This window comes from Halocalculus aciditolerans (assembly GCF_014647475.1).
Lineage (GTDB): Archaea > Halobacteriota > Halobacteria > Halobacteriales > Halobacteriaceae > Halocalculus > Halocalculus aciditolerans.
In genome coordinates, this window is sequence record NZ_BMPG01000003.1 from 286172 (window position 1) to 514419 (window position 228248).

A 228248-nucleotide genomic window follows, 5' to 3' on the forward strand; every position below is an offset into this window, starting at 1 on the left:
ACTCGTGGAGTGGTTTCCCCTCCTCGCGAGAGATACACTCGGCGATCTCGTCCTCGTTGGCCTCGAAGTACTCCGTCACTTCTTCGAGGATTGCCGCGCGCTCGAAGGGCGTCATCTCCTTCAGCTCTTGACGCGCGTCACGCGCGGCTCGGACGGCGCGAGCGACGTCTGTTGCGTCGCCATCCGGAACGGTGTCGAGGACGCTGCCGTCGATCGGCGAGACGACATCGATGCCGTCGTCGGTGTGCGCGTCGACCCACTCCCCGTCGATGTAGAGTGTTCTCATGGGTGACTCACTCTCCCAAAGCCCGGACGTGGCCAAAAAGTTTTCGCGAAAAACCCAGACTGGCCGACGATAACTCAGTCAGAGAGCGGGGTCGTCGAGAGCCAAATGGACCGACTTGTCCTGCGTGTACTCCTCGAGCGCGTCTTTCCCGCACTCTCGTCCGATACCGGAGTTTTTGAACCCACCGAACGGCGTCCCCGGCACCGTCCCGAAGTACTGGTTCACCCAGATGCTCCCCGCCTGGATGTCCGCAGCCGCACGGTGTGCGCGGGACGCGTTCTCCGTGAACACGCCCGCGGTTAACCCGTACTCCGTCCCGTTCGCGATTTCGACGGCTTCCTCGTAGCTCTCGAACGTCATTACGAACTGCACCGGTCCGAAGACCTCCTCGTTCGCGATCCGCATGTCCGGCGTGACGTCCCCGAAGACGGTCGGCTCGAAGTAGTAGCCAGCCGAGAGGTCGCCCTCGGGACGCTCACCGCCCGCGAGCACCGTCGCCCCCTCCTCTCTCCCGAGCTCGACGTACTCCTCGACTTTCTCCAGGTGTTCGCGGTAGCAGAGCGGCCCCTGGTTCGCGTCCTGGAGCGGGTCGCCGACCGAACGGTCTGCGACGGCGTCGAGGTAGTGGTCGAGGAACTCCGTCTCGATATCCTCGTGAATGAGGAGTCGCGTTCCCGAATCGCAGGACTGACCGTTGTTGTAGAGGCCGGCGACGGCCGCCGTCTCCGCGGCCTCCTCGACGTCGGCGTCCGGGAACACGACAAAGGGGTTCTTCCCGCCGAGTTCGAGCGTCACCGGCGTCACGTCGTCGGCCGCCGACCGCATGACCTCCCGGCCAACCGGTACCGAGCCAGTGAAGGAGAGTTTGTTCAGCCCGTCGTGGCTGCTCACGGCCGCGCCGGCCTCGTCACCATAGCCGTTCACGACGTTGAACACGCCGTCCGGCAGGATGCCCTTCGAGAGCTGGGCCGCGCGGACGATGGCGAGGGGAGCCTGCTCCGGCGGCTTCGTCACCGACGTGTTCCCCGCCGCGAGCGCCGCGCCGACCTTCCAACCGAGGAGGAGAATTGGATAGTTCCAGGGGAGAATCTGCCCTGTCGCCCCGTACGGCTCCTCCCGGACGTACGCGAAGGAGTCGTCACCGACGTCGGGGACGCGGCCCTCCTGTGCGGCCGCGACCGACGCGTAGTACTCGATGAACGCGATGCCCGTCTCCGCGTCAGCTCGCGCCGCGTACAGCGGCTTCCCGACTTCGAGCGTCCCGAGAAGCGCGAGCTCGTCGAGGTTGTCACGGAGCGCGGCCGCCCACTCGCGGAGCGCGTCTCCGCGCTCCATCGCCGTCAGGTCGCCCCACTCGCCGTCGAAGGCGTTCCGGGCGGCTGACACCCCCCGGTCGACGTCCGCCTCGTCGCCACGCGCGACGTCCGCGAGCGCGACACCCACAGCCGGGTCTTCGGGGCTGAACGTCTCACCGGACGCCGCGTCAACCGTTTCGCCGTCGATGTAGTTCCCGAAGTCGACGCCGTCCGTCGCCTCCGCGATCGCTGCTTCGTGGTTCTCCTGTAGCGTGCCATCGTAGTCAGTCATGAGTGGTTGTCGTCAGTGTCGTAGTCGCGTCCCGATACTTACCGCGTGAGGACGACCGCGTTCTCCGGCCGCCACCCGACCTCAACGGATTCTCCCACCGAGAGATACTCCCCCTGGTCGGTGATCTGGAGGTCGACCGTGAGGTCTTGACCGTTCGCCAGGCGCACCTCGAACTTCCCGAGGTTCCCCTTGTAAATCTCGTCGACGACCTCCGCCTCGAAGCGGTTCGGAAGCCCCTCCGCCTCCTCGCCGAGGCGTATCTTCTCCGGGCGAATCGCGAACGCGACGCGGCCCTCGGCGTCCGCTTCTTCCGGGACTCGGTACGTGACGCCGTTCGACTCAAGGACTGCGCCGTCGTCGACCGTTGCGTAGTCGCCGTGCACGAGGTTCGTTTCGCCGATGAAGTCGGCGACGAACTCGGACGCCGGCTGCTCGTATATCTCAGTCGCTGTCCCAAGCTGTTCGAGGTGTCCGTCGTTCATCACCGCGATTTCGTCGCTCATCGTGAGCGCCTCCTCTTGGTCGTGCGTGACGTAGACGAAGGTGATGCCGAGCTCCTCCTGGAGGTTCTTCAGCTCGACCTGCATGTTCTTCCGGAGCTTGAGGTCGAGTGCCCCCAGCGGCTCGTCCAACAGCAACACCGTCGGCTCCGTCACGAGCGCGCGAGCGAGCGCGACTCGCTGCTGTTGCCCGCCAGAGAGCTGGTCGATATCGCGGTCTTCCATCCCGGGCAGTTCGACGAGTTCGAGCGTGCGCGACACGCGCTCTCGGATCTCCTCGGAGTTGTCGCGCCGGAGCAGCCGATCGAGTGCACCCTTATTCGGCTCCTCCCCCGGAAGCCCCTGCATCTGCAGGCCGAACGCGACGTTCTCCCCGACCGTCATGTGGGGGAAGAGTGCGTACGACTGGAACACCATCGACGTGTCCCGCTCGAACGCCTGTCGGTCGTTCACCTGTTCACCGTCGATGTGGACGGCCCCCTCAGAAGGCTCCTCGAAGCCCGCGATCATCCGGAGCGTCGTCGTTTTCCCGCAGCCCGACGGGCCGAGGAGCGTCAGGAACTTCCCGGACTCGATCTCGAAGTCCACGTCGTCAACGGCGAGGACGTCGCCGAACCGCTTTGTCACACCGTCCATCCGGACGTCGTACTCGGTCATCAGTCGCTCTCACCCCCGATAGTACGTCGGTCAATCATCGGATTCGTTATCAGTCATTCAGGCGTTCTGGATTTCGGTCCACGCTTCACTGTACAGCTGTGTCGCCTGCCCGATATTCCGGATGAACTCGAGGTTTTGCATGACCTCGTCGGGCGGGTAAATCGCCGGGTTGTTCAGCGCGGCGTCGTCGATGTACTCTTTCGCTGCCGCGTTCGGCGTCGGGTAGTAGACGTAGTTCGAAATCTTCGCATTGATCTCTGCGTTCAGGAAGAACGTGATGAAGGCGTGCGCGGCGTTCACGTTCGCGGCCTCCTTCGTGACAGCCGCAGTGTCGACCCAAACGACGCCGCCCTCCTTGGGCACCCGGTATCCGATTGGTGACTCGCCGTCGGTGTACGTCGCCCAGTACGCGGAGAACGCGTCGCCGGACCACAGGTGGACGGGGCTCGCCTGCTCGTTTTGGAGCGCGGCGTCCCGACTCACCGAGGAGTACGTAGTCAGGAGCGGCTTCTGCTCGATGAGCGCCTCTTTCGCCTCCTGAATCTCGCTCTCCTTCGTGGAATTGAGCGAATAGCCGAGGCGCTTTAGGGAGGCCCCGATGGTCTCCCGCATGTCGTTCAGCATCGTCATCTGCCCCCCGTACTCGTCGCTCCACATGAGATCCCAGGAGAAGGGATATTCGATATCTGGGGTCATGTTCGTGTTCCACCCGCAGCCGCTCGTCCCCCACTGGTAGGGGACGGACCATCGGCCGGGGTCGGGGTCGTACGGCGCTTGGTCGATCCACCTCCGCTCGAGGTTATCGAAGTTCGAGAGTTTGTCGAGGTTGACCTGTTGAATCATCCCCTGGCTCGCGAGGATGTTCACCATGTAGTCCGACGGAAAAATGAGGTCGAACTGGCCGGTGCCGCCGGCCTTGAGCTTGTTGAACATCTCCTCGTTGGACGCGTAGTTCGAGACGTTGACGTTCACGCCGTACGCCTTCTCGAAGATTTCGACTGTCCCCGATGGCCAGTAGTCCGTCCACTGGAAGACGTTCAGCGAATCCCCGACGTCGTAGTCGAGGTCGGGCAGCCCCCACTCGGCGCGGACGTCCGCGCTTCCCTGTGCGGACCCACCACCCCCCGTCGTCCCCGTCGTCGTGCCGCTAGTCGTCGTCCCGCCGGTTCCGTCGCCGCCGTCTCCCCCCGAGCAGCCCGCTAGCCCGGCCATGGCGCCGGCTCCGAGTGCACCGGTCGTTTTCAGGAACAGCCGCCGATTCGAAGTGTTCTCTCTTTTCATGGGTATTGGTACCGTTCTTCTTGGTTATTGTCCACCGTTGCCATAAATATTATGGATGGGTGGGGCTACCAGGTGAGCCCGGCGACCTTCTGGGCGAGTGCGATGAGGGCGAACGTCGCGAGCAGGATGACGGTCGCGATAACGTTCACGCCCGGCGAGATACCCTGTCGGACCATCCCGAAGAAGAAGATCGGGAGCGTGTTCTGGTTCCCGATGATGAAGAACGTCACGACGAAATCGTCGAAGGACATCGCGAACGCGAGAAGTGCTCCGGCGATGACGCCCGGTTTGATGATGGGGAACGTCACCCAGCGGAAGGTTTCGAGCTCGCGCGCCCCTAAGTCCATCGCGGCCTCCTCAAGCGTCCGGTCGAAGGAGGAGAGCCTTGCGAGGACGATGACTGTCACGTAAGAGATATCGAAGGCGACGTGGCCGATGATGGCCGTGCCAATGCCCTGCGTCAACCCGACGAAGTTGAAGAAGAGCAGGAGGCTGATACCCATCACGATGCTGGGGATGATGAGCGGCATGAAGGTGACGCCCTGCAAGAGACTGCGACCCGGGAAGTCGTAGCGGTCGAGGGCGAGAGCGAGCATCGTCCCGAGAGTCGTCGACACAACGACGGTGACCGCGGCGATGTACAGCGAGTTCTTCAGCGCGATCCATGCGGCCTGCGGGTCGACGCGAGCGATGGCACGCCCGTCGAGGAGCGCGCTGTACCACTCTGTGGTGAACCCCTTCCAAACGATCGCGGTCTGTGAGTCGTTGAAGGAGAGAGCGATCATTACCACGATCGGGATGTAGAGGAACAGATAGAGTGCGATGGCCTCGAGACCGAGTGCAACGCCACCGAACCGCTGGATAAACCGGGAGCGTGTCCGCTTGAACCAAGAGACGGTCACGGAGCTCACAGAATGTCACCTCCCGTACGCGACTGGTAGATCCAGATGCCGAGGAACATAATCACCATGAGGATGAACGCCGCGGCGGCACCGAGCGGCCAGTTCCCGGCCGAGCCGAACTGAGAGGCGATGAATTCGCCGACGGTCGCAGTGTCCGTCCCGCCGAGGAGCTCTGGGATGACGTACGCCCCGACTGCGGGGATAAAGACGAGGAAGCTCCCGGCGATGACGCCCGGCATCGAGAGCGGGAGAGTCACTCTCCGGAAGGCGTCCCAGCGGTCCGCACCCAGGTCCATCGCCGCTTCTTCGAGCGTGGTGTCAAGCTGTTCGAGGCTGGCGTAGACGGGCAGAATCATGAACGGGACGTAGATGTAGACGAGGCCGAAGCCGACGGCGAAGTTCGAGTAGAGGAGGCTGACGTTGTCCGCGATGTTCAGGGTCGTGAGGAGATTGTCGAGGAGCCCGTTCTTCGCGAGCATGATCTTGATGGCGTAGACGCGCACCAGGTAGGACGCCCAGTAGGGGAGGACGACGAGGGCGACGAGGATATTCCGGTAGTTCGCGGGGGCTTTCCGCGCGACGAAGTACGCCATCGGATAGCCGATGGCGAACGCGAAGACGGTGGTGACGACGCCGAAGTAGATGCTCTTGAAGAGCAATTGGACGTACGCTGTCGGTTCGCCGCCGGCGACGTTCGGGACGAACGGGACGAAGTGGCCGAGCGCCCAGCCGAGCGTCCACCAGATTGTCTGCGGTATCGACGCACCGTCGGGGACGAAGAAGTATGCGTACTGCTGGATGCCGAGATGCTCTGGGTCGAGGAGGACGGTCCCGAAGGCTCCCCGGGTCCCGAAACTGTAGTAGAGCATGACGGCGAGCGGCGCGACGAAGAACACGCCGAGCCAGAATGTCGCTGGCGCGGCGTTGAACACGAGGCCGACGTATCTGTGGCGGCGAACGCGAGTGACCAACCCGCTCCCTCCGCTCGTGCGTTCAGTTGCCATACGTGAGTTTCTCACTCACACTGGACCCCGTGGGGAGTAATAGTTTTCCCCATTCGGTGGGATCACCGATGATTCGACACCTATTACGAGTTAAACCCAAAAATACCTCCTCATCCGGGTTGTTTTTGACGGAGGGCGTATAACGTACGTGCGTGTCAGAGCCCACCCATCCAGCAGCGGACATTGACGATGTCGACCGGAGTATCCTGAAGATACTCCAGTCGGACGGTCGGACCGCCCTCTCCGAGATCGCGCGCCGCCTCGACATGGGTAGCGCGACAATCCACGAGCGCGTTCGTACCCTCGAAGAGCACGGGTTCATCCGCGAATACCGTGCCGTTCTCGACCCCGAGCTCCTCGGCATCGACGAAGTCGCGTTCGTCAACGTGGAAGCCAATCCCGGTCGGTTCGCCGAAGTCGGCGAACGCATCGCGGAACACCGCTCCGTCCAGGAGGTCCACGAGCTCACCGGTGCCGCCGACCTCCTCGTGAAAGTCCGCGTCCGTGGACGCGAAGGCCTCTCCGACTTCCTCTCGACGCTCGGTGAGTACGACGGCGTGCAGAAGACGTCGACGAACGTCGCACTCCGAACCGTCAAGGAGGAGAGCCGCCTCGACTTGAACGGCGATGACTGACCCTTCGGTCCGCTCGGAAGTCGGGTCGCTCGACCGCGTCATCGTCCACGAACCCGGTGACGAGTTCACGAGCGTCGTCGACCCGGACGCTTGCGGGTGGGACGGGCTCCCGCGGCGGAAGCGCGCCGCGAAGGAGCACGCCGAACTCGTCGATACCCTCGAGTCTCACGACGTCGACGTTGTCGAGCTTGGAGAAACCGGTGGCGACCTCGCGGAGTCACTGTTCGTGCGGGACGTCGCGTTCTGCATCGAAGGCGGTGCCGTTGTCGGGCGGATGCACGAACCGATCCGGCACGGAGAAGAGCTCCGGATGACGAAGCGACTCGTTGACCTCGACATCCCAGTCTACCACAGCGTCCACGGCGACGGTGGGTTTGAGGTCGGAAACGGTGTCTGGCTGGACGAGGACACCTTGGCGGTCGGCCGGTCGAAGACGACGAATGCGGAAGGCATCCGGCAGGTTCGCGGGGTCCTCGACACCTACGGTATCGACATCGTCGAAGTCCCGATCTTCGGAAGCACGGAAAGCACGGGCCAAACGCACCTCGCACTCGTCTTCTCGATGGTCGCCGACGACCTCGCGCTCGTCTACTCGCCGGCTGTCCCCTCGGAGTTCCGTGACCTCCTCCACGACCGCGGCATCGAGACGATCGACGTGCCGACGCGCGAACAGCGGAACATGGCGACGTCCACCATCGTCGTTGACGAAGACGTCGTGATTCTCTCTGCGGGGAACCCCGAGACGCAGGCCGCGCTCGAAGCCGAAGGCCTCGATGTGATCGAACTGGATGCCCGAGAGATCCGGAAGACAGGCGGCGGACTGAAGGGGCTCGTCCTTCCCCTGGCACGTTCGTAGGCCAGAAAACTGGTTAGTGTACGGGACACGCATCGCCACGCAGAACAAGTCTCTCTCCCACCCTGATTCCGCCGAATTATTTACGACGAAAACCGGGAGAGGGGGTAAATATTTATCTGTAGTCGGGGTGAGAGAGCGGGTATGCAGGAGTCCGCTGACGTCGTGGTCGTCGGGGCAGGTGTCACCGGCTGTGGGGTGGCGCGACAGCTCGCGACCGACAGGGACGTGCTCGTCGTCGACCGCAGCGGTGTCGCCGCGGAAGCGACCGGCCGGGCCGCGGGTCTCGTCGCTCCGACGCTCTTCTACAAGGACGCACCCGACGTCGCACGGCACGCGAACGCCTTCTTCCGCGAGTTCGACGGCACCCGGCACTTCGAGTTCACCGAGCGGGACCGCTACGACCTCGTCACCGAGGACGGCGTTTCAGACGCCAGCGCGGACGCGGAGCGCCTCGCAGATCTCGGTTTCCCCGTGGAATTCTTGGACGCCGAGGAAATCGAGCGACGCGTCCCCCGGTTCGTCGTCGACAACTACGCCGCTGGCGTCCACTACGGTGATACGGGCTGGGTGGACCCCTACTCGTATACGGTCGCGCTGAAGCGGGACGCCGAAGCGCGTGGCGCAACGTTCGCGGTCGGCGTCGAGGTCACGGGCGTCGAACCCGGCCGGGTCGAGACAACCGACGGAATCGTGGAGTGTGCGGACGTCGTTGTCGCGGCCGGCTGGCGAACACGCGATCTCGTCGACGCCGACCTCCCGCTCGCCGCCTACCGCACGCAGTGTGTCGTTCTCGAACCCGAGGAACCCCTCGGAGACGACTTCCCGCTCGGCCGGCTTGGCGACCGCGGGCTCTACTTCCGTCCGGAGCACAACGGCGACCTCCTTATCGGGGGGAGCCACCAGCGGATGGCTGACCCGACCGGGGCTTCGACACAGGCTGACGAGTCCTTCGAGCGCGAGATCGCACTCACCGTGCCAGAAATCCTCCGGGGGTTCGACCACGCCGGCCTCGTGAACGGCTGGGCTGGCGTCGACTCCGCCACGCCGGACGCCCGCCCCGTCGTCGACCGCGTCGACGGGGTCGTTGTCGCCGCCGGGTTCAACGGCCTCGGGATCATGATTTCGCCCGCCGCACACGCTGCCGTCACCGAACTCGTCGCTGAGGAGGAGGAGGCGCCGTTCGACCGGTCGGTCTTCGCGCTCGACCGCTTCGAGGGCGGCGGGGATTTCGAACTGACGACGACGAGCGACCTCTGACGGTACTGGCCGCTCGGCTCCGACCCGACCAGAGCGTACTTACGGTATTCTGCCCAAATCGCAGAATCTATTTTGGTAGGATGCTATAATTGGCGAAAGTTTATTGGCACTTTCGGTCGATAGTGGAAGTGATGAGTCACGGTGACAACACCCAAGAGCACGATCACGCAGCTCGCTTCCGAGAGCAGACCCCAAAGAGCCGTAAGTTCCACGACCGAGCCGCGAGCGTCACACCGCTCGGCGTCGAGTCGAACGTCCGCGCCTTCGACCCGTACCCGTTCTATACGGAGTCCGCCGATGGATCCTACATCACGGACATCGACGGGAACGAATACCTGGATTTCCTCCTCGCCCTCGGCCCCATCATCCTCGGCCACAATCACCCGGAGGTGACGTCGGCGGTACAGGAGATGGCGGAGACCTGCGACATCACGGCGACGCCGACGCGGACGGCCGTCCAGTTCATGGAGAAGGTGAAGGAGATGACGCCGTCCATCGAGCGCGTCCGCATGGCGAACTCGGGGACGGAGGCGACGATGCACGCCATCCGAGTCGCGCGCTCCTACACGGGGAAGTCGATGATCGCGAAACCCGAAGGCGGCTACGCGGGCGCACACGACTACGCGCTCCAGTCCGTCTGGGCGTCCGAAGAAGCGCTCGGCCCCGCCGAAGAGCCGAACGCCGTCCCCTACGGGACCGGCATCCCCGAACAGGTCTCGGAGACCGTCGCCCCCATCCCCTTCAACGACAAGGAGAACACGGAGAAGATCCTCCGAAAGCACGCCGACGACATGGCGGCCGTCATCATCGAGCCCATCATGTTCTCGTGCGGCTGCCTGAAACCGCGCGACGGCTACCACGAGTTCCTCCGCGACCTCACCGAAGAGTTGGGAATCGTCCTCATCTGGGACGAGGTTATGACGGGCTTCCGACTCGGCCCGCAGTCCGCACAGGGCCGCCTCGGCGTCACGCCCGACATGACGACGTTCGCGAAAGCCGCCGGTGGTGGCTACCAAGTGGCCGGCTTCGGCGGGCGGAGAGAGATCATGGAGGAGATCGTTCCCCCCGGAAAAGGCGAGGGGGAGAAGTGGAACTCCTCGGCGTTCCACGGCGGCACCTACAACGGCCACCCGCTCGCGGCGGCCGCGGGGCTCGCCACCCTCGAAGTCCTCGACAGCGGCGACGTCTACGACCACATCGACCGCCTCGGCGACCGACTCTTCAACGGTCTGCAGGACGCCGCGGACGACGTCGGCATCGACGTGAACGTCCAGCACATCGGCTCGATGGGCCAGGTCTACATGACCGACGCCGACATCCACCGCTACCGCGACACCTGGCAGGCGAACGAAGAGCAGTTCGCCGACTGGTGGCTGGAGGCCGCCGCCGACAACGTCCTCTTCGGGAACCCGATGCAGGGCGAGCGGTTCTTCACCACCTACACGCACACGGACGAGCAGGTCGACCACGCCATCGAGGTCGCGGAGGACGCCTTCCGCGCCGTCAACCACGACTACTGATGGTGGGGCGCGCTGACGAGCCGCTCCCCGACGCCGCGGACGCCGTCATCGTCGGTGGCGGCGTCGTCGGCGTCGCCGCGGCGCGCGACCTCGCCCCCGACTACGACGTCGTCGTCGTGGAGAAGGGAGCGGTCGCGGGCGAAGCGTCCGCCCTCGCGGCCGGCGAGGTGACGCTCGCGACGACCTACATCGGTGAGCGGGAAGGAATCGCGGAGTACGGCACGTCGTTCTTCCGCGACTACTCCGGCACGGGCGACTTCCACTACGAGGAGCGCAACGGCGTCGAACTCGTCCCGCAGGGGAGAGGCGGGGAGGCGAGAGAGTACGCCGCGGGCCTCCGCGACACGGGCGCGAACGTCGAGTACATCGACCCACCGACGGGGAGAGAGCGATACCCCCGCATCGACTTCGACCGGTTCGACGGCGGCATCGAGTTCCGCGACACGGGCTTCCTCGACCCGTACACGTTCGCGACCACGCTCGCCGACGACGCCGAAGACCGCGGCGCGACCATCTGCACTGAACGCGCCGTCACAGGTCTCGTCGTCGAGAACGGCACCGTGACCGGCGTGGAGACCGAAGGCGGACGCATCGACGCTGACCACGTCGTCGCGGCCGCCGGTTGGCGGACGACGTCCTTCCTCGCGGAGCATCTGGAGATCCCCGTGCAGCCATACCGGACCCAGTGCATCGTCCTCGAACCCGACGACCCCGTCGGCGAGGACTTCCCGATGGGGTGGCTGCCCGGCGAGCACGTCTACTTCCGTCCGGAGCTAAACGGGGACGTCCTCGTCGGCGGTTTCTCCTTCGCCGAAGACGACCCGGAGCGCGCGAGCGGGCAGGCCGATGAGGCGTTCAGACAGCACGTCGCCGAACTCCTCCCGCGGTTCGTCGAAGGCGGGGACCGCGCGCGGTTCGTGAACGGGTGGGCCGGCGTCGACGGCGCTACTCCGGACACGCTCCCCATCATCGACGCGCCCGATGCGGCTCCCGACGGTCTCGTGGTCGCCGCGGGGTTTCACGGCCGCGGCGTCATGACCGCCCCCATCGCGGCCGCCATCGTCAACGCCCTCGTCCGTGACACGACTCCCCCGTTCACCCGGGACCCGTTCCGTCTCGACCGCTTCGAGGACACCTCGCCCGACTTCGAATTCACCTCCATCAGCGCGGGCGACGACGACTACGACTGATCGTACCGCTTGAGAGCTCTCGCTCTCGCACACCCGGACCGACGACTCGGTTTGATTCGACGACCACGGCATCGCACTCCGTGCACCGCTCTTGGTCGGCGAGTACGGGAGTGCCAGTCAGTGTCCGCTCCCCCCATGCGGTGATGCGCTGCCCCGCGCCGCTCTCTACGCACATTTCGTCGCGGCGGGCGGTGTGCACACGCGAACTCCTCGCGACCGCCGCCTGCGGTCGTACACACGGACGTGCTCGCCGATCCAGCGAACCCGCGTGTGCCCATCGCCGACGCCGTGTCGGTATCGCTCCACGGACACGCAACCGTTGCGTCCCGTCTCGAAAGCCCCACCGCGACCAGTGCGCTCGACGGCCCCGCCGCGCCGTTGACTTCGTGGACGGCGGGTCGGAAGGGTCGGGAGCGCTGACGCGGATTCTCGTCGCCCGCTTCCGCCATCAAGGACGACGCGAGACGCGGCCGGAAGCCGGCGACCGGGGCGTCGCTCACGCCATCCCCGACTCCGTCCGGGTGGCCCCGGTCCCCGACGTCGACGACCCGTTCGACATTCGCGCATCGAAACCACCCAGCGCTCGACCCCGGCGTTCCCCGAGGCCTTCAGCGGGACTGTCTCGAACAGCTCAACGCGACTCGGTCTTCCCGTCGCGGCGGTCCCGCTCACGAGCGTCGGGGTCGCGGCTCTCGGGACTCCCGTGGCCGCCACCGCCGGGCGTTCGGACGGTGACGGTCGAGCCCGCGTCGACGTCGACCGTCGTCTTCGCCGGCACGGCCTCGCCGTCGACGAGGTTCTCGCCGGTCGCGCCGTCCGCACCGCCCGAGACGCCTTTCGGCTGGGTGCGTCGCCGCTCGGTGAGCAGTGAGACGGTAGCGTCACGCTCGACGGTTAGCGAGCGTTCGAGGCCGAGTCCGCCCCGGTGCTCGCCGTCACCGCCGGTTCCCGGTCGGAAGGCGTAGCGCTCGACGCGGAGCGGGTACTCGGCCTCCAGCACTTCGGCGGGCGTGTTCAGCGTGTTCGTCATCCCGACCTGGACGCCGTCCATCCCGTCGACGTCACTGGTCGCGCCGGCCCCACCGCCGATGGTCTCGTAGTAGGCGAAGTCACCCTCTCGAGAGCCGATGATGAGGTTGTTCATCGTCCCCTGCCCGTGAGCGGGCGCGCGTTCCGGGACGGCCTGTGCGAGCGCCGCGAATACGACGTCGGTGACGCGCTGACTCGTCTCGACGTTCCCGCCGACGACGGCCGCCGGCGACGCGGGGTTCAGGAGAGAGCCTTCTGGCGTCGTCACCGAAACCGGGTCGTAGCAGCCCTGGTTCGGCGGGATCTCCGAGTCAGTCAGGCAGCGAACGACGAAGTAGACCGCGCTCTTCGCGACGGCGAGCGGGGCGTTGAGGTTTCCGGCGACCTGGTCGGCGGTGCCCGTGAAATCCACGTCCAGCGTCGCGCCGTCGACGGTGACTGACACTTCGATGGGGACGTCGTCGTCGGTCACGCCGTCGCCCTCTAGCACGTCGTGAGCCTCGTACGTCCCGTCGGGGATTTCGGCGAGTTCGCTCTCCATGCGGCTGCGTGAGTAGTCGATGACGGCGTCGAAGGCGTCGCGGACCGTGTTGCCGTGCTCCTCGAACAGGTCGCCGAGTCGCTCCTCGGCGCGGTCGTGGGCGGCGAGCTGCGCGCGAATGTCGGCGCGTCGCTCGCCGGGGGTGCGGACGTTCGCGAGGAAGAGGTTCATGACGTCCTCGACGATGTCGCCGTCGCGGACGAGCCGAACGCCGGGGAGGCGGACGCCTTCCTCGTAGATTTCGCGAGCTCCCGCCGGCATGCTGCCGGGCGTGGACCCACCGACGTCCGCGTGGTGCGCGCGCGAGACGGCGTACCCGACGATTCCCTCGTCGCCGACCGGTGCGAGCGGCGAGACGAGCGTCACGTCCGGGAGGTGGGTGCCGCCCTCGAAGGGGTCGTTGAGCGCCCAGACCTCACCCGGCTCGGGGTCCTTCGCCATCACCGCCTCGACGGCCTCGGGCATCGCGCCGAGGTGGACCGGGATGTGTTCGGCCTGCGCGACCGTCCGGCCCTCGGCGTCGAAGAGGGCGGTCGAGCAGTCCTGTCGCTCCTTGATGTTCGGGGAGTACGCGCCGCGGATGAGCACCTGACCCATCTCCTCGGCCACTCCTTCGAGTTGGTTCCGCAGGATTTCGAGCGTGATCGGATCGACGTCACTCATCGTTCTCCCTCCGCGCTGTGGTCGCTCGTGAGGACGAGCGCGCCGTCCTCGCGTACTCCGGCGTCCCACGCGGGCGGGACGACGACCGTGCTCTCTGCCTGTTCGATAACCGCGGGCCCGCCCACGGTCCGGCTGGGCGGGAGCCCTGCCCGCTCGTAGACCGGTGTTTCGTACACGTGACCGTCGGTGCCGAAGCGTGCCTCACGGAGGCCGGTCTGTGCCTCGCCGCTCGCTTCGTGCGTGGCTGCGGGTTCGCCGCGCTCGGCCGTCGCGGTCACGCGGAGGTTCACGAGGTCGACTGGCTCTTCCATTCGGTAGCCGTAGGTCGACTCGTGGGTGTCGTGGAAGCGCTCGGCGACCACACCGGGGTCGAAGGGCGACCCGGTCGGGATTGTCAGCTCGAAGCTCTGTCCGGCGTAGCGCAGGTCGGCGTGACGTTCGACGACGGCTGTCTCGGGGTTCCGCACGTCCGCGAGCGCGTCCGCCTCCAACTCGTCGTACAGGGCGTCGACGTGCTCGGGGTCGACGTCGTCGAGCGCCGTCCGGTAGGTTCGGACGGCGTCGTGCTTCTCGTCGGCGGCGAGCAGACCGTAGGCGGAGAGGACGCCGCAGGCCGGTGGGACGACGACCGTGCCGACGTTGAGGTCCGCGGCGAGCGCGGCCGCGTGCATCGGGCCGGCACCGCCGAACGCGACGAGACCGAACTGCCGGGGGTCGTGGCCTCGCTCGACCGTCGCCGAGCGGATGGCCCGAGCCATGTTCGCGTTCGCGACGCGGTAGACGCCGCGAGCCGCCTCGACGGCGCTCTCCAGCCCCGCCTCGTCGGCGAGGCCTTCGAGGGCGTCGTGGGCTGCCTCGACGTCGAGTGAGAGCTCACCGCCGAGTTCCGTGCTCTCGCCGATGTAGCCGAGGACGAGGTTCGCGTCCGTGACGGTCGGCTCGGTCCCGCCCTTCCCGTAGCAGGCGGGACCGGGCTCCGCACCGGCGGACCGCGGGCCGACACGGAGCGCGCCGCCGTCGTCGACCCACGCGATAGAGCCGCCGCCGGCACCGACCGTCGTCACGTCGACCATCGGCGTGCGGACGGGCCGGCCGTTGATTTCCGCGTCGGTCGTGCGCTCCGCCTCGCCGTCACGGACGAGGCTCACGTCGCTCGACGTCCCGCCCATGTCGAAGGTGACGAGGCCGCGCAGGCCGCGCTCGTCGGCGGTTGCGCCCGCCGCGGTGCTCGCGCCGACGACGCCAGCGGCCGGCCCGGACATCGAGGTCGTGACCGCGTGCTCGCGGACGGTATCGGCGTCGGCGATACCACCGTTGGACTGCATCACGAGCGGTTCGGGGAGCCCCGACTCGACGGCTTCGCTCGTGAGACGGCCGAGGTAGCTGTCGATTTTCGGCGTGACGTAGGCGTCGACGACCGTCGTCGACGTGCGTTCGTACTCGCGGAACTCCGCGAGCACCTCGTGGGAGACCGATATCGGAACGTCGAGCTCCGCGTCCAGAATCTCGGCGACGCGCCGCTCGTTCGCCGGGTCGGCGTAGGCGTGGAGCAAGCAGACGGCGACGCTCTCGGCGTCGCTCTCACGAATCCGCGCGGCGACGTCGCGGACCGCGTCCTCGCCGACCGCGGCTTCGACACCGTCGGGCGACGCGCGCTCCGGGAGCTCGAAGCGGCGGCGACGCGGCACGAGCGGGTCGGGTCGCTGCGCGGAGAGGTCGTAGAGGTCCGGACGGTCCTGCCGGCCGATTTCGAGGACGTCACGGAACCCCTCGGTCGTGACGAGCGCCGTCTTCGCGCCGGTCTCTTCGAGCAGCGCGTTGACCGAGACGGTCATCGCGTGCGTGAACTCGTCGACGTCGCTCGGAGCGATGCCCGCGGTCGCACAGGCCTCGTGGATGCCGTCGAGCACGCCGACGCTCTGATCGGCGGTGCTCGGAACTTTGGCGGTGACGAGGTCGTCGCCGGTCGAGAGCACCACGTCGGTGAACGTGCCGCCGACGTCAGCGCCGATTCGGATGGAGCTGTCACCCGTCATCTACACCACCCCGGCGATGGAGAGGAGCGTTCGAATGCCGAGCCAGACGACGACCAGCGTGACGATGGCTCCGAGAACGTTCGACCACGTCCCGTTCGTGTGGTCGCCCAGGGTGTCGTCGTCGTTCATCACGTAGATGAGGAAGATGGCGACGATCGGCAGGAGGACGCCGTTCGCCACCTGCGCGAAGACGATGACCCGGACGGGACTGTAGCCGAGGCCGGAGAAGACGATACCCACGAGGAGAATGGTCCCCCAGACGGCGCGGAAGCGCGTCGAGGTGAGGTCGTCGTCCCAGCCGAGAGCGCCCGCAGTCGCGTAGGCCCCGGCCAGCGGCGCGGTCGTCGCAGAGGTGAAGCCGGCGGCGAAGATACCGACGCTGAACAGCCACTTCGCGTAGGTCCCCGCGAGCGGCTCGAGCTGCTCGGCCATGCGCCCGACGTTCTCGATACTCGTCCCGTTCGGGAACGCCGCTGCCGCGGTCACGAGAACGGCGATCGTGATGAGGCCGCCGATAGCGATCGAGAGGACGGTGTCGGTGCGACACTCCGCCAAACCCGCAGGGCCGCTCCAGCGGTCGCTCACGCTGGACGCGTGCAGGAAGAGATTATACCCGACGACGGTCGTGCCGACGAGCCCGGTCACGAGGTAGAGCGACCCCCGGGGGATGCCGGGCACGAACCCTGTCGCGAGCGCGCCCCAGTCCGGGCCGATGAGGATGGCGTCGAGGACGAACGAGACCGCCATCACGATGACGAGACCGACGAGCGTCTTCTCGATATACTCGTACTTCCCCGTCCAGAGCAGCGCGCCGGCGATGACGCCCATCACCGGCCCCCAGACGTTGGAGCTAACGCCGGTGATGACTTCGAGGCCGGCCGCGCCGCCGAGGATATTCCCCGCCTCGTAGGCGGCCGTTCCGACACCGATCGCCGAGATGACGAGCGCGATACTCACCCACTGCGCGACGTCGCTATCGAACCGGTCTCGCAGGCCCTCACCGAGTCCCTTGCCGGTGACGAGACCGAGTCGAGCGCTCATCTCCTGAAGGACGATCGTCGCGACGATGGAGAACGCAATCGTCCACGCTAACGCGTAGCCGAACGACGCCCCGGTGACGCTCGCCGTCGTCACAGTCCCGGGGCCGATGAACGCCGCGGCCACCATCGCGCCGGGACCGATGCTCTTCAACCGTTCAATGACAGCCGTGCCCATGAGGGAATCTACCACTACTCGTGAGAGAGAGATTGAAAAGGATTGTTAAGATTCGGATATGAATCGTTCATACGACTTCACACGCTCTGTGGCCACTGCTCGTGCCTACGGCCGACGCTCCCTGACGAGCACCTTCGAAACGCCTTCCTCGACCTCGACGCCGAAGGAGACCTCGGTCGTGCTCTTGCGGATGAAACGCATCATGAACCAGCGCATCTCCTCCGACGGGAAGACGATGTGGTACGTATCTCCCTCTGCGCGTCGGACGGTGAGGAACCCACAGAGCGCGAGCCAATCGAGGAGTTCACCGACGTCGTCGAAGCGCTCAGCGTACTCGTGTGCGTGGTACTCCGAAACGCGATCAACCGTCTCGATGAACGCCTCCTCGGGGTCGTCGACGTCGACAGTGTCGAGGAAGGCGTGGAGGAAGTCCACGTCGAGGAGGACGTGCTCGCCGCCCGCCAGCATCCGATGATACTCCGAGAGGTTCTCGTCGCTCTCGGTCTCGGCCGCCGTCGCCGCCTCGAAGTTCGTCGCATAGAACGACAGCGCCCGTCTGACGACCTCGCTCTGGGCGGCGTCAGTCCGTTCGACGAGGTCGGTAAGCGCCGCCTTCGCATCGGCGTCGAGTGAGACCGTCACCCGCTCCTGTGGCATGCCTCTCCGAAGCACGCCGGTGTGCCTATACCTCACGGTTCCTGTGCAGGGCCTGCGTCGTTGGCTGTGACACCGGCGAGCTCCCCCCCACAGGAGTCCCCCGCCCCCTCATCGGAGTCCGAACCACGGACGGCGAAGCAGCAACGATTCACGCGGACGCGGTCGGCGTCGAGAGTTCGACCGCCGCCGTCGACACTGTCGAATCCGCCGCTCGCCTCACCGACACCCCGCCACCGACGGGACACCCTTCCCCGCCAAACACCTCCTCGAGCATCGACGAAACACACCCCGTGACTCCGTCGACCCGGGGGCTCCGTGGGTCGGTAACCGACCCCCAACGTGAGGACGTCCCGCGCGTTAGCCGGAAGAGGACGTCGATCGCTCACGAGAGGGACACGCGGAGTTCGTATTCGTTCGTGATTCCGAGGAGTATCTGAGGGAGCTCATCGGTGAAGCGGTCACCGCGTAGTCGATTCGACGGGCCCGAGACACTGAATGCGCCGATAACGTCACCGCCGTCGCTCATAACCGGTGCCCCGACGGCGTTAACGCCGTCAATCTGTTCCTCTCGGTTGAACGCATAGCCGCGTTCTCTGATGGTCTCGATGGTTTCACGGAGTCGCTGCGGCGACGTTATCGTCTCAGCTGTCTGGCGTTCGAGGCCAGTCTTGATGATCCGGTCGACTTTTTCCTGTGGGAGGAAGGCGAGGAGCGCTTTCCCCCCCGCGGTGGCGTGCAGCGGGATTCGCTTACCGATGGTTGAGCGTGTCCAGACGCTATGTTTTCCGGGAGCGGTGTAGAGGTAGATCCCTCGACCGCCTTCCTCAACGATGAAGGTGGAGCGACACCCGCTCTCCTCCGCGAGCATGTGTGTGTATTCTTCCGCACTCACGTACGTCTCCTTTCGCGTGCGGGCTTGCTCACCGAGTGCGAGGAATTTCAGTGCGAGGTAGTAGGTCCGGTCCTCTCGAACGAGATATCCTTCTTCGGAGAGGGTGTTCAGATATCGATGTGCGGTGCTCGTGCTGACATCCAGCTGATTTGCGATTTGTGCAGGAGTGGCGCCGCTATTAGAGAGAACCCATTCTAATATCTCGAATGCGTTCTCAATCGTGGTCAGCGTCTCTGAATTCTCTCCCGGCATCCCGTCTTCACTCTCGATGACCACCAGAATAAGAGTACCGCATACTGGGATTAATAAATCTAGGACAGTACTCGCCACTCAATTCTAAACCGGTACGAGAGCAGTATCTTCGTGAACATACCTCGACTTCGAGTAGATCTAATCGCAGTTGAGTCAATAGATACTTCCCACGTAATGTGGCGATTTAGTATAATTCCCAGAATGTGAATTATTGGGTGTTGTCTGGGGAGAAATCAAACCGATATAGTCGCATAACACGGGTGATATTAATGGTAACATACTTGTTATTAGAGGTGGTGGGTGGTACCACGACACAATGGACGACCAAGCAATTACACGTCGCGAAGTCCTCGCGGCGACCGGCGCGGCAGTTCCTATCGGGCTCGCCGGTTGTTCCAGTAATGGCGGCGAAACGACGACGGGCGATGGGACGAGCACCGGCGACGGAACGACAGAGACTACCACTTCGACAACAGCAACGCTGAACGTCGGGCAGTCCCTCCAGCCGACACGGTTTGACCCGATACTTCAGTTCTCGAATCCCGATGCACTAGTCGGAAATCGGATTTTCAGCAATCTCTACACCTACACGGAGGGAACTGACACGACGACCGACATCGCGAAATCGGCTCCTGAGATTACGCGGGATAACACGCGCTATGTCATTCCGCTCCGGGAAGACGTCTCCTTCCACAATGGAGACCCACTGACTGCCGAAGACGTCACGTATTCTTTCCTCGCACCTATCGAGGAGGAGACACCACTCGCCGGCATCTTCTCGGTCATCGATAGCGCCACCGCGGTTGACGAACACACTGTCCAGTTCGACCTCGAGTATCCGTTCGCGATGTTTGACGACCTCCTCACCCACCAGATCGTTCCGAAGGAGGTGCGCGAAGAAGACCCTCAGGCGTTCAACACCGAACAACCGATCGGCTCCGGACCGTTCCGGTTCGTCGATTGGGAGGAGAGTTCCTACGTCCAACTCGAACGCTGGGATGACTACTGGGGTGATCCAAATCCGAACCTCTCGGAGGTTCGCTTCGTTCCGATCACCGAATCGACGACGCGCGTAACCGAACTCAACACGGGGAGTCAGGACATCATCGAGACGATTCCCCCAAAACTGTGGACAACCGTCGAGGGGATGGAGAACGCGAGTATCGCTTCCGTCGAGAGCATCGGTTACTTCTACGCCGCGTTCAACATGAACGAGGGGCCGACGACCGACCTCAAAGTCCGCGAAGCCATCGACTACAGCTTCTCGATGGACGATGCGGTTCAGCGCTTCATCGAACCGACCGGGCTCCGCCAGTACAGCCCGATGCCTGGCCCGATTAACGAGGATTGGGATTTCCCCGTCGACCAGTGGACCGATATTCCCAATGACAAAGATATCGCGGAGGCGGAACGGCTCTTCTCGGAGGCCGGCGTCCCCTCCGATTGGAATTGCAAGATCATCGTTCCCCCCGACGACAACCGCGAGAACATCGGGGTCTCCATCGCGAACGGCATCAAGGAGGCGGGTTACAATGCGAACGTCCAACGTCTCGACTGGGGGACGTTACTCAGCCAGGCGTACACCGGGAACGCAGACGACTACAACATGTACATCCTCGGCTGGGTCCGCTACCCGGACCCGGACGATTTCATGTACAACCTCTTCCACACTGACGCGGCCGGCGTCAACCAAGGGGTCTACTACGAGAACGAGGAAGTCATGAACCAGATCGAGCAAGCGCGTCGCTCCGTCGACCGCGCAGAACGCAAGGAACTCTACACGAACGCGATCACGACGATCCTCGAAGACAAAGTTCACCTCCCCTCGTTCAACTACAAGAACGCCTACGGTGTCCGTTCGAGCGTGTCGGATTTCTCTATCCATCCCGTCTCACCGATTAACCCGCGTCTGGTTACTGACTACAGCAACGTCTCGACGTCGAATTAGGACGACGATACCCGCCAACTATGAGCTTAGCCAGGTATATCACGCGACGTCTCGGGCAGTCCGTCTTCACGCTGCTCGGCGTCGTCACTCTCACGTTCCTCCTTGTCAACGCTGCCCCGGGCGACCCCGTCCGAATCTTCATCGGACCGAGCGCTGATGCCTCGACGGTCGCCGCGATCAGAGCGAAGTTCGGGCTCAACCAGCCCTTGCACATTCGCTACGTGAAATACCTCATCAGCGTCGTCCAAGGGGACCTCGGTCAGAGTATCAACTACCGGGTTCCGGTCACACAGAAAATCCTCGAGCGACTCCCTGCGACACTCTTAGTCGTTGCGTCCAGTTTCACGTTCGCGATCGTGACTGCCGTTCCGATCGGTGTTCTCTCCGCGAAACGCCGCAATCACTTCTCCGATCACGTGTTTCGCGTCTTCGGTCTCATCGGGGTCAGCACGCCGAGTTTCTGGATCGGACTCCTGCTCATCATCCTCTTCACCTACCACCTCGGTCTCCTTCCGGCGACCGGGCTCGTGATGCCGTGGGCATCACCAGCCGAGGTCGATCATGCGGCGTCTCAACTCGACGTCCTGTATCAGTGTGCGTTGCATCTCATCATGCCGACGCTGACACTCGGGACGCTCCAGATGGCCGCCATAATGCGAATCGAGCGATCCTCGATGCTCGAGGAGCTCAACCAGGAGTACATGACACTCGCTCGCGCGTTCGGCGTCTCCGAGTGGAAGATGCTCTGGCGACACGCGTTCCAGAACGCCCAGCTTCCGGTGCTGACGGTGATCGGGCTACAGCTGACGACCGCTCTCGGCGGTTCCGTCCTCACGGAGACAGTCTTCAGCATCAACGGGATGGGGACACTCATCATTACGGGCGTGAACGCACGCGACTACCCGCTCATCCTCGGGTCGACGCTCTTCTACGCGACGATGTTCGTGGTCGGCGTCCTGATTACGGACATCCTCTACGCGTATCTCGACCCCCGTATCTCCTACGGAGGTGAGGGGCAGTGAGCGATACGGACGACTCGACGCACGTGCCGCCCTCCAAATGGAGTGAGGCGACAGCACAACTCAAGCGGAGCTCGACGTCCCGGTGGGGACTGTACATCATCTGTATCGTTATCGCCGTATCCGTCTGGGCGTTCATCGACGGAGTCCTCCTCAACTACTACGTCGCCAAGACGTACTGGTACAGCCCGATCACGGCTCCGACAGGCTCTCGTGCACTCCTCCCGCCGGTCGGTATCACGAACCAGTTCGGAACAGGCACGTGGGCGCACCCACTCGGAACTGACCATCGCGGTCGCGACATCCTCGTCCGCCTCGTCTACGGCACCCGGGTTGCGATTCAGGTCGGAATCATCGCGACCGGTATTGGAGCCGTCGCCGGCACGCTTATCGGTGCGGTATCTGGGTACTACGGCGGCTGGATCGACGACGTCCTCCAGCGGCTCGTCGAGACGTTCTACGCGATCCCGTTCATCGTGCTGATGATCGCGATTATGGCCGCATTCGGGCGCGATCTCTGGATCGCTATTGTCGGTGTGAGCGTCATCACAACGCCGGTGTTTGCACGGCTCATCCGCTCGGAGGTACTCAGCGTGCGCGAGAAAGAGTACATCGAGGCCGCGAAGGCCGCAGGCATCCGGGATCGGAACATCATCTGGCGACACGTCATCCCGAACAGCCTCACTCCGGTGCTGGTGCAGGCGACGCTCCAGATCGGTGTGAACATTCTCATCGTCGCGGCGCTCTCGTTCCTTGGGTTCGGCGCGCAGCCGCCGACGCCGTCCTGGGGGGCGATGCTCGCCCAGTCGCGAACGTACATGCTTCCCGACCCGTGGTTCAGCATCTGGCCCGGTCTCGCGATTCTCGTGACCGTCGTCGGATTCAACCTCATCGGTGACGGGCTCCGTGACGCGTTCGATCCGCGATTGAACGACTAAGACACGAATACACATGACTGACACTCCACTATTGACGGTAGAGAATTTACAGACACAGTTCGAGACGGACGCAGGTACCGTGCGCGCAGTCGACGGTGTGTCGTTCACCGTCGAGCACGGCGAGATTGTCGGTCTCGTCGGCGAGTCGGGAGCCGGGAAGAGCGTCGCGATTCGGAGTCTCCTCCGACTCATCAATGCACCCGGTCGGATAGTCGGTGGTGAGGTCACCTTCGACGGCCAAACCATCATCGGGTTCGAGGACGAGCCGGACGCAGACAGCGAGCCCGTCCAGTGCGACGAGATGCTCACGGAATCCGAGATGCGCTCGCAGATCCGTGGCAACGAGATCGCACTCATCTTCCAGGATCCGATGGAGAGCCTGAACCCCGTGTTCACCATCGGCGAGCAGCTCTGCGAGGTCATCCAGATTAACCGCGGGTTCTCCGAAACGGAAGCCCGTGAGTACGCGATCGATACTCTCCGCGAGGTCGGAATCCCGCAGCCGAAGGAGCGATTCGATGACTACCCCCACGAGTTCAGCGGCGGGATGCGTCAGCGCGTCCTCATCGCGATGGCGTTGGGTTGCCAGCCGAAGCTCATCGTTGCCGACGAACCAACGACCGCGCTCGACGTGACGGTCGAAGGCCAGATCCTCGATCTCGTCTACGACCTGCAAGAGAAGTACGACACGAGCTTCCTCTGGGTGACTCACGACATGGGGATCGTCGCGGAAATCTGCGACCGCGTCAACGTCATGTACCTCGGAGAGGTCGTCGAGCGCGCGGCCGTCGACGACCTCTTCTACGACCCGCAACACCCCTACACGAAGGCGCTCTTGAACTCGATACCGCGCCCCGACGTGGCGATGAGTGACCTCCAGCCGCTCGAAGGGACGATGCCCGAGCCGATTAACCCACCCGCTGGATGCCGATTCCACGACCGGTGTTCGGACGCACGAGAAGTCTGTACACGGGTTCATCCGGACCTGAAAGAGGTCTCGGACGACGGGCAGTGCGCCGCCTGCCTGAAGCACGACGTGTTCGACGCGGGCTACGAGGCGAGCCCGGTGTTCACTCGTGGTGCGGCGAGTACGGAGGGATCGGCCCGTGAATAGTCCGGCAGCGGATCCGCTGATTCAGGTCGCGGGGCTGACGAAGCATTTCGATGTTTCGAGCGGCATCTTCGGCGGCTACGAGTTCTCACTGAACGGCCTACAGTTCCCGTTCAGGTACGACCCGGAGGTCGTTCGAGCGGTCGACGACGTCTCTTTCGAAATCGAACGTGGAGAGACGCTCGGCCTCGTCGGCGAGTCCGGTTGCGGGAAGTCCACGCTCGCGCGGGTTCTGCTTCAACTGCTTGAGCCGACGGCGGGAGACATCTATTTCGAGGAGGAGAACCTCGCGGAGCTGAGCAGTGAGGCCCTCCGTCAGCGGCGGAAGGACATCCAGATAATATTCCAAGACCCTCAGTCGAGTCTCGACCCCCGGATGAAGGCCGGAGCGATTATCGAGGAACCGATGCAGGCACACGGGATGCTGGATGCAGCGGGTCGAGAGGAGCGCGCGAAGGAGCTCTTGGAGTCTGTGGGACTCGAATCCCAGTATTACGACCGGTATCCGCACGAGTTCTCGGGCGGTCAGCGCCAGCGGATTAATCTCGCGCGTGCGCTCTCCGTAGATCCGGAGTTCGTCGTGCTGGACGAGCCGACGAGCGCGCTCGACGTCTCTGTTCAGGCACAGATACTGAACACCTTGGACAGCCTCCAAGCGGAGTTCGGGTTGACGTACCTGTTTATCAGCCACGACCTCTCCGTTATTCGCCACATCAGTGATCGCGTGGCGGTGATGTACCTCGGCGAACTCGTGGAGGTTGCGCCCGTCGAGGCACTCTTCGAGGATCCGAAGCATCCATACACACGTGCACTCCTCTCCTCGATTCCGGTTCCAGACCCGCGAAACCGGGGTGAGCGAAGCGTTCTCGAAGGCGACGTTCCCAGCCCCATCAACCCGCCGTCAGGGTGTCGGTTCCGGACGCGCTGCCCCGCGCTTATCGCACCGGCCGAGCACGACCTCTCCGAGACCGAATGGGAGAGCGTCCGGTCGTTGTTACGCGCAGTTTCCCGCCGCTCATTCGACCCTGACGACGTCGACGCAGGCACGCTTCGGGCGCGTTTCTTCGACGGACCGCTCTCAGACGCGCACTGCGAGGAAGTCATAGATCAGGCGATTAACCACGCTGTTACCGGCCGCTGGGACCAGTCGAGTAGCCTGCTAGAGCGTGAATTCTCACAGAAGAGTATCTGTGCGCAGTCTAACCCATCGCTCGAACGCATTCCGACCGACCGACGCGTCGCCTGCCACCGCCATCACGTCGACGGCGGCGATGGAACCCGTGGAACGGGTGGAACAATGTAGGCCACATCGCCCGTACGGCGGTCAGTATCGGTTACGACAACACAGGACACGAAACTGATGACGAAAGACATCATCCACGAACGAATCGAAGCACGCCGAACAGAGCTCGTCGCGCTGACGCGAAGCATCTGGGAGAATCCGGAGCTCGGTCTCGAGGAGACGGAATCCGCAGAGCTACTCGCCGATCGGCTCGCTGCAGACGGATTCTCAGTTGAGCGCGGCGTCGGTGGGATGGAGACCGCATTCGTCGCGAGCTACGGCGAGGGTGACCCGACGATCGGGATACTCGGAGAGTACGACGCACTCCCTGGCCTCTCACAGACGGTCTCGACGACGCGTGAACCAGTTGAGGAGGGCGGCCCCGGACACGGGTGCGGGCACAACCTCTTCGGCGTCGGGAGCCTCGGTGCCGCCATCGCGGTCAAGGACGCGATCGAAGCAGATGAGCTAGACGGAACGATCAGATACTACGGGTGTCCGGCCGAGGAGACGCTCGTCGGGAAAGTATACATGGCGCGAGCGGGCGTCTTCGACGATCTGGACGCCGCCCTCACGTGGCATCCAAGTCACGTTTCCGCGCCCTGGAAAGGCCGCTCGCTCGCCATGAACTCCATCGAGTACCAGTTCGACGGCCAGTCCGCTCACGCCGCTGACTCTCCCGAATCGGGGCGAAGCTCGCTCGACGCCATCGAGCTGATGAACATGGGCGCAGAGTTCATGCGCGAACACGTCTCAGATGCCGCTCGAATCCACTATACGATCACGGACGGTGGAGGTGCACCGAACGTCGTCCCGGCGGAAGCGTCCGTCTGGTACTTCGTCCGCGCGCCGAGCCGAAAGGAAGTTGAGCGCATCACCGCCTGGCTTGACGACGTCGCCGAGGGCGCGACGCTGATGACGCAGACGTCGTTCGAGCGGAGGTTCCTCACAGGCTGCTACGACTACATGGCCAGTGACACGCTCTCGGACGTGCTTCTGGCGAACATGCGCGAACTCGGCTCGATCGATTACTCGGACGCCGACCGTGAGTTCGCGGCCGGGCTGAAACAGACGCTCTCCGATGAGACGGTCGAGAGTCGTCTCAGTGACCTCCCGGAGGGGAGGCGCGAAGCGGCGGCCGGTCGCGCGCTCTACTCTGAGCCGATGGAGTCGTTCGATGAAGGGACCGTGATGAGCGGGTCAACAGATGTCGCGGACGTGAGCTGGATTACGCCCGTCGCTCAGTTCTGGGGGGCGTCGTGGCCCGTCGGGACGCCGTCGCACTCCTGGCAGGCCGTCGCGGCAAACGGCGATTTCGGCGCGAAATCCGCAATCTACGCCGCGAAAGTCCTCGGTGGCACCGCATACGACCTCTTCGACGACCCGTCACTCCTCGAAGCCGCAGCGGCGGAACTCGAAGAACGTCGCCCACACCAGTACGTGAGCCCGCTCCCGGAGAGCGCGGAGCCACCGACGGATGTGGACGTGAACTAAGCATGCGGCTGTACCCACAGCTTCCGATTCGCGCTCACTCACGATGCCCGACGAAACCCGGACGAAGACACGACTCCCGATCCCCAATGCAGCTTACGTATCCCGAGACCGACGACACGACGGAGGTACTCGCACATGAGTGACGACCAGACGTACCGGCTCGAACGAATGACGTGGGAGGAAGCCGAAACCGCGTTCAAAGCCGCGGATTACGTCGCCCTCCCCTGCGGGAGCACGGAGCAACACTCACTCCACCTCCCGATGTCCGTGGACACCCTGCGCTCGTCCCATCTCACGGACGAACTCGCAGAACGAGCGCACGCACACGGCCTGGAACTGCTCGTCCTCCCCCCGCTCCCGTACGGCTACTCCGAACACCACCTCTCGTTCTCGGGGACGATCACGATTGACGCCGACACGTACCAGGACATCGTCGTCGATATCGGCCGATCGGTGAAAGAGCACGGCGCCGACCGATTCCTCATCACGAACTTCCACGCGGGGAATATCGAACCACACAAGCTCGCCATCGACCGTCTACAACGCGATCACGACCTTCCGACCCGGTATGTCAACTGGACGGACTTCGCGCGGGAGGAACTTGAAGAACGCTTCGGGGATAACTGGGGGCACGCCGGAGAACACGAGACGAGCGTCATCGAGCACTACCGACCGGAGTTAGTGCGACAGGAGAAGAAGCGGCCGCAGACGATGCACGGGACGTCCGACTCGGAACGTTTCCGCTACTTCGACGATCTAACCGACGAGGGGGGGCTCGGCGATCCGACAGCGTCCGATCCCGCGTTCGTCGCCGATGTCGTCGAGGAGACGACCGAGAGAATCCTCAAAGACCTCAGTGACGATGAGTGAGGTGCTGGTTCGCGTCCAACGAACCGACCGCGGGAAGGAACGCCCGAGGGGTGGAGAGCGATGAGTCGCGCACGCGTCTGCCTGACCGTCGACTTCGATGGGGTGTCCTCGTGGATTCACTCCTTCGGGGAAGCGGATAGCCCGACGAACCTCTCTCGTGGCCTGTTCGGCGTCGACGTCGGTGCACCACGGCTTCTCGATCTCTTTGACGACTACGGCGTCGAGACGACGTGGTTCGTTCCCGGACATACCGTCGAAAGCTTCCCGGAAGCCGTCGAAGCAGTCTGGGCTGCCGGCCACGACATCCAGCATCACGGCTGGTCGCACACGCGTCCCGGAACCTATCCGGATACGGCCACCGAGCGTGCCGATATTACGCGTGGCATCGACGCTATCGAGGCGCTGACTGGACGGCGGCCGTCCGGGTATCGATCGCCTTCGTGGGACTTCTCCCCAGACACGCTCTCGCTGCTCCAGGAACTCAACTTCGACTGGGACTCTAGTCAGATGGGAGCGGAGTTCTGTCCGTATCCCCTCCGCACTGACTGGCAGGCACCCGCTGACGAGCCCTTCGACCGCGGCCGCGAAACAGACCTTATTGAAGTTCCCGTCTCGTGGCAACGTGACGACTTCCCCGCATTCGCGTTCGACCGCCAGCGCGGATATGCGAACGAGACCGCCGTCTTCGAGATGTGGGAATCACAATTCGAGTGGATGTACCGAAACATCGACGACGGCGTCTACGTGCTGACGATGCATCCGCAGATTATGGGATACGGCCACCGTATCGAACGACTCGACGCGCTCGTCGAGACGATGGCCGCGTACCCTAACGTCGAGTTCACGACCGTCGACGACGTCGCCGCGTCCGTCTAACGCCCGAGAAGCGCTCCTCGGCTCAGACGAGGTCGGAGCCGCCGTCGACGTTCACGACGCTCCCAGTCATGTAGGCGCTGCCCTCGCCACAGAGAAAGTGGATGACGCGTGCAACCTCATCTGGATCCCCGAGTCGTCCCGCCGGGAGACGCTCAACGAACGCGTCGAGGTCTTCCTCACTCCACAGCTCCGAATCGGTCGTGAGTGGCGTATCGATGAGGCCCGGAACGACACTGTTCACACGGACGCTCGGCGCGAGTTGTTTGGCGAGTCCTTTCGTGAGACCGAGGACGCCGGCTTTCGAGGCGGAGTAATGAACACCCGCACTCGCGCTCCCGCGCTGTCCCGCTGTCGAAGAGACGTTGACGACGGCACCCTTACCCCGCTCATACATCCTGGGGCCGACTGCATGTGCAACGTTGTACTGACCGGTGAGGTTGACGTCAATGACGTCACGCCACTCTTCGGGACCAAGATCACCGAGCCAGAAATACCGCGAAACAGCGGCATTGTTCACGACCGCAGTGATGTCCGTAGTCTGCTCGATGTCCGCGACGACATCGTTGACTGCACCGTGGTCGCTCACGTCCACATCGTACGTCGCGACGGACTCCCCGAACCCCTCGTGAACTCCCGGATCGATATCGAGAGCAGCAACTACATCGACGACGTCGTCGTTCAAGAAGCGTTTAACGACCGCACGCCCGATTCCTGACGCGGCACCGGTTACGAGAGCACTCGTCGGCATACCTTGTTCATTGGTAAAACGAGGCATAACTGTATCGCGGTTCAGCAGCCGTTCCACTCCTCAGGCGAACGCGGGGATGACTTCCTCCGCGAAGAGCTCTGCACCCTCGTCCCGGGGGAAATCCACGAACTCCACCACGACCTCCTCGATACCGAGATCTCGATACCGCTCGATATCGGCGATGATCTCGCTTGGTGTCCCGACAAGATGATGGTCGTTCTCGTCGACGTTCTCCGCGCGAAAACGTGGCGCGTCGTCGAGCACAGCCGCGACTTCCGCATCAGTCCGCCGGATGATACAGCGAGCGAACCACGACTTATCGATCTCGTCGTAGTCGCGTCCATACGTTTCACAGTGACCGGCGAGCACGTCGAGCTTCCGTGCCATGACCTCGTGAGACCCCCAGTAGTTCCACGTATCGGCGTGCTTTGCAGTGATACGGAGGGTGAACTCCTCACCACCCCCGCCGACCATAATCGGCGGTCGTGGTCGCTGCGTCGGCGACGGCTCACAGACCGCTCCTTGGAGCGTGTAGTGTTCTCCGTCGAACGTGACTTCGTCCTCCGTCCAGAGGCGAGTCACGACCTCGATAGCCTCCTCAAGCTTCCGAAGACGCGTCGGAGCGTCCGGCCACTTGTAACCGTACGCGAGCGCTTCGTCGCCCTTCCAGCCTGCCCCCATCCCGAGCTTGACCCGCCCATCGCTAACGTTATCGAGCGTCGCAACCGCCTTCGCGAGCAACGCCGGGTTTCGGAACTCGTTATTGATCGTCTTCGGATAGAGATAGACGCTCTCTGTCTCACTAGCGAGGCCGGTGAGCGTCGTCAAGCACTCGGTCGTGCGTCCCGTCCCCGTCATAACGTGATCCGGTACGCTCACCCCATCAAAACCCACGTCCTCAACTGTCCGCGCAAACCTTCGCTGCTTCTCCCAACTAATCTCATCACAGTAGACCAGGTTACTGTACTCGAACGACCCCCCGCTCGTCGGAATGTTTACTGCGAAATCCATCCTTTGATCACTCGCAGAACGAGCGCTTAACGTTGTGGGCGCAGCGAGACGGTGTTCAGTTACGGCTGAAAAGTGAGGCAGACGGTTTCAACTATTGACACCAGCGGTCAATCCCGATTTGGAGCTCTACCGCACTGCGACGGGCGACCGCCCCGACTCCGACTCCGACTCTGACTGGGGGACGTATCGCGGCACGGGAGACCGCGAGCGATCACTGAGCGGATTCGCCTCTGCTGATTCTGGGTGTGAGACGGATAGTCCGCCAGTTGCGGCTCTCTCGACTCTCGATATCTCGGTGATGCGGCACAAACCACGTGGGAACGACAAAGGCGCTGGTTCGACGTCTACGGCCCAGATGCGATCAGCGACGACTCGGACTCGTCCGCACAGGGTATCCAAGTCGAGTTGTCTCTCGGGGGACGCAGGGGTGGTGTTCGGATGGGGAGTCAGTCGCTCGTTGACTCTCCCTCCGTCCCCGAACTGTCGACACTTGTGGGGTGGTCTCTCTCGGCGGTTTCGTCGGCGGGGAAGTAGCAGGCGGCTGTGTGCGTGTCGTTTCCGGCGGCGTCGAGGTCGGGCTCGCTGCGGCGGCAGTCGTCGGTCGCCTTCGAGCATCGCGGGGCGAACGCACAGCCGGACGGGAGGTCGACGGGGTCGGGTGGCTCGCCATCCAGTAGCACTCGATCACGTGCGACCGACGGGTCTTTCTCGGGGGCTGCGGACAGCAGCGAGTCCGTGTAGGGGTGTTTCGGCTGGTTCGCGATTCGGTCGACGCCGCCTTCCTCCACGATGCGTCCGAGGTACATGATGGCGAGGCGGTCCGAGACTTGGGTGAGGCTCGCCAGGTCGTGGCTGATGTAGACGATGCCGATGGCTTCGGTGTCTGCGAGGTCGCGGAGGAGGTTGAGTAGGTTCACCTTCAGGGAGACGTCGAGCATCGACGCCGGCTCGTCGCAGATGAGGAATTCTGGGTCGAGCACGAGTGCGCGAGCGATGGCGACGCGTTGGCGCTGCCCGCCGGAGAGTTCGTGCGGGTACTGGTCGAGGAACTGGCTTGCGGGTGTCAGGCCGACTTTTTCGAGCGTTTCCGTGACGGCGGCGGTGCGTTCGTCTGTCCGGTAGTCGTGGATGGTGAGCGGCTCGCCGACGAGCTGGCGGACGGTCTGTCGGGGGTTCAGCGAGTCGAAGGGGTCTTGGAAGATGATCTGCGCCTTCCGGCGGAACTCCTTCATATTCCCGTCTTGGTAGTATTCGTGTGGTTCGCCGTCGAACACGACCTCGCCGCCCGTCGGCTCTTCGAGGAGCGCGATCGTTTCTCCGAGAGTCGATTTCCCACAGCCGGATTCTCCGGCGATCCCGAGCACTTCGGATTTCCGCACGGAGAGTGAGACGCCGTCGACGGCTCGCACGTAGTCCGCGCTCTCCCCTCGGACTTTGCTCAGGAGGCTCTGACTCTGCTCGTAGTGTTTCTCGAGACCGCGAGTCTCGAGGATTACGTCGCCGACGTCGGAGTCCGCGGGCTCGGTTTCTTCGATACCCCACGTGTCGGGTTCGGTGGCGTCCTGACGCATCGTCGCGGCGCGATTGACGTGGTGGCACGCGGAGCGGTGGTTTCGGTTCGGGAGGTCGACGAAGTCCGGATGTTCGGTTTCGCACTCCGGAGTGGAGAACGGGCAGCGTTCTTGGAACACGCATCCGGATGGCTTGCTGTCGAGGTTCGGCGGTGATCCGGGGATGGAGACCGGGTCGTCCGCGAGCTCGTCAATCTCCGGGAAGGAGTTCTTCAGCCCCATCGTGTAGGGGTTCGTCGGGTTTATGAGGACGTTGTCGACGCTCCCTTGTTCCATCACTTTCCCGCCGTAGAGGATGGAGAGTTCGTCGCACGTCTCGGCGATGACGCCGATCTCATGCGTGATGAGCATGAGGGAACTGTCCATGCGTTCTTGGATTTCGAGGATTTTATCGATGATTTTGTCTTGGACGATGACGTCGAGACCCGTGGTCGGTTCGTCGGCGATGATGAGGTCCGGTTCGAGCGCGAGCGCCATCGCGATGGTGACACGCTGGCGCATCCCCCCGCTGAATTCGTGGGGGTAGTCGTCGATTCGACCGGGGTCGAGTCCGACGATGTCGAATAGCTCACGCACACGTTCACGGGCGTCGGATTTGGAGACATCCCGGTGTGTCTGGATGGCTTGCCGGATCTGTGCGCCCGTGCTCATGACGGGGTCGAGGGAGTCCATCGCGCTCTGCGGGATGTACGCGATGTCTTCCCAGAGGATTTCTCTGCGCTCCGTCGGGGAGAGAGACGTGAGGTCCTTGCCGTTGAACTGGACGCTCCCGGATTCGACGGTCCCGTTATCCGGGAGGAGGCCGAGTACGGCCTCTGCGACGGTTGACTTCCCGGATCCGGACTCGCCGGCTAACCCGTAGTTCACTCCCTCGTCGATATCGAAGGAGACGCCGTTGACGGCGTGTACCTTCCCGTTCTTCGTGCCGTACGTCACTTCGAGGTTCTCGACTTCGAGCAGGCTCATTGGTCAGTCTGGATTTCGGGGTTGATGACTTCCTCGTAGGCGCGGCCGACGAGGAACACCGATGTCGTGACGGCGGCGATGCCGAGTGCCGGTGGGAGCACCCACCACCACGCGATACGGATATTCCCGGAGTCGAACACCATGCGGAGCATCCGCCCCCAGCTCGTCATCGTCGGGTCGCCGAAGCCGAGGAACGCGAGGCTCGCCTGTGCGGTGATCGCCCACGCGATACCGTACGCAGTGTACAGGAAGCCGATGGGCAGGACGTTCGGTGCGACGTGCAGGGACATCGTTCGCAGGTCACTCGCGCCGCTAGCGCGGGCGGACTTCACGAACGTCCGCTCGCGGACGGACAACACTTCCGAGCGGACGACCCGTGCGGGCATCTTCCAGAGGAACGCCGCGATGACGAACGTGATGACCCAGATGTTCGGTGTGATGAACGTCAACAGTAACAGCGCCATCGGCATGAACGGGAGAGAGAACGTGAGGTCCGTGAACCGCATCAGAATCTCGTCGACCCAGCCGCCGTAGTAGCCGCTCACGAGTCCGACGAGGAACCCGAGGAAGCCGGTGAGAAGACCGCCGAGCAGCCCGACGATGAGTGTCGGGCGAGCGCCGGCGAGGAACTGACTGAACACGTCCTTCCCGTACGCCGTCGTCCCGAGGAACGCTTGCGCGTTCGGTGCGGCGAGGCGCATGACTTCACCGCTGGCCGTGGTGACGTCGTACTTGATCGGATCGTGGGGCGCGAGGAGCGGCCCGAACAGCCCGAGGAGCACGAACGACGCGATGACGACGGCACCACCGAGTGCGAGCCTATCCTGTCGGAGGAACGCGAGCTGGTCGGCGAGCGCCGACCGAGCGGCGCTCACGCGCTCGAATAGGACCTCTCCGTTCTGCGAGTCGGTGCTCACGCCGCACCACCTCCGCTCGTCGAGACAGTGGGGTCGAAGTACGCGTAGAGGACGTCGGCGAGGAGGTTCGCGATGATGACGGCCAGCGCCATGATGAACACCGCGGCCTGCACGAGCGGATAATCCTGCTGTTGAATGGCGAGGACGAGCCCGCGTCCGATGCCCGGCCAGGCGAACACGACTTCCAGGAGAATGAGGCCCTGGAAGATCATGCCGAGGCGGAGCGCGAAGTACGTGAGAATGGGGAGCATGGAGTTCCGACCCGCACGGGCTAGCTGTTCGGTCTCCGTGAGCCCCTTCGCTTTGTGGAGTTTCAGGAACTCTGAGCCCTTCTTCTCGACGACGCCGTTACGCGCGAGCAGGAGGAAGTCACCGCTGTAGAAGAGTACGGCGACCGAGAACGGCAGAATGTAGTGATGGAGGAAGTCCAGTGAGACGTACGTCTGGTACCAGCCTTCGGGAGACGCAGTGATAGAGCGCATCCCGAACGCGGGTACGAGGCCGAGCTGGTAGGAGAACACGATCAGGAACAGAATCGCCGTGATAAACACGGGCGTCGACCGGAGATACGTCGTTGCGATGATGCTCGCCTTCTCGGTCGCGCTCCCGCGGTTCCATCCGGCGTACATGCCGAGAGCGGAGCTCAGGACCGCGGTGGTAACGAGCGCCGGAACGAGGAGGACGAGCGTGTTCACGAGCTTCGGCCCGAGTATCTCCCAGACCGGACGGCTCCGAAGGATAGAGTACCCGAATTGGAACGTGAGCAGACTCTGCATGTACGAGAGGTACTGCTTCCAGAGCGGCTGGTTCAGCCCGTACATCGCCATGATCTCCTGAACCTGTTTGTCGCTGAGATTGCCGGCCGTGATGAGCGCCTCGAACGGCGTCCCGGGGAGCATCCGCAGCACGACGAAGATCACCGTCACGGCGATGAGCGTGAGCACGACGGAGACGGCGAGGCGTTTCAGGAGGAATCGGCGGAACCCGCTCATCCTGCCACCTCTTCGTGGCGACGGAGCACTGTGCGGTACTGCTCGACGATCGCGGTGTCGAGGAAGACGCCGTCGACGACGATTGAATCACGGTCGGCACCGTCGAAGGCGTCGACGAACCGGCGTGCCCGGTCGACTTCGTCCTGTGTCGGTGTGTACATCTCGTTGAGCGTCTCGAGTTGCGCTGGATGAATCGCTTTCTGCCCGATGTAGCCCAGCTCTCGGGCGGCCGCGGCGTGCTCGCGGAGCCCCTCAGTGTCGTTGAAATCTTGATAGACGGTCGCGAGCGGGTCGAGTCCACCGAGTGCTGCGGCGCTCACGACGGTCTGGCGAACGAACGCCTCCATCGATGCGGGCTTTCCCGTGGCCCCGATGGCGTTCGTGTAGTCGCCGAACCCGTACGAGAGCCCCGTCACTCGGTCGAATTCCCGGCCGCGTTCGGCAATCTCATCTGCGTTAAACAGACCGCGCGGCGTCTCGATAGTCGGGATGAACTCCGGGACGTTATCGGACGCCTCACGGACGCCCTCGACGGCGGCCGTCAACTGCTCGGGTCGTTCAATCATCGGGAGGATGATTGTGTCGACGCCCGCGTCGGTAGCTGCGCGGAGGTCGCCTTCCCAGTCGTCGGTTTGCAGGCCGTTGATTCGCGCGCAGACCTCCCGCTCCCCGAAGTCGGTAGCGTCGAGCACGGCGGCGAGGTTGTCTCGTGCCGCTGGAATAGCGTCAGTCGGGATTGCGTCCTCGAGGTCGAAGATTATCGCATCAGCATTCGACTCGGCGGCCTTCCGCATCATCCCGGCGTCGTCGGCGGGCGTGTAGAGGAACGACCGGCGTAGTCGGTTAGTCATTCTCATCCCCTCCGAGCGACGTCACGCCGTCCCGGGCGAGTCGACGGACCTCCTCGGCAGAGCGGTCCGTGTGCTCGGTGATGACGTCGATAGCGTGTTCGCCCTTCTCAGGTCCGGAGTGGTCGATTCGGCCGGGTGTTTCGGAGAGCTTCGGGAACACGCCCCGCATCGCGACATCGTCTTCGCCGTCTTCGACGCGAACGATGGCGTCGCGGGCGTCGAAGTGCTCGTCGTCGAAGACGTCGGCCATGTTGTTCACGGGGCCGAGCGCGGCCTCGTGTGCCTCGAAGATTTCGACGACTTCCTCGCGAGTGTGCTCGCGCATCCAGTCCTGGATGACCTCGTCGAGCTCCTCGACGTGTTCGAGGCGGCCCTCCATCGTCGCGAACCGCTCGTCCTCGGCGAGGTCGTCGCCGCCGACGATTCGGAGAATCCGGTCGGCGATGCTCGGAGAACTCCCGGAGATGGCGACCCAGCGGTCGTCTTTCGTTTGGTACGTGTTCCGCGGAGCGGTCCGGCTGCTCCGATTGCCGGAGCGGCGGTGGTCGATTCCCCTCTGGTCGTACTCGACGACGTGGTCGCCGAGCACACCGAACATCGTCTCCAGGATTGCGGTGTCGATATACTGGCCGTGGCCTCCCTGCGTATCCCGCCAGTATAACGCCATCATGACGGCGTACGCGGAGTGCAGTGCACTCACCGTGTCCGCCATCGCGGTCGGCGGGAGCGTCGGCGGGCCGTCGGGCTGGCCGGTCGAATACGCGTACCCGCTCATCGCCTCGACGAGCGTCCCGAACCCGGGTCGGTCGCTGTACGGGCCGGTCTGCCCGAACCCCGTGACGCGAACCATCACGAGGTCCTCGTTCAATTCAGAGAGCGTCTCCCAGCCGACACCCCACTCTTCGAGGGTTCCGGGGCGGAAGTTCTCCACGAGCACGTCGGCGTCTGCGACGACCTCCCGGAATACCTCTCGCGCCTCGGGTTCATGGAGGTCGAGCGGAACGCTCTGTTTGTTCCGGTTCACCCACTTGAAGGAGAGGTCTTCCGGGTAGTCGCCGAAGTCCCGGAGGGCGTCTCCGTGCTCGGGATGTTCAACTTTGACGACGTCGGCACCGAAGTCCCCGAGTATCATCGCGGAAAGCGGGCCTGCGTAGAGGCTCGCGGCGTCGACGACGGTGATTCCATCGAGCGGTGTTTCTGATTTCATCGTATGAATGGATAGAGATGGGGAACAGGGGGTTAGGAGAAGTCGGACTGTCCGAGGTCCGTCCGGCGTTTGTGGGTGTTTCCGTTCTGAATCCGCTCGACGAACGCAGCCCACGCTTCGCCGTTCGGATAGCGGAGATTCCCGTCGGAATCCCACGTGTACCCCGCCTTTCTGAGAATCGTCTTCGCCGCCTCGGGGTCGTAGGAGTAGTTCTTCGTGTCCTCGGTGTTCCACGGTGTGATCGGAGAGATCGGGTTCTCCCCGTTCGGGACTGTCGCCTTCCCGAGAAGCACTTCGTCGACGAATCCCTTCTTGTCGATGGATTTCGCGAACGCGACGCGGAACTCCTTGTCGCGAATGAGGGGGCACGACTGCATGAGCTTCGCGTCGAGCGGCGCGAAGTTCTCTGTCACCATCTTCTCAATGCCACTGGTGCTCGCTGCCCGCTCGGCCTGGCTGTTCGAGAGCGTGGTTCCGATTGCGTCGACCTTCCCTTGCTTCAGGGCACCGAGCATCGTGTCCACGTTCCCGACGTTCACCCAGATCACGCCGTCGATACCCGGACCCGACGCGGTCTGGTCGCCGAGGTGCTCGGCGCGCCAGCTCTCGTCGAACATCCAGTGTCCCTCGTTCCTGCTGACCTTGAACTGAGAGCCCTGGTCCCAGCTCTCGTACGTGAACGGGCCGGTCCCGATCGGGTTCTCGGGGTTGTGGTTCGCGGGACTGTCGACACTCTCCCACTTGTGCTTCGGGATGATGACGCTGCGCACGACGCGCTGCGTCATGAACGCGGCGTCCGCGTACTTCAGATTGAACCGGACCTTATGTTCACCGAGCACCTCCGCACTCTCGATCGGTTCGTAGAACGCGACCTGACTAGTTGAGGAGTGGTTCTTGTAGAGGTCGACGGTGAACTTCACGTCCTCTGCGGTGAACGACTCGCCGTCGTGCCACGTCACTCCCTCACGGAGGTCGAGTTCGACAGTGGTGTCGTCGACGAACCCGCCGCCTGTTGCGAGCGCGGGGACGACTTCGAGGTCGGGGTTCGCGTCGAACAGTCCGTCGTAGATGTACTTGAGGCGCTTCTCCTCCGCTCCACCCGCAGCCCACGGGAGGTTCAGGGAGTTCATCGACGTCGTCACCCCCTTGACGAACTCCGTGCTGTCCGCCTGCGGCTGGAGATTGACTTCCGTCCACTGGAAGGAGTCACCGGTCGGGCCGTTCCCCGGCGTCTTCACGTACCCACTCCACTTGTTCGTGTTCACCGCCGTGATGACGTCGGGAAACAGTGAGATGATGCCGCCGACGTCCTCCGCGAACTCACGTTGCGCCTCCGCGACAACCTCCTTCCGCTTCTCTTCGTCGCCGGTGATCGTGCGCTGCTTCTCCAGGAGCTTGTTCAGCTCGGGATTGTAGTAGTTGTCGTAGTTCGAGGGGTTCTCCTTATGCCGGCGCATCAGGAGCGGGTTCGGGTCGAGGCCGCGCTGGGGGTCCGGGCCGTGCGTGCTCATGGAAACGACGGCTTCGAGCCCGGGCGTATTCCAACTCTGTGCGTACAGTTGGTTGAGTGGACGGTCGTTGAGCTCGACGGGTGCCCCGAGGTCTTGGGCGGCCCGTTGCATCATCAGCGCGTGTTCGCGCATCCAGGGGTCGTCCTCGCTCGAGAACTCCATCGGTATCGGGTCGAGCGCTGCGCCCGCCTTCGCGGTGTAGTCGAGTGGTGGGCTCTCGGCGTCGATGGTCGCCCAGTCGTGCCAGTATTTCGTCTCGACGGAGCCCGGGACGCCCTCCGGGACCTGTGCCTCTTGGTCTTTTCCACCGCCGTTGCCCGTCGTTCCCGCGCTCTCGCCGCTCGAGCTGTTACAGCCCGCGAGTCCCACGAAGCTCGCCGTACTGACCGTCGCGGCCGTCAGGTAGCTGCGTCGACTCCATCCGTTGCTGTTCTCCCCGCCATCCTGTCTGTCATGGTCTTTCGACTCCATGATACACCTACTCAAACAATGGTGTATACATTCATGATATTCCCGAAGGACGCCGATACTTATCGTTCTTCAAGTGGGGATGGCTACGACTGCGGGCCGTAGATAATCTCCAGAAGGTTTCGCTCCGCCGTCCGCAGTCGCTCGCTCATCGTCGACTGCGCAACCCCTAACTCGTCCGCGACGTCGGTCGCCGACGCCTCGCGCGGGACTTCGAAATACCCCATCGTATATGCCGTCTCCAACGTCTCCAACTGTTCGTTCGCGAGCTTCGTTACCATCACCTCGGTCAACCGGCCACTATCGAGCGGTTCGCCCGGTGACTCGATCTGGTTCACGCTCAGCAGGTCAAACATCCCTAGCGCCTCCTTGATTTCGTCCGCGAGGCCTCGAAACTCCTCCCACGTCCGCGTCGTCAACACCACCTCGAAGATGTCTTTCGTCCACACGATCCGATTCGGTATCGCCTCCGCGCGCAGAACCAGCCCCAGAATGAACGGATACGATTCGTTCGCCAACAGCGTGACTCGACGGACGTGTATGTTGGTCGGGCCCGACGGGACCTCCCGGCTGAAGAAATGCGTCGCACCGGAAATCCCCCCGATGGCCTCCTCGATGTCGAACGGATCCGTCGCCGAAATCGTCAACGACTCAATCCACTTCCCATCCTCGACGTAAAACGCGTTGTCCAGCTCGATACTCTGGACGGACGCGATTTGTGACGCGAGACCGGCCATTGTTCCAGTAGTGGCTGTTCGGAACTCCACGCGCAGCATGAGGGATTAAGACTGTCACATGCCACCATAAAGCTTCGTCGCTCATCGCCTCGCCGTTGATTGCTTGGCCCCATGCGGTGACAGGCTTTGCACGTCACCGACTCGTCGAAGCCGGACGGTTTGGAAGGCGTTGCGGCGACGCGCCTCGCCGCGTTTCGAGCGCTCTACGCGGTGTGTCGTCGTTCGGCGGTTCTCGTCGCGGTGAGTGCGCGTTCGACGCTGGTTCGGGCGTCGTGGATGCGTTCGCTCGTCGTCGCGGTACAACGTACCTGGCCAGGCGATCATCGACGAGTCGAACACGTCCTTCTACGGGAAACGAACCTCGACGACGGCGACTCGTGGAACGCCGCGCGTGTTCTAGGGGAGGTCCGCCATACGGCCTCGATGGACGATCGGCCACACGCTGTCAGAGCTCCGGGGGGTTCACACGGTCCTCGTCGGACGCCTGCCGTGGCGAGGAGTGGTAGATGGCCTCTCCCGCTGAATCGAACACGTGGAATCGGTCCTCATCGACGGTGAGTTCGACGACGTCGCCCACTTCGATCGTGCTCCGCGCCTCGGCCTTGACGCGGAGTTCGTCGTCGCCGACGGAACAGTGCAAGAGTAGCGACTCGCCGAGTGGTTCGGTCACCGTTACCTCTGCCTCGAACGTCTGTGTGGCCTCCTCAACGTTCCGTACGAGCGAGATGTCTTCGGGGCGAGCGCCGAATATTCCCGAATCCGGGCGCGCGTCGAACGTCTCGGCTCTCGGCAGCGACAGCTCGAAGCTGTCGTGTACCGCGTCCACTGCGTGCCCCTCCCACTGCAGGGAGACCGGGAGGGTGTTCATCGCGGGGCTCCCGATGAACTCCGCGACGAACCGGGTGGACGGGTAGTCGTACAGCGCCTGCGGTGGGTCCACCTGCTCGATGTGACCGTCGTTCAGGACGGCGACACGGTCGCCCAGTGTCATCGCCTCCGTCTGGTCGTGTGTGACGTATAGGGTCGTCGCGTCGATCTCGCGGTGGATCTGCAGCAGCTCGGCCCGCATCTGCACCCGGAGTTTCGCGTCGAGGTTGGAGAGCGGCTCGTCGAGCAGGAAGACATCGGGCTCGCGGACAATCGCGCGGCCGATGGCGACGCGCTGGCGCTCCCCGCCGGAGAGCTCAGCGGGCTTTCGATCGAGCAGATCGGGGATGTCGAGAATGTCCGCCGCGTCCTGGACGCGCTGGTCGATCTCCTCGTCCGTGTAGTCACTGACGGACTTCATCCCGAACTTCATGTTCTGCGAGCCCGTCATGTGCGGGTATAGCGCGTAGTTCTGGAACACCATCGCGACGTTCCGGGCCTTCGGTTCGAGATCGTTGACAACCTGACCGCCGATCTTCAGCTCGCCGCTCGTGATGCTTTCGAGGCCGGCGATCATGCGGAGCGTCGTCGACTTCCCGCAGCCGGACGGGCCGACGAGAGCGAGGAACTCGCCGTCGTGGGTCTCCAGGTCGATGTTGTCGACCGCCGTTACGTCGTCGAATCGTTTCGTCAACCCAGTCATGGTTATATCTGACATGTGTGGCTACTTCTGTTGGATGGTTAGCGTCTCCTGCAGTGGGCGGTGCATGACGATTAGCACTACGAGCGGCGGTAGAAGCGCTAACACAGCGCCAGCCATGATGATCCCCCACTTCGTGAGCCCGGACTGCGATGCCGCTTGGAGGTATCTGACACCCACCTGCACGACTTGCTTGTTCTGGTCGGTCATAATGATGAGCGGCCAGAGGTAGCGATTCCACGCGTAAATGAAGGTAATCACCGACACGCCCGCGATCATCCCCTTCGACATCGGAATCAGGACGCGCCAGAGGAACGTCAGCGGGCCGACGCCGTCGAGTCGCGCGTTCTCGACCAGCGACGCCGGTATCGACATGAAGTGCTGTCTGAACAGGAACACCGCGGTCGCGCTGGCGATGTAGGGTCCCGTGATGGCCATCAGGGTGTTGCCCCAGCCCAACTGTGCCATCAGGTCGAAGAGCGGCACGATCCGGACCGGGACCGGCAGCAGCAGCGTGAGCAGGATGAACATGAACACGGCGCGCTCGTAGGGGAACCGGTAGTAGACGAGTGCCAACGCGGCGAACAGGGACAGCGTCACCTTCCCGACCACGATGATCAGCGACATCACGATCGAGTTGATGATGTACTTGCCGAACCCGTAATCCACGAGCACCTCCCGGTAGTTCGAGAGCCCCTGGCTCCCGATGCCGAGGTTCGTGGTCTGGTAGACCTCCGTGGTGTTTTGGGTGCTCATGATGAGCGCCAAGATTAGCGGCAAGCCCATCATGAGGATCGAGAAGATGATGCCGCCGTGGACGAGCACTCGCTCGGCGTCTACGTCTCCGGGTAGGAACCGTTCGAGCCCCGATTCGGGTGTCGTCTGCGTCGCCATCTCACTTCACCTCGCCTGCGCTGTGCGGGTGCCCTAGCGTCGGTCGGCGGTCCGAGTTCGGTCGGGGTGTGGGTCCGGTCATTGTCATGCGTACGTAGTGTAGTTCTCCGAAATCCGCAACTGGACGTACATCAGTATCGCGACGAGGACGAACAGCACGACAGACTCCGCGGAGGCGAGTCCGAGGCTGCTGAACTCGAAGGCGTCGCGGTAGAGCTTGAAGATCAGCAGGTTCGTCACGCCGTCAGGCCCGCCGCTCGTCATCAAGTCGACCAGCGGGAACGTCGAGAAGAATGCGTAGATCGTGTCCATGACGACGAGGAACACGAGCGTCGGCGACATCAACGGCACGTAGACCCGATACAGCATCTTCAGGTGCCCAACGCCGTCGATTTCGGCAGATTCAGTCAACGCCTTCGGGATGTTGCTCAGCGCCGCCACCATGAAGATGATGTTGTAACCCAACTGCTTCCAGATGGCGGCCAGCGCCACTACCAGGAACGCCTGTGGCCCGTTCGTGAACCAGTCCAGTTCGATTCCGGTGACCAGTTCGAGATAGTGCGTGAAGATGCCCAGCGTCGGGTGCATGAGGAACAGGAGTACCGATGCGGCGACGGCCGTCGGAAGCGCATACGGCCAGACCGCGGCGATCAGGTACGTGGACGACCCGACGTCAACGTTGAAGAGCAGGTACGCGACCGTGAGGGAGATAACGAGCGTTCCGATGACGACGACGACGGCGAACAGGACCGAGATCGCGAAGCTTCGGTGATACGCCGCGGAGGTCGCGAGCGTCGCGTAGTTGTCGAGCCCGACGAAGGTCTTCTGTGCCCCCAACAGGATCGTTTGGGACAGGCTCAGCCGGAACGTCTTGAGACCGGGATAATAGAGGAACGCGGCGAGGATTGCGATCGTTGGCAACAGCAGGAGGAACGCCTGCCAATTCGACTCGTACGGTTTGTTGAAATCAGGCATTATCGTGACAAAGAACGGTGGTCAACGCGCCTTCACTGCCCGGCGATTACGAGACCTTATTCGCGTAGTTCTGGAGGATCTCGTCGGCGTCGCTCTTCATATCGCTCAGGGTGTCGTCGACGGTCTGGTCGTCGTTCTGAATCATGCTGACGTATCCCTCTTCGATGACCGACCGCACCTCGGGGAAGGGGCCCGCAAGTGCCCCGCTGGTCGCGGGCGTCGATTCGGTTTCGTTGAGCTGATCGATCGCCGTTCGGAAAGCCGGGTTCTCCTCGTAGAAGCCCTCGTCTTCGAGTTGGCTGATAGATTCCTTGCGGACCGGGAAGTAGCCGGTGCCTTTGTGCCAGGTGGCCTGCTGTTCGGGCTGGGTCATGTACAGGAGGAGCTCAGCCGTTGCCTGTTGCTGTGCATCGGAAAGCCCCTTGGGGACCCACAGCGAGGCACCCCCGATCGGCACCCCCGTCCGCTGGCCCTCGTAGCTCGGGAGGTACGCCGTGTCGAGCGTGAAGCCGTTGTCCTTCGCACCCTGCTGCATCGGGGCGATGCTCGACGTGGAGTAGATGATCATCCCGGTCTTCTGCGTTAAGAACGCTTGCTGGGCCTCGCTCCACGCCTCGATACCGGGGTTGAGGTACTGCCCCTCGTCGTAGAGGTTCGTCCACCACTCGAAGACGTTCTTGGCGGCGTCGCTCGTGAGGTAGCTCTCGGTGGCCCGGCCGCTCCGACCGTTGTCGTTATTGACGAGCACTTGGTCCTGCTCGGCCATCCACCCCTCGACGAACCACGAGTGGTTCGGGGCGGTGAGGCCCTTGTCGACCACGCCCTCACTCGTGAGTGTCTTCGAGGCGTCAAGGACCCCTTGGAACGTCTTCGGCGGGTCGTCGGGATTCAGCCCCGCCTCCTCGAAGGCATCGCGATTATACATCATAATCGAGTTGCTGGAGTTGAACGGCATCGAGTTCAACTTGCCGTCGACTCTGTAGAAATCCAGCACCGGGTCGAGGAAGTTGTCGAAGTTGATGCGGTCGCTCGGGATGATGTCCTCGACCGGAACGAACGCCTGGCTGTCGATCGCCAGCTGCGTCCCGATCTCGAAGATCTGTGAGAGCGCCGGCGGGTTGCCTGAGGAAACCGCGGACGTCGTCGCGTTAAGGTTGTCGCGGTAGCTGTTTCGCGAGGTGGTCTCAACGGTGATGCCGTCGGACTGCTCCTCGAAGTCGTTCACGATACCGTCGATGCGCTTGGCGAGGTCCCCGCCCATCGCGTGCCAGAACTGGATCGTGACGGACTGGTCACCGCTCGAACCGACAGTCGTACCCCCAGATCCACCGCCAGAATCACCGCCGCTGTCGTTGCCGCCTCGCCCGGAACAACCGGCGAGACCCGCGACGGTTGCTGCGCCTGCACCCTGGATAAACCTCCGCCTAGTATCACATCTCCTCATTCAACAAGACAGTTCACCAATTCCATCAAGAACTCTGCTATGAATGATACGTACCGAGGTGAAGAGGAGGGTGCCGCTATAAATCACTCCTATCTGCTATGTAGCTCGTCAGTCTCGCACCGCCGATAGCCACGTCACGGCACGCTACGTCCCCTTCACGGAGTCGGAGGAGACGTCGTACGCGACGTATGCCCTTCGACCAGCAGTGGTCGTTCTCGAGCTCGACACTCGCCTATGACGACTCAGGACACCCCTCTTCTGGACTGCGCAGTCTCCCGAAGAGACGGACCAACTCCTAGTCGGCTGGCGGTCGTACAGAACCGAGGAGAAAACCTGGCCACGTAGGCAAGTCGGCATCGAGTACCAGGTATCGTTCACTCAGACGTTCGTGAATCAGTCGGCCAGTCGAGTAGTCCCGGATAATCTGTGATGAGCCCGTCGGCTCCCAGTCGCCGGGCCGTCGCAGCGTGCTGCCAGTCTCTCACTGTCCAGACGTTACACGGACGGTCCAAAGAGCGCGTCGCGTCGGCGTCACGAAGCCCCGACAGCGACGGATGGATGGCGTCGGCGTCAAGGTGGCGGGCCATCCGGCGGGCGGCCGCGAAGTCGTCCGACAGGGGAGCCACCCGCGCGGTGGGTCGGTAGTCGCGAACGGCCTCAAGTGAACCCTCGTAGAACGAAGAGAATAGGACTGCGTTGTCGACGCCGGCGAGTACGTCGAGAACGCGGTCAACGAACGGGGCCCACACCTCCCGGCGGGCCCGGCGATGCTTCTGCTTCAGTGGTCCCGGGCAGAGGTCGTTGCGGCCGGGATTTTTGAGTTCGACGTTGAGTCCGACGCCGGCGGGGACGGCCGAAATAAAATCGGCGAGTGCGGGAACTGTCTGTCCGCTGTCGAGTACCGTCGCGCTCGTCACCGTCGTGGTGTCGGTCTCACAGACCCGCCCCGAGGCATCGGTGAGCCCTCGGCTCTCGCCAGCGTCATCGAGGCGGCTGTCGTGGAAGACGACTGGCGTGCCGTCGGCGGTAGCGACGACGTCGAACTCGATAGTGTCAGCACCGAGGGAAACCGCGTTCCGTGCCGCGGCAATGGTGTTCTCGGGAGCGACGCCAGCGAAGCCGCGGTGAGCAATTACCCGCATTCCAATCCTCTCAAGGCGGTGTCGGAAGCGGCCAGCGAATCGGGTCGATAGTCGGGGACTGCCGACGCGTCCGCGCCCCTGGTGACGTCGGGACGATAATCCGTACCGATACCCGGTTGGGTCTCACCGAGTAGACTTGCCGCTGCGATGTCGGCCGACGTGAGCGCGTCTGTGGGAACCCCGTCGACGCCGGCAACACGGAGACGCTCCGCGTGGTGCTCGGTCGTCTGTGTGGCCCGAGTTGTCACGCACACGGTCGGAACACTGACGGCCTCGAGCGCGTCGAGGCCGTTGAGGGCTCTCGAACGGTCCGTCCCGCCGGAGAGAGACGGTCTCGTCGAGATCGGGTCGCGTAGCTGCTGGGACATATCCGCTCACGTCTGGGGCAGTTCACGCCGTGTGTCGTCGTTCGGTGGTTCTCGTCGCGGTGAGTGCGCGTTCGACGCGGGTGCGGGCGTCGTGGATGCGTTCGCTCGTCGTCGCGGTCGCGGAGAGCACCGGGAACTGGACGTCGAGGTCGTCGTAGAGGAGGTCGCTCAGCGAGCAGTGGTCGTTCGCGTGCGGGAGGGTGGTGGCGGTGTGGAGGTCGCCGGACTGTCGGCTCGCCGCCAGCTGGTCGCACTGGCGGTCGAGCGCGGTCAGGTCGGCGCGGAGGCGGCGGAGTTCGTCCGGGTCGCAGTCGAAGAACGGGCGGGAGTCGATGGCGGCGACCTCCTCGCGGAGTTCGGCGAGCGTCTCGCCGGCGCGGGTGAGCGCGCGGTGTTCGCGGTCGAGCGTCGCGCGGACGCGCTGTCGGTTCTCGACGGCGGAGTCGACGGCGGCGAGGAGGCGTTCTCGCAGGATCGCGGGGAAGCCGCCGTCGCCGATGAGGCCGTGGGCGAGTTCCGGACCGAACTCGGCGGCGAGGCTCTCCGCGTACGTGTCGCCGTAGTCGGCGTCGTAGTGGGCGGTCGCCATGACGGTCTCTCGGTAGGCGTCTCGGACGGCGGCGAGCGCCGACTGTCCCGTGCTCTCGCTCCCGTCGAGCATCGTCGCTCGCGCGGCGGACCGCGAGGGCGTGACCGACTCACGGGATTTCGCGCCGTCGGGCGCGAGTCGGTCGACGCGCTTGCGGAACTGCGCGAACGCGTCGCGTTCCGCGTCGATGACTCCTCGTTCGTGCTCGACGCGGGCTTTCGCGGCGTCGACGACGTCCGTCTCGACGGTCCGAGCTCCGGATACCGTCTGGCGATTTGTCCCCATCCTCATGCTCCCTGCTCTCTCGGCGGGCTTGGAGTACCTTGCTAGGAGTAGTATATAGGTCGATTGAGGCCGCTATCGCACACCGTCGTCGACGCGCCACGCCACGCGACGCGGAGGTGCGGTCGAGTCCTCGAGCTTTCCCGTGTTAGTCCGCGTGTTCGTCGACGAGGGGGAACGCGGCGAGGCGGGCGGCGGCGATGGTCGTGAGCCCGCGCGACGTCGTCGAGTCGGCGGTGCGGCGCGCGTGGGCCATCGCGAGGTCGTCGGCGTCCGCGACGGGGACGAGCGCGATGGTCGTTCCCGTCTCGTCGACGTCGACGACGAGGTAGGACTGCGGGAACGAACACGTCGTCGGCGACATGACTTCTCGGACGCCGCGCATTCGCGCGGTGGAGGGGAGGTGGAGGTGGCCGGTGAGGAGGAGCGGGTGGTCGACGGCGGCGAGCGCGCCGAGGAAGGGGTCGACGTTCCGCGTCATCGGCGGCATGTGCATCTCGGGCTCGACGGCGTCGCGGTGGCGGCGGAGCTGGTCGCTCATCGCCGGGAGGTTGTGGTGCGTGAGGACGATGGGGTCGTCGACGCCGTCGAGCACGCCGTCGAGCCAGTCGAGCTGGTCGTCGTCGATTTCGCCGTCGTGGCTGTCGTAGAGTCGGTCGCGGCTCCCCGCGGAGTTCAACCCCACGATGTCGACGCCGCCGACGGTGACGTGGAAGGGGAGGTCGCCGTCGGCGTACCGGTCCGCGAACGACGCGACGGGAATCGTGTCGTGGTCGTCGCGTTCCTTCGGGACGTCGTGGTTGCCGGGGACGGCGTAGAGGGGCGCGTCGAGGTCGGCGAGGGCGGCGTCGACGGCGTCGTAGTTCCAGGGTTCGCCGTCCTTCGTCAGGTCGCCGGGGGAGAGCACGGCGTGGACGTCCCGGTCGTTGATGTCCGCGACGGCGGCGCGGAGGTGGGATTCGGTGTGCTCGAAGAGCTTCGACGTCCCCTCGCTCCGCGTGGCGACGTGGGGGTCGGAGACCACGGCGAACCGCGTCGGCGTCGCGGAGCGCGGGTGGTCGAGGCGCGCCATGAGGCTCCCGGTCGGCGGTACGGTCTCCTTCATGCGTCCTCCGGGAGGAAGTCGGCGGGGTCGTCGTGGCGGAACGCCGCGAGGTGCGTGCCGTCGAGGAGCGCGACGTGCGAGTACATCACCTCGCGCTCGTGGGCGGCGGCCGCGAGCGCGCTCGCGTCCGCGAGATTCACGGTGCCGACGAGGAGGACGGCGAGCCGCCGGTCGCGGTCGGTCACGCGCGTGACGATGAACTTGCTCGTTCCCTCCTGCCGGGAGAAGACGGCGTAGGCGTCGAAGGTTCCGCTATTGACGGCTCGCTCGACCCCGGCGGCGTCGTCGCCCTGCGCGAGGTAGACGAAGCCGAACCGGCCCGTGTCGCCGTGCCCGGGGGGCTCCGGGGCGACGTGGCCGGCGCGGACGGTGACGACCTCCCAGCCGTCCGCGCGCAGGTCGTCGGCCATCGTCGTCGCCTCTTCGAGCGTTCGCGCCCAGGCGTTCCCCGAGGCGCTCGTAGCGTTCGACATCACCAGAGGGTTCTCCCGACCGCACAAATACATTTCCACTAGTCTGATACTTTAGAGCCGACAGTAGGGCTATGTAGTGCTTGTGGGGGCTATGAGCGCCTCAATTCGGGTCATAGCAGTCTTCATACGTCGAAGCTAGTGATGGACGAGTGATGACTGGGGATTCGACTCGACGAGGCTTTCTCGCCGCCACCGGGGCGGGGGCGGTGACCGCGCTCGCCGGCTGCCAGAGCGGGCCGTCACAGGAGCCGGCGACGTCGACGGACAGCACGCAGACGAGCGACGAGGAGACGGAGACCACCGAAGGGACGACGTCAGCCGGTGGGACACTCCAGATGATGGCGTCCGGCTCCATCCAGACGCTCGACCCCATCAACGCGAAGGGGTCGGGCGCGGGCTACGACCAGTACGGCCGCTCCCTCATGGAGTTCCGGAACGGCCTCTACCCGCCGGAGGCCGCGCTCGCCGAGGACTACTCGATGTCCGACGACGGTCTCACCTACACCTTCCAGCTCAAACAGGGCGTCACGTTCCACGACGGATCCGAGTTCACCGCGCACGACGTCGTCTACTCGTGGGAGCGCCTCGCCGGCTCCGAGAACTCGCGGAACCGCGACGACATCATCGGCGAGACGATGACCATCGAGCACGAGAAGGACGCCGCTCGGACCGCGCCGGAGGACGAGGAGACGCTCGCCGACTACGTCCCCGGCTCCCTCGCCGTCGAAGCCGTCGACGACCACACGTTCCGCTTCACGCTCGCCTCCCCCTTCCAGTACGCGCTCTACCAGATCGCGGGCGGCGCGTTCGCCGTCCTCCCCGAGAACGCCGTCGGCGACGTCGAGGGCTACGACGGCCAGTACACGTACAACGAGTTCTTCAGCACGGCGAACGGCGGCCCGAAGTACGCCGGCCTCGGCCCCTACCAGGTTGACTCGTGGACGAAAGGCGACCAGATCACGCTCACCGCGTTCGAGGATTACTACGGCGAGACTCCGAACCTCGACGGCGTCACGTACACGGTCGTCAGCAGCGGGAACACCCGCCTCCAGCGCTTCAAGAACCGGAACGCCGACATCCTGGAGTCGATGCCGACCGCCTCGTTCAACCCCGACAACGTGTCCATCGCGGAGACGAAGGGGAACCGCTCCGTCGGCACGTACACCTTCGACGACGGCACGGAGGTGAACTACGGCGAGATTCCCGCGCTCAGGACGGAGTACCTCGTCTTCAACACGCTCGAAGTCCCGCTCCCCGTCCGCCGCGCGTTCGCGTACGCGATGAACCAGCACGAGATCGCCGAGAACGTCTACAAGGGGAACGCGAAAGCGGGCTACCACATCACGCCGCCCGCGCCCTACCCGACCTTCGAGGAGGGCGTCTCCGGCACGGAGACCTACGACCGCCACGCCGAATCCGGCTACCAGTCAAACACGGCGTTCGGTGCCGACGGCTACCCCTACGGCTACGGCGAGACCCGCCTCGACGACGCGCGCGCCGTCATGGCGGACGCCGACTACGGTGAGAACAACCGCTTCTCCCTCACGGCGACGACCATCTCCGGGAACAGCGCGTACGCCTCCGTCTTCACGCGCCTCCAGGCGAAACTCCGCTCCGCCTACATCGACATCAGCATCGAGGAAGCCGAGTTCGGCACCATCATCAGCCGCGCGATCTCCGGCGACATGCAGGTGTTCGCGCTCGGCGACGGCATGGAGTACCCCGGCCCCCAGAACTTCCTTCGCTTCCTCTACGGCGACAGCCCCTCCGGGCAGTTCACCCGCTGGGGCGCGGAGGGGAGCTACTACACCGAGGAGTACCGCCAGACCGCGATGCAGGCGTGGGAGGAGAACTACGCCGCCGACGACGCCACCCAGCAGTCGAAGAACGAGGCGTTCCAGACCGTGGAGGAGATGAACTGGGCGTCCGTCCAGGAGCTCCCCACTGTCCACCCGACGAGCCAGCGCTTCTGGCACGACTACGTCGACGTCGAGATGTACGGCGTGATGGAGAACCAGACGTTCACGGACGCCACGCTCAGCCGGTAACCCCGGCCGAACGCCGCCGCGGCCGCCGACCGGCCGCACTACTCGCCTATCCAGCTATCTATGAGACGCACGGTGATTCGAACGCGATACCGACTCGCACAGACCGATGAGTAAGCTCGCCTACCTCGGCAAACGCGCCCTCCTGAGCGTCCCGGTCGTCTGGCTCGGCGCGTCCATGACGTGGTTCATCATCTTCATGGGCCCCGTCGACCCCGCGTCGCGACTGCTGAGCGAGGGGCAGGTGCGGAACCCCGCGGCCTACGAGGCCGCACAGACGCAACTCGGCCTCAATCAGCCGCCGTTCCAGCACTACCTCGACTGGATGACGAACCTCCTCTTCTTCGACCTCGGGCAGACGTGGCTGCTCTACCAGGGGTCGAGCGTGAACGCGCTCATCCTCGACTTCCTCCCGCGGACGCTCTGGCTCGGCTTCTGGTCCGTGCTCATCGCCGTCTGCATCGGCATCCCGCTCGGTTTCTTCGCCGGGATGCGGTCGAACACGTCGTCCGACTACCTCGCGTCCGTCGGCGGCATCGTCTGGCGCGCCATGCCGAACTTCTGGCTCGCCATCATGCTCCTCGCCGTCCTCAGCAACTCCCAGGCCATCGTCGGCGTCGACTGGCAGTCCCTCGGCGTCGACCTCGACGCGCTCACCGGCAGCCCGAACCTCGGCTACATGGCGGGCGACTGGCTCTCGCTCACCACCGGACCGATGGCGTTCTTCACGAACCCGGACGCGACGCTCGCCGCGATAAAGAAAGTCCTCCCGGCCGCGCTCGTCCTCGGCTCCGCCTCCATGGGGAACGAGATGCGAATCAGCCGCACCGCCGTGCTCGAAGTCCGGAACGAGGACTACGTCGACTTCGCGAAAGCCAAGGGCGTCTCCGACCGCGCCATCGTCTGGAAGCACGTCCTCCGGAACGCCCTCATCCCGCTCGTCCCCATCATCACGAGCGAGGCGTTCCTCCTCATCGGCGGGAGCGTCCTCGTCGAAACCGTCTTCGGCATCAACGGCATCGGGTCGCTCTTCTACCAGGCGGCGGTCCAGGGCGACCTCCCGCTCGTCGGCACGCTCATGTACGTCTTCATCCTCCTCATCGTCGGCGTCAACCTCGTGCAGGACCTCCTCTACACGATAATCGACCCGCGCGTCGGCCTGGAGGGGAACTGATGGCGAGCGACCACGCCCGGTCCGAATTCAGCGCGCTCTCCGCGGACGCCGCGACCGCGTGGGCCGCCGTCGGCGTCCTCCTCTTCGCGCTCGAAGCGGGCGCGGCCGCGAACTTCGCCGTCGGCTTCCTCGCGGACGCGCTCGCCGCCGCATCCCTCCCGGGGACCGCGTTCGTCGCCGGACTCGAACACGCGACCGCGCAGGTCCCGACCCTCCTCTCTCGCGAGCTCGTCCCGAACCAAGGGTACTGGAACGGCAGCCGGTGGGTCGGCACGTTCCTCGGCCTCCGCCCCGGCGTCGCCTGGGGCGTCCGCGTCGCCCTCGTCTACGCCTACGCCGCCTGCATCGGCGCGTGGGCCGTCATCGGCTACCGGCTCTACCGCCGCGAGTACCGCGTCGCCGACTGGACGCCCCGCGACGACGTCGTCGACCGCTTCCGCTCGCACGGCTGGGGGCTCTTCGGCCTCTTCGTCGTCTGCACGTTCGTCGTCATGGCCGTGTTCGCGCCGACGCTCGGCCCGACCACCGTCGACCAGAACATGCGGAACTCCTACTCCCACGAGATACAGTACTGGAACGCCGACGCGAACCAAGTCGACACCGTCCTCGTCGGCGAAGCGAATCTCGACTCGCAGTCCCGCGGCGACAACCCCCAGCGCGTCCTCCCGATGCAGTACGACGACTACGGCCGCTTCCACCCCTTCGGCACGCTCCCGACCGGCCGCGACCTCTTCACCTTCATCGTCGTCGGCTCCCGCATCTCGCTCGTCATCGGCCTGCTCTCCGTCGGCCTGAGCGCGAGCATCGCCGCCTCCCTCGCCCTCGTCGCCGCCTACTACAGAGACCGCGTCGACCTCGGCATGGTCCTCGTCTCCGACGCCGTGATGGCGATGCCACAGCTTCTCTTGCTCATCATGCTCACCGCCGTCCTCTCCGGCACGTGGGTCGGGGGCATCTACAGCGGCGGGTTCGTCCTCGCGCTCATCTTCGCGTTCACCGGCTGGACGTACATGTGGCGGTCGCTCCGCGGCCCCGCCCTCCGGGTCGCCGAACGCCAGTGGGTGGACGCCGCGCGGAGCTTCGGCCAGCGCCCGCTCGCCGTCATGCGCAAACACATGCTCCCCTACATCACCGGCTACCTCCTCATCTACGGCTCGATGACGCTCGGCGGCGCGATCATCGCCATCGCCGGGCTCTCCTACCTCGGCCTCGGCGTCGCGCCGCCGACGCCCGAGTGGGGGCGCGCCATCAACCTCGGCCAGGACTACGTGAGCACGGGGTCGTGGCACATCTCCCTCATCCCCGGCCTCCTCATCACGCTCGTCGTCACGGGCTTCAACGCCCTCGGCGACGGCGTCCGCGACGCCATCGACCCGCGCTCCGACGCGGCGACCGACGGCGCGGCCGGCGGCCGCGGAGGTGGCGCGTGACCGACCCGCTCCTCTCCGTCGACGACCTCCACGTCGTCTTCCACACGGAGCGCGAAACCATCCACGCCGTCGACGGCGTCTCCTTCGACGTCCACGCCGGGGAGACCGTCGGGCTCGTCGGCGAATCCGGCAGCGGGAAGTCCGTCACGGCCCGCGCCATCCTCGGCCTCGTCGACGGCCCCGGCCGCATCGAGGCCGGCCGCATCGACTTCCGCGGCGACGACCTCACCGACGACAACTGGGACCGCCACCGCGGCGACATCTCCATCGTCTTCCAGGACCCCGGGAGCGCCCTCAACCCCGTCTACACGGTCGGGAACCAGATTACGGAGGCGCTCCGCATCCACCAGGGCCTCCGCGGGCGCGCCGCGACCGAGCGCGCCGTCGACCTCCTCGAAGCCGTCGGCATCCCGGACGCCGCCCGCCGCGTGAACGAGTACCCACACCAGCTCTCCGGCGGCCAACAGCAGCGCGCCGTCATCGCCACCGCGCTCGCCTGCGACCCCGACCTCCTCGTCTGCGACGAACCCACGACCGCGCTCGACGTCACCATCCAGGCGCAGATACTCGACCTCCTCCAGGACCTCCAGGACGAACAGGACCTCGCCGTGCTCTTCATCACGCACGACATGGGCGTCATCGAGGACGCCACGGACCGCGTGAACGTCATCTACGCGGGCGAAATCGTCGAGCGCGCACCGACCCGCACGCTCTTCGACGACCCCGCCCACCCCTACACGCGCGCCCTCCTCCAGAGCATCCCCGGACGCACGCCGCCCGACCAGCGCCTCCCGGCCATCGACGGCGAAGTCCCCACGCCCACCGCGCCCGCGCAGTCCTGCCGGTTCGCGCCGCGCTGCCCCGACGCCTTCCCGGACTGCCACGCCGTCGCCCCCGCCCACGTCGCGCTCGGCGACGCCGCCGCCGAACGCTCCGCCACTGACCGCTCTGCCGCCGACTCCTCCTCCGCTGGACGTTCTGCCGCCTGCCTCCTCCACGACCCCGACTACACCGACGGAGGTGACACCTGATGACACCCGAACCAGACACGACCCCCGAACCAGACACAACTTCCGAACCGAGTACGACTCCCCGATTCGGCACGGAATCCGAGGCGACACCGGCCACGGAATCCGACGTCGCCCGCGAACCGGCCCAGCCGGTCGTCTCCGTCGACGGTCTGCGGACGTACTACGACGAGGACTCTCTCCTCTCGCGGAGCCCGCCGGTGAAGGCCGTCGACGGCGTCTCCCTCGACATCTACCCGGGCGAGACGCTCGGGCTCGTCGGCGAGTCCGGCTGCGGGAAGACGACGCTCGGCCGGACGATTCTCGGCCTCGAAGACGCCACCGACGGAACCATCACCGCCGGCGGCCGCGACGTCACCGCCCTCGCCGGCGCGGAGAAACGCGCGTGGCAGCGCCGCGTCAGCATGGTCTTCCAAGACCCACAGGAGAGCCTGAACGACCGGATGACGGTCGGTGAAATCATCCGCGAACCCCTCGAAACGCACGACTGGCCGTTCCTCCGCGTCGCGGTCGACCACGCCGACGCGACGGTTTCGGGGGCCGCCGTCACGCCCGCTGACGGCGACCGGGCCGACATCACCGTCTCACTCGCCGACGGCGCACCGACCGTGTCCGTCCGCGACGCAATCCCCCTCGACGCCGCCGACGTCAGCGTCACCGCCGACACGACCGCGAGCGCGCCGGCCGTCGACGTCACCATCGCGCGCGGGAAGGACGACCTCCGGCGCGACCGCGCGTTCGCCCTCCTCGACCAGGTCGGCCTCGCCGAGGAACACTACTACCGCTACCCCCACCAGTTCTCCGGCGGGCAGCGCCAGCGCGTCGGCATCGCCCGCGCGCTCGCCCTCGAACCCGACTTCGTCGTCCTCGACGAGCCCGTGAGCGCGCTCGACGTCTCCGTACAGGCCCGCATCATCAACCTCTTAGAGGACCTCCAAGAGGCGTTCGGGCTCACCTACCTCTTCATCGCGCACGACCTCTCCGTCGTCCGCCACATCGCCGACCGCGTCGCCGTGATGTACCTCGGGAACATCGTCGAACTCGGCCCCACCGAGACCGTCTACGGCGACCCCGCTCACCCCTACACGGTCTCGCTCCTCTCCGCGATTCCCGGGAGCGCGTCCGGCTGGACGGGCGACCGCGTCACCCTCCGCGGGTCGCCGCCGAGCCCGCGCGACCCGCCCGCCGGCTGCCCGCTCGCCACCCGCTGCCCCGCGAAAATCCGCCCGGACGACTGGACGCTCCCCGAGGAGACGTGGCGCGCCATCGACGAGTTCCGCGCGGTCCTCCGCGTCCGCGCCCGCGGCGAGGCCTGGCCCGTCGCCGCCCTGAAGCGCGCCGTCGGCGCGAACGCGGCCGGCCAGTCGGTCGAGGAGACCGCCGCGGACCTCTTCGACGGCCACGACCTCCCCGCGGACGCCGCCGAGGTGGTCGACGACGCCGTCTCACTCGCCGAGCGCGGCCGGGACGCCGCGGCCGCCGCCCGCCTCCGCGAGGCCTTCGGCTCCCGCTGCGACGCCTCTCACCCGCCTCTCACCGAGCAGGGCGACGACCGGACGAGCGCGTGCTTCCGCCACGAACCCGACTACGTCGACGTCACGGACACCGTCGCCGAGCGCGACACCGACGGCTGAGCCGCAGTCGTGGCCGGCCAGCCGCACAGCGGCCGCTCACGAAGAGTTCACCGGCGTCGAGACAGAGCGGTCGCGGGTCGTCGACGGAGCCGGGTGTCCTTGGTGGTGAAGGCCGGCGCGAGAGAAGAACGCCGGCTGATGTCTGGGTCGACGTCGGGGACACCCGACGAGCGCGGGACCACACGATCCGTGGTCGTGACACACCCTCGCGCCCGGCTTATGATTGTTAGCTCTAGTCGTTAAATGTTTTCCAGAGTGTGCTGACAATCACATCGGGGAGTACACTGGCTCCGCTGAACGGCGTTTCATAGAACACCTGCGAATCACGAGAATCGGTTCCGTCGACGGCGCGTTCACCGTCAGACGCCCTCGCCGGGTCAGTCGTCGTCGAGGTAGTCTGCTTCCCAGTCACGGCGCGCTTCGAGCTCGCGGCGGCCGCGGCGCGTGAGCGAGTAGGAGTTCGTGCGCTCGTCGATCTTCCCCTTCTCCACCAACCCCTTCTCCACGACGGCGTCGAGGTTGGGGTAGAGGCGGCCGTGGTGGACTTCGGACTCGTAGTAACCTTCGAGTTCGTCCTTGAGGGCGAGGCCGTGGGGGTCGTCGAGGCCGCCGATGGCGTAGAGCAGGTCGCGTTGGAAGCCGGTCAGGTCGTGCATACTCGGACGACCGGTCGTACTGAGACGCACTTCAGCGTGCCGACTCAATCTGACCCGGGTCGACAGACGAGTCAATACCGATACGGCCCGGTTCGACGGACGGGCCGGTGTCGGGCGCTCACCGCTCGGCCGGCCGGGCTCACTCGGTGGCGTGGTGGTAGGGTTTCCGCGCGACGGTCTCTCGGAGGCCGGTGAGGGAGTCCGCGCCGGCGTCGTGGGCGGCTTCCATGACGGCGAAGACTTCGCGTCGGGAGATCTTCACGCCGGACTCGGTGAGCGCGTCCTCCGGGCGGGCTTTCAGCTCCCGGAGCGTGCCGACGCCGAGGAGGAAGGGGACGGACCACGCCGCGGTCTTGTTCCCGTGGGAGAGCGGCATCGACTCGAGGTAGGTCTGGGCGTCGTCGAGGAACGTCGCGGCGTGCGTGGCGGTCCGGTGGACGACGCTCGCCGCGGACTCGCGGGCCGCCGGGTCGACGACGGCCTCCTGGTCGATGCCTTCCTCCTCGAACCAGGTCGCCGGGAGGTAGACGTTGTTCTCCGACGTGTAGTCGTCGTAGGCGTCCTTCGAGACGTTGATGAGCTGGAGGAGGAGGCCGAACTCCTCGGCGGTCCCGTAGAGCGTCTCCGCGCGCTCCTCGGCGACGCCGCGTCGCGTCAGGAGGTTCGTGATGAGGATGCCGACCGTCCCCGCCGCGTAGTAGCAGTACTCTTCGAGCTCCGAGCGGTCGTCGAGCCGCAGACCGCCGGTGTCCGCGTGGCGTTCGACGAACATCGCCATCCCGTCCACCATCTCGCGGATCGGCGCGACGATGGCGTCACGGACGGGCTCGGGCTGCTCGGTGAACGTCGCCCACACGGTCGGGGCCGCGGCGACGACCGCCCAGTCCTCGTCGCGGTCCGCGGGCGCGGGCAGCCACTCCTCCGCCGCGGCGCGGAACTCCGTAATCGTCGTCTCCGAGTCGGGGTCGAGCGCCGCGTCGTACGTCCGCAGCAGCGCCGCCTGCTCCGCGGGCGGGATGTGGTTCGCGTCCTCGATGGTGTCCGCGACCCGGCAGAGGAGGTAGCCGAGGCAGACGTGGGACGCCATCGGCTCGTCGAGCACGTCGACGGTCAACGCGAACGTCCGCGACACGCCCTGCACCGCCTCGTGGCACCAGTCGAGGTCCGGCTCAGGCGACTCGACGGGGTTCATCCACTCGTCACCGTCCGAGTCGGGGGCGGGTCTCTCTCGGTCGTGCCGCTCGACGCGGCGTGACCGCTCGGCAGCGGGGACGCGACGGCAGTCGGTTCGAAGAGCGCACCGGTCATGCTAGCTATATCCGCGGGCACGTCGAAACATTCTTCGGTCGAGACCGCACCCGAACCGCCCGCCGGACGTTCATGTATCCTCCTCCGGTTCGCAGGTCGTGACGGTTTCCCACGCCACATACCGCCGCAGCATCACGGCCTCGACGACGCCTCTTCCGACTCTCCCCCCGGTGAGCACACCGACTTCGCGTCCATCGACGCGTTCTTCGCCCCCTCGACTGCCTCCACGCTCCGCTGACTCCCACCAAGCAGTCAGGCGAGTGATTCGTGGCTACAAGATAAATATGCGAGGGTGAAGTAACAGAACGTAACGATGGTCGACTCGTCGACGCCGAACGCCGCCCTCCCGAATCAGGTCGCGGGAGCGCAGTACGACTGGACGTTCTCCCCCGGGACCGCCGCGGAAGGCGGTGACTTCTCCGGCCGCATCCGCGAAACCGTCCGCCTCGAACGCAGCGCGTCTGTCGAACCGGGCCATATCGACGCTGACGCTCTGCTCGACGACGTTCGCTTAGAGCGCGGGTGGTCGGCGTCCAGAATCGACTCGGAGGCGGTCGAACTCACCCGCGACGTCCGCGTTCAGGAGACGGACACGCGGGCGCACTGCACGAATCTCTACCGGCGGTGGACGGACGCGCCGCCGGGGGCGTGGACGGTGGAGAACGCGTCCGTCGACACGCTCACGCGCGACGACGCGCCGCGCGACGGCCCTCAGAGCGGCCGCCAGCTGTAGACGTGGTTGAGCAGCCAGTACGTGACGATGCCGAGCCCGAGGCTCAGTGACCACGTCGCGACGGCGTACCGGCCGACGCGGGCGTGCGCGGTCCGTTCGAGTTCCTCGGGCGTGTGCGTGAGCCCGAGGACGACCGGGTGAACGACGAGCGGGACGGCGAGCGCGGAGAGGACGATGTGGACGGCGAGCATCACGAGGTAGAGCGGTCTGACGGCGCTCGCGTAGCCCGCGAGGAACTGGCCCTGCTGGATGACGAGTTCCTTCTCGAAGCCGCCGCCGACCTTCCAGAGGTAGAGCACGAGGAAGACGCCGATGAGGGCGACCGCGGTGAGCATCGACGCGCGGTGCGCGCGAACGCGGCGGTTTCGGATGCAGTAGTAGCCGACGAGGAGCGCGGTGAGCGCGCAGGTGTTCACCACGGCGATGGCGTCGGAGAACCGGAGCACCGTCTCGCGGCCGATGGCGGGGAACGGCACCAGCCCGCCGAACGACCCGAAGACGAGCGCGTAGCCGATGACGGAGAGCACGCCCGTGACGACGAGGGGGTTCTCCTTCGCGTAGCCGTCTGTGAGGGAGGCCATACGCGACGTTCGAACCGCGGGAAGTACTTTCCTTCGACTCCCGCCTCGGTGACCGCCTCCTCCCAAACGCTTTTGACTAACTGTTCAGTAAGCCCTAGTAACGATGTCCGACCCTCCCGACACCGACCCATCCGCGGAACCCGGCCGACGCGACACTGACCCGTCTGGCGAACCGGGTCAGAGCAACACTGGCTCGTCTGGCGAACCGGGTCAACGCACCCTCGACGCTCGCGTCGAGCGCGCGCTCGACGGCGTCCTCACGCCGAACCTCGCTGCCGTCCGTGCCGACGTTACGCCGACCGAGCGGTGGTTCGGCCGCCTCCTCCTCTGCGTTCACGACACCGCCGCCGGCTCGCCGACGCCGGCCGCGCGCGCCGGAGCCGCCGCCGTCGAACTCCTCAACGAGTACCACCGCGTCCGCAGCGGCCTCGTCGTCCAGCTCGACAACGCCGTCGCGCACTCTCTCAACTGGGACCACACCGACGCGCTCCTCGCCGGCGACGCCATCCACGCGACCGCCTACCGGACGCTCGACGACGCCGCGCTCGCGGACGCTATCGACACGCTCACCGACGCCTCCACGACGCTCACCCACGCGCTCGACACCCGCGTCTCCCGACCGCCGCCGCCCGGCGAACGCACCCCGCTCCTCGACGAGACGGTCGGCGTCCTCGGCCGCAGCGCGGCGCTCGTCGGCGCGTCCATCGCCGGCCTCGACGACGAGACTCGGAACGCCGTCGGCCGGTTCGGACGCGGCGTCTCCGTCGCCCGCGCCGGCCGCATCGCCGCCGACACCGACCCCGGCGCGGTCCGCGTCGTCCCGCCCGACACCGACCCCGACCGCCTCCGACAGTACGCCGCCGACGCCCTCGCCGACGCCGACGCGGCGCTCGACGCCCTCGCGGACGTGCTCGACACCGACCCGCTCCGCGCGTTCCTCGACGCGACCGTCCCCGACGCCGACAGCTGACGGTGGGTTTAACCGCCGGCCGGTCGGAGTGCGACCGTGCGACGCGAACTCCGATTCGCCGCCGGCGTGGCCCTCGGCGCGGGTGCGCTGGCCGTCTCTCTCTTCGCCGTCGGCCCCGGCGCGGTCCTCGACCGCGTGACCGCGATCGCCCTCCCGGCGGCCGCCGTCGTCTTCGCCGTCGTCCTCGTCGAAGCCACCGTCGACGGCCTCGGCGTCTGGGCGTCCGTCAGACCGCTCAACCGCGGCCTCACTCCCGGGCAGAGCGTGCAGTTCGCCTTCGCCGGTGACTTCTTCGACACCCTCAGCCCCGCCGGCCCCGTGAGCTCGGAACCGATTATGGCGCGCTTCTTCGGCGTCGCCACCGACACCTCCTACAGCGACGCGCTCGGCGTCCGCGGCGTCGCGAAGTACGTCAAATCCGCCGCGCAGGTCGCGCTGTCGCTCGTCCTCGTCGCCGTCTTCCTCCTCACTGGTCCCGCCCCGCGGGTCGTCGTCGCCACGTTCGCGGGCGCGGCCGTCGTCCTCGTCGTCGCCGCCGCCGCTCTCCTCGCCGCTCGCGCCTCCATCGCCGCCGCCGCGACCGCCCTTCTCGCGCCCGTCGTCCGCCGCGTCTCCGCGCTCTACCGCGACGACCCCCACGACCGCGACACCGTCGCCGCCGCCGTCGACCGCTTCTGGACGCGCGTCCTCGCCTTCCGCGACACCCCGCGCCTCCTCGGCCTCGTCGCCCTCGGCGGCGTCCTCGAACAGCTTCTCACCGCCACCGCACTCTGGGTCGCCCTCGCCGGGACCGGCACGCCCGCCGCGCTCCTCCCCATCGTCGCCATCGTCCCGCTCCCGCAGGCCGCGAGCGTCGTCCCTATCCCCGCCAGCCTCGGCGCGTACGACGTCCTCCTCGCCGGTGCGGTCGTCCTCATGACCGGCGTCCCCGCCGACGCCGCTGCCGCCGCCGTCCTCGTCGTCCGCACCTTCGGGCTCCTCACCGCCGTCGGCGGCGGCGGTCTCGCTACCGCATTCCTCCGCGGCTGGCGACCGGGCGCGTGACCGCCCAGAGGCGACGGTTCGAACGCGTTACGCGAGAGAATTCGTGCGGGCCGGCGGCCGACGGCGACGACGCGCCCGCGTTCTCGCCCGTCACTTCGTCCGTTCGGTCGCACGTTCCAGTGCGCCGCACCTCGCCTAATGCGAACTCCCGAACCGATACGGAAAACAATTCTTTTCTATATGAAAATATTGTCGCTCGGTATCGGGAAGAATACGTTGTTTAAGACGAGCAATCGGTATGTTTATGGCTATAACGCGAGATAGTTCGAACACACCGATGACTTGGTCAAATCAGGAGTGGTGGCCGGACTTACTGCGACTGGATATCCTCGACGACAACGCCGCGGAGCTCAACCCCTACGGCGAGGACTTCGACTACGCGGAAGAGTTCCAGAAGCTCGACCTGGACGAAGTGAAGGCGGACATCCAGGACGTCATGACGGACTCTCAGGAGTGGTGGCCGGCGGACTACGGCCACTACGGCCCGCTCTTCATCCGGATGGCGTGGCACAGCGCCGGGACGTACCGGACGCTCGACGGTCGGGCCGGCGCGGCCGGCGCGCTCCAGCGCCTCCCGCCGGAGAGTAGCTGGCCGGACAACGTCAACCTCGACAAGGCCCGCCGCGTCCTGCAACCGGTGAAGCTGAAGTACGGCCGGCAGCTCTCCTGGGGCGACCTCATCATCCTCGCGGGGAACGTCGCCCTCGAATCGATGGGCTTCGAGACGTACGGCTTCGGCGGCGGCCGCGTCGACGAGTACAAATCCAACGAGGCCGTCGAGTGGGGCCCCGAGACGGAGTGGGAGACGACCGACCCCGAGCGCTTCGAGGACGAGGAAGTCGGGAGCCTCAAAGACCCGCTCGCGAACACCGTGATGGGCCTCATCTACGTGAACCCCGAGGGCCCCTACGGCGAGCCCGACGTCGAGGGCTCCGCGGCGAACATCCGCGAGGAGTTCGACCGCATGGCGATGGACGACGAGGAGACCGTCGCGCTCATCGCCGGCGGCCACACCTTCGGGAAAGTCCACGGCGCTGACGACGAGACGGACGTCGGCCCCGAGCCGGAGGCCGCCCCGATGGAGCAGCAGGGCCTCGGCTGGGACCACGACTTCGAGAAAGCCGGCATGATTACGAGCGGCATCGAGGGACCGTGGAACTCCACGCCGACGATGTGGGACACGGGCTACATCGACAACCTCCTCGACTACGAGTGGGAGCCGCACAAGGGCCCCGGCGGCGCGTGGCAGTGGCAGCCGGCCACCGAGGAAGAGCGCGAAGACATCGAGAAGGCCCCGGACGCACAGGACTTCGACGAGTCCGAGGAGCCGATGATGCTGACGACGGACGTCGCCCTGAAGCGCGACGACGACTACCGCGAAATCCTCGAGGACTTCCAGGAGAACCCCGACCACTTCCAGGAGGCGTTCGCGCGGGCGTGGTTCAAGCTCATCCACCGCGACATGGGCCCGAAGGACCGCCTCCTCGGCCCCGAGGTCCCCGACGAGGAGTTCGTCTGGCAGGACCCGGTTCCGGACGCCGACTACGAGACCGTCGGCGCAGCGGAGGTCGCGGAGCTCGAAGACGCCATCCTCGACTCTGACCTCGACCGGACGGAGCGCGTGAAGACCGCGTGGGCGTCCGCGTCCACGTACCGCGACAGCGACAAGCGCGGCGGCGCGAACGGCGCGCGCATCCGCCTCGAACCGCAGCGTAACTGGGAGGCGAACGAGCCCGACGTGCTCGCCGACGTCCTCGACACCTACGAGGACATCCAGGCCGAGTTCAACGAGTCGCGCGACGACGACGTCCGCGTCTCGCTCGCCGACCTCATCGTCCTCGGCGGGAACATCGCCGTCGAGCAGGCCGCCGCGGACGCCGGCTACGACGTCGACGTTCCGTTCGAGCCGGGTCGCACGGACGCCTCCGCCGAGCAGACCGACTCCGACTCCTTCGAGCCCCTCGAACCGAAGGTCGACGGCTTCCGGAACTACATCGGCGACGGCGACTTCAACGACTTCTACGGCTCCCTCGAAGAGCGCATGGTCGACAAGGCGGAGCTCCTGAACCTCTCCGTGACCGAGATGACCGCGCTCGTCGGCGGGATGCGCGCGCTCGGCGCGACCTACGGCGACTCCGACCGCGGCGTCTTCACGGACGACCCCGGCGCGCTCACGAACGACTTCTTCGAGACCGTCCTCGACATGGACTACGAGTGGGAGCCGGTCGACGAGGACGCGGAAGTCTTCGAAGGCTTCGACCGCGCCACCGGCGAGAAGGCGTGGGAGGCCACCCGATTCGACCTCATCTTCGGCTCGAACGCCCGCCTCCGCGCCCACGCCGACGTCTACGGCGCAGAAGACGGCGAGGAAGACCTCGTCGAGGACTTCGTCGCCGCGTGGAGCAAGGTCATGCAGGCCGACCGCTTCGACCTCGAATAACGCCGAACCGGGTCCGCTCGGACCCCACACTCTCCTCTCTCTTTCCCCTCCTCTTTGCCGCACTCCTCGGCGACGAAGTGTTCGCTGTCGTCAGTCTCGTTGTCCCAACGTACGGTAGTGGCCTCGCCTATTCGTCGTCGACGTCTCGGCGCACGACGCGTTCTGCGTCGCTGCGGTCGAGGACGTCACGGTCGTCGTGTTCGCGCCTGACGAAGACGTAGAGGAGGAGCGGGCCGATACCCGCGACGAAGAGCACGAAGAGGACGAACGCGGCGTCGATACCGGCCATCAGCCGAGGAAGACGTCCACGATGTCGCTCGACCCCGACGTCGTATCTCGGTAGAGTTCCGAATACCCGCAGTTCGTACAGGAGACGACTTTGAAGCTGTTCGTCTGGATGTCGAACATCTTCGAGAGGCCGCCGCCGGTCGTCGAGATCGTCCCGACGTCGGTTTCGCTGTGTCCGCATTTCGGGCAGCCGCGTTCGCCGGTCGTGGAGGCGTCTGGTTCGGGGACCATGGCCGTGACTTTTCGGCGAGCCGCCAAGAACTTTATCCATCGTTGACTGGTTCCCGAGGGTCAGGACTCCTCGACCGCCCAGTGCTTCGCGCGTTCGACGGCGTCGCCCCAGCGGTCGTATCTGGCGTCCCAGTCGCCGTCGACGCCGTCTTCGTCGGGGTCGAACGCGCGGTCGACGCGCCAGTTCGCGCGGAGCTCCTCGACGGACTCCCAGTAGCCGGTGGCGAGGCCGGCGGCGTAGGCCGCGCCGAGCGCCGTCGTCTCGTCCACTTCGGGTCGGACGATGCGCGAGCCGAGCACGCCCGCCTGCAGCCGGCAGAGGAAGTTGTTCTTCACCGCGCCGCCGTCGACGCGGAGTTCGTCGATGTCGACGCCGGCGTCGGCCTCCATCGCTTCGACGACGTCGCGCGTCTGGTAAGCGATGGCTTCGAGGGTCGCCCGAACGACGTGTTCGCGGCGCGTCCCGCGCGTCATTCCGACGATGGTGCCGCGGGCGCGCTGGTCCCAGTGTGGCGCGCCCAGCCCCGTGAACGCCGGGACGACGTAGACGCCGTCGGTCGAATCGACGGAGCGGGCGAGCGTCGCCGTCTCCCGCGCGTCCTCGATGAGGCCCACGTCCGCGAGCCACTCGATGGCCGCGCCCGTGACGAAGACGGAGCCCTCCAGGGCGTACTGGACGGGGTCGCCGGAGCGCTGGAACGCGACGGTCGTGAGGAGTCCGTGGTCGGACTCGACGGCCTCCGCGCCCGTGTTGAGGAGCATGAACGACCCCGTGCCGTAGGTGTTCTTGGCGTCGCCGGCGGCGAAGCACGTCTGCCCGAAGAGCGCCGCCTGCTGGTCGCCGAGCGCGCCCGCGACCGGCACGCGAGCGCCGAGGAAGCCGTCGGGGTCCGTGTGCCCGTAGTAGTCGGCGTCCGAGGACGGCCGGACCTCGGGGAGCATCGCCCCGGGGACGCGGAGCTCCGCGAGGAGGTCGTCGTCCCACTCCCCGGCATGAATGTCGTAGAGCATCGTCCGAGAGGCGTTCGTGACGTCCGTCACGTGCGCGCCGGTGAGGTTGTAGACGAGCCAGGAGTCCATCGTCCCGAAGAGCACGTCGCCGTCCTCGGCGCGGTCGCGGACGTCCTCCGGGCGCGTCCGCTGGAGTTTGATGGGGTCGGCGTTGTCGAGCAGCCACTCGACTTTCGTCCCGGAGAAGTAGGAATCGGGTTCGAGCCCGGTCGTCGCCCGGATGTAGTCGTGCCAGCCGTCGGCGTCGAGTTCCTCGACGCGCTCCGTCGTCCGGCGGTCCTGCCAGACGACCGCGTCGTAGACCGGCTCGCCCGTGTGGGCGTCCCAGAGCACCGTCGTCTCCCGCTGGTTCGTCACGCCGATGGCGTCGAGCGCCGCCGCGTCGAGGTCGGCGCTCGCGAGCGCGTCCACCATCACGCGCTGCGTGTTCTCCCAGATCTCCACGGGGTCGTGCTCCACCCACCCCGGCTCCGGGTAGGACTGCTCATGTGTTTCGTACGCGCTCGCCACCACGCGGCCGTCGTGGTCGAAGACCATGAAGCGCGTTCCCGTCGTCCCCTGGTCGATGGCCCCGACGTACGCGCTCATCCCCGCACCCCACGCCGTCCGCAGTTCTCCGCGCGACCACTCATACGCCCTACTCCGGCCACCGCCGGCATAAAACCGCCCGCGCGACACCCGTTCCGGTGCCGTGTGCGATACACCTAAGGAACTCCTCTCCGTCCCCTGATTCGATGGAATCGCGGACCGCGGTCGTGGTCGTCGGCGGCGGGGCGACCGGCGTCGGCATCGCGCGCGACCTCGCGATGCGCGGCGTCGACGTCACGCTCGTCGAGCAGGGGAACCTCACGCACGGGACGACCGGGCGGATGCACGGCCTCCTCCACTCGGGCGCGCGCTACGCCGTCGCCGACCGAGCGAGCGCCGAGGAGTGCATCGCCGAGAACCGCGTGCTGAGAGAAATCGCCGCGCACTGCGTCGAAGAAACCGGCGGGCTCTTCGTCCAGCGACCGGGCGACTCGGACGACTACTTCGCGGAGAAGCTCGCCGGCTGTCGCGACTGCGGGATCCCGGCGGACGTGCTCACGGGCGAGGAGGCGCGCGCGATGGAGCCGGCGCTCGCCGACGACGTGCAGCGCGCCATCCGCGTCCCCGACGGCGCGGTGGACCCGTTCCGGCTCTGCGTGGCGAACGCCCTCGACGCGGAGGCCCACGGCGCGCGCATCGAGACGCACGCCGAAGTGACGGACGTTCTCGTCGAGGACGGCGGGGTGGTCGGCGTCGAAGTCGAACACACCTCCGGTCCGGGGTCGCGGACGCACGGAGCGACGGAAGAGGACGAGGTGATTCGCGCCGAGCACGTGGTGAACGCGACGGGCGCGTGGGCGGGCGAAATCGGCGCGATGGCGGGCGTCGACGTCGACGTCCGGCCGTCGAAGGGCTGTATGGTCGTGATGAACTGCCGGCAGGTCGACACCGTCATCAACCACTGCCGACCGAAGGGCGACGCCGACATCGTCGTCCCGCACGAGACGACGGCGATCCTCGGAACGACAGACGAGGAGGTCGACGACCCCGAGGACTACCCCGAGGAGCAGTGGGAGGTGGAGCGGATGATCGACGACCTCGCGCGCCTCGTCCCCGTGCTCGCCGACTCGCGGACCGTCCGCTCCTTCTGGGGCGTCCGGCCGCTCTACGAACCGCCGGGAACGGGGACGAGCGACTCGACGGACATCACGCGGGACTACTTCCGCCTCGACCACGCCGACCGCGACAACCTGGAGGGGATGACGACGATCGTCGGCGGGAAGTTCACGACGTATCGGCTGATGGCGGAGGAGATCACGGATCACGTCTGCGGGCTCCTCGGCGTGGACGCGCCCTGTGAGACCGCGGAGACCCCGCTCCCGGGGAGCGAGCGGCCGGGCGACCTCGACGCCGCGATGGCGCGCTACGGCCTCCGGTCGCCGGTCGCCCGCCGCTCCGCGCAGCGACTCGGCTCCCGGACCAGCGAGGTGCTCGACACCGCGGACCCGAACCCCGTGCTCTGCGGCTGTGAGTCCGTGACGCGCGCCGAAGTCCGGGACGCCATCGATCGGGCCGGAACCGACCTGAACGCCGTCCGCATCCGAACGCGGGCGTCGATGGGGAACTGCCAGGGCGGTTTCTGCGCCCATCGCCTCGCGAACGAACTCCACCCCGACTATGGTTCAGAGGCGGCGAGCGCGGCGCTCGACGACCTCTACGCGGAGCGCTGGAAGGGCCAGCGCCACGCGCTCTGGGGCGACCAGCTCTCACAGGCGATGCTCACGCACGCCCTCCACGCCGCGACGATGAACCGCGACGGGCGTCTGGAGGGCGTCGAGTTCGACGCGTTCGACGCCGGCCGCGAGACGGCGACCGACGCCGCGAGCGCGAGCGGGGTGGAGTAGCGTGGTGCGTGACGACGTCGTGGTTGTCGGCGGCGGGCTCGCCGGGATGACGGCCGCGCTCGCCGCCGCGCGCGACGGAGCGAGCGTCCGCCTCCTCTCCCACACGGAGAACACGCTCCGGCAGGCGTCCGGGCTGATCGACGTCCTCGGCTACACGCCGGACGGCGTCGGCCCGCTCCCCGACCCCTTCGACGCGCTCTCCGCCCTCCCGGACGCCCACCCATACACTGCCGTGGGCGAGGGTGGGGTTCGAGACGCGCTCGCGCTCTTCGACGACGTCACCGGCGCGACCTACGAGGGCGGGCACACGGCTCGGAACGCGCTCGTCCCGACGTTCGGCGGGCGCGTGAAACCGACCGCGCGATACCCGGCGAGCACCGCCGCCGGTCTCGCCTCGCGGGAGGCTGACGCGCTCCTCGTTGGCTTCGAGTCGCTCCCGGACTTCGACGCGCCGCTCGCGGCCGACCGCCTCGCCGCCGCCGGCGTCCCCTTCGACGCCCGCGGCGTCACCGTCTCCTTCCCCGGCGACCTGCGAGCCGACGCCGCCGTCACGCGCTACGCGCGCGCCCTCGACGCCGACGAGGAGACCGACGACGCGCCCGCTCGCGCCGCCCTCGCCACCGCGGTCGCCGCGCACCTCGACGGCGAATCCCGCGTCGGCTTCCCCGCCATCCTCGGCGACGAGCACGCCGCCGACGTCCGCGCCACCCTCGAAGGCGTCCTCGCCGTCGACGTCTTCGAGATTCCCACCGCCCCGCCGAGCCTTCCCGGTCTCCGTCTGGAAGACACCTTCCACGACGCCCTCCGCGACGCCGGCGTCACCATCGAAACCGGGAACCCCGTCGTCGGCTTCGACGCCACCGACGACCGACTCACCGCGGTGCACGTGGACCACCTCGGCACGGAGCGCGCGTACGGCGCGGACGCCGTCGTCCTCGCGACCGGCGGCCTCATCGGGAAGGGCGTCGAGACGGACCGAGCGGGCGTGCGCGAACCCATCTTCGACTGCCACGTCCCCGCGCCCGACGACCGCTACGACTGGTTCCGCGACGACGCCTTCGGCGACCACCCCTTCGCCCGCTTCGGCGTCCGCACCGACGACGCCCTCCGCCCGCTCGACGAGACGGGAACAGTCGAGTTCGAGAACCTCTACGCCGCCGGCAGCGTGCTCGGCGGCTACGACTTCGCCGCCGAGAAATCCGGCAGCGGCGTCTCCCTCGCAACGGGCTACGCCGCCGGCCGGGGAGCCGCCAATGAGTGACGCAACCCCACCATCCGACTCGGTATCGCGCGCCGACGACCCCGCCGACGCGGACCTCCGCCCCGGCACGGACGACTGCTACAAATGCACGTCCTGCGATGCGTCGTGTCCGGTCGCGGAAGTCGACGACGACTTCCCCGGGCCGAAGTTCCAGGGGCCCGAGCAGTGGCGGCTGCAACGACAGGAGGACGCGGACATCGACCCCTCTATCTCGAAATGCTCGAACTGCATGCGGTGCGACTCCGCGTGCCCGTCGGGCGTGTCGCTCTCCCAGATGCACAACACGGCGCGCGCGAAGTACGTCGACGAATCTATGTCGAAGTGGAGTCTGGAGTACTGGCGGAACCGTGCGCTCGCGAACTACGGTCGCCTCGCCCCCGTCGCCTCCGCGATGCCGCGCCTCGCGAACGCCGCCGCCAACAACACCGTCCTCCGAGCGCTCGGCGAGAAACTCTTCGGCGTCACCGCCGAGCGCGAGCTCCCCGACTTCGCCCACGAGACCTTCCGCGAGTGGTGGGGGAAGCGGGGCGGGAACCGCGTGGAGAGCGAGGAGAAGCGCGTCGCGTACTTCCACGGGTGTTACGCGAACTACAACACGCCCGAGGTGGCGAAGGCGTTCGTCCGCGTCTTCGAGGCGTTCGGCTACGAGGTCGCGGTCCCCGAGCAGCGCTGTTCGGGGACGCCGATTTTCGCGAACGGGATGATGGACGACGCGGAGCGCGCCGCCGAACACAACGTTCGAACGCTCCGCGACCTCGTCGACGACGGCTACGACGTCGTCACGTCGTGTACGTCGTGCTCGATGTCGCTGCGACAGGAGTACCCCGAGCTCTTCGACTACGCCGGCACGGAGACCGTCGCCGCGAGCACCTCGGAGGCGCTCGAATACCTCCGCTTCGAAGCCGACCTCGACCGCCGGCTCGCCGACGCCGACGTCGACGAGTCCCTCGCCGCGGACCTTGAAGCGGAGTTCGGCGACCTCGCCTACCACGCGCCCTGCCACGCGAGAAACCAGGGGCTCGCCGGCCAGTCGGTCGAACTCCTCTCGACGCTCGACGGCGTCGACCCCCACGACGTCGGCGACTCCTGCTCCGGCATCTCCGGGACGTACGGCTGGAAGGCCGAGAACTACGAGACGAGCATGGAGATCGGCGCGGAGATGTTCGACCACATGGAACGCGTCGAGGGGGAGACGGGCATGACGGAGTGTCCGACCTGCGCGATGCAGATGGAACACGGCACCGGCTACGACGTCAAACACCCGCTCGAAGTCCTCGAAGCCGTCTTCGCCCCCGACGCCGCCTAACCGGGACTTCACAGCGAAGACTCCTCCTCCGAACAGACAGGCTCTACCTGACCGCCTGCACGAAACGCCACGAGTATTGCTGCAGTAGTGCAATATTCTTCACGAGTAAGTTTCCGAGGGATGGATTCGAAAATATTGGGGGTGGCCCGTAAATGCTGCTCATTAGACGTCTTACGCGGAAATCTCTCCGTGAACGCTGAGACGGTTACTGAATCAGCGTCGAACGGACTCGTCCGAGAAGAACCGCTATTAGAAGAACCCATCTACCAGGTACTGGAGCTATGACGCTCGTATATGGCACACACTCTGAACGAAGCCTGATGGTATGTGTGGCTCTGGTCAAACGTCAGGTCGTGGAAAACCCGAGCAATTTTGTCCATAGAGTGCAAGATTACTGCTTGGTAGTGCTCTGGACGCCTCTGTCCGCGTCCAGAGAGTTTACGAAAGTACTGATGTAAACCGCACGGGCGTCGTCGACGTCTCACCGACCGGAGTCCGAGTATACGCAACAATCTATATGGGGTTGTGGGGAGACGTGGGGAGTATGAGCGAGAGAGCGGGACCGACGGACCACGTATCGACGGTCGACACGGCGTTCGATATACTCGAACTGCTTCGGGAGATGAACGGGGCGACGCTGCGCGAACTCACTGACGAGGTCGACCTCGTTCGGAGCACCGTGCACCGACACCTCACCACGCTCCACGACCGCGGCTACGTGACCCGCAGCGACGGCGAGTACTCCCTCAGCCTCCGCTTCCTCGACGTCGGCCAGTGGACGCAGTCGCGCAAGGAGACGTACGTGCTCGCGAAGTCGAAAGTCGAAGAGCTCGCAGAGCGGACGAGCGAGCGCGCGCAGTTCGTCGTCGAGGAGAACGGCCGCGCGGTCTACGTCCACATGGAGGCCGGCGAGCACGCGGTGAAGACGAACATGCACGTCGGGAAGCACACGCCCGTCCACGCGAGCGCCGGCGGCCTCGCCATCCTCTCCCAGCTCGACCGGGAGCGCGTGGAGGAGATCATCGCGTCCCGCGGGCTCGAACGACTCACCCCACACACCTACACCGACCCCGACGACCTGTTCGACGCGCTCGAATCGATTCGCGAGCGCGGGTTCAGCATCAACGACCAGGGCCACATCGAGGGGCTCCGCGCCGTCGGCGTCCCCGTCAGCGGCCCCGACGGGAGCGTGGTCGGCGCGCTGAGCGTGTCCGGCCCGACGAACCGTATCCGCGGCGACCGGCTCGAAAACGACCTCCCGGACCTCCTCCTGGGCTCTTCGAACGAACTCGAACTCAACTCCGCCTACCGATAGCGTCCCGCATACTCGGACAGCTCTCCGGTCGAACGCTCTCGCTCCCGCCCGCTCCGCGACCGCGTCCGCGCACGTTCGTTTACCATCCGGTCAACACATGACAATCATTATGGTCCTGTTCGACGAACCAACGCGGTAGTGTCCACTGGAGACGACCGCATACTCGACGGTGTAACGGTTCTCGACCTCTCGACGTTCGTCACCGGCGGGTTCTGCTCCGCGATGCTCGCCAATCAGGGCGCGGACGTCGTCAAGGTCGAACGGCCCGGCGTCGGCGACGACAACCGCCACTCCGGCCCGCCGTTCATCCGGGGCGAGTCGCCCTACTTCTGGACGGTGAACTACGGGAAGCAGAGCCTCGAACTCGACTTGAAGAACCCGGCGGGGCGCGACGCCCTCTACGACCTCGTCGAGGAGACGGACGTCTTCATCCAGAACTACCGGCCGGGGACGGCCGACCGCCTCGACGTCGACTACGACTCCATCCGCGAGCACAACGAGGACATCGTCTACCTCGCCATCTCGGCGTTCGGGCAGACGGGGCCCTGGCGGGAGCGACCGGGATACGACCTCCTCATCCAGGGGATGAGCGGCATCATGGACGTGACCGGGGAGCGGGACGGCCGCCCGGTGAAGGTCGGCCTCCCGATGACCGACCTCATCACGGCGATGTGGGGGTCGTTCGGCGCGGTGAGCGCGCTCTACCGCCGCGAGCTGACCGGAGCGGGCGAGTACATCGACCTCGGGATGCTCGAATCCGCGCTGCCCTGGCTGACGAAGCAAGCCGGGAAGGTGTTCGCCGGCGAGGAGACGCAGCGGATGGGGACGAAAGACCCCGTGCTCGCGCCGTACCAGACGTTCGAGACGGCGGACAGCTACATCAACGTCGCCTGTCTGAACCAGAAGCTCTGGCGCGGTCTCTGTGAGGGCGTCGACCGCCCGGACCTCCTCGAAGACGAGCGCTTCGAGACGAACGCGGACCGCGTCGAACACATGGACGAACTCGAAGCGGAGCTCGAAGCCACACTCCGCGAGCGGACGACGGAGGAGTGGCTCGACGTGCTCGTCGAGGACGTCGGAATCCCCGCCGGGCCGGTGTTCGACGTGGCGGACGCGCTCGACAACCCGCAGGTCGAAGCGCGCGACGCCGTGACGGAAATCGAACACCCCGAGCTCGGCACGATACCGGTCATCGAGCACCCGCTGAAGTTCGAGAACGCGGACAGCGGGTTCGAGTCGCCGCCGCCCCTGCTCGGCGAGCACAACCGCGAGGTGTTCCGGGAGCACGGGTTCAGCGAGGAGGAGATCGACGACCTGGACGCCGCGGGCATCTTCGGCGGAGAATGACCGACGCGTACGTCGCGGGCGTCGGGATGCCGGCGTTCGAGAGCGAGGCGGCGGCGTCGACGCTGGAACTCGCCGTCGACGCGGCCGAGCGAGCGACAGCGGACGCCGGCGTCGCCCTCGGCGACGTCGACTCTGTCCACCTCGCGAACGTCCTCACGGAGGCGGTCGGGTCGCAGAGCGGCCTCGCGAACGCGTTCGTCTCCGCGGCGGGCGTCGAGGGCGTGCGCGCGGACCGTCTCGAGAACACGAGCGCGAGCGGGGCGAGCGCCGCTCACCGGGGCGTCGAAGCCGTCGAGAGCGGCCGGTCGAACGTCGCCTTAGTGCTCGGCGTCGAGAAGATGTCGGCCGCCGACACGGCGACCGTCACCGACGCCATCAGCACGCTCACGCACGACCGCGAGTACGCGCAGGGCGTGACGCTCCCGTCGTTCGGCGGGCTGGCCGCCGGCGCGTACCTCGACCGCTACGACGTCCCCCGGGAGGCCCTCGCGGACGTCGCCGTCAAGAACCACCGGAACGGCGCGGACAACCCCGTCGCCCAGTTCCGGAAGGAGATAACCGTCGCCGACGCGCTCGACTCGCCGCCGGTCGCGTCCCCGCTCCGGCTCTACGACTGCTGTCCGATGACGGACGGTGCGGCCGCGCTCGTCGTCGCCGCCGACGGCGACGTGCGCGTTAGTGGGATCGGGAGCGCGACGGGAACGCACGCCGTCGCCGACCGCCCGGACCCGCTCGAAATCGAGAGCGTCCGCGCCGCGAGCGACCGCGTCTTCGACGACGCCGGCCTGTCGCGGGACGACGTCGACGCCGCCTGCATCCACGACGCGTTCACGGTTCTCGAGTGGCTGGAACTCGAAGAAGCCGGCTTCTACGAGGCGGGCGCGGCGTGGGAGGCGACGGTCGACGGGGAGACCGCGCGCGACGGCGACTTCCCCGTGAACCCCGGCGGCGGACTGAAGGCCCGCGGCCACCCCCTCGGCGCGACCGGCATCTCACAGCTCGTCGAACTCACCTGGCAGCTCCGCGGCGACCTCGACGGCGAACGCCAGGTCGACGGCGCGGACACGGGGTTCGCCGTCAACGTCGCCGGGTTCGGGAACAACAGCGTCGCCACGATACTGGAAGCCGCGCCATGACCGACGGCGACCGGTCACTCCGTGCGGACGAGGCGTTCCGGTGTCTCGACTGCGACCGCCGCTGGTACTACGCGCGGGCGCGGTGTCCCGACTGCGCCGGCCGCGAGTTCGGGACGTACGCGCTCGACGAGGGGGTCGTGGTGGCGCGGACGACCGTCCACACGACGCCGCCGGACGTCCGAAGCCCGAACGCGCTCGGGTTCGTCCGGTTCGACGACGGCGTGCAGGTCGTCGCCCAGCTCTCCGACGACGCCGTCGGCGTCGGCGATACCGTCGCGTTCGCGGGGTCGACGCCGCTACGAGACGGCGACGCACCGCAGCCGCGGCTGGTCGCCGTCACCGAATAATCGCCGTGTTGTGCCGCTTTGCCGGTGTTCGTGTCCCGCCGCCCGTCGCTCTTTACCAACGGGTAAATTTTTAACCTCGTGGTCAAATGGTTCTGGTGGTCATGCCACGAACAATCATCCAGAATGGGACCGTTATCTCGCTCGACCCCGAGATCGGCGACCTCGAAGACGCCGACGTCCTCATCGAGGACGGCGAGATACTCGACGTCGGTCACGACCTCGACGCGAGCGGCGCGGAGGTCGTCGACGCGGAGAACCACATCGTCCTCCCGGGCTTCGTCGACTCGCACGTTCACATGGCGCAGACTCAGGTGCGTGGAATCGCCGGGGACTGGTCGCTCATGGGCGAGTACTTCGACCACATGCTCGGCAACATCACCGGGCTCTACCAGCCCGAGGACATGTACCTCGGCGGGCTCTTCGGCGCGCTGGAGAAACTCCACACGGGGACGACCACGGCGCTCGACTGGTCGTACCCGAACTCGCTCGAACACGCCGAGCGCGCCGTCGACGCGCTCCAGGACGCCGGCCTCCGCGCCGTCTACACCTACGGCCCGCCGGGCGACGACGCGGCGAAATGGTGGTACGAGAGCGACGTCGGCCTCCCCGAAGGCCTCATCCGCGACGTCTACGAGGGACAGATCGAGGGCGACGACCTGCTCAGCCTCGGTCTCGGCCTCCGCGGCCCGGACTTCTGCACGGACGAGACCGCGCGCGCCGACCTCGAACTGGCGCGCGACCTCGACGCCATCGCGAGCATCCACATGGGCGCGGCGCTCTGGACCTCCTCGACCTACAACGAGGAGTACCAGGGCTTCGGCGCGATATCCGACATGCTCGGCCCGGACGTGAACATCGCCCACGCGAACAACTTCTCACAGGAGGACATCCAGCACGCCGTCGACGAGGGCGTCTCCTTCTCCGCGACCCCCGAAGTCGAGATGCAGATGGGCCACGGCGTCCCCGTCACCGGGAAAGTGCTGGAGGCCGGCGGGCGCGTCGCCTGGGGCGTCGACGTCTGCTCGAACATCAGCAGCGACATGGGCAGCCAGATGCGGTTCGGCATGCAGACCCAGCGGATGCTGGACAACGAGAAGACCATGGAGGGCGGCGAGGAGGTCACTTCGCTCGACATCACGTGCCGCGACACGCTCAAGTCCGCGACCATCGAGGGCGCACGGGCGCTCGGGATGGCGGACGAGATCGGGACGCTCACGCCCGGGAAGCGCGCGGACGTCACGATGATTCGCACGGACGACTTCATGACCGCTCCCTCGCACGACCCCATCGAGACCATCGTCTTCCAGGCCGACGCCTCGCACATCGACCACGTGCTCGTCGACGGCGAGTTCGAGAAACGCGACGGCGAACTCCTGAACCCCCTCGTCGAGGACGAGTTCGACCGGTTCGTCGAATCCGGCGAACGCCTCGTCGAGGAGTCCGGTATCGACCGCTAACGACACTCAACACAGATGAAACTCGGACAATACACGACGGCGGACAGCGAAGGCGTATGGTGCGGCGTACGACGGGACGACGCGGTCATCGACCTCCCCGAGGCGGGCGAGGCGGCCGGCGTCGACATCCCCCGCCGAACGACGGACCTGCTCGCGAACTGGGAGTGGGAGCGGAAAGTCGACCTCGCGGTCGAATACGCGGCGGAGACGGGGGTCGGCGTCCGCGACGCGGACAGCGTCGAGCGCGCCGCGCCCGTCACCGACCCGGAGAAGGTCGTCTGCGTCGGCCTCAACTACCGCGATCACGCCGAAGAGGGCGGGAATCCGATTCCGGACACGCCCGTGCTCTTCTCGAAGTTCCCGACCGCGGTGACCGGCCCGGACAGCGCGGTCGAGTGGGACCCCGACCTGACGGAGAAGGTCGACTACGAGGCGGAACTCGTCGCCGTCATCGGCGAGGAAGCGCGCGAGGTGAGCCCCGAGGACGCGATGGACCACGTCGCCGGGTTCCTCGTCGGGAACGACGTCTCCGCGCGCGACCTCCAGCACGGCGACGGCCAGTGGGTGCGCGGGAAGAGCCTCGACACCTTCGCGCCCGTCGGCCCCGAACTCGTCACGACCGACGAGGTCGACGACCCGCACGCGCTCGACATCTGGGCCGAAGTCAACGGCGAGCGACTCCAGGACTCCAACACGGACCAGCTCATCTTCGGCGTCGACGAACTCGTCTCCTTCTGCAGTCAGGCGTTCACGCTCACGCCCGGTGACCTGCTCTTCACCGGCACGCCGCCCGGCGTCGGCGTCTACCGCGAACCGCCCGTCCTCCTCGAAGACGGCGACACAGTCACAATCGGCGTCGACGGGGTCGGCGAGCTGACGAACGAGTTCGCCTACCGCTAACCGGCGAGCGGCTTCCCAAGCCCTCGAACCTCCGGCTCTATCCGCTCAGGCGTCGAACCCGAAGACGTCCCGCGGGTTCTCGAAGACGACCGTGCGGATGTCGTCGACGCTGACGCCGAGCCGGTAGAGTTCGAGCATCGCGCGCTTCACCGCGAGCGGGTCGGTTCGGAGGACGTTCGCGCAGTCCGTGTCGATCATGATCCGCTCGGGGCCGTACGTCTCGACGGCGTCGGCGACGTCTTCGGGCGTGACGCCGACGAGCCAGGAGTGCCCGATAGTATAACTGAGGTAGCAGTCGGTCTCCTCCATGAGGTAGTCGGTGTTGTTCGGGTCCGCGTGGGAGGCGACGACGCGCTCCTCGGGGAGGCCGGCGTCCCGCGCCGCCTGCACGTCGACTTTCACCGCGTCCAGCGCCGGGTTCTCCCCCTCCATGACGGGCTCTTGGGCGAGGCTCCCGTTCTTCTCGTAGCCGGGCGTGCCGAGCTCCGGCCGGTAGTCCGGGAGGGCCTCGTTCGTGGTGTTCGGCGTGTGGAGGAGGACGGGGAGGTCGTGGTCGGCGGCGACCGCCATCTGGCCTTCGACGACGGCGCGCTGCTCGTCGAGGCTCCAGGCCTCGACCTGCTGGCCGGGCGTGACGCCGGTCTCCCCGATGGCGACGACCTCGTCGAGTGCGGCGTACTCGGTCATCGCGTCGAGGAGGTCGTCGGGGTTCGTGATACGGACGCCGGTGTGGATGCCGAGGCCGAGTTTCGCCTCGAAGAAGTGGTTGCGCTCGATGGCCGCGCGTCGGTTGATGGCGTCGTCCCAGAGGAAGCGGACGTCGTCGGCCTCCACGGGCTTGTACGGCGTCCAGTGGTAGCCGGACGCGACCATGAGCATCGACCGACAGCCGGTGAGCGCGTACTGCTCCCGGTCCGACCACGAGAGCGTGTGCGCGTGATTGTGCGGGTCGACCCACGGGAGGTTGAGGAGTTCGGTCGGGTAGTCGACGTCGTCGTCGAGGTACGTCGCGTCGGTCGGCCGGCGCGTCGGATACGAATCCATCTGTCACTGCGACCTATCCGCCCCGCCCACTTAGCGTTTTACAGCGTGGTAAACACTTATGGAGGACGACGGGTACGTTCCCTGTATGCCACTGTTGATCGGGACAGACGACGGTCTCTTCCGCGTGAACGACATCCCGTTCGAGCGCGGCGACGCCGAGCGGGTGCTCGACTGCGGCGTCGTCACCGGCGTCGAAACCTACGACCACACGGACGGCGTCTACGTCGCCTCCGAGACCGGCGCGTTCTACTCGCCCGACGGCGTCGAGTGGACGGACCTCGGCGTCCCGCTCGGCGACCGCTTCTGGCACGCCGGTCAGAGCGAAGTCTGGTCGGTCCTCGCCGCCACCGACGGCGTCCTCTACGCCGGCACGAACGACCCCTACGTCTACCGCTCCGTCGACCACGGCGACACGTGGACGGAGCTCAAGGGCTTTCGCGACCTCCCCTCCCGCGGCCACTGGGAGTCCCCCATCGACCCGCACTACGCCCGCCTCCGCACGCTCGAACACGTCCCGGGACGCCCCGAACGGCTCGTCGCCGGCGTCGAAGCCGGCGGCGTCCACCTCAGCGACGACGGCGGCCAGACCTGGCGAGACCGCCGCGACACCATCGTCGACGACGTCCACCAAGTCCTCCCCATCTCCGAGGACGTCTGGCTCGCCGCGACCGGCTACCTCGACCACAACCTGGAGAACCTCGGCCTCGGCCACGCCGTCGGCGAAGGCGGTCTCTGGCGCACGACCGACGCCGGCGACTCGTGGAACCGCGTCGACGCCGGGAACGACTTCTCCTACATCCGGTGCGTCTTCGTCCACGACGGCACCGTCTTCTTCGGCGGCGGCGAGGAAGCCCCGCCAGCGTGGGTGAACGACAGCCACGACGCCGCGCTCTTCGAATCCACGAACTTCGGCCGGGACTTCGACCGCGTCACCTACCCCGGCGAGCCCCACGAGGTCGTGGAGACGTGGACCGTCCACGACGGCGACGTCGTCTGCGGCTCCGGCCTCTTCGACGTCCCCGACCCCCGAGACGACGTCGAAGGCCGCCTCATGCGCCGCACCGACGACGGCGCATACGAGACCGTCGGTCGCCTCGCCGCGAACGTCAGCCGCATCGCCTCCATCGACTGACCCCTCATTCACGATGACACACTCCAACGCTCCCGGCCGGAAGCCGTCGTTCCTCGGTCGCCTCCTCTACAGCGGCGTCCTCGCCTACATGGCCATCGACGGGTTCCGCCACAACGACCACCGCGTCGACGTCGCCCGACAGAAAGACGTCCCGCTCCCCGACCTCCTCGTCCCCGCCGCCACCGGCATGCTCCTCGTCGCCAACATCGGCATCCTCTGCTGGCGCTACCCCCGCGCCGCCGCCGGCGCGCTCGCCGTCTTCTTCCTCACCACCACTCCCGCCATCCACGACTTCTGGAACATCGACGACGACGCCGACCGGCAGGCCAACAAGACCAACTTCCTCAAGAACGGCGCGCTCCTCGGCGGCGCGCTCCTCCTCCTCGCCGACGCCTCGCGAGACGCCGCCGACGAACACGACCAACCGACCGACTAGCACCGCCCTCCAGACGAACCACTGCACCGTTCAGTCACACTCCTGACGGAAATCCAGTCAGGGGAAATATATTTACTAACGCACGGACAGAGGCGTCGACAGCACAGAGCCGTCACGTCCACCGTACCGGAAGAGTGCATAGATGACGCAATATCGGACGGCGGCGGCTTCGTCCGATAATCGGAGCCGAAGGCGCACTCCGGGCCGTTTCAGCGCGTTTAAGTCGACATCTGAACGACGAGTGGTACGGGATGATGAGAGCGCGGCAGTGAGGGAGAAACCGAGGATTTCGTCCTTGTGATCCCGTCGAGCGCCGCGGTAATGGTACACGCCCTGAACGAAAGGGTCTTGTTAAGTAAGAGCAATGTTTCGAGTCCTCTTCTGCCGTCTCTCCCCGCTATCCGACACTACGCGGTTCGACGTTGGATGACTCGTGGCAGGCTGAATCGGTATTTCTACCCGCTTTCTCTAGGTGTCTCCTTCCGACTGACCGACATGGGGATGAGCCGAGGGCGGTTCGCTGGTCGCCGCCGGCGTCGCCGACGCTTCCGCGGGACCGCCGAACGCACCGATTCTCGGGGGTGGGGGCGTGACGCATTACGGCACGGCGCGGTGCCCCACATCGGTGATCTCCCTGTTTCGCGCGGCGACGACTCCCTGTATCGCGCTATGGGTCGGACGTGGAACCGCCTGCCGGGGACGATGGGCCGCGAGCAGCTCCGGCGCGCCTGCGAGAACTCGTCGTTCTCCCGAGCGACCGGAGGGTCGTCGTCGCGCGGGCCGTTCGGCACGCTCGAACGAAGTGTCGCGACGCGGTAGTGGTGTTACAGCCATATCCCTGTAAACTGACGCGCGGGCGAGGCGGGTTGGGAGAGGCGAACGTTCTTGTGAGGCGCGGGTGAGTGTCGGATATGGAACGACCGTTCGAAGGGGCGTCGCCGACCGTGGCGGAGTCCGCGTTCGTGTCGGCGCAGAGCGCGCTCATCGGGGACGTTACCGTGGGAGAGTCGGCGAGTATCTGGCCGTTCGTCTGCTGTCGCGGGGACGACGGCGCGGTCGTCGTCGGCGACGAGACGAACGTCCAGGAGTTCACAATGCTGCACGGCGCGGGGCTCGGGGACGGCGTCACCGTCGGGCACGGCGCGGTGGTGGATTACGCGAGCGTCGGTGACGACACGCTCGTCGGGATGCAGAGCGCGGTGTTGAAGGGCGCGACGGTGGGAGAGAACTGCGTCGTCGCCGCGAACGCCGTCGTCCTCCAGGACCAGACGGTCCCGGATGGGCACCTCGCGTACGGGACGCCGGCGGAGACGAAGCCGCTCACTGAGGACCAGCTAGAGCAGATTTCGGCGACGCGCGACCACTACGTCGAACTCGCGACGCGCCACCGAGACGCCGTCGCGGCGGACTCCGAGTAGGGAATCCCGTCACCCGCATCCGTTCGCGAACGTCAAACGAATGGTTGGTTCCGCGGGGTCGGCTTCTCGGCGGTCCTCTCGACCCGATGATTGGCGGGCGTCTCGGCGAATCGCTCGCGCTGCCAGTCTTCGGGAGGTCGCTCGTTCGGGAGGGCCAAACACTTATGGTGGGCGAGGGACAGAGTCGCGTATGCCCGAATCGGACGCACCACGAACCATCGAGTCGGTCGAGAACGCGCTGGGGGTCCTCGACGAACTCGAAGCGCGCGAGACCGTCGGCGTCTCCGAGCTCGCAGAGGCACTCGACCGCTCGAAGGGGACCGTGCACACGCATCTCGCGACGCTCGCGAAACACGGCTACGTCGTGAACGACGACGGCCGCTACCGCCTCAGCCTCCGCTACCTCGGCCTCGCGGAAGCCGCGAAATCCCACGTCGGGAGCTACGACGCCGTGACGCGCGAACTCGACGACCTCGCGGCGACGCACGGCGAGCGCGCGCAGTTCGCCGTCGAAGAAGGCGGGAAAGCCGTCTACGTCTACCGAGCCACGGGGAGCGACGCCGTCAACCCCTCGGCCGACATCGGCCGCTACGAGCACCTCCACTCCATCGGCCTCGGCAAAGCCATCCTCTCTGTTCTCCCCGAAGCACGCGTCGACGCTATCGTCGCCGAACACGGCCTCCCCGAGCGGACTGCCGAGACCGTCACCTCCCGCGAGGCGCTCGCCGAGGAACTCGACCGCGTGCGCGAGCGAGGGTACGCCGTCGACGACGAAGAGCGCGTGCACGGCATCCGCTGCGTCGCGATGCCGCTCGTCACGGGGGAGTCGGAGCCGGTCGGCGCGATGAGCGTCTCCGGGCCCGCGAGCCGGATGACCGACGACCGCATCCAGTCCGAGATACTCCCCGACCTCCGGCAGGCCGTCAACGTCGTGGAAGTCAACGCCGAACTCGGCTAGCCGTTCGCGACCGTCAAACAGCCGGGCGGCCGATTCGAGACCGCAGAGTGGCGGAACGTATTTCAACTCGCCCTCCCGACGGTGGTCGTAATGCGCGTGAACGAAGCAGTCGTCGACCGGTTAGTCGGCAACGACATCGACACGGTGTTCGGCATCCCGGGGAAGCAGTCGCTCCCGCTGAACGAAGCCATCGGCTCGCGAGCGGACATCGACTTCGTCGTCGCCCGCCACGAGACCGCGGTGAGCCACCAGGCGTGGGCGTACGCCGAAACCGGGGGCGGGATGGCGGCGACCGTCGTCATCCCCGGCCCCGGCGACATGAACGCGATGAACGGCCTGAAGAACGCGCTCAACGACTGCACGCCGCTCCTCCACGTCGCCATCGAGACGGACCCCGACCTCCGCGGCGGCGACGGCATCCACGAGACGCCGCCCGACACCTACGACAACGTCGTGAAGGAGAACATCGTCGTGCAGAACCCCGAATCGACGCTCGCGGAGCTCGACCGCGCCGTCGACATCGCACAGACCGCGCCGAACGGTCCCGTCAGGCTCGGCATCCCGAAGAACTTCCTCAAGATGGACGTCCCGCTCGCCGAACGCGGCGACGCGCCCGAGCGCCCCGTGCTCGAACCCGACGCCGCGTCCGTCGACGCCGCCGTCGGCGCGCTCGCTGACGCCGCCGACCCCGTCATCCTCGCGGGCGGCGGCGTGCGGAGCGCGAACGCCAGCGACGCGCTGCTCGCCGTCGCCGAACGCCTCGACGCTCCCGTCGTCACGACCTACAAGGGAAAAGGCGTGATTCCGGGCGACCACGAGCTCTACGCGGGCACGCTCTCCGGGAGCGCCAGCCCCGACCTCCTCGCCCTCCTCGCGGACGCCGACGCCCTCCTCGGCGTCGCCACGGACTTCGACGCCGTCGCCACCCGCGGACACTCGGTCGACCTCCCCGACGCCCTCGTCCACGTCACTCTCGACGAAGGCGACCTCGGACAGGCCTACGAACCCACGGTGGGCATCGTCGCCGACGCCGACCGCACGCTGCGCGCCCTCGACGACGGCCTCGCCGCCGTCACGCTCGCTTCCGCCGGTGGCCGCGAGCGCGCACAGGCCGCCCGCGACGCCTTCGCCGAGCAAGTATCGGACCTCCGCGCGCAGACCGACCCGATGACGTCCGTCGCCGCGCTCGCCACCGTCCGCGACGCCCTCCCCCGCGAGACCGTCGTCTCCGTCGACGCCGGCGGCTTCCGCGTCTGGGCGCTCAACACCTTCGACGCCTACGGCCCGCGCTCCTACGTCAACCCGGGCTCTTGGGCCACCATGGGCACGGGCGTCCCCGGCGCGATCGGCGCGGCGCTCGCCAACCCCGACGACCCCGTCGTCGCCCTCACCGGCGACGGCGGCCTCATGATGTGCGTCCACGAACTCCACACCGCCGTCAGCGAGGACATCCCCATCACCGTCGTCGTCTTCAACAACGACGACTACGCCATCATCAGCGAGGAAGCCGGCCGCAGCTACGACCTCTCTCCCGGCGAATACTCCTGGCAGGACACCCACCTCGACTTTACCACCATCGCCGCCGGCATGGGCATGACCGCCGTCCGCGCGACGAGCCCGGACGAACTCGAAGACGCACTCGACACCGGCCTCGCCGCCGACGAACCCGTGCTCATCGAGGTCCCCACCGACCCCGAGGAGCCGCAGGCGGGCGAGTATATGGGTAACGTGGGTCGGAGCGAGGACGCGTAGCGTCCGAGCGAGACCCACGAAAACGCGAGCGGGGACGAAGGACCCGCGAGCAGAACGTTGCTCTCAGTCGCTAGCGCTCCCTCCGAGCAACGACAATCCGAACGGGGAGCGGGCGGCCCCGCGGGCCGCCGAACGAGCGAACGGTGGAACCGTGAGCGAACGCGACCCGTGAGGAACGTTTCCCGGAGCGACTGAGCGATAGCGACCGAGCTACGAGATTGCGAGTGGGTCGATGGTGAACGGTCGTTCGGTGTAGGTGTATTTGGGTGGCGAGGGCGGCCGGCGACCGAACCGTTAAGGCGGCGGCTTTCGGATGTGGGTGTGATGGCGTACGAGAACTACATCGACGGTGAGTGGGTCGCGGCGGAATCGGGCGAGACGGCGACGGTGCGGAATCCGGCGGACCTCGACGACGTCGTGGGGGAGTTCCCGGCGTCGGGTGAGGCGGACGTGGACGCGGCGGTCGCGGCGGCGTCGGCGGCGCAGTCCGAGTGGGCGGCGACGCCCGCGCCGGAGCGAGGGGCGTTGTTGCGGGAGCTCGCGGACGAACTGGAGGCGCGCGAGGACGAGTTGGCGGAGACGCTGACGCGCGAGGAGGGGAAGGTGCTCGGGGAGGCGGCGGGCGAGGTCGGGCACGCGATCGACAGTCTCCGGTACTACTCGGAGGCGATTCGGGACTTCGGCGGGGACGTGAAGAACGCGAGCGCGCGGGATAAGCGGCTGTTCACGCGGCGCGAGCCGGTGGGGGTGGTGGGGCTCATCGCGGCGTGGAACTACCCGATCGCGATTCCGGTGTGGAAGCTCGGGCCGGCGCTGGCCGCGGGGAATGCTGCCGTTTTCAAGCCGGCGAGCGCGACGCCGAACGTGATGCGGAAGGTCTTCGAGTGCATCGACGCGGTCGGGTTCCCGGACGGCGTGGCGAACTACGTCGTCGGGTCGGGGAGCGAGGTCGGGAGCGCGCTGACGAGCCACCCGGGCGTGAACGCGGTGTCGTTCACGGGGAGCACGGCGACGGGCCGCCGGGTCTACGAGTCGGCGTGCGAGGACCAGAAGCGCGTGCAGACGGAGATGGGCGGGAAGAATCCGACCATCGTCTCGGATTCGGCGGACCTCGAGGACGCGCTCGACATCGTCCAAGGAGGTGCGTTCGGCGTGACCGGGCAGGCCTGTACGGCGACGTCGCGCGCCATCGTCTACGAGGACGTCTACGACGAGTTCCTGGAGGGTATCGTGGCGCGCACGGAGTCAATCGAAGTCGGTCCCGGGCTGAAGGGCGGTGAGATGGGGCCGCAGGCGAACGAGAGCGAGCTCGAAGGGACGCTCGACTACGTCGACGTCGCGAAGGAGGACGGCGCGACGCTGGAGACGGGCGGCGGCCGCCCGGAGGCCGAAACGGACGGGTACTTCGTCGAGCCGACCGTGTTCTCCGACGTCGACCCCGAGATGCGTATCGCGCAAGAAGAGGTGTTCGGGCCGCTCCTCGCCGTCATCCCCGTGTCCGGGTTCGAGGAAGCGGTCGAGGTGGCGAACGGCGTGGATTACGGGCTCGCGGCGAGCATCGTGACGCAGGACCACTCGGAGGCGAACCGCTTCGTCGACGAGTCCGAGTCCGGCCTCGTGAAAATCAACGAGGGGACGACCGGGACCGAAGTCAACGTCCCCTTCGGCGGCATCAAGGACTCCTCCAGCAACACCTTCCGCGAGCAGGGCGACGCCGGCCTCCGGTTCTACACGCGCCTGAAGACCGTCTACGACAGCTACTAACCGGGCGTTTCGGGCGGCGACGCGATAGCTGTCGTGGCCAAACCCGCAGTATTAATGAGGCACACGTTCAAGGGGGAGTCGATGCTTGACTACGTCGACCTGGAAGCCGACCTCTCCAAGGAGGAACAGCTCATCCAGGAGACCGCACGCGAGTTCGTCGAAGAGGAGTTCAAGCCGGACGCGGGCGAGCACTTCATCGAGGGCACGTTCCCGACCGAGCTCATCCCGGAGATGGGCGAACTCGGCTTCTACGCGCCGAACCTCGAAGGCTACGGGCTGCCGAACGTCTCCGAGCGCGCGTACGGCCTCCTCATGCAGGAGCTCGAAGCCGGTGACTCCGGCCTCCGCTCGATGGCGAGCGTGCAGGGCGCACTCGTCATGTACCCCATCCACGCCTTCGGGAGCGAGGAGCAGAAGGAGACCTGGCTCCCCGACCTCGGGATGGGCGAAGCCGTCGGCTGCTTCGGGCTCACCGAGCCGAACCACGGGTCGAACCCGTCGCGGATGGAGACGCACGCCGAGAAGGACGGCGACGAGTACGTCCTCAACGGCGCGAAGACGTGGATCACGAACTCCCCCATCTCCGACGTCGCCGTCGTCTGGGCGAAAGACCGCAGCGACGACGACACCGTGAAGGGCTTCGTCGTCGACACCGACCTCGACGGCGTCACGACGAACAAGATCGACGAGAAACTCAGCCTCCGCGCGTCCATCACGGGCGAGATCAACCTGAACAACGTCCGCCTCAGCGAGGAGGACGTCCTCCCCGGCGTCGAGGGGATGAAGGGCCCGCTCTCCTGTCTCACGCAGGCGCGCTACGGCATCGCCTGGGGCGCCGTCGGCGCGGCCCGCGACGCCTTCGAGGAGGCTCGCGCGTACGCGACCGACCGCGAGCAGTTCGGCAAGCCCATCGGCGGCTTCCAGATTCAACAGGAGAAGCTCGCGGAGATGGCGACGCAGATCACGAACGCTCAACTCCTCGCGCACCGCCTCAGCGACCTGAAAGAGCGCGGCGACCTCCGCCCGCAGCAGGTCTCGATGGCGAAGCGGAACAACGTCCGCATGGCCCGCGACCAGACGCGCGTCGCCCGCGAGATGCTCGGCGGCAACGGCATCACCGCTGACTACAGCCCGATGCGCCACCTCTCGAACATGGAGACCGTCTACACCTACGAGGGAACCCACGACATCCACTCCCTCATCCTCGGCCAGGACCTCACCGGCATCGCCGCGTTCGAATAACTCCCCATCGGAACTTCGGGCGCTTTCGACACTCTCGGTACTCTCGATACTTCCGCCGTTCTCCTCTCTCGACGCCGTCGACGACCGCGTGTCCAACCCGCAGCAGAAACCCGGGAATACTACACTACTCATAATTATCTAAGACAGAATATTTAGATATTCTGTCTAATTCATCTATGAGATAGTTCTGTTGAGGTGCTCGCGAGGTTCATTAGTCGGTCGCTGATGAACGACGGATAAGTCTCGAAGAAGCGCCCAGTAGGGAGAACGAGTGAGGGAGACTGGGACTTGCTCAGCCTGCGGATTACTCTACGGGTTCGGCGGTGACGCCGGCGGCGTCGAGGGCGTCGTCGAGGGAGCCGAACTCGCGGTTGAAGCGGAGGATGGAGTGCGGGCAGTCGTGCATCACGTCGCTGCGGGTGGGGACGCGGCCCTTCTCGGCGCGGAGTTCGCGGAGGGCGTCCGCGAGTCGCGCTTCGAGGGATTTGGGTTCGGGGTTCGGCTCGGGGTCGTCGGTGCTGTCGGGCGTCCACGCGTCGAGTTCGGTCTTCGCGTCCGCCCAGCTGTCGAAGTAGCGGTCGTAGAGCGTCGCGTCGTAGCGGCCGTGCGCGTTCATCTGCTCGCGCGTCGGGATCTCGCCGAGGCCGAGGGAGACGCGCTGGAGTTCGCCGAGGAGGCGCGGGCGCGGCTCACAGCCCGCGGCTTCGACGGCTTCGGTCCACGAGCCGTACGCCTCGATGCAGTCCGCGACGGTGACGTCGCTCTCGACGAGGTCGGTCTCTTCGAGCACGTCGCCTTTCGCCTCGTGGAGCGCCGCGAGCTCGTCGCGGACCTCAGCGAGCCGGCCGGACTCCTCGTACGTGCGTTCGGCGTCCGGCGACGACGCGTCGTCTTCCGTCGTCGCTTCGGCGTCGGGTTCAGCATCGAGTTCCGGTTCGTCGTTAACTTCCGGTTCGGCGGCGTCGGTCGCCGCGTCGTCCTCGACGGTGGCCGTCGGCTCCGGTTCCGGCTCCGCGCCGGGTTCGGCTTCGGCGTCGAGCGCGTCGCCGGCGAGGCCGTCGGTCGACTTTTCGAGCGTGGTCGGCGTGGACGTCCCGGCGACGCTGACGCCCTCGATGGGTTCGCGCGGGGGAATCTCGGGGAGTTCGGTGAGGCGGCGTTCGATATCGGTCTCCGGCGGGAGCGCGCGGGAGTCGCCGGGGAGGTCGTCGACGTCGACCTCGATGGGCGCGACGGCGCGCTCGTCGAGGTAGGTCTCGTAGGCGTCGCGGGCGTCCTGGAGGTGGGCTTTCGCCTCCTCGACGTCGCCCGCGATTTTCGCGCGCTCGAACTGCTCGTGCGCGTGGTAGGCGTCGCGCACCGTCTCGTAGGAACGCCGGTACCGCTCGGGAACCGCGTCGCGACCGCTCTCGGCCGCGGCCTCGGACGCGTCGAGGGAGTCGCTCGCGGATTCGGCGGCGGTCGAGGAGCGGTCGTCGCCGGCGGCGCTCGGCGCGGTGCTCTCGCCGGCGACCGTCCCGGAGGGGTCCGCGAGGTCGCTCGCGCGCGCCGCGTCCATATCGGCCGACGTCGCGCCGCGCGGCTCCGGTTCGACGTCGCGGTCGGCGGGAGGTTCGGGGGCCGAATCGGCGTCGGTCTCCGAGTCCTCGGCGGGTTCGGTGGCGGTGACGTCGAGCGGCTCGACCTGCGACTCCGCGAGGGCGTCGATTGCGCCGGAGACGGAGCCCTGCGTGGGGATGTGGTCGTAGTCGCCAGCGCGCGTCAGCGGCTCCTTCGTCTTCAGCGTCGTCCGCGTGTCGGCGTTCGCGGGTTCGGGAGCGTCTTCGAGTTCGGCGGAGTCGGAGACGGAGTCGGCGTCCGCGTCGCGGTCGGGGTCGTCGTCGGTCTCCGGCGGCTCGATGGGTTCGTCGTCGATGGCTTCGACGAGGTCGAGGCCGTCGGCCATCGTCGTCGATCCGGCGGGGGCCCAGTCGACCGCGCGCTGTGCGGAGTCGGCGGCTTCGGCGAGTTCCGCGTCGGCGGAGACCCCGTCCTCCTCGCGGCGGCGCGCGCCGGCCTCGCGTTTCTGCCGCGCGCGTTCGAGGTGAGCGTCGGCGACGCGCTCGTCGACGAACGTGCGCGCAGCCGGAATCGCCCCGGTGTCCTTCGTGCGGAACGTGATCTCCGTGTCCGCGGTTTCGATCGTGAGTTTCGTCTGCTTCGAGAGCTTCCGTCGGCCGGTCGTCGCGTCGACGGTTTCGAGTTCGGTGTAGGGGACGTCGATGGTCGTGTCGCCGTCGGGGCCGCCGGCGACGCAGAGGATGCGGTCGTCGGTCGCGACGAGCATCGTCGCGTACTTGCCGAACCGGTGGTCGAGCGGCTCGCCGTTCACCGCGATGTCCGGCGTGCCAGCGCTCGCGAAGACGTAGTGGGGGAGTTCGCCCTCGTCGAGGTAGGCGTAGAGCGGGTCGTCGCTGAGGCCAGCGCTCCCGCGGACGCCGCCGGTGCCGGTACGCTTGAGCAGGGACGGGCTGTAGTCCCCGCGCGACCGCATGTAGGTGTTGAGTAAATCCACGGTAGGGTCCCTCGTCTGTCTGAAAGAAATGACCCCAGACCCATATAATTTACTGCCATAGAATGCAGGAATAAACTCGGCGGGTGGTGTGCGCTACGCGTCCTTCGCGTCCGCCGTCGACTCCTGTGGCGCGTTGTCGTCGGCGTCGTAGCTCTCGCCGCGGCCGTCGTAGGTGTCGCCGTCCGGACTCCGCTCGTTCTGCTGTTTCTTCGACCCTTCGCGGACGAGGATGTGGCCGCCGGAAGCGACCGCGTAGTCCGTCTCGCCGAGCGCGATGTCGTAGATGGTCTTCTCGGTCGGCGAGTGGAGGCGGTCCCAGCGAGGCACGTCGTCCGCGGGCGTGCGCTGGTAGATGTGGCCGCTCGCGCCGGCCGCCACCATCGTCTCGTCCTCGACGCCGAACGCGCGCAGCGCGCCCTTTCCGACTCGGAGCGGCGTCCAGGAGTGGTAGGAGTCGTCGTAGCGGTAGACGCGGCCGCCGCCGGCGGCGACGTAGACTCGGCCGTTCTCCCCCGCCCAGATGTCGTAGAAGTTCACCTGTGCGTTCACGATGCCGATGTCCTTCCAGCCGTCGCTCTCCGTCGTCCGGTACGCGCTCCCGGACGTGTTCACGGCGTAGCCGACGCCGTCCGAGCTCGCGGCGAGCGCCGTGATTTTCGCACCGGACCCCGGCTTCGACGCGTAGCCCCACTTGATGTCGAAGCCGTCGATGGCGAACGGCAGCACCTCGCCGCTCCCGTTCGACGCGAGCGCCTTCTCGCTCCCCGCGTCACCGGAGACGGCGATACCCTCCCACGTCGAGGTCATCTCCTTCGGGAAGGAGTAGTCGTACTTCCGGTCGGTCTCGACGTCGTAGCAGCCGAGCGAACCGGACGAGCCGAGGAACCACACGCGCGTCCCGTCGTCCGTCACGTCGATGCCGCGCAGCGCGTTGTCCCGCGTCGCCGGACCGTCGTCGACGAGCACGCGCCAGTCGCCGTCGCGTCGCGTGACAATCGTCCCGGACGCGCCCACGGCGACCGGGCCGTTTACCGTGTTCACGATCTGGTACAGCGTCTTCTGGGTCGGGGAGGAGTAGGTCTGCCACTGCCGCCCGCCGAGATCAGAACCGAGCATCGGACTAAATTACAACTCCTGTATTGATAAAACAATGGGCCGTCGTCGGGGTCGCCTCGTTCAGCAGGCGTGCGACCCGCCGCCTAGAAGGACAGGTGGCTCGACGACCCCGGCCCGACGTCGTCGTTCGATTCCTTCTCGCCCTCGTGGGCGAAGGTGTAGTTCGAATCGGTGAGCGTCACCTCGTCGCCGTCGACGGTCACGTCCACCGAGACGAGCGTCGTTCCCGCGGCCTCCCCGTTGTCGCAGTCGCCCGAACACGCGTCGAACATCGACCCGTGCTTCGGACAGATAATCTCCCCGTCCCGCATCGCCGCCCCCATTCCGCGGTCGAGCCGCTGCGCCTCGTGCGTACACCGGTTAACCCACGCCTTCGCCCCCGTCTCCTCGCAGGGCACGACGATGACTTCCTCCCGGTTCCCGCGCGCGTCGTACGCCGTGAAGAGTACCGACCGCCGCTCCTCGACCTCTTCCACGGTCGCCACGACCGTGTCGCTCATCCCTCGCCCCCCGCGAACCGCACGCACTCACCACCCGCGACACGGTCACCGTTCGCTCTCACTCGCGTCATACGTCCCCCCACGCGTTGCGGGGCAAAAACGACTCGGACACCCCGCGAAACTAACCCCAATATGCCACCATACCCCTAATAACCATCTAAGAGATCTATTCCGGAATACCCCTAATACCGTTAATATCCAGCATAGATATAGTTCCCGAACAGCCCGTAGACGCCGCATACTGGCCGATATATCGCTGTCCGGAATTCGCCCGTGTTCGACTGGAACAGCGGACACGACGGTGTTTACACGGCGGCTCCGACGCGTCGCGACGGTCCGCGACGTCGACGCCTGCCGCGACGACCGAAGCCGTGTTTAGCCAAACGACAGCAGTCGATCAATCGCTCACGGGTAGAAGCCCGAAAGAGTCCGAACCGTCGCGAGCGAAGATCAGCCGGACGTGAACGTGCGCTCAGGCCCGGGCTTTACCGTCCTGAGACGCTGAGAGCGTGGTCGTATTCTGTTCGCCTCCGGAATCGGCACCGGGCGAGTCTGTCCGGATCGCTTCCCAGTCCGTAATCGCCGACACCGTACCGTTCGCCAGGTCAACCCGCACGGAGTATTTGAGTTCGTGTCGCTGTGGTTCGCTGGGCTGTCGAATCTGGACAACTGCCCGGTCCGCGACATACGTCGGCTCACGGCGGGCGACAACTGCGCCATCCTCGTTGTCACCGGTAGCGTTCGAGATCGTGAACGTCTCGCCGGTATCCACGGACCCGTCGGTAGTCGCGTTATACCTGCCCGTCGGCTCTGCTGAGACAGTGATCTCGCGAATCGGGTCCACGGTAACGGTATAGTTCTCCAGCGACGCGAGCGCTGTCTGCACGGTCTGATTGTGTCGCGCAATCTGTCGCGCTCGCTGCCGTTCAGTCGCCGTTAGTGGTCGCTCTGCTTCGGTCTGCACCCTGAACTGGGCGGAGCCGACTTTCTCGATCTGAATCATCCGTACGTTCGACATGTTCTCGACGAGCGTGACGTTGTGACCAGCGTTCGACCAGGTGACGCTCTCGTCGGAGATCACGAACTGCGGACGTTCGCCGGGACTCGTCAGGGGAGTCGTCATCCCGAGCCCAGTCCCCACGCCGGCCAGCGTCACTCCGAGCACGGCCAGGCCGGCGACGAGGAGTACCCGAGCACGAATCTCTGAGTCCATTAGTCGGATGTTGGCTGAAAGCCCTCATCAAGCCCGGGGTGAAACGCGTTTGGAAGCAGTTGGAAACGCGTTTCACGGGCGTTTCAGGGCGTGAGAACGATAACTATTAAACCGTCGTTCGGGGTATCAGCCGGTATGGACAGCCCCGCCCTCCGGAACGTGCATCTCCTCGCGGCGGTGGTCTTCGTCGCGTCCGTCCTCGTTCTCGCCGTCCAGTTGATTACGCCATTACCAATCGTGGTGTCACTCGGCGAAAGCGGGACGCAGACGGCCCGCGTCGGCCAGTATTTCGCGTATGATGACGTCGCGGTCGTCGTCGTTGCGTCGGTCCTCAGCGGGGCGAGCGCGACGTATCTCGTCCTCCACGACCGGGCACACCGCTTGGTAGACCAACTCGGGAACGCAGACCCCGAGTCACACCCGCGACCGGAACCGAACGGCGGCACCGAGACCGGCGATGGCGGTGAGCGCGACGGCGAGGACGGGAGCTCACGACGCGAGCAGTGGGAGAAGACGGCCGAGTCCCTGAAGAACAACGAAGCGACCGTCTACACGCTACTCATCGAGGCGGGTGGTGAACGCCCGCAGCGCGAACTCGTCGAAGAGACCGACCTCTCGAAGGCGACGGTCAGTCGAACACTGGATAAGCTCGAGAACAGGGGGCTCGTCGAGCGAAAGCGGAGCGGCATGGGGAACACGATACGCCTCCAGTAGCGAGAGCAGCTGAAACGCGCCTCAAACGCGTTTCCAACCGTTTTCAGGCGTGTTTCCAATCAAGCCCTAAGAGGTCTTTCAGCCAATGGAGAACTGCGGCGAACCGGGACGCCCCGGCCCAGGTCCCGCTGACTGCTTCGCAGGTACGGCCCTCCGGTCCCGGTCCGCCGCTCCAAGCAACCGAACCATGCAACGCAAAGCACTCACGCTCGCGGTCGTCACGCTGCTCGCCTTCGGAGCGAGCGGTGCCGTCGCGGCGTCAATCGGCCCGAGCCCGTCGGCGGCTACCGCACAGTCGCCGGCAGCCGACGCATCGCCCGCCAACTACACAGTCGAAGTCACCGACCCCTACGACCGGCTGAGCGCTGGAGAAGTAGAGACGGCGTGGCAGGTCGCGTGGAAGAACGACACCGTCAGAAACCACTTCGAGGACGATTCCCCCGTTCACTTCGAAGTGTGGGCACCACAGCCCGATGAGAACCGGGTCGTGGTGTCGGTCGAGCTAGCTGACGAACCCGACAGCGCACGCGTCCTGGCGACCGTGCACCTCGACAATCCCGCCGGTGAGCGGGTGAGCGACGTCAAGGAACCGACCCCGGTCACCAGCAACGGGACGTTCTCGGTCGAATCCGGCGAGTACCACTCAGTCGATACTGGCGAACCGACCGAGTTCGAAACGGGCGGGTCGATCACCATCGCGGTCAGCAGCGGAAACGTAGACCCCGAGGGCATCTCCGTCCGTCTCGCCTCGGATAATCAGACCGCAGTCACCGAAGAAGGGAACACGACCCAGGTACCTGCCGAGTGACCTGGTCGGTCCCGCACCGACTCGGCGAAGCCGCACAACCACCTCCATCCGTGGCTCCGTTGGGTGACGTATGACAAACGACGCGTCGCTGGGTACCCGTCTCAAAGCGGAGCCGACGAGAGACCGTACAGTTATCGTGGTCTCCGTCTTCGCGGCACTGCTCACCACCTACCCGATGTACCGGACTGGGACGTCGTCTGCCGCGTCCCTTCTAGCTCGCCATCGCGGTTAGCATCCCGCACGTCTACGAGCAGTACTGGCCGACCACATACTCCGGTGGTGCCGCCGTGTGAACGATCTCGGCGGCGCTCGTCGACGAATGAACGATCGGCGCACCGTAGGGGACGCGTGTTCGACGAACCGGTTCTCTGTACGCACCACCGGTCTCACCCCCTCCGTCGGTAACAGAGAAACGGGGCCGCTCTCACCGACGGGGGTTCTCATCGACTTACGTCTTCGGCGTCGGCGCTCATCTGGACGAACCGCGGTGTTCGGCTGTTACGCACGTAAGGCGATGAGTAACGCGAACACGCCGACGAGGAGCGCCGCGAGCGCCCACACGGACCCCTGACCGAGCGTGCTCACGAACACGGCGTAGCCGATACCTGATCCGGCGGCGAAGACGACGATACTACTGATCGCGTGAACGAGTTCGATCCGAGTCGTAGCGGGAGAGTCGCCGACCTCAGCGGCGATCCCCAGTGCGTTCCGTCCGACGTCCCACGCGACCATCGTGAGAACCGCCGCAGTCAGTACGAGGCTCGGAGCCACTCCCGCGAGACTCGCAAACACGAGTCCGCCGACGAACACCACCCCGCCGCTATCGACGAGCAAGCGCGACTGCCGAGAGAGGCCGGCCGCGAGGAGACAGACGCCGAGGACGCCGCCGACGAGCGTTGGAAGCGAGACCGCGATCACGAGGGGTACGACGATCGCGGCGGCCAGTGAGATCCCAGCGCTCACCCGTGGTACTCGCGTCCGTCGACGTCGCATCACGATGTTTCCTCCGCACCCGCTGGTTCGAGTGTGCCTTCCGTCTGGACGTGAATCCCGGCGTTCCGGAGGGAGTTGATGCGGAACCGCCGCATCAACACCGCGTAGCCCTCTCCGGCCGAGAGCGACACTCCCTCCTCAGTCGGGAAGGGCGAGCGCACGGAGACGGTGTAGCCGTGCGCGTCGAGTAACCGAATGAACTGGACGATTTCCTCGTCAATCAGCGGGGAGACGACCACGACCTGCGTCGCGGTCTGTGTCTGCCGTGTAAGCGTCCCCAGCGCGCGCTCGACGTCGAAGTCGGCCGCGGGCGGCGTCCAGCTGAAGGCGTCGTTCTCCGTGAGTTGCGTCTGGATCCGGTCGCGGTGCGTCGCCCCTGCGTGCGGCGCGAGCCAGCAGGACCGCGGGGACACCGCTAGCAATCCGACAGGAATCTGGTCGTCGAGGCACGCCATCGCGATGTCGCGTGCTGCTGCGATACTCGCGCGAACGAGGGGCGTGTCCGCGTCGCGTCCGACGGTCTGATACGTCTCGCGGCGCGCATCGACGGCGACGACCACGCGCGTGAGTCGTGACTCGTCGAAGTCAATCGTGGTGAACTCGCCCGTTTTCGCTCGCTGCTTCCAGTTCACGCGCGAGAGCGGGTCGCCCGGTCGGTACTCGCGGACGGAGTGGAATTCGACGCCCGCACCCGCGGTGTTCGAGCGCGACACCCCCGGGAAGCGTGTCGTGCGGCGGCGATGCGCTTCGGTCGCGGCGGGCCGACGGGGGTGCTGGCAGGTGAGTGTCGTCGGGGCGGGTTCGGCGAGGGCCTCGCGGCGCTGGAGTCCGGTGACGTCGCGCGTGATGACGAGCATCGGCTCGAACGCGTGGCGGCCGGGCGCGGCCTCGACGCAGTAGGTGAAGGAGGCTCGCTTTCCGGGCCGTAAGGCGGTCGTGAATCGCGGCGAACCCTCGGTGACGCGAAGCCCGGGCGGGACGCCGTCGATGACGCGTAAATCCGCGAGCGTCTCCGAGCCCGTGTTCTCGATGCTGACCGTGACCGTCACCTCCGTGCCGGGCGCGGGTGCCTCGACGTCGAGGACGCGGGAGACGCTGACTGAGTCCGTCGGTGGGGTGGCGACGCGGGCGTAGCCGGCGACGACCACGCCGAAGAGCGTGAGCAAGAGCAGCGAGGGCGTCAGCGTGAGGATGCCGAGGCCGCCGAGCGCCAGCGCGGCGACGACGACCCCATCGGCTCGACTCGACCGGCGCTCTCGCGCCGTCTCCGCACCCGGTCCCCAGTACGCTCGCACCGAAGCGGGTGGTGACGGCGACTGACCGGCGGTCGTTTCTTCACGGAGATCGGGGGTGACGGGTGTGTCCGTGGCGCGGTTTGCGAGGGCGGCGATAGCGTGCCGCGCCCGACGGGCGAACACCGGCTCCGGCGACCACACGGAGCGAAGCCGCTGTCGGACGGAGAGCTCCGGGACGACGTCGTCGGTGAAGAAGGCCGCTGCATCCAGATCTGGTGTCCAGGAGCCCGTATCGAGGCGGGATTCGACCTCACTGCGTGACCACTGGTCGCTGTCGGCGAGCACCCGTCTCGCCATCGCTCGCAGATCGTCACGAAGGCTGCGTCGGGCCGCGGGCGTGGTTTCGCGGCGGTCCGTCCAGGAGACCTCGTCGAGGCGGCGGGCGAACGACTCGCCGAGAGACGCGTAGCGGGGGCGGCGTTCGGGCGTCGGCGTCTCCGGGGACTGCCCCTCCGTGTCGCCCCCCTCGTCGGGGGCCGATGAGAGAACGCCCGTGAGGACGTAGATGCCGGCGAGGAGGAGGACGCCGACACCGCCGAGTGCGAACGGTGCGGCGCGGCCGACTCCGGCCGGAACGAACCCGCTACCGAGCGACGGCGCGGCGAGGAGGAACACGCCCAGAAGGCTCGTGACGAGACCAACGATGAGGAGTGAACGGCGTGGTCGTGTCATTCGCTCGCGGGTTCGGATTCGTCGTCAGTCTCACCCTCGCCGTCGGCGCGTTGTATCGTGTGGAGGGCGTGCTGGGCGTCGCGTTCTCGGTCCGGCGTCGGCGGTGCGTCGCCGTAGCGGACGGTTCGGAAGAGGCGCGTGACGGTTCGGACGGCGGACTCGGGGAGGCCAGCGTCGACGGCAGCGTGTGCGAGCTCGCTCGGCGTCTTGTGGCGGTGGTCGTCCGGATGGGCGATCGCGAGCATCGCCTGCCACGCTCGATAGACGTCATTGTCTGCGGGGGCGTGCGCCGCGTCCGGTGGCCGGGATCTAGTTATTTCGCTGACAGAATGGTCGGTGGGTGTCGTCGTCGGTTCGACGGCGGCGGCTCCATCGTCACCGGTGAGCCACCAGAGGCTGAGGCCCCCACTGACGAGGAGGAGGAGCACGGCGATCGCGAGGCGGACGAGCCCACTCGTCGCGTGGGTTAAACCGGTCGTGGCCTCGGACGAGAAGTTGAGTTGCGGAAGGAAGTAGTGGCTGGATGACTGGCCGCCTGACGGGTTCGCAGGGTTCGGGGACGCGCCCGCTGGACCACCCGTCCCGGGCGACCCCGGAGTGCCCGGGGAATGGGAGCGGGTGGGGTGTGCGGAGTGCAGTGTCCCAGCTGCGGCTCCGAGGACGGCGAGCGCGAACACGGTGATGAGGAGGGCTGCGAGATGAGAGCGGTTCATATCTGGCTGCGCACGTGGTATCGTTTAGCGGCGTGACGTGATAAGAATTATACTGTTCGCGAGCGGCCCGGGTGGGGACGTCGACGTGTCGCTCGGAGCCCGGAGTTTCGAGGGAGTGAACCGCTTTCCGGTGAGGTTTCGCTCGGTGTAGTCGACCCGACCGCTCGATCCCAATCGAGCGAGCGAAGTCGGATATTCGAATGGGTCCGCGAGAGGCACAGTGTCTGAGGGGGCGTATTTCTCGCTGAGCCGGCGCAAAAACGCAGCCGCCGAGCGGTGCCGTGCCGTCCAAACAACGTGACGCCGAGAATGAACCTCCTCTCGGTGTCTCTGGCAGCGTACAGCCGAGACCACTCGCCGTTGATCTTGACAGCAGTCTCGTCGACTGCGACCCGCTTCGGCCGCGCTTCAGCCGGGTCGCATCCGCTGTCAGCGAGCCGATGCACCCACTTTCAAACCGCCGCGTGCGAGCGTTCAACGCCTACTTCCGCTAAGATCGTTGGTGTCTCGCGGAGCGAACGACCGGTTTCATGGAGGCGGACGGCGACCGCCCGAGTGGGCGTCGCCGTCCGCTCGTTCTCCCGAGTGTCTTCTAAATCCGCGTCATAGCACTCGCTGTCGGTCTGCGAGCATCTCGGTCGGTTGACTCGACGACCTGTCCACTTCTCGAACTGACTCAACTAGACCGCGCCCTCGCACATATAGCATTGTTTGAGTGACAAGTTATATGGTGGTTGTAGGAGTTCGTTCAAGTGATGCGTTGGTCCCCGCTCGCACGTAAAGAATGCCGCAGCATCGCCACCTCCAGGGGCGTCTGGCTGCTCGCCCTCCTCCTCGTTCCATGGGCCTACCGCCCGAGCTACGTCGGCTGGGACGCCCTCGGACCGAACATCACCGTCGCGTACGTCCAAGTGGCCGCCGAACTCCTCCTCCCGCTCGGCGTCCTCCTCCTCAGCTACCAATCAATCGTGGGGGAACGGACCTCCGGGAGCATCAAGTTCGTTCTCGGACTCCCGCTCACTCGGACGGACATCCTCCTCGGCAAGATCGTGGGCCGGACGGCCGGTATCTACGGGCCGGTCTGCCTCTCCTTTCTGGCACTCGCGGTAATCGGGCTCCTGAGCTACGGCGTATTCAACCCCCTCCTCTTCACCGGGCAGGTCGTCCTTACCGGCGTGCTCGTCCTCGCTCTCGTCACGGTCGCGACGAGCGTCTCCGCGCTCGCTTCGCGGACCGTCACGGCGGTCGCCATCGTCTTCGTCGGCGTGTACCTCCTGTTGACTCTCCTCTGGACGACGATCGCTGAGTCCCTCTTCACGGCAATCACTGGAACGCCCGTGAACCCGTACTCGCCGCCCGCGTCCGGATTACTCTTCCTCCTCGTTCGGCTCTCCCCCAACGGAGCGTATCACGTCGCCTCGAACTGGCTGCTCGGCGTCGGCAACTCCGCGGCGAACTACGCGAACGTACTCACCAAACTCAAGCCAGCGACGAACACGAACATCCTCGTCGTCGACGCGACCTTTCCGCCACATCAGATCCCGTGGTATCTCCAGCAGGTGGTCGGGCTCGGTATCCTCCTCGCGTGGATCGTGATCCCGCTCGCCGTCGCTCGCTACCGGTTCTCGCGGGGTGACCTCGCATGAGCGGGCCCGCCATCGAGACGGTCGACCTGACGAAGCGCTACGGGAATCAGGTCGCCGTCGATAGCCTCGACCTCACGGTTCGTGATGGCGAGATCTACGGCTTCCTCGGGCCGAACGGCGCGGGGAAATCGACGACGATCGGCCTCCTGATGGACTACCTCCGACCCACGTCCGGCTCCATGCAGGTGCTCGGCCTCGATCCCCAGCAGGACGTGGTCGATCTCCACGGTCGCGTCGGCGTCCTCCCCGACCGTTTCAGCCTCTACGAGGACCTCACGGGTCGCCGGCACCTCGAGTTCGTGATCGACACGAAGCACGCGACGAACGATCCCGAGAGCGTCCTGGAGCGTGTCGGCCTCGCCGACGCGATTGACCGGGAGGCCGGAGAGTACTCGCAAGGGATGGGCCAGCGGCTGGCGCTCGCGATGGCGTTAGTCGGTGGTCCGGACCTATTAGTCCTCGACGAGCCGTTCACCGGACTCGATCCGCACGGGGTCAGGCGAGTCCGCGAGATCGTTCACGAGGAACACGACCGGGGTGCGACCGTCTTCTTCTCCAGTCACGTCCTCGGCCAAGTCGAACTCGTCTGCGATCGCGTCGGCATCCTCCACCACGGCCGGCTCGTTACCGAGGGTTCGCTCGACGAGCTGCGGTCCGCGGTCGACCTCGAGGCGGACGCATCGATGGAGGACGTCTTCGTCGCCTACACGGATACACCCGACGTGAACGCGACCTCGGGAGAGGGCGGACGATGAGACGCCGCGCGGTCCTCGGGACGCTCGCGGGAGGTTCGATGGTTGGACTGGCCGGCTGTCTCGGGGCGACCCAATACACTGTAGCGGACGCGCGTGTCACGTCCGATCCGTCGCCGCTCCAGCTCGACGTCGAAATCCTCGACTCGGAGGCGATTATCCAGAGTCCGGCCCGCCTCAGATTCACGCTTACGAACACCGCCGAACGTCCGATCCGAGTTCGGAACACGGGCCTCTGGCCGCTCGGCATGCTCGAGCTCTCGACGGTGACCGACCCCGCGGACGAGAGCTCGGGTTCGGAGACGATCCTCTGGAACGAGGAGTATCGAAAGAGTTCGAAGATAACCGTCCAGAGTCGGTCGTCCTATAGCGTCTCGCAGGACCCGCTCACACAGCCACTCGACAGCGGACAGGCGGTCACGGCGACCTATGAGATCCATGGCGACGACATCGTCCGCGCAAGCACCTACTACGTTTATGGGGAGTTCGACGCCCCGATCCTCACATATGCGGCGGATACGAACTCGAACTTCGAGGCGTATCTCCCGCGAGTCGAGGTGGCGATCCAGTCAAAAGGATTACTCCCCTCGTTCTGATTAGGGGGACGGCCGAGAATCAGGTGCTAAAAACGACAGTTCATTCAGCAGGTGCGTGGACCGACCGATTCCACGACCCACGAGCCGTGACGCAACAACTCTGGGGCAGTCTCGTCGACGTGAAGGCTCCGAGCCGTGGCGGTATCGGAGCAGGCGGGCACAGCCCCCCTCGCAGTCGCGTGTCTCCCGGCGATTATCTCCGCCCTTTTAAATCGTGTACGAGGTAGCGGAGGAAAGCGGTGATAGTCCCTAACGCAGCAGCTGTAAGTAGGCTTTCCCGAAACGAGTGCCCATCCCACAGAAAAACTAGTGTGAGGAACGACAGGACGAGGACACCCACGATGAAGCTTTCACCCACCGGTCCGACTCGACCTCGATAGAATCGCTGGTATTCACTCTCGCCCACGCCTCATAGTTCAGCGTACATGTTGAAAATAATTCGGGTGCTGTGCTTCTATTCGAATCGGACTGCTGAACGATCGGATGAGTATTCGACCGGATCAATTCTCGACTGTCACGTCGAGGACGGCACGAGTGATGCCGGCGCTGTCGAGCACCGACTGTGCGAGCCGTCGACTGATCGCCGCCCGCCAGACGAGTTCCGCTCTCCACTCGGCGCTCCGCGCCGCCGTCGACGCCGCGTTGACCGACCGTGGTCGCGTCGACGACGTGGAAACGTGCCAGCAGTACGCCGCCGAAGCCACGCGTATGCGTGATGCTCAACGACTCCGGCGACGTCATCTAGTCGCCCATGACACGAGTGCCATCGCGCGCTCGCCGAGAGCGTTCCTCGAGCCGATCACGCGAATCGGTTAGGTGGGTGTGCGCAGTGACCGGCGGTGGCCCGCTCGGGGGTGTCCGGGACAGGCCGGCTCCGAGACGCCCCCCGCGTCGACAGCCACGGAGACCACGACACCCGCCCAGACCGCAGCCGAAGCTGCCGATGGCGAATCCGCTACGCGCCGACCGGGGTGACGGTACGCCGTTTCGACCACACTCCGACCCGAGATCGAAAGCGGTTCTTGCCAACAGGCGACACGGACAGTAAGGACTATAGGTTTTTAGGCTAGCCTAAAACTATGGCACAAGATGCCACCACGTACGAGATGCCGACGCGCAGAGATTTCGTGAAGGGCGGCGGGACGATCGTCGGTGGAGCACTCCTGGCCGGCTGCGCAGACGGTGGAGCAGATCTAACGCGCACGGCGACTGAGTCCGCGGCAAGCGCCACATCGGACGAAACGTACACGGTTCGCATGGAACCGACCGGTACCGTCACGTTCGACCGCGTCCCCGAGACAATCGCGGGGTGTGACCCGACGTACATCGACATGCTGGTCGCACTGGGTCACGGCGATACAGTCGAATCCATCCGAACCCGCCGCCAGTACCTAACGACCCACTACGACGAGCTCGACGGCGTCTCGATAGATCTGAGCAGCCTGACTCAGTTAGCGAGCAAGAAGAGCGGTGTTTCGAAGGAGGTCTTCTACGAGATGGACGCGGACCTTCACCTCATGGACCCGCACTGGCTGACGCGGATTCTCGACAGCTGGTCGGACGCAGACGTCGAGGAGATCTCGAAGGGGGTAGCGCCATTCCTCGGGAACGTCATCTTCCGGCGGACCGACCCGTGGCACGACTACCGATACTACACGCTGTACGAGGCGTTCGAGAAGGTCGCGGCCGTAGTGCAGGAACGCGAGCGGTTCGAAGCCATCCGATCGATACACGAGGAGACGGTCGAGGCTATCGAAGCGGGACTCCCGGCGGCCGACCAGCGGCCCGACGCACTGCTCCTCTATGCCCCAGACGAGCCCGAGGAGTTCTACCCGTACCGTCTCTCGGGGAAGGGTGCGAACAAGGAACACTTCCGTACGCTAGGAATCACTGATGCGTTCGCCGATACCGATGTCAGCGGGTTCTCGACCAGCGATAGTGGCAGTATCGACTACGAGACGCTTCTCGAAATCGACCCCGACTCGCTCCTTCTTCGGTATCGCGGCAAAGCGCGAACCCGCGAGGCGTTCGAGGAGTCGATCGTGTCACACGTCCGCGAGCACGAGGTCGGCAGCCAGCTATCCGCGGTGAAGAACGATCAGATCTTCCGTGGCGGGCCGATTTTCTGCGGCCCGCTCCACAACCTGTTCATGCTCGAACGGTACGCCGGTCTCTACTACCCGGACCGGTTTGCGGACGGGCAAATATTCGACCGCGATAGGCTCGCGAACGTGATCACGGAGCGGTGATCGTCGCGCGCCGTCGCCGGAGCCCGCGTCGCGGAGACGAGTCTCGACGTGTGATAGACGCGGGCGGTATCGCGCTTCGTGCGTCTCGCGTTCGGGATCTTCGAGAAGGCGACGTGCGGGCGCTTCGCCGCCTAACGGGGCGCTCACGTGATCAGATCACCTGAACCGATACACTTATAATTTTTTAGTCTAGCCTAAAAATATGGCGGGAGAGAACAATGAGGAGGGTGAGACGAGCATGAGTAACGGCAACGTCGACGTCGTCGTCGTCGGTGGCGGTCCGGCGGGGTCCGCCGCCGCACTATACACCGCCCAGTACGGCCTCGATACCGTCGTGTTCGACCGCGGGAAGTCGGCACTCAGCCGGTGTGCATACCTTGAGAACTACCTCGGATTCCCCTGGGGCGTCGACATCCAGTCGTTCTACGAGCTGATACACGAACACGTCGAGGAGGCGGGCGGCACCGTCGTCTCGGATATGGTCCTCTCGGTGGACGAGCGCGAAGCGGGTGGGTTCCGCGTCGAGACACAGGAAGGCCGCACCGTCGATGCGGACCGCGTCGTCGCGGCGACGACGTACGACCGCGACTACCTCGAGGGACTGGACGACGAGGACGAGATGTTCGAATCACACCAGCACGGAGACGGGGACGTGCACGAACACGTGTCACTAGACTACGTCGACGAGGAGGGGCGCGCGCCGGTCGACGGGCTGTACGTCGCCGGCGCACAAGTGGGGCGAGGGACGCAGGCGCTCACTGCGGCAGGGAACGGGATGGAAGTCGGAACGGCCGTTGTCGTCGACGTCCGCCGCGATCAGGGGTACTGGGAGAAGGTCGCAGCCCACCGGTCTTGGAACTGGCCCCGATCCACTGTGGACCACGACTGGGACGACGAAGAGGCGTGGAACGAGCGATTCCGGAAGCACAGAGTACCAGCGGACCACGACATCGACCCAGATCGCCTCAGGGAGGTCCGAGAGAAGGACGTCAAACACATGAAGACGTCGTACATGGACCGTGGGGAAGCCGAGCGACGGGAGGAGCGAGCGAAACGACGGTGGGCGGAACGTCTGGACGACGAACTCCTCCTCGACGTTCTCGACGACGAGCGCCTCCGTGAGTACGTACAGGAGCTGGAGGAGGAGAACGTCGCTAACTGAGTCACACGATCTCACGTCGAGCAGTCAGCTAGGTCGTGGCGTCGCGGTGCGAGAAGCGTGTCGTACGGCCGCCCCGGACGGAATACCAGAACCGCGCGCCGACCCGCCCGGGATGGCCAGTCGCAAGCGACGCAGGGGGCGGAAGCGGCGAGCGGTGCGAGCCCTACCGAGAACACGGGGAGAGCAGGCCCCGGCCACCCACCGATCTGAGCGTTCCTCCTGCTGAAACCCGCCTGTCGGTCGGGGAAACCACCTCCTCACGACAGCTATTTACTGCTCTGCGTCCGCGGTGGTTTCGAGAGCGAACTGCTCGAAGAAGGATTCCATAAAGCTCCACCGGGACGCTCCAAGACGCCGGCCGTGGTCGGTATATAGCGCATCAAGTCGCTCGCGTGCCCAGTCACGTAAGAGTTCGATGTCTGGCACTTCTGGGCGGCCTGTGCTGAGCGTGGATGCGTCATCGATGACCGCATACCGATCGCCAGTACGCCCCGAGCGTTCACCGACGATACAGGCGAGTCGGATGAGTCCGACCGCACCAGTCGCATCGAGCTTATCAGCATCGAAGAGGAGCTTTGCTTCGAGCGTTTCAGGGTCGGGGGAGCTTGCTCGGATGCTGTGTGTTCGGAGACAGTGCTCGATTGCGGTAATCTGGTCAGGCCTCACGTCTTCGGCCTCGAGCAGGCTCGTGGCTTCGTTAGCTGCCCACTCGTCGTGGTCGTCGATCTCCCCGACACGTTCGAGTGGCCGTCCGATATCGTGAAACCACGCAGCTGCGGCTAGCACGTCTCGGTCAACGTCCTGGGGGTGCTCGTCCGCGAGCTGTTGCGAGATATCGTGCACCCGTTTTGCATGGAACATATCGTGCGCGGGGAAGGCGGCCTCGTAATACGAGCGCGATACCTCTCGGGCGAGTGGACCTAGCTCGGAGGGCATATTCTCAACAGTCACTGCAGGGCGCTTATCCATTATGTCTGTTCGGACAGCGGGTCCAGTGGTAACGGAGTTCCCCGCTATCCAAGAGCGAGCGACCAGCGGGTCGACATCCGCTCCGCGTACACGGCCGCCCGTGACGCGGCGCGGTCCACGTTTCGGAGAGCGAAGCCACCCCGTTGCCGTACTCCTCGGAGGCGTTCGTGCGCGGGTCGAGGCACTGTCACTGCGCCCAGACGGAAGCGCTCTGAGCGTCGCCCCGACCGGCCGGTGCCCGCCAAGGACGCCAGTGGCGTCGCCGTGATAGACGGCTCCGACGCCGTCGTCGTGGAGTCGCGCAACCAGGTCACGGGTGCGTTCGCGGCGTGATCCCGCGGGCGGGGGCGCGTTTGATAGCGCCGGTTGATTCGCTCACTGGCGTGCTGTCCCGCCGGTAGCGTCGCTCCGGCGTCGGCGGTGTGCTCGGTCGTCTCGCAGAACTACCGAAATAGCTCCTGGCCGCGGTACCAGTACTGGTCGCCGGCTGTCGTCGGACACGCTATGAGGACGCCCGGACCGATATCGGGCGCGACGGCGTCTGTCCCCGTCGGAATCCCCTGTTCCGCCTCGGAGACGTCACCGGCCGTAGGCCCGATAGGGCTCGTCGACGTCACCGGAGGCGTGGTGGAAGCGGCCCTGGTCGCCCTGCCAGTACGCCTCACCGCGGACCGCAACTCGGTCTCCGGAGCAGGTCATCCAGAAGGCGACATCGAAGAGCAACTCCTCGCCCAGAACGACACGCCCCAGCCGTTCACAGCGGGCTTCCGGCAGCTCCGTCGGAACACTGATCATGAAGATTATTTCGCCAAGCGACTAAGATGGAGTCTCCGAAGTATTCCGGTATGCGTCTCCGCAACTGGCTCCGAACGCACTCGCTGACTACGATCGCCCTGTGGTCGTTCGCGGTGGGTTGCATCGTGCTCGCGCTCACTAACACGCCCCTGCTCGGGATTGAACCGCTCATGCTGGCCGTCTTAGCGACCGTCTTCGCAGCCACGGCATCCTCGACAGCCGGCAGAGCAACTGACGACGACACCCGCTGCCACTAACGCGGCGGCTCGCGAGCAGCAGTCTCACGGGCTCACGCAGAGACAGCAGTGGCGGCGTTCCCGCGCCCCTCTTCGCGGGGATACAGCACACTATACAGCCTCGAGCGGCTGCTCTCCGACGGGGCCCTCTCGGGTCCCACGCCGCGGTTCTCCCATGTGGCGTGACGGCGGCTCTCGTCGGCGTCCACGCGGTCCTATCTTGTGGATCAGTGGGGTCGACGGGGGCGGAGCGGAGAAGCAACTCGCGGTGAACCCATCTGGGTCTGAGCGAGCGTCTGTGTCGGGGCTGGGAACGCCTGGAATCGTCCTCGACGTAGTACCACCGATGCCCGGGCTCTTGACCGGATCACCACGCCTGGTGGCCGTCAGTGTATTCGGAATCGGGATGACGCCGATCGACGTCGATGCGTACTTTCCCGGCTCGTTTACGACGGTCCCGTATCGAAATCGAACGTCACCGAGAGCTGACCGACATATTTACAGTACGCCATTAATACGTCTGTTACTGGAGGTGAGACGCGCCACTGGCGGCGTCTCAAGGCATCCCGATGTCCGAAGAACCTAGCGGGGACGCAGAGAGCCGCCGGTCTCCTCCGTCCGAAGCGTTCGCTGCACTCAGTAGCCCTCTCCGGGTGGATATCCTCCGGGAGCTGTCCGCCCAGCAACGACAACTAGGTGACGATAGCCTCGGGTTCGCCGATTTGCGTCGACGGGTTGACGTTGAGGACTCCGGACGGTTCCGATATCATCTCAAACAGCTACAAGACACGTTCGTGCAGAAAACGGACGCGGGATACCGGCTCACGCACGCCGGGCATAGAGTCATCGCTGCGATCCTCGCGGGCACGTTCACCGGCGACCAGTCACTGGGGCCCGTCGAGCTTGATAGCGAGTGCCCAGAGTGTCACCGACCGGCAGTGGCGACGTACGAGGATGGACGCTGTCTCGTGTCGTGTGCAAACGACCACACCCTCTTTACCTGGAGCGTGCCGCCAAACGCCACTGCGAGCCTGGACCTCCCCGGGCTCATTGACTTGGCCGAGTTACTCGCCCTTCAAGCAGTCGAACAGGCGTTAGCGGGTGTCTGTCCGGAGTGTTTTGACCCGGTCTCGAGTCAGATCCGGACGGCCGAAGCAGCTCGGCCGGCGTTCCAGGGGGACTGTGAGTCGTGTGGCGCTCAAATCGCGGGCCCGGTCGATCTCTGCCTGCTCGTCGATCCGGAAGTCGCCGCGTTCTGTCACCGCCACGGTCACTCCCCTCAGGACGACCATGTCTGGGAGAGCCCGTTCGTCCGTGATGACGCAGAACTGGTAGTCCTCGATGACGACCCCGTCCAGATCGAGTACACCCTGACCCTTGATGGGGAATCGCTCTCCGGCGAGATCTCTGAGAACGGCCACATCACAGTACACCGAACAGGGTCGACTGAGGGTCAGTCAGACGCCCCGTAGAATATGCGCGGCAGCACTGGGTCGGCTCCTCGAGACATCTGTGACCCGCTGCAGTCCGGGCACTCCACACGTCGAGAGCAGTCGCTCTTAAAGCGACCGGGCGGGTTGGGTGCTACACGAGGCCTGTCAGTCCGCGGGCGAGAGCCGTCACTCATCGCGCCCTACGACTATGTCGAGGCGCAGTCGGTGCTATCCGTCTGATTCGATGTTGAGGAAGGACTCCCCGCCGATCACCACGCGAAGCGTGGACGGTCCCGAATGCGTGAACCGGTGGTCGTCTGTGGTCGATAGCGAGGAGCCACTCGCTCGAACGGTGTCACGACCGAGCGTGACTGCGTCGGGGCTGTCGAGGCTCGCGCTGACGTCGACGTCCAGTGTGTACGTTTGGCCGGGTGGGATGGGGATGGTGATCTCTTGGAGTTCGTCGGCCGGACTGGACAGAGTGGCTGCGAGGTACTCTTTCCCGTCTGATGCCACCGTAATCGAAGCCCGCGCGTCGCCTGATAGCGTGTTCGAGACGCGGATTCGGACCGGCTGTTCTCCGGTCATGGACGCATCGTCAGGGGAGCCGTCTGCGTCGTCAGTACTCGGGGGGAGGGCTGTTGCGCTTCCCGCCCCGGTAAGCGCGGTTACTCCTGCGAGAACGTCGCGGCGCTTCATGCTCTAAAAGATGATCTCGTGGTAACAAGTGCCTTCTGTCTGCGATCAGATCCGCTTCGTGTACGGACCGAAACCGACGTCCGTGCCTCGTTCGACAGCGCAGGCCGCTACCCCGAAGTCCATCGGAGTCGCATCGTCCTTCCGGCACGGCGGGGCGAGATCGGCTTCAGCGACGTAGATCGTCGGATTGGTTTCACGGGTCGTGCAGCCGTACCGGGTCGAGAGGCTCGGATACTGTGGACTGGAAGGGGTGGTAGGTTTCGAAGGGGGTGTTCGCATCGGTTCCTTGGAGCGCGAACGGAGGACGGTCGGCGTAAGAACGATACCGCCGTCCGGTTCGAAGGACGTGACACGGACCGTTCTTCCGATTTATCGCGAACGGGTACGGGGTGTTCGGGTCGCTCGGACGGGTCGTTTCCTCGTCGCCCTACTTCGTCTCGGGAAGCGGGACCGCGTCGCCCCAGAGCGTCTGGAAGTGGCGTTCGAGCTCATCCAGAACGGTATTGTCTTGCACGGCGACGACACCGAGGCGGTCGGCGTCCATCCACGGATGTGGGATGTCGATCGTCGCGGTCGCGGAATCCACGACGTCGAACGAGAGTTCGAGACCCGAGAGGATGCGGATTCGGATACCGTCGCGGACGTCGAAGCGCTCGAAGAACGAATCGGGAATCGTGTCGAGAACCTGTTCGCTCAGGAGGAGGGAGACACAAACGTCGGACTCGGCACCGGCGAAGAACGCGTCCACCTCCCGTTCGAGCGTCTCCCACGGGGCCTTCTCGTACGGGGGCCCGACGACTGCCTGGACTGACGACGTCGCTGTCCGCATGTGTTCTCGGAGCGCGACCTGCATCTCTTCGCTCCCGAGCGAGCCGAGCCAGATGTTACCTTCGACCGGTCGAGTCGGGAGAAGGTTCGACCGAACAGCCGAAGCAACCTCACAGTACCGCACCCATTCGCGTTGGAGTTCGGCAGTTCGCTCAGCCAGAAGTGTCGACACAGCGGCATCCGGTTCGACCGCGGTATATCGCGTCGGCTCTGTCGATTTCGCATGGACGAGCTGGCGCGTCTCGAGATCGTTGAGGACGTCGTAGATTCGGCCTCTGGGTACACCGCTCGCGTCCGACAGTGCAGCCGCGGTCGTCGAACCGCTGACGAGCAGCGTCCGATAGACTCGCTCCTCGTAACTCGAGAGGCCGAGTTCAGTGAGTTCCGTCATCCTCGGAGGGACCGCGGTTCGTGATTCCCCGCATCGACGGTTCGACACGACTGACAGGGCACCCACGTCGAGCGCCGTCGTCGCGAGACTTGCTCATCGGTCTCAATCGGGACGGTAGTCAGACCGAGGGAGCATATATCCACGGGAACCTGCTGCAAGTGACACCGCGTTTCAGAACACCAAACGTACACGAGGAGACAATCCCACCCATGAATCCGTACATCGTGCTCGCCGGCGCAATACTCTCCGAGCTCCTCGGAACGACGGCTCTCGAACTCTCTGACGGGTTCACGAACCTCGTGCCGAGCGTGGGAGTCGTCGTCGGATACGGGCTCGCGTTCTACCTCCTGTCGGTAACGCTCCAAGACCTCCCAGTCGGCGTCGTCTACGGGACGTGGGCCGCGCTCGGTATCGTCGGCGTCGCAGTGGTCGGTGTCGTCGTGTTCGGTGACCCGATCGACTCCATCGGCATTGTCGGCCTCCTACTCATCATCGCCGGGGTCTACTGTGTGAATATCCTCTCAGAGATGTCGGCTCACTAGCCCGCCAACGGGAGTCTCGGGACCGAGCGGCGATTCGCCGGAGGGACAGCCAGCGGGCGTCTGCGGCATCACTCTCCTCCGCGTCGGCGTCACGACCACAGTCGCCCGAATCGCTCGGGCGAAACACTACGACGACTCCCCCACAGCCTTTACTCGCTCCGCGGAGTCAGTATCGGTGTGAACCAGAAACGGGCCGTCGTCGCCGCCTTCGGCCTGCTCGTCACCGTCGCGCTGGCCGTGCTCGCCTACCGGTTCATCGCGCCGCTCACCGTCTCCGTCTTCCTCTACTACTCCACGCGCCGCTACTTCCACGCGCTCCGCCGCCTCCACCTCCCGCGGCGCGTCCGCGCCGTCTCCGTCCTCGTCTCCCTCGCCGTCCCGCTCCTCCTCCTCACGACCTACGCGGCCGTTCTCCTCGTCCTCGAAGCCCGGCACTTCGTCGACCAGTACGCGGTCGTCGAGACCGCCGCCGCGGCCTTCCCCGGCTTCGACGGCATCGATCGCATCCCCGAGCTCAGCGCGCACGGCCTCTACGAGGCCTATCAGGCCGGCGAGTTCGCGCCCTTCATCGAGTTCGCGAGCGAGCACGCGGCCTTCCTCACCTCCCTCGTCTCGGACTTCTTCCTCGGGCTCTTCGTCGTCATCATCGTCACCTACTACCTCCTCGTCGACGGCCACCGCGTCCGCGACTGGCTCCTCGGCTTCGACGACGACGGCGTCATCCGCGACTACTTCGAAGCCGTCGACGCCGAGCTCGAATCCGTCCTCTTCGGCAACCTCCTGAACGTCATCGCCATCTCCCTCATCGCCATCGGCGCGTTCGAACTCTACAACCTCATCGCGCCCGCCGCCGTCGAAATCCCCTACCCCGCGCTCGCCGGCGTCCTCACCGGCGTCGCCAGCCTCATCCCCGTCGTCGGCATGAAAATCGTCTACCTCCCGCTCGCCGCCGTCACCGCCCTTCCCGTCGTCCTCGGCGGCGACCAGTCCCTCCTCGTCTACGTCGTCGCCTTCCTCGTCGTCGCCGTGGTGGTCGTCGACACCATCCCCGACCTCCTCCTCCGCCCCATCCTCAGCGGGAAGAACACCCACGTCGGCCTCCTCATGCTCGCCTACACCATCGGCCCCGTCGTTCTCGGCTTCTACGGCATCTTCTTCGCCCCCATCCTCCTCGTGGCCGGCCTCACCTTCGCCACCACCACCCTCCCCCGCCTCCTCAACGAGGACGACGTCGACGCCGACGCGGATACGGACGGCGACAGTGACACACTGCCGCCAGACCAGCGCCGCCTCGACGACTTCGCCTGATCCGGAAGAGCCACAGTCGCACGCGCCGCTCGGACGGTACACGCACTGCTGGGGCGGGACGCGGCGCGGCTGGCGTCGGCGCTCGCGGACGGACGCGAAGGAATAGCTGCGAGAGAGAAGGAGCCGCGTTAGCGGACGGTGGGTTCGCTCACCGGCTCGGCGAACGCGACGGTGTCTTTCACGTCGGTGATTTCGACGTCGACCTGGTCGCCGGGCTGGGTGTCGGAGACGATGACGATGAAGCCGCGTTCGACCTTCGCGATGCCGTCGCCCTTGTCGCCGAGCGTGTCGATGGTGACCGAGCGAACTTCGCCCTCCTCGACGGGCGGACGCTGGCCGCGCGGCCCGCGGCGGTCCTGGTCGTCGTTCGCGGACGGCGACGACGACGGCGAGGACGCGGCCTTCCCGGCGTTCGTCCCGGCGGACCGCTCGGCGGCCGTCGCGTTCCCGGACGCGTTCGAGGCCGCGGACGCGAGGAGCGCGACGCGGTACGTCTCGTCGACGGACAGCGACCCGCTCTCGACGACTTCCTTCGGCACCGTGATGGTGTACTCGTCTGCTTCCTCCTGAATCGACGTCTCGAACAGCAGTCGAAGCGAATCAGATATCTCAGTCATTACGCCTGCTACGCGTCACAGCGTAAAAATCCCCGTGGATTCGACGACGTTACCAGTCGAAACGCTCGCCGGCGAGCCCGCTGCGAATCGGCGTCCGTACGCCCCCCGAGAGTTACCGCTGGCTACCCAGACACGGACTTATTTAAACAACCGTGATGAATGTGAGGGTATGCCAGGCGGCAGTGACATGACCCTACACCAGTTCCTGTGGCGCGGCGAGAACGTCTTCGGCGACCAGGAGATTATCTCCCGGACGCACGACGGCATCCACCGCTACACGTACAGCGAGTACGCAGACCGCGTGCGGAAGCTCGCGAGCGCCCTCGACGAGTGGGGCGTCGAAGAGGGCGACCGGGTCGCGACGTTCGCGTGGAACCACCACTGGCACCACGAGACCTACTTCGGGGTGCCCTGTCTCGGCGCGCAGCTCCACATGATCAACATCCTCCTGCCGGACTCCCACATCCAGCACATCGTCGAGGACGCCGAGGACGTCCTGCTCTTCGTCGACGCGACGATGGTGGAGAAACTCGACGCCGCGTACGACGAGGAGGCGTTCGACTCGGTGAAGCAGTTCGTCGTCATGGGCGACGAAGTCCCCGACACCGACCTCGACCCGGTCACGGACTACGAGTCCTTCATCGAGTCCGGCGACCCCGACTTCGAGTTCCCCGAGGTCTCCGAGGACCAGCCCGCCGGCATGTGTTACACGTCCGGGACCACCGGGAAGCCGAAGGGCGTCGAGTACACGCACAAGATGTACTGGGGGCACACGATGAGTATCATGACCGGCGAACTCGGCCTGATGAACACGGACACGGAGTTGACTATCGTCCCGATGTTCCACGTCTCCGGGTGGGGACGGCCGTTCGCCACCGTCGCGTCCGGCGCGACGCAAGTGCTCCCGGGACCGCATCCCGAGCCCGCGGACATCGCGTCGCTCGTCGAGAACGAGGGCGTGAACAAGACCGCCGGCGTTCCGACCGTGTGGCGCGGCCTCCTCCAGTACGCTCGCGAGGCCGACCCCGACCTCTCCTCGCTCGAATACGTGATGTCCGGCGGGTCCGCCGCGCCGCCGAAACTCATCGACGACTACCGCGAGGAACTCGACGCCGAACTCGTCGTCGGCTACGGGATGACCGAAACCTCCCCGGTGACGCACGTCGCCGAACACCGCACCGACACCCGCGACTACGAGGGCGACGACCTCACGGAGCTCCGCGCGCACGCCGGCCTCCCCAGCCCCGGCGTGATGATGAAGGTCATCGGCGACGACGGCGAGGAGGTCCCGTGGGACGGCGAGTCCCTCGGCGAACTCCTCATGAAGGGCCCGTGGGTCACCACCGAATACTTCAACGCCCCCGAGAAGACGAAGTCCTCTGTTACTGACGACGGCTGGCTCCGCACGGGCGACATCGTCCGCGTGACCGAGGACGGCTACGTCGACGTCGTCGACCGCGTGGACGACCTCGTGAAATCCGGCGGCGAGTGGATCTCTAGCGTCGAGGTCGAGAACCGCCTGATGGGCCACCCGCGAGTCGCCGAAGCCGCCGTCATCCCCGTCGACCACCCGCAGTGGGACGAGCGACCCGTCGCCTTCGTCGTCGTCGACGGCGACTTCGACGAAGACGAGCTCCGCGAGGAGCTGAAAGCCTACGTCGCCGAAGAGTACCCGAAGTGGTGGGCTCCCGACGCCATCCGCTTCATCGACGAAGTCCCGAAGGGCTCCACCGGGAAGTTCTCGAAGAAGACGCTCGTCGACGAGTTCATCGACGACGAACTGAAGCGCGAGGTCAGCGAATCCGCACCCGGGAGCCGCTGAACGCGGCGAAGCCTCGCGCCCCCTCAGTCCTCGGTCTCGTTCTCCGCCGCGACGCCGGAAAACCGAAATTCGAAGCGCGCGCCGCCGGACTCGCTGTCGGTGACGGTGACAGTCCAGCCGTGCGCGTCGACGATCTGTCGGACGATGGCGAGCCCGAACCCCGTGCCGTCGTCGGCGGTCGTGTACCCGATTTCGAAGAGGTCCTCGCGGTCGGCCGCGGGGACGCCGGGGCCGTCGTCCGCGACGAAGAACCCCTCGCCGTTCGCGAGGTCGCCGACGCGAACGGCGACGGACCCACCGCGCGCCCCGGCGTCATCCACGTCGTCACCGCGGGCGCGAGAACTCGGAGACCCGTGTTCGACCGCGTTCTCGCGAGCCTGCGAGTGAGAGCTGGGAGACCCGTGTTCGACCGCGTTCCGGAAGAGGTTCTCGAAGAGTTCTGTGAGTCGGCTCTCGTCGGCGTCGACGGTGAGGCCGGTATCGGCGGAGAGGGTCGCGTCGTCGGTGTCGACGTGCGTCCAGGCGGTTTCCGCGACGGTCGAGAGGTCGCAGGTGTCCGGGTCGATGACGGTTTCGCCGTGGTGGGCGAGCGTCACGGCCTCGTCGAGCAGTTCCTCGATGCGACACAGGGCGGTTTCGACGGTGTCGAAGTGTTCGGCGTCGCCGTCTTCGCGGGCGGCGTCGAGGTAGCCGATGGCGAGCGTGAGCGGGTTGCGGAGGTCGTGAGCGAGCATCCCGGCGAACGTCTCCAGGCGCTCGTTCTGTTTGGCGAGGAGCTCCTCGCGTTCGACGACGTCGGTGACGTCGTGGAAGACGCCGACGCGCTCTTCGGTCGCGCCGACCGGCGAGACCGCGCCGGCGTGCAGTTCGGTGACGAGTCTGTCGCCGCGAGCCGCCCACTCGAAGCGCTCGCGCTCCACCGTGTCGCCCTCGGCGCGCCGGAGGACGGCCTCGGCGCGCGCCGCCGCGTCGTATCCGAGCGCGGAGAGCGGGCGGCCGATGAGGGACCCCTCCGGGACGTCGAACGCGTCGCGGAAGGCCTCGTTCGCGGCGGTCGTCTCGCCCCCGGGGGTGGTGAGGACGATGGGGTCGGGCGCGGACTCGAAGAGCGCGCGGAACCGTTCTGCCTCTCGCGCGCGCCGGTGGTCGAGTCGGCGGGTGAGGCGGCGGTAGTCGAGGAGGGTGCCGAGGCGGTGGCGGAGGGCGTGTCGCCGAACCGGGGTCTCGATGACGTCGGCGACGACGTCCCACGCGTCCGCGCCGAGGCGGTCGCCGTCCGGCGTGAGGAGGAGGACGGGGAGGAAGACCGGGTCGGCGGTTCGGACGCGCTCGCGGAGGGTGTCCCACGACCGCTCGAACGCCCGCTTGTCGACGATGCAGGCGTCGAAGGCGGTATTCTCGACGCCGCCGGTCGTGACGTCGTAGGTCTCACTGAGCGCGCGTTCGAGGAGGCGTCGGTTTCGGTCGTGGGCGACCGCGAGGTGGACGGTCGCGTCTTCGCGGCTCGAGTCGCCCGTCACGTCGCGCCCCTCTGCCGAGGTCGGTGTGAGTCCGTCGCCCGATTCACTCCTCACCGCTCTCTCCGTCGGGTTGGTTCCCGTAGAACTGCCTCGTTCGGTCGTCGTCGAACGCGTCGTCGAGCGCGTCGTCGGCTCGCTCCGTCACGGCCTGGAGGCGGGCTTCGAGGCGCTGGAGGTCGCCGCTGGGGGCGCGGCCGTCGGCGCTCCGGTTCTCCTTGAGCGCGGCGACTTTGGACGCGACGGCGAAGTACCGCTGTACGACCGCGTCGTAGTCGGCTCGCCGACACATCTGCTCGACGGCGTCCCGCAGGTCGCCCTCCGTGACGGGTTTCACGACGTAGTCGTCGAACTCCCAGTCGACGACGTCGAGCTCCGGTTGCACTGCGGTCACCATCACCACGCGGCAGTCGACCCCTCGCGAGCGGATTTCGGCGAGGACCTCCGACCCGGAACGGCCGGGGAGCCGCCGGTCGAGGAGAACGACGTCCACGCGCTCACTCAGGCTGTCCAGCGCCTCGTCGCCGTTCTCGGCCGTCACGAGGTCGTAGGAATCCCCGAGCCACCGGCGCGCCAAATCGAGGAACGCCGGTTCGTCGTCGACGACCAGTACCGTGCACTCTCCCATCTATATCAGGAAGCTAACTACCGCGGGGACAAAAAGATGTGTTTTGGTTACCGGCCCGGTTCCCACAACCGGGAATGGGCGCGGTCTTAACCTCTCTCGTCCTCGTCTAGCGAGTCGATGGAGTCGGAGACCCTGAATATCATCGACGAGACAGCAGTGACGATTCTCGCGGCGGCGAGCGCGGGTCCCGTCACCGCTGACACCATCCACGAACGCTCCAGCGTGCCGCAGTCGACGCTGTACCGGCGACTCGACCGCCTCGTCGACGCCGGACTCCTCCGGTCGGTCCCGCGACTGAACGACGACAACAACAATCAGTTCGTCTACGAGTGCACGCTGGAGGAACTCCGGCTGACCATCGACGACGGCGAGGCCCGCATCGTCGTCGTCACCAATCGCAGCGGGACGACCGAAACGGCGGAGCGAGCCGTCGGCACTCACTGTCCGGGGGCCGAGTGAGCGTCGAGGAGAATCCACCGACGCACGCCTTCGAGCGCGTCGACGCCCGCGTCCGAGTCGGCGTCTACCCGGTCACTCGCCACTGCGTCGTCGTTCCGCGGGCGTCGGCAAAACGGAGTGGACCACGTCATAGCATATTTCTGACAGTAGGTCTTTACGGGGTCGCGCCGAACGGCTAGGTAATGGAGGATGCGACCCGCGTCCGGCGGCTCGAAGCGTTGCATCGGACGACGCGGGAGTTGATGGAGGCCGAGACGTACCGGGAGGTCGCAACCGTGAGCGTTCGAGCGGCGTCGACGGTCCTCGGTCTGGACGCGAACGCCATCCACCTTTACGAGGACGGCGAGGGGCTCGTCCCGGTGGCGTCGACGCCGCACGTGGAGGAACTCGTCGGCGACCTCCCGACGTTCACCGAGGGGAACGGCATCGCGTGGCGGGTCTACGCGTCCGGCGAGCCGACCGTCGTCGAGGACGTCCGCCACGACCCGGACGTCTACAACCCGGACACCCCGATTCGGAGCGAGATGTTCCTCCCGCTCGGCGAGCACGGCATCCTCGTCGCGGGGTCGGCGACGACGAGCGCGTTCGACGACGAGGACCAGTCGCTCGCGCAGGTGCTCGCGACGAACGTGGAGGCGGCGCTCCGGCAGGTCGACCGGAAGCGCGAGCTCATCCGGAAGAACGAGCGCTTAGAGCGGTTCGCGAGCGTCGTCTCCCCCGACCTCCGCAGCCCGCTCACGACCGCGCGCGGCTACCTCGACCTCGCGCGCGAGGACGGCGACGCCGAGCACTTCGACCGCGTGGAAGGCGCGCTCGACCGCATCGAGAGCATCGTCTTCGACCTCCTCGACCTCGCGCGCGCCGGGGACGCCATCGAGGAGACGGAGCCGGTCGCGCTCGCCGCCGTCGCCGAAGACGCGTGGCGCGCGGTCGAGGGGGCGGGCGTCGGCTCCCTCGAACTCGACGAGGACCTCGGGCGGGTGTCCGCGGACGCGAGCCGCCTCCAGCAGCTTCTGGAGAACCTCTTCCGGAACGCGCTCGAACACGGCGTTCCCGCCGCTCACTCACACTCTCGCGGGAGTCCGGACGGACGCGGCGACGGCGCGGTCACGGTCCGCGTGGAAACGACGCCGGAGGGGTTCGCGGTCGCCGACGACGGCGTCGGCATCCCGGAAGACGACCGCGAGCTCGTCTTCAACTCGGGCTACTCGACGCGCGACGACGGCACGGGCTACGGCCTCGCCATCGTCGAGGAGATCGCGGACGCGCACGGCTGGAACGTCGCCGTCACCGACAGCGAGTCCGGCGGCGCGCGCTTCGAGTTCACCGGGGTCGAGACGGCGGCGTGACTCGCGGATTGGGGTTCCGCGCGGCTTAACTCGCTCCGCAGAATAGGCAGAGCCGATGACTACCCGCGTCGATGCGCTCGCCGCTCGCGTCCGTGACGCCGACGCCGTCGTCGCGTTCACGGGCGCGGGCGTCAGCGCCGCGTCCGGCATTCCGACGTTCCGCGGCGAGGACGGCGTCTGGGGCGACGAGTTCGACCCGGCGGATTTCCACGTCGACCGCTTCCGGAACGACCCGGCGGGCTTCTGGCGCGAGCGCCTCGCCCTCTACGAGCGCATGGCACCCGACGGGGTCGCGCCGAACGCCGCGCACCGCGCGCTCGCCGACCTCGAAGCCGCCGGAGAGCTGGACGCCGTTATCACGCAGAACACCGACGGCCTGCATCGGGACGCCGGAACGGAGTCGCTCGTGGAGCTCCACGGGACGAACCGCGAGGTCGAGTGCGTGGACTGCGGCGCTCGCGCGGACGCCGCGCCCGTCCGCGAGCGCGTCCGCGACGGCGACCTGCCGCCGACCTGCGAGGCCTGCGGCGGCCTCCTCAAGCCCGCCGTCGTCCTCTTCGGCGAACGCCTCCCGCGCGGCGCGCTCGACCGCGCTCGCGACCTCGCCCGTGAGAGCGACTTGCTCATCGCCACCGGCTCCTCGCTCACCGTCGAGCCCGCCGCGTCCATCCCGCGGAAAGCAACCTACGGCGGGTCGCTCGCGGTCGTCAACCTCGACTCGACCCCGCAGGACGCGCTCGCGGAGGTCGTGATCCACGACGACGCCACCGACGTCCTCCCCGCGGTCGTCGACGCAATAGTCGATAGTTAGTCGAGGAAGTCGCGGAGCGCGTCGACGTATGTCTCCGTTCGGTCTTCGACGACCCAGTGGTAGGCGTCGCCGAGTTCGACGATTTCCGCTCCGCCGCCGACGTCGTCGGCGAGCCGCTCGGCGTACTCGACGGGCTGCATGACGTCGTCCGCGCCCCAGAGCAGGAGCGTGTCCGCGGTGATGTTCGAGTAGTCGAGTTCGGTGGTGTGGCTCGTGTTCGTGGCGACGGCGCAGCGTTCGAGGGAGACGCGGCCGGCCTCGGAGCGCCACGGAGCCTTCATCCCCTCGACGAAGTCCGGGTCGGCGTCGCCGTGGACGCCGTCGGCGAACGCGAAGTCGAACGCCGCCTCGAACTCGTCGCTGCTCATTCGCGACACCGCGCCGGGGATGCTGAGGTCGTTCACGAACTCGACCGGCCAGGAGTCGTAGGCGACGGCGTTCGAGAGGACGAGGTTCGCCACTCGCTCGGGCTGGTGGGCGGCGAACCGGGAGGCGACGCCGCCGCCGATGTCGTGGCCGACGAGCGTCACGGCGTCGACGCCGAGGCCGTCGAGGAACGCGTCGAGCATCGCCTCCTGAGCGCGAATCGAGCGGTCGAAGGCGTCGGCGTTCGCGGAGTTCCCGTAGCCGAGTAGGTCCGGCGCGAGCACGCGGTAGTCGTCGGCGAGCGCGGGCGCGACGTCCCGCCAGAGGAACGACCACGTCGGAATCCCGTGCAGGAAGACCACGGGCCGGTCGTCACCGTCGGCGTCGCCGGCGTCGTAGTAGGCGACGCGGCGCGCCTCGCCGTCGACGGTTACGCTCCGTTCGTCCTGTCGGTCAGTCCACTCGGTGTGATCCATCGCCTACGAAATCGGGAAGAACCGTGATAAATCTCCGGCTCGCGGAAGAGGGGTCAGTCGACGATGCGCTCGGCGTCCTTGTCCTCGGAGTGGACGCCGGGGAGGGTGTCGAGGATGGCGTCGACGTCTTCCCCGCCGCGGTTGTAGTACCAGTAGCCGGCGAAGACGACGAGGCCGACGACGAGCCACGGGACGTAGACGGTGAGCGACCCCTGGTAGGCCTTCGTGAGGAGGCCGAGGGAGCCGACGGTGCCGAGGAGGCCGGTGATGGCGAGGCCGGCCTTGCTGTCGAAGCCGGCGCGGGCGGCGAGCTCCGGCCGACTGAACCGGACGTAGAGCGCGGTCGCGGAGACCGTGCAGTACGCGATGAGGTAGGAGAACGTCGCGATGACGATGACCTGCGTGAGGCCGGTGGAGTAGAAGGTGAGCGCGGACGCGACGACGTAGAGGGTAACGAGGCTCCAGTGGGGCGTGCGGAAGCGCTCGCTGACGGCGGAGAACTGCGCGGGGAAGACGTTGTCCCACGACCACGAGTACGGCATCTTGATGCCGGCGGCCATGACGGCGTGAACGGAAGAAGCGGTGGCGAGCAGGCCGCCGAACGCGACGACGGCGGTCGCGTTAAACGGCAGGAAGGTGGCGGCGGCGGTGGCGAGCGGGCGGTCGGAGTTCGCGAGCAGCGTGTAGTCGCCGACGACGCCGTAGATGACGGCCGCCGTCCAGACGTAGAGGAGGATGAGGATGGCGGTACCGCCGGCCATCGCGAGCGGGAGGTTCCGCGAGGGGTTCTTCACTTCCGCGCCCATCTGGCCGGCGACGGCGATGCCGATGTAGGCGTAGAAGAGCGGGACGGCGGCGGCGATGAAGCCGTTCGTCCCGCCGGTGAAGAAGGGCGTGTAGTTGCTCGGCTGGACGTTGAAGCTCCCGGGAATCACGAGGACGAGGATGGAGAGGATGAGGACGCCGAAGATGGCGTTCTGCGAGCGGCTGTAGGTCCGGACGCCGACGAGGTTCACGAGGAAGAGGACGGTGAGGAGGGCGAACCCGGCGAGGGTGGCGTCGACGCTCGGGTAGAAGACTTTGAGGTAGCTGCCGAAGCCGAGCGCGAGCGCGGCGTCGGCGGCCATGTAGCCGAGCCACTTCGACCACGTGACGAGAAACCCGGGCAGGCGGTTCCGGTAGGTCCGTGAGATGTAGGCGTAGGAGCCTGAGGCGGCCGGGAAGATGGTCGCCATCCACGAGTAGTTCACCGCGATAGCCATCGCGAGAATCCCGGAGAGGACGACGACGAGGATGATGCTGGGGCCGGTCGTCGCGGACGCGGTGCCGAGGGTGACGAACAGGCCCGCGCCGAGCGTGCCCGCGATAACGGTGCTCATCGCGCCGAGCAGCCCCATGTCGCGGGAGAGGCTGCGGTCGTCGCGGCTCGAGTTACTTGGCATGGGCTACCATAGTTCACACTTCGGGCATAGTACCGGCCTCTAGCATGAACGGGTCGCGGGGGAGCGCCGTCGAGGGGGCTACTCGGGGCGGCCGAGGAGTTTGGCTTCGGCCTTCCGGAGGTGTTCGAGAAGCGTCGCCTTGGAGACGTCGAGGTCGTCGGCGAGGTCGGCGGCGGAGACGTGTCGCGGCCACGCGTAGTAGCCTTCGTCGCGCGCGGTCTCGAAGACCTCGCGCTGGCGCTCGGAGAGGTCGTCGAGGGGGAGGACGCCCGCGCCGCTCTGTTCGGTGGCGGTGACGCGACTCACCGCGATGTCGGCGTCGAGTTCGGCTTCGATGTCGGCGAGGCGGTCGAGGGCGTCGTCGCGCGTGCAGTCCGCGATAACGGTCCACGACTCGCGGCCGTCGGCCATCCGCACCGGCTCGTCCGGGATGAATCCCCGGGAGACGAGCGCGTCGTTGATGCTCTTCTCGATGTCGTAGCGGACGACGAGCCGGCGGCTCGCGTTCCCCGGGATGGTCTCGTCGACGACCCCGGGGTCGTCGACGACCCAGACCGCGTCGGTGAGCGGCGACGCCTCGATCTCGTCGACGAGTTCGTCCACCTCCTCGGTCGTCTCGGCGTACGCCGTGAACCGCCCGTTCGCCTGCCCGTCGACCGTGTAGACGCCGTGGCCGAGCAGGCCGGCGTCGACGGCCTCCGTCACTTCGAGCGTCCAGCACTCCGGATGCCAGAGGTCGAGCGTCAGCCGCACCGCCCGCCACCCCCACTCCCTCGCTCGCTCCGCCGCTTCGCCCCGCGTTCCCCCGTCCCGTGAGCCCCGTGCCGGCGTGCCATACCTCCGCGTAGGCCGGGTACCGGCAAAAGCACGTCGTCGGACCGTTCATGAGAGGGAGGGTGTACTTTCCGGCGACTCGCGCTAGCTAGGCCCATGGACCTACGCAGTGCGTTCGACGCCCCGGCTCCCGCAATCGTCCTCGCCGAGGGCGCGTTCGGCGACGTCGCCGGGAAGACCGCGAACGGAGTCGTCATGCACTCAGAGCTGTTCGACGCGCGGGCCGTGGTGGACTCGACGACGGCCGGCCGGTCGGCGCGCGACGTCCTCGGGAAGCCGGACGCGCCCGACGTGCCGGTCGTCGAGTCAGTGGCGGACGCCCTCGACGCGCGCCCGGACGCGGCGGTGCTCGTCGTCGGCGTCGCCCCCGCTGGCGGCGACCTCCCGGAGGCGTGGGCCGACGACATCGAGGACGCTATCGCGGGCGGCTGTGACGTCGTCTCCGGCCTCCACACGTTCCTCTCGGAAGACGCCGAGTGGCAGGCGCTCGCCGCCGAACACGGCACTCGGTTGTTCGACGTCCGGAAACCGCCGAGCGACCTGCGCGTCGCGGACGGGAGCGTCGAGGACGTCGACGCCGATATCGTCCTCACCTGCGGGACGGACTGCGCGGTCGGGAAGCGCACGACGACGTTCGAACTCTACCGGGCCGCCCGGCAAGCCGGCCTCGACGCCGGCTGGGTCGCCACGGGCCAGACGGGCATCATGGTCGGCGCACAGCAGGGCGTCGTCGTCGACCGCGTGCCCGCCGACTTCGCCGCCGGCGTCGTCGAGTCGATGGTGAAGGACGTCGCCGCCGACCACGACCTCGTCTTCGTCGAGGGGCAGGCGTCGCTCGCCCACCGCGCCTACGCGGGCGTGACGCTCTCGCTCCTCCACGGCGCGTGGCCGGACGCCGTCGTCCTCGTCGACGACCCGACGCGAAAAACACGGGGACCGTTCCCGCGTTTCGAGCTCGGCGGCGTCGAGGCAGAGCGCGACCTCGTCGCCGCACACTCCGACGCCACCGTCGCCGCGCTCTCGACGTGGGGCGACCCCGAGAGCGAAGGGGAGAAACACGGTCTACCGACGGCGAACGTCTACCGCGACGGCGGCGCTGCCGACCTCCTCGACGCCGTCCGCGACGCCCTATGACGGTCACCGACCTCGCGGTCGAGCCGCTCGACCTGGCGATGACCGCGCCGTTCGAAATCGCCACCGGGACGCAGCACGCCGCCGAGAACGTCCTCGTCACCGTCACGCTCGACGACGGCACGCGCGGGTTCGGCGAGGGCGCACCGGCGACGAGCGTGACCGGCGAGACGCAGGCCGCGACGCTCGAAACCGCCCGGGCCGCCGCCGCGCTCGTCGAAGGCGAGGACGAAGCGCAGTATCGCGACCTCGTCGCGGCCGTCCGCTCGACGTTCCCGAAGCAGCCGGCGGCGACGCTCGCCGTCGAAACCGCCGTCCTCGACGCGTACTGTCGCCGCCGCGACCTCCCGCTCGCCGCGCTCTTCGGCGGCGCGCCCGACACCGTCGAGACGGATCTCACCGTCCCGATTCTCGACGCCGGGGTCGCGCGCGAACGCGCTGCGACCGCGGTCGAAGACGGGTACGAGACGCTGAAAGTGAAGACCGGAACCACCGTCGAGCGGGACGTCGAGCGCGTCGCCGCGGTTCGAGACGCCGCTCCCGATGCGACGCTCACCGTCGACGCGAACCAGGGGTGGACGCCGAACGAGTCGGTTCGATTCGCGGACGCGCTCGACGACCGCGGCGTCGACCTCGCGCTCCTCGAACAGCCGGTCGCCGCCGCCGACCTCACCGGGATGGCGCACGTCCGGGAACGCGTATCGGTCCCCGTCGGCGCGGACGAATCCGTCTTCACGCCCGACGACGCCGTTCGGGTGGTTCGCGCGGACGCCGCCGACGTCCTGAACGTGAAGCTCGGCAAATCCGGCCTGCTCGGCGGGCAGGCGATCGTCGAGGTTGCACGGGCGGCGAACCGCGAGGCCATGGTCGGCTGCATGGTCGAATCCTCGCTCGGCACGCACGCCGCCGCCCACCTCGTCGCCGGTGACGGCCGGTTCGCTCACGTCGACCTCGACAGCAACCGCCTCCTCGCCGAAGACCTCGGCTCCCTCGAACGCGGTCCCGTCATCGAGCCGGCCGGCCCCGGCCACGGCGTCGAGCCCTGACCGCTCGCGCGACCGCACACCCATCGAGTTTGAACGGGCATCGGTCGAGTGGGCGAGGTGTGACCGCGTTCGGCCCGGACCGACAGCGGGAGGTGGACAGCGCGGGGAAGCTTGCCGGCGAGACGCCGGACCGCCCACCGAACTCCGAGGCGCTGGAGGCGTCGGCGCTCGACGCTGCTCTCCGAGGGGGCGTACGGTGCGCCGCCGGGAGAGAGAGAGCGCGCCACGGGGGTCCGCGGTGAGGAACTGCCGTTCACGGAGGAATAGATTCGACTGACACACCGGCCGGTCCCATCGGCAGAGTCGGAGACGGCGTCCTCTCGCTCCAGTTCAGCCTGCGGTGCCTAGGGTGTCTCATACCTCGAACGGGGGAGGCGTCGGGACTGAACACGGCTCCGATCAGTTCGTGGAGTGACTCCGGCTCGCGGGGCCGAAGAAGGTGTAGAGCACGTACGTGAACAAGCAGACGTTCACGGCGGCTAGCAGGACGACGAGTTGGCCTTCCACGAGTAGAAACGCGAGTACCGGTATCAGAGCGAGGAGCGCCAGTCCGGCCAACCAGCGGGTCGACATCTCTGCCATAGTCGTAGGTGAAGTGAAGGAAGTGTTAAGCGTAGCGGTCAGTCCCAGGTACTGGGTACGCTAACAACGGCTTATCTGTAGCTGTCTAAATTTCCGCGTATGAACTGGGCCATCTGGCCGAACATATCAACTCCAGTTAGTATGACTGGCGGCGTTTCGACCGCACCTCGGAGGGGGAGTGATGACTAACTCGCCCCGGAAACCGACTCGACGCCGATTCATTCAAGCGGGGGCGACGGCCGCCGCGGCCGCCGCTGCGGTCGGAACGACGTCGGCGCAATCGGGCGGCGACTACGGCGGCTGGTTCGGGAGCTCGACGGGCGGAGAGACACAGAACTACGACGGGACGACGGTCGACAAGACCGGACAGGATTCGGTGACCGTCAAGGTCGGAACGGAGGGGAACAACGGGACGTACGCGTTCTCCCCACCCGCGGTGAAGATCTCGCCCGGGACGAACGTCCAGTTCGAGTGGGTGTCGAACACGCACAACATCAAGGTTCAAGAGCAGCCGTCTGACGCGAACTGGCAGGGCGAACCGGCGATCAAGAACACGGGGTACTCCTACTCCCACACCTTCCAGACTGCGGGCACGTACAAGTACTACTGCGAGCCGCACCTCGCACCCGGGATGAAGGGCGTCATCGTCGTCGCGGGCGGCGGCGGCGGGAGCGGCGGCAGCGAGAGCGCGGACTGGGGCGACTGGTTCACCGACGCCGGGAGGGGCGGGGAAGTCAAAAACTACGACGGGACGACGGTCGACAAGACCGGACAGAGCGAGGTAACGGTCGACGTCGGCGCGGACGGGAACGGCGGCCCGTACGCGTACGCGCCGCCCGCAGTGAAAATCGATCCCGGGACGGAGGTAACGTTCAACTGGGTGTCGGACACGCACAACATCCTCGTCGAGAACCAGCCGTCGGACGCGAACTGGCAGGGGAAACCCGAAATCAAGAACACGGGGTACTCGTACTCCTACACCTTCCAGACGTCGGGGACGTACGAGTATTACTGTGAACCCCACCTTTCGCTCGGCATGAAGGGCGGCGTCTTCGTCACCGGATCCGCAAGCGGGGGCGGCGGCGGCGGCGGTGGCGGCGGCGGCGGCGACAGTTCGTCTGCCGGGGGGCTCGTGCAGTTCCTGGCGGCGTTGGTATTCGCTCCCGCGGTCGTTGCCCTCCTCGCGACGGCGTGGTATCTCATCGACGACTACCGACAGCGGCGCGCGGAGCGGGAGCCGGAGACGCCGACAGCGCCCCCGGAAACCGTCGAAGCGGCGCGTCGAGAGCCAGAGAACGCGATCCCGCACGACGAGTACGATCCGTGGGGGACGGCGACGCTCATCGCCGGCTACCTCGCGATCATCACGATCGCGTGGATCCTCATGTACTTCATCGAATTCCTCAGCCACGGGCCGCACATCCTCGGGTGATTACGTAATGGACATACACCGATACGAGAAGATCTGGATCGCTATCTCACTACTGTTCATCGTCGGACTGATCGCCTCGGTCGTCTACGGGGTGATCGGTCTCGGCGTGACGACGACCGGGAACTCCCACGAGACGATCAACTCGAACGACCTCTCGAACACCGAGTTCGCGGACCCCGGAGGGCGCTGGGTGGAGTCTGATCACTACGTCGTCGACGTCGTCACCCGGCAGTTCTTGTTCCAGCCGGGGACGCAGACGCCAATCATGGTCCCGGCGAACACGACTGTGACGTTCCGCGTGGCGAGTCCGGACGTCGTTCACGGATTCGAGGTCGTCGGGACGAATATCAACGTCATAGTGGTCCCCGGTCAGGTGAACAGATTCTCGACCACGTTCGATCAGCCGAATACGTACGGGATCGTCTGCAACGAGTACTGCGGTGCCGGCCACCAGAACATGCAAGGACAACTCGTCGTCGTTCCTCGGTCCGCGCTGCCTCCGACCGAGAACACGACGGCAAACCAGACGTCGAACAGCACGCAGAGTGACCGCTCGAGCAGGACCCCGCTGAATACCGTGGTCGGGGGTGATCGGTGATGGCGTTCGTCGACGAGCATCCGTTCGAAGCGAAGATCGCTCGATTGAACATCGCCGTTGCGCTCGTCGCCGTCGGGATCGGCGGCCTCTTCGGACTGCTCCAGGCGTGGTTCCGGGCGGACTTCGTCCGTTCGTTCTTCTCACCGACGCAGTACTACGCGATACTCACCGCCCACGGCGTCCTGATGGCGCTCGTCTTCACGACGTTCTTCACCGTCGGCCTCTTCACGTGGGGCGTCACGCGCAGCCTCGGACGTGGCTTCCACGACCGGCGCGTCACCTGGGGCTGGTTCACGCTGATGACTCTCGGGCCGATTCTCTCGTTCGTCTCGGTCCTCGGCGAGTTAGTCAGCTGGATCCCGCTTCACGCCACAGTCCTCTACACGTTCTACGCGCCGCTCGAAGCGTCCCCGACCTTCTACGTCGGACTCGCGCTCCTCGTCGTCGGCTCCTGGGGCGCGGGCGTCGATTTCCTCTGGTCGCTCTACGACTGGCAGCAGCACAACCCGGACACGCGAATCCCGCTCCAGACGTTCATGGCGGTCGCGACGATGCTGCTCTGGTTCCTCTGCTCGGCGGGCGTCGCCATCGAGGTGGTCTTCTTCCTCCTCCCCTGGTCGCTCGGCTGGATCCCGGCCGTCAACCCGCTGCTCACGCGCACGCTCTTCTGGTACTTCGGGCACGCAGTCGTCTACTTCTGGCTGTTACCCGCGTACTTCGTCTGGTACTCGCTCCTGCCGAAGTTCTCCGGCGGACGCCTCCTCTCTGACTCGCTCGCTCGCGTCGTCTTCCTCCTCTTCCTCCTCCTCTCGACGCCGGTGGGTCTCCATCACCAGTTCAGTGACCCCGGCATCTCCCAGGGGCTGAAGTTCGTTCAGATGGTGAGCACGTACTTCATCCTCCTTCCGAGCCTGATGACCGCGTTCACTGTCGTCGCGAGCATGGAGCACGGCGCTCGACAGCGCGGCGGCACCGGCCGCCTGAGCTGGCTACGCGCCCTCCCCTGGGAGAACCCCGCGTTCTCCGGCTGCGCGCTCGCCGGCCTGATCTTCGCCGCCGGTGGCTTCGGCGGGATGGTGAACGCCGGGCTGAACATCAACGCGATGATCCACAACACCATCTGGGTGCCCGGCCACTTCCACCTCACCGTCGGCACTGCCGTCGCCCTCACCTTCATGGCCGTCACCTACTGGCTCTTGCCGCAGCTCACCGGCAAACGTCTGCGCCACCGGACGCTCGCGGCCGTCCAGCCGTACCTCTGGTTCGTCGGCATGGTCGTCATGTCGAACGCGATGCACCGAGAGGGACTCGCCGGCGTCCCCCGCCGTACCTCGCTCCCCCAGTACTCGCAGGTGACGTTCAACCTCCCCATCACCGGACTGGGAGAGACGCACCTCCAGCTCGTCGGGGGCGCTGCGCTGCTCTTCGTCTCCCTCTGTTGCTTCCTCGTCGTCGTGCTACAGACGTGGCGGGGTGAACGCGGCGCGATGCCGCTCGCCGTGAACGGTCACGTCCCCGAGCCGCTCTCGGGAGCCGACGCCGGCCCCGGGATCCTCGACGACTTCCGCCTCTGGTTCGCGATCGCCGTCCTGCTCGTCGTCATCGCCTACGGCATCCCTATCGCACAGATGATTCAACACGGGCTCTTCGCGCCCGGCTCCGCTCCCATCCCCGCCTAACAATGACAGAGAACACGCAGTCTGAGACCGCCGAGACGCGGTCGGCGAGTCGCGCCAGCAACGTCGAGGACGACGTGTGGAGTCGCCGCTCCTACATCAAGTACCTCGCCCCGATCAGCGTCGCCGTCCCGGTCGTCGTCGAGGGGCGCACGCTCGTCGGCCTCCTCCGTCAGGACTTCGCCAGCGGAGGGAGTTCCTATTCGAAGCCCACCGGCGTCGACGTCGGAATCGGTGGCGAGCTCCGCCCGGATACGCCGACGCGGGAGACGCTGCGAAACGCCGCGATATCCTCGACGAGCGACGGTGAACGACTCGTCCTCTCTGCCGGTGTGAAGAACACCCAGCAGGCGGCCTACCGATTCAGTCTCGGTGCCGTCACGACCGACGGGGGGGAGACCGTCGAAGGGGGCGGTCAGACCGACCCCGTCTCACCGGGCGGGACGGCTACCGTGCAGTCGACGTACACGCTCCCTGCGGATGCGACGCCGAAATCGGTGGACACGACGGTCACTATCGGGGGGCGGACTTCGAAGAAGACCGTCCAGCTGGCACCGCTCCCGGCCGCGCAGAGGAACGAGTAACCCTCGACCATGCCGTCCTGTACACTCTGCGGGCTCGAGACGCCCCAGCCGCCCGTCACGGACGACGGCGCGGACGGTCGCTTCTGCTGTCGCGGCTGCCTGGAAGTCGCCCGCACGCTCGACGACGCCTCGGCGGCTGACGCCGAGACGGCGCGAGATGCACTCGCCGCGGATGCGGACGCAGACTCGGTCCCGGACGACGCGGAAACGGCGTATCTCGCCGTGGACGGGATGCACTGTGCGACCTGCGAGGCGTTCCTTCAGTCGCGCGCGCAGGAGTCAGACGGCGTCTTCGACGCGGACGCCAGTTACGCGGGAGACGCGCTGAAAGTCACCTACGACGCCGACCGAACCGACCCCAGTGAGCTCGCATCGGCCGTCTCCGGCTACGGCTACCGCGTCCGCCAGCGCGGAGCGGACGTCGACGAATCCGCGACGCTCACGGCGTCCGTGCGCTTGCTCCTCGGGGGGTTCTTCGGGATGATGGTGATGGTCTACTACGTCCCCTTCCTCTACCCGGTCTACCTCGGCGGAGCGCCCCTGCTGCCGTTCTTCACCACGTCGAGCGTCGCCGGCCAGTACCTCCTCTGGAATCTCGCCGTCTTCGCGGGCGCGGGGACGGCGATAGCGGGCTACCCGATCTTCCGCGGGGCGCTCGTCAGCCTCCGCGCCCGCCGGCCGAACATGGACCTGCTCGTCGCGCTCGCGTCCGGGGCCGCGTTCGGGTATAGCGTCCTCGTTCTCCTGCTCGGCGGCACCGAGGTGTACTTCGACGTCTCCATCGTCGTCGTCCTCGTCGTGACGCTCGGCGAGTATCTGGAAACGCGGATCAAGTCCCGGACGACGGAGCGGCTCCGAACCACGACGACGGAGCGGGCGCAGACCGTCCGCGTTCGGACGACCGACGGGGTCGAGCGCGCGGCACTCGAGTCGGTCGACGCCGGCGACCGCATCGTCTTGCGGAGCGGGGAGCGCGTTCCCCTCGACGGCACCGTCACTGACGGGGAGGGTGCCGTCGAGGAGTCGCTGCTCACCGGGGAGTCCCGGCCGCGGCAGGTCTCCGTGGGCGACGCCGTCGTCGGCGGAAGCCGCCTGGTCGCCGGCGGCGTGACAGCGCGCGTCGCCGACGGGACCGAGCGGACGCTCGACCGGATCACCGACGCGCTCTGGGACGCCCAGACCACGCACAGCGGTGTCCAGCGGCTCGCCGACAAGGCGGCCGCGGTCTTCGTCCCGGGCGTCTTCGGGCTGTCGGTGCTCGGACTGCTCGCGCACCTCGCCCTCGGAACCGCTCCCGAATCCGCGCTCCTGATCGCGTTGACCGTCCTCATCGTCTCCTGTCCCTGCGCGCTCGGCCTCGCCACGCCCCTCGCAGTCTCGCGCGGCATCCGAACCGCGCTCGAGGCCGACGCGATCGTGACGGATTCGAACGTCTTCGAGCACGGCGGCGACATCGACGTCGTCGCACTCGATAAGACGGGCACGCTCACGACCGGGGAGATGTCCATCGAGGACGTCGCCGGGGACCGGAGCGCCCTGCGCGCGGCGGCCGCGCTCGAAACCTACGTCGACCATCCGGTCGCCGAGGCGGTCTGCGAGTTCGCGACGGCGGACAACGCCAGCGTGAGCGGCGTTCGGAACCACGCGCACGGGGTCTCGGGACGCGTCGATGGCGACGAGGTCCTCGTCGGCGACCCGGACCTCTTCGAAGCGCGGGAGTGGCGTGTTCCCGCGGCGCTCGCGGACCGCATCGACGACGCCGCGAGCGAGGGGTACGTTCCGGTGGTCGTCGGGGTCAGCGGCGAGGCGACCGCGGTCGGACTGGCGGCCGACACGCCGCGGTCAGGCTGGCGGGAGGTCGTCTCGACGCTCGCGGACGACCATCGCGTCGTAGTCCTCACCGGTGACCGCGCGGAGCGCGCAGCGCCGTTCCGCGCGTGCCCCGAAGTCGACCGCGTGTTCGCGGGAGTCCCGCCGGAGGGGAAGGCCGCGGTGATCGACCGCCTCCGCGAACGCGAGACAGTCGCGATGGTTGGAGACGGGACGAACGACGCGCCCGCGCTCGCCGCCGCGGACGTCGGCGTCGCAGTCGCCGACGGCGTCGAGCTCACGACGGACGCCGCGGACGTCGTCGTGACAGCCGGTGGCTTCGACGTCGTTCCGACCCTGCTCGCCGTCGCGAGCGCCACTCGACGGCGGATTCGCACGAACCTCGCCTGGGCGTTCTGCTACAACGCCGTGGCCGTCCCGCTCGCGCTCCTCGGCGTCCTCAATCCGCTCCTCGCCGCGGTCGCGATGGGGGCGAGCAGCCTCTTCGTCGTCGCGAACAGCGCGAGAACGCTCGACGGAGTAAGCCGATATCGCGCGCGCCTGCCGTTCGCTCGAGCGCGGTCGCGGATCGAGCGGGTGGTCCGCGCGTGACGACGACTCGCCGGTCGCGAGCGGGTCTCGCCGCGCTCGTCGCCGTCGAAGCAACGCTCCTGGCGTGGTACGTTCTGACGGCGAACTCGTCGATACTCGCGCCGCGCTACCTCCTCTACCCGTTCGTGTGGACCACCGCCGGAGCCGTGGCGGTGACGCGAGCGTGGCCAGTCAGTGGCGGCCGCAGGCGCCGACTCCTGGCGGGGGGGCTCGCCGTTGTCTACCTCGGCGTGTTACTCGTCGCGAACGGCGTCGTCGCCACGACCGCCGCTCCGCCGTCACTGACAGTCTCGTGGCTTCCCCCCGGCTGGGGACCGGCGGTCCTCGCGACGACGTCCGGTCTCCGGGTGGCGATCATCCCGTTCAAGCTCGTCGGCGTCCTGTCGCTCACCTACCTCGTCTACGCGCGCCTCGTCGACGCGGCCGCACTGGCGGCGAGCGCCCTCGTCGGGTTGTTCTCCTGTGTCAGTTGCACGTATCCACTCGTGACTGCGCTCCTCGGCGGCGGGCTCGGCGGCGGTCTCCTCGGGGCGATGTCGCAGTCACCGTACGCGTACGACGCGTCGACGGTCGTCTTCCTCGTCACCCTCGTCCTTCTCGATCGATCGTTCGCGCTCCCCGCTCGGTTCGTCACCGCGATACGGTGGGCGATTGGTCGAGCGACCCCGCCGCACGCCCACTAGGCGCGTGCACCCGCTATCGGTTGCGAGCCGATTACCCGCATCGCGACTTCGAGGCGCGTCGGGTGGCATCACTCGCTAACCCGGGGGACTGTCGCGGTCGACCCACGAGACGGTTCGTGCGTTCTGCGACGACGCGTTCCCGTAGTTGAACGCCCGCCCGTTTCCGGTCGTTCGAACGCGCGCTGCCCGACGTCTGGCGCGCCCAGGCGACGTCTACCGGTTCGAGGAGACCGGCGTCGGGGGCTGTCCGTGCGAGCGGGTCGAAGCGGACGGCTACCCTCGCCGCCGGCGCATACGTCGAAGGCGACGCGCCGCATCTGCCGTCCCGCGCGGCGGGTCTTGAGACGCCCCCGGCGTCTGATACCTCCCGCGCAGCCGGCCTCCGATAACGGCTCCCGGATAAGTCCGACAGCCGAACGAGTTCGGGGAGACACCGACAGTGGAGGCACGCATACGTCGGCTATGGGCGACCGAACGAGACGTCTCGGACGGGCGGTGTCGACTAGAGGCGCGTACGCGGCCGGTGCGGTCGGTGTGCTCGCCGGCTACGTCGTCGCGGGTGAGCGCGGTGCCGTCGCCGTCGGCGCTGCCGGCTACTTCGGCGTGAAGTCCATGCAGAGCCTCTACAAGGGACTCTAGAGCGGGGGAAGCGCGGCGACGGTCTACGGTCCTTTGAGCCGGAGTGACGGGGCGGCCTCACTCGAACGGGTTCACGTGCGCCGGGCGACGACCGTGCCGCGAACATGTTCGGGGACACATTCTGGACCGTCCGGTGGCTCCCTCCGAGTAGGCACTGATGGCTGACGCAGACCGACTCACTCGATGCTCGGACCGACGCGAGGTGGCCCGCTGATGCTTCAGGAGTATCGACCGGGACAGCGGGCCGGCGAGTCGCCCGACGACGGCGACGAGTTGGTGACCGTCCTCGACGACGCCGACGAGTTGGTGGCCGCCCTCGACGACGCCGACTGCCGTGCGTTCCTGCGTGCGCTCGACGAGCCGCGGACGGCCGCGGGGCTCTGTCAGTGCTGCGACGTCCCGTCCTCGACGGCGTACCGGAAGCTCGACCGTCTCGTGGACGTCGGCCTCGTCGACTCGAAGGTCAAGGTCCGCAGCGACGGCAACCACCGAAAGCAGTTCTCCCGCACCGTCGACGCCGTGACGATCACCGTCGACGACGACGCCCGCCTCGAGCGGGAGTGACGCGGCCGTCCGTCTCCGAGGTCGTCCTCGGCACCGCCCGCCGCCCCCGGGGCGACGGCGGGCGGTTCGGGACGTCACTGACCGACACAGCGCTCCAGTATTGCAGTACCCATACAAACACTTTTGCCCGTGAGAACCCTACTTCGGGCCAGTAATGGCTGATTCGATGCACGAGATGCTCCAGCGGGACATGGAGTGTGAGGGCCTCTTGGAGTGCTTCCACGGCCTCGGCGAGATCGACAAGGAGGTGTTTCGGGAGCTCACGGAGAGCGCGGAGCCGCTCACCATCGACGACGTCGCAGAGCGCGTCGACCGCGAGCGCTCTACCGCCTACCGCTCCGTGCAGCGCCTCCTCACCGCGGGCTTCGTCCGGAAGGAGCAGGTGAACTACGAGCAGGGCGGCTACTACCACGTCTACGAGCCGCGCGATCCCGACGTCGTCGCGCAGGACCTCCAGCGGATGCTGAACGACTGGTACGCGAAGATGGGCCAGCTCATCGGCGAGTTCGCCGAGACGTACGGCGACGCGAACGCCGACTCCGCGACCGCCGAGTGAGAACGAGACGGACTACTTTTCGTCGACGCGGACGCGTTCGCCGCGGCCGGCGGCGGCGTGGGCGGCGGCGACGGTCTGCATATCGACGAGGCCGTGCGCGCCGTCGAGTTCGAGGGGCGTGTCCGTGAGGAAGCCGTGGGCGGCGTAATCGAAGATTTCGGTCATCTGGTTCGTCGTCGGCGTGTCGACGTCGACGGTGCGGTCGTCGACGGTGAGGCGGAAGTCGGTCTCCATGTGGAACGCGGGTTCGATGCGGACGCGGCCGTCGGTGCCCGTGAGTTCGAGGTACGAGCCGTCGTGGGCGCGCTGGCTCGTGGTGAAGGTCGCGTCGACGCCGCCCTCGTACTCGACGAGGAGCGCGGCGCGTTCGTCCGGCACGTCGTCGAAGGCGTCGTGCTCGGAGCGCATCGTCGCCTGCACGGCGACGGGGTCGGCGTCGAGGAGGAACCGCGTCGTGTTGATGGAGTAGATGCCGAGGTCCATCACGGAGCTCCCGTACCCCGTGAGCTCGGGGTCCAGCCGCCACTGGTCGGGGTCGGCGAAGATGTCGAGGAGGCGCTGGGTGTTCTCCGAGTGGACGAACCGCGGGTCGCCGATGACGCCGTCGCGGACGAGGTCGCGGACCCGGCGGATGACGGGTTCGGTCTGCATCCGGTAGCCGACCGCGAGCGCGACGTCCTCGGCCTCACAGACCCGAACCATCTCCGCGGCGCGCGGTGCCGTCGCCTCCATCGGCTTCTCCGTGAGGACGTCCTTCCCGAGTTCGGCGGCGGTTCGCGTGAACTCCAGGTGGGTGGCGTTCGGCGTGCAGACGTAGACCGCGTCGTACTCTCCTGACGCCGCGCCGTCGTGGAACGCCTCGTAGGTGAGCGCGGCCGCCGCGGTGTCGACGTCCGCGGCGACGTCGCGGGCTTTCTCCCGCGAGCTCGACACGAACACCGTCGCCTCGCAGAAGTCCGAGTCGGCGACGGCGGGGAGCGCCTCGTCGACCGTCCACCAGCCGAGGCCGACGAGCGCGAACCGCACCGTTCCAGACGCATCCGTCTCCCAGTCCCGGTCGTCGAACGCAGAGAGATAGCTCGATAGCGACATACGTCTCGATACTGCGCTCCGCCGCATAAAGCCGCGGGACGCCGCGACCGGGCTGCCGGATGCTGAACGCTTTTCCACGCGACACCCGTCACTCCGGGTATGCCTTCACTCGACGAACTCGGCTTTGTCTCGCTCGGCGACACCGGCCTCCAGACCAGCGAACTCCAACTCGGCACGTGGCGGTTCGGCAAGGAGACCGAAGAAGGGAACGTCGAAATCGGCGAGGAGCGCGCGTACGAACTCCTCGACGCCTACGAGGCCGCGGGCGGGCGCTACATCGACACCGCCGACGTCTACGGCGGCGGGCAGAGCGAGGAGTGGATCGGCGACTGGCTCGCCGACCGCGACCGCGAGCGCTACACCATCGCCTCGAAGGTCTACTGGCAGATCCGAGAGAACGACCCGAACAGCCGCGGCACGAACCGGAAGAACATCCGACACCGCATCGACGCGCTCTTAGAGCGCCTCGACACGGACTACGTCGACGTGCTCTACATCCACCGCTGGGACGACGAGACGCCGACGCGCGAGATGATGAAGACGCTCAACCGGCTGGTCGAGGACGGGAAAGTCCACTACCTCGGCGCGTCGACGCTCCGCCCGAACGCGTGGAAGGTCGCCCGCGCGAACCAGCTCGCCCGCGACGAGGGCTGGGAGCCATTCACCGTCCTCCAGCCGCGGTACAACCTCGTGGACCGCGAAGTCGAGGGCGACTACCTCGAGATGGCGCGCGACGAGGGCCTCGGCGTCTGCCCGTGGAGCCCGCTCGGCCAGGGCTTCCTCACCGGGAAGTACACCCGCGAGGACGGCCTCACGGGCGAGTCGCGCGCCGCGGAGTCCAGCCGGTTCGCCGACTCCTACCTCACGGAGGAGAACTTCGACGTGCACGACGTCCTCGACGAGGTCGCCGCGGACGTCGACGCGTCGCCGGCGCAGGTCGCGCTCGCGTGGCTCATGCACCGCGACGGCGTCTCCGCGCCCATCGTCGGCGCGCGCACCGTCGAGCAGCTCGAAGAGAACCTCGACGCCGCCGCCGTCGACCTCACCGACGAGCAGGTCGACCGCCTCACCGAAGCCAAGGGCGGCCCCTACGCCGGGCTCTAAGCCGGCGCTCTGGAGCGGCGGTGACCGGAACGCGAGTTAGAGGTCGATTGTCCACGTTGTCTCGCCGTCCGGGTTAGTGACAGTGCGGGTCGTCTCGACCCGCTGGCCGTCAGCGGCGACCGAGACGGCGTAGGTGCCGAGGTCCGCGCGCGTTCGGTACGCGCCCGCTCCGTCCGTCGTTCCTGACTCCTCCGTGAACCACTCGTCGAAGACGAGGTCGACGTAGGCGTCGTAGCCGGGTTTCGGCGTCCAGTCCTCGTAGAAGAGCGGGGCGTCGTCCCGCCAGTGCTGGCCGTCCCAGAACCCCCAGAGGCGAAAGCCCGCCATCGCGGGGTGGCTGTAGCAGAGTTTGAGGAACCGGTAGAGGTAGCGGCCCGCGACCTCGTCGGAGTCGAAGCCCGGCGTGTCGAACTCGGAGACGACGAGGTCGACGTCGCCGAGGCCCGCGAATCGCTCCAGGCGACGCCACTGCTCGGCCGGCGTCACGCGCTCGCTCTCGCCCATCGCGTGCGCCTGGAAGGCGACTTCGTCGAGCGGCGCGTCGTCCGCGAGGAGGTACTGAATCAGCGTCGCGTAGCGGTCGCGGTGGCGCGGTCGGTCGAGCGTGAGGATGTCGTACTCGTTGACGGCGAGCGTCGCGCCGGGCGCGGCCTCGCCGGCGGTGTGGAACCACTCGCGGAGCACGGGCGACCGCCACGCGGGCGCGTCGGACAGCGCGTCCGTGAGGAGGTGATGGCCGACGGGTTCGTTCAGGAAAACCCACTCGGTGACGTCGTGGTCCTCGACGTAGTGGCCGAGAATCGTCTCGACGTGGTCGGTGACGAGCGACCGGAGCCGGGCGTCGTCGCCCGCGTCGAGCGCCGCCCAGACCTCCTCGGGGAGGACGTTCGCGCTATCGGTCTGCCAGACGACGGGCGCGCCCGCCACCGACACGTCGTGGTCGCGGAGGAAGGCGATGATGCGGTCCGCGCGCTCGTGCGCGCCGGCCTGCGTCCACCGCCGCCACTTGTACGCGTTCTCGAACACCGCCTCGTTGAACAGGTCGGCGACGGACTCGCGGTACGGACTTCCCGCGCCGACGTCGAAGTGCTTCGCGACGTTGTACGCGGTCGAGAAGTCGAACGCGTGCCGGTCGAGCGTTACGTCGACCGACGCGCCGGACAATCGCTCGCCGTCGCGTCGCACGACGACCGCGACGTCCGAGCGCCGGTGTTCGTCGATACGCGCGTCCGCCGCGTCCTCCCACGACCTCGACCCGTCCGGGGGCTCTCCGACCGTCGTCGGCCGCTCCGTCGTGCTGTCCGCTCGCTCCCGCGTCGAACAGCCGGCCAGCGCCGCCGCCAGCCCACCCACGAACCACCGCCGAGTCGTCTCGGGGCGCACGTCAGACACTCACAGCCCGCCGACACTTGGAGCCAACGACTGTGACACCGCCCGTCGCGCCGGCTTCGACGACGACTTCGCCCCGGTCGAACTCTCTCCGACTCGGGCGTGAAAATCTACGCGGAGCCGACGGCGCTCAGAGCGACGCTCCGCGACGCGTCCGCTGAGTGACGCGAGCGGTCAGCCGGCGAAGACGCTCGCGAGCGAGGAGACGGAGAGCGCCGCCGGCGCGCGCGGGAGCGTGAGTCGGACGACCGACCCCGACGGGTCGTTATCCTCGAAGTCGACCGCGCCGTCGGACATCTCGACGGTCCAGTAGATGAGCCAGAGGCCGAGACCCGCGCCGTGTGAGAGCGAGGTCTCCTCCGGGAGGTGGATGGCTTCGATGTCGGCCGCGGGGATGCCGGACCCCTGGTCGGTGATTTCCACGACGACCGTCTCGCCCTCGGCGCGGAGGGAGACGGACACCGGCGTCTTCGGCGGGTTGTGTTCGACGGCGTTCTCCACGGCTTCGCGGAGCGCGAGCGCGAGCGCCGGGTGAGCGATGACGCGACACGGCTCCGGCGCGTCCACGTCGATTTCGGCGTCGGGGTACTCCGCTTCGACGGCCTCGACTTCCTCGCGGACGAGCGTCTGGAGGTCGAGTTCGACCGGCGTGTCGTCCTCCCAGATGGTGACGATTCGGCGCGCGCGGTCCGTCGTCTCGACGAGCCGCTCCAGGTGGGTTCGAATGACCCGCGTGGACTCGGCGACGTCGACGTCGCTTCCCCCGCTCTCGATGTTCTCGAGGTAGCCGAGCGCGATGGCGAGCTCGTTCCGGATGTTGTGCCGCATGACGCGCTGGTTGATTCTGAGGAGCTTCGTCAGCTCGCGGGCCTGTCGGAGGCGCTCGGTCGATTCGACGGCGTAGAGCGCGCTCCGCGACCCCACGGCCGCGCCGAGCGACGCCGCGAACGTCAGGAGGAAGACGAACTCTCCCGAATCGCCCTCGATTCGCCACGTCACCCACACCGCGAACGCGAGGAGCGTGAACGACACCGACACGGCGACGGCGAGGGAGAACGCCCGCCACCGACCGCGCGTCGAAGCCGGGCGGTTCGGGACTTCCCACGCCGTGTAGAGCACGATGACCGACAGCCCAGCGACCAGGAGGGACTCTAGTAGCGTCCCCAGGCCCTCCCCCTCGGTGAGCACGTGGTAGACGCTGAACGCGAGGCAGACGCAGCCGAGCGCGGCGAACCCGTGTTGCGGGCGAAGCGACGGGGAAGTCTGCACTAGCCGACAGTAGAGCCGGAGACGGGAAATTCCTTTCCGACAACAAGACGACACCAACGCCGGGCGCGGCGTTCGGTGCGCGACACGTCAGCGCCGATGGCGGTCCCGGTCAGGCCGCCGTGACGACGCCGGACTCCGTGGCGAGTTCGGTGTCGTTGTGGTGGACCGTCACCTCGAATCGGGTGCCGGCGTCGACGTCGGAGAAGTCGAACGCGGCGTCGAACGTCCCGTTCTCGCCGACGTCGACCGTCTGCGTCTTGAGGAACGGCGAGTCACCGCTCGACCTGACGCGCACGGTGACGTTCTCACCGCTACTCTGGTTCGTCATCCCCTTCACGTGTTGGTTCTCGGCGGCGTGAACCGTGACGTTTCCGTTCTCCGTCTCGAAATACGGCGGCGTCGGCTGCGACGCGTCCGACGACGCGAAGCCGCCGCAGCCCGCCGTCGTGAGCAGCGCGGCCAGAGCGAGCGCCGCGAGAGCCGAACGGGCCTTCATCGACACTGAGCGCCGAGGAGAGCGTTCGAAGTCCGTCGCGGACGTGCTGACACTGGGCGCGAACACCGTGTGGAGAGCATGTGACGACGACTACTCACGGGGCGAACATTAACGTCGGTGAACGGTCAAATAGCGACTAGAGCCTGAGAGACCGCCGGGGGCGACCGGCCCGCATCCACAGTCGGTTCCTCGTCGAATGCGGGGTGGCGGGTCGTGGTACCTCGACCCTCGGAAGTGTTATCCGGAGCGTGCCCCTTTGTTTGGTTGCAATGGCACACGGTAAGGTTGATTTCTTCAACGACACTGGCGGCTACGGTTTCATCTCGACTGACGACGGCGACCTCGACGACGACGAAGACGTCTTCTTCCACATGGAGGATGTCGGCGGCGAAGACCTCACCGAGGGGACTGAGGTCGAGTTCGATATCGAGTCCTCGCCCAAGGGGCCTCGCGCAGCGAACGTCGTCCGACAGTAATCCGAAACACCCGTCGCGCAGCGCGACGGCCGACACTCACAGCTTTTTGAGAGACTACACGTCCCAGCGACACGCTCCGCGGACGCGATAGCGCGTACTCCGCTAACACGAGCGGCGTCGACGTCTGGAATGATTTCATCCCGCCTTGTTCGCAAACTACACTACGGCTACATGCCCGAAGTGCGACGGTCAGTATAGTGCGAAAGACGACGATTACACTGGGAAACCGTACCCCGCAGACGAGTTAAGTCATAGCTGCTTTGGAGACGACGGAACATCGTATCTGCACAGATAACCGACTAGACGACTGCATTCAACAGACTCTCAGAAAGCTATCAATATCTGAGGGATGTCGACAGAGCCAACCAGGAGTGGTTCAGGCTCGCCCCCTCGACGGGAGATTCACCAGTCGGGATGAACAGCCCCTGTCGGTCTCCGACTCGCTCGGCCGGCTTCCGTTTCAGGTACTGTCTCGCCGTCGACGACGTCGTTTCGCCAGCACCAGGACGTACTGGTTCAGTAGTTCCAGCTAGATCGAGGCGTATACGCAATGGAGGCTGCCGAAGGAGCGACTACAGGAACTGCAGCTACCCTTCTCCGAGCGCACTCATGCTTCCGTCTGAACCGGGGGAGAAAATCGCCTCCGGAGTCACGATTACGCGACTCGTGCCACCGGGAGCTGTGCTCCATTGCTCGTCCCCGGTTGCCCGAGATATCGCGGTAAGCCGCTCCTCGCTTCGGATGAGTACCGTCTCGCCGGCGACAGTCGGGGTACCAACCCGCTCGCTAGGTGATTTGTATGTCCACGCTTCCTGTCCCTCCCAGTCGATCGCATAGACCGTGCTCCCGGCGGACACGTACAGGTGTTGACTGTCGACCGCGATTGGCCGCACCCCTGCTTCAGGGATGTTGAACGACCACTGGCGGGTCCCATCGGTGTCGAACACAGTCACGAGTTGATGACTCTGCACAACGACTCCATTGGGATGGGCGACTGGCCCACCCGTCACGGCCCGTGTCGATTCTTTCCACTCCTTTTCGCCAGTTGCGGCGTCCAGCGCAACGACGCCAGTCTTCCCCGACCGCGAGCCGAGGTAGAGCGTCTCATCGAGAACAGCACCTGAGTGGGTGAACGTTCGCCCACCAGCCGCTGCATCGACGCAGTGTGACCACCGTACAGAGCCATCTCCGACCGCGAGAGCGTGGACGCGCCCGCTCCAGTCGGGGACGTAGACGACTCCGTCGGCGATCGTGGGTGGGGCTGTGAGTCTGGCGTCGATGTCGACGAGCCAGTCTTCGTCACCGTACCGCGTCTGGAAGCCGACGATACGACCCTTTTCGAGCGCCCGCTTGGCCGTCACGACGATGTGCTCACTACTGACTGCCGGTGGCCCGTTCGGCTCCGCTCGGAGCGGCACCTGCCATCGTTCCTCACCTGTCGCGGCGCGCAACGCGTGAATCCGGTATCGATGCCGTGCTGTCTCGGAGATCGCGTCGACGGGGACGTAGAGGTTTCCAGCACTGACCGCTGGTGTTCCAGTGGCCCGTACCTGATCGAGGTCGGTTTGCCAGACTGCATCCGGGTTCGATGGACCTGACGGTGCCCGGCGAGTATGCCCGGGGGTTCGGCCGACCATCTCCCACGCTCCAGTGACTTCGCCGAGGTCTCCGGATGGGCGGGACGGTGAGAGGCAGCCTGCGAGCGCAATACTCGTCGAACCGAGGACCGTGAGGAGTTGGCGGCGCGTATGGGAGGGCATGGACGACGATTATCTCCGGAAATACGTTAATTTGAGGTAGCATACCGGTCGGAATTCGACTATCCGACGACTGACGCTGGTGAACTAAGGTCTGCGTGGAGGACTTCGCCGTCGCGAACGACGTACCGCTTCGCCAGCACTGAGAAGAGCTATCTCGTGAACCTCGCCGTCTGGATATTGAGTTCTCGCAGGACTTCCTGAGTTACGACGCAGCCCTCGGAGTCCGGGAGGCCGCTCTCTCCGGTAGCCCTGTTTGAACTCTTGCTCCATCGGAAGCGCCTCACCGCTCGCCGGCGCGGAAAGACTCCCCATCGAGACTGACGTCGGGCTTGCAGGAGCCCGCCGCCTTAACCAACGAACCTCGACACGAATCGCAGTCTGTTGGTCAATCGACGCCCAGCACTGGCGCTCCTCGAGACCGGGGCCGTAGCGAGCCGAGCCACACACCCGGCACTCCCAGATCGGTCGCCCGTCCACAGGTTTGACGGTCGAGTTCCTGCGTCGTCGGTACCGACGACACCTAGCGATCAGCCGCAGCCTCGCCAGTGGATTCGGCCAGCGCCATCGCTGGAACCAGCCACACCGCGTCGTCGGCGTCGCCGAGGACCGCGTCGAGACGCGACGCGTCGCGGATGCCGTCCCCCGCTGGTCGTAGAGCCGCGTCGGGACCTGCTCCCGACGCTCCCTGCCCGATCCACTCAGGCCGGTCACGGGCGGCACTGAGAAGCCGCTCTCCCTCTCCTGACAACACCTGTACCGCGTCGAGGAGTGAGGGCCATTGCTCGACCAGCTGGCGCGCCGGTGCCTCGTCGAGGTCGTAGATGAGCGTGTAGTCGTCGACGGCCGGCTCCGCCTCGTCGGCAGAAGGAGGCTCGCCGCGGCGCGTTACCGCCGGGGGGGCACCCTCACACCCGTCGTTGAGACTCTCGTTCGGAATGTGCGACGCCTCGCCAGTCGGCCGCAGTTCCTCGAGATCAGAATATTGGTTGTGCATCGGTTGGCTCGTAGGTTCTGCCGGGATGGTATTTGAACCTCTACCCATACTCCCATGAGAATTTCTCTCCAAAGGCGTGCCACAGAGAAGATAAGCATCGTATCGAGGGACTAGTAGCCCCCCCTGAGACCGGTGAACTGCGCTATTCGGTGGCGAGTTCGTCGTAAATCTCCTCGTGTTCGCCGAGGTCCTGCCGGCCGAGGAATCGGATGAGATACTGCCGTGCCTCTTTGGGGGACAGCTCATCCACACGCTTGGGGGAATCACGTTCGCTGGGCATTCTTACGGTGGGTTTGATGCGCTATTCAGTCTGTCCACGTCGTCGTTTTCGTACGCTGCTCGCCACATCGCATGAACGGCACGCGTCACGAGTGAAACCTCGGTTACGTCGATACAGGACGGTTCGGCGTCCGTTGTTGCGGCCTCGGGCGGGGGATGGAAATGAATCTCGGGAGAGTGGGTGTTCGGATGCCGATCGAAACGCCAGTTGATGTCGTCGCTATCGACGTAATGGAACGAATACATCTCTAGTTCGCTCCACTGGATATCGAGCCGAGCGCTCTCGGCATCGCCGAGCCCATCGCTGAAACTGATCTGTAGTTCCGTGGGCGCGACGACATCATCGTACGAGGTGTCTTCAACGAGTGGTTCGAGTTCGAGCCAGAGGTCACGAATCCGCTGGAGCGCCGGAAGATAGATCGTCCCGAACTCGCCGGCACGGTCGTTACCGTTCATACGGCGAGCTGGTGGCTGGCCTCGTCGTAGGCGAGTGCGGCTTGGGCAACGGCGAGATTCTGTCGCGTTGTGCGCCACGCGGTGAGGTCGTCCCACCCTTCCGTCTCGTCGGCGTCGAGTTGCTGGGCGAGTTCCTCTGGTGACACCACGTCGTAGCGGTCCTCGTAGCGCCGGATTTCGGCCTTCATGTCTTGGATGCTGTCGAGCAACTCCGGTCGATCGACTTCCTCACGCAGCTCACGGATCCGGGACATCAACACCCGGTCGCTGTTGCGCTTGTACAGCGTCGTTTGGCCGTCCTGTTCCGTCTCGGCGAACCCGGTGTTCACCAGCGTTTTGCAGTGACGACGTGCCGTCGGCTCGCTCATGAGGGCGCGGTCGGCGATCTCGGCTGCCGCTTGCCCGTCGTGGGTTTGTTCGACGATTTCGTACACCCGCTCAAACGGCGTGGTCTCTTCTTTCCAGTCTGCCTTGACCTGCTCGTTGATGTCATCCCACGTCTCGGTCATACTGGGTGCTACGCGGTCGAGAAACAAATAGTTTCCTGAGGAAACTATCTGACGGTGGTGGTTGTGCAGGCGTGTTGTCAGGCTACTTGCTCCGCTAACGTCTCGTAATGCGTCTGGACAGTCGTTGGCGTGACGTTCCCTGTCTCTGCGACGTCGCTTTGCGTCATCCACTGCCCCTGTTCCTGCCCCGCTTTGTAGAGACAGGCCGCTGCGAACCCGGCCGGATGGACGCCCGTCGTGAGGCCGTGCTCCTCGGCCTGTTCCGCGAGGGTGCGGGCCCGCTGTCGGATCTCGTCCGGACACTCGAGCTCCGAGGCGAGGCGCGGTACGAACATGCTGGGGGAGACGGGCTCAGCGGGAAGGCCCAGCTCTTCGTTCAGCGATTTGTAGGCGTTCGTGACTCGTGACTCGTGACTCCGCCACGCGGGCCATCTCGCTGACGTCGTCCACTAACCGCGAGCGGCCGTTGCACCGGCAGGCTCCGTAGACGGTGGCCGCGGCAATGGCCTCGATGGATCTACCACGAAGCAGATCCTCGTTCTGGGCGCTCCGGAAGAGCTGACACGCCTGGTCACGGACCGAATCGGAGAGGTCGAGGGCACTCGCCAACCGGCGCACTTCGCCCAGCCCGTGTGCGAGATTCCGTTCCGCTTTCGACCGCCAGCGGCCCCGGGTTTGCTCACGGCGCATCCGCGCGAGTCGCCGTCGCTTCTGCCCAGAGATCTCGTTCCCCTTCGCGTCGGTGCCACGACCGATTTCCGTCGACGGGCCGCGATTATGGCGAGCCGCCGTGAGTGGAGCGCCCGTTCGTTCACACTCCTTAAACACGTCGCGAAACGGCGACGATGGAGTGGCCTGCGTTGGCGAACTCAGACGTGTTAATCGGAAGCTTCAGACTGGAGTCTCTCGACTATCACAGGTTCGGAAGGTAGGGGGTGGTACAAACGAGATCAGGGGTGACTGAGGGGGATTTCGCTGATTCACCGCACAACTGATCGGGGGTGCGTCCCACCACGCCAGAAAATATACGCGAAGTGGTAGAACGCGCTAAAAACGGGACCGACAGAAGAATGCTGTCGCTACCGAATTCTGCAAACCCGAGAAAGAAACCCGCTCGTTAGTACGGTGGTGGAAGACAGTTCAACATCGAGTCAATACAGCCATTCGCCGAGATCTCCGGACGCGGCCGCAACCGCCCTTCCTCCGGTCCATAGCCGTCGTACTTCTCATACACCAACACCTTCATCGTATAGTCAGTAAGCCGCCACACATTGTACAGTAATGTAGCGAACATGAAGCTGAAACATCGCATTCGGAAATCCGTCGACGCAATCGACGGCAGGAACCGCGAAATCGACTTATATGCATTCTCAATATCCCATCGACGTTCATATCGACCAATCAACCCCATCGCCTCATCTGGCGACACGTCATCCCGATTCGTCATGAAAACCGCGTAACTCATTTCTTCCGTGTCCTCGCAACTACCACCACCCTCTCCATTGCTGGTTGGCCGATCGTCTACCACCTCAAAGTCCTCCGTCTGTGCCGGCACATACATAAACTGCACCTCATGCTCTCGGGCTTCATTCGTCCCAGTATCTGCACCCGTGCCAAGCGTGACATCCGGCTCAACAGCTATATCAGCAACCTCGTGATTTCGCACCTTCTCAATTCCATCCAAATCTCGTTCGTACTTCTGTTTCGGGATGAGGTACGTCAAATCGTGTGAGTCAATCACGTCCTGCACACCGTGCGCATCGAACCCGCGGTCCACCATCACCATATGTAGATCCACGTGCTCTAACGCTTGCTCGAGCAATCGATCCACAATCTCCGCATACGATACCGACTCACCATCATCTCCCTCCCAAATTGAGTTATGTCGAACCGGCTCGACAGCAAGCACTAACGGTACATTATTTCCGACGATTGTCAACGTCGCATACGCATACCCGTACTCGTGGCCACCCTTCATCCCTTCAACCATTTCCGGGTAGTCGTCCTTCGGAACCTTCGTCTTCCCTGCGTCATTAACTACAATCCGCTCGTCGTCAGGCTCGATTTCGTCTTCACTCTTCCACGGTGAGACGTGGAACTGGTCGTGCGTAATGTCAATCGCGGCGACGGCAGGCTCCTGAAACATGCCCGTGTTACGCACCGCATCGACGAACCCATCAACGGCGTCAGCATACTGGTCTTGGATTGTGTTGGCGATACGTCGCCACGGTGGAGTCGGTGTCCCGTCCGTCTCAACGTAGTCGCTAAGCTCATACTGATGAGTTTCTGGCGTGGCGAGCTTCTTCACTGCCCGAGTGTGCGTATCGTTGTGTAGGACATCCGTCTCTTTGTCGCCATACTGCCGGTTTAGTGATCGAAATGCGACACGGGTCCCGGATCGTTCTCCAAGAAAGCTTGCTTTTGTCTGCGAGTACCATACCCGATCATCGGCGTGTTTCGTGTTATTGGCGCGCCCAGTGTCGAACGCAGTGAATACGGTGTCTCTGGCAAGGTCCATGAACTGGCCGACATTTCGGTCTACAAAATGGTGAACCGGTTCCAGTTCATCATCGCCGTCTGTAACGTCGTCTGGATCGGGTGCAGGTGGAGCTACTTCTGTGAGCCTGATATCGCGGTCGGCGGCGAGTGACTGGATGGCTTCCGCAGTCTGATTGATGACGCGTCGCGTGTCAAGCCCGAGGCGGTTCCGCCACATATACGAAAGCCCGCCTTGGGTAGGTGACCCCTCGTCCGGGCTGAAGCCGAACCGTTGAGTGAGGTACGGCCACGTATCGAGACGTCCTGCGAGCTCGGAATCACTGTAGTCGCACAGCTCGCGGTATAGAAACGTTCGGACAATGGGAGCGAAGCCGAATCGGGTACTGGACTGTGGCTGGTCGTATTGATCGGAAAGTGCATCAAACGGAATATCTAGGTGTTTGACGATCTGCGAGATATTGTCGTGGTTGTCAAGAAGGGTATCCGCCTGCTCGACCAGGCGTTCCACGATTTCGGGCAGGTCGTCATCAGCCATGTGTGGCGGGGAGTGATTGGAGGGTGTCTGGAGATCGTCGCCGAGACTACCGGGTGGTTAGTTTGTGCCAGTGTTTGCTTCGGACAGGTGAGCGTCGAGGAGTTGCTGGACGTCTTCGAACGCGAGTGCTGGCTCGTTACTGTCGTGTTGCGAGAGTGCGTGGTGGGTGAGTTGCCAGAAGTTGTACTCGGCGGTGGCCGCGGCGAGTGGCGGTACAGCTCTCCACGAGGAGCCGATTTGCGGGGTGGCAAGGGCGTTCCGAACGACCGCCGCCTGGATTTCGATTGGAACCCACCGGGTGAGGTACTCCTTTAGGACGGCTGTGCTGTCCGCTGGGTCAACGTTGAGATTCGTCAGAAGGACCCGGTACCGATCCGCCGCGTCAGTACTGATGTTGTTGTCGGCGACCGTGGGGGTTGTGGTCGGGAGTGGAGTGTAGAGTGCTGTTGTCTCGTGGTTGGACTGGCGAAATTGGCAGACAGCGGCCGTAGTATCAGCACGGTTGTTGAGGTCGTGGATGATCTGCCAGTCCGTGTGCCGGATTGGTTTCTGGATGATGTACGACAGGTTGTGGTGGTCGAAGACTTCGAGAATCCGCTGTGAGCAGAGATCACTGTCGGCGACGACCTGGTCAATCGTGACGGCATCACGGGCGTGTGCGAGAAGGTCGTCTACGAGTCCAACGAGCGTGTCTCTGGTTTCAGGAGGGGATTCTGCCGGCGTGGCGGTTGGGTGGTCAGCGACGGCGAGAATGAGTGAGCGGTCTGTTCCGACGACCGAGAGGGTGAGGTAAGCCGCTTCCTCGTCGACGCGGGAATGGGTGGAATTCGTTTCTTCGACACGGGTGAGATCAATGGCAACCGTGACTGGTTCGTCAATCAGGTTGATGTCATGGGCGGTGGCGATGAGCGAAGTCGTTCCTGGGGTGGTGTTGTCCGCTCGGGGGCGGGCGGCTTCGAGCGCGATGGCCAGGCCCGCTTCGTCTGATCCGGGTGCCGCAGTATCGGTAAGCGCCGAGACGATGTGGTCGGCGGCTGTGGCAACGGTGTCGTGAATATTGGTAGTCGATTGCGCTGTCATGTCATTAGGCGGTGATTCCGTCATGGGCTGAGTGGTGACTGGTCAGGTGAACGGCTTGCAGGAGGTTGGTGACGCGCCGATGCGTCTGAGTGATGACGAGAACCAGCTGACGGACGTAGTGAGGTAACTCGTTCCGCCAATCGCAGGATCCTACTATAGGCGCCTGCGGTATCGAGCTGGCGTGCCGTCTCAGTGTTGTAATGTGATTTCATTCGTCGTGGTTGGCACAGGGCGATGTTACTGTATTTTACACCTTATTTGCCGGCGTGTCGTTTCCGAATTTCCGATTTAGAATACTGCCAGAGGGAATATAACGCCTTATAAAGGTGTATTCTACTCCTTGGTTTAGAAAGCAGATAGCTTTAGAATACAGCGTCGGTAACCCATTTCACCACTACCAGTGATACCCAAACGAATGGACAGCCCGCCTCCGACCTCTGTAGCCGAATATCTCACTAGAAACGGCGCTTTCGTCGTATTGTATGAAGTAGCATCCGGCGCAAAGCGATTCAATGAAATCGAAGACAGCGTCAATAAGAGTTCTAGAACTCTATCCAACCGACTTCAAGACGGGACCAGCATTGACTTATGGGAGAAGAAAACATCCCAGAAAGAAGCCCATTTACCGCAACGATATTGGTTGACAGACAAGGGCCAACGAGTCTGGGAGAAAATGCAAGACCTGGACTACCCACACCACCTTGTGAAATATCGCACCTACCGGGATGAAAAGGAATCCCGAGAAGAACAACTCCAAGAATGGGTTGAGGAAAAAGAGTTGTAGCCAGAACTGTGACCTGTAGGAGCATTCTCAGTCCCGCTCGGATTAACCGGCGGCAACTTCTCCTGCTTCGTACTCAATTTATACAGTCATTCAATTCCATGCATGTCTTGAACTCGGAATCAAACTTGACGCGAACCGGTTTGAGGCCTCACGTGGTGCAGGTCACGTAGACGACCATCCCGATCCGAACTACGTGGCCACATTCGTCATCAAGCGAGTACAAGTAGCAGTCGTTGCTCGCGCGATCTCTTTATTTAGGCGAGTTCCTGGAACTGAATCGGCTGAAACGGACGTACAGAACGTATCGCTCACACATAGGTTCATAAACCCCAAGGAGAAACCAATCCTTGATGGCTTTTTCACAGGCATGGCTCCTTTCGGCGTTAGCCCAAGCGACCGCCGCAATCGTCGGCCTCACGATTGCGTTTACAATTTCCTCATACACTACTAGAAGAGAATATGTCCTAAGCCGAACAGACCGATATCGAGATGAAATTATTGAATTCAAAGAGAAATACCAATATGTGTTTGACAATATGGCGAGGGCACTCAAAGAGAGTAGCTCCTTCCGCTATGAAAATGTTCGATTCAATTTGGATGAGGATATTGATTCCTGGGCGGAGAACCAGCGAGATCCTAAAACCGCAGAGGTTTGGGCTCGGATTTCTGGCATAGCGGATGCATTGTCGGACATTGAACCGAACCTGAACCCAGATATGACGCGTGAACAGGTGGGTATGATTAATAAGGCAAGTGAAGAATTGCCGTGGTATTTCGGATCAGGTACTGATTCTTCAAAGCAGGTTTATCGTGAGGTGGCTGGACTGAACGAAGATGCTGATTTACCGGATGGATATTACTTTGAGGACATTTTTGACGAAGGTCGTAGGGTTGAGAGTTGGCTGAGTCGGTTCCTTACAACGAAATATGATAATCAGGTGGCAACGAAACCAGGAGATATGCCGCTATCTGGGCAGAATCTCTATTCTTGGGCTACCCTGTTTGAGGAACTAAATCGAGACGCGAAGCATATAGCCTCAAGATCTGTCGGAACTGATGTTGATGATTTCCTTAACCGAGAGTTTTCGACGAACATCCTAATAACAGACATTAAGCTGTCCATCGTTGGGATATTGATTCCTCTTCTGTTATTAGTGAGTTCACCGGGGGCGAAATGGCCAGAGTTCATCACGAGTCATGTGCCGGATTCTCTTCTGTCGTGGCTACTATATCCTGTAGAGATTCTATTGATTTTTGCCGTAGCCTACTACACAGGCTATCTATTCCTCTATATGCTGGTTGACCTGAATTACGAAGTGCCCACGACGATGAAGGAAGCTCTCGGAGTTGAAGACTCCGAAACTGAAGGCGGTTAATATCTGTTAGGAACGGAATTGTTTTATATATTAAATATTTGAAACAAACGTTTGGTACGCAAATGTACTGAATGGGTGTTTCACCTCTTCCACTGAATAAAGAAATCGTATTGACAGCTACTGGTAGGCATGGAGCTGGATATTGTGGTGGAGCTTCAGATATGAGAGAGGCTTGACGACAACCCGATAATTTAATACGCGGTCTCTGACGGGTTGGCGAACTCGTCCTTGATGAATACGACGTTGATGCCAACGCTCGCTCGAATCCGATCCCTGTCGTTGTACATATCGGATGCGTCGCTTGTCACGATTCGCTGAAGGAAGTTCCTGTCGCTCAACCACGCTACACTTGAGAGAATTACCGTGTCAACGTACCCATCGACAAATCCGAGGGGGTCAGTATACTGTTGCCATTGCTCCTCCTTCACGTCTTTATCGCGGACTCGTGTACGAATCACCTCGCGTTTTTCCCGTGCCTGGGTTTGAATCGTATCACACAGGGTCTCCATCACTTCAGCGGCGACCTCTGTGGTGATCGGCCGCCCATCAATTTCCTCTTCCAGAAAGCCTCGAATCCGTGGACGGATGTACTCCTCAATGAGGTCCTCATCCGTCTTTTTCTTCACCTGGCTTTCCTCCAAGAACGAGTCCACGAGCGTCTCTAAGTCCAACTCCTCATCGGTGAGCGATTCCATTTTCAAGTCCAGGTTGAATTGGGCGGCACGAATCGGGGAGAGCTTCTTTCCAAAGACGCCTTCTTCTGTATCCCAATCAACGTCCGCCTCTTCCAACGAATTCTCCCGAGTCCGATTACAGTAGTCGTAGATGACGGCCTCATTGACAAAGAGCGCGTTTTCAGTGTCGAAGAGGCGCTCGGCTTCGTCCCGCCAGGCATCATGGAGGAAGGTCAGCCCGATCAATAGGCCGTTGTCTAAGAAATACCGCGCCATGGTTCACCCGGTCACCTCGATGTCAAGGAAGGGTACGACGAAGGCTTCTGCCGCTTGTAAAGCCGTTTCTGAATCACGAGCATTCTGACGTGCATTAGTCCGCTCCCGTTCCAAAAGATCGGCCCGCATCGCCTCTTTTTCCGCCTCAATATCGGAGATATCCCGCTCCGCCTCGATCTCCTTCCTAGAAACGCCGTTGTTCTCGCGGCAGGCTAACTCCAAGCAGAACAACCGCCAAAACTTCGTCGCAAGTCGGTCAACTTCCTCGGCATCGAAGTCATTGTCATTCAATTCAGCTCGCATCACCCGATACCAGATCATCAGATCATCTTCGTAGGCAGGGAAGTCGGCCGTCGGGAACGCTTGAACGAATTCTAGAAGGTTACGCCGGATCTGTTTGCGATTATTATCTCCAAACAGCGTGGCTTGACTTGAGTCAGCGGCAACCTCGATTTGCGTATCTAATTCACGATAAATTCGTTGTACGTCATACGGAGCTTCTTCGTACATCTCGTCAGTAATGCCCTCCAGATTTTTGCGGTAGTACTTGTCGAGACTCCGTGACAGGGCCTTCCGCGCTTTCCGAACTGTCCCATGAGACGCCTGGATATCCTCAATGCTAGTGTCACACTGGATCCGTTGTCCACTACCCGTAGAAATCGTACGAATACCCGTATTCGCGGTCTTCACCTCTGTCCCATACATGTACCAAAAATACGGGATATCAGCGGTGACGTTCTCGTCCTCGAGCTCCTTCGCGGCAAAGTAGAGGACCTTGTTGAACGCTTTCGGTGGGATCGATCCAGAATACGTTGATTGGTGTTCATTGAGCAGTATCGCAGTGATTTCCTCCAACGATAGCTGGGGACTCATGGGAGCGTCTTGTCAAAACGAAGTGGAGGTGGTTGTAAATAACCTCGCCTGAGAATGTCGATTTCTACGGAGGTTTTTTCTCACATACTTTCGTAGTCCTGTTCACTGTGTCATGGGAGGATCTCGAGGGGAAAGGTGAGGCGAGCCATCACCGCGGAGAGGTCTATCGCCAAGTCGTAGAAGAATACTTAGAGTCGGGCGAATTTCTTCGTCAAGGTGAGCCCTATTCGGGCACGAAAGACATTCGTCTCACGCGACCGGCACACAACGAGGAGAAGGTGTTCCGCGTTGAGACGAAGAATACCAAGGCCAGGATCGGAAGCGAGTCATTCGTAACCGAGGTGGCTCGTCACTGCTTAGATTTCCATTTCGGCGATGAAGAGTTTGAGTGGTACATTTACGCGCCCGAGTATTCGAACCCAGATCGGTGGCGGCACATTTTCGACGGCCGAATTCGCCGTGAAGACGAAGTGGGAGACTACTTCGGCGAAATAATTGAGAAACACAATCTCACCGAGGAGGAAGCTAAGAAGTTCGCGGAGTTGGACGTCGAAGACTTTCGAGAGTTTATCGAAGTTGTCGCGCTGAAGAAGGCCACATCTGGTCGTCTCCAAGAACTGATTCGGGAGAATACGAAGACCGATCGTGCTGAGAAGAAGTGGGAGTTCTACATTCAGGAAAACGAGCCCAAGTACGAGCCGACTGATTATCTCCCGAACTTCTTCAGGATTACAGCGTATCCGGACAGTGTCTGGGAGATGCAGAGCATGGCGACCGGCCTCAACGATGTGTTTGACGCTGTTCCCCGGTATTTCCCCCTTTGGGTCGAAGGTGCCAGTGCATACAGCCTCGTAAGTCCGGATACCTTGCCGGCTGAACTGGAGCCACTTCTCAAGACCGACGAAAGCACTGAGCACGAGTTCGAAAAGTGGGCCTTCGAGGACGGCACCCCCGTTGACCGCCGAATTGTCACCGGGTTACTGAACAAACAACTGATTTGGCGTGGCACTCAGCTACATGAGGCATGCCGGGCAGTGCGCCATAACAGGACATTCAAACTCATCATCCCCCTCCCGGAGGGCGGACACGTCCAAAAGACACTCACGGGGGAAATCATCGACCCGGACGATGCGCAAACCGAGAAAGTAGAGGGCTACACCGTTACACGGGATATGGGACGAGGAATCGGGCATAGATATGGGCATCCTGAGGTCAAATTTTACGGTCGCCACGGGTACGCGTTTATTTCGACAGGCTGGTTGTTCACAGCGGAAGGCAGAGGTAATTCAGTAATCGAGGGTGATGCCGCAGACGATCTTCACAACAGCCTCGACAAGAACAATTACGGGAAGACACCGAATCGACGAGCGCAATTTCGACAATGGCGACAGTATCTCCGCATGGGTCAGGGGGAGGACGAAAAGCTCGTTGGTGAGGAATTAGCCCGAATGGACGCCTCTCAGCGGATGGTGTTCGAACGGCCGCAAGAGTTGCATCTCTCAATGCGGCCTCCGAAGAATAGCGAGGAACGGGACGAGCTTATGGAGGTGAACTAACCGATGGCAGGCGATCAGTTCCAGTTGGAACGACTCGAAGAGCCGAGCCTCGTATTCGCGGGCGGCGGGGAGAAGAAAGACCCACGTGCCGGGATTTTGGAACACGGTCCATGCCCGCGGTCCGCGGAGGACGTTGCTGAAGTTGTGAATGTCGGCATCGTCGGGGATAGTCGTTCGATCAGCATGATGGAGGGGCTACTGCGGGCGATGCGCGGTGGGATTGAGAGTCGCCAGAAGCGAAAGCGCTGGAAAACACCCTTCCCGGGGCTTGGTGTCGATTCCCGTCTGGGGTTTGACTACCAACTTGTGGAGCAATGGAAGGGCCGGATTCGTGATGACAAGATGGAGGCGTTAGAGGATGTACGTGGGCGAGATGAGCGGGCTGAGTTCGCATTTAAGCACATCAAATACCAGATTCAGAGTATCTGTAACACGACGCCGTCGCCTGACGTGATCTTCGTCACGATTCCTGAGCGCATCGTGGAGGCCTGTTCCGACCCTAACACAGACACGACTGAAATTCGAACTGAGAACGGGAACTTCCGGAGTCGAATCAAAATCGCGGGGATGGAGAAGCATACCCCGACGCAACTCATGTCGCCGGAAGTGCTTCGGGACACGCGCGACGTGCAGGAGCGGTCCGAAGTCGCGTGGAATGTCGCCGTCGGGATGTTGTATAAGGCACGTCGCGGGCGTCCATGGAAGCTTGGGAAGCTCCGGAATCAGACTTGTTACGCGGGGATTTCGTTCTTCAAAGAGCGTGGTGAAGATCCAAAGATGCGGGCTTCAGTAGCGCAAGTCTTCATCCCGGATGGCCGGCATTTTGTGATTCGTGGCGATCCTGTCGAGGACGTTGCGAGTGATGAACCGCAGACCCACTTGTCGTATGAGGATGCGAAGACGCTGGTGGAAGATATCTTAGAGAACTACGGGAGCCATATGGATGAGCGACCACGGCGACTGGTGCTCCATAAGTCGTCGAACTTCTTGGACGAAGAAGCGCGTGGCTTCCATGACGGGGCGGAGGACGTCCCGGAGAAGGACTTTGTCACAATTCGAAAGAAGCATCCTCTCCGCATTTTCCCGCCGTCTGGTGATCACCCAGTGCTTCGAGGCACCTTAGCTATCCCTCAAGGTGAGAAGGAGTACTATCTCTACACAAAAGGGTACGTGCCTGAACATTCAGTGTACAATGACCCGGGGACGCCGAACCCGATCGTCATCCGCCCGCACTCAGAATACTACACAGGCGACTATAGCCGGATCTGTGATGAAATTCTGGCGTTCACAAAGCTCGACTGGAACAGCTCTGACTTCTGTAAGCGAAGCCCAGTCACAATCGGTATCGCAGATGCAGTGAGCGACATTCTGGCCGAACCCGAAGCCTCCGACGTCAACCTTGAGACACACTATTATTACTACATGTGAGATGGGGAAGGACGTTCTCGCTCCTTTCGGTACGGTTCTGTAGGTTCGGCGAACGTCTATGTTGGAGTCGGAAGTTTACTAGTTCACCTAAATGTTAACTCGATACCCATCAAACTAGTTGATAGGTGATTGCCATGGATTACGTCTCCGGGGATGATAACACGAATAACAAGCATCTGGCAGAGGCATTGGATATGACAAGGGAAGGCAGTGCGCCGCCTGACGGGACGACAGGGTACGACGAGCAACGCTTCCAGGGCGACGTTGAGACACTCCGGGATTCCTGTTTCCACGTCGCTATTGAAGAACTGCAAAAGATTGAGTCGGCATCAGGAGAGAACCAAGAGGACATTGATCGCGTCATCGAAATGCTTCAGAACGCCAGATATGCGAATGATGAGCGTAGAGCGCAAGTAATGGCAGAGGCCCACGATATCCTACAGGATGTTTGGGTACCACCGAAATAACGACCAGTAGTTCCGAGCACGGTTTCTTGATGTAGTTTCTCGTAACGGGGCGTTTTCATTGAGCGGAGAGTTTTATACAGGTTCCCCGGAGAAGTACGCTCTATGGCCATTCACTATCTCATTTCAGAGGAGTCCAGAGAACGCATTAACAATGAGTTCTGGAACGGCTACGACCCGGAACACTGGTTTTACAAAATCAAGATGTATGACGCGTTGCTGGAGAACACAGCTGATTTTATGGACGAGATGGGGGATGAGGAACTCCAAGAGAAGTCCGCTGACTCATTCCACCAGGCTATCGAGAGCGAAATTGTCTTCAACTTCTATCATATGACAGAGTCCCTGTTTATGCTCATAAGCGTGTGTAACAGCCTTCTTCCATGGGTTGAGATGAGGCACATTCGAGTCAATGAGATTGCCGATTTTATGCGCGATGTAGTAGTGGAGAAGGACTGGGAGGATGGTCACATTAAGCAGATTTTCTATCCGGGTATGAGAGAGCCGGAAGAACACGAGGGAACAATGGAACCTTCTATCGAGTTTATTGAGGAATACCTAGCCCGGATGAGTGAGTGGTATTTGGACAACGACATCTACAATGAATACAAACACGGAATGCGACTCTCCACCTCAGGGGGGCGACTACAAATAGCGCCCGAAAAGGAGTTCATGGGAGAAACCGAGCCAGTAGTATTCGAACGAGAAGGGACTACCCATGTGTACCTAAAGGAGGAAGAGGTTGGGCGAGACGATAGTGAGGTGTATTATACCCTGACTCGAGTGATGAGCGGATTTGACTACGAACTATTCCAGCAGTTCTGTTACATCAACTACCTCCTGATCGATCAAATCGTTAGCATCCGCCGAGAACAACTCCAAGGGAGCCGAGAAGACGAGGAAGAGGCGCGAATCGAGGTGCACTCGTTCCACGATATGGATATTGATGAGATATTCGATTACAATCACGAGAAAGAATGGGAGTTCACAGTCTCCTACCCAGCCGGCGATTCTATGGTAACGATTGAGTGAACGTGCTCTATTGGGGGATTAGCCCACATATGGACCGATACACAATGAGACGGCCATAGAGCCTCCGTGCCGCTAGACTCTGAGGAGATGTTTCTACCGGCCCAAGTATGCATACTGCCCTTGATGTGGAGTGTAGCTTGAAATAGCCTGGCTGATATTACCGCGCATATGCTCAAACCCTTCGAGATCTCTGAGCGACTTCAGTCCCGATTAGAATCAGTTGAGGAGCAAGTAACAGACGCCTACGAGAGTGGGACGGCAAGATCTGAAGATAGAGTTTCAGGATATCTATCCGGGATTCTGTCTGCGGAGCTTGATGACACATTCACGTCTGGTTCTGACGAAATACGTATTGACGTCGACGCGTTCGAAGGGACGAACGAACCTGAGAGTGGTGTGGACATTGGCCTTCGATATCAGCTAGTCTCAGAGGAATTCCGTCTCTCAACAGGTATGTTGATTCAATCCAAACGGTTCGGGAAATCCGATCCTCTATTGCGGCACCAGTGCTATAAGATGCTATCTCGGACACAAGAATCCTACATCTTCACGTATTCTCCCGGTGAAATCGGAGTCGTTCCGGCGCTCCCAGTATACTGTGACGGGGGAACCGGAGGAAAGTATACGAGATACTATAGTAATGGATTCGTCGAGTTTCTGTGCAAGTTCTTGGAGGGATACCACGGGGATATTCGTATTTCTGACGCCCTTGACCAGCCGGCTGATGCGTTCCCGGTACCGGAGCGCGTCAACTATCTGATTGATATGCGAGTCCAAGTTAATTAGGCCGAGACTGAATTCACCCCCGTCGACAGAGAGTATTTCGACAAAATTTGGTGGGAGGATCAATACTGATCTATCACCAGATCTCGTCGCCTCTTGTGGCCAGAAATTCCATTAAATATTCTTCATCCACCCAATCTCATCGGATCGCTTTTCGAATCCTTCAGTCTCCAAGATATGTTCCATAGCCGAATGGGTGGTGTTAGTTGTGGTGACTTCACTTCTCCCCGCTTTTCGACTCAACTCGATGAATTCGTGAAGTGTCGCACGGGCGACACCCTTCCCCTCTCAGGGCATCTCCACCGTGATGTGCTCGAGGTCGCCCGGCACACCTTCGATTGCGCCCGCAATTTCGCCATTCACAAGAATACTGTACCCTAGCATCGCCTCGGTGAGCGTCACCATCTTCTGATCCACTTCGTCAATAGCGTCCGCGGCAGTCATTAGCCACAACTACCGACTACTGGCCCTGAACAGTAGATAGCCGCACGGGCTCTTTATTCAAGAGGTGGTCTGGGGGCACCCGTTGGGCAGGCAGGCAGGTAATTATACCCTCCTGATTGCTTGGCCAAAGCGATATTTACTGATATGATTAGACCGCTGTTGATTCACTTTAGGGCCCATTTGGTCTAAATCCGTGAAGGTCACCCGTTGTCGTTTTCCACTCGCTTCATCAATAGGGATGAAAAACGTAGCCTTCTTCTCCAAATATCCAGCTAAGAGGTCAACGTATTTCTTGTCGTAGTGATTGGCGTTCGCCTGGATATAATACCGGTTCCCCTCCTCGTGCTTTGCTGTTTTAACCTGAATTCTGTATAGTGCTCCGTCCATGTCCACGATGAGGTCGTATTGATGGTCATGGCCAAAAGGGAACGACACGCCGAACCCCTTCTCCATCAACTCTGAGGCGACAGCCAATTCTGACTTCTCTCCTTGTCGAGAGGAGTTGTTCATATCGTCCATGTTTATGTGACGTAATAAGTATCAACCGGCACCTCTCGCTATGAGATAGGTCTGTACTGCGTTCACTGACTGAGTTGGTCGTGAGGTTCCGGGCCGCCCAGCGTGACCATCTCGCCTGCGTCCAGACAGTTTGGGCACAACGGCGGATCGTCTGTATCCCCATCCCAGTCAAGGGCGTCCCACGCGAACGTCTCCGGGCAGGCTGGGCAACTCCACTCGTACGCACCATACTCTGGAACCAAGTCGGGGTACACGTGCGCGAGCGTGGGTGTCAGTTTCGCACCGGCATCTGCGTACCCATCCAAGTACTCCGTGAGTGGGTCGCGGTCGTAGTCGGCGAACAACGGCAACAACCCGTCAAACTCGATATCCGAGTACGGCGTGTCTGCTTCGCCGCATCGATGCTTGTACGAGCAGTACGAGCACTCCCAGTCACGCTCCGAATCAGCCGGCGGTAACTCCCCACGCGCCTCATAGTTGGTCTGGGCGGCCATCCACTCGGTGACGCGCTCCCAGAACTCGGGGTCGAACTCGATGTGGAAGGCTTTGAGGTCGAACGTGGTACGGCTCCCGTAGACAACCAGCCCATCACGGACCGAGTGGTCGTGTTCCTCATCGAGGGCGTACAGGTAGGCGTGGAGCTGGGCCTTGTGGTGCGGCTTCGGCTCGGAGAGGTGCTGGACGTCTTTCGTCGTCTTGATTTCGGTGACGAACAACGGCTCTGCGTCTTTCGTCACGATTGCTGGGTCGGTTGAACCGCGAAGCCGCACGGTGGTGCCTTCGACGGTGATTTCGGTGTCAATCCACACCGAATTCTGGACGTACGTCTTCGGCGTCGTGGCGTCCTGGAGGAACGGTACGATTACCTGTTCTTCAAACTCAGAACCGATCCAGAACAGGCCCTCGGGCGGTGTGCCCTCGTTTGGCGCATTCTGGCGGTCGTAGCTGGCTTTCCGATGGCACTGAAGGAGTTTACTCGGCGTGTGCTTCCCTGGATCCTTCGGCGGGGATGGCCCGTTGAAGTACGCTTGCCCCTCAAGGATGTTCTCTGCGACTTGCTGTTCCGCGTACCACTCACGGAACGTCTGATCGGATATCCGGTCACGCACGATTTTAGAGACGTACGCCGACTTCCCGCTAGGTGTTTGGGGCGGGTCGTGTGGTGGTGTAGTTGATTCGTCGCTCATCGCACGTCGACGGACACGAGACCAGCCATTAGGTATCCGCGTGTGATTTCCGAATACCGGCGGTTCCCGTGTAGAGAAGAATGGAATGTCGGGTCAGGGAGCGGGACGGTATCGGCGGCCTTTCGTGTTACCCTCCGCGACGATGAGGTTGTAGTGCTCTAACTTCGAGAGGTAGTTTCGAACCATACGGTGCGAGTTCGGTTCGTTGGCACGATTTCGGTAAGCGTCGTAGAGGGGTTGTGGCTTGATTTCGTCGTGCTCGTTGATGATGTGGTAGAGGATTTTCTGGTGGGGTTTCAAACGGTCGATGGTCTTTTGCTCGATTTCCGATTTCGCTTCCGGAGTCACTTTCCGAATCAAATCCTCGGTGATTCGGTCAGCAGATTGGTCGCGCGCCTGGCGGGCGGCGCGTCGAAGGATGCCGATGGCGACGCGGGCGTCACCAGCGGCATTCGTGGCGATCGCGTTGATGGCAGAGTCATCGATGGTGTCTGGTGCGAGTCCCCATTGGACCCGGTCTTGGAGGATACTCACGAGCTCTGGGTCGTGGTAGGCACGAAAGTGAATCCGCACGGCGTTGGTGAGACGGCTGTTGAGGCGCTCACCAACGTCTGTGAAGAGAGCTTGCTCGCTATTCGAGATGAGGATCATTGTGAGGTTGCGGATGCGGTAGAGGTCGTAGAGGAGACTCTTGTCTTCGAGTTGATCCACTTCGTCGAGGATGACGACGTAGGGCGGGCCATTGTAGTCGCGGAGGCGTTCGAGCAGGTGGTCAGTGGGTGTGGATTGGCGGTGAATGGTGGCGGTTTGTTGGATGCCGTCGATGAGCCTGTAGAGGGTTTTGAAGCGACTATAATCTTCCCAGCAGTTCACGTACTGCGTGTCCAGGTCAATGACAGCCTCTTGGAGCTGTTCAACGAGGTATTGCGCGACGCACGTTTTGCCGACGCCGCTCGGGCCATGGAGAAGTGCCGGGTCGGGTTGCTCGCCGTTCGTGATCGGAGTGAGTGTGCTGGAGAGGTGGTTGACTTCGGCGTCACGGTGTTGCACCTCCCGGGGGATGAACTTGGGTTGTAGGACGCGAGCATCCGTTATCATACTTCGTTGACAGGGAGGCTACTATCGTAAATCGAAGGGCATCGTTTCCGATATTTCCGATACTCTTCGGATACCCGCTTCAAACTGGGTGTTCATCACCCGGAAACGCCAAGCCTCGCGCCCGACACCCAGTGGTATGCGCATCGTGACGTGGAACTGTAACATGGCTTTCCGAAACAAGCGGGCCAAGGTACTCGGCTGGGATCCAGATGTACTCGTAATTCAGGAAGCCGAGAATCCCAATCACAAGGGTTCGTGGAACAAATTCACGGACTGGGCATGGATAGGCGATAACCCGAACAAGGGACTCGCCATATTCACCCGGAACGGACACGCAATTGACCCGATCAACGCCCCAGCGACAGACGCCGAATACGTCCTCCCTGTTACTGTCGCTGGTCGAACGATTGTCGGGGTGTGGGCGATGAACGACAAGAGTAACCCGGAACAACGGTACATCGGACAAGTTCACACCGCGCTCCAGGACTACAGCGAACTCGTCAACGCGGAGACGATCGTTGCAGGTGACTTCAACTGGAACGTCCAGTGGGACGAATCGCCGAAAAGCCCGCTTGTCGGGGGCTTCGCCGACGTCACGTCCACATTGAATGCCTGTGGGTTGATGAGCGCGTATCACGGTGCCACGGACGATGAGCTCGGAGAGGAAACGAAGTCAACGTTCTTCATGCACAAGAAGCAGGACCGGCCGTATCACACCGATTATATTTTCGCACCCAGTTCAGTAATTGAATCTGACGCGGTTCGTGTCGGCCACTTCAACAACTGGATTGATGCGAGTGACCACATGCCTGTCATGCTTGATACATCCGAATAACTGGCACGACCGCATCACTTCAACCATGAAATTGATGCGAGGCTCGCCCGGAAGCCTGGAGGCGGACGCTACAACCTCCGAAATGGCGGGCTTTTCAGCGGCACACTGGGCACATGCAGTCACTGTCTGATTTCGTTCAGAATGAGAAACCACACTCTTCGCACACGTCGTCTACTAGGTCCCCAGAGATCCTCGGCGGCTCTGTTTCAACCCGTCCAAAATAGACATCATCGGCGTCAACTTCAATGTCAATACCATCGCTGGAAGACCCCGACAACCCGCTAAAAGCATCCTCAAGTAGATCTTCCATCGTCGATAACGCAAAGTTCCGAGTAACCGAGTAGAGATACCCTCGTTGTTCCCCTGTGGTGAAGCTATCGAGTTCTGAAATGAACTTGCAGTACGGGCATCGAAGATTCATGAATCCCCTCTCCTCATAGCGTTCCAGGTCGATCTTGAACTGGGAGCGGCAACGAGGACACTCCCGGCCAAGCATTCCAGTCTCGCCCACCGGGATTTCTAGAGATCGCCGTCTAATCTGCGTCATTCTACGCGCTCAGCCGTTTCCCAGGCCTCATCAAAGACTTCTAAATCGTTCTCCAGATTCACAGGCCGGAGTTGACTAATCGTGTGATGCCGCCCACCTGCATCAGCGAACGTGTGATCCCACACCCATCCAGCTTCACGATCCCGGATAACCTCCCGTGAATGGAACGGATACTCCCCCCAGTAATCCAAATACCGAAGCGCTACATCACCGTCTTTCCCGTCGTTGTACTCCCGGGAGAGTCCAATGTTCTCCTCTCCGACTTCCTGGTCCGACATAAGAATCTTCACATCAACGACGGACGGGACGTGACTCTCCAATAACTCGTATAGACGACCCTTCGCGTACATATCCACAACAATCACTTCTTCACGAGCTACCTCCACAATGTCACGGAACACGTTCTCAGCTTTCTCACGATCACCCTGCTCTATTGTGTGCTGAGTATACCGTTGCACCGGATGAGTCCGGGGAATTGGAATCCCCTCATCACGGTACTGCTCGTATCGATCCCGTCCCTCTCCTTCTAATTGAAAGTGGCTAGAAGTCCCGGATAGGTCAATAAGCCCCTTTTCTGAGAGATACCAGAGATTCCGTTTCATCTCCTCAATGGAGACATCCAACTCCTCAAAGATCTCATTCCTATCAATAACGGCGTGCGGCTTCCCTCGATCCTTCTCGTACGCTCGGCGAAGAATTTCATAGCGAAGGTCCGTATCGAGCAGGGTTTCGTATCCTTCCCGATCAAGCTTCTCGACACCTTCTGCGTTTATCCGAACAGAGTGCTGAGCCCTATACTCTACCTGTCGATTATCCTCAAGCCGCTTTAGATGGTACCGGAGTTCATCCAGATTTAGATTCTCGAACTCCTCAGCCATTTCTCGAGGATCGGCGTACCGCCGGAAATCATCACTCACCGCCTCGTAGATGTAACTCAAAATCTCTCGGTGGATTTTTTGGTCGTTGACACTCATTCCTGACTACTGTCTATTGGAGGAATAAAACCGTTTCTCCGCTAGAGAAGAGGATACAGCGATACCCCTGCTGTGCTCGCGTTTTCATACTTGACTGCCCAAAGCCAGCTGACTTCGATAGGATGCATAGAGATCCCCGTTGTGAATACACGATTTCGTCAACAACGAGGACGGGGGTTAGCGAACTCGTGAGCTTGCTACCCGGTGCAACAGGACGACGGCGATTCCACCAACCACGAGGTCGAGTACTCCGAGCACGACCACTGCTGGTACGATTGTGTTCCAGATGCCCGAGAACGCCGCCACGTCGATTACGGTGAGGACGTCCTGGCCGAGCATTAGCGCTCGAACGGCGTCGACGCCGTACGTGACCGGATTGACCGTTGCCACGACTTGCATCCACTCGGGCAGAACGCTGACCGGCAGGAAGGCACTGGAGACGAACAACAGCGAGAACTGGAGCAAGTTCGTCCAGACCGCCGTCGATTCGGAGTCTCGAGTCACGAGTGCCGCGATGTTCGAGAACGCGGCGAACCACAGCGAGAACACGATGACGACGGCAACGATTCCAAGCACGCCGGCCAGTCCCGTCTGCACGTATGTTCCGGGGGACCCACCAGTATCGACCCACAACGCGACCTTGCGGATGAGTTGGGCCTGTCCCGGGGCACGATTGGCGAACATCTCCGCCGGGCGGAAGCGAAGATCATCCAGTCGGTAGTTGTGTGAATCTTTGCGGAACTCCTGACGGCTTCTCGATGAGATAATTCGTTCAGCGGTGAACTTTGATGATAAACGCCCGAATTCTTCCTTACGTACGGGCTTATTGAGTACTGTGAGAAAGATCTGTATTCCCTCACAAATCGCATTAATCATCACTGCACAAATCGGACAACTAACCTACAGATTCGGACTATACAACGGCGGTTATCAGCCATTTGCCCAGGTTGTGGACTTACTTAATGTGGCCAGAAGGTCCGTTATTCTTCTACTGTGAGCCCTCGCGCAAGAGTTGATATCATTTTCTCCTGAAGTTGGTAATACACCTCGTCTTGAACCTCCTCAAAAAGAGCTGCGTATTCCTCATATTCGTCCTTATGAAGAACTAATAGGCCAAGAGACGAGCCCATGAGTCCTAACACAGTTATGGGGTCCATCTCCGAGATCGGTCCCTCACTTTGTTCTTGAATGTCCTTGATTGGCGGAATCAACCCCTCCATCTCTTTCTGCTCGATCTCGACGATCTGTTCAGAGGACATGTTTTCGAGAACGTCCCGGTAATCCTTCTCCACAAATAACTTTTTTATAAACTTATTCCCCTCACTAAATTCGACATAACATCGGAAGAATTTCTCTAGTCGCTCTTGCGGATCGTCCACCCCTGATAGTTCGGACTGCATCTGCTCCGTAAACTCGTCAAACTCGCGTTCGAAGATCTCCACATAGAGGTCCGCTTTCGCGTCGAAAAACTGGTAGAACGTGGGTTTAGCGATGCCGACCGGGTCAGTGATGTCTTTCAGGGTCGTCTTCGCCGGCCCATACGTCACCAACAGTTCACGCCCTGTCTGGATTAATTCCTCGTGTATCCGGTCTCGCTCCTCATCGCTGAATTTCCGCATACCTCCCGTGAGTTCTGAAAACCTATAACCGAAACGGTTCTCGTTTATTACTACAAAACCAAAATAGATATTTAGTCACAACTGGCAGGTGGGGTATGGCAACAATCGAAGTGAACGACCTGACGAAAGACTACGGGAGCGTTCGCGCCGTCGATTCGATCTCATTCACCGTCGAGCGTGGGGAGATCTTCGGATTCCTCGGCCCGAACGGCGCGGGTAAGACGACCACAATCCGAACACTGCTCGGATTACTTGAACCAACAGAGGGAACCGCGAGCGTCCTCGGCGCTGACGTTCACGACGAGGACGCACTCATCGACGCGAAGGAACGAATCGGGTACTTGCCGGCGCATCTCGGCTTCAACGAGGAAGTAACTGGAAAGGACGTCCTCGACTACCACGCATCGGTCAAAGGCGAATCACGCCGCGAGGAACTTCTCGAGATATTCACGCCACCGGTGGAGCGCCCCGTCCGCGAGTATTCGACCGGGAACAAGCGCATGCTTGGCATCGTTCAGGCATTCATGCACGACCCCGACCTAGTGATCATGGACGAACCGACGTCCGGCCTCGATCCGCTCATGCAGGAGGAGTTCAACGAGTTTGTCAGGGGTGAACGCGAGCGCGGCAAGACGTTGTTCTTCTCGTCGCACGTCTTGAGTGAGGTGCGGCGCGTCTGTGACCGTGTCGGGATTCTCCGTGAGGGCGACCTTGTTGGTCTTGAGGATATCGAGTCGTTGCTCGGCCAGGGTGGCAAGCGGGTGCAACTCCAGACGACGGACGAGGCCAGCGCGGATCTCACAGCGCTCGACGGCGTCATCGATGTGCAGACGTTCGCCGAGGGAATTCAGTTCATCTACACGGGAGAGTACAATACGCTCCTCCGCGAGCTCGCATCCCACGATGTCCGTGAGATAGAAATCAATGAGCCACCGCTCGAGGATATCTTCATGCACTACTACGGGAAAGATGACGCCGTTGAATCCAACCAGGAGGTGGCGTCAGATATTTGAAACCACCCGATATGAGATGGGTCGCCGGCTCCGCGGAACCGTGGTTCTGACCGTCGGTGTGAGTCTCTACACGGCGTTTATCGTGTGGTATTTCTCCCTGTTAGACCCGGAAGCCTTCAAGCAGGTGGCCCAGTCGTTGCCACCGGCGATGCTGGAGGCGTTCGGCATGCAGGCGATCGGATCGATTGGTGGGTTCCTCGGCGGGCAGATCTACACGTTCGTATGGTTGCTGGGGCTGGGAATCTACTTCGCATACACGGCGGCGGGAACGATAGCGAGTGATATCGAAAACGATCGAATGGATCTGTTGCTCTCGTTCCCGGTGTCTCGAAGTCAGTTACTCCTCGAGAAATTCGCATCGTTGCTCCTTCCAATGACCGTGCTGAACATCGTGGTGGGTGGTGTCACGTACGGGCTTGTGCTGGCGATTGGCGAGACGATCGATCCGATGCATCTCGCGCTGGCCCATCTCCTCTCAATCCCGTATCTCCTGGTCTGTGCGGCGATTGGCATGGTGCTCTCAGTGCTCGTGGACCGTGCGGCAATTGCAGAACGCGCCGCAATGGGAGCAATATTCGTACTCTGGATGGTTGAATCAGCGGTCGGCACGGCTGAGAGCGTCGCCTGGCTTCGATACATTAGCCCAACGCACTACTACCAGCCAACGCCGATTCTGCTCACTGGAACGTACGAATTGATGGATGCTGGAATCCTCCTTGCCGGATTCTTGGGCTTGCTGATCATTGCTCAAGTGCTGTTCCAGCGCCGCGACATCTGACACAGTAACGAGATCATTCCCAGTCGAAATCAGGTGGGTATAGTTGCTAAATCCTGATCGGGTCTATGACGAAAACAGGATTTCGCCACACTCTCACTCGTCTTCAGTCCCGGAAAATATTGACGCCAGATTAACATTTGATCTGTGGGTACAGGAGAATGAACGACGTTGTCACCCGACAAGTCCGCTGAGGGTAACTGTGTAACAATACGCGATACAGGCGAATCCCTCAATGACGCTGTCAATGAAGGAATTCACGCAGATGCAGATGTCGTCCTGAAGTCGGAATACCACTTCAGCACGGGGGACTTACGAGAGGAACTCGCGTTGTTGCGTACGGGCTCGTTCGACGCCGTTGTGTTCGAAGCCGCCCGCGAGAACGTTGAAGAAGTCCCTACGCCGACGATTACCGATCGGATCGTTGGTCTCCCGTTCTTCTTCCTCGGATTCCTCTACACAGACACTACGCCACTTCTCGCCGCGGCACTCAAAGACGACGTTGACGTGCAGTACACGCGTGAATCGGACGGGGATGTTATCGAAGGACTCCCAAGCATTCTTCCATTAGTCGTACTCGGAATCGCCCTGACGCTCGGTGCCGGGATTGCGTATTTCGGAGCACTCGCTCTTGTTAACGCGCGGTATGCCGTATTGAGTTTCGGCTGTTACGCTACGATCTTCGCAATCCCCATCACGGTGCGCTACGCTCGCGGGAAGATATCCGGCGGGGCGAATCGAAATGAGATCATGGCGAACCGCATCGCGGACGCCGTAGCGGATACGAATGATGGGCGTGTGTTCGTGCCAGTTGGTGCGCGACACACGGACCCATTGCGTAAGCGACTCCCCGATAGGATTACCACGGACACGATCTCTCCTGCCTATAGATTTCTGAGCGTCCCGGCGATGAAGGAGTTTCTCCCTGGTGTCACGAAAAGCATTGTACTGATTGTCGCCGTCTGGATTGCTGTAGCCGGCATCGGTGGCGCCGTCGTCATTCTCGCGTACGGTGTTGTCGGCCTTGTGTGAGCTGTACCACCGGCCCGCTGTACAACCTTGAGGTCCAGCGGTGAGGATGAGACACCTGGTTGGCCATTGGGAAGCCTCTCCCCGCTGGTAGTCCAATAGGCCGATACCGGATAACGTCACTTTCAGCGTTCACTGGCCGGCCAACAATTTTCTCCCCAGCACGCTTGCTGAGTGGCAATGGAAGCGCCGAACGAAACTACACCGAATACGTCGGACAATCCAGAAGACGCACTCCCTGATCCAAGCGTTCTATCCCTCGATGAATATCTTTCCATGCAACGCTCTCTCGGGAACCGCACCCGTTACGAGATCGTGTACTACCTTCGGCACGACGGCCCTCAGACGGCTACTGATCTTGGTGATCTACTTGGTGAACCAAGCTCAACAATCCACTATCACCTCGAGCGGCTCACCGACGTGGGACTCGTTGAAGAGCGACTTCGAACAACGCCCGATGATACGGAGCGATACTATGGCGTGACGATTTTAGCAACTTCCCTGCTCTCCGAAGGGCTTGAAACTGTCCTTGAACGCGAATAGGACTTCCGCTCGGCCTACGGTAAATCCAAGGCAACAGAATCGTCGGAGAGTACATAATCTACTAAATCGGTAAGTCAAGCCCACCGTCAAACAGGTCACCATCGTCGACGAACAGGGAGTCATTATCGCCGAGCACATTTTTGTCCACGAGGTTCTTTATCTCCTCCAGTCCGCTCGTTCGTTGGAACCTCTGTAGTTCCTGAAGGTCGTCTTTCTGGAAGAATTGTGAATACGCCGCAGGAAGCGTATTCTGGAGTGTCCTCGTCGTCCGAATGATATACTCCAAGACGTCAGTCACTTCTTCTCGAATCGTCCAGTGGACCTCTCGAAGCAGGATCGAGTATACCTTGAGGCCGACGAGACCTCGAACGCGGACGAGCAAATTGTTCGCAACCGTTCGGGTGGCCCAGTAGGAGAACCGATATCCGAGTGAGTACTGAATCATCAGTACCTCGACGATGAGCATTCCGCAGTTCAGGAGGAAATTTTCCAAGGCGGCCTGCTCCGCCGTAGAGTCCTCTGGTAATCGTCGCATCCGACACCCACTATCTGCCACTTGCTTCGCGGACATCACCAAGGGGATGAGGTTGGCGGCCGTCTTCATGACCTCATCAACACCGCCAAGGACAGACGCATCTAGATCGATGTCGAAGTGAGAGTTGAAGGCGTCAATGAGCCCCTCGATCTGACGGAGGTAGTGTCTGGCCTCAGTAGGGAGTTCCTTTGGGTTCTGGGCAGTCCGAATCTTTGTCACAGCTGTCTCGTCAATCTCCTTGATTTCCCCATAGATATCGCACACGTCAGACGCGGCGTCCTTCCCAGCCGCAATTACAGAGTCTGCTTCCCGGACTGGATTCAGGAACTCATCTAGGACCTCCTCGGAGTGTTCAATCCGTTTCTCCCGGTTGGTTTGCCTGAGCCAGTCTGGGAGCGAGTACCCCGAGGCGGCCAATATTCCAGTACTTTGTAAGAACTCTCGCCGTTGCATGATCTGGATTACCGGTTTTGCTCCAACTGGTTCGTCAACCGTGTCTGAATATCGCCAGCCCGGTTATGAGTGCTAAATCAACCCAACACCAATTTAGTAACGGTGATAGATATCTGGCTTCCAGGCGTGGTTTTCGTCTGAGCTTGAGCTATCACGCGGGACAATCAGTGAAGATTTTCAACGGACGAAGGTGAAAATCAGCCAGTCTGTCGTAGAAGTAGAGATCAAGATCGTTACTTATGCTTATTTGAATACTCCTCTACAGGACGAGCATGGAGAATCAATCATTCCCTTCAGATATCTCGGAGTGGACGTGGGAGACTATCGAGTCACTCTCCGATGTCGATCACCCAGAGAACACGTATCTCGAATTCAAGCAGTACCTCCAGTATCCGGGCAGTACTGGCACTACGGAGTCTGAGTGGCGACAGAGCGTTGAGCGAGAATTCACCGCGTTTGCGAACGCGAGTGGTGGAATTATCGCCTTCGGGATGCGTGACGACACCGAACCGCGACCCTTCGAGCCTCCAGAGCACGACATTTCGCAGACCGTTAAGCAGTATATCCATGACACAACCCCCATCGTCCAGACGGAAGTTACCACGATTCCTACCCCGAGTGAGGACACGAACCGCGTCATCGTCGCAGTCCGCGTCCACGAGGCAACACGCAAACCTGTCGCCACTTCTGATTCCGCCTTTTACGTCCGAATCAACGACCAAAAACAGCCGATGAACCGGGAACAGGTTGAGTCCCGATTCGTCGAAACTGACCGACGTCAACAGGCCGTTCGGCAACTAGAAATGGAACTGGACAGCTTTGTCGAGACATACGAAGAAACATTCAGTGACTACCCCCTCATTGACCAGCCCCCGGACTACCATCTAATCGACCGAGAGGCGCTCAAAGAAGTGTTCCGAGAAAACACGCACCTCTATACCGACGAACGAACCTCAGAGATCATTCAGGGCATCTTGGCCAAACTTCGAGAGATCGACTCACACGAGCGTCAGTACGGTCGGATGCTCAACGGCGTCGTATTTAACCCATACGAGGATCGTGAGCACATGAACCAGAAGACACGAATGCAGTTCCGAGATATGGTAGATAGATTGTACGAGTTGATCCAACAGCTCTCGGAACAGACTAACCTCCAGACCCCCTAACAACCAGATACTGCTTATCGGGACATCTACAAGGTCGCTTGTCCGTGCTACTACACGCCTGAGTAACTGAATGACTAACGATGAATGAATAGCAAGAACCCGCCAAGCGATATCGGTGTGAGCCGATCAACATAGCACCACTTTCGTTCCCGACTGGAAGGATATATGGTGTAGAGTCTACCTGAAGGGGTTTGACTCAGCCTGAACTAGCATCACCAATAGATAGCAACTATTTGCGATTCGATTTGGAGAGCGTCGACATCTATCGTCTCTCCTTCGCTACTCAAAGACGTGTATTCGTCGAATATCATGTAGTCAGTAGCCTCAGATTCGTCATTCTTTGAGAGGGAGACACCGTGGTCTCGAAGATACGTTGCATAATCGGTGTAAAAGTCAATCAGTTCGGTTCCTCCAGATGGAGAGAGTCCTAGGACCCCTTTTTCAACTACGTATCCGGTCAGGAACTCCCGATGAAGATCATCCCCAACCTCATCAATACCTGCTCGTTCATCAAATTTAGCAAGCGTATCTACCCACTCATCTAGGTCCGCATCATCATTGACAGTATCACTCGCCTCCTCTTTGGCGAGGGCCGCCGCACGTTCCATAAATTGAGTTAATAGCTGAGCTAGCGGCGAAGAGACCGTTTCGATTTTCTGTGCGAGGCTCAGTGGGTGCCACGACTCCTCGTCATACGTCTCCTCAACACGACAGAAGACAGTGTATTCTTCCTCGTCAAACAGGGCATCAGGAACGTCTTGCCAGAGCTTCAGGGCATTCAACTGACCCACGATATGAAGCGGCACTCCGTCAGAATCGTCGGGGTCACCTGGCTGGATTCTCCCATCCTTTACTTGGTAATCGAGAACGCGTCCACTCACTGGAATCTCCGCCCCAAACATGGATTCGATAAGCTCTAAGACATCTTCGTCCTCTGGACCAACCGCCTCGGGAATATTCTCTTGAAGGTACATCATCACCTTATAAAATCGATACAGGTAGTGCGTCTCCAGCTCAACATCAACCCGAAGAATCTTCCCTCGAATCACTTCAGACACATCTACCTCGGTCTCCTCGTCCGAATCGATGAGACCGACATCCTCATCGCGCCGTCGATGCTTATCTAACTGGTCAAAGAGGGACTGAATCGCATAGTTGTGTACCACTTCGGATGAACTCTCTCCCATCTCCACCTGCTCACCCTCTACCTTCGCGCCAACCCCGGAAATACTCGCATTCACACCACCAGCAACACGCTCTTTTGATCGACTCCCGATCTGCTCAATCCGTTCCTGCTTGATGGCACCCTCAATTGACGCGAGAAGACTCACAACACTATCCCGATCCAGATAAACAAACTCCCGAAGCTCCCTCTCGTACTCACGATCGTCTGCTTCAACATCTGGTTCTCCGCCGTTGGATTCCCCGGCAGAGCCGGTTTCTGGTGACTCGCCGTTCGGAGATTGTTCATCTCCATTCTTTCTGCCCAGCAGACTCGAAATCCGATCTCTCAATCCCATTAGCCTGAACCCTCCTCAGCTTCTTGCTCTCGTCGTCGTTGCGCCTCCTTGTTATTGATTTGTGCCTGCACTCTCTCATAGGCGCGCTCGACATCCATTCGACGAATCGTCGGGGACCCCTCCCGGTCCCGTTCTTCCTTCAAGAGAATCTCCCCAATCTCCTCGAACAATGACTCAATATGGGCGCCCGTCCACCCTTCCGTCTTCTCCACAAGGTCATCAAACGACACGGTATCAGCGAATTCAACATCCGGTCTGTGGATGTCGAGAATTTCTCGTCTGCCTTCACGTGACGGGCGGTGGAATTCGATTTCACGTCCAAACCGACCAGGGCGCCGAAGTGCTGGATCAATTGCCTCTATCAAATTGGTCGTCCCAATGACTACCACCCGGCCACGATCCTCAATGCCATCCATCAACGATAGCAATTGACCGACGGTTCTGCGGCCAGAATCCATCGTTTTGTCTCGTCGTGGTGCTACAGAATCAATCTCGTCAAAGAAGATGATCGCTGGCGGGTTGTTCTGGGCCTTCTCGAATAATCCGCGAAGTAACCGCTCTGTCCTTCCAACCAATTCGGCAGACAGCTCTGGGCCCCGAATACTGTAAAACGACGCGTCCTCTACCTGGTTGGCAACAATTTTCGCCAGATACGTTTTGCCAGTCCCTGGCGGGCCGTAGAACAGCACGCCTTTCGGAGCATCCATCCCGACATCTTCGAACCGCTCTGGTTCCTTGAGCGGGACTTGCACTTTGTATTCCACTTCCTCAACAACCTCATCCATCCCACCGAAGTCAGAATACTGCTTGTCAGGGACGTTTTCTGGTTCAAGGTCAGACGGATCCATGTCGTTCACCCCGCGCCGCAAACTTCCCCCGTCATCATCGTCAAGATCAACGATATCCTCCTCAAACACGGTGTAGAATTCCCCTAAATCCGTGAGCAACACGCCGTCACCAGGCGAGACATCTTCCTCCGGAATAGGTAGAACCTGTTTCCCAGTCTCAGTCCTCACTAGAAGAAGATCATCCGTCTTCTTCTCAATGATTCCTTGTTGTCCGGATGGGTCATCCTCTCGCGCAAATCCAACCGCCTTATCCCGTGTGTAGTGGTCTTCAACCTCAACGAAATCACCGGGAGTTACTTGGCTCGAAATCTCATTCTTGACCTGAATAATCTCCCCATTGTCATAGACCAATAGATGCTGATCCTCTACAGCGAGTACTTGTAACACCCGGACATTTCCCATATTTCGCCGTTTCTCGCCTACCACTTATGATATCTTCGCCAATTTGGCTGAGGAAAAGAGTGAATGAAGCAGTTAAGTGTATCCGTTCGATGAACATATCCAACGCCACGCACGAGTCCTTTGCTTCAACTATACTGGTTAGAGTTCATCACTATGTACACCCCGGATTTAATTTTCTTCGCGCAGTTCACCGGTCATGGACGATATTATTCCCGAACACACTGCGGGACCAGGGAAACTGCGAATCTTTGTGTCTCTGCTAATGCTTCTTGTCTTGATGCTAGTCATCGGATCGATTCTATCCGCGTTCTACAATATTCACTGGGTGGAAGACTTAGCGATGGTACTTGCAGACCATCCCTTTGTGATTTTTGAGATAGCAGGGCTACTAGCGATACTCTCGCTCTTGATTAAGGCGATTAGTTTTGCTAATGACGAAGGCCTGGTTTAGGGAATCTGTCCGAATTCGTGTCTATCAACCATCTCAGAAACCACTATTCGCCAAACTTGTAACCACTAACTCCGCCCTGAGCTTCGTTTGAGGCGCGTCACCGTACTCTCCCCGCAATACCGGGTTAAGAAAATTTAATATGGTGGCGACTTCATCACTACTCAAGGATGTCTCAACAACCTCCGTCGATAGGGGATGCAGATCTTGACTTGGAGAGTATTCTCCCGGAGGACAGCCTTCTCTCGATTGAAGACTATCTGGAAATGTACAAAGTAGCCGCCTCGAAACCCGCGTTCAACATCCTTCGTGCACTTAGCGAAGAAGGCAAACTCAGCACCAGCGAGCTCGGGATGATGCTCGACCGCGAAGACAACGACCTGCACTACTACCTCCGGAAGCTCAAGCGGTCCGCGCTCATTCGGAACCGCCGCGACCCGAATACCGGAACCGAAGAGACGTACTCCTACTACGAGCTCACTGACCTCGGGCACGTCATCCTTACCGAAGGGTTGGCGACTGGAATCCAGGAACTGGTCAAAGAGGAATCCACTATTAGTAAACAGGAGGGCAAATAATCGGAAAGGCCAGAAGCTCTTTCGAAGGACCAGGGGTTTGTCTTGGCCGGTTACACGGCTCGTCTGAGCGACGGTAAATTCGACTTGGAGAGGTTCGCAGACTATAACGAGTGAAGAAGACCTTACGCAAGACGAGGCCGCAACTCGGACGACAATACCGGACTATCGGTCCTTACGGTGAACAAGGACCTCTTCGGGTGGAATAGAGTAGATACACTTCAATTCAGGGAGAGCTAGTGCCTTTGCGGTGAGCGAGCGGTGGATGCCGTCAGACGTGACGTAGTATTCGTTATCGATTTTCTGTAGCCGTGGTGGAGCAGGGTCCTCTCGCCAAAATTCGTCGTTGTGAAAGCGTGCAAGGTGGCTTTTGATACGACCACTGTTGAACCGGTTGATGTTTGATTCAAAGGTTCCTGCAATGTTTGAGGGGTTGATGAACTCGGTCTCCTCGGGGTACGGAAGATAGTCCGAGTCGGAGCCAAGCTTTGGGTCCGGTATTCGGGGAGGTGTCTTCCATTCGTTGACGAGTTCGGTTGAGGCACTAATCTCACCGTCGTCAACTTTGTGATAAAGTTCTTTAGCGCGGTCGCGCTGGGGATCCGTTAATGAGTACGTTTCCATTGAAATTCAGTATTCAGACAAGTGCTTAAAGGTCCAACCGTGAAATATCTGGAACTCATCCAATCGATCTAATCATTTGAACTTGATTGGGTAGAAATGAGTCATGTCGTTGGTTAGTGATTGAGGTCCCTTAGTTCGTCCAGGATAGCCATGACTTCGTCGCTAGTCAGGTCGGAGACACCTGCTCGAATTGGTGCCCAGTTCTCCTGTTGCTCTTCTACCGCCTCTTCCATCCGATTTAACGTCTCGCCCCAATACGTCGTCCCAAGAGACACCACATGCTCCCCACCGGACTCAGCGTACCACAACACATCGAACAACACTTCAAAATTCTCAAAGGCACGCTCATACTGGCTCTCCGACACGAAAAACTCCATTCCTGGATCTTCTAGCGTTTGTTTCATAGACGAACGAAGAGACTGTTCTGCACCTTCTCTATCGAAACCCCTTCCCCACTCACCGGTGAGCCATTGTGGATGTAGGGCCTTAGCAGGAAGCTCCTCACTGGGTTGGGCCGAACGTACGTTCGATATCTCAACGGGGTTAGTTAGTAGAGTAGAAACAAGATCCCAGTTATCGCCAGCCACTCCGGCGAGCCCAGCACCGTACAGAACGAGAGTGGCAGGGTACCGCCGCAAATCGTTCAATTTTCCATTGAACTGACTAGTGGGGCTCTGACTTGGCGTAAGGGTAGAGAGACTATCAGAGATGGGGTCTTTTCCTGAATTTACTGTCTCACCACCCCAGTACGCACAGGTCATCACTACGGCGACTATTGTCTGCGTCAGGTTCCCGTATTCCTGATATCGATCTGTAAATGAGAAGTCGTCATCCAACTGCTCCGTACTGAGTGGGAATCGTTCCTCATTTTGTACGTTCTTCCCTGTACGCACCGCCGTCTCACGGATGAGGTCCGCGAGATCGATTCGGTGTTCGTCGCGTGGAAGATAGCGTTTCGCCCGCTCTCGCGCAATCGGTGTTGACAACGGCTCCCCCTCTTCCGCGTCCGCTAGTGCTTGAACTCGGCCTTGGAGGTCAGTGAAGAGCGAAATCGCTCCGTCATGGTGAATCGTGAAGGCATCACGATGCGCAACCAATTCACCGGCAATGTCCCCTAAGTTGCTGTAGTAGGTCCAGTACGTCGAGTATCGATGAGTTTCACATTCCTGGAGAGACTGGCGAAGGCGCGTGTCGTACTCTCCCGACCAACCGCAGACGATCAACCCATACTCTTGGAACACGCGGTCAATGATCTGCCGAATCGGCTCGGAATACGACTCTAGTTCCGAGCTGAGATTCTTGACGTTGGTCTGCTTGTAGTCGCCGTTCACCTTCACGACGACCGCATCTTGGTGCTGTAAGGGTTCCGCGCCTTGAGCACTCTCTTCTCCAGAGATGACGACAGGATTTACACCTCGGTCACGAAGCGCTTGTTCAAGGAGTTGGTCGAAGTTCGTCGTGAGGATGACGTCAATATAGCCCTTTTCAACGAGCCATGCAATACTCTCATGGGCTTCGGTTGGAGTCTTCTCACCTCGTTCAGCTTCTTCCTCGGTTGGTTCGAAGAAATCCTCGAGAAGTGATCGACGCTCAGTTTGTGTTCTTGCTAGCCCCTCGATAAGGTTCTCATACGTCGCTGGTTCGTCATAGGTTTCCTCATACCAGTCAGTCGGGTCAGTGTCGTCGTCAATTGGTGTTCCCTCGGTGGCGGCGGCACGCTGAGCGAGCTTGGAGACGACGGTCCAGCCCGTCGGAATACCGGCTTCCGTGGAGACGCCGGATCCAAGAAGGAGTGCGTATCTGCCGGGGTTGTTCCGTACTGAGAACGTCAGTGACATCCGAGCGTCTACCATTGGTTTCCCTCCGCCGCAAGGCTGTGAATCATAGATTCATCATCGGAGCGTGTTCCTCTAAATGTTGCCACATTTGGAGACAATCAGTCCTCGTCTCAGAGAAGCACTCCGTAGACGTTCCCTAAGACGTGCTTGACAACTAGGGAAGAGCGAGTGGTGGGAACGGAAGACAGAGAGATGAACTCAGAGATCCAGTCTAATCGGGAAATTCGAAGTTCGTTTTTGCTAATTCTTCCATCGGAATGACGGGGTGTTCAACATCCTCCCGGCTGGTTCGACTCATAAACTCCTCAAAGGAGGGGATCTCGTCTTGGTCCTCGATTTTGCCAGAGAGAATATCGTCGATAATCTGTGATACAACTATCATGGTCATTAACACGGCTACCGCACCTCTTCTCGTGGAATCTGCAAACAGATTCACATTGACAATGAGTGTTTGATCTGACACAGTTACGTCGTATCCGCCTGTTCCAGAGTCAGAGTCAGAAAAATGGACTTCCTTTCCATAGTACGGGTGGGACTCGATATCTTCGGCACGAGGTGGTGTGTCCGGGATTTCAAACTGTGCGATTACCTCTGCCTTTCCTAAAAACAGGCCCTTGATCAGGGCGTATCCTAATTGCTGATCTGCGTTTTCATATGCGCTTATCTAGTCGGAGTTGTCCGTTACCTTAACATCAACTACATTTACTGAATGCCGGTTTGTCCGAAGCACTCGGTCGTTCGTATGTGAAAAGAGACTGTCCCGTAATTCAGAAGCGATTTCGGATGCTGTCGGTTTGTTCCCGTGACGGTAGTACACGTATCCTAAAACCACTCCCAAGAGGCTCACACCAAGTCCAAGCACCGAGAGGATACCAACCATCTGCTGGTTCGATAAAGCGGCTTTCTTCTAATAACTCTTGAGAGACCATCTCAGATAACGTCGAGTACGCTCACGTCTTTCTCTAAGACGTTGTTCTGCATATCCCATCGCTGAAGGAAGTCCAAGCCATGTTCGTACCCACCTCTCCACACCCGGCGAATTAGAGCGACTACGAGAATCCCGATAATTGACGAGTTACTGCTCAATACCTTCGCGTTCCATCCGCGCTTGAACAGGAGAACTGAATCCTGATCTCGAGGATTCGCGGAAGTATAGCATGCGAGATTGATCAGCGCTTTCGTGAATAGCAGGCCGTGGTTGATTAGAGTGAAGAATAGGAACACAGCAATCGAAGGGACGACTGCGGGAACCCCACTTAGGCCGAGATGTGTGAGAAGGATATATAGGCCGAATCCAAGCATTCCGCCCGTAAGGCCATCAAAAACTTGGAGCTTATTCACCCCATCTTCGACTGTCAGGATTTTCTTTCGAGAGTTCTGCAAGGCGGTGTGTACTTCCAGAGCAACCTCTTTGGAGTCAATTTCCCACGACTCTTCCGTTCGATTCTCTGTCCAGATTGACTCAATGTCGTTCCGAAAGCCGACCAGGTGACTACCGTCAAAGATCTCCGACAGCTCCTGCTCCGCTTTACTTAGCTGAGACTGGAACGGTCTGTCGGCCATCAACAGCAATCAATTGGACGCCATATAGCAAAGACGTTGCCCTGGGTGAACAACTGAAATGAATCACTGGTGAGACCCGGAACCGACGCTCTCACCTGCTTGACCGCAAGGTAACCGTGCGGGTTGGTGAAGTGTCTCCCCTATGAATATTTGTAGACGTCCATTTGACCAGATTGCGAGACTGGTTTAACCTTGTCCACAGTCAGCGGCGCCGATTAAACCCGTGTTAGATTGAGTCCAAAACCCCCACCACCTCCCCAATTCCGATCTGATATCGCTCATTACGCCATTTCCGGGGGCCACTCCAAAAAGAAGCCTCACCCATCCGAAGATACACATCGATAATACTGTTCTTAGAGTTCGGAGGTGTCGTACCAATCAGGTTCAGGGCGCCCCTCGAAATTTTCGATCGTCTTGATTCGCGTTGTGCGGGTGAGGGCGGAGTCTGCTTCCGCAAGCACGGCGATTTCCTCGTAGAAGCCGAGGCGCTTCAGTAGCTCGAGGCCGGTTTCGGTCACAGCCCAGTACGTATTTGGCAGGTCGTTCGCTGGATCGTCAGCCTTGAGCCGGGTTACGACGCCCTCGTCAGCGAGTTCCCGGAGGTGATAGTCTATCGTACGCTCGTTGAGGTCGGTATTCCGGTATGCTAACTCCTCGACCGACAGCGCGCCTGAACCTGAGGCCAGGACTTGTTGGACGAGACCTAGTCGCGTTTCACTCAAGACCGCACGCATCTGCCTGATTCGCTCCGTGTCGCTTGGCGTATCAAAAGTTGGTTCCTCGTCGTCTTCCGTGGACTGAGCCATTATCACTCCCACGTGCATCCACCCCCTTGTCTGTTTTGGCGAACCCTGAATCAGGATTAGTGAAATAGAATTGAGGCCCCTACTTTAACTCCATTGCCACTCAAATTGCGACTGCCAACTACGACTCAGGACGGGTTCCGGTAAAACTATTCACAGACTCTGAACGCACAGGTCCTCTCACCACCCAGCTCAAATTGGCAATAATATTGGCATTAGGCCGTTGGATTAGTTTCGTTGGTTTTGTAGCACCCATAATTGTCAGATACTTTCTGATTTGTAGGTTTCTACCTTCCGAACCTGTGGACCACTGATTCGACCAGATACGTATCGCGATATATCGTTTATAGGTGCTCGTCGAAGATGTCTGCGAGTTCTTCCTGGACGAGTTCGCGCATGGCGTCGGCGCGGGCCTGCCGGCGGGTTCGCTCGTCGAGGTAGTTCCGCTCGGAGATATCGGCGTCCTTGGAGCCCTGGGCGGCGGCGACGGCGGCGGTGCCGGCGTCGATAGAGGGGCGTTGCTGGCGGTAGAGCCGATACCACGTCCGGCGTCCCATCTTCGGGAGCGGGTGGCTGCCGTCGATGGTGATGCCGGCGCGTTCGCCGAGGTCGCGGAACCACCGCCGCGCCGTCTCCGTCGACATGGGACGCCCGACCGACCGGCCGGGGAGGAGGTGGCCGGTCCAGCCGTCGTGTTCGGCGAGCGTGTCGATCCGCTCACGGACGGCGTCGAGGCCGACGAGGAGTTCGACCGTGTTCCGGGTTCGGCGGGCGTTCTTGCGCTGCCCCGCCTCGAACTCGACGTAGGGAACGTCGCCGTCGGGGGCGAGTTCGAGCTGGTCGACGTGGAGTTCACAGGCTTCGACGGGCCGTAACCCCCAGCCGGCGAGCGCGAGGAGGAGGAAGCGTTCGTCGGGGTCGCCGGCGGCGAGCATGGCGTCGAGGTCGTCGCGGCCGAGGGCGGGATGGTCGTATACGGGGTCTTCGTCCCACCCGAAGCGGTTGAGGAGGTTCTCCGCGGGGTTGTAGAGGCCGCGGCCCATCTCCACGAGGAACGTGTACCAGTTTTTGACCGCAGAAACGTACTTCTTCTTCGAGGCGAGGGTTCCCAACTCGTCGTCGAGGACGCGGAACGTATCCCGGACGCGCGCGATTTCGTCGGGCTTCGCCGTCTCGTCCAGCAGCGGCGAGAGCAGGTCGCCCGTCTCGTTCACCTCCCGGTAGGTGGTGACGTAGGTCTTCAGTCTGGACCGGCGGGGGTTGACCGTGGTCGCGGCGCGCCCCCGGTCGCGTTCGAGCTCCTCGAGGTAGTCCTCCAGGCCGCGAACGGTGGGTTCGTGGCCGAGCTCCCACCCATCGCTGCCGGCGTCCGGGTTCGGCGGGAGCCCGACGGCGTCGTAGAACTCCCCGGGGGAGCAGTCGTGATCGCGTCGGAGGCGTTCAACGAACCCCGAGTAATTAGCCTTCAGCCATCGGTAGGTGGGAGTCTCACGGTCGGGGTCGACGTCGACGTCCGGGTCGGCCCGAATCGCCGGCGCGATCTCCTCGCGGTAGAACTGGGCGAAGTCGTCGAGGCCGTCGAAGCGGGCGTAGTTCGGCATTAGTTCGTGGCAGTGCAAAGCGACGCTGGTGTCATTTATATCCCCCCGAGTGAGCGGCGCTGGAGCGGTGGAGAAGGCCGCTCGCTGTGCCTGGTGCCGATTCTAAGGGCATGGGTTTCGGTGGATAGAGCGATACAGTCCGATTGCTTAGTTTTTGTGTTTCGTGGTTGTCCCGTCCAGACAACCAGACAACACGCTCGTGCGCCGGATGGCGAGGAAAATGCGTATACCATATATCGCTATACAAAATTGGTTCCCGCGGGTGGCCCTAGTTCGGAGGTGGATTTCTGTAAATAGGCTGTTTCCGGCAGGTTTCACCACAAAAGCTGTCGCCCAGAGGCGTTAAGAGGATTGTTCTGGCATGCTACCAAGTTACCCCTACACTGTGTTATTGAGCCCGAAACCAGACCATATTTCACCATTCAAGCATAAATTCCCAGTGCGAACATCATCGGTGAACCACGCTCTGCATGAGACCTAATTCGTGTTCAGCATTCTCATGTACAACGTCTGTCAGCTCTCCAACGTCACTTTTAAGAATGGACGTTTCTCGGGAGCTGATGCACTACTCACCGGCGGTTACTCTAGGCGGGCTGGTGGACCGGCTCGCGATTCACCTCCAAGACGAATTCGACTAAGGAATCGACAGTCGTCAGGGTTGAGAAGTCTGGAGCGACAGCCATCACCTAATCTACTGGTTCTTCCCGGCTCAAACGAGTTTTACACTGGATCTCAATGTCGACGATGACGGCCCAAGTTACACTCCGAAGTAAGAGTGTCCAAAAGAATGAGTATCTATTCAGGTTGAGTTACTGCTAACCACTCCCTTCGAATCGCTTTGTTGGCGAAGTTGCGACTAAAGGCGGTGTTCAAAGAGAACCTCATTGTTCTGCTCACAGACTACTTTGAGACGGTCCTGAGTGCTACAACAGGTCTCAATCATGTCCTCTTCCATGCTTGCTGGCCCATTCTCATGCGGGCATATTGGTGTAAACAAGCGGAGGGAAGATAGAAGCCATCCTCGTTCATCACCGGTTCGAGACCACCAATCTGGAACGAAGCCGTCCAGTGCTTTCGCCGCAGCAATGTCTACCTCGAATGCCGATCTTGAGGGCCATTCGCCGATTGATCCCTTCTCATTCTTTAGGGCAACTCCCGAGTTGGTCTCAATAAGTCTGAGATTCGAATCTGATAACTGAAATGCAATGGCTGCATCGTGTGCCGTGCAGTCTGGTAGAGCTCTTATTTCGTCTTTCCAGACGCTTGAGAAGCTTTCTGTGAGGCATAGATCGTCCGATGAATCACAAGGAGCAACGACATTATGTCTATAAAAGAATTGCTCCGGATTATCTATGGCATTATTCGAGCTTTGGTTCTGTGCGGGGTCGGAATTACTCTCCAAACCTGTGGGTGGGGATTCAATCTCCTTGCCGAACGCTCTAAGTACAAATACCGGAAGGTACTTTTTCGTCAGTTTTGGAGTCCCCGGAATTAGGTAGCCCCGAAAATAGATTGCGGCTAAGAATAGAATGAACGCCACTCCACCAATGATTTGGGAGAAAAACCCGATTACCAGACTCAAAAATATGGAGATTAGTACATTTATGACGGTGCACGGTGTGCATCGGTTTTCGCCTGTGTACTCCGCCTGCTTGAATCTAGTCATCTCTATACTGGGAGATACATAACAAGCGTATGAACTTTATCCCTGTGTTGCTTCCCGAATCCAAACTACCCAGTCTTTACCGAACCTTGAATGGTTGGTCGTTGTGTACTGCTCACTCATCGACTTCTACATAAATGGACAGACATATGAGACTATAAGATTACATCAGGAGTGTCTATCAACAACTCGTCGTTTGGGTCGTTGGCTATCCTACCCCCACTTGAGAGATTCTACCCCGGCTTTGTGTCAATAACATATCCAATCTAGTCTTGTTATAGTATTAATCATTGTTTCCGGAAATATATCTGTGCGTGGGTTCAACTGACACCGGGGTGATGTTTGACCTGGATGTCAGACAATCAATCGGTATCCCGTCGGCAAGTTCTCGCATCATCCGCAGCAGTTACTGGAGCAGGCCTTCTAGGCCTATCAAACGTTCAGACCGTAAGTGCTGCCGCAAAAGATACGTCACTCGGAGGGACAAAGCTCGTGCGAGTTTCCCTGACTCACAAAGACGCTCCCAACTTCCCGCGCGACAACAACGACAGTGTCTCAGACTACGTCGTTGACATGGAGAATTCAGACATGATGGTCTACCCGTTCGTGTCGGCCGACCTCGTCACCTCCTTCATCACAGACAATGTCCTCGTGGACGTTCCTGGGGGCGGCTATCATGAAGCAGGAAAAGGGGCATTCGGGACAAGTAACAAACGAGCAGAGCTGGGGGGTGGGTCAGCTGTACTCTTGAGTCGAAACTACAAATCACCACAACCAGTAATTCGGGAATCCTCAGGCGGAGTCCAGGTTTCGGTCGACGGAGGTTCGTACTCTGTTGAAGCCGGATCGAGCAACGAAATCGAGCTGGATCCCAGAACGGTTCACACCAAAACGAACGGAAAGAAGAAGAAGGAGAAATCCACGAGTATCACCCCCGTAGTTCATGTTCAGAACTACGGCCGACTGGACGTTCGGCGGTTCAAGGAGGGACAATAATGACGACTCACTACGTTTCCACGGCCTGGGCAAATTCAGGAGTGACCAACAAGAGTACCGTCGATGATGCGGCTTCGGACATCGCCAGCTACATGGACTCGAACATCAGTGGGCCGTTCAGTCACTACTCCTACGGATCTGTTTCCATCGGGAGTACGAACGGAGAAGTCGACTTTATCAAGACGGTTCTGGACAAGATCCATAACGATTCCGAGCATGCCGACCTCACTCCGAGTGAAACTGTCCTGATACCCCATGACAACTGGTCGTGGGGGTACGGGCGGAATATCGCGTACGAATACGCCAGCGGAGAGTGGTGTCACGGCTGTACCGTCTATGCTGGGACACAGATCTCTGCCCTTGAGGCACGAATTATGTCCTGGCACGAAGCGGGCCACACCTGGGCGTATGATTCAGGTCGGACCGGGGGTGAACATGCGAACGCTCATGCGAACTGCTGTAACAGCGATAATCAAATGTACGAGATTACTCCGATGGGGGCTGCCTACACCCTTGACAATAATAATATCTCCTACATGGCCTACGCTGGAGACGATACCCCAGTCGGAACCTACTGCAACGGTACGAACAACCGGCAAGGGATCGCCTGCGAAGGCTACTGCCACACTGACGGGGCGTTCAACTACTCAAAGTACAGTTCGTGTACGATGAACGACGCCTCAACCTGGGACTCTCAACACTAAGACGCTTTCACTCCTTTCGACGTTTTTCCTCTGGAAGGCGACACTTGAATTAGAAACGTACGGCTCTGTTGAAACTCTATTGACTCGAAACCCGACATTGCTGAAACAATCGTTCACTAAGTACCCACGTCGAGTACCTCTTGCTTGACGTCTGAATAGCAAGTTTCTATCGCTGTCGAATGACCATAGTGCTTTAAGTACGAGAGCGTCCCAAATTTATGTTCACACAAAGTATTTACAAATCTGGGAAGATTATGGATATATGAATCAGAAGTACCTAATCGGTGTTTCCGTCCTCGCCGCACTGATCGCCCTCTCGATGAACCCTTATCTTCGGTACGCTCGCAATGTCAATGTCAAGTTCGGACCGATGCTCCTAATCGGGATCGGCGGAACCCTCCTCCTTGGAGTCATCGGCATCGTCGTTGGGCGACAAACCGACCGAAAACGAACTCTTACAGGGATAAACACTGCTGCCGTTATCGTCGGTTTGGCCCTCGGGTACGTCGCCTAACTCCCGTCGGTTTCACCCTTCGTTCGACTAACGTGTCCGTTCCCTACGTCACGTAGTCCCCTACAATCACACGCCACACCCCACACGAGTCTAACCAGAGTTCAACGCGTTCTCAACCGCCTATCCCTGTTCGCCATCACTACAACTCATGTCGGACCAGCTTTCCACACGGACAACGTACGTCATCCTCCTCGTAATCACGGGTGCGTCTATCGCCCTCCGTCTGGTGTTACTTGGACACCGGATAGCCCATTGGGACGAAGCCAGGATTGCCGTCCAAATTCTACACTTTACGAGAACTGGAACCTACAGCTACGACCCACTTTTCCACGGTCCGTTTATCTTCCATGCAGACGATCTCGCGTTCAAACTATTCGGTGTCTCTGACTTCACGATGCGCCTCCCGATGGCAATCATTGGTGGTTCCCTTCCACTTGCCGCGTGGCTCTATCGAGACTACCTCGACCGCGGCGAACTGACCTGCCTCGCGCTACTCCTCGCGGCGAACCCGATTCTCGTTCACTACTCGCGGTTCGCTCGCAGTGATATTCTCGTCGCTACGTTCATGTTCACCGCACTCGGACTCCTGTTACGAACCTACCACACAGGGCACACACGGTACGTGGTGGGGAGTGCGGTGATGCTCGCTCTCGGGACAACGACAAAAGAAAACTTCCTCCTCTACCTCGGCGCTTGGTTCGCTACTGGTCTCATCCTCTCTGCATTGAGATATCGCCAGTATTCCGAGCGTAACGGGTTGCTGGTGCTCACACGACGCTGGAGAGAGTCGTGGTCTCGAGAATGGGCTCGAAAACTCAGTCTTGCCGCGTTCGCCTTCCTCCTCGTCGTTCTGGAGCTCTATCTCCCACGAAACGTCAGCCAACCCTCGCTCTGGTCGTTGGTTCTCGCTCCGGAGAACGTCGGTGAAATCCTCACCGTCGGACTAATTTCTCCCGCTCAAACCGGATTCTCGTACTGGGTGCTCGGAACCGGACACGTCGTACACTCGTACCTTGGGTTTCTCGTACTCCTCATCGGGCTTCTTCTCGCAGGGGGCGCGGCGACTCTCGGTCTCGCCAGCTGGACGATTCGCGATGCATGGACAGACCGGCAGATTGTTCGGTTCGCAGCGATATGGGCCGGTCTAAGTGTAATTGGCTACCCGTATTCGACGGATCTAATGAGCGCATGGATTGCACTCCACGTCCTTATTCCACTCACGATTCCAGCTGCCATCGGGATGGCGAGGCTTGCTCGCTCCGCTGTGGGGCACAACTCACGCCGCACTGACATCGGATTCGCGGCTGTCATCGCGTATCTCGGTATCGCGCTACTCCTCACAAGTTTTGTCGCACCCGGAGCGATATACAATCCACTCGCTCAGCCGAGTCAGATGCCTACACAGGCTCGGCCCGCGATGCACACAATCGAATCTCAGCCGACGGGCAGGGGTGTTGATGTCGGGTATGTCGGGTCGTATTGGGCGAACTGGAATCATCGTCTTCCGCTCCCGTGGTACATTGCCCAAGCGAACGCCTCGTCGATTCAGGTTGACTCAACTGTTGGGCTCTCTGATAGGCGGCCGGCAGTACTCGTCACGACCCGCTCAAGCCGTACACGGGTTGAATCTGCCTTCCCTCGGTACAAGTGCCATACATACACGCGGATTCCATGGGTTGACTTCCGGCCAACGGGCCCACGACAGCGAGCTGTGATTTGCACGAAATCTGGGTCTACTGATTGATTTCTCTCGCACGACTCGATATCGAAGGGCCATCCATCACGGCCTGGATTTCTCGGATTCTGTAGAATTGGATGCGGCTGGTAGCGAACTCCCAGATACCGTTTTGTTGCGATTGGCTATTGGGTGCATAATTCGATTCTTCAATTTCCGCGATTGGCAATACCGCCGGTCGTTCTGGGTTTTTGTCTGGAAGCTTTAGAGGCTGAAACATCGAATCGCGATTCGGTCCGCTTAACGGGTTCAAGCGCCTGTAATGGTTCGACTCGATGGTGGTCAATCCCGGCTGGAGGACGTATCAGATGTCCGGAGTGGGTTGCGGTGGCTGAACAAGCCGTAGAACAGCCAATTGTCGATGATGTTCACGACTGCCTTGGGAGCGCGCGAACACTCATCGATCTCGTCGGGGACCTCCCTGTCACTACAGTTCTCCAGAATCGGGATTACGCATACTTCGAACAGCGAGAGTACGATGTAGAACCGATAGTCCGAGCAATCCTCTGCCGCGAACTTGGCGGCTTCTCCTGGAAGGGGCTCTACGAGTATCTCTCGACGGAAGCACGGGCAGTCCGCCTTGGTTTCGACCCGTCTAAATTCGGGAAGTACAACACGGCTCCGACGCGCCAGACGCTGACGGCCGCGTGGGACGACCACCTCTCCGACACAGCGAAACGCGGCATTCTCTCGGTGAGCGAGCGGCTCGTCGACGCCGCCTACGAGAACGACGGCGCTCTCGACCTCCGCCAACCACGACACGTCGAAGAGAACGACTCTGACCTTCGTGAGCGGCACGTTGGCGAGTTCTCCAAAGACCAGATTCGAAAGCACGTCCGCCTCGCCAGAGACACGGTATTCGGGGCGTTCGATACGGGACGAGCAGAGAACGTGAAGTACCCCGACAGCCGGTTCGACGAGCTACAAGCGCTCATGGCAATGGGCGGGTGTGGAACGCCGACGGGTCAGTCACGGATGGAGAACTTCTTCGGCAAAGACTACACACCCCACGGCGACACCCATCTGCGTACCGTCAACAAGTTCTCCAGGGACGCGATTCAGGCAGGGTTCACGCAGTCGATAGAGAATCTGCTCAGCGTTGCCAACGATATCCAGATTCTCCAGCGTCCGGTGACGGCGGCGATAGACATCACGACGTGGGACTACCACGCCGACGACGACCTCCCCTCGGAGGTAAACGGGACGAAAGACCCGGGGCGGCGGGCGTACAAGTTCGCGACGCTCTCACTGGTCGGGAAGAGCATGCCGGTCATTCTCGCGTACGCGCCGGTCGTCGAGAGCTCGGCGTGGGACGAAAACCCCAGCCATCACTACCACAGAACCGTTCGAAAGCTCGTGAAACGCGCCCAAGAGTTCGTGAACATCGATCTGGTGCTCGCTGATCGGGGGTTCGAGTCACTCGACGTCTACCAGGCACTCGACGATCTCGGTGTCGACTACCTCCTGCCGAAGATCGAGCACTCGAGCGAACTCGAGGTCGCCGAGCGAATGGAGCAGAACGGTGAAGACGTCGCGGTTGAACGGACCGAAGTCGAGGTTAAGAGGGGCTCACACGAGTCACGGTTGCTCTACGTTCCCGGGAACGACGGGGAGACGCAGACGTTCATCACGAACCGTTCGATCGCTCCAGAGGACGCGGAAGCGTGGGTAGAGCACTACGCGAATCGGTGGTGTATCGAGAACGAGTACCGCGCGATCAAGCAGGAGTTCCTCGCGCGGACGTCTTCAACGAATCACGAGTTGCGTATTTACTACTTCGTGTTCGGCATCCTCATGTACAACGTCTGGCGGCTCGCCGACGTTCTCCTGAAGGCGACCGTTACCCGGGAGATTACTGACTACACGCCAGCGATCTCTGCGGGGGAGCTGGCGGACTGGCTCGCGATTCACCTTCAGAACGAGCCCGATTAAGGGGCACGACACCGGCGAGTTCGACGACTCCAGAGCAGCAGCTATCGGCTGACTCACCAATTCTCCTCAGCCAGGGCGGACTTTCACGCCGAATTTTGCTCATCCGCGATCTTCGAGGGGTTCGACAGCGTCCAAGTACCCGATTCGCCGATATTCTCGACGTCGACGGCAGAACTCTGAGTTACACTCCGAAGTCAGGGGGTGGGGTGGCGATTGCGGGAAGCAGGGTGTGTAATGCGGGAAAGCGACTCTGGGGGCGTCGACGGCGTCGTGGTGTGGCGGCGGGACGCTGGCGGAATCGGCCGAAGGAGGTGGAACTAAGAGGTCTCCCACGAACGTTCGTGGTACGAGGAGCGATGGGTAACACGACAAGCATGCAGGCGGCGATTTCGAGCGCCGTCGACGACGGAGACAGCATCTATCTGGCCGGGTTCACGCATATGATTCCGTTCGCGGCCGGCCACGAGATTATTCGGCAGGGCGTCGAGGACTTAGAGGTGATTCGGGCGACGCCCGACCTCGTCTACGACCAGCTCATCGCGGCGGGGTGTGTGTCGAAGGCGACGTTCTCGTGGGCGGGCAACCCGGGCGTGGGGAGTCTGCGGGCGTTCCGCCGCGCCGTCGAAGAGGGCGTGCCGAACGAGCTCGAACTGGAGGAGTACACGCACTTCGGGTTGACGGCGCGCCTGCACGCGGGCGCGGTCGACCTGCCGTTCGTGCCGCTGCGGACGTTCGCGGGCTCCGACCTCCCCGAGCACAACGAGAACATCCGAACAGTGAAATCGCCGTTCAGTGAGGAGGAAGTCTATGCGGTCCCGCCGTTGAACCCGGACGTCGCGGTCGTGCGGGCGCAGCGCGCGGACGCGAGCGGGAACGCGCACGTCTGGGGTATCTCGGGCGAGCAGAAGGAGGCGGCGTTCGCGGCCGAGACGGTCGTCTTGAGCGTGGAGGAGGTCGTCGACGAGGACGTGATTCGGAGCGACCCGAACCGCACGCTCTACACGGAGGACGTCGTGGACTACGTCGTCGAGGAGCCCTACGGCTCGCACCCCTCGTACGCGCAAGGGTACTACGACCGCGACAACGACGCCTACCTAGAGTGGGACGAGGTCTCGAAGTCCCACGACGGCATCGAGGAGTGGCTGGACGAGTACGTCTACGGCGTCGAGAACCGGCGGGAGTACGTGGAGAAGCTGTCGAGCGAGCGGCTGCTCGACTTACAGGGCGGGAACGACTACGCGGTGCCGATCGACATGGGGTCGTACTGAATGAGTTACTCGAACACTGAGCTGATGGTGACGGCGGCGGCGAGCAGGCTGCGAGACGACGACTCCGTGCTCGTGGGGATCGGCGTGCCGAACCTCGCGTGCAACCTGGCGAAGCGCACGCACGCGCCGAACCTCCAGATGATCTACGAGTCCGGGACCGTCGGGTCGAACCCGTCGAAGCTCCCGCTCTCCGTGGGCGACCCCGTGCTCGCGTCGGGCGCGGTGAACGTCGAGTCGATGATGGACGGCTTCTCCTACTACCTCCAGGGGGGCCGCATCGACGTCGGCTTCCTCGGCGGCGCGCAGGTCGATAAGCGCGGGAACATCAACTCCACCGTCATCGGCGACTACGACGACCCCACGGTCCGTCTCCCCGGCAGCGGCGGGGCCTGTGAGATCGCGGCGAACGTCGAGCGCACCATCATCATCGCCCCCCACCAGGAGCAGCGCTTCCCCGAAGAGGTCGACTTCGTGACGAGCCCCGGGTTCGTCGAGGGGGGCCGCGAGGAGAAGGGCCTCCGCGGCGGCCCCGAGGCCGTCATCACGGACAAGGCCATAATGGCGTTCGACGACGGCGAGATGTACGTCGACTCGCTCCACCCCGGCGTCACGAGGGCGGAAGTCGCCGACGCGACCGGCTGGGACGTCGACTTCGCCGACGACGTGACCGAGACGCCGCCGCCGACGGACGACGAGCTCGCCATCATCCGCGAGGACCTCGACCCCGACGGCGTCTACCTCGACTGAGGAGACGCGGGAGAGTTCGGAAATTTCGGAGAGGGAGTGAGAGAACGTGGGTTGCGTCGGCAACCCGTCGGCTGTGCCTCGCCGTGCCGTTTCGCTGTCGAAGCGGCGCGTGTCGTCCTAGAGGGGGCGGAACTTCGCGCCGTAGCGGACGACACCTTCGTCTTCGTAGATACGTCGGATAGTTGCTTCGACGCGGTCGCCGCGCTCGGGGCCGTGCGGGTCGCAGTCGGTGAGCATCCCGGGGAGGCGTGCGCCCCCGTCGAGTTCGACGAGTGCGACGCCGATTGCGCCTTCCGCGTCGAGGAGGGCTTCGAACTCGGGCGGTGCGCCGCCCTCGATGACGGTCTGTGCGACGATTGTCCCCGTGCCCTCGGGTTCGACGGGTTCGAGGGCGTCGACGGCGTTACAGTCGACGCACGCGCCTTCCGGAGGGAAAGTGTGTGCGCCGCATTCGGTGCATTCGCCGACGACGAGGCGGTAGCGGCTGTCGAGCTGCCGCCACCACGTCGGGACGCTGACGTAGGCTCCCATCAGTTCTCACCTCCGCTGGGGAGGACGTGGCCGCGTTTCCGCAGGTACTCGGCGTAGGTGATGTCCGTGGTGTCGTGCGTCCGGTCGACGTCGAGGTGTCCCTGAATCATGACTGCGTCCGCGCCCGCGCCGTCGCCGTAGCCGACGACGAGCGTCTCGTTCGCGTCGGCCTCCCAGGCGGCGAGGAGGGAGAAGAGCGCGCTCGCCGCGCCCGTGTCGCCGAGCTCGCCGGCGAGGTGCGTCACGTCGGCGTCGAGGCCGAGCGCGCGCGCCCCGCGGCCAGGGAGGCTGCCGTTCGGTGCCGTGAGCGCGAGCGCGTCCGGGTCGACGTCGAGCTGGTCGACCGCGCCCGCGAGCGCCGTGCTGTACGCGTCGCGCTCGTACGTCGTCGCGCCGTACTCTTCCACCGTGTCGCTGCCGCGCTGCCGGAACCGCGTCCCGGGATACTCGCGGGCGAACGTCGCCGAGTCGGCGAGGGCGACGCTCCCCGAGGGCCCGGTGAGGAGGGCGACCGCGCCCGCGCCGGCGGCGTGGTCGACGGCGTCGTTCGGCTCGCCGACCGGGGCGTCGGCGGCGACGGCGAGCGCCGGGCCGTCCGTGCGCGCGGCCGCGAGAAGCGCGCGCGTTCCCGCGCGCGTCGACTGCGTGAAGACGGAGACGTCGAGTTCGTCGGCGAGGCCGAGCATCTCCGCGACCTGCACGCCGATATCGCCCTCCTCGATTGGGGGCGTCGTCGTCGCGAGCGCGAGCGCTTCGACGTCCTCTCGCGATTCGTCGCTCGCGGCGAGCGCGTCCCGCGCGGCCTCGACGGCCATCGTGACGGCGTCCTCGTCGCCGGCCGGGACGCGCTTCTCGTGCACGCCGCGCGCGCGGAAGCCGTCCCACGCGTCGCCGATTTCTTCCGCCGTGATTCGGTAGCGGGGGACGTACGCGCCCGCCGCCTCGATGGGGTTCAGGGCGCTCATGCCCACCCCTCCTCGAAGACGTTGACGACGACGGCACCGCCCGAACCACCGACGTTGTGCGTGAGTCCGCGGGAGAGCCCGTCGACCTGCCGGTCACCGGCCTCGCCGCGGAGCTGCTTGAACACTTCCACCGCCTGCCCGCCGCCGGTCGCGCCGATGGGGTGGCCCTTCGACTTCAGGCCGCCGGAAAGATTGACGGGACGTTCGCCGTCGGGGAGCGTCGCGCCGGACTCGATGTAGTCGCCGGCGTCGCCTTTCTCGCAGAACCCGAGGTCCTCGTAGGCCATGAGCTCCGCGATGGAGAAGCAGTCGTGGACCTCGGCGAACTCGATGTCCTCGGGGCCGACGTCCGCCTCGTCGTAGGCCTGCTCGGCGGCGTCTTCGGTGGCGGGAACGCCGGTGATGGTGTCGCGCTGGAAGAGGCCGACGCGGTCGCTCGCCTGCCCCGACCCCGTGAGCCGAATCGGTTTCTCCGTGAGCTCCTCGGCGGCGTCCTCGCTCGCGAGGAGCACGGCGCTCGCGCCGTCCGACGTCGGACAGCAGTCGTAGAGGTTGAGGGGGTCCGCGACCGTCGAGCCGTTCATCGCGTCCTCCAGCGAGCACTCGAACCCGAGGTGGGCGTGCGGGTTCTTCGAGCCGTTCGCGTGGTTCTTCACCGCGACGCGGGAGAGGTGTTCGCGCGTCGTCCCGTGCTCGGCCATGTGCGCGTCCGCCATCTGCGCGTAGACGCCGGAGAACGTCGTCCCCGCCATGCGCTCCCACTCGGTCTCGCCGGAGACGCCGAGCCAGTACCGCGTCTGCTCGCCGCTCATGTCCGTCATGACTTCGACGCCGCCCGCGAGGGCGACGTCGGCGACGCCCGCGCGAATCGCGAGCGCGGCCTGCCGGAGCGCGACGCCGCTCGCCGCACACGCGTTCTCCACGCGCGTCGACGCCGCGCCGTCGAGGCCGACGTGCTCCGTGACGCTCGGGCCGGGCAGGCCGAGCTGGCGGCCGCCGACGCCGAGCGTCCCGATGTACGCCTCGTCCACGGAGTCCCGGTCGAAGTCGCCGTCGACGGAGTCGACGGCACCCTCGAAGGCCTCCGCGAAGAGGGAGCGATACGATTCGTCTGGGAAGGAGCCGTAGTCCGACTGGCCGGCTCCGACCATGTACACGTCCCGCATACCACACCATGTGTCACGGAGTGGGTAAACGGTTTCTATTTACCAAGAAAAACGAGACCGCGCAGGGGACCGCACCGACGTTCGACAGCGTCGTTCGGCGTGTTTCAGTTGGTCACCTCCGTGGGGTCGGTCGCGAGGACGCGCGTCTGGACGAGGAAGAGCGCGCCGCCGAGGGCGAGCGCGGCGAGGCGAACCGTCCGCGTCGAGATCGCCATCGCGGCGACGCCGAACACGACGAACGCGGCGCGCGCCGTGAGCGAGACCGCGCGGCTCGGGAGCCGCGACCGGTCGAAGTTCAGCCCGTGGATGACGAGCACGGAGCCGAGGAGGACGAGGAGGCCCGACCAGATGGTGTAGAGCGTCAGGCCGCCCGTCACGATCTCGGGGTTGTAGATGAACGCGAACGGCAGGATGAACAGCGGCGCGGCGAGCTTCAACGCTTCGAGGCTCGTCCGCCAGAAGTTCGACCCCGCGATTCCCGTCGTCACCACGACCGCGATCGCAATCGGCGGTGTGATGCCGGAGAGGATGGCGGAGTAGAAGACGAAGAAGTGCGCGGCGAGGTCGGAGACGCCGAACTGGCTCGTCAGCGTCGGCGCGATGAGGAGCGCGACGATGGTGTAGGCGGCCACCGTCGGCATCCCGAGGCCGAGCACGAGACAGATGACCATCGCGAGGATGATGGTGATGAGCATGACGCCGCCCGCGACGCTGATGAGCGCGAGGGAGAGTTTCCCCGGGACGCCCGTGGCGTTCAGCAGGTCGACGATGCCGTTCACCGCCGCGATGATGATGGCGATGGGCGCGAGCGTCGTCGCGCCGTACTTCACGCCCTCGACGGTGTCGAGGACCTGTTTCTTGACCGTGGCGACGACGTCCGCCTCGCTCCGTACCGCGCTGAGGAGGATGGGGATGCCGGCCCCGGTGGCGACCATCGTGACGCACGTGTAGAGCGCGGAGGAGACGACCGTCCACTGCGCGACGCCGAGCAGGTAGAGGAGGATGGCGAACGGCACGCCGAACCGCACCGCCTCGACGACCGGGTGGTAGCCCGCGTCGAGGTCCTCGAGGCGCGATTCGAGCTGGGCCTCCCCCTCGTCGAGCTGCTTCGACGACATGTAGTGGACGCCGATAGCGACGGAGACGTAGAAGACGACCGCGGGGATGATGCCCGCGATCAGGACCTCAGTGTAAGTGATGCCGAGGAGCGAGGCCATGACGAACGCGGCCGCGCCCATCACGGGCGGCATGATCTGCCCGCCGGATGACGCGACGGCCTCGATGCCGCCCGCCGTCTCCGACTTCATCCCGTTGCTCTTCATCAGCGGGATGGTGAACGACCCGGTCATCGCGGCGTTCGCGGTCTGCGCGCCGTTGATGGAGCCGACGATGAGGCTCGACAGGACGGCGGACTGCGCGACGCCCGATTTGAAGTACTTCGCGGCGTTGAACGCGAGCCGCATGATGAGCTGGAACGCCCCGTACCCCCGTAACAGCCCGGCGTAGAGGAGGAAGAGCGCGACCCAGGCGGCGACGATCTGCGTGATGGAGCCGAAGAAGCCGTCGAACTCCAGGACGAGGAGGTTGACGACTTGGCGCTCGCCGACGCCGCTGTGCTGGAGCAGCCCGGGGAAGAACTCCCCGAAGCGCGCGTAGACGATGGCGAGCAGGATGACGCCGACGAACGCCGCGCCGAACGCCCGGTACGTGAGGTAGATTATCGTGATCGTGAACAGCGCGGCGAGCGCGTACTCGTACTCGAGTGCGTACCCGACGCGCGTCGTCGACAGCACCTCGTAGTTGAGGTAGAGGTAGGCGCACGTGAACGTCGAGAGGCCGGCGAGCACCCAGAGACCGAGGCGTTCGAGGCGGTCTGCCTCCCCGAGGTCGATGAGCTCGTGGAGGACGTAGATGAGGACGCCGCCGCCGAGGAAAATCGTGCCGTACTGCGCCCGCGGAAGCTCCTGGTTCAGCGCGTACAACAGGACGCGCGCCCAGAAGACCAGCGAGAGGAGCGTGAGCGCGTTGTTGAGCAGGTGCTCGCGCTCCAGCGACGCCGGCGACCAGACGGGGGGTTCGGAGTCGGTCTCACTCATCGTCTCGAAGCGTCACTCCTCGACGCTGCCGCGTTCGTAGCTGCTCACGTCGACGTCTTGCTCCTCGAGGAAGTCGTAGACGCCGGGGTGAACGGGGAGCCCGTCGAGGTAGACTTCGGCCATCACTTCGGGGTCGCTGTGGTCGGCGTACGCGGCCTGGCCTTCCTGGATGGCGTCGACGTTTTCGTGGCTGATTTTGGCGAGTTCGTAGCCGACGTCGCGGGAGATATCGGAGCCGAAGAAGAACTGGAAGTCGGAGGGGAAGGTGCCGACGGTGTCAGCGCCCATGTCCTGGTTCCAGCCGTAGACCTCGATCTCCTTGTAGTTCGTACCGCGGGTCTGCTCGATGCCCTGCTGGAGCGTGTCCGTCGGCTGGACGACGTGGAGGTTCGCGCGGGCGTCCACTTCCGTCGCCCAGCCGGGGAGGTTCTGGAAGCCGGATCCGTAGGCGACGAGAGCGTCGACGCGGCCCTCTTCGACCGCGCCCGCGACGTCGCCGGTGTCGAGGTTGACGACGTTCGGCTTGAGGTCCTCCCACATGCCGGCGTTCTTGAAGACGGTCTCGGTCTGCTGGCGCAGCCCCCAGCTCGGCGGGAGCGGCCAGAAGTTCTTCCCGATCAGGTCGTCGCTCGTCTCGATGCCGGAGCCGTCCACCGCGACGATGTGGAGGTGGAGCGACGCGATTTTGAACGCCTGATTGGGGACGGATTCGACGGGGTTCTCCGAGAACGGCGGCGCGTCCTGCATCGCGGAGGCGATGACGAAGTTGCCGCCCGTCATGGCCTGTACGTTCCCCTGGTTGTACTGCCGGAGGCTCGGCGGGTCACCGCCCGTCTCCTGGCTGTTCCACGTGATGGTCCCTGCGGGCTCCGTGTCCGGGGACTGCTCTTTGACGACGCGCTGGAACGCGTTGCTCGCCTGTCCCGTCGTCGTGCTGGAGCTCGGGATGCCGACGCCGATGGACGTCGAGCCGTTCCCGCTACCGCCTCCGTCGCCGGAACAGCCGGCGAGACCGGTGATTCCCGCTGCGCCTGCGATACCTGTGGCCTTCAGCATCTGCCGCCTGCTAAATCGCACCATACCCCAGACCGGTGTACCAAGGCATATTAAACGTTTTCATAAATAGTGTACGTTGTCCGGGAGAACGCGGGGCCGCGCTGGGTTCGGGAGGGACAGGGCTGTGAACTACACAACACCTAAACCGCCTCGGTCGTGACGAGGTACCATGCGGCCGTTAGAGGACATTACCGTTATCGACGCGACGCAGGCCCTCGTGGGCCCCCTGACCTCGCAGACGCTCGGCGACATGGGCGCGGAGGTCGTGAAGATCGAACGCCCCGGCCACGGCGACCTGACGCGGGCGTACTCGCCGACGTACGGCGACGAGCTCTCCGCGTACTTCGTGAGCCTGAACCGGAACAAGCGCAGTCTCACGCTCGACCTGGCGAGCGACGAGGGGCAGGAGATCCTCCACGACCTCGTCGCCGACGCCGACGTCTTCCTCCACAACTTCAGCCCGGGGAACGAGGAGACGTTCGCGGCGGACTACGAGACGCTCAGCGGCGTGACCGACGACCTCGTCTACTGCGGGATGTCCGGGTACGGCGAGGGGAGCCCGTACACGGGCGAGAAATCCTTCGACATCATCCTGCAGGGCGAGTCCGGGATGATGTCCATCACGGGGAGCGAGGAGCAGCCGGCGCGCGTCGGCGTCTCCATCAGCGACATCTCGGGCGCGATGACCGCCATCTACTCCGTGATGACGGCGCTCTACCACCGCGAGCGGACGGGCGAGGGGCAGGAGATCGACCTCGCGCTCCTCGATACGAGCTTCCAGTTCCTGCTCTACCACGTCTCGAACTACTTCGCGACCGGGGAGAACCCGCAGCGGATGGGGGCGCGCCACCCGAACCTGATGCCGTATCAGGCGTTCGAGACGAAGGACGACTACGTCATCGTCGGCGTCATCAGCGAGAAGCACTGGCCGCCGTTCTGCCGCGCGCTCGGCCACGAGGAGTGGGCCGACGACCCGAAGTACGCGACGTTCCCGGACCGCATCGAGAACCGGGACGAGCTCGACGCCATCCTCGACGACATCTTCGTCGAGAAGACGACCGCGGAGTGGCTGGAGATCCTCGAAGCCGAGGACGTCCCGTGCACGCCGCTGAACTCCGTGGAAGACGTCGTGAACGACCCGCACATCGAGGCGCGCGACATGGTGACGGAGATGGAGCACGAGGAGCTGGGGACGTTCAAGTCGCCGGCGAACCCCGTGAAGTTCTCCGACCTCGAAACCGACCGGGCGGAGGCACCGCCGAAGCTCGGCGAGCACACGGAAGAAGTGCTCGCGGAACTCGGCTACGACGAGGAGGAGATCGAGCGGTTCCGGGAGGACGGGGTCGTCTGAGTGGCGTCCGGCGTCGCCGCGCTCGCGGCACTCCCCGGTGAAGCGCTCGCGCTCGCCGCGGCGCTCGTCTCCTCGGTCGGCTACGTGAGCGCGCGCCGCGGGCTCGACGACGTCTCCCCGGAGGCGCTCGTCACGGCGACGACGGCGGTGAGCGTCCTCATTCTCTCGCCGCTCGTCGTCCTCCTCGACCAGCCCCTTCTCTCCTCGACGGCCGCCGGGGTCTTCTTCGTGAGCGGCGTGCTCGGCTCCGGGCTCGGCCGGTTCATGCTCTCGCACGCCATCGGCCTCGTCGGGGCGGGCGTCGCCCACGCCGTGAAGTCCGCGAGCCCGATGGTCGCCGCCGCCTTCTCCGTCATCTTCCTCGGCGAGTCGCTCTCGCCGCTGCTCGCGGTGGGTATCGTCGTGGTCGTCGTCGGTCTCGTTATTCTCACGCGCGCCGACGCCGCGGACGGCGAGCGTCACGCCGGCCTCTCGACCACCGCCGTCATCGCGCTCGTTCTCGTCCTCTGGTTCGGCGTCACCCCCGTCATCCGGAAGTACGGGCTCAGCGTGCTCGACGCCCCGGTGCTCCCGGCGCTCGCGATGAACTTCGCCGCCGGCCTGCTGGTCGGCCTCGTCATCGCGCTCGCCCGCGACCCCGGTCAGCTCCGCACCTTCACGCGCCCCGGCCCGCGGCGCTTCCTCGCCCTCACGGGCGTCTGCTGGACCGCCGCCATCACGATGTACTTCGCGGCGCTCGCCGTCGCCGACGCCGTCGTCGTCGTCCCCATCTTCAACGCCAGCCCGCTCTTCACTGTGACGCTCGGGATTCTCCTCCTCGACGAAGCGCAGGGCGCGCGCCGTCGGACGGTCACGGGCGCGGTCGTCACGGTCGTCGGCGTCGTGCTCGTCACGCTCGGCTGAGGTCCCATGGGAACGTTTATCGGGGCGGCGGGAGCCTCCTAGAAGTATGCAGGTCGCCGTCATCGGCGCAGGCAGTATGGGTCACGGAATCGCGCAGGTCTCCGCGCAGGCCGGCCACGACGTCACGCTGAACGACGTGGACGACGAGCGCATCCAGGCCGGACTCGACAGTATCGAATCGAACCTCCAGGGCGGCGTCGACCGCGGGAAAGTCACCGAAGACGAGCGGGACGCGGCGCTCGACCGGCTCAGCGGGAACGCCGACCTCGAAGCCGCGGTCGCGGACGCCGACCTCGTCGTCGAGGCCGTCCCGGAGAACATGGACCTGAAGAAGGACATCTTCGAGCAGGTCGAAGAGGCGACAGGCGACGAGACGCTCATCGGGTCGAACACGTCGAGTCTCTCCGTGACGGAGCTCGCGAGCGTGCTCGACGACCCGACGCGAGCCATCGGCCTCCACTTCTTCAATCCGCCGCACATCATGCCGCTGGTGGAGATCGTCGTCGCCGAGCAGACGTCGAAGGCGACCGAGGACCGCGCGGTCGGCTACGTGGAAGGCCTGGAGAAAGAGCCCGTGGTCGTCCGCGACACCGCGGGCTTTGCGTCCTCCCGGCTGGGCGTCGCGCTCGGCCTCGAAGCCATCCGGATGGTCGAGGAAGGCGTCGCGTCAGTCGAGGACATCGACACGGCGATGGAGGAGGGGTACAGCCACCCGATGGGTCCTCTCGAACTCACGGACCTCGTGGGGCTGGACGTCCGCCTCGACATCGCGGAGTACCTCCGCGAGGAGCTCGGCGAGCGCTTCAAGCCGCCGCAGGAGCTGAAGCGGAAGGTGCGCGCGGGGAAGCTCGGGAAGAAGACGGGCGAGGGGTTCTACGTCTGGGAGGACGGAGAGGTCGTCGGCGTCTCCGGTGAGGTGGACGAATGAGCGACTCGCTCGCCGCCCGCTCGTTCGAGACGCTCCAAGTGGACGTCGGCGGCGACGCCGAGCGCGTGGCGACCGTGACCATCGACCGGCCGGACGCGCGGAACGCGCTCAACGGCGAGGTCCGCACGGAGCTGAAGGAGGCCGTGAAAGCCGCGGAGGACGACGACGGCGTGCGCGTGCTCGTCCTGACGGGGAACGCGGAGGGCGGGGCGTTCGTCGCGGGCGCGGACGTGACGGAGTTCGGCGACCGCGACCAGTTCGAGCAGCGGCGGGTGAGTCGGCGGCCGCGCGTCTACGAGACCGTCGCCGACGCGACGCTTCCCGTCATCGCGGCCATCAACGGGCACGCGCTCGGCGGGGGCTGCGAGCTCGCGCAGGCGTGCGATATCCGCATCGCGAAGCGCGGCGGGAAGTTCGGACAGCCCGAGATCAATCTCGGTCTCATCCCGGGCGGCGGCGGCACGCAGCGCCTCCCGGACCTCGTCGGCGAGGGCCAGGCGCTGAAGCTCATCCTCTCCGGCGAGCTCGTCGACGCCGACGAGGCCCGAGAGATGGGTCTCGTCGAGGAAGTCCACGACGAGGGCGAGTTCGAGGAGCGCGTCTACGACCTCGCGGGGGGTATCGCGGAGAAGAGCCCGCTCGCGCTCGAACTCGCGAAGGAGTCCGTCCGTGCGAGCTCGCGGATGGGGCGGCGCGAGGGCCTCGACTACGAGTCCGAGCTCTTCACCTCGCTCTTCGACACGGAGGACCTTCAGGAGGGCTTGGACGCGTTCTTCGAGGACCGCGAGCCCGAGTTCACGGGCGAATAGGCAGGCGCGTTTCCGAGTTTTTAAGCGGGTCGCCACGAGAGTGCGGTGTATGATAGCGCTCGACGACGAGCAGCGCATGGTACTGGACGCGATTCAGCAGGTCGCGGAGTCCGAGTTCGCGGAGAAGGCCTTCACTTGGCAGGGCGAGACGCCGTGGGAGAACGTCGAACTCCTCGCGGAGCAGGGCTTCCTCGGCATCAACATCGCGGAGGAGTACGGGGGCGGCGGAATGTCCGAGCTCGAGGCGATGCTCACCATCGAGGCGGTGGGCGAGGTCTGCCCGGACACGGCGCAGTTCCTCTACGAGCAACAGATGGTCGCGCCGCGCGCCGTCGAGATGTTCGGGAGCGACGCGGTGAAAGACGAGTATCTGCCGCGGGTGACGGGCGGGGAGACGATGATCGCCGTCGCCATCTCCGAGCCCGAGGCCGGCTCGGACGTCGGGTCGATGACCACCGAGGTAACCGAAGAGGACGGCGAGCTCGTCCTGAACGGGGAGAAGACGTGGGTGAGTTCGGTGCCGGAGTCGGCGGCGGCGGTGGTGTGGACGAAGTTCCCGGAGGGGCTCGGCACCGTGCTCCTCGACTTCGAGATGGACGGCGTCGAGGTGGCGGAGCACTACACGAACATGTCGGGGGCGACGCAGACGCAGTTCTACATGGAGGACGTCACGATTCCGGAGGAGAACGTCCTGACGCGGGGGCCGGAGGCGTTCAAGGCGCAGCTGAAGGCGTTGAACTGGGAGCGACTGGGGAGTGCGACGCTCGGGAACGCCGTGGCGCGCTGCGCAGTGGACAAGGCGCTCACGTACGCGGAGGACCGCGAGCAGTTCGGCCAGCCCATCGGGGAGTTCCAGGGGATGGAGTGGAAGTTCGCGGACATGGTGAAGCGTCTCGAAGCGTCGCGCGCGCTCACGTATCGGGCGGCGACGACGGCGGTCGAGCAGGGCCGCATTCCGGACCGGATGGAGACGAGCATCGCGAAGCTCTACTCGGCGGAGATGGTGGAGGACGTCGTGAGCGAGGCGCTGCAGGTGCACGGGTCGAACGGCTACCAGCAGGGTCATCCGCTGGAGTATCTGTACCGGATGCAGCGCGGCCGCCGCATCGCCGCGGGGACGGACGAGGTGCAGAAGAACCAGATCGCGAGCGTCCTGCAGAAACAGGGCCTCCCCGACCTCGCCTGAGACGAATCGGGGCGAACGGCCGACGGCGGCGGCGCGATACTTGCCGGGTTCGTCGCGGGTGACGAAACCGAAACCCGCAATCGGTTTCGCATCAGTGAACTTTATGTGGATGTGGGGAGGACGAGGAACTACCATGACAGACCGGGAGCGCGCGGGTGACGGCGGGCAGGGCGGTCGGGCAACCATCAAGAGCCTGGAGACGACGTTCACCATCGTGGAATCGCTGCAGGAGCTCGGCGGCGGTCGGCTGACGGAGCTCGCGACGCACACGGGAATCTCGAAGAGCACGGTGCACAAGCATCTCGCGACGCTCGTCGAGCAGGGGTACGTCGTGAAGGAGGGCGACGACTACCGGCTCGGCTTCAAGTTCCTCGACGTCGGCGGGCACGCGCGCGCCGAGTTCCTCGGGACGGACATCATCAAGCCGAAGATGCAGGAGTTAGCGGAGAAAACGAGCGAGACGGCGCAGTTCATGACGGAGGAACGCGGCCGTGCGGTCGTCCTCTATCGCGAGGCGGGCCGAAAGAGCGTGCCGTCGCGCACGCGCACGGGGAAGCACATGTATCTCCACCAGACGGCGTCGGGGAAGGCCATCCTCTCCGGCCTGCCGGACGAGCGCGTGCACGAGATTCTCGACGAGCGCGGGCTGCCGCGGGCGACGGAGTCCACTATCACGGACCGGGAGGCGCTCCTCGAGGAGCTCGCGGAGATTCGCGAGACCGGCATCTCGTACAGTTACGGCGAGAGCACGAAGGGGCTCTACGCCGTCGCCGCGCCGATGTACTCGCCCGACGACACGGTGCTCGGCGCGTGCGCGGTCTCGGGGCCGAGCCACCGGATGCGGGGCGAACCGATGAGCGAGGAACTCCCGAGCATCATTCTCAGCATCGTGAACGAGATCGAACTGAACATCGCCCACGCCTGACCGACGTTTCGTATCGAGAAACGTCCGGCGGGCATCATTTCTTACAATTGTACTCCCGTAAAGCAATTCGGTCGGCGTCGACGCCGAGGCCACACGGCGAGGAGAGCCGGCGGCGTCGAGCAGGAACGTTTATTACAGATCGAGAAGAATAATGAGTGCCGAGAGTCTTCTGAACCCCGATTTTTTCTCGATAGTCGGGAGACAGGGGCATCGTTTTGTAAGTGGCCGTCCAACGGCGGGGTATGGCCGCAGGGACGATAGCCCAGCAGGTGCTATCAGCGCACGCTTCGCGAGACGACACGCCGTCGGCCGGTGAACACGTCACCGTCCGACCGGACTGGATACTCTGCCACGACATCTCCGCGTACTCGGGGATGGAGCGGATGGGCGAGCTCGGCTACACCGAAATCGCGCATCCGGAGGACGTCATCATGGTCTTCGACCACTACGTGCCGTCGCCGAACGAGCGCATCAGCACGCAGATGAACCAGCTCTCCGAGTGGGCGGACGCGCAGGGCATCGAGCACTTCTTCCGGTCCGGGAACGGCATCAGCCACAACATCATGAACGAGCAGGGGTACTCCCTGCCCGGTTCTCTCATTCTGGGCGCGGACTCCCACACCGTCACGCACGGGGCGTTCGGGTCGTTCGCGACCGGTATCGGACACACCGACCTCGGCGAAGTGCTCGGGTCGGGCGAGCTCTGGCTGAAGGTGCCGGAGACGCAGAAAGTCACGGTGGAAGGGATGCTCCCGGACGGCGTCGGGGCGAAGGACCTCGCGCTCGCGATGATGCGGGAGTTCACGACGACGGGCGCGATCTACGACTCCGTGGAGTTCTACGGTGAGGCGGTGGAGAACCTCGAGATGCACGAGCGCCACACCCTCTCGAACATCACGGTCGAGATGGGGGCGATGGCGGGTATCGTCCCACCGGACGAAGTGACCGAAGAACACCTCGACGGCGTCGCCGTGCGCGACTACACGCCGGTCACGGCGAGCGCGGACGCGACGTACAGCCGGGAGCGCCGAGTGGACGCGAGCGACCTCGAACCGCTCGTCGCCGCGCCCGCCGCCGTCGACAACGTCTCGCCCGTCACCGACCATGAAGGAACCGCCGTCGACCACGTCTTCGTCGGCACCTGCAACAACTCCAGCTGGGCGGACATCGAGGCGTTCGCCGACCTCATCGACGGCGAGACCATCGCCCCCGACACCGACCTCGTGGTGACGCCGGGGACGAAGGAGACGCTGAAGCAGATGAACAGCACGGGCGTCTCGAACGCGATTATGGACGCGGGCGGGATGGTCGGCACGCCCGGCTGTGGCTCCTGCTTCGGCGCGCACGGCGGCATCCTCGGCGAGAGCGACACCTGCGTCGGGACGATGAACCGCAACTTCCCCGGGCGGATGGGGCCGGGCGAGATCTACCTCGCCAGTCCGCAGACCGCCGCCGCCGCGGCACTCTACGGCGAGATTACGGACCCCCGGGAGGTGCGCTAGATGGAGCGCTCTGGGCACGCACGCCTCCTCCCCGACGACGTCGACACCGACCAGATCATCCCCGGCGAGTACCTGAACACGATCCCCGAAGACCAGCTCGGCGAGCACGTCCTCGAAGGCTACGACGCCGACTTCCCGGAGCGCGTCGCGGACGGCGACGTGCTGGTCGCGGGGAAGAACTTCGGGCTCGGGAGTTCGCGGGAGGCCGCGCCCATCGCCATCCGGAACGCCGGCGTCGCCGCGGTCGTCGCGGAGTCCTTCGCCCGCATCTTCTACCGGAACGCCATCAACGTCGGCCTCCCTATCGCCGTCGTCCCCGGAATCACCGAACACGTCTCCGAGGGCGACGTCGTCCGCGTCGACCTCACCGAGGGCCGCGTCGAGAACACGACGACGGGGAAATCGTTCTCCATCAGCCCGCTCCCCGACGACCTCACCGAAATCCTCGAAGCCGGCGGGCTCGTCCCGCTCCGCCAGCGACAGCGAACAGCGGAGCGAGAGGCAGGTCGAGGTGCGGGACGGAACGAAGAAGGCGAGTAGGCGTTAGTTCTCGGCTTCCCGGTCGGCGTAGCGGTCTTTCGCGGCGGCGTACTTCGCTTCGAGGGCTTCGACGTCGCCCATCTCGGTTATCTCGTCGCGTTCCTCCCACTCGACCATGCCGTCGAGGATGTTCTCCTGGCTGCGCTCGTCGATGAGCGTCTCGTAGGTGTCCTGGATGGTCTTCAGGGCGGCCTTGAAGGAGTCGGAGGGGTAGATGGCCATGTCGTAGCCGATGTCGGTGAGTTCCTCGGCGGGGATGGGCGGCGTCTTCCCCTTCGCGGCGAGGTTGGCGAGGAGCGGGCTCGGGGCCTCGCGGCAGACGCGCTCCATCTCCTCGCGCTCGGTCGGCGCTTCGACGAAGAGGACGTCCGCGCCCGCTTCCTTGTATAGTTGGGCGCGGCGGATGGCTTCGTCGAGGCCGTCGACGGCGAGCGCGTCGGTTCGCGCGATAACGAGGAAATCCTCGCTCTCGCGGGCGTCCGTCGCCGCCTCGATCTTCGCCGCGAACTCAGGTGCAGAGATGATGTCCTTGCCTTCGAAGTGCCCGCAGCGCTTCGGGAACGTCTGGTCCTCCAGCTGGATGGCGTTCGCGCCGGCGCGCTCGTACTCGCGGACCGTGCGGTAGGCGTTGAGTTCGTTGCCGTAGCCGGTGTCGCCGTCGACGATGAGGGGGACGTCGAGGACGCCGGCCATCTGACGGGCGCGCCGCGTCATCTCCGTCATCGTCGTCAGTCCGATATCGGGGCCGCCGTGGACGGAGGAGGAGACGCAGGAGCCGGACATGTACACGGCTTCTGCGCCCGCTTGCTGTGCCATTCGGGCGGTCAGCGCGTCCCACGCGCCGATCGCCATCAGTAACTCGTCACGCTCGATGAGCTCGCGAAGCGACGTCACGGGTGGAGAGTACGCGTGCGACACCAAAAACGTGCGCTTCTCGCGCGGAGAAGAAACGGAAGCGAAGCCGGGGTCAGTCGTCGGTGTGGCCGAGTTTCCGGCGGGTGTAGGGTTCGAGGCCGCCCTGGTCGACGAGGGACTGGAGGAAGTCGGGGAGGGGGTCGGCGTCGTGGGTTTCGCCGGTGGTGTGGTCGACGACGCGGCCGTCGCCGAGGTCGAGGTGGACCTCGTCGCCGTCGGCGATGCGGTCGGCGTCGGGGCAGACGAGGAGCGGGAGGCCGATGTTGATGGCGTTCCGGAAGAAGATGCGGGCGAAGGATCGGGCGACGACGCCGGAGACGCCCGCGCCCCGGAGGGCGACGGGGGCGTGTTCGCGGGAGGAGCCGCTGCCGAAGTTCTCGCCGGCGACGACGAAGTCGCCGGGTTCGACGCCCTCGGCGAAGTCGGGGCGGTGGTCGGCGAAGGCGTGCGCGCCGAGGTCGGCGGGGTCGCTGGAGACGAGGAAGCGCGAGGGGATGATCTGGTCGGTGTCGACGTCGTCGCCGAACGTCCAGGCGCGACCGGGAGTCACCGGGTCGCGGACGTCGCTCATGGCTGTGCCTCCGCGGGGGTGACGACGTCGTCGTCGTAGCGGGTCGTTTCGACCGTTCGCGGGTCGGTAATCTCGCCGTAGAGCGCGGACGCGCCGACGGTGGCGGGGCTGGCGAGGTAGACGCTGCTGTCCATGGAGCCTTCGCGGCCGGGGAAGTTCCGGTTCGCCGTGGCGAGGCAGACGTCGCCGTCGCCGAGGACGCCGTCGTGCGTGCCGAAACAGGGGCCGCAGCCCGCGCTCTGGACGATCGCGCCGGCGTCGACGAAGGTGTCGAAGACGCCGGTGTCCAGCATGCGGCGGTAGATCGCTTTCGAGGCGGGGACGACGACCATGCGCGTGCCGGGGGCGAGGGTCTCGCCGTCGAGGATGTCGGCGACGACGCGGACGTCCTCGTACCGGCCGTTCGTGCAGGTGCCGACGAAGAGCTGGTCGACGGGGGTGCCGGCGACCGCGTCGACGTCGACGGCGTTCTCGGGGTTCGAGGGCTTCGAGACCTGCGGCGCGAGGTCGGCGGCGTCGTAGGTGTGGACGGCGGCGTAGTCGGCGTCGTCGTCGGGCGCGAGAGAGACGTCGAAGCTCGATTCGGTGCGGCCGGTCTGGCGGGCGAGAAAGCGCGCGGTGCGCTCGTCGGGTTCGACGAGACCCGCCTTCCCGCCCATCTCGATGGCCATGTTCGAGAGGACGAGGCGCTCGTGAATCGGGAGGTCCTGAACGGCGGAGCCGCCGTACTCGGCCGCCCGGTAGGTCGCGCCGTCGAAGCCGACGTCGCCGATGAACCGGAGGATGAGGTCTTTCGCGTAGACGCCGTCCGGGAGCGTGCCCTCGACTTCGAAGCGCACGGAGTCGGGCACGCGGAACCAGAGGTCGCCGGTCGCCATGGCGGTGCCGAGGTCGGTGGAGCCGACGCCGGTGCCGAACGCGCCGAGGCCGCCGAAGGTCGTGGAGTGGGAGTCCGCGCCGACGACGAGGTCGCCGGGTTCGGCGAAGCCGTGCTCGACGAGGAGCTGGTGGCAGATGCCGTCGCCGACGTCGAACTGGACCGCGCCGAACTCGGCGGCGAAGTCGCGGACGGCGTTGTGGTTGTTCGCCGCCTGCACGCCGTCCGCGGGCGCGTGGTGGTCGATGGTGATGACGGTGTTCTCGGGGTCGGCGAGCGGGCCGTCGCCGTCGGTGACGCCGCGGAACACCTCGAAGGTGAGCGGGCCGGTGACGTCGTGCGTGAGCATCGCGTCGACTTCGGCTTCGACGTAGTCGCCCGCGCGGGCGTCGGTGTTCGACTTCTCGGAGAGTATCCGTTCGGCGAGTGTTTTTCCGGTCATGGCTCTGCGTCGCTGGCGACGGTGTCGAGGACGCGGCGGGCGGTGCCGCCCATGAGGACGTGGCTCGTCGCGCCGAGGTCGAGGCGGTCGCTGATCGAGTGGGCGACCGCTTCGGTCCGCTCGAAGTCGAGGCCCGTGTCGACGCCCGTCTCGGTGAGCATGTGCGCGAGGTCTTCTGTCGGTGTGTTCCCGACGCCGGAGAGGCCCTCGGGGAGGACGACGCCGCCGCCGAGCCCGCAGACGGAGGCGTCGAAGCGGTCGACGCCGCACTGCATCGCGGCGAGCGTGTTCGCGAGGCTCATCCCGTTCGTGTCGTGGAGGTGGAGGCCGGCGTCGACGCCGGGGTGGCGGTCGAAGACCTCGGTGAACATCGCGTCCACCTGCACGGGGTTCGCGAGCCCCATCGTCGTCGCGAGCGTCACTTCGTCGACGCCCGCCTCGACAACGCGGTCCACGACCTCGAGCGTGCGTTCCTGTGGGATGCGGCCCTCGTAGGGGCAGTAGAAGCTCGTTCCGATGCCGGCCTCCACGAGGACGTCCGTCCCCGCGGCGAGGTCGACGATTTGCTCGACTTCGTCGAGGATTTCGCTCGTGCTCATCGACTGGTTCTTCCGGCTGTACGACTCGCTCACGGTGACGAGCGCGTTCACCTTATCGACGCCGGCGTCGAGCGCGCGCTCCATCCCGACCGCGTTCGGGACGAGCGCGCGGTACGTCACGTCGTCGCGGCGCGTAATCCGCCGGGCGACTTCGTCGGCGTCCCGGAGGTTCGGCACGGCCTTCGGATGCGTGAAGGACGTGAACTCGATTTCGTCCACGCCGGTCGTCGCGAGGTCGTCGATGATGGAGGCTTTTTCGTCCGTTGGGACGAAGCGGTCGAGGCGCTGGAAGCCGTCGCGCGGCAGCATCTCGACGACGTGCACGGAGTCGGGCAGGTCGAGCATCTAGATCACCCCCTCGGATTCGAGGTCGCGCCGGGTTTCGGCGTCGTAGCCGAGGAAGTCGCCGTAGACGGCGTCGTTGTGCGCGCCGAGCGCCGGCCCGAGGTGGTCGACGCGGCCGGGCGTGTCACCGAACTTCGGGGTGACGCCCTGCACGAGGCCGGAGCCGAGGTCGTCGTCGTCGACGTCGACGACGGCGTCTCGCGCCCGATAGTGGGGGTCCTCGACGATATCGGCGACGTTGTAGATGGGCGCGATGGTCGCGCCCGTGTCCTCGAAGACGTCGAGGACGGTCTCGCGGTCGCGGTCGGCCATCCAGTCGGCGATGACGGCGTCGAGTTCCTCGACGTGTTCGACGCGTTTCTCGTTCGTCGCGAAGCGCGAGTCGTCCTTCAGGTCGGGGCGGTCGATGGCGTCGAAGACCCGCATCGCCGTCGGCTGCGTCGACGCGGAGACGGCGACGTACCGGCCGTCGCCCGTCTCGTAGACGTTCCGCGGCGCGCTCGACGTCGAGCGGTTCCCGGACCGGCGGTCGACGTCGCCGAGCTGGTCGTAGCGGAGCGGCTGCGGGCCGAGGATGGAGAAGATGGGTTCGATGAGGCTCGTGTCGACGACCTGTCCGCCGCCGCCGTTCACCTCGCGGTTCCAGAGCGCGAACATCACGGAGAACGTCGCGTACATCGCGGCGACGCCGTCCGCCAGCCCGGTCGGCGGGAGGAGGGGTTCGCGGTCCGGGAAGCCGTTGAGGAACGCGAAGCCGCTCATCGACTCGGCGAGCGTCCCGAACCCGGGGCGTTCCGCGTACGGGCCGGTCTGTCCGAACCCGGAGATGCGGCACGCGACGAGGTCCTCGTTCACCTCGTCGGTGAGGCGCTCGGGGTCGAGCCCCCAGCGTTCGAGCGTCCCCGGTCGGAAGTTCTCCACGAGGACGTCCGCCTCCCGGAGGAGGTCCTCGAAGACGACGCGGCCCGCGTCGGTCGAGATGTCGAGCGTCACCGACTGCTTGTTGCGCCCGAGGTATTTCCACCAGAGGCCCGCGCCGTCCTTCTGGGGGCCGAACCGCCGGAGGTGGTCGCCGTCGGGGTGTTCGACCTTTATCACGGTCGCGCCGAAGTCGCCGAGGAGGCGACCGACGGTGCCCGCGGAAATCATCGTGCCTGCTTCGACGACGACGAGCCCGTCGAGGGGCCCGTCCGTCCCGGTAGTAGTCTGCATGTCGTGGTGTGTGTTCGGTGGGTGTCGGGTGGTGCGGCCGGCCGCGAAGGCCAGCGGAGCGGTGCGCGCGAGCGGACGCCTCAGAGAGGCCGGTCGATGTGCGTGCCGTAGCCCTTCTCGCCGACGACGTCGCCGTCGTCGAAGGCGAGCTGGCCGCGGACGACGGTCTGCGTCGGCCAGCCCGTGACCGCCGTGCCCTCGTAGGGCGAGTAGTCGGGCGCGCCCTGGAGGAGTTCCGGGGTGATGGTCTTCGTCTCGTCGAGGTCGACGACGGCGAGGTCGGCGTCGCTCCCCACTCTGACTGTGCCCTTCTTCGGGTGGAGGTCGAAGGCCTTCGCCGTGTTCGTCGACGTGACTTCGACGGCGCGCTCCAGGCTGATGCGGCCCTCGTTCACGCCCTCGGAGAGGATGAGCGGGAGCATCGCCGGCGTGCTCGGGAAGCCCGGCAGGCTGTCGGGGACGTCGTCGCCGATCTTGTCCGCTGCGAGGTTCGCGCAGTGGTCCGTCCCGATCGTCGAAATCGTCCCGTCCGCGACGCGCTCCCAGAGCGTCTCCTGGTCCTCCTTCGAGCGGACGGGCGGGTTGACGTTCATGCGCTCGTCGCACTCCTCGGTCGTGAGGGTGAGGTAGTGCGTGCAGGTCTCGCCGGTGAGGCGGTAGCCGGCGTTCCGGAGCGCCGCGAGCTCGTCCGCCGTCTTCCCCGAGGAGATGTGGACCGCATAGAAATCGTCGTCGTAGTCGTGTTGTTTGGCGAGCGACGCCCCCGAGACCATGCTCTGGGTCTCGGCGTAGCCGGGGAACTGGTCGACGAGCGTCTGGTAGTCGCGGTATTCGGCGTCGTCGTCGCGTTCGACGTCGAGGTAGGGGTTGTCGCCGAGCGAACTCGTGATCTCGACGTTCTCCGAGTGGTAGCCGAGCGTCGTGGGCGCGTCGACGTCCGCGAGCGCCTGAATGAAGGCGTCGCCGAAGTCGTCCCGCATCTCGCAGTCGACGCCGAACTTCTCCGTCGCGACGTACTTGTAGTTCATATACCACTTGAAAGAGGTGATACCGAGGTCCTCGACGATAGTCGGGATTTCCTCGACGTGCTCGAAGGAGAGCAGGCCGAGCGAGAAGAAGTAATCGTGGTAGTAGTTCTCCTCGGCCTGCTCGAAGTAGTCGCCCATGATCTCCTCGTAGGAGCCGGGGCGGCGGAAGTAGTTCCCGATGGTGGTGACGCCGCCGACGAGGTCGGCGCGGGATTCGGATTCGCCGTCGGCGTCGAGGCCGCGGTAGATGCCGTGGTGGGTGTGCGGGTCGATGGCTCCGGGGAGGACGTGCTTCCCGGACGCGTCGATTTCGGTCTCGCCGGAGAGCGTGCCGGGTTCGGCGACGGCGGCGATCTTCTCGCCCGACGCCGCGACGTCAGCTTCGAAGGTGCCGTGTTCGGGCGTGACGACCGTGCCGTTCGAGACGACGAGGTCGTACTCGCGGTCAGTCATCGAGGGCCTCCACATACGCCTCGACTTCCTCGGTCTCCAGGACTTCGGCGTACTTCATCCAGAGGTCCATCAGGCCGATCTTGTGCGACGCCTCGATGCGGTCGAAGATGCACTCCTGGGGGAGGAGGACGTCGAAGCCGTTCTGCTTCGCGTCGATGGCGGTCGCGCGCACGCAGCCGCTCGTGGAGTTCCCGACGACGATGACGGAGTCGTGGCCGCCACGGACGAGCCGGGAGAGGAGGTCCGTGCCGTAGAACGCGCTCGCGTACGATTTGTCGATGACCGTCTCGCCGTCCGCGGGAGCGACGGGGTCGACGATTCGGAGGTCGTCGTGGTCGGGGTCGTCGTAGCTCGACGGGACGACGCGCGTGTAGATGACGGGAACGTCGTGGTCGCGCGCGAAGTCGAGGAACGGCTCGATGTAGTCGATGGCGTCCCACGCGATCTCCCCCATCGCGGTGCGGTGTTTCTCGACGGCGTCGAGGATGGGTTCGTCGTCGCCGACGATGAGCTCCTGCATGTCGATGACGAGGACCGCGGGGTTCTCCCCGAGCCCGCGGGACTCCCAGGAGGACGCGCCCTCCTCGTCGTAGCCCGCTTTCGAAATCACTTGCTTGTCCCGCTCCGTGAGTAGATCTTCCCAGATACGCTCGGTCATGCTTGACAACCTCACACTACACTTTCGCCCGGGTTCGCTTAAACCTACTTCTTACACCGGTGTCGGCGCGAACGCGTCGAGGACGGCTTCGGCGAGGTCGCGGTCGGCGTTTGACGGCGCGCGCACGATGGGGAGGTCGACGCCCATCGCGCGGACCGCGTCGAGTTCCTCCCGGGCGTCTTCGGGGGTGCCCCAGATTGCGACGGTGTCGAGGAAGTCGTCGCCGAGGTGCGCTACGCCCGCCTCGGTGCTCGGGGCGTCGCGGACTGCCGCGACGTCGTCGCCGAACCCGGCCTCCTCGGCGGCGCGGCCGTAGTAGCCGGGGACGTCGCGGAGGTAGTAGGCGACGTGTTCGGCGGCCGCTCGGCGGGCGACGGCGGGGTCGTCGTCGACGGCGGCGAGGACGTACATCGCCACGTCGATGTCCGCGACGTCGCGGTCGGCGCGTTCAGCGCCCGTCGCCAGCCACTCCTTCGCCTCGGCGAACTGCTCGCGTGGGTAGAGGTTCGGCAGCCAGCCGTCGCAGTACTCGCCGGTGAGGCGGACGTTCCCGGGGCCGAGCGCGCCGTTATAGATGGGGACGTCGGCGCGTTCGGGTTCGAAGGCGTCCCAGAAGCTCGTGCGCGCGGGGGTGAAGAACTCGCCGTCGAACGCCTCGGGCGTCCCAGACAGGTAGCGGCGGACGAGTTCGACGTATTCGGCGAGTCGGGGGAGCGGGCGGTCGAAGGGAACGCCGTGAAAGTCCTCGACGACGCCGGGGTGGGCGACGCCGAGGCCGAGAATGGCGCGGCCGTCGGAGTGCGCGTCGAGGGTGGCGACGGCCTGCGCGAGCGCCGCCGGCGTCCGCGAGAAGACGTTCACGATGCCCGTGCCGAGTCGGACGTCGTCCGTGACGGTCGCCCAGCGCTCCAGTTTCCCGAACGCGGTCTTCCCCTGGCCTTCGGCGGCCCAGACGCTCTCGTAGCCGAGTGCGTCCGCGCGCCGGACGAGGTCGAGGTCGTCGCGGAGCGCGAACAGGACGCCGGTCCGTTCGGTCATCGGCGGCCCTCCGCGGAGAGAGCGAGCGCACGCGGTGGTCGCTGCGGTGAGCGCATCATACCGTGGACGTTCGCGGCCGGGGGCATAACGGTATCCCCGCGTGCGGGGCGATAGCTTTAGGCGGTGTGGGTCGAACCAGCGTGCATGGTCGAGCAAGCAGAGAGGAGCGGCGAGCGCGTGGTATCGGTCGCGGACGTATCGTTCGACGTCGAGACGGACGTCCTCGTCGCGGGCGGCGGCGGCACGGGTCTCGTCGCGGCGCTCGCCGCGTCCGAGAACCCGGACCTGACCGTGACAGTGCTGGAGAAGAGCCCGGACGTCGGCGGGAACACGTCGCTCTCGACGGGGATGGTGCCGGCGGCGGGGACGCGCCTCCAGCGCGAGGCGGGCATCGAGGAGTCCCCTGCGGACATGGCGCGAGACATCTTGGAGAAGAACGACTACACGGCGGACGAGGCGATGGTCCGGCGTCTCTGCGCGGAGAGCGCGGACCTCGTCCACTGGCTCGTGGACGACTGGGACGTATCGCTCTCGCTCGTGGACGATTTCAAATACCCCAAACACTCCGAGTATCGGATGCACGCGCCGCCGGGGCGGAACGGGGCGAACCTCGTCGCCGAGTTGCGAGCGCGCGTCGAGGAGACACCGAACGTCGAACTCCTGACGAACACGCCGGTGACGACGCTCGTAGCGGACGACGCCGGGGTTGTCGGCGTCGTCGCAGGCGACCGGCGCTCGGAAGCCATCGCCGCAGAGAAGGTAATTCTCGCGACGGACGGGTTCGGGGGGAACCGGGAGATGATCACGGAGTGGTGTCCGGAGATCGAGGACGCGGTGTACTTCGGCGCGGACGGGAACACGGGGGACGGCATCCGGTGGGGGGCGGCGCTCGGCGGCGAGCTCGCCTGCATGGACGCCTATCAGGGGCACGCGACGGTCGCGTCGGGACAGCTCTCGACCTATGCGGTGGTGATGAACGGCGGCGTGCTCGTGAACGAGCGCGGGGAGCGGTTCGGCGACGAGTCCGCGGGGTACTCGGCGTTCGCCGTCGACGTCCTCAGGCAGCCGGGCGGGCACGCGTTCGAACTGTTCGACGAGCGCATCTTCGAGCGCCTCCGGGGCGAGTTCGACGACTTCGACGAGGCCGTCGAGAGCGGCGTCTACCACGAGGCCGAGTCGGTCGAGGCGCTCGCGGAGACGCTGGGGTTCGACGCCGACGCCGCGGCCGAAGCCGTCGAGAGATATAACGCCGCGGCGGCGGCGGGCGAGCCGGACGAGACGGGGCGAGAAGACGGCGTGCACGCGCTCGAAGCGCCGTTCTACGGCGCGAAGGTGACGGGCGCGCTCTTCCACACGCAGGGCGGGCTGGTCGTCGACGAGGACGCGCGCGTCCTCCGCGAGGACGGGACGGTCGTGGAGAACCTCTACGCGGGCGGCGGGACGGCGTGCGGCATCAGCGGGCACGGGCCGGGCGGCTACCTGAGCGGGAACGGGCTCACGACGGCGCTCGGGTTCGGGCGGCTCGCGGGCGTCGACGCCCGCGAGCGGTGCCGAAACTAACGGATAACTGGCAAAAAACACCGCAAATCATTTAGTGGGTGTCCCACCCATAGGTACATGCTACCATGAGCAAGCGTGAGCAGTCTGCAGTGTCGAGTCGGCGTCGATACCTCAAACTCGCCGGTGTCTCGGGAGTCGCGGCCCTCGCGGGATGTTCCGGCGGTGGCGGCGAAACAACGACCTCGACGTCGGGCGGCACGACGACGGGGACGACGAACGGCGGCGGGAACGTCGAGGAAGTCATCATCGGATCGAACCACCCGCTCTCGGGCGGGCTGGCGTCGACGGGCGTGAAGATGGACAACGCGGTGAAACTCGCCGCGCAGCGGAAGAACGAAGCCGGCGGCATCGAGGCGCTCGGCGGCGCGGACGTGAAGGTCATCAGCGGCGACAACCAGGGCGAGCAGTCCCTCGGCGGGCAGGTGAGCAACGACCTCATCGACCAGGGCGCGTCGGTCCTGACCGGCTGCTACTCCTCGCCGGTGACGACGGCGGCGACGCAGGCGGCGGAGCGCGCGCAGACGCCGTTCGTCGTCTCGGTCGCCGCCGACGACGCCGTCCTGCAGGGCCGCGGGCTCGACTACTCGTACCGGCCGCAGCCGCCCGCGAAGCGGATGGCGAGGGACTACGCGGAGTACGTCCCCGAGGTCATCCGGCAGAACGGCGGCACCATCGAAACCGCCGGGTTGTTCTACGTGAACAACAGCTACGGGCAGGCGATTCGGGAGAGCCTGAACGAGTACCTCCCGCAGAACGGCGTCGAGGTCACCGTCGAAACGGCGCTGGAGTACGGCGCGGACAGCGCGGACACGCAGGTGACGAAGCTCAAGCAGAGCGACCCGGACACCGTCATCGCGACGACGTACGTCCCCGGCGGCGTCCTGCTCTCGCAGGCGATGCAGGACCAGGACTACCGCCCGCCGCACCTGACGGCGTGCGCGAGCGCGACGTTCCTCGACGACGAGGCGCTCGCCGACATCGGCGACTTCGCGAACGGCGTCCTCGACAACAACTACGCGCTGAACAACACCATCGACAAGACCGCGGCCGTCCGCGAGGCCTTCCGGAACCAGTACGATAAGGGGATGGACGGATCGACGGGGATGGCGTACGTCGCCACGGAGGTCATCATTCAGGCCATCGAGGAAACGGGGAGTACGGACCCCGAAGCCATCAACGAGACGCTCAGCTCGATCCAGGTCGACGACCACATCGCGGCGATGGGCACCATCGACTTCCAGGAGAACGGCGAGAACGCGAACGCGCTCGCGCCCGTCAATCAGGTGCAAGACCTCGCCGCAAAAGTCGTCTACCCCGAGGAGTACGCGGAAGCACAGCCCCAGATCTAAGCGTCACCGCGACGCCCTTTCAGAGGCGGCATACACTACACAGATGAGATTACTCGACACACCATGATACCGGCGTTCGGTGCAGTACTGCTCCCGCTGTCGATGCTCTCGCGGTTCGTCGACCCGTTCTCGGCGATCCTGCGGGACGTCCTCGGTTTGAACCCCGTGCTCCTCCAGTTGGTCGCGTTCGCCCTCCTCCTCGGCGGAGTGTACGCGCTCACTGCGCTCGGACTGACGATGATCTTCGGCGTGATGGACGTCATCAACTTCGCGCACGGCATCTTCCTCGTCGTCGGGATGTACACGACACTGGTCGTCACGACGACGTTCGGCGTCAACCCCTTCCTCGCCATCGGGGTCGCCGTCGTCGTCCTGTTCGTCCTCGGCGTCGTGATGCACCTGAGCATCATCGAACCCATCCTCGACGCGCCCGACCAGAACCAGCTCATCGTGACGCTCGGCGCGCTCTTCGTCATCCAGAGCGTCATCGAGATCGGCTTCGGCCCGGACCCGCAGAGCATCGGGTTCAAGGCCGGGACGCTGGAGGTCGCGGGCGTCTTCATCCCGAACGGCCGGCTGTACGCGCTCGCGCTCGCCATCCTCGCGATGGTCGTCGTCTGGGCGTTCCTCCAGTACACCGACCTCGGCCGGGAGATTCGCGGCACGGCGAACAACCGCATCGGCGCGCAGTACGTCGGCATCAACGTCACGCGCATCAACTACCTCACGTTCGGCATCGGCGCGGCGCTCGCCGGCCTCGCCGGCGGCTCCGTCGCGCTCTTCAACCGCTTCGACCCGTTCTCGGGGAGCACCTACCTCATCAACGCGTTCGTCATCGTCGTGCTCGGCGGCCTCGGGTCGTTCCCGGGCGCGTTCCTCGGCGGGATGATCATCGGGTTCCTCCAGGTCTTCGGCTCCTACTACCTGCCGGGGACGACCTACCAGATTCTCATCTTCCTGCTCTTCATCGGGACGCTCCTCGTGAAGCCGGAAGGGATCTTCGGGGGTGAGTCGGCGTGAGCGAACTCCGCGAGCGCTACCGCGCCTTCGACGACCACCGGTACTCGGGCGTCGCGAAGGGCGCGCTCGGGTTCGGCCTGCTCGCCGTGCTCCCGCAGCTCATCGCGGTGAGCGTCGCCGGCGTCTCCATCGACCAGTGGGTGAGCGTGAAGATTCTCGTCCTCACGCTCATCTTCGCGTTCTCCGCGCAGGCGTGGAACATCATGTCCGGCTACACCGGGCAGTTCTCCTTCGGGCACGCCGCCTTCTTCGGCATCGGCGCGTACGCCACGCAGGCGCTGCTCGCCACGTACGGCCTGAACCCCTGGATCGGGATGCTCGTCGGCGGCCTCCTCGCCGCCGTCTACGGGCTCTTCGTCGGCGTGCTCTGCTTCCGCTACAACCTGAAGGGCCACTACTTCGCGCTGGCGACGCTCGCGTTCGCCGAACTGCTCCGCGTCGTCGTGCAGAACACCTCGGAGCTGAACGGCGCGAACGGCTACTACAAGCCGTTCGCCCGCGACTACGCCAGCGGCCCCGGACTGGCCGCGTTCCAGTTCCAGACCGACCTCCCCTACTACTACGTCATCCTCGCGTTCCTCATCATCGTCACCGCCGTCGCGTGGGCGATTCGGAACTCGTGGATCGGCCTCTACTTCTTCTCCATCCGAGAAGACGAGGACGCCGCGGCGAGCGTCGGCGTCCCGACGAACCGCTACAAGATCTACGGCGTCGTCATCAGCGCGTTCTTCACCGCGTGGGCGGGCGCGTTCTGGAGCATGTACTACAACACCATCCAGCCGTCGACGGTGTTCGACCTGTTCTTGAACGTCCGCCTGCTCCTCCCCGCCGTCGTCGGCGGCCCGGGGACGCTCATCGGCCCCATCATCGGGTCGTTCTTCGTCACCCCGGTGAGCGAGGTGCTCCGGACGACGTTCGACCAGGTGAACGGGCTGAGCCACGTCGTCTACGGGCTCGTCCTCATCCTCATCGTCCTGTACAGTCCGAAAGGCATCGTGAACTGGCCGGCACGGTTCCGCGCGCTACTCGGCCGCACGGAGGAAGACGATGACTGAGACGATACTGCACGCGACGGACATCACGAAGGAGTTCGGCGGGCTGGTCGCCCTGAGCGACGTCTCCCTCGACATCGACGAGGGCGAAATCGTCGGCCTCATCGGGCCGAACGGCGCGGGGAAGACCACGCTCTTCAACTGCCTGAGCGGCGCGCTGAAACCCACGTCGGGGACGGTGGAGTTCCGCGGCGAGGACATCACGGGGATGGAGCCCCACGAGGTCGCGAAGCGCGGGCTCGCGCGCACCTTCCAGATTACGCGGCCGATGGAGGACATGACCGTCCTAGAGAACGCGATGGTCGGCGCGCACATCCACACGCGGCGGCGCGGCCCCACGAGGGAGCGCGCACGGGACGCCCTCGACTTCGTCGGGCTCGCCGACGACGCCGACCGGAAGGCCGGCGGGCTGACGCTCGGGAAGCAGAAATCCTTAGAGCTCGCGCGGGCGCTCGCCACCGACCCCGAACTCGTCCTCGTGGACGAGATCATGGCGGGGCTCACGCCCGCGGAGTCCGAGCGCATCCTCGACCGCCTCGAAGCCGTTCGCGAGCGCGGCACGAGCCTCTTCGTCATCGAACACGACATGCACGCAATCATGGAAATCTCGGACCGAATCAAGGTGCTCGACAACGGGAAGGAGCTGGCGTTCGGCGCGCCGGCGGACGTCGTGAACGACCCGGCCGTCGTCGAGGCCTACATCGGCGAGGAGGTCGAGGATGTCTGAGATGCTCACCATCGACTCGCTGGAGGCCGGCTACGGCGAGATTCAGGTGCTGCACGGCGTCGACTTGAGCGTCGAGAAGGGCGAAATCGTCGCGCTCATCGGGTCGAACGGCGCGGGGAAGACGACGACCCTCCGCGCGGTCTCGGGCATCATCCCGGCGACCGCGGGGACGATCACGTACGACGGCGGCGACATCACGGACGCGGACACGGAGGACATCGTGGACCGCGGGCTGGTGCAGGTCCCGGAGAGCCGGGAGCTGTTCGGCGACCTCTCGGTGCGTGAGAACCTCCTGCTCGGCGCGCAGCGCGCGAGCGCCGTCGACGGCCGCGACGCGATGTTGGACCGCGTCTACGAGCTGTTCCCGCGCCTCGAAGAGCGCGAGGAGCAGGCGGCGGAGACGATGAGCGGCGGCGAACAGCAGATGCTCGCCATCGGCCGCGCGCTGATGGGCGACCCCGACCTGCTCGTGCTCGACGAGCCGACGGAGGGGCTCGCGCCGAAGCTCGTGCAGGACGTCTTCGACGCGATCCGCGAGATTCACGCGGAGGGGATGACGGTCTTCCTCGTGGAGCAGAACGTGAAGCAGACGCTGTCGCTCGCGGACCGCGGCTACGTCATGGAGAACGGCCGCACGACGCTCTCCGGTACGGGCGAGGAGCTCTTGGAGGCCGACGAGGTCATCGAGGCCTACCTCGGCGCATGACGCCCACCGAGCGACTCGCCGAGTTCGCTGTGTCTCTCTCTCTTTCTTCGGTCCCGAGGGGCGTGAGCGACCGCCTCGGGCTCGTCCTCGCGGATACGCTCGCCGCCGCGGTCGGCGGCGCGGACGACGACGCGGTGCGCGCGCTCGCGGCGGCGTGGGCCGACGACGGCGGCGTTCCCGTCCCCGGCACGACGGGGCTCGCGCGCGTCGACCGCGCGGCCTACCTCGTCGGGACGGCGGGGACGACGCTCGAACTGGACGAGGGCCACCGGTTCGCCGCCGGCCACCCCGCGATTCACGTGCTCCCGGCGGTGCTCGCGGACGCCGCGAGTCGAGACGCGGAGAAGGAGACGTTCCTCGCGGCGCTCGCGGCGGGCTACGAGGTGGCGGCGCGGGCGGGGATGGCGATGCAGCCGCTCGCGGACGGCTACCACCCGCACGGCGTCTGGGGGGCGGTGGGCGCGGCGGCCGGCGTCGCGCGCCTCCGCGGGCTCGACGCGGCGACGACGGCGGACGCGCTCGCCGTCGCGGCGAACAGCGCCCAGCACACGCGCTTCGCCGCGGCGACGGAGGGCGCGACGGTCAGAAACACCTACGCAGGTGCGTCGAACCAGGACGGCCTCACGGCCGTCGACGCCGCCGAAGCCGGGTTCACGGGCCTCGCCGACGGCGTCGTTCGGCACCTCGCGCCCGCGACCGCCGACGGCGTCGACACCGACGCTCTCACGGGCGGGCTCGGCGAGACGTGGGAGGTCGAACACGGCTACTTCAAGCGGTTCGCCGCCTGCCGGTACACGCACCCCGCCGTGGAGGCGGCGCTCGCGCTCCGCGAGGGCGTCGACCCCGACGACGTCGAGCGCGTCGAGGTCGGGACGTATCCGGCGGCCGCGTCGCTCGACGAGAAGCGGCCGGAGTCCGCGCTCGCGGCGAAGTTCTCCGTGCCGTACGCCGTCGCAGCGGCGTTCGCGCTCGGGCACGCCGACAAGGCGGCGTTCGACCTCGACAGCGTTCCCGAGCGCGTGTTCGCGCTCGCGGCGCGGACGACCGTCTCGGTGGACGACGCGGTGGCGGCGCGAGCGCCGGACGCCCGCGGCGCGCGCGTCACCGTCCGGCTCGCCGACGGCACAGCGAAAACGAGCGAAGTCGAGCGCGCGAAGGGCGACCCGGAGCGCCCGTTCACGAGCAGCGAAATCCGGGAGAAGTTCGACGGGCTCGTCGCGCCCGCGCTCGGCGACGACGGGAGCGAGCGGCTCTGGAACGCCGCGGTCGGCGACACCGACCCGCGGGAACTCCTCAGACTGACACGACGATGATTCCACAGACACCGGTCCGCGACTGGGAGGCACAGGTCTACGACTTCTTAGACGCGCCCGTCCCCGACGAGGCGCGGGCGGCCGGCGAGCGAATCGTCGCCGACGTGCTCGCCGCCGCCGTCGCCGGCTCCGAGGCCCCCGACGTTCGAGAGACGAGTGACGGAGGGTTCGGCGGCGGGCCGGCGCTCGTCCTCGGCACGAATCGGCGACGGAACGCGTCGCAGGCGGCGCTCCTGAACGCGGCGGCGGCAATCGCGCAGGAGATCGAGGAGGGCCACAACGAGGGCGGGCACGTCGGGGCGGCACTCGTCACGGGCGCGCTCGCGCTCGCCGAAACCCACGATTCTACGGTGTCGGGCGCGGATTTCGTGGACGCGTGCGTGAAGGCCTACGAAGTGAGCGCGCGCCTGGAGCGGGCGATTTTCGCGATGAAGGCGCGGCTGAACGAGTCGGTGCCGTGGCTGATTCGGGACCCGCACGCGACGTGGACGGTCGTCGGCCCGGCGCTCGCCGGCCTGCTCGCCGTCGACGCCGCCGACGACGTGCTGGTAGACGCGTTCCGCGCGGCGGCGAACACCGCGGTCGTCTCGATGTTCGACCCGTACGCGGAGGGCGCGCCAGCGCGGAACTTCACCGCGGGACACTCCGCGGCGACGGGCGTGAACGTCGCGCTCGCCGCGGCCGCGGGCGTCACCGGCTCGGCAGAGGCGTTAGAGCGCGTCTACGACCCGCTGGACGAGATGCTCGACGGCGGGTTCGCGGAGTCGATGGTGTCGCTCGGGGAGCGCTGGTACGTCACCGAAGTCTACGTGAAGACGACGCCGTCCTGTCGGTACACGCACCCCCCGCTGGATGCGCTGCGCGAACTCGACGCGCGCCCCGACGCCGACCGCGTCGAGCGCGTCGACGTCTACACCTACGGGAACGCCGTCGACATGGCGCGCGCCGACCCGGACACCTTCACCGGCGGGAAGTTCTCCATCCCGTACGTCCTCGCGCGCGAACTCGTCTCGAGGGACGTCACGCTCGACGACTTCACGCCAGAGCGGCTCGCCGACCCCGCGGTCCGCGACCTCGCCGGCCGCGTCAGCCTCCACGCCGACGCGGATTTCGAGGCGGCGTTCCCCGAATCGTGGGGCGCGCGCGTCGAACTCACGTTGACCGATGGGGCGACCCGCACCGGCGAGCGCGCGTACCCGTACGGCGACTACCGCGACCCGTCTCCGAGACCGAGTTCCGCGCGCTCGTCGCCGGCCTCCTCGACTACGGGCTCGCCGACGCCGACGACGACCTCGTCGACGCAGTCGTGAACGTCAGCGGGACACGCATCGACGCGCTCACCGCCGCGCTCTCCGACGCTACCTAACACCGGTTCGGTATCGGTAAACTCCCGGTATCGTTTTAGCGGTCGGCGTCGTCTATCGGTGTATGCCCACGGATGGACGAGTGAAGTCGGTCGACACCGCCTTCGACGTGCTCGAAGCGCTCCGGGACGACGACGGCATCACCGTGACCGCGCTCGCCGACCGCTGTGACTGCTCGAAGAGCACGATTCACGCCCACCTGCGCACGCTCCGCGACCGCGGATACGTCGTCAGAGACGACGACGGCTACCACCTCGGCCTCCAGTTCCTCGACCTCGGGAACAGCGCGCGCAGCCGCTTCCACCTCTACCGGGAGGCACGCCCCGAGATCGACCGGCTCGTCGAGGAGACCGGCGAACGCGTCCAGCTCATGGTCGAAGAACAAGGGATGGGGACGTACATCTACCAGAGTCAGTCAGAGCGCGCCATCACGACCGACTCGCACACGGGCACGCGCGTCCACCTGCACTCGACGGCCGTCGGCAAAGCCTACCTGGCCTTTCTCCCCGTCGAGCGCGTCCACGACATCATCGACGAACGCGGCCTCCCCGCCGTGACGGAGAACACCATCACCGACCGCGATGAATTCCTCGACGAACTCGACCGCGTCCGTGAGCGCGGCGTCGCGTTCAACGACGAAGAACGCATCACGGGGATGCGCGCCATCGGCGCGCCGATCACCGACGAGAACGGCGAGGCGACCGCCGGCGTCAGCCTCTCCGCCCCCACCACCCGCCTCTCCGGCGACCGCCTCGAAACCGAACTCCCCGACGCGCTGAAACAGATCGCCCGCGTCATCAGCATCAAATCCACGTACTCCCAATAGCGAACCGGAGTTCGGCATCGGTGTATAGTAGGAATTCATCGCAAGCGTATCCGGTTCTTTCGGGAAGTCGACACAGGAGTGGAAAGAGCTGTTCGCCACGAGGGGTGCGTCGTTCTCTATGGGTACAGAGCGAGATGGTCGCGACGAACAAGATTTTACAGACATACATTCGTAATTCGGCGGGTGGGATTCGCGGTCGTGCTGGGAGTTGACATCGACGACGCCCGTCGTCTTCTGGACGTGGCGGACGGGCCGGCTCTCTGTTCGGCGTCGGTAAGTTGGTCCGAGGGACGGACGAGTCGACGGAGCCGTGAAGACGTCGTCGACGACAATCGGGCACGGCGATACCCACGCCGACGACCCGCTCGTCCCAGCCCACGGCGCACTCTCGGTCGCGAACGGCGTCGAGTTCGGCTCGGATACCGTCGGGGTCGGTCTCCGCGAGGGGGAGAGATACGACACGAGAGCCCACGGGGACGCTCAATGTGCGACCGCACGTACCAGAAGTACCACCTTCAGAAACAATATGTCTCTCCGAGAGGTTCGGTATCGGCACTGGCGTTCCACCGTTCACAACTGGGTACAGCCAACCGACGGCCCGTTGAAAGAACCGGCTCCGGGTCACGTCGCGGGTAACGAGGCGGCGATCCAGCTCACTCCGAACGCTATGGCTCCACGCCGAGGTCAATGCAGAGACGAACTAGCTACTCTAGCAGCTCGATTCGAGAGAGAACAGGCGGTAACCGAGGTGTTTCTCGAAGAGTTCCGCGAGAGATGTGTCGTTGATGATGAACCCCTCCCATACGTTAAGAGATGTGTACGTTCAGGTAGGCTGCTGTCAGAATGGGCACCGGTTCGAACGCGAGACACACGAGGCCGGAGTGACATCGGAATTGTAATCTACAATAGTAATACGTCGAAAGAGCCATTTCTCGGACTGTTTCAGGGACGCCGACACGGAGACCGTCGAAGATCGGCTGCGAGCTTTCGGCTCCGCGCGGAGTCAGCTAATCTGAACGCTATCCAATCGGATGGGAACGTGATGAGTGTCTCCGCCTACTCACGCTCCCAGCATCCAACGCTCGCTATCCTAGCGTCTCTCTAGGGGGTTCTTGGGTGCGGAGACACCGTAGAGCGGGCAAATCGGAGGTGCCCGTGAACGCGGAGCGTTCGCGATCCCGCGAGGAGGTATCGCGGCTATCGGTTTACAGCCCGAGGATGTCCTCGAGGTCGTCGCCGGTCAGGCCGGACTGGACGACCGCAGGGTAGTAGTCACGGTTCTTCTCCAGGGGTTCGCCGTGTTCGCGCTTGTGTCGCGCGTTGAGCTCGTCGAAGCGAATGTCGAGTTCGGTGCGGACGTCGTCCGGGAGGTACATGAGGACGCTCGGCCGCTCTTTCACCGAGACCTGCTCGTCCGCCTCGGACGCGGACTCGGGTTCGGACTTCGACTCTGATTCTTCTTCCGCCCTCGACGCCTCCGACTCTGTCTCTGCGTCGGCGTCGTCGTCTTTCTGCTGGAAGCGCTTGCTCAAGCGGTCGCTTCGAGTGTTCCGGTCGCTCATGCTGTGGCCTCCGCGTTCGCTTCGAGGTGGTCAGCGATGTCGAGGAAGACCGCCTCCATGTCGCACTCTTCGTCGTGGGCGAAGATGGAGTGGCCCTGATTCCACGCGCGCTTGAGCGCGACTCGTTTCCGGACCTCCCAGACTGGGACGCGACCCTCGAAGGTTCGCTCGAACCAGTCCATCATGTCGTCGGCTTCGCCGTCCTGTTCGACGCGGTTCGCGACGAGGCCGACGTCCTCGATGTCGACTTCGTAGTTCGCTTCGAGCGTGTCGATCTGGTCGAAGAGAATTTCGAGCGCGCGGATGCTCGTCCCTTCGGCGAGCGCGGGGATGAGGACGCGCTGGGTCGCGAGGAGGGCGTTGTCGGTGAGGTTCCCGAGCGACGGCGGGCAGTCGACGAGGAGGAAGTCGTAGTCGTGGTCGAGTTCGTCGAGCGCCATGTCGAAGCGTTCCCGGCTCCGCATCGCCGTGGTGAGTTCGGGTTCGGCGTTGAACATGTCGACGTTGCTCGGGAGGACGTCGAACTCCGCGTGGGGTTCGACGATGTCGTTGATGACCTCCTGGTTGTCCGTGTCGAGGAGGATGTCGTAGAGCGATGGCGGTTCGGCGTCGTAGGCGTCGGTGAGTCCGAGGCCTTCGGTGGCGTGACCCTGTGGGTCCATGTCGACGAGGAGGACGTCGTGCCCGCGCTCCGCGAGCGCGCCCGCGACGTTGATCGTGATCGTCGTCTTCCCGACGCCGCCTTTCTGGTTCGAGAGCGATAGTCGATACGTCATAACTCGCTACTCCCAGATAATAGTCTAAGACCGCATAAAACTTTGCGCGGAAACAGCCAGTGAAGAAGTCGTAGCTATCTAAGATACCATAACTGTCGTAACAAGGATAACTGGGATATCCAGTAATGCCGGCACAGACGGCTATTCGTGCTACGCCGTCGTAGCGAGGAACGACCGGAAAGAACGCTAATCAGGATTTACCTGTCGCACGGGCAAAGCCCACATATCGAGTTATGCTGGCTATGAGGATTGGCTTCTTCGCCGCAGGGAGAGAGAAAGGCGGCTTGAGGAGCGCTTTCTCGCAGGATATACGCGTCTAGTCGGTCATATCTGTCTAAGACTGCTTCTTCGGTAGGGTTCGACGACGACCAAAGAGCTCGAAGCGGAAATTCGTCATAGACGGGATAGCTCGTGATGCTGGCTTAGCTATCGTATCGGTCAATGCAGTGTGGGTTCGCAGAGCGCGCTGTGCGTGCATACCTCGATATTCTGTCTTAGAGAGAATATATGTCTGGGCGTGAGATGAGGGCGAAGAGAGTTTAGACAGATAGGATCAGTATGGCGGCTATTCCCGGTATGCGGTGAGAGCGGGCTGTGCGAGCGATACGGGGTCAGCCGAGAGCGAAGCCGGCGTTGGCGTAGACGCCGCGGCCAGTGAGAGCGGGTTCGGGGGTCGGGTAGGTCATCCGGGTGAGCGTTCGCGTGTCGGTGAGGCCGGCGGCGGCGAAGGCGGCGGCGGGAGCGGAGCCGAGCGCGTTGATCGTGAAGGAGTCGCCGTCGAGGGCGTCGCGGACGGCGGCGAGGAGGCGGTGGGTCGTCTGTCTGTCGTCGGCGAGGAGCGGGCCGACGGCCCAGCCGGTTCGCGTGGGCGTCGCGATGGCGTAGCCGGTGTCGTCGGTGGTGACGACGCCGCGCGTATCGGGGTCGTCGAGGAGGGAGGCGAGGAGGAACTCCCGGTCGACGGAGACGCGCGTCGCGTCGTACCCGGCGATCCGTGCGGCGTCGGTGAGCGGTTCGACGCCGCTCGCGTCGAGGTCGGCGCTGGGAGTGCCGGTGTAGACGGTCGCGGTGAGGACGTCGTCGAAGCCGGCGTCAGCGTAAATGGGTTTGCCGGTGTCGTTGGCGTCGAGGCCGACGACGTCGACGCGGTCGCGGACGTCGTCGAAAGCGCGCTCGAAGACGCGAGTGCCGAGCCCGCGCCGACGGTAGGGTGCGGCGACGACGATGGAACCAATCCACGCGACAGCGGCGTCGTAGCAGACAGCGGTCGCGGTCGCGACGAGCTCGCCGTCACGCCAGCCGCCGACCGTTCGGACGGCGGGGAGCGAGACGAATCGTTCCCAGTCCGTGCGGCGCATCCCCCATCCCACCGCCGTCGAGAGCGCGGCGGCGTCGCCCGCGTCACGCGCCGTGAGCGGGCGGAAGTCGACATCCATAGCTGCCGAAAAGGAGTCCACGGTGAAGACCATACCGAGCGGCGAACCGCGATGCTCGAACAGATAGCAAAGACAGCCAAGAAGGGACAGATAGTTAAGATAGAATAGGTAGCTCAGACGATATAGAGAGGTTAGACAGTTCTCAGAGGGTGGAGGGGAGTGGCAGGAGTAGTACGGGGGCGAGGAAGGTGGAGAAGGCGTGAGAGGCGGAGAGGGCAGATGTGACGGTCGTGTCGACGGGTCGCAGTTAGGCGGTTTTGTCGCGTGCGTCGCGGTCGCGGGTTCGGTTGTATCGGTCGCGGAGGCGTTCGACGCGGGCGTCCATGGAGGGATGAGTGGAGAGCCAGCGGGAGAGCGTGCCGTCTTCGTCGCCGTAGGTGTAGAGCGGGGCGGTGACCCCCTGAGGGGGTTCGCTCGCGCGTTCGATTTTGCGGAGGGCGCGGGCGAGGGCGGCGGGGTCGTCGGTGACGTCGACGGCGCGGTCGTCGGCGTGAAACTCGCGGCCGCGAGAGTGTGCACGGACGAGGAGGGTGAGGAGAATGACGGCGAGGGCGACGACGCCGGCGAGGGAGTCGTGGAGGTCTCCGAAGACGCCTTCATCCCAGCGAGTCGGGTGGCCGCGGAGGAAGGCGGCGGCGCGTGCGAGTCCGGTGACGGCGAGGGTGACGGGGAGGAGCACGAAGACGAGGAGACCGACGGCGGACTGCGCGAAGGAGTACGCGAGCGTCTGGATGAGGCTGTCGCGGCTCTCGAGGTGGGCGAGTTCGTGGGCGAGCACGGCCTCGAGTTCGTCGGGGTCGAGGAGGCGGAAGAGGCCGACGTCGAAGACGATGGCACCGGGGCCGACGCCGCCGAGCGCGATGGCGTTCGGGACGCCCATGGCGGCGGCGAGGACGGCGGGTTCGGCGAGGTCCATGCGCTCGCAGAGGCGGTCGAGGCGGCGGTAGAAGGCGGGGAAGCGGCCGCGTGGGAGCGGACGGGCGTCCATGGAGGCGAGGAGTCGTCTGGTCCCGTAGCGGTACGAGCCGTAGCCGAAGACGACGGTGAGGAGGGCGAGGAGGAGGAGCGTGGCCGCCGGGTCGGGGCGCGCCTGCCAGGCGAGCGAGAGGACGACGAACGCGCCGTAGGCCGCGCCGAGGTAGACGACGAGCAGGCAGACTCCGACGAGGGCGAAGAGCACGCGGAGCGTCAGTCGACGCATACGGTGAGTGAGGAGTGAGCGCGGGAAACGCTTTTCGAGGCGGCGGGGACCCGCGGGTTTTTCGACGCGCGGCGCGCCACAACGAGACATGGCCTCTCTCGCCCGCGTCCGCGTTCACCCCGTGAAGTCTCTCGACCCGCTCGACCTCGCGTCAGCGTCGGTGCTGGAAGACGGCGGATTGACGCTCGACCGAGAGTACGCGATTCGTGACGCCGAAGGGCGGTACGTGAACGGGAAGCGCGAGCGCGCGGTGCACCGCGTCGATTCGACGTACGACCCCCGAGAGGGAACGCTGGCGCTCCGGGAACGCGGGGAGGACAAAAGCGGTCAGTCGGCGGCCGCGTTCCACCTGCCGGCGGAGCGGCCGGCGGCGGCCGACTGGCTCGCGGGTTTCCTCGGGTATGCGGTGTCGCTCGACCACGACGAAACGGGCGGGTTTCCCGACGACACGGACGCGACCGGGCCGACGGTCGTGAGCACGGCGACGCTCGAAACCGTCGCCGGCTGGTTCGACCTCCCCGTCGAATCGGTCCGGCGACGGTTCCGCGCGAACCTCGAAGTCGACGGCGTGCCGGCGTTCTGGGAGGACCGACTCTACGCGGGGGAAGGCGAAGCGGTTCGGTTCCGCGTCGGCGACGCGGTCTTCGACGGCGTGAACCCGTGCGCACGCTGCGTCGTTCCGTCTCGCGACCCCGACACGGGCGAAGAGACACCGGCGTTCAGGCGGACGTTCGTGGAGAACCGGGAGGCGACGCTGCCGGCGTGGGCGGACGAGTCCCGATTCGACCACTACTACCGGCTCATAGTGAACACGACCGTCCCCGAGGAGACGGTGGGTGAGTCAGTCGCGGTCGGCGACGACGTCGCCGTGCTGGACGGCGAACGCTGAAGGCGGCTGGCTGCGTGAACGGAGGTATGCGATACGAGCAGTTCGGCGCGGACGGCGACCCGTCGGTCGTGACGATTCTGGGGTGGGGGAACCGCTTCCGGCACGAGAACGTGCAGTGGCTCGTCGGCCGCGTCGTCGACGCCGGCTACCGCGTGCACGGCTTCGAGCTCCCCGACGTGATTCGGGATTTCGACGCGGAGTACCGCGACCCGGTCGCGGAGCGCGTCGCCGACCTCGACGACTACCGCCTGCTCACGCATTCGACGGGCGGGCTCGTCGGTGAGTTCCTCGACGGCGTCGAAGCGAAAGTCCACCTGAGTCCGTGGTGGGGGTTCCACGACGCGCTCGACAACCCCGTCGTCTCGCTCGCGATGCGACTCCCGATCGCGACGCCGATTCTCCCCGCGGGCATCGACCGCGAGGGCCTCGGCGCGCTGGCGACGGACGGACAGCTCGCGGACGTCCCCGGGCGCGCCGCCCCCACGTTCCTCCGAGAGGCGAAGCGCGCACAGGAACGCCTCCCGGCCTTCGACGCCGAGCGGACGAGCGTCTTCTACACGCCCGCGGACCGCGTCGTCGGCGTCGACGCCATCGAGCGGCGCGCACCGCCCGAGAACCGCGTGCAGTACGAGGGCGGCCACGAGCTCTTCGCGTCCCCCGCCCGCGACGACCACGTCGACGCCGTGCTCGCCGCGCTCGCCGACGGCCCGAGCGCGCTCCCGAAGTCGTAAACCAACAGTCGCGATACACACTGCTCGGGTGGGAGTTACTGGACCATCGGTATTGAGCGCGTCGTCAAGTTCGGGTGTCGGGTTTTTGCTGTCGCCGAAGATCGCACCTGCACTATTCGCAGCAGTGTTCGTAAGCGTAGCCGGTGTTTCGAGCGTGAGAAGTTCTTCCTCCGAGTAAATCGGGTCGTCTGGCCGAGGGAGGCTGAACGAAGGAATGACCACGGATCGAATCTCGTCGAGTACCTCGCGCCAGTCCCGGCGAAGCATCCGTTGGATTGTCCGCTTTGACGGTTCTGAGTCCTTCTCGGACTCGCCTGTGGTGGTTCCGAGGTATGGCCACTCAGTCGTCGCACAAAGCATCTCGTCGACTCGCTCGACCAGATGATTCTGTGCGATCATCATCGTTGTTCGAGGGAAACGTACTGAATTGAGGGGTTCAGGGCTGTCGTGTACTTCTCATATCTGGGTGTCAGTCCTCACTCTCTACAGGGGTATCGTGGACTGCCGCGCGCTGCTCGGCACCGGATTCCTCCTTCAGGTCGAGGTTCGGAAGGGCGAGCGACGCGACGAGCGCAACGCCGAGGAGAGCGACACCAAAGAGGAAGACGTCGTGGAACGCGTTGACGAGCGCGCTGATGACCTGTTGTTGAAGCTGTGGGGATAACTGCTGGATCACCTGTGGGCTCTCCGAGACAGTGCTCGGGTCAACACCCGTTGGCAGTACGTCGCTGAGTTCGGCGGTGAGATGGCGATTGAAGACGATACCGAACGCGGAGACGCCGAGTGCCTCACCGAGGTTTCGGGCGAACGAGTAGAGCGAACTCACCTCGCCGATGTCGTTCCCGCTCACCGCGTTCTGAATCGCGGTCGCAAGCGTCGGTCCCGTCATCCCGATCGTTCCGGTGATGAACATATAGACCGCCGTCTGAAGCAAACTGACGTCTGCTCCCATCGTCGAGAGCAGATAGCAACCGACCATAGTGGTGAGCAGTCCGGCGACCGTGAGTGTCTTGTACCGTCCGAGCCTGCTCATGAGCTGACCGGCGAGGACCGCACTCCCGATGGAACCGAGGGTAAACGGGATGAGAAGCGCACCCGTGTTCACGCCACTCTCCTCGAGGACCGTCTTCATGAAGACGGGGACGTAGTTGATTACGCCGAGCATAACGCCGCCGAGGAGCACCGAGAGCACGGTAATCAGGAGGACCGATCGGTTACGGAACAGGCCGAGCGAGACCATCGGTTCCTCGGTGCGCCGCTCCTGGACGAGGAATAGCACGGTACTGAGGACGGTGACGGCCGCGAGACCAAGGGTCGGGAGAGACGTCCACGCGTAGCGGCTGCCGCCCCAAGAGGCGACGGCGACGAGCGCGGAGACGGCGACG

At 64.2% G+C, this 228248-nt stretch carries 209 protein-coding genes and 5 pseudogenes (2 of these 214 running past the window's edge); 109 read left to right on the plus strand and 105 right to left on the minus strand.

The window, feature by feature from the left end; all coding sequences use genetic code 11:
* From IEY26_RS12440 to IEY26_RS12465, 6 genes are all read right to left on the minus strand, one after another.
* Positions 1-286, minus strand: the 5' portion of a protein-coding gene (locus tag IEY26_RS12440; protein ID WP_188979404.1) for an aldehyde dehydrogenase family protein. The gene continues 1139 nt to the left of window position 1, outside the view; the window shows 286 of its 1425 coding nt (coding positions 1-286); its start codon is at positions 284-286; its stop codon lies beyond the left edge, outside the window.
* Positions 287-364: 78 nt separating this feature from the next.
* A complete protein-coding gene (locus IEY26_RS12445; protein ID WP_188979406.1) occupies positions 365-1873 on the minus strand; it encodes an aldehyde dehydrogenase family protein in 1509 nt (502 codons plus the stop codon).
* A 38-nt stretch (positions 1874-1911) separates the two neighbouring features.
* Positions 1912-3030 (minus strand): ABC transporter ATP-binding protein, encoded by a 1119-nt coding sequence (locus IEY26_RS12450; RefSeq protein WP_188979408.1) that lies wholly within the window; start codon positions 3028-3030, stop codon positions 1912-1914.
* A gap of 57 nt (positions 3031-3087) precedes the next feature.
* Complete coding sequence (locus tag IEY26_RS12455; protein ID WP_229774098.1) at positions 3088-4242, minus strand: polyamine ABC transporter substrate-binding protein; 1155 nt, start codon at positions 4240-4242, stop codon at positions 3088-3090.
* 134 nt (positions 4243-4376) lie between these two features.
* The gene (locus tag IEY26_RS12460; protein WP_229774100.1) at positions 4377-5222 is read right to left on the minus strand and encodes an ABC transporter permease; all 846 of its coding nucleotides are present in this window, start codon (positions 5220-5222) and stop codon (positions 4377-4379) included.
* Positions 5219-6217: an ABC transporter permease gene (locus tag IEY26_RS12465; protein ID WP_188979412.1), complete on the minus strand. Its 999-nt coding sequence runs from the start codon at positions 6215-6217 to the stop codon at positions 5219-5221. Before IEY26_RS12465 ends, IEY26_RS12460 begins: the two co-directional genes overlap by 4 nt.
* 152 nt (positions 6218-6369) lie before the next feature.
* On the opposite strand from IEY26_RS12465, the gene IEY26_RS12470 reads away from it, so the two are divergent.
* The 5 genes from IEY26_RS12470 to IEY26_RS12490 all read left to right on the plus strand — a co-directional run bounded on the left by IEY26_RS12470 (position 6370) and on the right by IEY26_RS12490 (position 11675).
* Positions 6370-6852, plus strand: a complete 483-nt coding sequence (locus IEY26_RS12470) for an Lrp/AsnC family transcriptional regulator (RefSeq protein WP_229774104.1) — start codon at positions 6370-6372, stop codon at positions 6850-6852.
* Positions 6845-7708, plus strand: a complete 864-nt coding sequence (locus tag IEY26_RS12475; RefSeq protein WP_188979414.1) for a dimethylarginine dimethylaminohydrolase family protein — start codon at positions 6845-6847, stop codon at positions 7706-7708. Before IEY26_RS12470 ends, IEY26_RS12475 begins: the two co-directional genes overlap by 8 nt.
* A gap of 141 nt (positions 7709-7849) precedes the next feature.
* Complete coding sequence (locus IEY26_RS12480; protein ID WP_188979416.1) at positions 7850-8965, plus strand: NAD(P)/FAD-dependent oxidoreductase; 1116 nt, start codon at positions 7850-7852, stop codon at positions 8963-8965.
* Between the two features lie 131 nt (positions 8966-9096).
* The gene (locus IEY26_RS12485; RefSeq protein WP_188979418.1) at positions 9097-10485 is read left to right on the plus strand and encodes an aspartate aminotransferase family protein; all 1389 of its coding nucleotides are present in this window, start codon (positions 9097-9099) and stop codon (positions 10483-10485) included.
* The gene (locus IEY26_RS12490; protein ID WP_188979419.1) at positions 10485-11675 is read left to right on the plus strand and encodes an NAD(P)/FAD-dependent oxidoreductase; all 1191 of its coding nucleotides are present in this window, start codon (positions 10485-10487) and stop codon (positions 11673-11675) included. The genes IEY26_RS12485 and IEY26_RS12490 overlap by 1 nt, the downstream gene beginning before the upstream one ends.
* Before the next feature lie 631 nt (positions 11676-12306).
* Here the strand turns inward: IEY26_RS12490 and IEY26_RS12495 are convergent.
* The 5 genes from IEY26_RS12495 to IEY26_RS12515 all read right to left on the minus strand — a co-directional run bounded on the left by IEY26_RS12495 (position 12307) and on the right by IEY26_RS12515 (position 18984).
* On the minus strand, positions 12307-13908 hold the full coding sequence (locus IEY26_RS12495; protein WP_188979420.1) for a hydantoinase B/oxoprolinase family protein: 1602 nt from the start codon (positions 13906-13908) through the stop codon (positions 12307-12309).
* Complete coding sequence (locus IEY26_RS12500) at positions 13905-15944, minus strand: hydantoinase/oxoprolinase family protein (protein ID WP_188979421.1); 2040 nt, start codon at positions 15942-15944, stop codon at positions 13905-13907. Before IEY26_RS12500 ends, IEY26_RS12495 begins: the two co-directional genes overlap by 4 nt.
* A complete protein-coding gene (locus IEY26_RS12505) occupies positions 15945-17159 on the minus strand; it encodes an Nramp family divalent metal transporter (protein ID WP_394354832.1) in 1215 nt (404 codons plus the stop codon).
* 105 nt (positions 17160-17264) lie between these two features.
* Complete coding sequence (locus IEY26_RS12510) at positions 17265-17816, minus strand: ribbon-helix-helix protein, CopG family (RefSeq protein ID WP_188979422.1); 552 nt, start codon at positions 17814-17816, stop codon at positions 17265-17267.
* A 382-nt stretch (positions 17817-18198) separates the two neighbouring features.
* Positions 18199-18984 (minus strand): IclR family transcriptional regulator, encoded by a 786-nt coding sequence (locus IEY26_RS12515; RefSeq protein ID WP_229774105.1) that lies wholly within the window; start codon positions 18982-18984, stop codon positions 18199-18201.
* 292 nt (positions 18985-19276) lie between these two features.
* Here IEY26_RS12515 and IEY26_RS12520 point away from each other — a divergent pair, with 292 nt between their 5' ends.
* The 8 genes from IEY26_RS12520 to IEY26_RS12555 all read left to right on the plus strand — a co-directional run bounded on the left by IEY26_RS12520 (position 19277) and on the right by IEY26_RS12555 (position 28498).
* Positions 19277-20908, plus strand: a complete 1632-nt coding sequence (locus IEY26_RS12520) for an ABC transporter substrate-binding protein (protein ID WP_188979423.1) — start codon at positions 19277-19279, stop codon at positions 20906-20908.
* 20 nt (positions 20909-20928) lie between these two features.
* The gene (locus tag IEY26_RS12525; protein ID WP_188979424.1) at positions 20929-21930 is read left to right on the plus strand and encodes an ABC transporter permease; all 1002 of its coding nucleotides are present in this window, start codon (positions 20929-20931) and stop codon (positions 21928-21930) included.
* On the plus strand, positions 21927-22865 hold the full coding sequence (locus IEY26_RS12530; protein WP_188979426.1) for an ABC transporter permease: 939 nt from the start codon (positions 21927-21929) through the stop codon (positions 22863-22865). Before IEY26_RS12525 ends, IEY26_RS12530 begins: the two co-directional genes overlap by 4 nt.
* A 13-nt stretch (positions 22866-22878) precedes the next feature.
* Entirely contained in the window at positions 22879-23979 is a 1101-nt protein-coding gene (locus IEY26_RS12535; RefSeq protein WP_188979428.1) for an ABC transporter ATP-binding protein, read from the plus strand.
* On the plus strand, positions 23972-25279 hold the full coding sequence (locus IEY26_RS12540) for an ABC transporter ATP-binding protein (RefSeq protein ID WP_229774108.1): 1308 nt from the start codon (positions 23972-23974) through the stop codon (positions 25277-25279). Before IEY26_RS12535 ends, IEY26_RS12540 begins: the two co-directional genes overlap by 8 nt.
* 57 nt (positions 25280-25336) lie before the next feature.
* On the plus strand, positions 25337-26752 hold the full coding sequence (locus IEY26_RS12545; RefSeq protein WP_188979438.1) for an amidohydrolase: 1416 nt from the start codon (positions 25337-25339) through the stop codon (positions 26750-26752).
* A 168-nt stretch (positions 26753-26920) separates the two neighbouring features.
* Positions 26921-27622: a creatininase family protein gene (locus IEY26_RS12550; protein WP_188979855.1), complete on the plus strand. Its 702-nt coding sequence runs from the start codon at positions 26921-26923 to the stop codon at positions 27620-27622.
* Positions 27623-27682: 60 nt separating this feature from the next.
* The gene (locus IEY26_RS12555) at positions 27683-28498 is read left to right on the plus strand and encodes a polysaccharide deacetylase family protein (protein ID WP_188979440.1); all 816 of its coding nucleotides are present in this window, start codon (positions 27683-27685) and stop codon (positions 28496-28498) included.
* Between the two features lie 22 nt (positions 28499-28520).
* On the opposite strand, the gene IEY26_RS12560 is transcribed toward IEY26_RS12555, so the two are convergent.
* The 18 genes from IEY26_RS12560 to IEY26_RS12645 form a co-directional block, all read right to left on the minus strand.
* The gene (locus IEY26_RS12560; RefSeq protein WP_188979442.1) at positions 28521-29246 is read right to left on the minus strand and encodes an SDR family NAD(P)-dependent oxidoreductase; all 726 of its coding nucleotides are present in this window, start codon (positions 29244-29246) and stop codon (positions 28521-28523) included.
* Positions 29247-29306: 60 nt separating this feature from the next.
* On the minus strand, positions 29307-30257 hold the full coding sequence (locus IEY26_RS12565; protein WP_188979444.1) for a TIGR03560 family F420-dependent LLM class oxidoreductase: 951 nt from the start codon (positions 30255-30257) through the stop codon (positions 29307-29309).
* A gap of 446 nt (positions 30258-30703) precedes the next feature.
* Positions 30704-32794, minus strand: coding sequence for a dipeptide ABC transporter ATP-binding protein (locus IEY26_RS12570; RefSeq protein ID WP_188979445.1), 2091 nt, complete (start codon positions 32792-32794; stop codon positions 30704-30706).
* Positions 32791-33669: an ABC transporter permease gene (locus IEY26_RS12575; RefSeq protein ID WP_326838285.1), complete on the minus strand. Its 879-nt coding sequence runs from the start codon at positions 33667-33669 to the stop codon at positions 32791-32793. The genes IEY26_RS12570 and IEY26_RS12575 overlap by 4 nt, the downstream gene beginning before the upstream one ends.
* A 38-nt stretch (positions 33670-33707) precedes the next feature.
* Entirely contained in the window at positions 33708-34703 is a 996-nt protein-coding gene (locus tag IEY26_RS12580) for an ABC transporter permease (protein ID WP_188979447.1), read from the minus strand.
* On the minus strand, positions 34700-35554 hold the full coding sequence (locus tag IEY26_RS12585) for an HpcH/HpaI aldolase/citrate lyase family protein (RefSeq protein WP_188979448.1): 855 nt from the start codon (positions 35552-35554) through the stop codon (positions 34700-34702). Before IEY26_RS12585 ends, IEY26_RS12580 begins: the two co-directional genes overlap by 4 nt.
* Positions 35547-36761 carry a CaiB/BaiF CoA transferase family protein gene (locus tag IEY26_RS12590; protein WP_188979449.1) on the minus strand — a complete coding sequence of 405 codons (1215 nt, stop codon included), beginning with the start codon at positions 36759-36761 and terminating at the stop codon, positions 35547-35549. The genes IEY26_RS12585 and IEY26_RS12590 overlap by 8 nt, the downstream gene beginning before the upstream one ends.
* A 32-nt stretch (positions 36762-36793) precedes the next feature.
* A complete protein-coding gene (locus IEY26_RS12595; RefSeq protein WP_188979450.1) occupies positions 36794-38743 on the minus strand; it encodes an ABC transporter substrate-binding protein in 1950 nt (649 codons plus the stop codon).
* A gap of 83 nt (positions 38744-38826) precedes the next feature.
* Positions 38827-39477 carry a helix-turn-helix domain-containing protein gene (locus tag IEY26_RS12600; protein ID WP_188979857.1) on the minus strand — a complete coding sequence of 217 codons (651 nt, stop codon included), beginning with the start codon at positions 39475-39477 and terminating at the stop codon, positions 38827-38829.
* Positions 39478-39922: 445 nt separating this feature from the next.
* Positions 39923-41062, minus strand: a complete 1140-nt coding sequence (locus IEY26_RS12605) for an ABC transporter ATP-binding protein (RefSeq protein WP_188979452.1) — start codon at positions 41060-41062, stop codon at positions 39923-39925.
* Positions 41063-41068: 6 nt separating this feature from the next.
* The gene (locus IEY26_RS12610; RefSeq protein ID WP_188979454.1) at positions 41069-41938 is read right to left on the minus strand and encodes a carbohydrate ABC transporter permease; all 870 of its coding nucleotides are present in this window, start codon (positions 41936-41938) and stop codon (positions 41069-41071) included.
* 84 nt (positions 41939-42022) lie between these two features.
* Positions 42023-42913: a carbohydrate ABC transporter permease gene (locus IEY26_RS12615; RefSeq protein WP_188979456.1), complete on the minus strand. Its 891-nt coding sequence runs from the start codon at positions 42911-42913 to the stop codon at positions 42023-42025.
* Between the two features lie 46 nt (positions 42914-42959).
* Positions 42960-44357, minus strand: coding sequence for an ABC transporter substrate-binding protein (locus IEY26_RS12620; protein ID WP_188979458.1), 1398 nt, complete (start codon positions 44355-44357; stop codon positions 42960-42962).
* A gap of 374 nt (positions 44358-44731) precedes the next feature.
* Positions 44732-45499 (minus strand): glycerophosphodiester phosphodiesterase, encoded by a 768-nt coding sequence (locus IEY26_RS12625; RefSeq protein ID WP_188979460.1) that lies wholly within the window; start codon positions 45497-45499, stop codon positions 44732-44734.
* Positions 45490-45867 carry an HAD family hydrolase gene (locus IEY26_RS12630; RefSeq protein ID WP_188979462.1) on the minus strand — a complete coding sequence of 126 codons (378 nt, stop codon included), beginning with the start codon at positions 45865-45867 and terminating at the stop codon, positions 45490-45492. Before IEY26_RS12630 ends, IEY26_RS12625 begins: the two co-directional genes overlap by 10 nt.
* Before the next feature lie 22 nt (positions 45868-45889).
* Positions 45890-46741 (minus strand): DUF7260 family protein, encoded by an 852-nt coding sequence (locus tag IEY26_RS12635; RefSeq protein WP_188979464.1) that lies wholly within the window; start codon positions 46739-46741, stop codon positions 45890-45892.
* 145 nt (positions 46742-46886) lie between these two features.
* Complete coding sequence (locus IEY26_RS12640; RefSeq protein WP_188979466.1) at positions 46887-47843, minus strand: metallophosphoesterase family protein; 957 nt, start codon at positions 47841-47843, stop codon at positions 46887-46889.
* Entirely contained in the window at positions 47840-48316 is a 477-nt protein-coding gene (locus IEY26_RS12645) for a DUF7529 family protein (RefSeq protein WP_188979468.1), read from the minus strand. The genes IEY26_RS12640 and IEY26_RS12645 overlap by 4 nt, the downstream gene beginning before the upstream one ends.
* Before the next feature lie 152 nt (positions 48317-48468).
* On the opposite strand from IEY26_RS12645, the gene IEY26_RS12650 reads away from it, so the two are divergent.
* From IEY26_RS12650 to IEY26_RS12670, 5 genes are all read left to right on the plus strand, one after another.
* A complete protein-coding gene (locus IEY26_RS12650) occupies positions 48469-50364 on the plus strand; it encodes an ABC transporter substrate-binding protein (RefSeq protein ID WP_188979470.1) in 1896 nt (631 codons plus the stop codon).
* A 106-nt stretch (positions 50365-50470) separates the two neighbouring features.
* On the plus strand, positions 50471-51535 hold the full coding sequence (locus IEY26_RS12655) for an ABC transporter permease (protein ID WP_188979472.1): 1065 nt from the start codon (positions 50471-50473) through the stop codon (positions 51533-51535).
* The gene (locus IEY26_RS12660) at positions 51535-52965 is read left to right on the plus strand and encodes an ABC transporter permease (RefSeq protein WP_188979474.1); all 1431 of its coding nucleotides are present in this window, start codon (positions 51535-51537) and stop codon (positions 52963-52965) included. The genes IEY26_RS12655 and IEY26_RS12660 overlap by 1 nt, the downstream gene beginning before the upstream one ends.
* Positions 52962-53996: an ABC transporter ATP-binding protein gene (locus IEY26_RS12665; RefSeq protein ID WP_188979476.1), complete on the plus strand. Its 1035-nt coding sequence runs from the start codon at positions 52962-52964 to the stop codon at positions 53994-53996. Before IEY26_RS12660 ends, IEY26_RS12665 begins: the two co-directional genes overlap by 4 nt.
* A complete protein-coding gene (locus tag IEY26_RS12670; protein WP_188979485.1) occupies positions 53996-55627 on the plus strand; it encodes an ABC transporter ATP-binding protein in 1632 nt (543 codons plus the stop codon). Before IEY26_RS12665 ends, IEY26_RS12670 begins: the two co-directional genes overlap by 1 nt.
* 377 nt (positions 55628-56004) lie before the next feature.
* On the opposite strand, the gene IEY26_RS12675 is transcribed toward IEY26_RS12670, so the two are convergent.
* Both IEY26_RS12675 and IEY26_RS12680 read right to left on the minus strand, forming a co-directional pair.
* Positions 56005-56283: a helix-turn-helix transcriptional regulator gene (locus IEY26_RS12675; RefSeq protein WP_188979487.1), complete on the minus strand. Its 279-nt coding sequence runs from the start codon at positions 56281-56283 to the stop codon at positions 56005-56007.
* A 139-nt stretch (positions 56284-56422) separates the two neighbouring features.
* Positions 56423-57475, minus strand: coding sequence for a phytoene/squalene synthase family protein (locus IEY26_RS12680; RefSeq protein ID WP_188979489.1), 1053 nt, complete (start codon positions 57473-57475; stop codon positions 56423-56425).
* A 429-nt stretch (positions 57476-57904) separates the two neighbouring features.
* On the opposite strand from IEY26_RS12680, the gene IEY26_RS12685 reads away from it, so the two are divergent.
* On the plus strand, positions 57905-58324 hold the full coding sequence (locus IEY26_RS12685) for a hypothetical protein (RefSeq protein WP_188979491.1): 420 nt from the start codon (positions 57905-57907) through the stop codon (positions 58322-58324).
* On the opposite strand, the gene IEY26_RS12690 is transcribed toward IEY26_RS12685, so the two are convergent.
* Positions 58303-58905, minus strand: coding sequence for a DUF420 domain-containing protein (locus IEY26_RS12690; RefSeq protein WP_188979493.1), 603 nt, complete (start codon positions 58903-58905; stop codon positions 58303-58305). The two genes, IEY26_RS12685 and IEY26_RS12690, sit on opposite strands and share 22 nt — an antisense overlap.
* A 103-nt stretch (positions 58906-59008) precedes the next feature.
* On the opposite strand from IEY26_RS12690, the gene IEY26_RS12695 reads away from it, so the two are divergent.
* The 3 genes from IEY26_RS12695 (at position 59009) to katG (ending at position 63359) form a co-directional block, all read left to right on the plus strand.
* A complete protein-coding gene (locus tag IEY26_RS12695; protein WP_188979495.1) occupies positions 59009-59875 on the plus strand; it encodes a polyprenyl synthetase family protein in 867 nt (288 codons plus the stop codon).
* Between the two features lie 36 nt (positions 59876-59911).
* Entirely contained in the window at positions 59912-60919 is a 1008-nt protein-coding gene (locus IEY26_RS12700) for a lysylphosphatidylglycerol synthase domain-containing protein (protein WP_188979496.1), read from the plus strand.
* Between the two features lie 277 nt (positions 60920-61196).
* Complete coding sequence (katG, locus tag IEY26_RS12705; RefSeq protein WP_188979497.1) at positions 61197-63359, plus strand: catalase/peroxidase HPI; 2163 nt, start codon at positions 61197-61199, stop codon at positions 63357-63359.
* Positions 63360-63486: 127 nt separating this feature from the next.
* Here the strand turns inward: katG and IEY26_RS12710 are convergent, their stop codons facing one another.
* The 3 genes from IEY26_RS12710 to glpK are packed head-to-tail and all read right to left on the minus strand — an operon-like array spanning position 63487 to position 65477.
* Positions 63487-63648 (minus strand): hypothetical protein, encoded by a 162-nt coding sequence (locus IEY26_RS12710; RefSeq protein ID WP_188979499.1) that lies wholly within the window; start codon positions 63646-63648, stop codon positions 63487-63489.
* Positions 63648-63878 (minus strand): zinc ribbon domain-containing protein, encoded by a 231-nt coding sequence (locus tag IEY26_RS12715; RefSeq protein WP_188979501.1) that lies wholly within the window; start codon positions 63876-63878, stop codon positions 63648-63650. Before IEY26_RS12715 ends, IEY26_RS12710 begins: the two co-directional genes overlap by 1 nt.
* A gap of 60 nt (positions 63879-63938) precedes the next feature.
* Positions 63939-65477 carry a glycerol kinase GlpK gene (gene glpK / locus IEY26_RS12720; protein WP_188979503.1) on the minus strand — a complete coding sequence of 513 codons (1539 nt, stop codon included), beginning with the start codon at positions 65475-65477 and terminating at the stop codon, positions 63939-63941.
* Between the two features lie 146 nt (positions 65478-65623).
* On the opposite strand from glpK, the gene glpA reads away from it, so the two are divergent.
* The 9 genes from glpA to IEY26_RS12765 all read left to right on the plus strand — a co-directional run bounded on the left by glpA (position 65624) and on the right by IEY26_RS12765 (position 76390).
* Positions 65624-67321 (plus strand): anaerobic glycerol-3-phosphate dehydrogenase subunit GlpA, encoded by a 1698-nt coding sequence (glpA, locus tag IEY26_RS12725; protein WP_188979505.1) that lies wholly within the window; start codon positions 65624-65626, stop codon positions 67319-67321.
* A 46-nt stretch (positions 67322-67367) separates the two neighbouring features.
* Positions 67368-68582, plus strand: a complete 1215-nt coding sequence (gene glpB / locus IEY26_RS12730; protein ID WP_188979859.1) for a glycerol-3-phosphate dehydrogenase subunit GlpB — start codon at positions 67368-67370, stop codon at positions 68580-68582.
* Complete coding sequence (locus IEY26_RS12735) at positions 68575-69888, plus strand: anaerobic glycerol-3-phosphate dehydrogenase subunit C (RefSeq protein WP_188979507.1); 1314 nt, start codon at positions 68575-68577, stop codon at positions 69886-69888. The genes glpB and IEY26_RS12735 overlap by 8 nt, the downstream gene beginning before the upstream one ends.
* Before the next feature lie 544 nt (positions 69889-70432).
* On the plus strand, positions 70433-71203 hold the full coding sequence (locus IEY26_RS12740; RefSeq protein WP_188979509.1) for an IclR family transcriptional regulator: 771 nt from the start codon (positions 70433-70435) through the stop codon (positions 71201-71203).
* A 138-nt stretch (positions 71204-71341) separates the two neighbouring features.
* Positions 71342-72550, plus strand: a complete 1209-nt coding sequence (locus tag IEY26_RS12745; protein ID WP_188979511.1) for a CaiB/BaiF CoA transferase family protein — start codon at positions 71342-71344, stop codon at positions 72548-72550.
* The gene (locus IEY26_RS12750; RefSeq protein WP_188979513.1) at positions 72547-73686 is read left to right on the plus strand and encodes a thiolase C-terminal domain-containing protein; all 1140 of its coding nucleotides are present in this window, start codon (positions 72547-72549) and stop codon (positions 73684-73686) included. Before IEY26_RS12745 ends, IEY26_RS12750 begins: the two co-directional genes overlap by 4 nt.
* On the plus strand, positions 73683-74033 hold the full coding sequence (locus IEY26_RS12755; protein ID WP_188979522.1) for a Zn-ribbon domain-containing OB-fold protein: 351 nt from the start codon (positions 73683-73685) through the stop codon (positions 74031-74033). Before IEY26_RS12750 ends, IEY26_RS12755 begins: the two co-directional genes overlap by 4 nt.
* A 101-nt stretch (positions 74034-74134) precedes the next feature.
* Positions 74135-75490 carry an amidohydrolase family protein gene (locus IEY26_RS12760; protein WP_188979529.1) on the plus strand — a complete coding sequence of 452 codons (1356 nt, stop codon included), beginning with the start codon at positions 74135-74137 and terminating at the stop codon, positions 75488-75490.
* Between the two features lie 15 nt (positions 75491-75505).
* Entirely contained in the window at positions 75506-76390 is an 885-nt protein-coding gene (locus tag IEY26_RS12765) for a fumarylacetoacetate hydrolase family protein (RefSeq protein WP_188979531.1), read from the plus strand.
* A 45-nt stretch (positions 76391-76435) separates the two neighbouring features.
* Here IEY26_RS12765 and IEY26_RS12770 read toward each other — a convergent pair whose 3' ends face one another.
* On the minus strand, positions 76436-77434 hold the full coding sequence (locus tag IEY26_RS12770; RefSeq protein ID WP_188979533.1) for a TatD family hydrolase: 999 nt from the start codon (positions 77432-77434) through the stop codon (positions 76436-76438).
* Positions 77435-77519: 85 nt separating this feature from the next.
* Here IEY26_RS12770 and IEY26_RS12775 point away from each other — a divergent pair, with 85 nt between their 5' ends.
* The 7 genes from IEY26_RS12775 (at position 77520) to IEY26_RS12805 (ending at position 86136) form a co-directional block, all read left to right on the plus strand.
* Complete coding sequence (locus IEY26_RS12775; protein WP_188979535.1) at positions 77520-78566, plus strand: WD40/YVTN/BNR-like repeat-containing protein; 1047 nt, start codon at positions 77520-77522, stop codon at positions 78564-78566.
* Between the two features lie 13 nt (positions 78567-78579).
* The gene (locus IEY26_RS12780) at positions 78580-79002 is read left to right on the plus strand and encodes a DoxX family protein (protein ID WP_188979537.1); all 423 of its coding nucleotides are present in this window, start codon (positions 78580-78582) and stop codon (positions 79000-79002) included.
* 911 nt (positions 79003-79913) lie between these two features.
* On the plus strand, positions 79914-80420 hold the full coding sequence (locus tag IEY26_RS12785; RefSeq protein WP_188979539.1) for a gamma carbonic anhydrase family protein: 507 nt from the start codon (positions 79914-79916) through the stop codon (positions 80418-80420).
* Between the two features lie 190 nt (positions 80421-80610).
* Complete coding sequence (locus IEY26_RS12790) at positions 80611-81378, plus strand: IclR family transcriptional regulator (RefSeq protein ID WP_188979541.1); 768 nt, start codon at positions 80611-80613, stop codon at positions 81376-81378.
* A 90-nt stretch (positions 81379-81468) separates the two neighbouring features.
* Positions 81469-83130, plus strand: a complete 1662-nt coding sequence (locus IEY26_RS12795; RefSeq protein ID WP_188979543.1) for a thiamine pyrophosphate-binding protein — start codon at positions 81469-81471, stop codon at positions 83128-83130.
* Positions 83131-83454: 324 nt separating this feature from the next.
* Positions 83455-84894 (plus strand): 2,5-dioxovalerate dehydrogenase, encoded by a 1440-nt coding sequence (xacF, locus tag IEY26_RS12800; protein ID WP_188979545.1) that lies wholly within the window; start codon positions 83455-83457, stop codon positions 84892-84894.
* 81 nt (positions 84895-84975) lie between these two features.
* Positions 84976-86136, plus strand: a complete 1161-nt coding sequence (locus tag IEY26_RS12805; protein ID WP_188979547.1) for an acyl-CoA dehydrogenase family protein — start codon at positions 84976-84978, stop codon at positions 86134-86136.
* A gap of 304 nt (positions 86137-86440) precedes the next feature.
* On the opposite strand, the gene IEY26_RS12810 is transcribed toward IEY26_RS12805, so the two are convergent.
* The 4 genes from IEY26_RS12810 to IEY26_RS12825 all read right to left on the minus strand — a co-directional run bounded on the left by IEY26_RS12810 (position 86441) and on the right by IEY26_RS12825 (position 91519).
* A complete protein-coding gene (locus tag IEY26_RS12810) occupies positions 86441-88690 on the minus strand; it encodes a homing endonuclease associated repeat-containing protein (RefSeq protein WP_188979549.1) in 2250 nt (749 codons plus the stop codon).
* Between the two features lie 93 nt (positions 88691-88783).
* A complete protein-coding gene (locus IEY26_RS12815) occupies positions 88784-89806 on the minus strand; it encodes a PQQ-like beta-propeller repeat protein (protein ID WP_188979550.1) in 1023 nt (340 codons plus the stop codon).
* A gap of 83 nt (positions 89807-89889) precedes the next feature.
* Entirely contained in the window at positions 89890-90306 is a 417-nt protein-coding gene (locus IEY26_RS12820; protein WP_188979551.1) for a Rieske (2Fe-2S) protein, read from the minus strand.
* A 472-nt stretch (positions 90307-90778) separates the two neighbouring features.
* A complete protein-coding gene (locus IEY26_RS12825) occupies positions 90779-91519 on the minus strand; it encodes a hypothetical protein (protein ID WP_188979552.1) in 741 nt (246 codons plus the stop codon).
* A 135-nt stretch (positions 91520-91654) separates the two neighbouring features.
* Here IEY26_RS12825 and IEY26_RS12830 point away from each other — a divergent pair, with 135 nt between their 5' ends.
* Positions 91655-92233 carry a helix-turn-helix transcriptional regulator gene (locus IEY26_RS12830; RefSeq protein WP_188979553.1) on the plus strand — a complete coding sequence of 193 codons (579 nt, stop codon included), beginning with the start codon at positions 91655-91657 and terminating at the stop codon, positions 92231-92233.
* Positions 92234-92420: 187 nt separating this feature from the next.
* Positions 92421-93041: a hypothetical protein gene (locus IEY26_RS12835; protein WP_188979554.1), complete on the plus strand. Its 621-nt coding sequence runs from the start codon at positions 92421-92423 to the stop codon at positions 93039-93041.
* A gap of 498 nt (positions 93042-93539) precedes the next feature.
* On the opposite strand, the gene IEY26_RS12840 is transcribed toward IEY26_RS12835, so the two are convergent.
* From IEY26_RS12840 to IEY26_RS12855, 4 genes and pseudogenes are all read right to left on the minus strand, one after another.
* Positions 93540-94004 (minus strand): DUF7519 family protein, encoded by a 465-nt coding sequence (locus tag IEY26_RS12840; RefSeq protein WP_229774112.1) that lies wholly within the window; start codon positions 94002-94004, stop codon positions 93540-93542.
* 29 nt (positions 94005-94033) lie between these two features.
* Positions 94034-96001 carry a DUF58 domain-containing protein gene (locus tag IEY26_RS12845; protein ID WP_188979556.1) on the minus strand — a complete coding sequence of 656 codons (1968 nt, stop codon included), beginning with the start codon at positions 95999-96001 and terminating at the stop codon, positions 94034-94036.
* Positions 95998-96714: a DUF4129 domain-containing protein gene (locus IEY26_RS12850; RefSeq protein WP_188979558.1), complete on the minus strand. Its 717-nt coding sequence runs from the start codon at positions 96712-96714 to the stop codon at positions 95998-96000. The genes IEY26_RS12845 and IEY26_RS12850 overlap by 4 nt, the downstream gene beginning before the upstream one ends.
* Before the next feature lie 99 nt (positions 96715-96813).
* A pseudogene (locus tag IEY26_RS12855) lies at positions 96814-97331 on the minus strand (DDE-type integrase/transposase/recombinase); the annotation flags it as partial.
* Positions 97332-97469: 138 nt separating this feature from the next.
* Here IEY26_RS12855 and IEY26_RS12860 point away from each other — a divergent pair.
* From IEY26_RS12860 to IEY26_RS12885, 6 genes are all read left to right on the plus strand, one after another.
* Positions 97470-98360 (plus strand): ABC transporter permease subunit, encoded by an 891-nt coding sequence (locus IEY26_RS12860; RefSeq protein ID WP_188979559.1) that lies wholly within the window; start codon positions 97470-97472, stop codon positions 98358-98360.
* Entirely contained in the window at positions 98357-99115 is a 759-nt protein-coding gene (locus tag IEY26_RS12865; protein ID WP_188979561.1) for an ABC transporter ATP-binding protein, read from the plus strand. The genes IEY26_RS12860 and IEY26_RS12865 overlap by 4 nt, the downstream gene beginning before the upstream one ends.
* A 38-nt stretch (positions 99116-99153) precedes the next feature.
* Entirely contained in the window at positions 99154-99708 is a 555-nt protein-coding gene (locus IEY26_RS12870) for a hypothetical protein (RefSeq protein WP_188979563.1), read from the plus strand.
* Between the two features lie 537 nt (positions 99709-100245).
* Positions 100246-100524 carry a hypothetical protein gene (locus tag IEY26_RS12875; RefSeq protein ID WP_188979565.1) on the plus strand — a complete coding sequence of 93 codons (279 nt, stop codon included), beginning with the start codon at positions 100246-100248 and terminating at the stop codon, positions 100522-100524.
* A gap of 263 nt (positions 100525-100787) precedes the next feature.
* Entirely contained in the window at positions 100788-101957 is a 1170-nt protein-coding gene (locus IEY26_RS12880; protein WP_188979567.1) for an ABC transporter substrate-binding protein, read from the plus strand.
* Between the two features lie 202 nt (positions 101958-102159).
* Positions 102160-103119, plus strand: a complete 960-nt coding sequence (locus tag IEY26_RS12885) for an FAD-dependent oxidoreductase (RefSeq protein ID WP_229774113.1) — start codon at positions 102160-102162, stop codon at positions 103117-103119.
* Positions 103120-103389: 270 nt separating this feature from the next.
* Here IEY26_RS12885 and IEY26_RS12890 read toward each other — a convergent pair whose 3' ends face one another.
* The gene (locus tag IEY26_RS12890; RefSeq protein ID WP_188979570.1) at positions 103390-104055 is read right to left on the minus strand and encodes an HD domain-containing protein; all 666 of its coding nucleotides are present in this window, start codon (positions 104053-104055) and stop codon (positions 103390-103392) included.
* 612 nt (positions 104056-104667) lie between these two features.
* Complete coding sequence (locus IEY26_RS12895; RefSeq protein WP_188979572.1) at positions 104668-104883, minus strand: hypothetical protein; 216 nt, start codon at positions 104881-104883, stop codon at positions 104668-104670.
* Between the two features lie 50 nt (positions 104884-104933).
* Here IEY26_RS12895 and IEY26_RS12900 point away from each other — a divergent pair, with 50 nt between their 5' ends.
* Both IEY26_RS12900 and IEY26_RS12905 read left to right on the plus strand, forming a co-directional pair.
* Positions 104934-105140 (plus strand): hypothetical protein, encoded by a 207-nt coding sequence (locus IEY26_RS12900; RefSeq protein WP_188979574.1) that lies wholly within the window; start codon positions 104934-104936, stop codon positions 105138-105140.
* A 548-nt stretch (positions 105141-105688) separates the two neighbouring features.
* Positions 105689-106591 (plus strand): winged helix-turn-helix domain-containing protein, encoded by a 903-nt coding sequence (locus tag IEY26_RS12905; protein ID WP_188979576.1) that lies wholly within the window; start codon positions 105689-105691, stop codon positions 106589-106591.
* Between the two features lie 189 nt (positions 106592-106780).
* Here IEY26_RS12905 and IEY26_RS12910 read toward each other — a convergent pair whose 3' ends face one another.
* Both IEY26_RS12910 and IEY26_RS17800 read right to left on the minus strand, forming a co-directional pair.
* Positions 106781-107140 carry a hypothetical protein gene (locus tag IEY26_RS12910; protein WP_188979578.1) on the minus strand — a complete coding sequence of 120 codons (360 nt, stop codon included), beginning with the start codon at positions 107138-107140 and terminating at the stop codon, positions 106781-106783.
* A 538-nt stretch (positions 107141-107678) separates the two neighbouring features.
* On the minus strand, positions 107679-108470 hold the full coding sequence (locus tag IEY26_RS17800) for a TrmB family transcriptional regulator (RefSeq protein WP_188979580.1): 792 nt from the start codon (positions 108468-108470) through the stop codon (positions 107679-107681).
* 209 nt (positions 108471-108679) lie between these two features.
* On the opposite strand from IEY26_RS17800, the gene IEY26_RS12920 reads away from it, so the two are divergent.
* Both IEY26_RS12920 and IEY26_RS12925 read left to right on the plus strand, forming a co-directional pair.
* Positions 108680-109012 carry a DMT family transporter gene (locus IEY26_RS12920; RefSeq protein ID WP_188979863.1) on the plus strand — a complete coding sequence of 111 codons (333 nt, stop codon included), beginning with the start codon at positions 108680-108682 and terminating at the stop codon, positions 109010-109012.
* Positions 109013-109189: 177 nt separating this feature from the next.
* Positions 109190-110320: an AI-2E family transporter gene (locus IEY26_RS12925; protein ID WP_188979582.1), complete on the plus strand. Its 1131-nt coding sequence runs from the start codon at positions 109190-109192 to the stop codon at positions 110318-110320.
* 128 nt (positions 110321-110448) lie between these two features.
* Here IEY26_RS12925 and IEY26_RS12930 read toward each other — a convergent pair whose 3' ends face one another.
* On the minus strand, positions 110449-110937 hold the full coding sequence (locus IEY26_RS12930) for a TRAM domain-containing protein (RefSeq protein WP_188979584.1): 489 nt from the start codon (positions 110935-110937) through the stop codon (positions 110449-110451).
* Between the two features lie 169 nt (positions 110938-111106).
* On the opposite strand from IEY26_RS12930, the gene IEY26_RS12935 reads away from it, so the two are divergent.
* Positions 111107-112759, plus strand: coding sequence for a long-chain-fatty-acid--CoA ligase (locus tag IEY26_RS12935; protein ID WP_188979586.1), 1653 nt, complete (start codon positions 111107-111109; stop codon positions 112757-112759).
* A 23-nt stretch (positions 112760-112782) separates the two neighbouring features.
* Here the strand turns inward: IEY26_RS12935 and IEY26_RS12940 are convergent, their stop codons facing one another.
* Both IEY26_RS12940 and IEY26_RS12945 read right to left on the minus strand, forming a co-directional pair.
* On the minus strand, positions 112783-114279 hold the full coding sequence (locus IEY26_RS12940; RefSeq protein WP_188979588.1) for an ATP-binding protein: 1497 nt from the start codon (positions 114277-114279) through the stop codon (positions 112783-112785).
* 43 nt (positions 114280-114322) lie between these two features.
* A complete protein-coding gene (locus IEY26_RS12945; RefSeq protein ID WP_188979590.1) occupies positions 114323-114904 on the minus strand; it encodes a response regulator in 582 nt (193 codons plus the stop codon).
* 117 nt (positions 114905-115021) lie between these two features.
* Between IEY26_RS12945 and IEY26_RS12950 the strand changes: the two genes are divergently transcribed.
* The 3 genes from IEY26_RS12950 (at position 115022) to IEY26_RS12960 (ending at position 117523) form a co-directional block, all read left to right on the plus strand.
* Complete coding sequence (locus tag IEY26_RS12950; RefSeq protein ID WP_188979592.1) at positions 115022-115363, plus strand: ArsR/SmtB family transcription factor; 342 nt, start codon at positions 115022-115024, stop codon at positions 115361-115363.
* 182 nt (positions 115364-115545) lie between these two features.
* Positions 115546-116712: a sensor histidine kinase gene (locus tag IEY26_RS12955; RefSeq protein WP_188979594.1), complete on the plus strand. Its 1167-nt coding sequence runs from the start codon at positions 115546-115548 to the stop codon at positions 116710-116712.
* Between the two features lie 55 nt (positions 116713-116767).
* Positions 116768-117523 carry a Sir2 family NAD-dependent protein deacetylase gene (locus IEY26_RS12960; RefSeq protein ID WP_188979596.1) on the plus strand — a complete coding sequence of 252 codons (756 nt, stop codon included), beginning with the start codon at positions 116768-116770 and terminating at the stop codon, positions 117521-117523.
* On the opposite strand, the gene IEY26_RS12965 is transcribed toward IEY26_RS12960, so the two are convergent.
* The 3 genes from IEY26_RS12965 to IEY26_RS12975 form a co-directional block, all read right to left on the minus strand.
* Entirely contained in the window at positions 117520-118365 is an 846-nt protein-coding gene (locus tag IEY26_RS12965) for an alpha/beta fold hydrolase (protein WP_188979598.1), read from the minus strand. The two genes, IEY26_RS12960 and IEY26_RS12965, sit on opposite strands and share 4 nt — an antisense overlap.
* Positions 118366-118418: 53 nt before the next feature.
* Positions 118419-119807 (minus strand): APC family permease, encoded by a 1389-nt coding sequence (locus IEY26_RS12970; RefSeq protein WP_188979599.1) that lies wholly within the window; start codon positions 119805-119807, stop codon positions 118419-118421.
* 78 nt (positions 119808-119885) lie between these two features.
* The gene (locus tag IEY26_RS12975; RefSeq protein WP_229774116.1) at positions 119886-120560 is read right to left on the minus strand and encodes a helix-turn-helix domain-containing protein; all 675 of its coding nucleotides are present in this window, start codon (positions 120558-120560) and stop codon (positions 119886-119888) included.
* A 177-nt stretch (positions 120561-120737) separates the two neighbouring features.
* Between IEY26_RS12975 and IEY26_RS12980 the strand changes: the two genes are divergently transcribed.
* A complete protein-coding gene (locus IEY26_RS12980; RefSeq protein ID WP_188979601.1) occupies positions 120738-121775 on the plus strand; it encodes a DUF1611 domain-containing protein in 1038 nt (345 codons plus the stop codon).
* Positions 121772-122818 carry a dipeptide epimerase gene (locus IEY26_RS12985; protein ID WP_188979603.1) on the plus strand — a complete coding sequence of 349 codons (1047 nt, stop codon included), beginning with the start codon at positions 121772-121774 and terminating at the stop codon, positions 122816-122818. Before IEY26_RS12980 ends, IEY26_RS12985 begins: the two co-directional genes overlap by 4 nt.
* 399 nt (positions 122819-123217) lie before the next feature.
* On the opposite strand, the gene IEY26_RS12990 is transcribed toward IEY26_RS12985, so the two are convergent.
* A complete protein-coding gene (locus IEY26_RS12990; RefSeq protein WP_188979605.1) occupies positions 123218-123400 on the minus strand; it encodes a hypothetical protein in 183 nt (60 codons plus the stop codon).
* Between the two features lie 181 nt (positions 123401-123581).
* On the opposite strand from IEY26_RS12990, the gene IEY26_RS12995 reads away from it, so the two are divergent.
* From IEY26_RS12995 to IEY26_RS13035, 9 genes are all read left to right on the plus strand, one after another.
* Positions 123582-124832, plus strand: coding sequence for a halocyanin domain-containing protein (locus tag IEY26_RS12995; RefSeq protein WP_188979607.1), 1251 nt, complete (start codon positions 123582-123584; stop codon positions 124830-124832).
* Between the two features lie 7 nt (positions 124833-124839).
* Entirely contained in the window at positions 124840-125430 is a 591-nt protein-coding gene (locus IEY26_RS13000; protein WP_188979609.1) for a cytochrome c oxidase subunit II, read from the plus strand.
* Positions 125430-127109 (plus strand): cbb3-type cytochrome c oxidase subunit I, encoded by a 1680-nt coding sequence (locus tag IEY26_RS13005; protein ID WP_188979611.1) that lies wholly within the window; start codon positions 125430-125432, stop codon positions 127107-127109. Before IEY26_RS13000 ends, IEY26_RS13005 begins: the two co-directional genes overlap by 1 nt.
* A 2-nt stretch (positions 127110-127111) precedes the next feature.
* Positions 127112-127690 (plus strand): hypothetical protein, encoded by a 579-nt coding sequence (locus IEY26_RS13010; protein WP_188979613.1) that lies wholly within the window; start codon positions 127112-127114, stop codon positions 127688-127690.
* A gap of 9 nt (positions 127691-127699) precedes the next feature.
* Complete coding sequence (locus tag IEY26_RS13015; RefSeq protein WP_188979615.1) at positions 127700-130111, plus strand: heavy metal translocating P-type ATPase; 2412 nt, start codon at positions 127700-127702, stop codon at positions 130109-130111.
* Complete coding sequence (locus IEY26_RS13020) at positions 130108-130794, plus strand: DUF7546 family protein (protein ID WP_188979617.1); 687 nt, start codon at positions 130108-130110, stop codon at positions 130792-130794. The genes IEY26_RS13015 and IEY26_RS13020 overlap by 4 nt, the downstream gene beginning before the upstream one ends.
* A 495-nt stretch (positions 130795-131289) precedes the next feature.
* Positions 131290-131433 carry a hypothetical protein gene (locus IEY26_RS13025; RefSeq protein ID WP_188979619.1) on the plus strand — a complete coding sequence of 48 codons (144 nt, stop codon included), beginning with the start codon at positions 131290-131292 and terminating at the stop codon, positions 131431-131433.
* Between the two features lie 213 nt (positions 131434-131646).
* Positions 131647-131997: a winged helix-turn-helix domain-containing protein gene (locus tag IEY26_RS13030; protein WP_188979621.1), complete on the plus strand. Its 351-nt coding sequence runs from the start codon at positions 131647-131649 to the stop codon at positions 131995-131997.
* Between the two features lie 154 nt (positions 131998-132151).
* Complete coding sequence (locus IEY26_RS13035) at positions 132152-132553, plus strand: helix-turn-helix domain-containing protein (RefSeq protein ID WP_188979623.1); 402 nt, start codon at positions 132152-132154, stop codon at positions 132551-132553.
* A 12-nt stretch (positions 132554-132565) separates the two neighbouring features.
* Here IEY26_RS13035 and gfo6 read toward each other — a convergent pair whose 3' ends face one another.
* The gene (gene gfo6, locus IEY26_RS13040) at positions 132566-133645 is read right to left on the minus strand and encodes a D-xylose 1-dehydrogenase Gfo6 (RefSeq protein WP_188979625.1); all 1080 of its coding nucleotides are present in this window, start codon (positions 133643-133645) and stop codon (positions 132566-132568) included.
* Between the two features lie 99 nt (positions 133646-133744).
* Between gfo6 and IEY26_RS13045 the strand changes: the two genes are divergently transcribed.
* Positions 133745-134749 (plus strand): aldo/keto reductase, encoded by a 1005-nt coding sequence (locus IEY26_RS13045; protein WP_188979627.1) that lies wholly within the window; start codon positions 133745-133747, stop codon positions 134747-134749.
* Between the two features lie 36 nt (positions 134750-134785).
* On the opposite strand, the gene IEY26_RS13050 is transcribed toward IEY26_RS13045, so the two are convergent.
* The 3 genes from IEY26_RS13050 to IEY26_RS13060 form a co-directional block, all read right to left on the minus strand.
* The gene (locus IEY26_RS13050; RefSeq protein ID WP_188979629.1) at positions 134786-136141 is read right to left on the minus strand and encodes an endo-1,4-beta-xylanase; all 1356 of its coding nucleotides are present in this window, start codon (positions 136139-136141) and stop codon (positions 134786-134788) included.
* Between the two features lie 171 nt (positions 136142-136312).
* Positions 136313-137407 (minus strand): sensor histidine kinase, encoded by a 1095-nt coding sequence (locus IEY26_RS13055; protein ID WP_188979632.1) that lies wholly within the window; start codon positions 137405-137407, stop codon positions 136313-136315.
* Between the two features lie 109 nt (positions 137408-137516).
* On the minus strand, positions 137517-137903 hold the full coding sequence (locus IEY26_RS13060) for a BGTF surface domain-containing protein (RefSeq protein WP_188979633.1): 387 nt from the start codon (positions 137901-137903) through the stop codon (positions 137517-137519).
* 269 nt (positions 137904-138172) lie between these two features.
* Between IEY26_RS13060 and IEY26_RS13065 the strand changes: the two genes are divergently transcribed.
* Positions 138173-138379, plus strand: a complete 207-nt coding sequence (locus IEY26_RS13065) for a cold-shock protein (protein ID WP_004978121.1) — start codon at positions 138173-138175, stop codon at positions 138377-138379.
* Between the two features lie 587 nt (positions 138380-138966).
* On the opposite strand, the gene IEY26_RS13070 is transcribed toward IEY26_RS13065, so the two are convergent.
* From IEY26_RS13070 to IEY26_RS13100, 8 genes and pseudogenes are all read right to left on the minus strand, one after another.
* Positions 138967-140139 (minus strand): outer membrane protein assembly factor BamB family protein, encoded by a 1173-nt coding sequence (locus tag IEY26_RS13070; RefSeq protein ID WP_326838284.1) that lies wholly within the window; start codon positions 140137-140139, stop codon positions 138967-138969.
* Between the two features lie 59 nt (positions 140140-140198).
* Positions 140199-140378, minus strand: a pseudogene (locus tag IEY26_RS17495) (hypothetical protein); the annotation flags it as partial.
* 172 nt (positions 140379-140550) lie between these two features.
* Positions 140551-141133 (minus strand): annotated as a pseudogene (locus tag IEY26_RS13075) (hypothetical protein); the annotation flags it as partial.
* Positions 141134-141415: 282 nt separating this feature from the next.
* On the minus strand, positions 141416-141868 hold the full coding sequence (locus tag IEY26_RS13080; protein ID WP_188979637.1) for a hypothetical protein: 453 nt from the start codon (positions 141866-141868) through the stop codon (positions 141416-141418).
* Positions 141865-142377 carry a winged helix-turn-helix domain-containing protein gene (locus IEY26_RS13085; protein ID WP_188979639.1) on the minus strand — a complete coding sequence of 171 codons (513 nt, stop codon included), beginning with the start codon at positions 142375-142377 and terminating at the stop codon, positions 141865-141867. Before IEY26_RS13085 ends, IEY26_RS13080 begins: the two co-directional genes overlap by 4 nt.
* Positions 142378-142454: 77 nt before the next feature.
* Positions 142455-143190 (minus strand): annotated as a pseudogene (locus IEY26_RS13090) (transcription initiation factor IIB); the annotation flags it as partial.
* A 304-nt stretch (positions 143191-143494) separates the two neighbouring features.
* Entirely contained in the window at positions 143495-145411 is a 1917-nt protein-coding gene (locus IEY26_RS13095) for a transposase (protein WP_188979646.1), read from the minus strand.
* A gap of 57 nt (positions 145412-145468) precedes the next feature.
* A complete protein-coding gene (locus tag IEY26_RS13100; protein ID WP_188979648.1) occupies positions 145469-146515 on the minus strand; it encodes a hypothetical protein in 1047 nt (348 codons plus the stop codon).
* A 391-nt stretch (positions 146516-146906) separates the two neighbouring features.
* Between IEY26_RS13100 and IEY26_RS13105 the strand changes: the two genes are divergently transcribed.
* On the plus strand, positions 146907-147275 hold the full coding sequence (locus IEY26_RS13105) for a winged helix-turn-helix transcriptional regulator (RefSeq protein ID WP_188979650.1): 369 nt from the start codon (positions 146907-146909) through the stop codon (positions 147273-147275).
* A gap of 350 nt (positions 147276-147625) precedes the next feature.
* Positions 147626-148651, plus strand: a complete 1026-nt coding sequence (locus IEY26_RS13110; protein WP_188979652.1) for a hypothetical protein — start codon at positions 147626-147628, stop codon at positions 148649-148651.
* A gap of 191 nt (positions 148652-148842) precedes the next feature.
* Here IEY26_RS13110 and IEY26_RS13115 read toward each other — a convergent pair whose 3' ends face one another.
* Positions 148843-149601: a hypothetical protein gene (locus IEY26_RS13115; RefSeq protein WP_188979654.1), complete on the minus strand. Its 759-nt coding sequence runs from the start codon at positions 149599-149601 to the stop codon at positions 148843-148845.
* A gap of 3 nt (positions 149602-149604) precedes the next feature.
* On the minus strand, positions 149605-150474 hold the full coding sequence (locus tag IEY26_RS13120; RefSeq protein ID WP_188979656.1) for a hypothetical protein: 870 nt from the start codon (positions 150472-150474) through the stop codon (positions 149605-149607).
* A 107-nt stretch (positions 150475-150581) separates the two neighbouring features.
* Between IEY26_RS13120 and IEY26_RS13125 the strand changes: the two genes are divergently transcribed.
* From IEY26_RS13125 to IEY26_RS13145, 5 genes are all read left to right on the plus strand, one after another.
* Positions 150582-152030, plus strand: a complete 1449-nt coding sequence (locus IEY26_RS13125) for a hypothetical protein (RefSeq protein ID WP_188979658.1) — start codon at positions 150582-150584, stop codon at positions 152028-152030.
* 3 nt (positions 152031-152033) lie between these two features.
* On the plus strand, positions 152034-153458 hold the full coding sequence (locus IEY26_RS13130) for an argonaute/piwi family protein (RefSeq protein ID WP_188979660.1): 1425 nt from the start codon (positions 152034-152036) through the stop codon (positions 153456-153458).
* 125 nt (positions 153459-153583) lie between these two features.
* Positions 153584-153925, plus strand: coding sequence for a hypothetical protein (locus IEY26_RS13135; RefSeq protein ID WP_188979662.1), 342 nt, complete (start codon positions 153584-153586; stop codon positions 153923-153925).
* Positions 153926-154027: 102 nt separating this feature from the next.
* On the plus strand, positions 154028-154954 hold the full coding sequence (locus IEY26_RS13140; protein WP_188979664.1) for a hypothetical protein: 927 nt from the start codon (positions 154028-154030) through the stop codon (positions 154952-154954).
* Positions 154955-155122: 168 nt separating this feature from the next.
* Positions 155123-155740 (plus strand): hypothetical protein, encoded by a 618-nt coding sequence (locus IEY26_RS13145; protein ID WP_188979666.1) that lies wholly within the window; start codon positions 155123-155125, stop codon positions 155738-155740.
* Positions 155741-156025: 285 nt separating this feature from the next.
* On the opposite strand, the gene IEY26_RS13150 is transcribed toward IEY26_RS13145, so the two are convergent.
* From IEY26_RS13150 to IEY26_RS13165, 4 genes are all read right to left on the minus strand, one after another.
* Positions 156026-156181 (minus strand): hypothetical protein, encoded by a 156-nt coding sequence (locus tag IEY26_RS13150; protein WP_188979668.1) that lies wholly within the window; start codon positions 156179-156181, stop codon positions 156026-156028.
* A gap of 102 nt (positions 156182-156283) precedes the next feature.
* Positions 156284-156700 carry a group I intron-associated PD-(D/E)XK endonuclease gene (locus IEY26_RS13155; protein ID WP_188979670.1) on the minus strand — a complete coding sequence of 139 codons (417 nt, stop codon included), beginning with the start codon at positions 156698-156700 and terminating at the stop codon, positions 156284-156286.
* 62 nt (positions 156701-156762) lie between these two features.
* Positions 156763-157887, minus strand: a complete 1125-nt coding sequence (locus IEY26_RS13160) for a CRISPR-associated protein Cas4 (RefSeq protein ID WP_188979671.1) — start codon at positions 157885-157887, stop codon at positions 156763-156765.
* Positions 157888-157980: 93 nt separating this feature from the next.
* On the minus strand, positions 157981-158985 hold the full coding sequence (locus IEY26_RS13165; RefSeq protein ID WP_188979674.1) for a Cdc6/Cdc18 family protein: 1005 nt from the start codon (positions 158983-158985) through the stop codon (positions 157981-157983).
* Positions 158986-159121: 136 nt separating this feature from the next.
* On the opposite strand from IEY26_RS13165, the gene IEY26_RS13170 reads away from it, so the two are divergent.
* The gene (locus IEY26_RS13170; RefSeq protein ID WP_188979676.1) at positions 159122-159820 is read left to right on the plus strand and encodes an endonuclease/exonuclease/phosphatase family protein; all 699 of its coding nucleotides are present in this window, start codon (positions 159122-159124) and stop codon (positions 159818-159820) included.
* Positions 159821-159956: 136 nt separating this feature from the next.
* Here IEY26_RS13170 and IEY26_RS13175 read toward each other — a convergent pair whose 3' ends face one another.
* The 3 genes and pseudogenes from IEY26_RS13175 to IEY26_RS13185 form a co-directional block, all read right to left on the minus strand.
* A complete protein-coding gene (locus IEY26_RS13175) occupies positions 159957-160331 on the minus strand; it encodes a hypothetical protein (RefSeq protein ID WP_188979678.1) in 375 nt (124 codons plus the stop codon).
* Positions 160332-160363: 32 nt separating this feature from the next.
* Positions 160364-161341 carry a hypothetical protein gene (locus tag IEY26_RS13180; RefSeq protein ID WP_188979680.1) on the minus strand — a complete coding sequence of 326 codons (978 nt, stop codon included), beginning with the start codon at positions 161339-161341 and terminating at the stop codon, positions 160364-160366.
* A gap of 177 nt (positions 161342-161518) precedes the next feature.
* Positions 161519-161980: pseudogene (locus IEY26_RS13185) on the minus strand (ABC transporter permease); the annotation flags it as partial.
* Positions 161981-161992: 12 nt separating this feature from the next.
* On the opposite strand from IEY26_RS13185, the gene IEY26_RS13190 reads away from it, so the two are divergent.
* Positions 161993-162070 (plus strand): helix-turn-helix domain-containing protein, encoded by a 78-nt coding sequence (locus IEY26_RS13190; protein ID WP_229774141.1) that lies wholly within the window; start codon positions 161993-161995, stop codon positions 162068-162070.
* A gap of 251 nt (positions 162071-162321) precedes the next feature.
* On the opposite strand, the gene IEY26_RS13195 is transcribed toward IEY26_RS13190, so the two are convergent.
* Positions 162322-162960 (minus strand): TetR/AcrR family transcriptional regulator, encoded by a 639-nt coding sequence (locus tag IEY26_RS13195; protein WP_188979682.1) that lies wholly within the window; start codon positions 162958-162960, stop codon positions 162322-162324.
* 95 nt (positions 162961-163055) lie between these two features.
* On the opposite strand from IEY26_RS13195, the gene IEY26_RS13200 reads away from it, so the two are divergent.
* The 4 genes from IEY26_RS13200 (at position 163056) to IEY26_RS13215 (ending at position 166320) form a co-directional block, all read left to right on the plus strand.
* Complete coding sequence (locus IEY26_RS13200) at positions 163056-163973, plus strand: ABC transporter ATP-binding protein (protein ID WP_188979684.1); 918 nt, start codon at positions 163056-163058, stop codon at positions 163971-163973.
* Entirely contained in the window at positions 163966-164751 is a 786-nt protein-coding gene (locus IEY26_RS13205) for an ABC transporter permease subunit (protein WP_188979865.1), read from the plus strand. Before IEY26_RS13200 ends, IEY26_RS13205 begins: the two co-directional genes overlap by 8 nt.
* Positions 164752-164919: 168 nt before the next feature.
* The gene (locus IEY26_RS13210; protein WP_188979685.1) at positions 164920-165780 is read left to right on the plus strand and encodes a hypothetical protein; all 861 of its coding nucleotides are present in this window, start codon (positions 164920-164922) and stop codon (positions 165778-165780) included.
* Positions 165781-165957: 177 nt separating this feature from the next.
* Positions 165958-166320 (plus strand): ArsR/SmtB family transcription factor, encoded by a 363-nt coding sequence (locus IEY26_RS13215; RefSeq protein WP_188979687.1) that lies wholly within the window; start codon positions 165958-165960, stop codon positions 166318-166320.
* 61 nt (positions 166321-166381) lie between these two features.
* Here the strand turns inward: IEY26_RS13215 and IEY26_RS13220 are convergent, their stop codons facing one another.
* Positions 166382-167308 carry a hypothetical protein gene (locus IEY26_RS13220; RefSeq protein ID WP_188979689.1) on the minus strand — a complete coding sequence of 309 codons (927 nt, stop codon included), beginning with the start codon at positions 167306-167308 and terminating at the stop codon, positions 166382-166384.
* A 272-nt stretch (positions 167309-167580) separates the two neighbouring features.
* Here IEY26_RS13220 and IEY26_RS13225 point away from each other — a divergent pair, with 272 nt between their 5' ends.
* On the plus strand, positions 167581-168474 hold the full coding sequence (locus IEY26_RS13225) for an ATP-binding protein (protein ID WP_188979691.1): 894 nt from the start codon (positions 167581-167583) through the stop codon (positions 168472-168474).
* A gap of 212 nt (positions 168475-168686) precedes the next feature.
* Here the strand turns inward: IEY26_RS13225 and IEY26_RS13230 are convergent, their stop codons facing one another.
* Positions 168687-169994 (minus strand): DUF6414 family protein, encoded by a 1308-nt coding sequence (locus tag IEY26_RS13230; protein ID WP_188979693.1) that lies wholly within the window; start codon positions 169992-169994, stop codon positions 168687-168689.
* Positions 169994-171244: an ATP-binding protein gene (locus IEY26_RS13235; RefSeq protein ID WP_188979866.1), complete on the minus strand. Its 1251-nt coding sequence runs from the start codon at positions 171242-171244 to the stop codon at positions 169994-169996. Before IEY26_RS13235 ends, IEY26_RS13230 begins: the two co-directional genes overlap by 1 nt.
* Before the next feature lie 196 nt (positions 171245-171440).
* Between IEY26_RS13235 and IEY26_RS13240 the strand changes: the two genes are divergently transcribed.
* Positions 171441-171695, plus strand: coding sequence for a hypothetical protein (locus IEY26_RS13240; RefSeq protein ID WP_229774121.1), 255 nt, complete (start codon positions 171441-171443; stop codon positions 171693-171695).
* Positions 171696-171958: 263 nt separating this feature from the next.
* A complete protein-coding gene (locus IEY26_RS13245) occupies positions 171959-172270 on the plus strand; it encodes a helix-turn-helix domain-containing protein (protein WP_229774123.1) in 312 nt (103 codons plus the stop codon).
* 162 nt (positions 172271-172432) lie between these two features.
* On the opposite strand, the gene IEY26_RS13250 is transcribed toward IEY26_RS13245, so the two are convergent.
* From IEY26_RS13250 to IEY26_RS13280, 7 genes are all read right to left on the minus strand, one after another.
* Positions 172433-172891: a hypothetical protein gene (locus IEY26_RS13250; RefSeq protein WP_188979699.1), complete on the minus strand. Its 459-nt coding sequence runs from the start codon at positions 172889-172891 to the stop codon at positions 172433-172435.
* Positions 172892-173004: 113 nt separating this feature from the next.
* Positions 173005-174744, minus strand: coding sequence for an SIR2 family protein (locus IEY26_RS13255; protein WP_229774124.1), 1740 nt, complete (start codon positions 174742-174744; stop codon positions 173005-173007).
* A 196-nt stretch (positions 174745-174940) separates the two neighbouring features.
* Positions 174941-175192 carry a hypothetical protein gene (locus tag IEY26_RS13260; RefSeq protein ID WP_188979701.1) on the minus strand — a complete coding sequence of 84 codons (252 nt, stop codon included), beginning with the start codon at positions 175190-175192 and terminating at the stop codon, positions 174941-174943.
* A gap of 467 nt (positions 175193-175659) precedes the next feature.
* The gene (locus IEY26_RS13265) at positions 175660-176292 is read right to left on the minus strand and encodes a hypothetical protein (protein WP_188979702.1); all 633 of its coding nucleotides are present in this window, start codon (positions 176290-176292) and stop codon (positions 175660-175662) included.
* Positions 176293-176645: 353 nt separating this feature from the next.
* Entirely contained in the window at positions 176646-177098 is a 453-nt protein-coding gene (locus IEY26_RS13270) for a helix-turn-helix domain-containing protein (protein ID WP_188979704.1), read from the minus strand.
* A 341-nt stretch (positions 177099-177439) separates the two neighbouring features.
* The gene (locus IEY26_RS13275; protein WP_188979706.1) at positions 177440-178696 is read right to left on the minus strand and encodes a site-specific integrase; all 1257 of its coding nucleotides are present in this window, start codon (positions 178694-178696) and stop codon (positions 177440-177442) included.
* Positions 178697-179552: 856 nt separating this feature from the next.
* A complete protein-coding gene (locus IEY26_RS13280; RefSeq protein WP_188979708.1) occupies positions 179553-180362 on the minus strand; it encodes a hypothetical protein in 810 nt (269 codons plus the stop codon).
* Between the two features lie 348 nt (positions 180363-180710).
* On the opposite strand from IEY26_RS13280, the gene IEY26_RS13285 reads away from it, so the two are divergent.
* From IEY26_RS13285 to IEY26_RS13315, 7 genes are all read left to right on the plus strand, one after another.
* A complete protein-coding gene (locus IEY26_RS13285) occupies positions 180711-181355 on the plus strand; it encodes a hypothetical protein (RefSeq protein ID WP_188979709.1) in 645 nt (214 codons plus the stop codon).
* Positions 181355-182059, plus strand: a complete 705-nt coding sequence (locus IEY26_RS13290; protein ID WP_188979711.1) for a hypothetical protein — start codon at positions 181355-181357, stop codon at positions 182057-182059. The genes IEY26_RS13285 and IEY26_RS13290 overlap by 1 nt, the downstream gene beginning before the upstream one ends.
* A 262-nt stretch (positions 182060-182321) precedes the next feature.
* Complete coding sequence (locus tag IEY26_RS13295; protein WP_188979713.1) at positions 182322-182573, plus strand: hypothetical protein; 252 nt, start codon at positions 182322-182324, stop codon at positions 182571-182573.
* 148 nt (positions 182574-182721) lie between these two features.
* Entirely contained in the window at positions 182722-184317 is a 1596-nt protein-coding gene (locus tag IEY26_RS13300; protein WP_188979715.1) for a flippase activity-associated protein Agl23, read from the plus strand.
* 153 nt (positions 184318-184470) lie between these two features.
* On the plus strand, positions 184471-186240 hold the full coding sequence (locus IEY26_RS13305) for a transposase (protein ID WP_188979717.1): 1770 nt from the start codon (positions 184471-184473) through the stop codon (positions 186238-186240).
* Between the two features lie 356 nt (positions 186241-186596).
* Positions 186597-187508: a CoA transferase subunit A gene (locus IEY26_RS13310; RefSeq protein ID WP_229774125.1), complete on the plus strand. Its 912-nt coding sequence runs from the start codon at positions 186597-186599 to the stop codon at positions 187506-187508.
* Entirely contained in the window at positions 187509-188255 is a 747-nt protein-coding gene (locus tag IEY26_RS13315; protein WP_188979719.1) for a CoA-transferase subunit beta, read from the plus strand. It abuts the gene before it with no gap.
* A 117-nt stretch (positions 188256-188372) separates the two neighbouring features.
* Here IEY26_RS13315 and IEY26_RS17500 read toward each other — a convergent pair whose 3' ends face one another.
* The 5 genes from IEY26_RS17500 to IEY26_RS13335 all read right to left on the minus strand — a co-directional run bounded on the left by IEY26_RS17500 (position 188373) and on the right by IEY26_RS13335 (position 194093).
* Positions 188373-188786, minus strand: a complete 414-nt coding sequence (locus IEY26_RS17500) for a Zn-ribbon domain-containing OB-fold protein (RefSeq protein ID WP_229774127.1) — start codon at positions 188784-188786, stop codon at positions 188373-188375.
* A complete protein-coding gene (locus IEY26_RS13320; RefSeq protein ID WP_229774129.1) occupies positions 188786-189751 on the minus strand; it encodes a hypothetical protein in 966 nt (321 codons plus the stop codon). The genes IEY26_RS17500 and IEY26_RS13320 overlap by 1 nt, the downstream gene beginning before the upstream one ends.
* Positions 189748-190917, minus strand: coding sequence for a thiolase domain-containing protein (locus tag IEY26_RS13325; RefSeq protein WP_188979721.1), 1170 nt, complete (start codon positions 190915-190917; stop codon positions 189748-189750). The genes IEY26_RS13320 and IEY26_RS13325 overlap by 4 nt, the downstream gene beginning before the upstream one ends.
* 104 nt (positions 190918-191021) lie before the next feature.
* Positions 191022-193013, minus strand: a complete 1992-nt coding sequence (locus tag IEY26_RS13330; RefSeq protein ID WP_188979723.1) for a TRAP transporter permease — start codon at positions 193011-193013, stop codon at positions 191022-191024.
* A gap of 12 nt (positions 193014-193025) precedes the next feature.
* A complete protein-coding gene (locus tag IEY26_RS13335; protein ID WP_229774130.1) occupies positions 193026-194093 on the minus strand; it encodes a TAXI family TRAP transporter solute-binding subunit in 1068 nt (355 codons plus the stop codon).
* Between the two features lie 145 nt (positions 194094-194238).
* On the opposite strand from IEY26_RS13335, the gene IEY26_RS13340 reads away from it, so the two are divergent.
* From IEY26_RS13340 to IEY26_RS13375, 8 genes are all read left to right on the plus strand, one after another.
* Positions 194239-195420: a CaiB/BaiF CoA transferase family protein gene (locus IEY26_RS13340; RefSeq protein ID WP_188979725.1), complete on the plus strand. Its 1182-nt coding sequence runs from the start codon at positions 194239-194241 to the stop codon at positions 195418-195420.
* On the plus strand, positions 195421-196323 hold the full coding sequence (locus tag IEY26_RS13345; RefSeq protein ID WP_188979726.1) for a DMT family transporter: 903 nt from the start codon (positions 195421-195423) through the stop codon (positions 196321-196323).
* A gap of 46 nt (positions 196324-196369) precedes the next feature.
* A complete protein-coding gene (locus IEY26_RS13350) occupies positions 196370-197251 on the plus strand; it encodes a 3-hydroxyacyl-CoA dehydrogenase family protein (RefSeq protein ID WP_188979727.1) in 882 nt (293 codons plus the stop codon).
* The gene (locus IEY26_RS13355) at positions 197248-198060 is read left to right on the plus strand and encodes an enoyl-CoA hydratase/isomerase family protein (RefSeq protein ID WP_188979728.1); all 813 of its coding nucleotides are present in this window, start codon (positions 197248-197250) and stop codon (positions 198058-198060) included. Before IEY26_RS13350 ends, IEY26_RS13355 begins: the two co-directional genes overlap by 4 nt.
* Positions 198061-198109: 49 nt before the next feature.
* Complete coding sequence (locus IEY26_RS13360) at positions 198110-199246, plus strand: acyl-CoA dehydrogenase family protein (protein ID WP_188979729.1); 1137 nt, start codon at positions 198110-198112, stop codon at positions 199244-199246.
* Positions 199247-199379: 133 nt separating this feature from the next.
* Positions 199380-200171 carry an IclR family transcriptional regulator gene (locus tag IEY26_RS13365; protein ID WP_188979730.1) on the plus strand — a complete coding sequence of 264 codons (792 nt, stop codon included), beginning with the start codon at positions 199380-199382 and terminating at the stop codon, positions 200169-200171.
* A gap of 242 nt (positions 200172-200413) precedes the next feature.
* Positions 200414-201673, plus strand: coding sequence for an aconitase/3-isopropylmalate dehydratase large subunit family protein (locus IEY26_RS13370; RefSeq protein ID WP_188979731.1), 1260 nt, complete (start codon positions 200414-200416; stop codon positions 201671-201673).
* Positions 201674-202213 (plus strand): LeuD/DmdB family oxidoreductase small subunit, encoded by a 540-nt coding sequence (locus IEY26_RS13375; protein ID WP_188979733.1) that lies wholly within the window; start codon positions 201674-201676, stop codon positions 202211-202213.
* A gap of 3 nt (positions 202214-202216) precedes the next feature.
* Here IEY26_RS13375 and IEY26_RS13380 read toward each other — a convergent pair whose 3' ends face one another.
* From IEY26_RS13380 to IEY26_RS13415, 8 genes are all read right to left on the minus strand, one after another.
* Entirely contained in the window at positions 202217-203107 is an 891-nt protein-coding gene (locus IEY26_RS13380; RefSeq protein WP_188979734.1) for an isocitrate lyase/PEP mutase family protein, read from the minus strand.
* 73 nt (positions 203108-203180) lie between these two features.
* A complete protein-coding gene (locus tag IEY26_RS13385) occupies positions 203181-203699 on the minus strand; it encodes a 3-isopropylmalate dehydratase small subunit (RefSeq protein ID WP_188979736.1) in 519 nt (172 codons plus the stop codon).
* Positions 203696-205018, minus strand: coding sequence for a 3-isopropylmalate dehydratase large subunit (locus tag IEY26_RS13390; RefSeq protein WP_188979738.1), 1323 nt, complete (start codon positions 205016-205018; stop codon positions 203696-203698). The genes IEY26_RS13385 and IEY26_RS13390 overlap by 4 nt, the downstream gene beginning before the upstream one ends.
* The gene (locus IEY26_RS13395) at positions 205015-205962 is read right to left on the minus strand and encodes a hydroxymethylglutaryl-CoA lyase (RefSeq protein ID WP_188979740.1); all 948 of its coding nucleotides are present in this window, start codon (positions 205960-205962) and stop codon (positions 205015-205017) included. The genes IEY26_RS13390 and IEY26_RS13395 overlap by 4 nt, the downstream gene beginning before the upstream one ends.
* Positions 205963-207174 (minus strand): CaiB/BaiF CoA transferase family protein, encoded by a 1212-nt coding sequence (locus IEY26_RS13400; RefSeq protein ID WP_188979741.1) that lies wholly within the window; start codon positions 207172-207174, stop codon positions 205963-205965.
* Between the two features lie 80 nt (positions 207175-207254).
* Positions 207255-208655: a dihydroorotase gene (locus IEY26_RS13405; protein ID WP_188979749.1), complete on the minus strand. Its 1401-nt coding sequence runs from the start codon at positions 208653-208655 to the stop codon at positions 207255-207257.
* Complete coding sequence (locus tag IEY26_RS13410) at positions 208648-209313, minus strand: isochorismatase family protein (RefSeq protein ID WP_188979751.1); 666 nt, start codon at positions 209311-209313, stop codon at positions 208648-208650. Before IEY26_RS13410 ends, IEY26_RS13405 begins: the two co-directional genes overlap by 8 nt.
* 51 nt (positions 209314-209364) lie before the next feature.
* Positions 209365-210351, minus strand: a complete 987-nt coding sequence (locus IEY26_RS13415; RefSeq protein WP_188979753.1) for an LLM class flavin-dependent oxidoreductase — start codon at positions 210349-210351, stop codon at positions 209365-209367.
* Positions 210352-210495: 144 nt separating this feature from the next.
* On the opposite strand from IEY26_RS13415, the gene IEY26_RS13420 reads away from it, so the two are divergent.
* From IEY26_RS13420 to IEY26_RS13460, 9 genes are all read left to right on the plus strand, one after another.
* The gene (locus IEY26_RS13420) at positions 210496-211911 is read left to right on the plus strand and encodes an FAD-dependent oxidoreductase (RefSeq protein WP_188979755.1); all 1416 of its coding nucleotides are present in this window, start codon (positions 210496-210498) and stop codon (positions 211909-211911) included.
* A gap of 65 nt (positions 211912-211976) precedes the next feature.
* Positions 211977-213260 carry an ABC transporter substrate-binding protein gene (locus tag IEY26_RS13425; protein WP_188979757.1) on the plus strand — a complete coding sequence of 428 codons (1284 nt, stop codon included), beginning with the start codon at positions 211977-211979 and terminating at the stop codon, positions 213258-213260.
* 63 nt (positions 213261-213323) lie between these two features.
* Positions 213324-214280, plus strand: a complete 957-nt coding sequence (locus tag IEY26_RS13430; protein ID WP_188979759.1) for a branched-chain amino acid ABC transporter permease — start codon at positions 213324-213326, stop codon at positions 214278-214280.
* On the plus strand, positions 214277-215335 hold the full coding sequence (locus IEY26_RS13435) for a branched-chain amino acid ABC transporter permease (protein WP_188979761.1): 1059 nt from the start codon (positions 214277-214279) through the stop codon (positions 215333-215335). Before IEY26_RS13430 ends, IEY26_RS13435 begins: the two co-directional genes overlap by 4 nt.
* Positions 215328-216059 carry an ABC transporter ATP-binding protein gene (locus tag IEY26_RS13440; protein WP_188979763.1) on the plus strand — a complete coding sequence of 244 codons (732 nt, stop codon included), beginning with the start codon at positions 215328-215330 and terminating at the stop codon, positions 216057-216059. The genes IEY26_RS13435 and IEY26_RS13440 overlap by 8 nt, the downstream gene beginning before the upstream one ends.
* Before the next feature lies 1 nt (position 216060).
* Positions 216061-216765, plus strand: a complete 705-nt coding sequence (locus IEY26_RS13445; protein WP_188979872.1) for an ATP-binding cassette domain-containing protein — start codon at positions 216061-216063, stop codon at positions 216763-216765.
* The gene (locus IEY26_RS13450; protein WP_188979765.1) at positions 216762-218078 is read left to right on the plus strand and encodes an MmgE/PrpD family protein; all 1317 of its coding nucleotides are present in this window, start codon (positions 216762-216764) and stop codon (positions 218076-218078) included. The genes IEY26_RS13445 and IEY26_RS13450 overlap by 4 nt, the downstream gene beginning before the upstream one ends.
* Entirely contained in the window at positions 218075-219388 is a 1314-nt protein-coding gene (locus IEY26_RS13455; protein WP_229774133.1) for an MmgE/PrpD family protein, read from the plus strand. Before IEY26_RS13450 ends, IEY26_RS13455 begins: the two co-directional genes overlap by 4 nt.
* A 118-nt stretch (positions 219389-219506) precedes the next feature.
* Positions 219507-220268: an IclR family transcriptional regulator gene (locus IEY26_RS13460; protein ID WP_188979767.1), complete on the plus strand. Its 762-nt coding sequence runs from the start codon at positions 219507-219509 to the stop codon at positions 220266-220268.
* A gap of 1205 nt (positions 220269-221473) precedes the next feature.
* On the opposite strand, the gene IEY26_RS17505 is transcribed toward IEY26_RS13460, so the two are convergent.
* From IEY26_RS17505 to IEY26_RS13480, 4 genes are all read right to left on the minus strand, one after another.
* The gene (locus IEY26_RS17505; protein ID WP_229774134.1) at positions 221474-221830 is read right to left on the minus strand and encodes a hypothetical protein; all 357 of its coding nucleotides are present in this window, start codon (positions 221828-221830) and stop codon (positions 221474-221476) included.
* Positions 221827-222606: a ParA family protein gene (locus tag IEY26_RS13470; protein WP_188979769.1), complete on the minus strand. Its 780-nt coding sequence runs from the start codon at positions 222604-222606 to the stop codon at positions 221827-221829. The genes IEY26_RS17505 and IEY26_RS13470 overlap by 4 nt, the downstream gene beginning before the upstream one ends.
* 611 nt (positions 222607-223217) lie before the next feature.
* Positions 223218-224042 (minus strand): GNAT family N-acetyltransferase, encoded by an 825-nt coding sequence (locus IEY26_RS13475; RefSeq protein WP_188979771.1) that lies wholly within the window; start codon positions 224040-224042, stop codon positions 223218-223220.
* 247 nt (positions 224043-224289) lie between these two features.
* Positions 224290-225243 carry a M48 family metalloprotease gene (locus IEY26_RS13480; RefSeq protein WP_188979773.1) on the minus strand — a complete coding sequence of 318 codons (954 nt, stop codon included), beginning with the start codon at positions 225241-225243 and terminating at the stop codon, positions 224290-224292.
* A gap of 88 nt (positions 225244-225331) precedes the next feature.
* Here IEY26_RS13480 and IEY26_RS13485 point away from each other — a divergent pair, with 88 nt between their 5' ends.
* Both IEY26_RS13485 and IEY26_RS13490 read left to right on the plus strand, forming a co-directional pair.
* Positions 225332-226132 (plus strand): MOSC domain-containing protein, encoded by an 801-nt coding sequence (locus IEY26_RS13485; protein WP_188979778.1) that lies wholly within the window; start codon positions 225332-225334, stop codon positions 226130-226132.
* Positions 226133-226158: 26 nt separating this feature from the next.
* The gene (locus IEY26_RS13490) at positions 226159-226863 is read left to right on the plus strand and encodes an alpha/beta hydrolase (RefSeq protein WP_188979779.1); all 705 of its coding nucleotides are present in this window, start codon (positions 226159-226161) and stop codon (positions 226861-226863) included.
* Between the two features lie 469 nt (positions 226864-227332).
* Here IEY26_RS13490 and IEY26_RS13495 read toward each other — a convergent pair whose 3' ends face one another.
* Positions 227333-228248: the 3' portion of an MDR family MFS transporter gene (locus IEY26_RS13495; RefSeq protein WP_188979781.1), read on the minus strand. 779 nt of this gene lie beyond the right edge of the window; the window shows 916 of its 1695 coding nt (coding positions 780-1695); its start codon lies beyond the right edge, outside the window; it ends in the stop codon at positions 227333-227335.

Bases quoted from the DNA above. Each gene is read 5' to 3' on its own strand.
- IEY26_RS12445 (WP_188979406.1), bottom strand. From the start codon at position 1,873: ATGACTGACTACGATGGCACGCTACAGGAGAACCACGAAGCAGCGATC.
- IEY26_RS12450 (WP_188979408.1), bottom strand. From the start codon at position 3,030: ATGACCGAGTACGACGTCCGGATGGACGGTGTGACAAAGCGGTTCGGC.
- IEY26_RS12455 (WP_229774098.1), bottom strand. From the start codon at position 4,242: ATGGCCGGGCTAGCGGGCTGCTCGGGGGGAGACGGCGGCGACGGAACC.
- IEY26_RS12465 (WP_188979412.1), bottom strand. From the start codon at position 6,217: ATGGCAACTGAACGCACGAGCGGAGGGAGCGGGTTGGTCACTCGCGTT.
- IEY26_RS12475 (WP_188979414.1), top strand. From the start codon at position 6,845: ATGACTGACCCTTCGGTCCGCTCGGAAGTCGGGTCGCTCGACCGCGTC.
- IEY26_RS12480 (WP_188979416.1), top strand. From the start codon at position 7,850: ATGCAGGAGTCCGCTGACGTCGTGGTCGTCGGGGCAGGTGTCACCGGC.
- IEY26_RS12485 (WP_188979418.1), top strand. From the start codon at position 9,097: ATGAGTCACGGTGACAACACCCAAGAGCACGATCACGCAGCTCGCTTC.
- IEY26_RS12490 (WP_188979419.1), top strand. From the start codon at position 10,485: ATGGTGGGGCGCGCTGACGAGCCGCTCCCCGACGCCGCGGACGCCGTC.
- IEY26_RS12495 (WP_188979420.1), bottom strand. From the start codon at position 13,908: ATGAGTGACGTCGATCCGATCACGCTCGAAATCCTGCGGAACCAACTC.
- IEY26_RS12500 (WP_188979421.1), bottom strand. From the start codon at position 15,944: ATGACGGGTGACAGCTCCATCCGAATCGGCGCTGACGTCGGCGGCACG.
- IEY26_RS12505 (WP_394354832.1), bottom strand. From the start codon at position 17,159: ATGGGCACGGCTGTCATTGAACGGTTGAAGAGCATCGGTCCCGGCGCG.
- IEY26_RS12510 (WP_188979422.1), bottom strand. From the start codon at position 17,816: ATGCCACAGGAGCGGGTGACGGTCTCACTCGACGCCGATGCGAAGGCG.
- IEY26_RS12520 (WP_188979423.1), top strand. From the start codon at position 19,277: ATGGACGACCAAGCAATTACACGTCGCGAAGTCCTCGCGGCGACCGGC.
- IEY26_RS12525 (WP_188979424.1), top strand. From the start codon at position 20,929: ATGAGCTTAGCCAGGTATATCACGCGACGTCTCGGGCAGTCCGTCTTC.
- IEY26_RS12535 (WP_188979428.1), top strand. From the start codon at position 22,879: ATGACTGACACTCCACTATTGACGGTAGAGAATTTACAGACACAGTTC.
- IEY26_RS12545 (WP_188979438.1), top strand. From the start codon at position 25,337: ATGACGAAAGACATCATCCACGAACGAATCGAAGCACGCCGAACAGAG.
- IEY26_RS12550 (WP_188979855.1), top strand. From the start codon at position 26,921: ATGACGTGGGAGGAAGCCGAAACCGCGTTCAAAGCCGCGGATTACGTC.
- IEY26_RS12555 (WP_188979440.1), top strand. From the start codon at position 27,683: ATGAGTCGCGCACGCGTCTGCCTGACCGTCGACTTCGATGGGGTGTCC.
- IEY26_RS12560 (WP_188979442.1), bottom strand. From the start codon at position 29,246: ATGCCGACGAGTGCTCTCGTAACCGGTGCCGCGTCAGGAATCGGGCGT.
- IEY26_RS12565 (WP_188979444.1), bottom strand. From the start codon at position 30,257: ATGGATTTCGCAGTAAACATTCCGACGAGCGGGGGGTCGTTCGAGTAC.
- IEY26_RS12570 (WP_188979445.1), bottom strand. From the start codon at position 32,794: ATGAGCCTGCTCGAAGTCGAGAACCTCGAAGTGACGTACGGCACGAAG.
- IEY26_RS12580 (WP_188979447.1), bottom strand. From the start codon at position 34,703: ATGAGCGGGTTCCGCCGATTCCTCCTGAAACGCCTCGCCGTCTCCGTC.
- IEY26_RS12585 (WP_188979448.1), bottom strand. From the start codon at position 35,554: ATGACTAACCGACTACGCCGGTCGTTCCTCTACACGCCCGCCGACGAC.
- IEY26_RS12590 (WP_188979449.1), bottom strand. From the start codon at position 36,761: ATGAAATCAGAAACACCGCTCGATGGAATCACCGTCGTCGACGCCGCG.
- IEY26_RS12595 (WP_188979450.1), bottom strand. From the start codon at position 38,743: ATGGAGTCGAAAGACCATGACAGACAGGATGGCGGGGAGAACAGCAAC.
- IEY26_RS12600 (WP_188979857.1), bottom strand. From the start codon at position 39,477: ATGGCCGGTCTCGCGTCACAAATCGCGTCCGTCCAGAGTATCGAGCTG.
- IEY26_RS12605 (WP_188979452.1), bottom strand. From the start codon at position 41,062: ATGTCAGATATAACCATGACTGGGTTGACGAAACGATTCGACGACGTA.
- IEY26_RS12610 (WP_188979454.1), bottom strand. From the start codon at position 41,938: ATGGCGACGCAGACGACACCCGAATCGGGGCTCGAACGGTTCCTACCC.
- IEY26_RS12615 (WP_188979456.1), bottom strand. From the start codon at position 42,913: ATGCCTGATTTCAACAAACCGTACGAGTCGAATTGGCAGGCGTTCCTC.
- IEY26_RS12620 (WP_188979458.1), bottom strand. From the start codon at position 44,357: ATGAGGAGATGTGATACTAGGCGGAGGTTTATCCAGGGTGCAGGCGCA.
- IEY26_RS12625 (WP_188979460.1), bottom strand. From the start codon at position 45,499: ATGCGGGTAATTGCTCACCGCGGCTTCGCTGGCGTCGCTCCCGAGAAC.
- IEY26_RS12630 (WP_188979462.1), bottom strand. From the start codon at position 45,867: ATGTCCCAGCAGCTACGCGACCCGATCTCGACGAGACCGTCTCTCTCC.
- IEY26_RS12635 (WP_188979464.1), bottom strand. From the start codon at position 46,741: ATGGGGACAAATCGCCAGACGGTATCCGGAGCTCGGACCGTCGAGACG.
- IEY26_RS12640 (WP_188979466.1), bottom strand. From the start codon at position 47,843: ATGAAGGAGACCGTACCGCCGACCGGGAGCCTCATGGCGCGCCTCGAC.
- IEY26_RS12645 (WP_188979468.1), bottom strand. From the start codon at position 48,316: ATGTCGAACGCTACGAGCGCCTCGGGGAACGCCTGGGCGCGAACGCTC.
- IEY26_RS12650 (WP_188979470.1), top strand. From the start codon at position 48,469: ATGACTGGGGATTCGACTCGACGAGGCTTTCTCGCCGCCACCGGGGCG.
- IEY26_RS12655 (WP_188979472.1), top strand. From the start codon at position 50,471: ATGAGTAAGCTCGCCTACCTCGGCAAACGCGCCCTCCTGAGCGTCCCG.
- IEY26_RS12660 (WP_188979474.1), top strand. From the start codon at position 51,535: ATGGCGAGCGACCACGCCCGGTCCGAATTCAGCGCGCTCTCCGCGGAC.
- IEY26_RS12670 (WP_188979485.1), top strand. From the start codon at position 53,996: ATGACACCCGAACCAGACACGACCCCCGAACCAGACACAACTTCCGAA.
- IEY26_RS12675 (WP_188979487.1), bottom strand. From the start codon at position 56,283: ATGCACGACCTGACCGGCTTCCAACGCGACCTGCTCTACGCCATCGGC.
- IEY26_RS12680 (WP_188979489.1), bottom strand. From the start codon at position 57,475: ATGAACCCCGTCGAGTCGCCTGAGCCGGACCTCGACTGGTGCCACGAG.
- IEY26_RS12685 (WP_188979491.1), top strand. From the start codon at position 57,905: ATGGTCGACTCGTCGACGCCGAACGCCGCCCTCCCGAATCAGGTCGCG.
- IEY26_RS12690 (WP_188979493.1), bottom strand. From the start codon at position 58,905: ATGGCCTCCCTCACAGACGGCTACGCGAAGGAGAACCCCCTCGTCGTC.
- IEY26_RS12695 (WP_188979495.1), top strand. From the start codon at position 59,009: ATGTCCGACCCTCCCGACACCGACCCATCCGCGGAACCCGGCCGACGC.
- katG (WP_188979497.1), top strand. From the start codon at position 61,197: ATGACTTGGTCAAATCAGGAGTGGTGGCCGGACTTACTGCGACTGGAT.
- IEY26_RS12710 (WP_188979499.1), bottom strand. From the start codon at position 63,648: ATGGCCGGTATCGACGCCGCGTTCGTCCTCTTCGTGCTCTTCGTCGCG.
- IEY26_RS12715 (WP_188979501.1), bottom strand. From the start codon at position 63,878: ATGGTCCCCGAACCAGACGCCTCCACGACCGGCGAACGCGGCTGCCCG.
- glpK (WP_188979503.1), bottom strand. From the start codon at position 65,477: ATGAGCGCGTACGTCGGGGCCATCGACCAGGGGACGACGGGAACGCGC.
- glpA (WP_188979505.1), top strand. From the start codon at position 65,624: ATGGAATCGCGGACCGCGGTCGTGGTCGTCGGCGGCGGGGCGACCGGC.
- glpB (WP_188979859.1), top strand. From the start codon at position 67,368: ATGACGGCCGCGCTCGCCGCCGCGCGCGACGGAGCGAGCGTCCGCCTC.
- IEY26_RS12735 (WP_188979507.1), top strand. From the start codon at position 68,575: ATGAGTGACGCAACCCCACCATCCGACTCGGTATCGCGCGCCGACGAC.
- IEY26_RS12740 (WP_188979509.1), top strand. From the start codon at position 70,433: ATGAGCGAGAGAGCGGGACCGACGGACCACGTATCGACGGTCGACACG.
- IEY26_RS12750 (WP_188979513.1), top strand. From the start codon at position 72,547: ATGACCGACGCGTACGTCGCGGGCGTCGGGATGCCGGCGTTCGAGAGC.
- IEY26_RS12755 (WP_188979522.1), top strand. From the start codon at position 73,683: ATGACCGACGGCGACCGGTCACTCCGTGCGGACGAGGCGTTCCGGTGT.
- IEY26_RS12760 (WP_188979529.1), top strand. From the start codon at position 74,135: ATGCCACGAACAATCATCCAGAATGGGACCGTTATCTCGCTCGACCCC.
- IEY26_RS12765 (WP_188979531.1), top strand. From the start codon at position 75,506: ATGAAACTCGGACAATACACGACGGCGGACAGCGAAGGCGTATGGTGC.
- IEY26_RS12770 (WP_188979533.1), bottom strand. From the start codon at position 77,434: ATGGATTCGTATCCGACGCGCCGGCCGACCGACGCGACGTACCTCGAC.
- IEY26_RS12775 (WP_188979535.1), top strand. From the start codon at position 77,520: ATGCCACTGTTGATCGGGACAGACGACGGTCTCTTCCGCGTGAACGAC.
- IEY26_RS12780 (WP_188979537.1), top strand. From the start codon at position 78,580: ATGACACACTCCAACGCTCCCGGCCGGAAGCCGTCGTTCCTCGGTCGC.
- IEY26_RS12785 (WP_188979539.1), top strand. From the start codon at position 79,914: ATGGAACGACCGTTCGAAGGGGCGTCGCCGACCGTGGCGGAGTCCGCG.
- IEY26_RS12790 (WP_188979541.1), top strand. From the start codon at position 80,611: ATGCCCGAATCGGACGCACCACGAACCATCGAGTCGGTCGAGAACGCG.
- IEY26_RS12795 (WP_188979543.1), top strand. From the start codon at position 81,469: ATGCGCGTGAACGAAGCAGTCGTCGACCGGTTAGTCGGCAACGACATC.
- xacF (WP_188979545.1), top strand. From the start codon at position 83,455: ATGGCGTACGAGAACTACATCGACGGTGAGTGGGTCGCGGCGGAATCG.
- IEY26_RS12805 (WP_188979547.1), top strand. From the start codon at position 84,976: ATGCTTGACTACGTCGACCTGGAAGCCGACCTCTCCAAGGAGGAACAG.
- IEY26_RS12815 (WP_188979550.1), bottom strand. From the start codon at position 89,806: ATGCTCGGTTCTGATCTCGGCGGGCGGCAGTGGCAGACCTACTCCTCC.
- IEY26_RS12820 (WP_188979551.1), bottom strand. From the start codon at position 90,306: ATGAGCGACACGGTCGTGGCGACCGTGGAAGAGGTCGAGGAGCGGCGG.
- IEY26_RS12825 (WP_188979552.1), bottom strand. From the start codon at position 91,519: ATGGACTCAGAGATTCGTGCTCGGGTACTCCTCGTCGCCGGCCTGGCC.
- IEY26_RS12830 (WP_188979553.1), top strand. From the start codon at position 91,655: ATGGACAGCCCCGCCCTCCGGAACGTGCATCTCCTCGCGGCGGTGGTC.
- IEY26_RS12835 (WP_188979554.1), top strand. From the start codon at position 92,421: ATGCAACGCAAAGCACTCACGCTCGCGGTCGTCACGCTGCTCGCCTTC.
- IEY26_RS12845 (WP_188979556.1), bottom strand. From the start codon at position 96,001: ATGACACGACCACGCCGTTCACTCCTCATCGTTGGTCTCGTCACGAGC.
- IEY26_RS12850 (WP_188979558.1), bottom strand. From the start codon at position 96,714: ATGAACCGCTCTCATCTCGCAGCCCTCCTCATCACCGTGTTCGCGCTC.
- IEY26_RS12860 (WP_188979559.1), top strand. From the start codon at position 97,470: ATGCGTTGGTCCCCGCTCGCACGTAAAGAATGCCGCAGCATCGCCACC.
- IEY26_RS12865 (WP_188979561.1), top strand. From the start codon at position 98,357: ATGAGCGGGCCCGCCATCGAGACGGTCGACCTGACGAAGCGCTACGGG.
- IEY26_RS12870 (WP_188979563.1), top strand. From the start codon at position 99,154: ATGGTTGGACTGGCCGGCTGTCTCGGGGCGACCCAATACACTGTAGCG.
- IEY26_RS12875 (WP_188979565.1), top strand. From the start codon at position 100,246: ATGCCGGCGCTGTCGAGCACCGACTGTGCGAGCCGTCGACTGATCGCC.
- IEY26_RS12880 (WP_188979567.1), top strand. From the start codon at position 100,788: ATGGCACAAGATGCCACCACGTACGAGATGCCGACGCGCAGAGATTTC.
- IEY26_RS12885 (WP_229774113.1), top strand. From the start codon at position 102,160: ATGGCGGGAGAGAACAATGAGGAGGGTGAGACGAGCATGAGTAACGGC.
- IEY26_RS12890 (WP_188979570.1), bottom strand. From the start codon at position 104,055: ATGCCCTCCGAGCTAGGTCCACTCGCCCGAGAGGTATCGCGCTCGTAT.
- IEY26_RS12895 (WP_188979572.1), bottom strand. From the start codon at position 104,883: ATGATCAGTGTTCCGACGGAGCTGCCGGAAGCCCGCTGTGAACGGCTG.
- IEY26_RS12900 (WP_188979574.1), top strand. From the start codon at position 104,934: ATGCGTCTCCGCAACTGGCTCCGAACGCACTCGCTGACTACGATCGCC.
- IEY26_RS12905 (WP_188979576.1), top strand. From the start codon at position 105,689: ATGTCCGAAGAACCTAGCGGGGACGCAGAGAGCCGCCGGTCTCCTCCG.
- IEY26_RS12910 (WP_188979578.1), bottom strand. From the start codon at position 107,140: ATGACCGGAGAACAGCCGGTCCGAATCCGCGTCTCGAACACGCTATCA.
- IEY26_RS17800 (WP_188979580.1), bottom strand. From the start codon at position 108,470: ATGACGGAACTCACTGAACTCGGCCTCTCGAGTTACGAGGAGCGAGTC.
- IEY26_RS12920 (WP_188979863.1), top strand. From the start codon at position 108,680: ATGAATCCGTACATCGTGCTCGCCGGCGCAATACTCTCCGAGCTCCTC.
- IEY26_RS12930 (WP_188979584.1), bottom strand. From the start codon at position 110,937: ATGACTGAGATATCTGATTCGCTTCGACTGCTGTTCGAGACGTCGATT.
- IEY26_RS12935 (WP_188979586.1), top strand. From the start codon at position 111,107: ATGCCAGGCGGCAGTGACATGACCCTACACCAGTTCCTGTGGCGCGGC.
- IEY26_RS12945 (WP_188979590.1), bottom strand. From the start codon at position 114,904: ATGGGAGAGTGCACGGTACTGGTCGTCGACGACGAACCGGCGTTCCTC.
- IEY26_RS12950 (WP_188979592.1), top strand. From the start codon at position 115,022: ATGGAGTCGGAGACCCTGAATATCATCGACGAGACAGCAGTGACGATT.
- IEY26_RS12955 (WP_188979594.1), top strand. From the start codon at position 115,546: ATGGAGGATGCGACCCGCGTCCGGCGGCTCGAAGCGTTGCATCGGACG.
- IEY26_RS12960 (WP_188979596.1), top strand. From the start codon at position 116,768: ATGACTACCCGCGTCGATGCGCTCGCCGCTCGCGTCCGTGACGCCGAC.
- IEY26_RS12965 (WP_188979598.1), bottom strand. From the start codon at position 118,365: ATGGATCACACCGAGTGGACTGACCGACAGGACGAACGGAGCGTAACC.
- IEY26_RS12970 (WP_188979599.1), bottom strand. From the start codon at position 119,807: ATGCCAAGTAACTCGAGCCGCGACGACCGCAGCCTCTCCCGCGACATG.
- IEY26_RS12980 (WP_188979601.1), top strand. From the start codon at position 120,738: ATGGACCTACGCAGTGCGTTCGACGCCCCGGCTCCCGCAATCGTCCTC.
- IEY26_RS12985 (WP_188979603.1), top strand. From the start codon at position 121,772: ATGACGGTCACCGACCTCGCGGTCGAGCCGCTCGACCTGGCGATGACC.
- IEY26_RS12990 (WP_188979605.1), bottom strand. From the start codon at position 123,400: ATGGCAGAGATGTCGACCCGCTGGTTGGCCGGACTGGCGCTCCTCGCT.
- IEY26_RS12995 (WP_188979607.1), top strand. From the start codon at position 123,582: ATGACTAACTCGCCCCGGAAACCGACTCGACGCCGATTCATTCAAGCG.
- IEY26_RS13000 (WP_188979609.1), top strand. From the start codon at position 124,840: ATGGACATACACCGATACGAGAAGATCTGGATCGCTATCTCACTACTG.
- IEY26_RS13005 (WP_188979611.1), top strand. From the start codon at position 125,430: ATGGCGTTCGTCGACGAGCATCCGTTCGAAGCGAAGATCGCTCGATTG.
- IEY26_RS13010 (WP_188979613.1), top strand. From the start codon at position 127,112: ATGACAGAGAACACGCAGTCTGAGACCGCCGAGACGCGGTCGGCGAGT.
- IEY26_RS13015 (WP_188979615.1), top strand. From the start codon at position 127,700: ATGCCGTCCTGTACACTCTGCGGGCTCGAGACGCCCCAGCCGCCCGTC.
- IEY26_RS13030 (WP_188979621.1), top strand. From the start codon at position 131,647: ATGCTTCAGGAGTATCGACCGGGACAGCGGGCCGGCGAGTCGCCCGAC.
- IEY26_RS13035 (WP_188979623.1), top strand. From the start codon at position 132,152: ATGGCTGATTCGATGCACGAGATGCTCCAGCGGGACATGGAGTGTGAG.
- gfo6 (WP_188979625.1), bottom strand. From the start codon at position 133,645: ATGTCGCTATCGAGCTATCTCTCTGCGTTCGACGACCGGGACTGGGAG.
- IEY26_RS13045 (WP_188979627.1), top strand. From the start codon at position 133,745: ATGCCTTCACTCGACGAACTCGGCTTTGTCTCGCTCGGCGACACCGGC.
- IEY26_RS13060 (WP_188979633.1), bottom strand. From the start codon at position 137,903: ATGAAGGCCCGTTCGGCTCTCGCGGCGCTCGCTCTGGCCGCGCTGCTC.
- IEY26_RS13065 (WP_004978121.1), top strand. From the start codon at position 138,173: ATGGCACACGGTAAGGTTGATTTCTTCAACGACACTGGCGGCTACGGT.
- IEY26_RS13070 (WP_326838284.1), bottom strand. From the start codon at position 140,139: ATGCCCTCCCATACGCGCCGCCAACTCCTCACGGTCCTCGGTTCGACG.
- IEY26_RS13080 (WP_188979637.1), bottom strand. From the start codon at position 141,868: ATGAACGGTAACGACCGTGCCGGCGAGTTCGGGACGATCTATCTTCCG.
- IEY26_RS13085 (WP_188979639.1), bottom strand. From the start codon at position 142,377: ATGACCGAGACGTGGGATGACATCAACGAGCAGGTCAAGGCAGACTGG.
- IEY26_RS13095 (WP_188979646.1), bottom strand. From the start codon at position 145,411: ATGGCTGATGACGACCTGCCCGAAATCGTGGAACGCCTGGTCGAGCAG.
- IEY26_RS13100 (WP_188979648.1), bottom strand. From the start codon at position 146,515: ATGACGGAATCACCGCCTAATGACATGACAGCGCAATCGACTACCAAT.
- IEY26_RS13105 (WP_188979650.1), top strand. From the start codon at position 146,907: ATGGACAGCCCGCCTCCGACCTCTGTAGCCGAATATCTCACTAGAAAC.
- IEY26_RS13110 (WP_188979652.1), top strand. From the start codon at position 147,626: ATGGCTTTTTCACAGGCATGGCTCCTTTCGGCGTTAGCCCAAGCGACC.
- IEY26_RS13115 (WP_188979654.1), bottom strand. From the start codon at position 149,601: ATGGCGCGGTATTTCTTAGACAACGGCCTATTGATCGGGCTGACCTTC.
- IEY26_RS13120 (WP_188979656.1), bottom strand. From the start codon at position 150,474: ATGAGTCCCCAGCTATCGTTGGAGGAAATCACTGCGATACTGCTCAAT.
- IEY26_RS13130 (WP_188979660.1), top strand. From the start codon at position 152,034: ATGGCAGGCGATCAGTTCCAGTTGGAACGACTCGAAGAGCCGAGCCTC.
- IEY26_RS13140 (WP_188979664.1), top strand. From the start codon at position 154,028: ATGGCCATTCACTATCTCATTTCAGAGGAGTCCAGAGAACGCATTAAC.
- IEY26_RS13145 (WP_188979666.1), top strand. From the start codon at position 155,123: ATGCTCAAACCCTTCGAGATCTCTGAGCGACTTCAGTCCCGATTAGAA.
- IEY26_RS13150 (WP_188979668.1), bottom strand. From the start codon at position 156,181: ATGACTGCCGCGGACGCTATTGACGAAGTGGATCAGAAGATGGTGACG.
- IEY26_RS13155 (WP_188979670.1), bottom strand. From the start codon at position 156,700: ATGGACGATATGAACAACTCCTCTCGACAAGGAGAGAAGTCAGAATTG.
- IEY26_RS13160 (WP_188979671.1), bottom strand. From the start codon at position 157,887: ATGAGCGACGAATCAACTACACCACCACACGACCCGCCCCAAACACCT.
- IEY26_RS13165 (WP_188979674.1), bottom strand. From the start codon at position 158,985: ATGATAACGGATGCTCGCGTCCTACAACCCAAGTTCATCCCCCGGGAG.
- IEY26_RS13170 (WP_188979676.1), top strand. From the start codon at position 159,122: ATGCGCATCGTGACGTGGAACTGTAACATGGCTTTCCGAAACAAGCGG.
- IEY26_RS13180 (WP_188979680.1), bottom strand. From the start codon at position 161,341: ATGAGTGTCAACGACCAAAAAATCCACCGAGAGATTTTGAGTTACATC.
- IEY26_RS13195 (WP_188979682.1), bottom strand. From the start codon at position 162,960: ATGCGGAAATTCAGCGATGAGGAGCGAGACCGGATACACGAGGAATTA.
- IEY26_RS13200 (WP_188979684.1), top strand. From the start codon at position 163,056: ATGGCAACAATCGAAGTGAACGACCTGACGAAAGACTACGGGAGCGTT.
- IEY26_RS13215 (WP_188979687.1), top strand. From the start codon at position 165,958: ATGGAAGCGCCGAACGAAACTACACCGAATACGTCGGACAATCCAGAA.
- IEY26_RS13220 (WP_188979689.1), bottom strand. From the start codon at position 167,308: ATGCAACGGCGAGAGTTCTTACAAAGTACTGGAATATTGGCCGCCTCG.
- IEY26_RS13225 (WP_188979691.1), top strand. From the start codon at position 167,581: ATGGAGAATCAATCATTCCCTTCAGATATCTCGGAGTGGACGTGGGAG.
- IEY26_RS13230 (WP_188979693.1), bottom strand. From the start codon at position 169,994: ATGGGATTGAGAGATCGGATTTCGAGTCTGCTGGGCAGAAAGAATGGA.
- IEY26_RS13235 (WP_188979866.1), bottom strand. From the start codon at position 171,244: ATGGGAAATGTCCGGGTGTTACAAGTACTCGCTGTAGAGGATCAGCAT.
- IEY26_RS13240 (WP_229774121.1), top strand. From the start codon at position 171,441: ATGGACGATATTATTCCCGAACACACTGCGGGACCAGGGAAACTGCGA.
- IEY26_RS13245 (WP_229774123.1), top strand. From the start codon at position 171,959: ATGTACAAAGTAGCCGCCTCGAAACCCGCGTTCAACATCCTTCGTGCA.
- IEY26_RS13250 (WP_188979699.1), bottom strand. From the start codon at position 172,891: ATGGAAACGTACTCATTAACGGATCCCCAGCGCGACCGCGCTAAAGAA.
- IEY26_RS13255 (WP_229774124.1), bottom strand. From the start codon at position 174,744: ATGGTAGACGCTCGGATGTCACTGACGTTCTCAGTACGGAACAACCCC.
- IEY26_RS13265 (WP_188979702.1), bottom strand. From the start codon at position 176,292: ATGGCCGACAGACCGTTCCAGTCTCAGCTAAGTAAAGCGGAGCAGGAG.
- IEY26_RS13270 (WP_188979704.1), bottom strand. From the start codon at position 177,098: ATGGCTCAGTCCACGGAAGACGACGAGGAACCAACTTTTGATACGCCA.
- IEY26_RS13275 (WP_188979706.1), bottom strand. From the start codon at position 178,696: ATGCCGAACTACGCCCGCTTCGACGGCCTCGACGACTTCGCCCAGTTC.
- IEY26_RS13280 (WP_188979708.1), bottom strand. From the start codon at position 180,362: ATGACTAGATTCAAGCAGGCGGAGTACACAGGCGAAAACCGATGCACA.
- IEY26_RS13285 (WP_188979709.1), top strand. From the start codon at position 180,711: ATGTCAGACAATCAATCGGTATCCCGTCGGCAAGTTCTCGCATCATCC.
- IEY26_RS13290 (WP_188979711.1), top strand. From the start codon at position 181,355: ATGACGACTCACTACGTTTCCACGGCCTGGGCAAATTCAGGAGTGACC.
- IEY26_RS13295 (WP_188979713.1), top strand. From the start codon at position 182,322: ATGAATCAGAAGTACCTAATCGGTGTTTCCGTCCTCGCCGCACTGATC.
- IEY26_RS13300 (WP_188979715.1), top strand. From the start codon at position 182,722: ATGTCGGACCAGCTTTCCACACGGACAACGTACGTCATCCTCCTCGTA.
- IEY26_RS13310 (WP_229774125.1), top strand. From the start codon at position 186,597: ATGGGTAACACGACAAGCATGCAGGCGGCGATTTCGAGCGCCGTCGAC.
- IEY26_RS13315 (WP_188979719.1), top strand. From the start codon at position 187,509: ATGAGTTACTCGAACACTGAGCTGATGGTGACGGCGGCGGCGAGCAGG.
- IEY26_RS17500 (WP_229774127.1), bottom strand. From the start codon at position 188,786: ATGGGAGCCTACGTCAGCGTCCCGACGTGGTGGCGGCAGCTCGACAGC.
- IEY26_RS13320 (WP_229774129.1), bottom strand. From the start codon at position 189,751: ATGAGCGCCCTGAACCCCATCGAGGCGGCGGGCGCGTACGTCCCCCGC.
- IEY26_RS13325 (WP_188979721.1), bottom strand. From the start codon at position 190,917: ATGCGGGACGTGTACATGGTCGGAGCCGGCCAGTCGGACTACGGCTCC.
- IEY26_RS13330 (WP_188979723.1), bottom strand. From the start codon at position 193,013: ATGAGTGAGACCGACTCCGAACCCCCCGTCTGGTCGCCGGCGTCGCTG.
- IEY26_RS13335 (WP_229774130.1), bottom strand. From the start codon at position 194,093: ATGGTGCGATTTAGCAGGCGGCAGATGCTGAAGGCCACAGGTATCGCA.
- IEY26_RS13340 (WP_188979725.1), top strand. From the start codon at position 194,239: ATGCGGCCGTTAGAGGACATTACCGTTATCGACGCGACGCAGGCCCTC.
- IEY26_RS13350 (WP_188979727.1), top strand. From the start codon at position 196,370: ATGCAGGTCGCCGTCATCGGCGCAGGCAGTATGGGTCACGGAATCGCG.
- IEY26_RS13355 (WP_188979728.1), top strand. From the start codon at position 197,248: ATGAGCGACTCGCTCGCCGCCCGCTCGTTCGAGACGCTCCAAGTGGAC.
- IEY26_RS13360 (WP_188979729.1), top strand. From the start codon at position 198,110: ATGATAGCGCTCGACGACGAGCAGCGCATGGTACTGGACGCGATTCAG.
- IEY26_RS13365 (WP_188979730.1), top strand. From the start codon at position 199,380: ATGACAGACCGGGAGCGCGCGGGTGACGGCGGGCAGGGCGGTCGGGCA.
- IEY26_RS13370 (WP_188979731.1), top strand. From the start codon at position 200,414: ATGGCCGCAGGGACGATAGCCCAGCAGGTGCTATCAGCGCACGCTTCG.
- IEY26_RS13375 (WP_188979733.1), top strand. From the start codon at position 201,674: ATGGAGCGCTCTGGGCACGCACGCCTCCTCCCCGACGACGTCGACACC.
- IEY26_RS13385 (WP_188979736.1), bottom strand. From the start codon at position 203,699: ATGAGCGACGTCCGCGACCCGGTGACTCCCGGTCGCGCCTGGACGTTC.
- IEY26_RS13390 (WP_188979738.1), bottom strand. From the start codon at position 205,018: ATGACCGGAAAAACACTCGCCGAACGGATACTCTCCGAGAAGTCGAAC.
- IEY26_RS13395 (WP_188979740.1), bottom strand. From the start codon at position 205,962: ATGCTCGACCTGCCCGACTCCGTGCACGTCGTCGAGATGCTGCCGCGC.
- IEY26_RS13400 (WP_188979741.1), bottom strand. From the start codon at position 207,174: ATGCAGACTACTACCGGGACGGACGGGCCCCTCGACGGGCTCGTCGTC.
- IEY26_RS13405 (WP_188979749.1), bottom strand. From the start codon at position 208,655: ATGACTGACCGCGAGTACGACCTCGTCGTCTCGAACGGCACGGTCGTC.
- IEY26_RS13410 (WP_188979751.1), bottom strand. From the start codon at position 209,313: ATGACCGAGCGTATCTGGGAAGATCTACTCACGGAGCGGGACAAGCAA.
- IEY26_RS13415 (WP_188979753.1), bottom strand. From the start codon at position 210,351: ATGACCGAACGGACCGGCGTCCTGTTCGCGCTCCGCGACGACCTCGAC.
- IEY26_RS13420 (WP_188979755.1), top strand. From the start codon at position 210,496: ATGGTCGAGCAAGCAGAGAGGAGCGGCGAGCGCGTGGTATCGGTCGCG.
- IEY26_RS13425 (WP_188979757.1), top strand. From the start codon at position 211,977: ATGAGCAAGCGTGAGCAGTCTGCAGTGTCGAGTCGGCGTCGATACCTC.
- IEY26_RS13430 (WP_188979759.1), top strand. From the start codon at position 213,324: ATGATACCGGCGTTCGGTGCAGTACTGCTCCCGCTGTCGATGCTCTCG.
- IEY26_RS13440 (WP_188979763.1), top strand. From the start codon at position 215,328: ATGACTGAGACGATACTGCACGCGACGGACATCACGAAGGAGTTCGGC.
- IEY26_RS13445 (WP_188979872.1), top strand. From the start codon at position 216,061: ATGCTCACCATCGACTCGCTGGAGGCCGGCTACGGCGAGATTCAGGTG.
- IEY26_RS13450 (WP_188979765.1), top strand. From the start codon at position 216,762: ATGACGCCCACCGAGCGACTCGCCGAGTTCGCTGTGTCTCTCTCTCTT.
- IEY26_RS13455 (WP_229774133.1), top strand. From the start codon at position 218,075: ATGATTCCACAGACACCGGTCCGCGACTGGGAGGCACAGGTCTACGAC.
- IEY26_RS13460 (WP_188979767.1), top strand. From the start codon at position 219,507: ATGCCCACGGATGGACGAGTGAAGTCGGTCGACACCGCCTTCGACGTG.
- IEY26_RS17505 (WP_229774134.1), bottom strand. From the start codon at position 221,830: ATGAGCGACCGGAACACTCGAAGCGACCGCTTGAGCAAGCGCTTCCAG.
- IEY26_RS13470 (WP_188979769.1), bottom strand. From the start codon at position 222,606: ATGACGTATCGACTATCGCTCTCGAACCAGAAAGGCGGCGTCGGGAAG.
- IEY26_RS13475 (WP_188979771.1), bottom strand. From the start codon at position 224,042: ATGGATGTCGACTTCCGCCCGCTCACGGCGCGTGACGCGGGCGACGCC.
- IEY26_RS13480 (WP_188979773.1), bottom strand. From the start codon at position 225,243: ATGCGTCGACTGACGCTCCGCGTGCTCTTCGCCCTCGTCGGAGTCTGC.
- IEY26_RS13485 (WP_188979778.1), top strand. From the start codon at position 225,332: ATGGCCTCTCTCGCCCGCGTCCGCGTTCACCCCGTGAAGTCTCTCGAC.
- IEY26_RS13490 (WP_188979779.1), top strand. From the start codon at position 226,159: ATGCGATACGAGCAGTTCGGCGCGGACGGCGACCCGTCGGTCGTGACG.